The 230686-nt window shown below is 37.2% G+C and carries 211 protein-coding genes, 8 tRNA genes, 1 other RNA gene, 1 riboswitch and 1 other annotated feature (2 of these 222 running past the window's edge); of the genes, 181 read left to right on the forward strand and 39 right to left on the reverse strand.

Features of this window, described 5'->3' with window-relative positions; translation table 11 throughout:
* The 10 genes from accB to JNUCC76_RS01495 form a co-directional block, all read left to right on the forward strand.
* Positions 1-250 carry the 3' portion of an acetyl-CoA carboxylase biotin carboxyl carrier protein gene (gene accB / locus JNUCC76_RS01450; RefSeq protein WP_454155189.1) on the forward strand. The gene continues 209 nt to the left of window position 1, outside the view, so only the last 250 of its 459 coding nucleotides appear in the window; the start codon falls outside the window, past its left edge; the stop codon is at positions 248-250.
* A gap of 79 nt (positions 251-329) precedes the next feature.
* Positions 330-761, forward strand: coding sequence for a 3-hydroxyacyl-ACP dehydratase FabZ (fabZ, locus tag JNUCC76_RS01455; protein WP_014324251.1), 432 nt, complete (start codon positions 330-332; stop codon positions 759-761).
* A 1-nt stretch (position 762) separates the two neighbouring features.
* Positions 763-2139, forward strand: coding sequence for an acetyl-CoA carboxylase biotin carboxylase subunit (gene accC, locus JNUCC76_RS01460; RefSeq protein ID WP_454155192.1), 1377 nt, complete (start codon positions 763-765; stop codon positions 2137-2139).
* A gap of 56 nt (positions 2140-2195) precedes the next feature.
* Positions 2196-3038: an acetyl-CoA carboxylase carboxyltransferase subunit beta gene (locus JNUCC76_RS01465; RefSeq protein ID WP_454155194.1), complete on the forward strand. Its 843-nt coding sequence runs from the start codon at positions 2196-2198 to the stop codon at positions 3036-3038.
* Complete coding sequence (accA, locus tag JNUCC76_RS01470; RefSeq protein WP_454155196.1) at positions 3039-3842, forward strand: carboxyltransferase subunit alpha; 804 nt, start codon at positions 3039-3041, stop codon at positions 3840-3842.
* A 52-nt stretch (positions 3843-3894) separates the two neighbouring features.
* Positions 3895-4252, forward strand: a transfer-messenger RNA (tmRNA) gene (gene ssrA / locus JNUCC76_RS01475).
* 913 nt (positions 4253-5165) lie between these two features.
* Entirely contained in the window at positions 5166-5348 is a 183-nt protein-coding gene (locus tag JNUCC76_RS01480) for a hypothetical protein (protein ID WP_394455180.1), read from the forward strand.
* A gap of 277 nt (positions 5349-5625) precedes the next feature.
* Positions 5626-6174 (forward strand): hypothetical protein, encoded by a 549-nt coding sequence (locus JNUCC76_RS01485; RefSeq protein ID WP_454155197.1) that lies wholly within the window; start codon positions 5626-5628, stop codon positions 6172-6174.
* 295 nt (positions 6175-6469) lie between these two features.
* Complete coding sequence (locus tag JNUCC76_RS01490; RefSeq protein WP_454155199.1) at positions 6470-7375, forward strand: DMT family transporter; 906 nt, start codon at positions 6470-6472, stop codon at positions 7373-7375.
* Between the two features lie 989 nt (positions 7376-8364).
* Positions 8365-9126, forward strand: coding sequence for a helix-turn-helix transcriptional regulator (locus tag JNUCC76_RS01495; protein WP_454155201.1), 762 nt, complete (start codon positions 8365-8367; stop codon positions 9124-9126).
* Between the two features lie 297 nt (positions 9127-9423).
* On the opposite strand, the gene JNUCC76_RS01500 is transcribed toward JNUCC76_RS01495, so the two are convergent.
* Positions 9424-9774: a group-specific protein gene (locus tag JNUCC76_RS01500; protein WP_454155203.1), complete on the reverse strand. Its 351-nt coding sequence runs from the start codon at positions 9772-9774 to the stop codon at positions 9424-9426.
* Positions 9775-10116: 342 nt separating this feature from the next.
* Here JNUCC76_RS01500 and JNUCC76_RS01505 point away from each other — a divergent pair, with 342 nt between their 5' ends.
* Positions 10117-10938 (forward strand): VanW family protein, encoded by an 822-nt coding sequence (locus JNUCC76_RS01505; RefSeq protein WP_454155205.1) that lies wholly within the window; start codon positions 10117-10119, stop codon positions 10936-10938.
* Between the two features lie 542 nt (positions 10939-11480).
* On the opposite strand, the gene JNUCC76_RS01510 is transcribed toward JNUCC76_RS01505, so the two are convergent.
* The 7 genes from JNUCC76_RS01510 to JNUCC76_RS01540 form a co-directional block, all read right to left on the reverse strand.
* Positions 11481-12404 (reverse strand): alpha/beta hydrolase fold domain-containing protein, encoded by a 924-nt coding sequence (locus tag JNUCC76_RS01510; RefSeq protein ID WP_454155207.1) that lies wholly within the window; start codon positions 12402-12404, stop codon positions 11481-11483.
* Positions 12405-12664: 260 nt separating this feature from the next.
* Positions 12665-12808: a hypothetical protein gene (locus JNUCC76_RS01515; RefSeq protein WP_454155209.1), complete on the reverse strand. Its 144-nt coding sequence runs from the start codon at positions 12806-12808 to the stop codon at positions 12665-12667.
* A 105-nt stretch (positions 12809-12913) separates the two neighbouring features.
* Positions 12914-13153: a hypothetical protein gene (locus JNUCC76_RS01520; RefSeq protein WP_454155211.1), complete on the reverse strand. Its 240-nt coding sequence runs from the start codon at positions 13151-13153 to the stop codon at positions 12914-12916.
* A 69-nt stretch (positions 13154-13222) separates the two neighbouring features.
* Positions 13223-13429, reverse strand: coding sequence for a hypothetical protein (locus JNUCC76_RS01525; protein WP_454155213.1), 207 nt, complete (start codon positions 13427-13429; stop codon positions 13223-13225).
* A 68-nt stretch (positions 13430-13497) separates the two neighbouring features.
* The gene (locus JNUCC76_RS01530; RefSeq protein ID WP_454155215.1) at positions 13498-13773 is read right to left on the reverse strand and encodes a hypothetical protein; all 276 of its coding nucleotides are present in this window, start codon (positions 13771-13773) and stop codon (positions 13498-13500) included.
* 67 nt (positions 13774-13840) lie between these two features.
* The gene (locus JNUCC76_RS01535) at positions 13841-14008 is read right to left on the reverse strand and encodes a hypothetical protein (RefSeq protein WP_454155217.1); all 168 of its coding nucleotides are present in this window, start codon (positions 14006-14008) and stop codon (positions 13841-13843) included.
* 164 nt (positions 14009-14172) lie between these two features.
* Positions 14173-14325, reverse strand: coding sequence for a hypothetical protein (locus JNUCC76_RS01540; protein WP_454155219.1), 153 nt, complete (start codon positions 14323-14325; stop codon positions 14173-14175).
* Positions 14326-15084: 759 nt separating this feature from the next.
* Here JNUCC76_RS01540 and JNUCC76_RS01545 point away from each other — a divergent pair.
* The 10 genes from JNUCC76_RS01545 to JNUCC76_RS01590 all read left to right on the forward strand — a co-directional run bounded on the left by JNUCC76_RS01545 (position 15085) and on the right by JNUCC76_RS01590 (position 29590).
* Positions 15085-17769, forward strand: a complete 2685-nt coding sequence (locus JNUCC76_RS01545) for a valine--tRNA ligase (protein ID WP_454155220.1) — start codon at positions 15085-15087, stop codon at positions 17767-17769.
* Between the two features lie 179 nt (positions 17770-17948).
* Positions 17949-18917, forward strand: coding sequence for a beta-ketoacyl-ACP synthase III (locus JNUCC76_RS01550; protein WP_454155222.1), 969 nt, complete (start codon positions 17949-17951; stop codon positions 18915-18917).
* 317 nt (positions 18918-19234) lie between these two features.
* On the forward strand, positions 19235-20539 hold the full coding sequence (locus tag JNUCC76_RS01555) for a LysM peptidoglycan-binding domain-containing protein (protein ID WP_454155224.1): 1305 nt from the start codon (positions 19235-19237) through the stop codon (positions 20537-20539).
* A gap of 1 nt (position 20540) precedes the next feature.
* Positions 20541-20894, forward strand: coding sequence for an NlpC/P60 family protein (locus tag JNUCC76_RS01560; protein WP_454155225.1), 354 nt, complete (start codon positions 20541-20543; stop codon positions 20892-20894).
* Positions 20895-21086: 192 nt separating this feature from the next.
* A complete protein-coding gene (locus tag JNUCC76_RS01565) occupies positions 21087-22211 on the forward strand; it encodes a LysM peptidoglycan-binding domain-containing protein (RefSeq protein ID WP_454155227.1) in 1125 nt (374 codons plus the stop codon).
* 75 nt (positions 22212-22286) lie between these two features.
* Positions 22287-23540 (forward strand): aminoacyltransferase, encoded by a 1254-nt coding sequence (locus JNUCC76_RS01570; protein WP_454155229.1) that lies wholly within the window; start codon positions 22287-22289, stop codon positions 23538-23540.
* 80 nt (positions 23541-23620) lie between these two features.
* Positions 23621-25663 carry a peptidoglycan D,D-transpeptidase FtsI family protein gene (locus JNUCC76_RS01575; RefSeq protein WP_454155231.1) on the forward strand — a complete coding sequence of 681 codons (2043 nt, stop codon included), beginning with the start codon at positions 23621-23623 and terminating at the stop codon, positions 25661-25663.
* Between the two features lie 189 nt (positions 25664-25852).
* The gene (locus JNUCC76_RS01580) at positions 25853-26104 is read left to right on the forward strand and encodes an SdpI family protein (protein WP_454155233.1); all 252 of its coding nucleotides are present in this window, start codon (positions 25853-25855) and stop codon (positions 26102-26104) included.
* Positions 26105-26291: 187 nt separating this feature from the next.
* Positions 26292-28280 carry an ABC transporter ATP-binding protein/permease gene (locus JNUCC76_RS01585; RefSeq protein ID WP_454155235.1) on the forward strand — a complete coding sequence of 663 codons (1989 nt, stop codon included), beginning with the start codon at positions 26292-26294 and terminating at the stop codon, positions 28278-28280.
* A 149-nt stretch (positions 28281-28429) separates the two neighbouring features.
* Entirely contained in the window at positions 28430-29590 is a 1161-nt protein-coding gene (locus JNUCC76_RS01590; RefSeq protein ID WP_454155237.1) for an LCP family glycopolymer transferase, read from the forward strand.
* A gap of 48 nt (positions 29591-29638) precedes the next feature.
* On the opposite strand, the gene JNUCC76_RS01595 is transcribed toward JNUCC76_RS01590, so the two are convergent.
* Positions 29639-30040 (reverse strand): YbaN family protein, encoded by a 402-nt coding sequence (locus tag JNUCC76_RS01595; protein ID WP_454155239.1) that lies wholly within the window; start codon positions 30038-30040, stop codon positions 29639-29641.
* A 59-nt stretch (positions 30041-30099) separates the two neighbouring features.
* Here JNUCC76_RS01595 and JNUCC76_RS01600 point away from each other — a divergent pair, with 59 nt between their 5' ends.
* The 22 genes from JNUCC76_RS01600 (at position 30100) to JNUCC76_RS01705 (ending at position 50714) form a co-directional block, all read left to right on the forward strand.
* Positions 30100-31023 (forward strand): Ppx/GppA phosphatase family protein, encoded by a 924-nt coding sequence (locus tag JNUCC76_RS01600; protein WP_454155241.1) that lies wholly within the window; start codon positions 30100-30102, stop codon positions 31021-31023.
* Positions 31016-32221: a hydroxymethylglutaryl-CoA reductase, degradative gene (locus tag JNUCC76_RS01605; protein ID WP_454155243.1), complete on the forward strand. Its 1206-nt coding sequence runs from the start codon at positions 31016-31018 to the stop codon at positions 32219-32221. Before JNUCC76_RS01600 ends, JNUCC76_RS01605 begins: the two co-directional genes overlap by 8 nt.
* Complete coding sequence (locus JNUCC76_RS01610; RefSeq protein WP_394455150.1) at positions 32205-33155, forward strand: nitrate ABC transporter ATPase; 951 nt, start codon at positions 32205-32207, stop codon at positions 33153-33155. The genes JNUCC76_RS01605 and JNUCC76_RS01610 overlap by 17 nt, the downstream gene beginning before the upstream one ends.
* Positions 33156-33196: 41 nt before the next feature.
* Positions 33197-33901: an NAD-dependent protein deacylase gene (locus tag JNUCC76_RS01615; protein WP_394455148.1), complete on the forward strand. Its 705-nt coding sequence runs from the start codon at positions 33197-33199 to the stop codon at positions 33899-33901.
* A gap of 99 nt (positions 33902-34000) precedes the next feature.
* Positions 34001-34924 (forward strand): cation diffusion facilitator family transporter, encoded by a 924-nt coding sequence (locus JNUCC76_RS01620; protein ID WP_394455146.1) that lies wholly within the window; start codon positions 34001-34003, stop codon positions 34922-34924.
* Positions 34925-35310: 386 nt separating this feature from the next.
* On the forward strand, positions 35311-36702 hold the full coding sequence (locus JNUCC76_RS01625; RefSeq protein ID WP_454155246.1) for an Nramp family divalent metal transporter: 1392 nt from the start codon (positions 35311-35313) through the stop codon (positions 36700-36702).
* A gap of 26 nt (positions 36703-36728) precedes the next feature.
* On the forward strand, positions 36729-37202 hold the full coding sequence (locus JNUCC76_RS01630) for a universal stress protein (RefSeq protein WP_454155248.1): 474 nt from the start codon (positions 36729-36731) through the stop codon (positions 37200-37202).
* A gap of 84 nt (positions 37203-37286) precedes the next feature.
* A complete protein-coding gene (locus JNUCC76_RS01635; protein WP_454155250.1) occupies positions 37287-37622 on the forward strand; it encodes an ArsR/SmtB family transcription factor in 336 nt (111 codons plus the stop codon).
* Positions 37623-37670: 48 nt separating this feature from the next.
* Positions 37671-37754, forward strand: a tRNA-Leu gene (locus JNUCC76_RS01640).
* Positions 37755-37931: 177 nt separating this feature from the next.
* The gene (locus JNUCC76_RS01645; RefSeq protein WP_454155252.1) at positions 37932-39566 is read left to right on the forward strand and encodes a peptide ABC transporter substrate-binding protein; all 1635 of its coding nucleotides are present in this window, start codon (positions 37932-37934) and stop codon (positions 39564-39566) included.
* Positions 39567-39857: 291 nt separating this feature from the next.
* Complete coding sequence (gene rihC, locus JNUCC76_RS01650; protein ID WP_454155254.1) at positions 39858-40805, forward strand: ribonucleoside hydrolase RihC; 948 nt, start codon at positions 39858-39860, stop codon at positions 40803-40805.
* 76 nt (positions 40806-40881) lie between these two features.
* On the forward strand, positions 40882-41601 hold the full coding sequence (rsmG, locus tag JNUCC76_RS01655; RefSeq protein ID WP_454155256.1) for a 16S rRNA (guanine(527)-N(7))-methyltransferase RsmG: 720 nt from the start codon (positions 40882-40884) through the stop codon (positions 41599-41601).
* A gap of 18 nt (positions 41602-41619) precedes the next feature.
* On the forward strand, positions 41620-42381 hold the full coding sequence (locus tag JNUCC76_RS01660) for a ParA family protein (RefSeq protein WP_211635175.1): 762 nt from the start codon (positions 41620-41622) through the stop codon (positions 42379-42381).
* Entirely contained in the window at positions 42371-43270 is a 900-nt protein-coding gene (locus tag JNUCC76_RS01665; protein ID WP_454155258.1) for a ParB/RepB/Spo0J family partition protein, read from the forward strand. The genes JNUCC76_RS01660 and JNUCC76_RS01665 overlap by 11 nt, the downstream gene beginning before the upstream one ends.
* Positions 43270-43479: a DUF951 domain-containing protein gene (locus tag JNUCC76_RS01670; protein ID WP_011679217.1), complete on the forward strand. Its 210-nt coding sequence runs from the start codon at positions 43270-43272 to the stop codon at positions 43477-43479. Before JNUCC76_RS01665 ends, JNUCC76_RS01670 begins: the two co-directional genes overlap by 1 nt.
* 1 nt (position 43480) lies before the next feature.
* On the forward strand, positions 43481-44581 hold the full coding sequence (ychF, locus tag JNUCC76_RS01675) for a redox-regulated ATPase YchF (protein ID WP_454155260.1): 1101 nt from the start codon (positions 43481-43483) through the stop codon (positions 44579-44581).
* Positions 44582-44625: 44 nt separating this feature from the next.
* Positions 44626-45324 (forward strand): DUF1129 domain-containing protein, encoded by a 699-nt coding sequence (locus JNUCC76_RS01680; protein WP_454155262.1) that lies wholly within the window; start codon positions 44626-44628, stop codon positions 45322-45324.
* Positions 45325-45360: 36 nt separating this feature from the next.
* A complete protein-coding gene (locus tag JNUCC76_RS01685) occupies positions 45361-46053 on the forward strand; it encodes a response regulator transcription factor (protein WP_004164761.1) in 693 nt (230 codons plus the stop codon).
* Positions 46050-47135 carry a sensor histidine kinase gene (locus tag JNUCC76_RS01690; protein WP_454155265.1) on the forward strand — a complete coding sequence of 362 codons (1086 nt, stop codon included), beginning with the start codon at positions 46050-46052 and terminating at the stop codon, positions 47133-47135. The genes JNUCC76_RS01685 and JNUCC76_RS01690 overlap by 4 nt, the downstream gene beginning before the upstream one ends.
* A 7-nt stretch (positions 47136-47142) precedes the next feature.
* Positions 47143-48477 carry a D-alanyl-D-alanine carboxypeptidase family protein gene (locus JNUCC76_RS01695; protein ID WP_454155267.1) on the forward strand — a complete coding sequence of 445 codons (1335 nt, stop codon included), beginning with the start codon at positions 47143-47145 and terminating at the stop codon, positions 48475-48477.
* 135 nt (positions 48478-48612) lie between these two features.
* Positions 48613-49314, forward strand: coding sequence for a glucosamine-6-phosphate deaminase (gene nagB, locus JNUCC76_RS01700; RefSeq protein ID WP_454155269.1), 702 nt, complete (start codon positions 48613-48615; stop codon positions 49312-49314).
* Positions 49315-49361: 47 nt separating this feature from the next.
* Entirely contained in the window at positions 49362-50714 is a 1353-nt protein-coding gene (locus JNUCC76_RS01705; RefSeq protein ID WP_454155271.1) for a glucose-6-phosphate isomerase, read from the forward strand.
* Between the two features lie 148 nt (positions 50715-50862).
* Here JNUCC76_RS01705 and JNUCC76_RS01710 read toward each other — a convergent pair whose 3' ends face one another.
* Complete coding sequence (locus JNUCC76_RS01710) at positions 50863-51480, reverse strand: GntR family transcriptional regulator (RefSeq protein ID WP_454155273.1); 618 nt, start codon at positions 51478-51480, stop codon at positions 50863-50865.
* Positions 51481-51693: 213 nt separating this feature from the next.
* Here JNUCC76_RS01710 and JNUCC76_RS01715 point away from each other — a divergent pair, with 213 nt between their 5' ends.
* Positions 51694-52887 carry a quaternary amine ABC transporter ATP-binding protein gene (locus tag JNUCC76_RS01715; RefSeq protein ID WP_454155275.1) on the forward strand — a complete coding sequence of 398 codons (1194 nt, stop codon included), beginning with the start codon at positions 51694-51696 and terminating at the stop codon, positions 52885-52887.
* Positions 52880-54595, forward strand: a complete 1716-nt coding sequence (locus JNUCC76_RS01720) for an ABC transporter permease/substrate binding protein (RefSeq protein ID WP_454155277.1) — start codon at positions 52880-52882, stop codon at positions 54593-54595. Before JNUCC76_RS01715 ends, JNUCC76_RS01720 begins: the two co-directional genes overlap by 8 nt.
* A gap of 29 nt (positions 54596-54624) precedes the next feature.
* On the opposite strand, the gene JNUCC76_RS01725 is transcribed toward JNUCC76_RS01720, so the two are convergent.
* From JNUCC76_RS01725 to JNUCC76_RS01745, 5 genes are read right to left on the reverse strand one after another with little or no spacing between them, the layout of a single operon-like run.
* On the reverse strand, positions 54625-55104 hold the full coding sequence (locus tag JNUCC76_RS01725; RefSeq protein ID WP_454155279.1) for a substrate-binding protein: 480 nt from the start codon (positions 55102-55104) through the stop codon (positions 54625-54627).
* Between the two features lie 14 nt (positions 55105-55118).
* Positions 55119-56342 carry an ABC transporter permease gene (locus JNUCC76_RS01730; protein WP_454155281.1) on the reverse strand — a complete coding sequence of 408 codons (1224 nt, stop codon included), beginning with the start codon at positions 56340-56342 and terminating at the stop codon, positions 55119-55121.
* Positions 56335-57228: an ABC transporter ATP-binding protein gene (locus JNUCC76_RS01735; RefSeq protein WP_454155283.1), complete on the reverse strand. Its 894-nt coding sequence runs from the start codon at positions 57226-57228 to the stop codon at positions 56335-56337. Before JNUCC76_RS01735 ends, JNUCC76_RS01730 begins: the two co-directional genes overlap by 8 nt.
* An 11-nt stretch (positions 57229-57239) precedes the next feature.
* Positions 57240-57707 (reverse strand): hypothetical protein, encoded by a 468-nt coding sequence (locus JNUCC76_RS01740; protein ID WP_454155285.1) that lies wholly within the window; start codon positions 57705-57707, stop codon positions 57240-57242.
* The gene (locus tag JNUCC76_RS01745) at positions 57700-57906 is read right to left on the reverse strand and encodes a helix-turn-helix transcriptional regulator (protein ID WP_272204812.1); all 207 of its coding nucleotides are present in this window, start codon (positions 57904-57906) and stop codon (positions 57700-57702) included. Before JNUCC76_RS01745 ends, JNUCC76_RS01740 begins: the two co-directional genes overlap by 8 nt.
* Positions 57907-58049: 143 nt before the next feature.
* Between JNUCC76_RS01745 and JNUCC76_RS01750 the strand changes: the two genes are divergently transcribed.
* The 32 genes from JNUCC76_RS01750 (at position 58050) to JNUCC76_RS01905 (ending at position 94488) form a co-directional block, all read left to right on the forward strand.
* Entirely contained in the window at positions 58050-58265 is a 216-nt protein-coding gene (locus JNUCC76_RS01750) for a P8 family protein (protein ID WP_272204811.1), read from the forward strand.
* 97 nt (positions 58266-58362) lie between these two features.
* Positions 58363-58434, forward strand: a tRNA-Glu gene (locus tag JNUCC76_RS01755).
* Positions 58435-58841: 407 nt separating this feature from the next.
* Positions 58842-59195 (forward strand): hypothetical protein, encoded by a 354-nt coding sequence (locus JNUCC76_RS01760; protein ID WP_454155288.1) that lies wholly within the window; start codon positions 58842-58844, stop codon positions 59193-59195.
* Between the two features lie 758 nt (positions 59196-59953).
* Complete coding sequence (locus JNUCC76_RS01765) at positions 59954-60700, forward strand: amino acid ABC transporter permease (protein ID WP_454155290.1); 747 nt, start codon at positions 59954-59956, stop codon at positions 60698-60700.
* Between the two features lie 50 nt (positions 60701-60750).
* A complete protein-coding gene (locus JNUCC76_RS01770; protein ID WP_272220595.1) occupies positions 60751-61578 on the forward strand; it encodes an amino acid ABC transporter substrate-binding protein in 828 nt (275 codons plus the stop codon).
* A 12-nt stretch (positions 61579-61590) separates the two neighbouring features.
* Positions 61591-62295 carry an amino acid ABC transporter permease gene (locus JNUCC76_RS01775; protein WP_454155291.1) on the forward strand — a complete coding sequence of 235 codons (705 nt, stop codon included), beginning with the start codon at positions 61591-61593 and terminating at the stop codon, positions 62293-62295.
* 2 nt (positions 62296-62297) lie between these two features.
* Positions 62298-63035, forward strand: coding sequence for an amino acid ABC transporter ATP-binding protein (locus JNUCC76_RS01780; protein ID WP_454155293.1), 738 nt, complete (start codon positions 62298-62300; stop codon positions 63033-63035).
* A 32-nt stretch (positions 63036-63067) separates the two neighbouring features.
* Positions 63068-64303, forward strand: a complete 1236-nt coding sequence (locus tag JNUCC76_RS01785; protein ID WP_454155295.1) for an aminotransferase-like domain-containing protein — start codon at positions 63068-63070, stop codon at positions 64301-64303.
* Positions 64304-64314: 11 nt separating this feature from the next.
* A complete protein-coding gene (locus tag JNUCC76_RS01790; protein WP_454155297.1) occupies positions 64315-65286 on the forward strand; it encodes an NAD(P)-dependent oxidoreductase in 972 nt (323 codons plus the stop codon).
* 10 nt (positions 65287-65296) lie between these two features.
* Complete coding sequence (locus JNUCC76_RS01795; RefSeq protein WP_454155299.1) at positions 65297-66070, forward strand: amino acid ABC transporter ATP-binding protein; 774 nt, start codon at positions 65297-65299, stop codon at positions 66068-66070.
* Complete coding sequence (locus JNUCC76_RS01800; protein ID WP_454155301.1) at positions 66067-67302, forward strand: MFS transporter; 1236 nt, start codon at positions 66067-66069, stop codon at positions 67300-67302. Before JNUCC76_RS01795 ends, JNUCC76_RS01800 begins: the two co-directional genes overlap by 4 nt.
* Before the next feature lie 150 nt (positions 67303-67452).
* Positions 67453-68673 carry a tRNA guanosine(34) transglycosylase Tgt gene (gene tgt, locus JNUCC76_RS01805; protein WP_454155303.1) on the forward strand — a complete coding sequence of 407 codons (1221 nt, stop codon included), beginning with the start codon at positions 67453-67455 and terminating at the stop codon, positions 68671-68673.
* A gap of 91 nt (positions 68674-68764) precedes the next feature.
* The gene (gene yajC, locus JNUCC76_RS01810) at positions 68765-69127 is read left to right on the forward strand and encodes a preprotein translocase subunit YajC (protein WP_454155305.1); all 363 of its coding nucleotides are present in this window, start codon (positions 68765-68767) and stop codon (positions 69125-69127) included.
* Positions 69128-69184: 57 nt separating this feature from the next.
* On the forward strand, positions 69185-69919 hold the full coding sequence (locus JNUCC76_RS01815) for an alpha/beta fold hydrolase (protein WP_454155307.1): 735 nt from the start codon (positions 69185-69187) through the stop codon (positions 69917-69919).
* Entirely contained in the window at positions 69906-72440 is a 2535-nt protein-coding gene (mprF, locus tag JNUCC76_RS01820; RefSeq protein ID WP_454155309.1) for a bifunctional lysylphosphatidylglycerol flippase/synthetase MprF, read from the forward strand. Before JNUCC76_RS01815 ends, mprF begins: the two co-directional genes overlap by 14 nt.
* A 57-nt stretch (positions 72441-72497) precedes the next feature.
* Positions 72498-73151, forward strand: coding sequence for a YfbR-like 5'-deoxynucleotidase (locus JNUCC76_RS01825; protein WP_072613089.1), 654 nt, complete (start codon positions 72498-72500; stop codon positions 73149-73151).
* A 1-nt stretch (position 73152) separates the two neighbouring features.
* Positions 73153-73647 (forward strand): NUDIX domain-containing protein, encoded by a 495-nt coding sequence (locus JNUCC76_RS01830; RefSeq protein ID WP_454155312.1) that lies wholly within the window; start codon positions 73153-73155, stop codon positions 73645-73647.
* Positions 73644-74300 carry a histidine phosphatase family protein gene (locus tag JNUCC76_RS01835; protein WP_454155314.1) on the forward strand — a complete coding sequence of 219 codons (657 nt, stop codon included), beginning with the start codon at positions 73644-73646 and terminating at the stop codon, positions 74298-74300. The genes JNUCC76_RS01830 and JNUCC76_RS01835 overlap by 4 nt, the downstream gene beginning before the upstream one ends.
* 198 nt (positions 74301-74498) lie before the next feature.
* On the forward strand, positions 74499-75689 hold the full coding sequence (locus tag JNUCC76_RS01840) for an MFS transporter (protein WP_454155316.1): 1191 nt from the start codon (positions 74499-74501) through the stop codon (positions 75687-75689).
* A gap of 2 nt (positions 75690-75691) precedes the next feature.
* Positions 75692-77170 (forward strand): sucrose phosphorylase, encoded by a 1479-nt coding sequence (gene gtfA, locus JNUCC76_RS01845; protein ID WP_454155318.1) that lies wholly within the window; start codon positions 75692-75694, stop codon positions 77168-77170.
* 194 nt (positions 77171-77364) lie between these two features.
* Positions 77365-79083: an ABC transporter ATP-binding protein gene (locus JNUCC76_RS01850; RefSeq protein ID WP_454155319.1), complete on the forward strand. Its 1719-nt coding sequence runs from the start codon at positions 77365-77367 to the stop codon at positions 79081-79083.
* On the forward strand, positions 79083-80864 hold the full coding sequence (locus tag JNUCC76_RS01855) for an ABC transporter ATP-binding protein (protein ID WP_454155321.1): 1782 nt from the start codon (positions 79083-79085) through the stop codon (positions 80862-80864). The genes JNUCC76_RS01850 and JNUCC76_RS01855 overlap by 1 nt, the downstream gene beginning before the upstream one ends.
* 179 nt (positions 80865-81043) lie before the next feature.
* A complete protein-coding gene (locus tag JNUCC76_RS01860) occupies positions 81044-82270 on the forward strand; it encodes a glycosyltransferase family 4 protein (protein WP_454155323.1) in 1227 nt (408 codons plus the stop codon).
* Positions 82271-83278, forward strand: coding sequence for an LTA glycolipid anchor biosynthesis glycosyltransferase, IagA/BgsA family (locus JNUCC76_RS01865; protein ID WP_454155325.1), 1008 nt, complete (start codon positions 82271-82273; stop codon positions 83276-83278).
* A gap of 9 nt (positions 83279-83287) precedes the next feature.
* A complete protein-coding gene (locus tag JNUCC76_RS01870) occupies positions 83288-84325 on the forward strand; it encodes a lysylphosphatidylglycerol synthase transmembrane domain-containing protein (protein ID WP_454155327.1) in 1038 nt (345 codons plus the stop codon).
* Positions 84318-84581, forward strand: coding sequence for a YkuJ family protein (locus tag JNUCC76_RS01875; protein WP_454155329.1), 264 nt, complete (start codon positions 84318-84320; stop codon positions 84579-84581). Before JNUCC76_RS01870 ends, JNUCC76_RS01875 begins: the two co-directional genes overlap by 8 nt.
* Positions 84582-84632: 51 nt before the next feature.
* Positions 84633-86771, forward strand: coding sequence for an LTA synthase family protein (locus JNUCC76_RS01880; protein ID WP_454155331.1), 2139 nt, complete (start codon positions 84633-84635; stop codon positions 86769-86771).
* 116 nt (positions 86772-86887) lie between these two features.
* Entirely contained in the window at positions 86888-88897 is a 2010-nt protein-coding gene (uvrB, locus tag JNUCC76_RS01885) for an excinuclease ABC subunit UvrB (protein WP_454155333.1), read from the forward strand.
* A gap of 31 nt (positions 88898-88928) precedes the next feature.
* Positions 88929-91787, forward strand: a complete 2859-nt coding sequence (gene uvrA / locus JNUCC76_RS01890; protein WP_454155335.1) for an excinuclease ABC subunit UvrA — start codon at positions 88929-88931, stop codon at positions 91785-91787.
* A gap of 97 nt (positions 91788-91884) precedes the next feature.
* Positions 91885-92853 (forward strand): gluconeogenesis factor YvcK family protein, encoded by a 969-nt coding sequence (locus tag JNUCC76_RS01895; RefSeq protein WP_454155336.1) that lies wholly within the window; start codon positions 91885-91887, stop codon positions 92851-92853.
* The gene (gene whiA, locus JNUCC76_RS01900; RefSeq protein WP_454155338.1) at positions 92854-93798 is read left to right on the forward strand and encodes a DNA-binding protein WhiA; all 945 of its coding nucleotides are present in this window, start codon (positions 92854-92856) and stop codon (positions 93796-93798) included.
* An 87-nt stretch (positions 93799-93885) separates the two neighbouring features.
* Complete coding sequence (locus JNUCC76_RS01905) at positions 93886-94488, forward strand: ATP-dependent Clp protease proteolytic subunit (RefSeq protein WP_014324297.1); 603 nt, start codon at positions 93886-93888, stop codon at positions 94486-94488.
* Positions 94489-94559: 71 nt separating this feature from the next.
* Here JNUCC76_RS01905 and cbpA read toward each other — a convergent pair whose 3' ends face one another.
* Entirely contained in the window at positions 94560-95204 is a 645-nt protein-coding gene (cbpA, locus tag JNUCC76_RS01910; RefSeq protein ID WP_454155340.1) for a cyclic di-AMP binding protein CbpA, read from the reverse strand.
* Between the two features lie 125 nt (positions 95205-95329).
* On the opposite strand from cbpA, the gene pth reads away from it, so the two are divergent.
* The 14 genes from pth (at position 95330) to JNUCC76_RS01980 (ending at position 108576) form a co-directional block, all read left to right on the forward strand.
* Positions 95330-95896 carry an aminoacyl-tRNA hydrolase gene (gene pth, locus JNUCC76_RS01915; protein ID WP_010291225.1) on the forward strand — a complete coding sequence of 189 codons (567 nt, stop codon included), beginning with the start codon at positions 95330-95332 and terminating at the stop codon, positions 95894-95896.
* On the forward strand, positions 95897-99436 hold the full coding sequence (gene mfd / locus JNUCC76_RS01920; protein ID WP_454155343.1) for a transcription-repair coupling factor: 3540 nt from the start codon (positions 95897-95899) through the stop codon (positions 99434-99436).
* A 15-nt stretch (positions 99437-99451) separates the two neighbouring features.
* A complete protein-coding gene (locus JNUCC76_RS01925) occupies positions 99452-99733 on the forward strand; it encodes an RNA-binding S4 domain-containing protein (RefSeq protein ID WP_004164715.1) in 282 nt (93 codons plus the stop codon).
* A gap of 81 nt (positions 99734-99814) precedes the next feature.
* Complete coding sequence (locus tag JNUCC76_RS01930; protein ID WP_454155346.1) at positions 99815-100213, forward strand: FtsB family cell division protein; 399 nt, start codon at positions 99815-99817, stop codon at positions 100211-100213.
* Between the two features lie 30 nt (positions 100214-100243).
* On the forward strand, positions 100244-101536 hold the full coding sequence (gene tilS / locus JNUCC76_RS01935; RefSeq protein WP_454155348.1) for a tRNA lysidine(34) synthetase TilS: 1293 nt from the start codon (positions 100244-100246) through the stop codon (positions 101534-101536).
* Positions 101537-102076, forward strand: coding sequence for a hypoxanthine phosphoribosyltransferase (hpt, locus tag JNUCC76_RS01940; protein WP_454155350.1), 540 nt, complete (start codon positions 101537-101539; stop codon positions 102074-102076).
* Positions 102077-102103: 27 nt separating this feature from the next.
* Positions 102104-104206: an ATP-dependent zinc metalloprotease FtsH gene (ftsH, locus tag JNUCC76_RS01945; protein WP_454155352.1), complete on the forward strand. Its 2103-nt coding sequence runs from the start codon at positions 102104-102106 to the stop codon at positions 104204-104206.
* Between the two features lie 109 nt (positions 104207-104315).
* Positions 104316-105209 carry an Hsp33 family molecular chaperone HslO gene (hslO, locus tag JNUCC76_RS01950; protein WP_454155353.1) on the forward strand — a complete coding sequence of 298 codons (894 nt, stop codon included), beginning with the start codon at positions 104316-104318 and terminating at the stop codon, positions 105207-105209.
* An 87-nt stretch (positions 105210-105296) separates the two neighbouring features.
* A complete protein-coding gene (lysS, locus tag JNUCC76_RS01955) occupies positions 105297-106784 on the forward strand; it encodes a lysine--tRNA ligase (protein ID WP_454155355.1) in 1488 nt (495 codons plus the stop codon).
* A gap of 62 nt (positions 106785-106846) precedes the next feature.
* Positions 106847-106919, forward strand: a tRNA-Asn gene (locus JNUCC76_RS01960).
* A 110-nt stretch (positions 106920-107029) separates the two neighbouring features.
* A tRNA-Asn gene (locus JNUCC76_RS01965) sits at positions 107030-107102 on the forward strand.
* Between the two features lie 4 nt (positions 107103-107106).
* Positions 107107-107179 (forward strand) — tRNA-Thr (locus JNUCC76_RS01970).
* A 76-nt stretch (positions 107180-107255) separates the two neighbouring features.
* The gene (locus JNUCC76_RS01975) at positions 107256-107789 is read left to right on the forward strand and encodes an rRNA large subunit pseudouridine synthase E (protein ID WP_454155357.1); all 534 of its coding nucleotides are present in this window, start codon (positions 107256-107258) and stop codon (positions 107787-107789) included.
* Between the two features lie 70 nt (positions 107790-107859).
* Positions 107860-108576 carry a YebC/PmpR family DNA-binding transcriptional regulator gene (locus JNUCC76_RS01980; protein WP_454155359.1) on the forward strand — a complete coding sequence of 239 codons (717 nt, stop codon included), beginning with the start codon at positions 107860-107862 and terminating at the stop codon, positions 108574-108576.
* A 41-nt stretch (positions 108577-108617) separates the two neighbouring features.
* On the opposite strand, the gene hemH is transcribed toward JNUCC76_RS01980, so the two are convergent.
* Together hemH and JNUCC76_RS01990 are read right to left on the reverse strand one after the other, a co-directional pair.
* Positions 108618-109559, reverse strand: coding sequence for a ferrochelatase (hemH, locus tag JNUCC76_RS01985; RefSeq protein ID WP_454155360.1), 942 nt, complete (start codon positions 109557-109559; stop codon positions 108618-108620).
* Positions 109560-109817: 258 nt separating this feature from the next.
* Positions 109818-109889, reverse strand: a tRNA-Glu gene (locus JNUCC76_RS01990).
* A gap of 333 nt (positions 109890-110222) precedes the next feature.
* Here JNUCC76_RS01990 and JNUCC76_RS01995 point away from each other — a divergent pair.
* The 6 genes from JNUCC76_RS01995 to JNUCC76_RS02020 all read left to right on the forward strand — a co-directional run bounded on the left by JNUCC76_RS01995 (position 110223) and on the right by JNUCC76_RS02020 (position 116379).
* Positions 110223-111671, forward strand: a complete 1449-nt coding sequence (locus tag JNUCC76_RS01995) for an NCS2 family permease (RefSeq protein WP_454155362.1) — start codon at positions 110223-110225, stop codon at positions 111669-111671.
* Positions 111672-111787: 116 nt separating this feature from the next.
* Entirely contained in the window at positions 111788-112588 is an 801-nt protein-coding gene (locus JNUCC76_RS02000) for an ATP-binding cassette domain-containing protein (RefSeq protein WP_454155364.1), read from the forward strand.
* Positions 112585-113313, forward strand: coding sequence for a hypothetical protein (locus JNUCC76_RS02005; protein WP_454155366.1), 729 nt, complete (start codon positions 112585-112587; stop codon positions 113311-113313). The genes JNUCC76_RS02000 and JNUCC76_RS02005 overlap by 4 nt, the downstream gene beginning before the upstream one ends.
* Positions 113291-113758, forward strand: coding sequence for a LytTR family DNA-binding domain-containing protein (locus tag JNUCC76_RS02010; protein WP_454155368.1), 468 nt, complete (start codon positions 113291-113293; stop codon positions 113756-113758). The genes JNUCC76_RS02005 and JNUCC76_RS02010 overlap by 23 nt, the downstream gene beginning before the upstream one ends.
* A complete protein-coding gene (locus JNUCC76_RS02015) occupies positions 113745-114158 on the forward strand; it encodes a DUF3021 domain-containing protein (RefSeq protein WP_444716802.1) in 414 nt (137 codons plus the stop codon). The genes JNUCC76_RS02010 and JNUCC76_RS02015 overlap by 14 nt, the downstream gene beginning before the upstream one ends.
* Positions 114159-114288: 130 nt before the next feature.
* Positions 114289-116379, forward strand: a complete 2091-nt coding sequence (locus JNUCC76_RS02020) for a DNA topoisomerase (protein WP_454155369.1) — start codon at positions 114289-114291, stop codon at positions 116377-116379.
* A 31-nt stretch (positions 116380-116410) separates the two neighbouring features.
* Here the strand turns inward: JNUCC76_RS02020 and JNUCC76_RS02025 are convergent, their stop codons facing one another.
* The gene (locus JNUCC76_RS02025; protein ID WP_454155370.1) at positions 116411-118237 is read right to left on the reverse strand and encodes an MFS transporter; all 1827 of its coding nucleotides are present in this window, start codon (positions 118235-118237) and stop codon (positions 116411-116413) included.
* Positions 118238-118459: 222 nt separating this feature from the next.
* Here JNUCC76_RS02025 and JNUCC76_RS02030 point away from each other — a divergent pair, with 222 nt between their 5' ends.
* Both JNUCC76_RS02030 and alr read left to right on the forward strand, forming a co-directional pair.
* Positions 118460-119008, forward strand: a complete 549-nt coding sequence (locus JNUCC76_RS02030) for a TetR/AcrR family transcriptional regulator (protein WP_454155371.1) — start codon at positions 118460-118462, stop codon at positions 119006-119008.
* Between the two features lie 111 nt (positions 119009-119119).
* The gene (alr, locus tag JNUCC76_RS02035) at positions 119120-120241 is read left to right on the forward strand and encodes an alanine racemase (RefSeq protein ID WP_454155373.1); all 1122 of its coding nucleotides are present in this window, start codon (positions 119120-119122) and stop codon (positions 120239-120241) included.
* Between the two features lie 45 nt (positions 120242-120286).
* On the opposite strand, the gene JNUCC76_RS02040 is transcribed toward alr, so the two are convergent.
* Positions 120287-120358: transfer RNA gene (locus JNUCC76_RS02040), tRNA-Gln, on the reverse strand.
* A 98-nt stretch (positions 120359-120456) separates the two neighbouring features.
* Between JNUCC76_RS02040 and JNUCC76_RS02045 the strand changes: the two genes are divergently transcribed.
* From JNUCC76_RS02045 to JNUCC76_RS02055, 3 genes are all read left to right on the forward strand, one after another.
* Positions 120457-120981 (forward strand): phosphatidylglycerophosphatase A family protein, encoded by a 525-nt coding sequence (locus JNUCC76_RS02045; protein ID WP_454155374.1) that lies wholly within the window; start codon positions 120457-120459, stop codon positions 120979-120981.
* A gap of 140 nt (positions 120982-121121) precedes the next feature.
* Entirely contained in the window at positions 121122-122258 is a 1137-nt protein-coding gene (gene nagA / locus JNUCC76_RS02050) for an N-acetylglucosamine-6-phosphate deacetylase (protein WP_454155376.1), read from the forward strand.
* Between the two features lie 4 nt (positions 122259-122262).
* A complete protein-coding gene (locus JNUCC76_RS02055; RefSeq protein ID WP_211635439.1) occupies positions 122263-122961 on the forward strand; it encodes a GntR family transcriptional regulator in 699 nt (232 codons plus the stop codon).
* A gap of 33 nt (positions 122962-122994) precedes the next feature.
* On the opposite strand, the gene JNUCC76_RS02060 is transcribed toward JNUCC76_RS02055, so the two are convergent.
* The 6 genes from JNUCC76_RS02060 to JNUCC76_RS02085 form a co-directional block, all read right to left on the reverse strand.
* Entirely contained in the window at positions 122995-123690 is a 696-nt protein-coding gene (locus JNUCC76_RS02060; RefSeq protein WP_454155379.1) for a methionine ABC transporter permease, read from the reverse strand.
* Between the two features lie 2 nt (positions 123691-123692).
* Positions 123693-124772, reverse strand: a complete 1080-nt coding sequence (locus JNUCC76_RS02065; RefSeq protein WP_454155381.1) for a methionine ABC transporter ATP-binding protein — start codon at positions 124770-124772, stop codon at positions 123693-123695.
* Entirely contained in the window at positions 124769-126100 is a 1332-nt protein-coding gene (locus JNUCC76_RS02070) for a M20/M25/M40 family metallo-hydrolase (RefSeq protein WP_454156502.1), read from the reverse strand. The genes JNUCC76_RS02065 and JNUCC76_RS02070 overlap by 4 nt, the downstream gene beginning before the upstream one ends.
* A 51-nt stretch (positions 126101-126151) precedes the next feature.
* Positions 126152-126994 carry a MetQ/NlpA family ABC transporter substrate-binding protein gene (locus JNUCC76_RS02075; protein ID WP_454155383.1) on the reverse strand — a complete coding sequence of 281 codons (843 nt, stop codon included), beginning with the start codon at positions 126992-126994 and terminating at the stop codon, positions 126152-126154.
* Between the two features lie 31 nt (positions 126995-127025).
* Positions 127026-127871 carry a MetQ/NlpA family ABC transporter substrate-binding protein gene (locus tag JNUCC76_RS02080; RefSeq protein WP_454155384.1) on the reverse strand — a complete coding sequence of 282 codons (846 nt, stop codon included), beginning with the start codon at positions 127869-127871 and terminating at the stop codon, positions 127026-127028.
* A gap of 440 nt (positions 127872-128311) precedes the next feature.
* On the reverse strand, positions 128312-128971 hold the full coding sequence (locus tag JNUCC76_RS02085) for a YoaK family protein (RefSeq protein WP_454155386.1): 660 nt from the start codon (positions 128969-128971) through the stop codon (positions 128312-128314).
* 96 nt (positions 128972-129067) lie between these two features.
* Here JNUCC76_RS02085 and JNUCC76_RS02090 point away from each other — a divergent pair, with 96 nt between their 5' ends.
* The 3 genes from JNUCC76_RS02090 (at position 129068) to JNUCC76_RS02100 (ending at position 134300) form a co-directional block, all read left to right on the forward strand.
* Entirely contained in the window at positions 129068-130909 is a 1842-nt protein-coding gene (locus JNUCC76_RS02090) for a DUF2207 family protein (RefSeq protein WP_454155388.1), read from the forward strand.
* 274 nt (positions 130910-131183) lie between these two features.
* Positions 131184-133847 (forward strand): calcium-translocating P-type ATPase, PMCA-type, encoded by a 2664-nt coding sequence (locus JNUCC76_RS02095; RefSeq protein WP_454155390.1) that lies wholly within the window; start codon positions 131184-131186, stop codon positions 133845-133847.
* A gap of 6 nt (positions 133848-133853) precedes the next feature.
* A complete protein-coding gene (locus JNUCC76_RS02100) occupies positions 133854-134300 on the forward strand; it encodes a chemotaxis protein (protein WP_454155392.1) in 447 nt (148 codons plus the stop codon).
* Positions 134301-134369: 69 nt separating this feature from the next.
* On the opposite strand, the gene JNUCC76_RS02105 is transcribed toward JNUCC76_RS02100, so the two are convergent.
* Positions 134370-135347, reverse strand: a complete 978-nt coding sequence (locus JNUCC76_RS02105) for a sugar transferase (RefSeq protein ID WP_454155394.1) — start codon at positions 135345-135347, stop codon at positions 134370-134372.
* Positions 135348-135520: 173 nt separating this feature from the next.
* On the opposite strand from JNUCC76_RS02105, the gene JNUCC76_RS02110 reads away from it, so the two are divergent.
* The 21 genes from JNUCC76_RS02110 to JNUCC76_RS02210 all read left to right on the forward strand — a co-directional run bounded on the left by JNUCC76_RS02110 (position 135521) and on the right by JNUCC76_RS02210 (position 160162).
* Positions 135521-136576 (forward strand): BMP family lipoprotein, encoded by a 1056-nt coding sequence (locus JNUCC76_RS02110; protein WP_454155396.1) that lies wholly within the window; start codon positions 135521-135523, stop codon positions 136574-136576.
* Between the two features lie 254 nt (positions 136577-136830).
* Positions 136831-138273: an ABC transporter substrate-binding protein/permease gene (locus JNUCC76_RS02115; protein WP_454155398.1), complete on the forward strand. Its 1443-nt coding sequence runs from the start codon at positions 136831-136833 to the stop codon at positions 138271-138273.
* The gene (locus tag JNUCC76_RS02120; RefSeq protein ID WP_454155400.1) at positions 138270-139022 is read left to right on the forward strand and encodes an amino acid ABC transporter ATP-binding protein; all 753 of its coding nucleotides are present in this window, start codon (positions 138270-138272) and stop codon (positions 139020-139022) included. The genes JNUCC76_RS02115 and JNUCC76_RS02120 overlap by 4 nt, the downstream gene beginning before the upstream one ends.
* 66 nt (positions 139023-139088) lie before the next feature.
* A complete protein-coding gene (locus JNUCC76_RS02125) occupies positions 139089-140534 on the forward strand; it encodes an ABC transporter substrate-binding protein/permease (protein WP_454155402.1) in 1446 nt (481 codons plus the stop codon).
* A gap of 42 nt (positions 140535-140576) precedes the next feature.
* The gene (locus JNUCC76_RS02130) at positions 140577-141599 is read left to right on the forward strand and encodes a competence protein CoiA (RefSeq protein WP_454155404.1); all 1023 of its coding nucleotides are present in this window, start codon (positions 140577-140579) and stop codon (positions 141597-141599) included.
* Between the two features lie 57 nt (positions 141600-141656).
* Positions 141657-143450, forward strand: coding sequence for an oligoendopeptidase F (gene pepF, locus JNUCC76_RS02135; protein WP_454155406.1), 1794 nt, complete (start codon positions 141657-141659; stop codon positions 143448-143450).
* Positions 143451-143560: 110 nt separating this feature from the next.
* On the forward strand, positions 143561-143950 hold the full coding sequence (locus JNUCC76_RS02140; protein ID WP_454155408.1) for a cytidine deaminase: 390 nt from the start codon (positions 143561-143563) through the stop codon (positions 143948-143950).
* A gap of 16 nt (positions 143951-143966) precedes the next feature.
* Entirely contained in the window at positions 143967-144407 is a 441-nt protein-coding gene (locus JNUCC76_RS02145; protein WP_454155410.1) for a nucleoside 2-deoxyribosyltransferase, read from the forward strand.
* On the forward strand, positions 144407-145336 hold the full coding sequence (locus JNUCC76_RS02150) for a phosphoglycerate dehydrogenase (RefSeq protein WP_454155411.1): 930 nt from the start codon (positions 144407-144409) through the stop codon (positions 145334-145336). Before JNUCC76_RS02145 ends, JNUCC76_RS02150 begins: the two co-directional genes overlap by 1 nt.
* Before the next feature lie 19 nt (positions 145337-145355).
* On the forward strand, positions 145356-145724 hold the full coding sequence (locus tag JNUCC76_RS02155; protein WP_072613141.1) for a winged helix-turn-helix transcriptional regulator: 369 nt from the start codon (positions 145356-145358) through the stop codon (positions 145722-145724).
* Positions 145725-145734: 10 nt separating this feature from the next.
* Positions 145735-145928 (forward strand) — a binding site (T-box leader).
* A 99-nt stretch (positions 145929-146027) separates the two neighbouring features.
* Complete coding sequence (pheS, locus tag JNUCC76_RS02160) at positions 146028-147077, forward strand: phenylalanine--tRNA ligase subunit alpha (RefSeq protein WP_454155412.1); 1050 nt, start codon at positions 146028-146030, stop codon at positions 147075-147077.
* A 2-nt stretch (positions 147078-147079) separates the two neighbouring features.
* Complete coding sequence (gene pheT / locus JNUCC76_RS02165) at positions 147080-149536, forward strand: phenylalanine--tRNA ligase subunit beta (RefSeq protein WP_454155414.1); 2457 nt, start codon at positions 147080-147082, stop codon at positions 149534-149536.
* 80 nt (positions 149537-149616) lie between these two features.
* Positions 149617-150903: a UDP-N-acetylglucosamine 1-carboxyvinyltransferase gene (gene murA, locus JNUCC76_RS02170; RefSeq protein WP_011679296.1), complete on the forward strand. Its 1287-nt coding sequence runs from the start codon at positions 149617-149619 to the stop codon at positions 150901-150903.
* Between the two features lie 92 nt (positions 150904-150995).
* Positions 150996-151262 carry a type B 50S ribosomal protein L31 gene (locus tag JNUCC76_RS02175; protein ID WP_454155416.1) on the forward strand — a complete coding sequence of 89 codons (267 nt, stop codon included), beginning with the start codon at positions 150996-150998 and terminating at the stop codon, positions 151260-151262.
* Between the two features lie 39 nt (positions 151263-151301).
* A complete protein-coding gene (gene rlmD / locus JNUCC76_RS02180) occupies positions 151302-152693 on the forward strand; it encodes a 23S rRNA (uracil(1939)-C(5))-methyltransferase RlmD (protein ID WP_454155418.1) in 1392 nt (463 codons plus the stop codon).
* 1 nt (position 152694) lies between these two features.
* The gene (locus JNUCC76_RS02185; protein WP_454155420.1) at positions 152695-154023 is read left to right on the forward strand and encodes a UDP-N-acetylmuramoyl-tripeptide--D-alanyl-D-alanine ligase; all 1329 of its coding nucleotides are present in this window, start codon (positions 152695-152697) and stop codon (positions 154021-154023) included.
* Between the two features lie 23 nt (positions 154024-154046).
* The gene (locus JNUCC76_RS02190; RefSeq protein ID WP_454155422.1) at positions 154047-155189 is read left to right on the forward strand and encodes a serine hydrolase domain-containing protein; all 1143 of its coding nucleotides are present in this window, start codon (positions 154047-154049) and stop codon (positions 155187-155189) included.
* Between the two features lie 35 nt (positions 155190-155224).
* Complete coding sequence (cshA, locus tag JNUCC76_RS02195) at positions 155225-156814, forward strand: degradosome RNA helicase CshA (protein WP_454155424.1); 1590 nt, start codon at positions 155225-155227, stop codon at positions 156812-156814.
* A gap of 144 nt (positions 156815-156958) precedes the next feature.
* Positions 156959-158143, forward strand: coding sequence for a bifunctional folylpolyglutamate synthase/dihydrofolate synthase (locus JNUCC76_RS02200; RefSeq protein WP_454155426.1), 1185 nt, complete (start codon positions 156959-156961; stop codon positions 158141-158143).
* Positions 158130-159518: an MFS transporter gene (locus tag JNUCC76_RS02205; protein WP_454155428.1), complete on the forward strand. Its 1389-nt coding sequence runs from the start codon at positions 158130-158132 to the stop codon at positions 159516-159518. The genes JNUCC76_RS02200 and JNUCC76_RS02205 overlap by 14 nt, the downstream gene beginning before the upstream one ends.
* Before the next feature lie 35 nt (positions 159519-159553).
* Positions 159554-160162, forward strand: a complete 609-nt coding sequence (locus tag JNUCC76_RS02210) for a JAB domain-containing protein (protein WP_454155430.1) — start codon at positions 159554-159556, stop codon at positions 160160-160162.
* A gap of 21 nt (positions 160163-160183) precedes the next feature.
* On the opposite strand, the gene JNUCC76_RS02215 is transcribed toward JNUCC76_RS02210, so the two are convergent.
* Together JNUCC76_RS02215 and JNUCC76_RS02220 are read right to left on the reverse strand one after the other, a co-directional pair.
* Positions 160184-161152 (reverse strand): thymidylate synthase, encoded by a 969-nt coding sequence (locus JNUCC76_RS02215; protein ID WP_454155432.1) that lies wholly within the window; start codon positions 161150-161152, stop codon positions 160184-160186.
* Positions 161153-161353: 201 nt separating this feature from the next.
* Positions 161354-161830 carry a deoxycytidylate deaminase gene (locus tag JNUCC76_RS02220; RefSeq protein ID WP_454155434.1) on the reverse strand — a complete coding sequence of 159 codons (477 nt, stop codon included), beginning with the start codon at positions 161828-161830 and terminating at the stop codon, positions 161354-161356.
* A gap of 71 nt (positions 161831-161901) precedes the next feature.
* Here JNUCC76_RS02220 and JNUCC76_RS02225 point away from each other — a divergent pair, with 71 nt between their 5' ends.
* From JNUCC76_RS02225 to JNUCC76_RS02280, 12 genes are all read left to right on the forward strand, one after another.
* On the forward strand, positions 161902-162747 hold the full coding sequence (locus JNUCC76_RS02225) for a bifunctional 5,10-methylenetetrahydrofolate dehydrogenase/5,10-methenyltetrahydrofolate cyclohydrolase (protein WP_454155435.1): 846 nt from the start codon (positions 161902-161904) through the stop codon (positions 162745-162747).
* A 36-nt stretch (positions 162748-162783) separates the two neighbouring features.
* Positions 162784-163797, forward strand: a complete 1014-nt coding sequence (gene comGA / locus JNUCC76_RS02230) for a competence type IV pilus ATPase ComGA (protein ID WP_454155437.1) — start codon at positions 162784-162786, stop codon at positions 163795-163797.
* A complete protein-coding gene (locus tag JNUCC76_RS02235) occupies positions 163766-164776 on the forward strand; it encodes a type II secretion system F family protein (RefSeq protein WP_454155438.1) in 1011 nt (336 codons plus the stop codon). Before comGA ends, JNUCC76_RS02235 begins: the two co-directional genes overlap by 32 nt.
* Positions 164773-165084, forward strand: coding sequence for a competence type IV pilus major pilin ComGC (gene comGC, locus JNUCC76_RS02240; RefSeq protein ID WP_454155439.1), 312 nt, complete (start codon positions 164773-164775; stop codon positions 165082-165084). The genes JNUCC76_RS02235 and comGC overlap by 4 nt, the downstream gene beginning before the upstream one ends.
* Complete coding sequence (locus tag JNUCC76_RS02245) at positions 165068-165469, forward strand: prepilin-type N-terminal cleavage/methylation domain-containing protein (protein ID WP_454155441.1); 402 nt, start codon at positions 165068-165070, stop codon at positions 165467-165469. Before comGC ends, JNUCC76_RS02245 begins: the two co-directional genes overlap by 17 nt.
* Positions 165444-165656 carry a hypothetical protein gene (locus JNUCC76_RS02250; RefSeq protein WP_454155443.1) on the forward strand — a complete coding sequence of 71 codons (213 nt, stop codon included), beginning with the start codon at positions 165444-165446 and terminating at the stop codon, positions 165654-165656. The genes JNUCC76_RS02245 and JNUCC76_RS02250 overlap by 26 nt, the downstream gene beginning before the upstream one ends.
* Positions 165646-166059, forward strand: coding sequence for a competence type IV pilus minor pilin ComGF (locus JNUCC76_RS02255; RefSeq protein ID WP_454155445.1), 414 nt, complete (start codon positions 165646-165648; stop codon positions 166057-166059). The genes JNUCC76_RS02250 and JNUCC76_RS02255 overlap by 11 nt, the downstream gene beginning before the upstream one ends.
* Entirely contained in the window at positions 166052-166339 is a 288-nt protein-coding gene (locus JNUCC76_RS02260; RefSeq protein WP_454155447.1) for a hypothetical protein, read from the forward strand. The genes JNUCC76_RS02255 and JNUCC76_RS02260 overlap by 8 nt, the downstream gene beginning before the upstream one ends.
* Positions 166340-166376: 37 nt before the next feature.
* Positions 166377-167360 carry a class I SAM-dependent methyltransferase gene (locus JNUCC76_RS02265; RefSeq protein WP_454155449.1) on the forward strand — a complete coding sequence of 328 codons (984 nt, stop codon included), beginning with the start codon at positions 166377-166379 and terminating at the stop codon, positions 167358-167360.
* Positions 167361-167424: 64 nt separating this feature from the next.
* Positions 167425-168684, forward strand: coding sequence for an acetate/propionate family kinase (locus tag JNUCC76_RS02270; protein ID WP_454155451.1), 1260 nt, complete (start codon positions 167425-167427; stop codon positions 168682-168684).
* A 75-nt stretch (positions 168685-168759) separates the two neighbouring features.
* On the forward strand, positions 168760-170061 hold the full coding sequence (locus tag JNUCC76_RS02275) for a glycoside hydrolase family 73 protein (RefSeq protein WP_454155453.1): 1302 nt from the start codon (positions 168760-168762) through the stop codon (positions 170059-170061).
* A 357-nt stretch (positions 170062-170418) separates the two neighbouring features.
* Positions 170419-171384: a GRP family sugar transporter gene (locus JNUCC76_RS02280; protein ID WP_454155455.1), complete on the forward strand. Its 966-nt coding sequence runs from the start codon at positions 170419-170421 to the stop codon at positions 171382-171384.
* A gap of 81 nt (positions 171385-171465) precedes the next feature.
* On the opposite strand, the gene greA is transcribed toward JNUCC76_RS02280, so the two are convergent.
* From greA to JNUCC76_RS02295, 3 genes are all read right to left on the reverse strand, one after another.
* A complete protein-coding gene (greA, locus tag JNUCC76_RS02285; protein ID WP_454155457.1) occupies positions 171466-171948 on the reverse strand; it encodes a transcription elongation factor GreA in 483 nt (160 codons plus the stop codon).
* A gap of 55 nt (positions 171949-172003) precedes the next feature.
* Positions 172004-174613 (reverse strand): YfhO family protein, encoded by a 2610-nt coding sequence (locus tag JNUCC76_RS02290; RefSeq protein ID WP_454155459.1) that lies wholly within the window; start codon positions 174611-174613, stop codon positions 172004-172006.
* An 88-nt stretch (positions 174614-174701) separates the two neighbouring features.
* Positions 174702-175319 (reverse strand): SDR family oxidoreductase, encoded by a 618-nt coding sequence (locus JNUCC76_RS02295; protein ID WP_454155461.1) that lies wholly within the window; start codon positions 175317-175319, stop codon positions 174702-174704.
* 124 nt (positions 175320-175443) lie between these two features.
* Between JNUCC76_RS02295 and JNUCC76_RS02300 the strand changes: the two genes are divergently transcribed.
* The 14 genes from JNUCC76_RS02300 to JNUCC76_RS02365 all read left to right on the forward strand — a co-directional run bounded on the left by JNUCC76_RS02300 (position 175444) and on the right by JNUCC76_RS02365 (position 188309).
* Positions 175444-176595, forward strand: a complete 1152-nt coding sequence (locus JNUCC76_RS02300) for an AAA family ATPase (protein ID WP_454155463.1) — start codon at positions 175444-175446, stop codon at positions 176593-176595.
* A complete protein-coding gene (locus tag JNUCC76_RS02305; protein WP_454155465.1) occupies positions 176592-177749 on the forward strand; it encodes a vWA domain-containing protein in 1158 nt (385 codons plus the stop codon). Before JNUCC76_RS02300 ends, JNUCC76_RS02305 begins: the two co-directional genes overlap by 4 nt.
* Positions 177746-178036: a hypothetical protein gene (locus tag JNUCC76_RS02310; RefSeq protein WP_454155467.1), complete on the forward strand. Its 291-nt coding sequence runs from the start codon at positions 177746-177748 to the stop codon at positions 178034-178036. Before JNUCC76_RS02305 ends, JNUCC76_RS02310 begins: the two co-directional genes overlap by 4 nt.
* Positions 178033-178539 (forward strand): hypothetical protein, encoded by a 507-nt coding sequence (locus tag JNUCC76_RS02315; RefSeq protein WP_454155469.1) that lies wholly within the window; start codon positions 178033-178035, stop codon positions 178537-178539. Before JNUCC76_RS02310 ends, JNUCC76_RS02315 begins: the two co-directional genes overlap by 4 nt.
* Before the next feature lie 350 nt (positions 178540-178889).
* Positions 178890-180065: an ABC transporter substrate-binding protein gene (locus tag JNUCC76_RS02320; protein WP_454155471.1), complete on the forward strand. Its 1176-nt coding sequence runs from the start codon at positions 178890-178892 to the stop codon at positions 180063-180065.
* Positions 180066-180122: 57 nt separating this feature from the next.
* Complete coding sequence (locus JNUCC76_RS02325) at positions 180123-181001, forward strand: branched-chain amino acid ABC transporter permease (protein WP_454155473.1); 879 nt, start codon at positions 180123-180125, stop codon at positions 180999-181001.
* Complete coding sequence (locus tag JNUCC76_RS02330; RefSeq protein WP_454155475.1) at positions 181001-181975, forward strand: branched-chain amino acid ABC transporter permease; 975 nt, start codon at positions 181001-181003, stop codon at positions 181973-181975. Before JNUCC76_RS02325 ends, JNUCC76_RS02330 begins: the two co-directional genes overlap by 1 nt.
* Complete coding sequence (locus JNUCC76_RS02335) at positions 181947-182732, forward strand: ABC transporter ATP-binding protein (RefSeq protein ID WP_454155477.1); 786 nt, start codon at positions 181947-181949, stop codon at positions 182730-182732. The genes JNUCC76_RS02330 and JNUCC76_RS02335 overlap by 29 nt, the downstream gene beginning before the upstream one ends.
* Positions 182729-183442, forward strand: a complete 714-nt coding sequence (locus tag JNUCC76_RS02340) for an ABC transporter ATP-binding protein (protein WP_454155478.1) — start codon at positions 182729-182731, stop codon at positions 183440-183442. Before JNUCC76_RS02335 ends, JNUCC76_RS02340 begins: the two co-directional genes overlap by 4 nt.
* Positions 183443-183479: 37 nt before the next feature.
* A riboswitch (TPP riboswitch) is annotated at positions 183480-183570 on the forward strand.
* A 124-nt stretch (positions 183571-183694) separates the two neighbouring features.
* Complete coding sequence (gene thiM, locus JNUCC76_RS02345) at positions 183695-184474, forward strand: hydroxyethylthiazole kinase (protein WP_454155480.1); 780 nt, start codon at positions 183695-183697, stop codon at positions 184472-184474.
* Complete coding sequence (gene thiD, locus JNUCC76_RS02350) at positions 184467-185300, forward strand: bifunctional hydroxymethylpyrimidine kinase/phosphomethylpyrimidine kinase (RefSeq protein WP_454155482.1); 834 nt, start codon at positions 184467-184469, stop codon at positions 185298-185300. Before thiM ends, thiD begins: the two co-directional genes overlap by 8 nt.
* Positions 185293-185931, forward strand: coding sequence for a thiamine phosphate synthase (gene thiE, locus JNUCC76_RS02355; protein ID WP_454155484.1), 639 nt, complete (start codon positions 185293-185295; stop codon positions 185929-185931). The genes thiD and thiE overlap by 8 nt, the downstream gene beginning before the upstream one ends.
* A gap of 119 nt (positions 185932-186050) precedes the next feature.
* The gene (locus tag JNUCC76_RS02360) at positions 186051-187457 is read left to right on the forward strand and encodes an NAD-dependent succinate-semialdehyde dehydrogenase (protein ID WP_454155486.1); all 1407 of its coding nucleotides are present in this window, start codon (positions 186051-186053) and stop codon (positions 187455-187457) included.
* A 111-nt stretch (positions 187458-187568) separates the two neighbouring features.
* Entirely contained in the window at positions 187569-188309 is a 741-nt protein-coding gene (locus JNUCC76_RS02365) for a DUF1003 domain-containing protein (RefSeq protein WP_454155488.1), read from the forward strand.
* 49 nt (positions 188310-188358) lie between these two features.
* Here JNUCC76_RS02365 and JNUCC76_RS02370 read toward each other — a convergent pair whose 3' ends face one another.
* Positions 188359-190170 (reverse strand): M3 family oligoendopeptidase, encoded by a 1812-nt coding sequence (locus JNUCC76_RS02370; protein ID WP_454155490.1) that lies wholly within the window; start codon positions 190168-190170, stop codon positions 188359-188361.
* Positions 190171-190402: 232 nt separating this feature from the next.
* Here JNUCC76_RS02370 and JNUCC76_RS02375 point away from each other — a divergent pair, with 232 nt between their 5' ends.
* Positions 190403-191332 (forward strand): alpha/beta hydrolase, encoded by a 930-nt coding sequence (locus JNUCC76_RS02375; protein ID WP_454155492.1) that lies wholly within the window; start codon positions 190403-190405, stop codon positions 191330-191332.
* A gap of 49 nt (positions 191333-191381) precedes the next feature.
* Here the strand turns inward: JNUCC76_RS02375 and JNUCC76_RS02380 are convergent, their stop codons facing one another.
* A complete protein-coding gene (locus JNUCC76_RS02380; RefSeq protein WP_454155494.1) occupies positions 191382-191786 on the reverse strand; it encodes a Fur family transcriptional regulator in 405 nt (134 codons plus the stop codon).
* 128 nt (positions 191787-191914) lie between these two features.
* Between JNUCC76_RS02380 and JNUCC76_RS02385 the strand changes: the two genes are divergently transcribed.
* The 4 genes from JNUCC76_RS02385 (at position 191915) to JNUCC76_RS02400 (ending at position 194818) form a co-directional block, all read left to right on the forward strand.
* Positions 191915-192592 (forward strand): VIT1/CCC1 transporter family protein, encoded by a 678-nt coding sequence (locus JNUCC76_RS02385; protein ID WP_454155496.1) that lies wholly within the window; start codon positions 191915-191917, stop codon positions 192590-192592.
* A 16-nt stretch (positions 192593-192608) separates the two neighbouring features.
* Entirely contained in the window at positions 192609-193292 is a 684-nt protein-coding gene (locus JNUCC76_RS02390) for a VIT1/CCC1 transporter family protein (RefSeq protein WP_454155498.1), read from the forward strand.
* Positions 193293-193380: 88 nt separating this feature from the next.
* A complete protein-coding gene (locus tag JNUCC76_RS02395) occupies positions 193381-194241 on the forward strand; it encodes a YihY/virulence factor BrkB family protein (protein WP_454155499.1) in 861 nt (286 codons plus the stop codon).
* Entirely contained in the window at positions 194225-194818 is a 594-nt protein-coding gene (locus tag JNUCC76_RS02400) for a DUF1054 family protein (RefSeq protein ID WP_454155501.1), read from the forward strand. Before JNUCC76_RS02395 ends, JNUCC76_RS02400 begins: the two co-directional genes overlap by 17 nt.
* Positions 194819-194867: 49 nt before the next feature.
* On the opposite strand, the gene JNUCC76_RS02405 is transcribed toward JNUCC76_RS02400, so the two are convergent.
* Complete coding sequence (locus tag JNUCC76_RS02405; RefSeq protein WP_454155502.1) at positions 194868-196955, reverse strand: cation:proton antiporter; 2088 nt, start codon at positions 196953-196955, stop codon at positions 194868-194870.
* Between the two features lie 37 nt (positions 196956-196992).
* A complete protein-coding gene (locus JNUCC76_RS02410; protein WP_454155504.1) occupies positions 196993-197982 on the reverse strand; it encodes a LacI family DNA-binding transcriptional regulator in 990 nt (329 codons plus the stop codon).
* Positions 197983-198102: 120 nt separating this feature from the next.
* Between JNUCC76_RS02410 and JNUCC76_RS02415 the strand changes: the two genes are divergently transcribed.
* From JNUCC76_RS02415 to JNUCC76_RS02465, 11 genes are all read left to right on the forward strand, one after another.
* Complete coding sequence (locus JNUCC76_RS02415) at positions 198103-198357, forward strand: hypothetical protein (RefSeq protein WP_010286019.1); 255 nt, start codon at positions 198103-198105, stop codon at positions 198355-198357.
* Positions 198358-198367: 10 nt separating this feature from the next.
* Positions 198368-199111 carry a sugar phosphate isomerase/epimerase family protein gene (locus JNUCC76_RS02420; RefSeq protein WP_454155507.1) on the forward strand — a complete coding sequence of 248 codons (744 nt, stop codon included), beginning with the start codon at positions 198368-198370 and terminating at the stop codon, positions 199109-199111.
* Between the two features lie 15 nt (positions 199112-199126).
* Positions 199127-200404 carry a gluconate:proton symporter gene (locus JNUCC76_RS02425; protein WP_454155508.1) on the forward strand — a complete coding sequence of 426 codons (1278 nt, stop codon included), beginning with the start codon at positions 199127-199129 and terminating at the stop codon, positions 200402-200404.
* Between the two features lie 21 nt (positions 200405-200425).
* Complete coding sequence (locus tag JNUCC76_RS02430) at positions 200426-201388, forward strand: sugar kinase (RefSeq protein WP_454155510.1); 963 nt, start codon at positions 200426-200428, stop codon at positions 201386-201388.
* Position 201389: 1 nt separating this feature from the next.
* Positions 201390-202334 carry a phosphoglycerate dehydrogenase gene (locus JNUCC76_RS02435; protein ID WP_454155512.1) on the forward strand — a complete coding sequence of 315 codons (945 nt, stop codon included), beginning with the start codon at positions 201390-201392 and terminating at the stop codon, positions 202332-202334.
* Between the two features lie 81 nt (positions 202335-202415).
* Positions 202416-204950: a M1 family metallopeptidase gene (locus JNUCC76_RS02440; RefSeq protein WP_454155514.1), complete on the forward strand. Its 2535-nt coding sequence runs from the start codon at positions 202416-202418 to the stop codon at positions 204948-204950.
* Between the two features lie 142 nt (positions 204951-205092).
* A complete protein-coding gene (locus JNUCC76_RS02445; RefSeq protein WP_454155516.1) occupies positions 205093-206865 on the forward strand; it encodes an oleate hydratase in 1773 nt (590 codons plus the stop codon).
* 72 nt (positions 206866-206937) lie between these two features.
* On the forward strand, positions 206938-209271 hold the full coding sequence (locus JNUCC76_RS02450; RefSeq protein ID WP_454155518.1) for a Xaa-Pro dipeptidyl-peptidase: 2334 nt from the start codon (positions 206938-206940) through the stop codon (positions 209269-209271).
* A gap of 139 nt (positions 209272-209410) precedes the next feature.
* Complete coding sequence (locus tag JNUCC76_RS02455; RefSeq protein WP_454155520.1) at positions 209411-209896, forward strand: PTS sugar transporter subunit IIA; 486 nt, start codon at positions 209411-209413, stop codon at positions 209894-209896.
* 2 nt (positions 209897-209898) lie between these two features.
* On the forward strand, positions 209899-211413 hold the full coding sequence (locus JNUCC76_RS02460; RefSeq protein ID WP_454155522.1) for a PTS transporter subunit EIIC: 1515 nt from the start codon (positions 209899-209901) through the stop codon (positions 211411-211413).
* A 13-nt stretch (positions 211414-211426) separates the two neighbouring features.
* The gene (locus tag JNUCC76_RS02465) at positions 211427-213076 is read left to right on the forward strand and encodes an alpha,alpha-phosphotrehalase (RefSeq protein ID WP_454155524.1); all 1650 of its coding nucleotides are present in this window, start codon (positions 211427-211429) and stop codon (positions 213074-213076) included.
* A gap of 42 nt (positions 213077-213118) precedes the next feature.
* Here JNUCC76_RS02465 and treR read toward each other — a convergent pair whose 3' ends face one another.
* Both treR and JNUCC76_RS02475 read right to left on the reverse strand, forming a co-directional pair.
* Positions 213119-213841, reverse strand: coding sequence for a trehalose operon repressor (gene treR, locus JNUCC76_RS02470; protein ID WP_454155526.1), 723 nt, complete (start codon positions 213839-213841; stop codon positions 213119-213121).
* 9 nt (positions 213842-213850) lie between these two features.
* Positions 213851-215197: an HD domain-containing protein gene (locus tag JNUCC76_RS02475; RefSeq protein WP_454155528.1), complete on the reverse strand. Its 1347-nt coding sequence runs from the start codon at positions 215195-215197 to the stop codon at positions 213851-213853.
* A 61-nt stretch (positions 215198-215258) separates the two neighbouring features.
* Between JNUCC76_RS02475 and JNUCC76_RS02480 the strand changes: the two genes are divergently transcribed.
* From JNUCC76_RS02480 to alsS, 11 genes are all read left to right on the forward strand, one after another.
* Positions 215259-215705: a YwiB family protein gene (locus tag JNUCC76_RS02480; RefSeq protein ID WP_454155530.1), complete on the forward strand. Its 447-nt coding sequence runs from the start codon at positions 215259-215261 to the stop codon at positions 215703-215705.
* 27 nt (positions 215706-215732) lie between these two features.
* On the forward strand, positions 215733-216320 hold the full coding sequence (rpoE, locus tag JNUCC76_RS02485) for a DNA-directed RNA polymerase subunit delta (RefSeq protein ID WP_454155532.1): 588 nt from the start codon (positions 215733-215735) through the stop codon (positions 216318-216320).
* Positions 216321-216527: 207 nt separating this feature from the next.
* A tRNA-Lys gene (locus JNUCC76_RS02490) sits at positions 216528-216601 on the forward strand.
* 470 nt (positions 216602-217071) lie between these two features.
* Positions 217072-218466 (forward strand): amino acid permease, encoded by a 1395-nt coding sequence (locus JNUCC76_RS02495; protein WP_454155534.1) that lies wholly within the window; start codon positions 217072-217074, stop codon positions 218464-218466.
* Positions 218467-218557: 91 nt separating this feature from the next.
* Positions 218558-219100 carry a biotin transporter BioY gene (locus tag JNUCC76_RS02500; RefSeq protein ID WP_454155536.1) on the forward strand — a complete coding sequence of 181 codons (543 nt, stop codon included), beginning with the start codon at positions 218558-218560 and terminating at the stop codon, positions 219098-219100.
* Entirely contained in the window at positions 219097-219402 is a 306-nt protein-coding gene (locus JNUCC76_RS02505; RefSeq protein ID WP_454155538.1) for a CHY zinc finger protein, read from the forward strand. The genes JNUCC76_RS02500 and JNUCC76_RS02505 overlap by 4 nt, the downstream gene beginning before the upstream one ends.
* Positions 219403-219411: 9 nt before the next feature.
* A complete protein-coding gene (locus tag JNUCC76_RS02510) occupies positions 219412-220389 on the forward strand; it encodes a biotin--[acetyl-CoA-carboxylase] ligase (RefSeq protein ID WP_454155540.1) in 978 nt (325 codons plus the stop codon).
* A 204-nt stretch (positions 220390-220593) separates the two neighbouring features.
* Positions 220594-222207: a CTP synthase gene (gene pyrG / locus JNUCC76_RS02515; RefSeq protein ID WP_454155542.1), complete on the forward strand. Its 1614-nt coding sequence runs from the start codon at positions 220594-220596 to the stop codon at positions 222205-222207.
* 116 nt (positions 222208-222323) lie between these two features.
* Positions 222324-224123, forward strand: coding sequence for an excinuclease ABC subunit UvrC (gene uvrC, locus JNUCC76_RS02520; protein ID WP_454155544.1), 1800 nt, complete (start codon positions 222324-222326; stop codon positions 224121-224123).
* A 164-nt stretch (positions 224124-224287) separates the two neighbouring features.
* Positions 224288-225607, forward strand: a complete 1320-nt coding sequence (gene obgE, locus JNUCC76_RS02525) for a GTPase ObgE (RefSeq protein ID WP_454155546.1) — start codon at positions 224288-224290, stop codon at positions 225605-225607.
* 175 nt (positions 225608-225782) lie between these two features.
* Positions 225783-227468, forward strand: a complete 1686-nt coding sequence (gene alsS / locus JNUCC76_RS02530) for an acetolactate synthase AlsS (RefSeq protein ID WP_454155548.1) — start codon at positions 225783-225785, stop codon at positions 227466-227468.
* A 500-nt stretch (positions 227469-227968) separates the two neighbouring features.
* Here alsS and JNUCC76_RS02535 read toward each other — a convergent pair whose 3' ends face one another.
* A complete protein-coding gene (locus tag JNUCC76_RS02535; RefSeq protein WP_454155550.1) occupies positions 227969-229198 on the reverse strand; it encodes an aminopeptidase in 1230 nt (409 codons plus the stop codon).
* A gap of 144 nt (positions 229199-229342) precedes the next feature.
* Between JNUCC76_RS02535 and JNUCC76_RS02540 the strand changes: the two genes are divergently transcribed.
* Both JNUCC76_RS02540 and JNUCC76_RS02545 read left to right on the forward strand, forming a co-directional pair.
* Positions 229343-230080 (forward strand): GH25 family lysozyme, encoded by a 738-nt coding sequence (locus JNUCC76_RS02540; RefSeq protein WP_454155552.1) that lies wholly within the window; start codon positions 229343-229345, stop codon positions 230078-230080.
* On the forward strand, positions 230077-230686 hold the 5' portion of the coding sequence (locus JNUCC76_RS02545) for a Gfo/Idh/MocA family protein (RefSeq protein WP_454155554.1). Its footprint extends 395 nt past the window's final position; only the first 610 of its 1005 coding nucleotides appear in the window; it begins with the start codon at positions 230077-230079; the stop codon falls past the right edge of the window. The genes JNUCC76_RS02540 and JNUCC76_RS02545 overlap by 4 nt, the downstream gene beginning before the upstream one ends.

The following is a 230686-nucleotide window of genomic DNA, read 5'->3' on the forward strand; positions in this document are numbered from 1 at the left end:
GCCTAAAACAGGAACTGAAATTGTTGCTCCTATGGTTGGAACAGTATATTTGCAACCAAAACCTGATGCACCAATGTTCAAACAAGTTGGTGATAAAGTCTCAGTGGGAGAAACAGTTGCTGTGATTGAAGCGATGAAATTAATGACAGAAATTCATAGTGAAGTCAGTGGAACGGTAGCTGAAATACTAGTTGCTAACGAAGAAGTAGTGGACTACAATAAGCCACTCTATAGAATAACAACAGATTAAATGTAATTTTAAGGTTTGTATCGGTATGAAATATAAATATCATGCAAACGTACATAATACGTACTACGAAGGAGCCAAAATGTCGATTCTAAATACACAACAAATTCAAGAAATATTACCTCACCGTTATCCAATGCTTATGTTAGATACAGTGGAAGAGTTAGTACCGGGTGAGAGAGCAGTAGCAATTAAAAATATTAGTGTCAATGAAGAAATTTTCCAAGGGCATTTCCCTGGGAATCCAACTTTTCCGGGTGCTTTGACTGTCGAGGCATTAGCTCAAACTGGTGCGGTTGCATTGTTATCTATGCCTGAATTTAAGGGTAAGACGGCTTACTTCGGGGGCATTAAAAAGGCTCGTTATCGTAGAATGGTTCGCCCAGGAGATCAACTACGTTTAGAAGTTACTTTGGATCGTTTACGCGGACCAATTGGTACTGGTAAGGGTATTGTTTGGGTTGGTGACAAAAAAGCGACAACAGCAGAATTGACGTTTATTATTGGAGACTAAAATGTTCAAAAAGGTTCTAGTGGCAAATCGTGGAGAAATCGCGGTGCGTATTATTCGGACATTGAGAGAAATGGGTATTGCATCGGTTGCTGTTTATTCAACAGCTGACAAAGATAGTTTGCACGTTCAAATTGCTGATGAAGCAATCGCAGTTGGTGGTGTTAAGCCAACAGATTCATATTTGAATATGAAAAACATTCTGAGTGCAGCACTATTAACAGGTTCTGAAGCTATTCATCCAGGATACGGCTTTCTGTCAGAAAATGCTCTATTTGCTGAAATGGTTGGCGAAGTAGGAATTAAATGGATTGGCCCACGTCCAGACACAATTGAATTAATGGGTAACAAAGCTAATGCTCGTGAAGAAATGCGTCAAGCAGGTGTTCCGGTTATTCCTGGATCTGACGGTTTCATCCGTGACTTTTCTGAAGCTAAGGTTGTTGCTGATCGTATCGGATATCCTTTGTTGCTAAAAGCCGCTGCTGGTGGTGGTGGAAAAGGCATGCGTTTTGTTTATAGCGAAGATGAATTGAGCGACAAATTTGATGATGCCCAAAATGAAGCGCGCCTGTCTGTCGGTGATGATCAAATGTACATTGAAAAAGTGATGGAACATGTCCGACACATTGAAATGCAGCTTTTGAGAGATGAAAATGGGCATGTTGTTTATCTACCAGAACGTGACTGCTCATTACAGCGTAAAAATCAAAAGGTGTTGGAAGAATCACCTGCTGTGGGTGTAACACCTGAGATGCGTGCTTATTTAGGTGATATTGTAACAAAAGCTGCGCAAGCGATAAGGTATGAGAATACTGGAACAATTGAATTTTTGCAGGACCATGAAGGCAATTTTTACTTCATGGAAATGAATACTCGTATTCAGGTTGAACATCCAGTCACTGAGATGGTAACCAATTTAGATTTAATTAGATTACAAATAGAAGTCGCTGCAGGGCAAGATTTATCGATAACACAGGACGATATTCAAGTTAATAGTCATTCCATCGAAGTACGCTTGACGGCAGAAAGACCTGAAAGTAACTTTGCACCAAGTGCAGGCACAGTTGATCTTGTATTTTTACCTACCGGAGGACCTGGTGTTCGAATCGATTCCGCACTATTTGTGGGCGATAAAGTCCAACCATTTTACGATTCAATGATTGGTAAATTGGTGGTCAAGGCAGATACTCGTGAACAAGCGGTTCAAAAAATTCACCGCATTGTTGATGAAACTGTTGTGCATGGCATTTTTACAAGTTTGAATTTCCAAAAAGCTTTATTGGAAGATCCACACGTGCAGCGTGGGGAATTTGATACACGCTATTTAGAAACTGAATTCTTACCACGGTGGACTGAGAGCTTATCAGAAGATGAATAATACAATGCCGCATGCGTTTGACGTGTGCGGTATTCTAGTAAATGGAGACATTTAATATGGATTTATACAACAATAAAAATAGCGATACATCAAAAATTAAAAGAGATGCTTCGGTTAATGAACGCATTCCTGATGGGCTCTTTCTAGCGTGCCCATACTGTGGTGCACAAATGTACAATAAACAGCTTGGCAAATATCGTGTGTGTGCAAATTGTAATTATGGTTTTCGTCTCCAAGCATGGGAACGTGTTGAATTATTGACTCAAAACTTTGAAGAGATGGATGCGGACATTCAAATGGATCACCCCGACTTTCCAGGATATGCAGAAAAGTTAAAGCGCGCTCAATCACAAACAGAACTTGCAGAGTCTGTTTTGACGGGAACTGCAAATATTGAAGGTGAGAAAGTTGCCTTAGGTATTATGGATTCCTATTTCATGATGGGATCATTGGGATCAATGACAGGTGAAAAAATTACTCGTTTGTTTGAATATGCAACCGCTCATAAACTTCCTGTTGTCTTATTTACCGCTTCTGGTGGTGCACGTATGCAAGAAGGAATTGATTCTTTGATGCAAATGGCAAAGGTTTCGGCAGCTGTTGCAGCCCATCAGGAAGCTAAGTTATTGTACCTAGTTGTGCTAACTGATCCTACAACTGGCGGAGTAACTGCAAGTTTTGCTATGCAAGGAGATGTTACTTTAGCTGAACCCCACGCACTTGTCGGGTTTGCTGGGGCACGTGTGATTGAGTCAACAATCCATGAAAAGCTACCTAAAGATTTTCAACGAGTAGAAACTTTACAAGAAAATGGGTTCATAGATCAAATTGTACCAAGACCAGAATTGGCTAAACTTATTGCTAAAATTGTTAGATTGCACACAGCGGAGGCCGAATAAATGCCTGATATTTTAAGTGGACTGAAATTATTTAAACGTGAATTAACGCCAGCACAAGTGGTTAAAAAATCCCGTGAAGACCGTTTTATGGCACGGGAAATCATTGATGGCATTTTTACAGACTTTGTCGAATTGCATGGTGATCGTCTTGGTGGTGACGATATGTCTATCATTGGGGGCATTGCATTTTTAGCAGACCGGCCTGTTACGGTGATTGTTGTTGACAAAGGTACAGATATTCATGACAAGTTGAGTAAACGTAATGGTTCGCCAGAGCCATGGGGATACCGTAAAGCTCAACGTTTAATGCAACAAGCTAATCGATTTAATCGTCCAATTATCATGTTTGTTAATACACCAGGTGCTTTTCCAGGTAAAGAGGCTGAGGCGCAAGGGCAGGGTGAGGCAATTGCAAAATCAATCCTAGACTCAATGAAGTTAACCGTTCCAATGATTTCTATCATATATGGTGAGGGAGGCTCTGGTGGTGCACTTGCTTTGGCCACGGCTGATCAAGTTTGGATGTTCCAAAATGCAACCTATTCGATACTATCACCAGAAGGATTTGCATCAATTCTTTGGAAAGATAGTAAACGCAGTGAAGAAGCAGCAGCTGTTATGGGACTAACTGCTAAAGATCTCTTGGAGAAGAATGTTATTGAGTATATTATTCCAGAGTCTCGTAATCATCCCCGAGTTTTCAACTTAATTCGGAAGCGATTAAATGATGAGATAAATACACTGAATCAATTAACACCGGATGAACTATTAATGAAGCGACGCAACCGCTTTAGAGCATTCTAATCCGATAAATATGTTATAATAAAGTCTCTCAGATAATGAGTAGATTTTATACGGGTCTGTTTTTGGAATTCGACAGGTCGTTTAGAGCATTGATTGCGTTTCGCCATCCGGGCGCAAAACGGGCAGAAATTTTAACTGCAAAAAACGAAAACTCTTTCGCTATCGCTGCCTAAAAAACAGTGATGCGTAGCTTAATCTTGGTTGCTGGCGTCTGAGGTTAGGCCATAAAAGGCCAGATCGTACTGCTTCTTACATCTGGAGAAGCAGCATTAAATGAATCAGATTAGTTATATTGAATTGCCTTGAGCTGTGGCGCACAATATAATGAAATTGAAATAATAGCCCTATAAACGTAGATATTGATGTATCGGGCGATTTGGACAGGGGTTCGACTCCCCTCAGATCCATTTAGCATTTCAAGGCGCTGCATAAGGTTTCAAAAACCTTATGCAGCGCCTTTTCTTATGAAAAACGTTGCACTATATTGCATGGTATTTCAAACAAAAAGGTACTTTTTTAGGTACAAAATTAAAACGAGCGCGTAAGTAGTGTAACGGCATTTAAGCCGTTTTTTATTTGGAGAAATGGCACATAAAGTCATCGTCCTATATTAATCGCATATTAGTAGTTATTATGCGTATAAACAGTTGTTATAATAGCATATATACATAGTAAATAAATAGGACCTATATGACGACCACATGGACTAATCGTGAAATATTGAAAAGCTATTTTATTTAGAGAGGGATAATAGATTTACAGATTGAATACATGAACAATTATCCTGACAGGGATAATGAGTATAGGCGAGAGAATAAAGCCTTTATAAAGTTAGTTAAAACAGCGTTAGATGAATTTAGTAGCAAACTTGACCAGGGCTACAAGTGATAACCAAGTATAGAGACAATAAGCCGTTTATACGCATAGAATTATTCCGTGGTCGTTGTGAACGACAAGAAAATTGCTATTACACAATGTTATAGCGACATTAGGAGGTAATATAATTCCAGCACATAAAATACCTACATTATATTACCGTTATTGATCAGTAAAAAAGCATGTAATACTAGCTTTGTAAATAATGATAATACTTCAGAAAAAGATATATTAAAAATATGTTAAAATGAAAACATGATGACTCTTCATTTTTCTCTCTCACTATGGAATTCATATTACGCTTTATGTTTACATCTTTTAATAATAATTCCTTGAGAGCCGTCGTACATTGTGATTGTAAATAATTAGATGATAGCCACAAATAGAAACATTTTTGAATATAGTTAGTTGTTGGGTAGGTAGTTTGTGTTACTAGGGAGATAGTAGATGGTACTGATACAAAACAAAGTTACTAGTCAGTATGTTGCGAGCTTTGAGAATGATGAGTTTTTAATGACATCTGATCAAACAAAAGCAATGAGCTTTGCTGATGTTAATACTGCCCAAATGTTTTTAAATAATAATGCACAGCATAAAAGATATGTTGTTGTTCATACACGAACGATATAGTTAATACAAACTTGAATAAAAATACGATTGGTTGTACTATTTGTCATTATGACAGGTATCTGAATAAATATATGCTTTAGCAGATTGAAGTTCAGGCACATACTAGGTTTAATATCATTACGGTCATTATCCAACACAGCTTACGATTATGGTAACTTAAAGCTAAACTGGTCGAATCAACCTGTTTTACATATGAGATATACATGCACATTAACGGGTGCTTTTTTATTGGAGAGAAACATTTGATACAATTAAAAAAATAAAAGTTGAAGAAGTCATGGAATATCACACACATTTAACACCAAAGAGTTTTAAAAAAGCGGCTACACAAAACGCCGACATCAATAATTTGCGAGCAAAAGTTACTTTTCTATACATGGGCGTAATGTTTTTCTTGTTTGCATGCCTCAGTGCCTACGTGTTATATGATGCACATACGTTTGGCTTTTGTGCAGGGTGGGCAGTTTTTCTCACGGTGAGCTTTGTTTTAGCTGTTCTGTTTGGTGGTTTGCTTGGGTATCTAAAAGTTGAGCTTTCGCTTCGTTCTGCAATTAAAGTTAGCAAAGCTAATGGCGCGTTTGATGAAAACTTAATCATATTAAATGAAGAGAGCATAACCAGAACGTTTAGTGATGGTAGTAGCTCTCATATTGTAAATTCACGTGTTACTGATGTTTATGAAACAAACGAATTTTTCATTGTTAAGTTAGGGAAATACAGCATGATGATTTTTGAAAAAAATAAGATGGTGTCTGACGGTGTATCTCAACTTAGAGATATACTATCATCGTATATAGACCATGAAATATTGGTAAAAAATTTTTGACACCGCTGATTAGTTCAATCTAATTGCGTTTTTTAGTACATAAAAATACGCGGTCCAATTTACGAATCTAAAACAGATGCGCAGGTTGGATCTTTTGTTCGGAGTCAAAGCTAAATCGAGAAAAGCAAACATTGTATTTGAAATAAGCTCATGATGTTGATTTTAATTTAATAAACTTTTATATACATGAATCATAGCATCTAAGGTTAAATTTATATTAATAATTTATTAGTTTGAATTATTAATGTTGTAACTTTGATAAAATATGCAAGTGCTTAAAAAGCATGGGGGAAATATGAATCAAAAAAAGAAATGCGTTATGTACGGTATATTGAGTGCAACACTATTTGGAATCAGCAGTGTCATCGCATCAATTCTGTTTCGCAATAATAATATAAGACCTGAATGGTTGGTGGGAACAAGAATGTTTTGGAGTGGATTAATTTTATTGCTCCTGCTATTTGTTAGAGGACAATCAATTTTTCAGATTTTTAAGCGCAAAGTGGATGTTTTGTTGTTAATTTGCTTTGGTATATTTGGCGTATTATTAGCGCAATCTAGTTTTTTCTTATCAGTTTACTATGGGGATGCTGCTTCAGCAACAGTTTTACAATCCTTGGGTCCTACAGTAATCTTAATATTATTAACCGTTAAAATGAGAGTTTGGCCAAGTAGAAGAGAGATAATCACTATTCTTTTGGCATTAATAGGTGTTTTCTTTCTCGTTACAAATGGTAACTTAAATCACCTTTCTGTGCCATTATCTGCCTTAATATGGGGAGTCATTTCTGCTTTCGGTGTAGCAGGCTATACGCTAATACCTAAACCATTGTTATCTTCCCAAAGTTCTTTAGTAGTTGTTGCCTGGGGTCTTTTTATTGGTGGGTTTGCTGAGAACCTTATTAATCCAGTTTGGAAAGTGCCTCAGGGGTTAAGTTTCACAGAAATTATTCTTATTGGTGTAGTAACTTTTGGTGGAACGCTACTAGCATACTCGCTTTACATAGCGAGTCTCTGCCATTTGAAATCTACTGTAGCTAGTTTGCTGGGAACTTTAGAACCTTTAACTGCAACGTTATTATCTGTTTTGGTGCTTCAATTACATCTTAAGCTATTTCAAGTTATAGGAATTATTTTGATACTACTAACGGTGCTATTAGTTAGTTGGCCTACAAAGTCAGTAAGTATCAAAAGTTCATGATATCCAAAATCATAGTTGTTTGATTCTCAATAGATATCTGTTCCTTTAAGAAATTAACAATGCATATACTACTTTGATGCTGTAAAACTAATTAAGCCATTCCAATGTAAAAAGTACACTCTAGTATTAATATAGAGTGTGCTTTCGTATTTAAAAGTTATTACATTTAAAGTGTGCTAAACCCTTGTGGCAGTAGTGATAAGCTATGCTTATTTTAGAAATGAATGCGCTGGAAACATTGATATGACAATGTTTTGAAATTTGTTGTTTGACACAAGACGGACCCAATGTGTACTGATCCTAAACGGGGCGGGAATATTCAAAAATAATTGATTACAGTGACATAAAAACTAAACCGGTCGAAATCGACCTGATTATCCAGAATATAACAATACATAAAAAGAGGTCGGTAAAATACAGGTACCTAAGGTCGTAATTCGCGGCTTTAGCTTAATAACTCTACATATATTATTGGTTTACAGATGATTGAGCGTGTATTATAAACACTCACAAGTCTAGGTAAACCTACGGTTGTTCATATTGGGTCATGATACATTTAGTAAGTTTCATCCCTGAACACGCCTGTATAGTATATTTGCTGATATTCAACGTATACTAGGTGAAATACAGAGATTAATTAGTATATAAGAGCAGATAAAACAATTAACAAAGTTTAAAGTGGTTCTCACAGTGTTAAATAAGAATAAAAACACAATCTAGGTTAAAACAAGATTGTGTTTTTATTCTATACATGTTTTTGTTGATTGAGTATAGAATTGTGAAACACTGTTATGTTGTATATAAATGTTCTGAGTAAATGTTCTGAGTTTTGCACACAATATAAAATTCTTGTTGAGAATTTATTAACACATGACAGATATATAGCTAAAAGACTGGTATATCAAAATGCCAGTTTTTCTTGCTTTACATATGCCAGCTTTCATTGCTAGTATTGTATCAGTATTCAAGTTAAATTAAGGGTGAAAGATATGACTTTTGAACAAGATATTAAAAATTTAAGGTTAAATAAAAAATTGACGCAACAGGAATTAGCAGAAATTGTCCACGTTAGCCGTCAAACAGTTTCTGCCTGGGAAAATGGTAAAAATTATCCAAGTTTAGATGTCTTGAGAGAATTAAGTAGTTTATTTGATGTATCTTTCGAAAAAATAATTTTTGGAGAAGAAACCATGACAGAGAAACAAGAGAACATTGCAGACACGATTACTAAAGATTTGTCATTGAAAAAAAGATATAAGAGAGCAACTTTACTATTAGGGTCTGTTTTCATGCTTCTAGTACTATGGGTTGTTATTCTAACAGTCGGCTATCAAAAAGGGATTGATGGGATAGATAGATTTAATCCTTTTCTACAGTACACGGTGGGTTATACTAAATTACCTAGTGAAAAGGTCATTAGAGCAAACGCCAAACACAGAGGGTATTGGACTAGATGGTTTTCTGACAATGAGATGGGAACGGAGTGGACGAAGTTGACACTAGCCACGGGTTTGAATCCTGGAGTCAAAGACCCGTACGTTATGGCTTATCACAAGGGAAGTTACGTCAAAATTGCTAGAATAGTGCCTGGAAGCTCAGTTAACACAGTAATGAAGAGCAATGTTTCAGCGATTACTCGACTTGCCTATTCTAAAAATCACAATAATTTAAGCCTAAATATGTCGCCAAATGATACATTAAACAATAAGATTCATTTTCATCAAGCTATCCAAGAGCTGGTTGTTGAATAGTCTGTCAATAAATAAAAGAATTTGCAATTATTTTTAGAGTTCTTATCGCTGATCAAATAGTCATTATCCTCATTTTGATTAAACAGCAGGAATATTTACCTTGCTGTTATGTTAAACATAGACTAGTGTGTGTGGATGCTACAAACACAATATACGACGTAAAATAAGCACAATAAAACCACGACCTAGTTTAAAACTAGAACGTGGCTTTTATTATATGTGGGGATAAATTACTTTGTCTCACAATCAATAATAAATTTTGCAAAATCATCTTGGCTACCTTTAAATGACTTAACATTATCCAGAAAGTAGAAAGTAGAATGTGGATGTTAGATTAAAATTTTCTATTTCATTATTGACATCTAAAATATATATTCTTTTCTTTAGAGCAGTGGCAATACCAAATTCAATATTAGCTCCTTTACCACTTGGAAAGATGAAAACAAGAAAGTCTGCTTGCTCAACACCTTGCAACTCATCGTTAGCAATCTCACGCAGTTTTTTAATAGAACCGGCTTTCTTATTAACTGTCCAGTTATAGGTGCGCACAAATGATAAGTTTTCTAGTATATCAGACAAATCGTTAATTAATTTTGAATATCTAAAAGAACTAGCCATATAAAATTTTGTATTGATATTTTGAGACATGTTCATTCTCTTTGAACAATATTATATAAATTGAATAGGAACTACAAGATAATATTTGAGTTATTTTAATAAATATGGGAATTAGATATCAACATTAGAATTATGAAAATGTGGGCACAGGTTATATTTTATCGTAATAAGATGCGAAAGTCATTATTATATATCGGTTTATCAGAAGGGGAAATGATGCTATCAAATGAGTTAGACCACAGAGTGTATTTTAAGTTTTGTGAGTAAAAAGTTAAGATTTTTATATAAATTACCGTATTCATTTAGAATGAGTTAAATTCTTTTGTACGAGATGATAATATTTAAAGAAGAGAGAATAGGGTAGGGGAAATGATGACAAGAAAATTATTTTGCGAAATATCGCCATTAACATATAGAATATCTTATGAAGGGCACATTCTGAAACGTAAAATTACTGACACCTTGAGGGCAAACATATCTAAAGATAAGTATGATACTAAACTACCTTATATCGTCTTTGAGCACCAGTCTTTGATGCGAAGAGGATTGAGAAAAGTGCCAGTTCCCGTGGAAGAAGCAAAGGTAAAAAATCTACAGATTGCTGCACCTAAGGTAAATCGAGTATTGATTAAACCAGGAGAAACCTTTTCATTTTGGAATTTGGTGGGAAGATGTACGGTTCAAAATGGCTATCAATCAGGTTTAATGGTTGCAAATGATGGGGAATTAAAAAAAGGAACTGGTGGTGGATTATGTCAATTTAGTAACCTGATTCATTGGATGGTTTTACATTCTCCTTTAGATGTCATTGAAAAGTATCATCATGAGCAAGTAGATATGTTTCCTGATTCTGACAGGCAAGTGCCTTTTGGTAGTGGAACATCTATCGTTTATAATTACCTTGATTATAGATTTAAAAACAATACTTCAACAACATATCAGCTAATAACGTATGTCGGTGACAAATATCTTCATGGTGAGTTGCGCGCTTCAGAAAAACCTAAAAACACCTATGAGGTTAAAATGGTTGATGAGAAGTTTATTGAAGAAGGCGGTCAAGTATATCGTTGTGGGAAGATCTTTCAATATGTACTTAACAACGGTAACTTAATTTCTGAAAAACTGATCAAAACTAATCATGCCAGGGTAGCTTATGACACAAGCAATTTGAAAGTAGTCAAACAAAAAAGCTAATACGTTCCCGTATCCTTGTTAAGAATACATTACCTTGTTGCTAGGTCTATATTGAGCATTTAAACATAGACTAGCGTGTATTGGTACTACAAACACAATATACAACGTTACAATAAAACCACGATCTGGATTTAATATTGATCGTGGTTTTATTGTTTTGAAAATTCACTTAGCAGAATTAGTTTAAAATAAGTACTGAAATTGATAAGTACGTGGCGAACAATAACCATAATAAAAGGAACCGATAATAATTTAATACGTTTTTTATCCACGAATTCATTCCATACTAAATGATGATAACGTGCCAAGAATTAAAATAACTACGATAAAAGTTATGGTTTTGATAGCATTTTTTTCACGTTAAAACTTCTTTTTGCTTTTTAAGTTCATCAATATATTACTAACTATAGACTACTAAACATAATATCAAGTTGCTTGTTTATTATAGTGCGTTTGGTTCAAATATATGTCTTGTGTACATTCAGACATTTTCTTTTTAGTCTAGAGGTCATCTTCAACCATAGCTTGAATAAAAGGGTATGTCACACAGTAGATTGCTTGCTAATTAACTGGGTGACTATTCCAAGTGCTTTTTGTGATTCTGGTATTGGGAAGGCAACAAATACATGATCCATTTTTGGAAAAATATAATAATTGACATTCTCGTTTGATTTATGTGATAACTTTTTGACATCAGCGTAGAGAATATCATGGCTACTGGAGAAAATATAAACAGGCGGAAATTTAGAAAAATCAGCGTTTATCGGGCTGACTAAAGGTGAGTTTGTGTTGAAAGTTCCACTATAAACTTCCCCTTGATAAGCTAGAGCTTCAATATTTAACAATGGGTCTTTTGGCTGAATAGCTTTCATATCGGGGTTTGAATTGCTGATATCTAACCAAGGTGAAAATAAAATCACTTTACTAGGTTTATCTATTTTTTCATTCTCCAATAATTGTAATAGGGAGAGACAAAGTCCACCACCAGCAGAATCACCCATTAAAATTAGTGCCGAAGACATAAGATGAAACTTTTTTACGGCCATTTTGTAATTATTTAAGATGTATGGGAAGACATCATCAGCGGTATATCGTGGAGATTTTGGATAAATAGGTATGATAATTCTTGCTTGATTCTGATTAGCTATATTCTGTAACATTTTGAAATGTAAAAAGAAAGGTTGCCGCCAATAAGCACCACCATGAAGATAATAAATTGTTTTAGAAAACTTTTCATTTTGTGGTAAAAGTTCGAAGGTAGACTCATCCATACCATTTATATTATGAATGTTGAACTGCTTTTTAACATTTTTTGGAAGTTGATAAGGAGTTTCGCTATCAATCATGGCTTTTTCAAAATTGCTCTGTTTTCTCTCATCCTTCATCAAAGGCAGGGGATGAACTATTTTTTCAAATAATACGGATTGCCAACTTCTTTTGTTATTAAGTGAAATTATAGAAATCATAATTTTTAATTCTCCTTGAAATTGTGTTTTACTATTTGCAATTAAATTTTTTCATGAAACAATGCATAGCAATTCTCCTGATAAATTTAATGCTAACAAATAATAAAAAGTCAAAGTAGTTATTAGAGTAATATTAAATAAATGTTAATAACTAGGAAATTAAAAGAAGCATACAATAAAACCACGAACTAGATTAAAACTAGAGCGTGGTTTTTAATCAGCATGTTTTTGTTTGTCAATATTTATTACGTGATTATTAGTTAAATGTTTGTTAACAGCAAGTACGCCCACATTGAATAATTCATGTACCCCATAATGCATAATGTTTCATCACGGATGACTACATCAATATTCACATCTGTATCATCAGATATATAAAGCAAAAATTTTAGTTCGTTTTGCATGTTGTTTCACGTCATAATAATTTCTCCAAATTAGTTGTAATGCTTTGATTAAAAACGTGAATGCTTGGAAAGTATGTACGCACTCTATGAGTGCATTTATTTAATCTAGAGCCATGGATGTACTATAAAATATAAGCCCATTAGTAAAAATAGACTGCTTTGCCAATTTACCTTACCGTCTTTCTTTATATCTTGAATAGCAGAAATAATTGTTAGAATACCAATAAATAATGATCCAATTTTAGTATAAAGTCGGTTACCTGTTATTATAGTTGCTGTTACTAATGCAATTAGTATAGATAAGCTGACTACTGTACTTAAAATCATCCATATTTTTTGTTTCATGTTTCGTCCCCGATTCAATTATGCTTTTAACGTGGGTCTGGATGTAGTAGGTACGCACTTTTTGGGTACTTATTTAGTAAATTTACACGTTAGATATTTTGTGCCACTAAAAATAGTTAGCAAAGTAAATAAAAATGCCATTGACCCATTTGCTGAAGTCTCATTTTTAGATATGCTTAGAGAAAAACTAAAGTCAATCCCGTTTTGGTAGACTGTATACATTGTTAGTAAAGCAAGTAGCAATGTCATACTTAACCAGAGTGTAGTTCGTTTCATTATAATAATGCTCCTAATTTATTCTGAAGTATGTAAGCCTTCTGTGAATTTTTTTATTTAGAGATCACTTAGTCATTAATTTTAATTTCAGGACGACGTTTAATGACAATCTTTTTGTCCAACGTAATTGAGACACCTTGGTCAAAGATTCCGCTAGATTCTACTGTCACTTCATTTTCACTAACTTTTAATACTATAAATGGGCCACCCCTAAAATTATCAGAACTATCTTGAATGGCTATATTGCCTTGGTCATTGTCCATAACGATTGTATTTTCAGGTGTGACTAGTTGCCAACCATAAGCTACTATTTGCGATTTTAATTCTTGTTTATTTTTTACCATATTTCATCCCCAATAATGCTTTTAACGTGGTTCTGCACGTAATATGTACGCACTTTTGAGTGCTTTTTTATTTCGATGAAATAGACGAAATTGCTAGATAAATGGTTGTCAGTGCAATTAGGGGACTATTAGATTCGTGCCCTATATCGAATAGGGGTAATACTAATGCAAATGTTAAGTACAGTATTGCTACTAGGTCTAAAGATATAAGTACTGTTTTCTTAGTTCTTTTCATATTCTCTCTCCTAAGTACTAAACAACTCACTCATCAATCTTGGAACCACCATGTTGGCTTATTTTTCAGTAATCACTGACGGGTAGCGTTTTTTTATTTGAATAATTAGCGGGTATGTCATCCCCAATTATCATAATTAAGTCACTTATTGATAGTAGGTGCTTTTATTTAAAGAAAAAGAAATTCAAAACACTAATGAAGCTTGCCACTAACATCACTATTCCTGCTATTTTATATTTTTTATTGTTCTTATCTTTAGCAATGCCGAAAAAGCATAATCCACTACTTGCTAAAGTAAAAGCTGTGAATAAATCCATAAAGTTCCCCCAAGTCATATATTCTTCAAAATGACATTTTTAAGACACATAGGAATGTCTAAAATATGGTATCAACATTTTATTGTGAACTATCATAGCTGAATAAGAGAATACAGATGTTTTATACTGTACTTCGATAATTTCATGCCTATATGCCTCTAAATCAGCTAAAACAGTATTTATTTTTTCGTAAGTCTTTCACTTGACCTGTCGTTCTCTATAACTTTTGTCTTCATACAATCTGAATTGAAATTGAAATAATCTACTTTGGCATATCTATTTTGTTCATTTCGTATTGTTTTTTTATTTTTAATCTTTTGGTTCTGTAATATTTTGTGTTAAACGTTTATCAAAATATTGAAAAAAGACTTCTTATTTTGAAATAATTTATTGATATAAACTATCATACCAGACAAAGAAGACTGTTTAAAGCGAATATATGCTGAATATAGTCTCGCATGAAAAAATGAAATGTGACTGTACAGAAGATTAACATTTGCTTGACTAACAACTTATTTTACGGTAACATTAAAATAATCTTAGAGGATTAAGCAAGCGCACGTTCAGAGAGTTGATGTTTAGTGAAAATCAATCGTGTTAATGCCCAAGGTTGCTGAGAACTATAATTATATTAAATAAAATAAGCGGTCGTCTTAGGCGACAAATTAGGTGGTACCACGGTAAAAAATCGTCCTAATCTCTGTAATTTGAGATTAGAACGATTTTTTCGTGCTATGACCTAAAAGAAAGGAATAAAATATGCGTGATATTGATATGTCAACAAAGTATGATCCAACTTCTGTTGAAGCTGGTCGTTATGACAATTGGCAAAGCAAAAAGCTATTTGCACCAGAATCAAACAAAGAAATTCAAGGTAATGAACCAGAGCCTTATTCTATTGTCATCCCACCTCCTAACGTTACAGGAAAGCTTCATTTGGGACATGCATGGGATACGACATTACAAGACATGATCATTCGCCAAAAGAGAATGCAAGGATTTGATACCCTATGGTTACCTGGCATGGATCACGCTGGTATCGCAACCCAGGCAAAAGTTGAACAAAGATTACGTGCTGAAGGTATTTCACGTTATGATTTGGGTCGTGAAAAGTTCGTTGAACAAGTATGGGACTGGAAAAACGAGTATGCCACTACCATCAAGCAACAATGGGGTAAGATGGGGTTGTCACTAGATTTTGACCGCGAACGATTTACGCTTGATGAAGGACTAAACAAGGCTGTTAACAAGGTCTTTATTGATTTGTACAATAAAGGACTGATTTATCGCGGTGAATATATCATTAACTGGGATCCACAGGCAAGAACAGCCTTATCGGATATCGAAGTGATATACCAAGATGATGCGGGCGCATTCTATCATGTTAAGTATCCATTTACAGATGGAACAACATTCGATGGAAAAGACTACATTGAAATTGCAACAACTCGTCCAGAGACAATGTTTGGGGATGTTGCTGTGGCGGTTCATCCTAGCGATGAACGTTATAAAGACTTAATTGGTAAAAAGGTTTTGGTGCCATTAGTTGGTCGTGAAATTCCAATTATAGCGGACGAATATGTAGAGAAAGATTTTGGTACTGGTATGGTGAAAATCACACCAGCCCATGATCCAAATGACTTCCAAGTAGGTAATCGCCACGATTTGGAGCGCATCAATACAATGACTGAAGATGGGCACTTGAATGAGTTTGCTGGTAAATACAATGGTATGGATCGTTTCGAGGCTCGTAAAGCAATTGCCGCTGACCTTGAGGCTGGCGATTACATGCTAAAAGTTGACCCAATTGTTCATTCTGTTGGTCATTCCGAACGTACAGGTGTTCAGGTTGAATCGCGTCTATCAACACAATGGTTTGTTAAAATGGAGCCATTGGCTGAACAAATTCTAGCCATGCAAAAGAATGATGACGAAAAAGTTGAATTTGTACCAGCTCGTTTTGAGGATACATTTTCACATTGGATGGAAAATATTCGTGACTGGGTTATTTCACGTCAATTATGGTGGGGACACCAAATTCCTGCTTGGTATAAAAATAAAGGAACAGATCAAGAAGAATTATATGTTGGCACTGAAGCACCAGCAGGGGATGGTTGGGAACGTGATCCGGATGTTTTGGATACATGGTTCTCATCTGCTCTATGGCCATTTTCAACAATGGGCTGGCCAGAAAATCTAGACGGTGACTTCGCCCGTTATTATCCAACAAATACATTAGTAACCGGCTATGATATCATTTTCTTCTGGGTTGCACGGATGATGTTTCAAGGAAAAGAATTTACAGGACAACGACCTTTCAAAAATGTCTTGATTCATGGATTAATTCGTGATGGTGAAGGTCGTAAAATGTCAAAGTCATTGGGGAATGGTGTGGATCCAATGGACGTTATTGAAAAATATGGCGCCGATGCTCTACGGTGGTTCTTGGTAACAGGGTCAACTCCAGGACAAGACTTACGATTCACATATGAAAAAATGGACTCAGCCTGGAATTTCATTAACAAGATTTGGAATGCATCACGTTACGTTATTATGAATCTAGATGATGACACACCATCTGAATTGCCAGATATGAACCAATTAACATTGGCTGATCAATGGATTTTGTCTCGCTTAAACAACGTTATTGCAAATGTAACACGTAATTTTGATAAATTTGAGTTTGGTGAAGCAGGACGTGAGTTGTACAATTTCATCTGGTCTGACTTTGCTGATTGGTATATCGAAATGACCAAGGAAACTTTGAATAGTGACAATGCTAAGGCACCAGTTCAGCAAACCTTGGCCTATGTATTGGATCAGACATTACGTCTATTACAACCAATCATGCCATTTGTTACTGAAGCGATTTGGCAAGAAATGCCAAATCAAAACGGCAAAGAAGCTGATTTTGCTATTGTAAAATATCCGATTGTACATGAAGAGTTAAATAATTCTGAAGCCGAAAAAGCTTTCAAATCATTACAAGATTTGATTGTAGCTGTTCGTAATATTCGAGCAGAAGCAAATGCACCAATGTCGACGCCAATTGATTTAATGATTAAAACTTCAGATGATAATTTGAAGGATATTTTTGAAGTAAATGCTGACTATATTAATCGTTTTGCTCATCCTAAAACGTTAACAATCAGTGATGATGTGCAAGCTCCTAATTTGGCAATGTCACAAGTAATTTCAGGTGCTGAAATTTATGTTCCATTGGCTGAACTGATTGACATTGACGAAGAAATAACACGCTTACAAACCGAAGTGAAAAAATTTGCTGGGGAAGTAAAACGAGCTGAAGGAAAACTAGGAAATGAAAAGTTCGTTTCTGGGGCCCCTGAGGCGGTTGTTGCTGCGGAAAAAGAAAAATTAGCTGATTGGCAAGCCAAACTTAATGCAACAGAAGAAAGATTACAGATATTAAAAGCAAATCAATAGAAATTATAAAATCACTCTTAACAGGGTGATTTTATTTATTATTTGACAAGGTAATGAGCAATAGTTTTGTATGGAAAAAAAGTCAAGTAGTGGACTTTTTTCTTAAATTAGATACAATAGTTAGAGTATAAAATAGCGTGTAATATATGGCAGTATGCAATTTTTTAAGGAGAGTTACAATGTCCGGAAGTAAAATACTCGCAAGTGCACATTATGTACCTAGAGACATCGTGACTAATAATGATTTAGCAAAAATCATAGATACCAGTGACGAGTGGATTCAGGCTCATACTGGTATCAAAACGCGACATATATCATTGCAAGGTGAAAATACGAGTGATTTAGCGACACGTGCTGCGGAGTCAGTATTGAACCAAACTGATATTAAACCAGAAGATATTGATTTAATTATTGTAACAACATTTACCCCAGATGGATTGGCACCGTCAACGGCAGCACTAGTACAGCGCAATTTACATGCTGAAAACGCTTGGGCCTATGATATTGTAACAGCTTGCTCAGGGTTTGTTTTTGGGTTAAGCACAGCTGACAAGTTTATTAAATCTGGTCAATATAAAAATGCATTAGTCATTTCTGCAGAAGTCAACTCGAAAATGATGGACTTCAAGGATCGTACCAGTACTGTCTTTTTTGGAGACGGTGCAGGAGCAGTCTTGATGACGGCTGATGATGCAGGTATTGTGAAAGCTGAAAAGATGCATACAATCGGGAATGCAGATGTGGTACATTCAGGACGAATAGCACCATTGACAAATCTATCTGTGGATAACTATCCCAAAATAGATGCTTTTTCACAACAAGGACGTAATGTATTTGATGAAGTAACAACTATTGTTCCAAATCATATCCGTAATTTTTTGAGCGAAAATAATTTATCAGCTAGTGATATTGATTACTTTATACCCCATCAAGCAAATTTACGGTTGATCGAGCATATTGCAAATGATCTCGGCGAACCAATGACAAAGTTTTCAACAAACGTTGTTACGAATGGTAACACATCATCTGCTGGGATTGCTATTGGACTAGATGAATTAAGTAAGTCAGTTAGTTTAAAAGAGAAACGTGTTTTGCTAACTGGATTTGGTGCTGGTTTTACCTATGGTAGCATGCTTTTGCAATTTTAAAGAAAACCTTAAGGGGTTTAATTGAATTTAATAATATCGAAATGGTGAAAAATGCAAAATGAAACGTACTTTTTCACCATTTTTATGTGGAATGAGTTCATTTTTAAGTTATTAAAAGATCTTAAAATACCTATATATCAACGTTCATTCGGTCATGACATATTTCAGTAATATTGTCACAATATTGATATAGTCGCACAATACACACGTTACAACAAACGGATATACTAAATAATGTTATTAAGATTTGCTTAACAGTAAATCTAAAATTTAATTATTACGAGTTAATACAATTCATTCAGGAGTTACATAAGAATATGGGTAAATTTTTTAAGAAGACTTTATTGACTACTGCAGCTGGTGCTGCGGCCTTTGTTGGTGGACATGCAGCAGCTTCTGCTGATACAGTAGAAGTGCAATCAGGCGACACTTTGTCAAAGATTGCAGCAGCAAATAATACTACTGTTGATGCGTTAGCTAAGGCTAATGGAATTAGCAACAAAGACCTGATTTTAGCAGGTTCATCACTAGAAATTAACGCAACACAAGAAGTTTCTGGTTTATCAGAAGACGGCACATCATATACTGTGCAATCAGGTGATACATTATCAAAGATTGCTGAAAAAACTGGTGTAGATGTATCAGTATTATCTTCATTGAATAGTTTGTCAAATACTGACCTTGTTTTGACTGGACAAGAATTGTCATTAAAAGCTTCAACTACTCAAGCAACCAGTTCAGCTGCTACAACTGTGACAGCTGCTTCTGCACAATCTTCATCTGTTGACACAAGTAATTTGAAATATATTGCAGCAGCTGATACAGACAACAATAACTTTATGACGCTTGATGAATATAATACATATGTTGCAAATGGTGGCTCAACATCATCAGCGGCGACAGAATCATCAGCTTCATCAGCAAGCGCATCATCAGCTACAGAAAATATTACATATGTTGCAGCAGCTGACACAAATAATGATGGTTACATGACAATGGCCGAGTATAATGCATACAAAGCTAATGGTGGTTCAACATCATCAGCAGCGCAAACCACTACGTCAACGGCTTCGTCTTCAGTAAGCACATCAAGTGCTTCAACATCAACTAGTGACAACATCACTTATGTTGCTGCGGCTGACACTAATAACGATGGCTACATGACAATGGCTGAGTACAATGCGTACAAAGCTAATGGTGGTTCAACGACTAGCGCATCGTCAACTTCTTCGTCAACGCAAACGACAACTACTAATACTACTGCCACAACAACTAGCGTTTCAACTGGTAATACAACGGCAGATGCAACAATCAACGCATGGAATGCAAAGCGTGCAGAATTAGGATTATCACCTGTTACAATTTCTGCATCATTGACTGCACAAGCTCAAAGCCGCGCACAAGCAATTGGAACATCATCGAACTGGTTTAGTACACATATGTCTTCCGGTACTGCTGAAGTTGTTGCAAATGGATTTGGTGCTGGAGCTTCTGTTATTAATGCTTGGTATTATGAAACAGGTATGGTGAACGGTGGGCATACAGCATTTATTGTTAACCCTAACTTCACACAAGCAGGTGTCGGCTATTACAACGGTTGGATCGTTATTAACGCACAATAATATGCAAAATGATTATTTAAAATTAGCATTAGATAACTTAGGAAAAACATTCAACGACTACAATAGTGGTCGTTTTGTTGCTCAACAGCTTATGAGAGCGCAAGTACCATTACCCGAAGGAGCACATTGGGATGCTTCACCTGCCCATCTCATTAAACAAATGCATCATTTATTGGGCGTCTTACAAGCGACACCAGGAGATTTGCTATTTTGGGGCACACAGAATACACCATATGAAGTGGGTATTTATGTCGGCGGAAACCACTTTATTGCTGTAAATAACGGGGATCATGTGGCAAAAATTCAAACGTTATCAAGAAATTGGTATCCATGTATTGCTGGTTCTGTATTCTGACATACAATCGTCATTTAGATGTTTGTTTTGTTACAAAAGAAACTTCTTTGACATATTGACAACAAAGTGCAAAGTACAGAAAATATCCATGACACAGCGGATTGCTATACTAGGAATTGTCGAGAAGACGGAAAAGAATTTAAATTAAAATACATTACTGAATATGAGTCCCTATATAGGAGTTTGACTATTATGAAAAAATCTACTATTGCTAAATCTGTCGTTACAGCTGCCGGTGCGTTTGCCGTTGCTGGTGCTGCTCAAGTTTCTGCTAACACTGTATCAGTTAAAGCTGGTGACACGCTTTACAAGATTGCAGCAGCAAACGGTACAACTGTTGACGCTTTGGTTAAAGCTAATAACATTTCAAATGCTAATTTGATTTTTGTTGGACAACAACTACAAACTGCATCTTCATCATCAACTACACAAAGTTCATCATCAGAGAGCTCAACTACAACAACTACTTCATCATCTACTGGTTCATACACTGTTCAGTCAGGTGATACATTAAACAAGATTGCAGCAGCAAATGGTACGACGGTAGCAAATTTGGTAGCTGCTAATAACATTTCAAACGCTAACTTGATTACTGTTGGTCAAACATTAAAGTTATCAGCTTCATCAACTTCAAACTCAACAACAACACAATCATCAACTACGACAACTCAAACAACATCAAATGACACAGCAACTGCCTCAAACGGTTCTTACACTGTTAAGTCAGGTGATACATTAAACAAGATTGCGGCAGCAAATGGTACAACGGTAGCTAACTTAGTAGCTGCTAATAACATTTCAAATGCTAATGTGATTACTGTTGGTCAAACATTAAAGTTGTCAGCATCATCTACTTCAACTTCAAGTTCATCAACTTCAAGTTCATCAACTGCAACAACAACACAATCATCAAGTTCTACACAATCATCATCAACTTCTAATAATACTGCTTCAACAGAAAATACAAACAACAGTTCATCAACTGCAACAACAGCTGATGCTACTATTAATGCTTGGAATGCAAAGCGTGCTACTCTTGGTTTGTCACCAATTAAGATTTCAGCTTCATTGACAGCACAAGCTCAAAGCCGTGCACAAGCTCTTGCAACATCATCTAACTGGTTTGGTTTGCATGAATCATCATCAACTCCTGAAGTTGTTGCTAATGGTTTTGCTGCAGGTGCAACTGTGATCAATGCTTGGTACTATGAAACAGGTATGGTTAATGGTGGTCACACTGAATTTATTGTTAACTCTAGCTTCACCGAAGCTGGTGTAGGTTATTATGACGGATGGATCGTCATTGACGCACATTAATAACACCAAAAAGTGGATAGTTGCTATCCACTTTTTTTGTGTTCTCATGTATAGTAGAGTGCAGAGGTATAAAAAATGTTGTATAAATTTACTGAATTAACAAAAGAAGAATATGCAGAATTTGAAAAGCAAAGTTCTGTTGGTACCTTTTTACAATCAGGTGAACAAGCTGAATTATTACAAAAACGAGGCTATAAAATCTGGTTGTTAGGGGTCAAAGCTGACGACAAAGTAGTGGCTGCAGCGTTGGTCATGCGTGAAAAAGTACATATGGGATATATCTTTTCAATTGATCGTGGACCATTATTGGATTTTGAAAATCATGAATTATTGGATTTTTTCATGTCCAACTTCGTAAGGTTTTCACGCGAGAACAAAGGGCTTTATATTGAAGTAAGGCCGAATGTGACTTTGAAAATGACGAATAATCATGGCGAGCTTCTAGGTGAAGAGAATACGGTATTTATCGAAGAAATGAAAAAGCTTGGATTTAACCATTTGCCATTTGTAGATGGTTTCACTACAGCTGGTTCTCCAGAATGGGAGTATATCAAAGACTTGTCAGAATTAACCGATGAGAAATCGGTTCGTGCCTCGTATAATAAGAAAGCTCAGTATTATTTGAAAAAGAATGCTCAGTTCGGTATTCGTTTACGTCAATTAACACGAGATGACTTGCCAGATTTTAAGGAATTAACACAGAAAACAGCCGATAGGTTACATTACAAAGATAAAAACTTGAATTTTTATCAAACAGTGTATGATGTGTATGGCGATGACGCAACATTTGTCTTTGCTGAACTAAATTTTGATAATTATATTGAGGAAGAGAATGAAAAAATCTCTGAATTAGATGCCAAACTGGCCAAGATTAACCAAAAGATCGAAAAATATCCGACTAATGATAAATTCAAGCGTCAGTATGCTGAATTTGATGATCAAAAAAATCAACATAGCAAGCGCATACTAAAAGCGGAACAACAGAAAGAAGCAGCTGGTAAATCAACAGTCGTCGTCGCCGGTGCGTTATTTATACAGCAACCTCAAGAAATGAATTATCTGTATTCAGGCACTTATGAAGAGTATATGGACTATTATGGCCCTTATCAAATACAAGACGTTATGATTAACAAGGCAGTTCAGGCGGGACTCAAGCGTTATAACTTCTACGGCATTGCTGGAAAGTTTGATGGTAGTGATGGTGTGTTAGGATTCAAAACGACTTTTGAGGGACAAGCACGTCAATTAGTAGGAAACTTCATGATGCCTGTTAATCCGTTTAAATACGGAATCTATCGGTTACTCAAAAAAATGATGGGCCGTGCTTAAAATGAGCTTTTTTAGCGAGTAAAACCCGTTTTGTGGTATGGTATATAAGGTAATTATTAAATTGGCGGTACAAAATACTTATGAAACATAATCCATATCTAGAAGAGCGAGATAATAAAAATGACGCACGTGCTAACTTACCAACACGTCTGCGAATTTTGTTGTTCATATCGTTTATACTCATGATTGCCCTAGTTGTACAATTAGGGTTTTTAACGATTAAACAAGGAGCCAATTATTTGGCTGAAGTCAACCGAAGTGAAGAAACCGTTGAAAAGGGAAATACACCACGAGGTTTGGTTTACGATTCGACCGGACGTGTTTTGGCTGGAAACAAGGCGCAAACAGCGATTACATTTACGCGCGGTACCAATATTACTTCTAGCACAATGCGGAGCACTGCCATTAAACTTGGAAAATATTTGACAGTTGATACAACCCGCCTAAGTGATCGTTCTAAAGCCGACTTTTATTTGGCTGATGCAACTAATGCGGCTAAGGTGCAAAAGGGTGTTGTTAAAGAACATAAGAATGGTAGTAGCCTGACAACATCAGAAATTACTAGCTTGTCGGTAAGTTATGTAGAAAAGCATAATTTGCTTTCAAAAGTTAGTGATAATGATGCAATGATATTCCAGCGGATGAGTGGTGCTTATTCATTGTCAACGACATTCATTAAAGAAGATGATGTGACAGAAACAGAATTAGCGGAGATTGGTGAGCGTTTAAGCCAATTCCCTGGTATTAAGATAGGTACAAGCTGGGCAAGACAATATCCCGAAGGAAACGATTTTCAGGCTTTGATTGGTACAGTAACTAGTGAAGATAATGGTTTACCTGATGATAGGTTACACACGCTTTTAGCACAAGGATATTCACAAAACGAATCAGTTGGTAGTTCTAATTTGGAGTCTAGCTATGAATCCTTATTGAAGGGATCGGCATCACAGACTGTAGTTACAACTGCTTCTGATGGTACGGTAAAATCATCTTCTGTAAAATACAAAGGTCAGTCTGGAGATAGTCTTAAATTAACCATTAATGCTGATTATCAAAAAGAAGTTCAAAAAATATTAGAAGATAATTTGCCTACGGGTGACGTTCAAGGGGCTTATGCCACAGTCATGAATCCTTATACTGGTGGTATTTATGCTATGGCCGGTGTCGATAGAGATTATTCAACTGGTACTAAAACAGCTGATCCACTTGGAAATATTAATCATGCGATTGTTATGGGATCTGTTGTTAAACCGGCAGTTCTCGCTACAGCATTCCAAAAAGGTGTTATTACACCCACAAGTTCTACATTATTAGACCAGGCCATTAAAATTGCTGGTACACCAACAATTACTTCTTACTGGAACAAGTCAGGGAATCCAGTTGCAGTTGACGCACAAACAGCTTTGGAACGTTCTTCGAACACATATTTTGTTCAGTTAGGTATGAAAATCGGTGGACAAACTTATAGCTCTGGTTCAGCATTAGCGTTGAATTCAGATGCTTTCCAGACATTGCGTAATGGATTGGGACAATTTGGGTTAGGTACCAAAACAGGTATTGATATCAGTGGCGAAACTGCTGGCTACCGAGGTGAAACGACGGGCGCGAATTTGGGTAAATATTTATATGAATCATTTGGTCAATATGATACCTACACGACACTTCAACTTGCACGATACGTTTCTACAATTGCTAATGGTGGGTATTTGATTCAGCCTCATTTGGTAAGCTCGATATTACAAAGTTCAGCTAATAGTTCAAAACAGCGTACAGTGTGGACGGCCACACCGAACATACAAGGGCAAGTTCAGTTAGATTCTGACGAATGGAATGTAATCCATGAGGGGATGAATCGTGTTGCGAATGGTACTGACACCTACAATACTGGTGGAACAGATATACATAAACTCGAACCACATGTTTATGCTAAAACAGGAACCGCCGAAACGACAACCAATGGACATACAACTTATACAGAATCCATTGTTGCCTATGTACCGGGACAACCGATGGTCATGGCTATGGCTATCCCAGGTATGAATAATTATTTAGATGGGACCAATGGTAAAATTGCGGCAAAAATAATTAATGCTTATTGGAAGTATGTTCAAAATAAACCATAACTTTATAAAAAAGACAGTAATCATGATTACTGTCTTTTTTATTACCTATTTCGCTCGAAAATAGTTGCTCGTAGTCAAAATAATAAAATGCATACAATTATTAATTGGTCTATTCCATTAGTCACAAATGTTTTATTATCTTATATCTTTACTTAATGAATTAGGGAATCACATTAATGTAACTAATATATGGTTGCTGACTATTGGTATTTTATTTATAGCATTAGGCAACTAGATACTCAAAACACAGTGAAATCGACCGTTTTGGATAATGATATGAATTGGTTTAAAACGCAACGTATTGGTGGAATTATAATGATTACTGGTGGATTTTTAGAAATAATTGATGGGTTTGGGGCATCAGTAATAATGATAGGAGTTGTGTTATTAATTATTATCGTTCCAATAGTTTATTTTGTTCAATTGAGGCATAAAGTGTAATAGAAAAAATAACATTTTTTATACCTGATTTGACGAAGAAACTAAAATATTTACATGAAAAGATTGAAAAAGAGCATGACTATTGTATACTAGATTGTAACTAGTCAAAAGAAGTGAGTTAATTTAACTGTTTTTAAAAGAGTAGTGTATCAGAAGACATAGCACATTCAAAAGAGGGAGAAAAAGTATGTCATTTTTGGAATTAAAAAATATTCACAAATCTTATTATCTGGGAAAAGAAGAATTTCCAGTTTTGAAAGGCATCAATTTATCATTTGAAAAGGGCGAATTTGTTTCAATTTTAGGAGAATCAGGTGGTGGTAAATCAACTCTGATGAACATCATCGGTGGACTTGATCGAAACTTTTCAGGTGATGTGCTTGTTAATGGAAATCGTTTGGACCATAAGCAAGAAAAGAAGTTAGATGTATATCGTCGTGAAACAATCGGCTATATCTTCCAGAGTTTCAATTTGATTAATTATCAAACAAACTTGGAAAACGTTGAAACTAGTTTAAATATGACTACTTTGTCAGCGGCACAGCGTAAGCAACGTGCAACTGAATTATTGGATAAAGTTGGTCTAAGTGAGCATATTCATAAATATCCTTCACAACTTTCAGGTGGTCAAAAACAGCGTGTTGCCATTGCTCGTGCATTAGCAGCTGATCCAGATGTTATGATTGCTGATGAGCCAACAGGTGCGCTAGATTCTGTTAATACCGCTGAGGTACTTGAGCTGCTTGAACAAATTGCTCAAGAAGGCAAATTAGTTATTGTCGTGACACATTCACAAGCTGTTGCTGAGTATGGCACGCGTATTTTGCACATGGCGGATGGTAAAATTGATGAAGAAAAGAATTTGAAAGATAAATTTGAGGCGCCAGCAACGACTGATCGCTTAATTTCAAAGACTTTATCAGCATCGTCTGTGTGGGACATGGCATTTGATCATTTGAAATATAAAAAACTACAGAATTTTTTGATCATACTTGGATCTGCAATTGGCGTTTTCTCGGTAATTCTATTTCTTGGTTTAGGCAATGGAATTAAAGGATATATTAATGATCAAGTTAGTTCATTAGCTAATCCAAACTATCCAACTGTGGTTAGAAATACTTTAAGCGATAAAGATGCAACGAGCACGGAACGCGTACAGGCAACAGCACAGGCTGCTGCTACGGATTATTCATCTACCGTTTTTTCTGACAGTGTAATTAAAAAAATTGGTAATGTTAAAAACATTTCTAAAACTTATCAAGGATATCAATTTGGTGGTGCTGTCTTTAAGTATGGCAATACACAGTCTCAATCAGGAACTCAAGTTCAAACGTGGTCCCCTGTATACGCTAATAAGATAATTAAAGCAGGACATAAGCCATCTGGAGACAATGAAATTGTCATTGATAAAACATTTGCACAAAAAGCTAATAAAAATTGGAAATCTTTGATTGGTAAGAATATTTCATACACTTATGTTGCTTATAACAAAAACAACCAAGCGGTGCCTGTGACGTCAACAATGAAAATTGTTGGAATAACAGATGGTGGTCAAGCTGGCACTGTTTATGCGACAACTTTTTCGGGTATGAAAAAAGACTTGGCTAATGCTAATGCCGTAACAGAGGCTAATTATCTAACTCTGAAAATTAACGATACAAACAATGTAAAGTCAGCAGTTAGTGCGGTTAATAAAATTAAAGATAATGGTCAACAAGCAGCTGTAGCAGTCTCAGTGGGTAGTGTATTGGATACAATAAATACAATTACTAGTTTGGCTTCTTATGTTTTGGCAGCAATTGCTGGAATTTCATTAGTGGTGTCAGCAATTATGATTATTGTTACGACATATATGTCGGTTTCGGAACGTACCAAGGAAATTGGTGTCCTACGTGCATTAGGTGCTCGTGCTAAAGATATTCGTGGGTTGTTTACAAATGAAGCATTACTGATGGGAATCATATCTGCTGTGTTTGGTATTGCAACAGCTTATCTTGCACAATTTGCAATGAATTCGGCTCTTTATGGGTTGATTAAATTTAATATTGTACAAGTTTCTCTAGGAAACGTTATTTTTGCAGTCATCATTTCACTCATTATTGCATTAGTTGCTTCATTTGTTCCTTCACGTCGTGCAGCTAATTTGAATACGATTGATGCTTTAGCGGCCGATTAATTACTGAAAAAATCCACAGTTTCATCGTGGATTTTTTTTATGAATCCAACAGTTAAATAGATAAAATTTATCTTAAATATTTGGATTCGCACCCTCACAGGTTTTAATGGTATAATGTAAAATCAGGATATTTCTTGGGGTACAAAATAATGGATAATAACATGAGCCGAATGACTCGCCAGAACCAGGCACCGATGCCAAATCATAAACAACCACGAAAGCCAAAAAAACGACACAAGAAGTGGCGTTGGATTGTCTCAATAATCGTTCTTTTAATGATAGTTGGTGGTATTGTGGCATCAATGATATTGAGCAATATCAAAAAATCAGTTGACACGATGCATCGTAGTGCAAATATAACAAAAGCTCGCGATGTTAATCAAGTCTTAAAAGATGGCAAACCTTTTTCAATCTTAATATTAGGAACGGATACTGGTGCGCTGGCACGTGATCGTACAGGACTTACGGATTCAATGATGTTAATTACTGTTAATCCACAAGCCAAAACGACCACTATGGTTTCAATTCCTCGTGATATTATGGTTTCAATTATTGGTAGAGAAGATACTTTCCCACAAAAGTTAAATGCAGCATTTCCAATTGCAGGCGTTGGTGCTACCATGTCTACCTTACAAAATTATTTGAATGTGCCAATTGATTTCTATGCGTTGGTCAATATGGGCGGACTTGAAAAAGTTATTGATCAAGTGGGCGGTGTGAAAGTTACGTCACCATTAACGTTTACTTATCAACCTGAAAATGATAAAAAAGCGGTTTATAAGTTCTATAAAAACCAAGAGAAATATGAATATGCCGCTGATGGTAAAAACTTTAAAACTTATACCACTATGGATGGCTATGCTGCTTTGTCATTTTCACGTATGCGTTATGATGATCCAGAAGGCGATTATGGCCGCCAAAAGCGCCAACGATTAGTATTAAAAGCTTTATTGAAAAAGTCAGCGAGCGCTAAGACATTATTGAATGCTAAGTTTATGAAGTCAATTTCAAAAAATGCTGAGACAGATTTAACTTATAATAATATGACAAAAATTGCTTTATCATATATGGCAGCTACTAAAAACCAAAAGTCAGATCATTTACAAGGTGTTGGTGACATGTATAATGGTGTGAGTTATCAAATGGTGAAGGCATCGGAAAAGCAACGTGTCACAAATCTACTACGTAAATCACTAAACTTGGGTAGTAAAACAACAGGCACACAGTTTGGTAGTTCGGTACCCGTATTGTCTTATGGCGTTGCTGAATATAACTTAAATGTTATTGGTGAAACATTAGATGCGCAATAAAAAAATACTTTCCTTATACTTGTTTAAGGGAAGTATTTTTTATTTGAGTTATTCACGTGTCTTTGCTTTGGTAAAGGGGATTCCATTGCGCCAAAGAAAGCCACGATAATAGCTTTCCATTGATATAATCTGTGTTAACGAGGTGAGCGGTAGTACCCATTTTAGCCAAACCATATCTGTCTTTAAAAATGGGATTGCCATCATGGCAGCAGTCACTAAATAAATTAAACAACGCCCCTTTAGTGATAGTTGACGATCAAAAACAGCTTTGTCAACGTACTTTTGGTAATATTTATTGTTGTGTAGCCAACTATCTAGCTTTTTAGAAGATTTAGACCACAAAATTGCGGTTAGGACATAAAATCCTGTTGTTGGCAAGCCGGGAATCCATATTGCAATGGTACCAATAGCAAAACTGAGCGCCCCAAGGGCAATTAATAGTATTTTCATATATATAGTGTACCATCACATGGTACAATTAAATTAATAAAATTGATTAGGATGTCTATATGAGCTATTTAGCAATCGTTGATCTTGGTAGTAATTCTGCCAGAATGGTAGTCGAAGAGCTGCATGATGATGGTACTCATACCGAGTTGATTCGCGAAAAAAAAGACACGCGTATTGCTCAAAATATGGGAGAAGAATTACTACTAAAAGAAACACCAATTTTGCGTACTATTGAGGCGCTAAAATATTTTCAATCTAAATATATCAATTTCCATCCGAAAGTCCGTGCGATTACAACGGCAGCAGTTCGCATGGCTAAAAATCAAACTGAGTTTTTAAATCGTGTTGCACGAGAAACGGGAATTCAGTTTCAAGTTTTGACGGGTGACCAAGAAGCATATTATGATTATTTGGGTGTGGTTTCAACGTTAAATGTTACCGAGGGTGTGATTCTAGATACTGGTGGTGCTTCCGTTGAATTAATCGCTGTGGATAATCGACGTAGTAAGCAAGCTGTCAGCTTACCTTTTGGCGCAGTTACTTTATCAGAACAATATCACCTAGCTAATAATATCATGCCGAAAAATCTGGCTTCCGCAAATGATTATATATTAAGTCAGTATAACACGCTACAGTGGTTGGAAACGCAATACCAAAAACCAGTTATTTTATTAGGTGGGGCAAATCGTTCGCTCGCGCGTATGGCACGTACACGAATGGGTGAAGCCGAAGTAAGTATGATTCATGGATTTGAGATGCCAGTCGACTTAGTTGAGCAGATTTTTGAAGAAATCCGACAGATGACACGAAAAGAACGTGAGAAAATTGCCGGATTAGAAACATCTCGAGCTGATATTATCGTCAGTGGCTTACTACCATTATTGAATCTTATGAGAAAAATTAATTCACCTAAAGTTATATTTTCAGAAAGCGGGGTTCGCGAAGGTCTAATTGCTGAGACTTTAGCACAGCAGGATGAATAAAAAATTTTATGAATTAACACCCGATGAGCGTTTGCTCGCATTAAATTTAAAAGAAGACATACGATTATCATTGTCAAGTCGTCAAAATCCAGTCAACGCTCAGATGGTTGAGAATTACGTTAGTGATTTTCGCATGCCAATGGGCGTTGTCCACGACATTCTGATTGATGAACAACATTTTAGTGTGCCGATGGCTATTGAAGAACCGAGTGTGGTTGCAGCAGCTAATAATGGTGCCAAAATGTTATCTAATGGAGTTCATGTCATCATGGCGGATACTGCTATGATCGGCCAAATGTTGCTAGTTGATGCTGCTGGTGTGGATGAATTCATTGACTTACATCGCGATGAAATTTTTGCTAAGGCAAAGCAAGCCAAACCATCGATTTATAAACGAGGTGGTGGTTTGCGTGATATTCGAGTAAGAAATATCTCGAAAACGGAAACGAGTGTTGACTTTATTATCGACACAAAAGACGCAATGGGCGCTAATATTGTTAATACAATTTTAGAAGCAGAATTACCATTGTTTGAAAAGTTCATACCTTTAGGTGTGATTCTATCTAATTATGCGACTAATCAATTGGTCACAGTGACTGGCGATGTCGATTTTGAGCGCATAGGTGGTCGTGAAGTAGCTCAGAAAATAGTCGCATTAAACCATTTTTCCAAAAACGATCCTTACCGTGCAACTACGGAGAATAAAGGTCTTTTTAATGGTATAAGCGCTGTGGTTTTGGCGACGGGTAATGATTGGCGAGCTGTAGAAGCTAGTGGTCATGCCTATGCAAGTCGTGATGGTCAATACCGTGGTTTAGTAACTTGGACAATTTTAAACGGTAAACTTCATGGTGAGCTGACATTGCCTATATCTGTTGGCACAGTTGGTGGTGCAATTTCGGCTATGCCAGATGCTAAGCAGGCCTTGTCAATCATAGGTGATGTAAATGCTGACACACTGCGTGGTGTGATTTTATCTGTTGGGCTGGCGCAAAATTTAGCAGCCTTAAAATCAATTGCCTCAGGTGGTATTCAACGGGGACACATGCGAATGCAGTATCGCGCGTTAGCGATGCAAGTAGGCGCAAAAACTGATGAAATTACCGCAATAGTATCACGGCTAATATCCCTTAGTTATGTGGATGCAAGTGTTGCTAAAAAAATATTAATGGAGATAAGAAATGAACCCAAAAATTAAAGATTTATTGGATAACGTTAATAGTGTCTATCCAGGAACTGTGATGACACGTGTTAATGGAGAAGAGACTGGGGAATTACATATCGACCAAGTTTCACAAGAAGTTTTAGGACAACGTTTGCTAATAGAAATTGCTAACAAAACTGAGAGTGATTTCTTGCTTGGTAATGAGTTATTAAAAATGCTATTAACATTAAATGGTATTGCCCCACAAGTGTTTTTTGCGCTAACATTCAATGATGAAAAATTAGACGATCAGCTGATACAAATTGCAACGCGCATGCACCGCATAGTTGTTCATGCAATCACTTATCGTGAACTAGCTAAACAAGGCATTACAACTTCAGCGACGGCAAAGGCTTATTTTTCTGGGCTTCACGCTGAGTTAACGCCTGAAAATGGTGAAGTGGACGATGAAAGTTTATGGCGCTTACTCATGATTATGGATGCATTAGTATTTGCTGATACGATTTCTGACAGCGGTTTTGTTGACGAGTTGCAACAAAAATATCCGCTAGCTTACACGGCTGCGAGTTCGCTTATTAAACCTGTAATGGCAGCTGATCTGAAGCAAGCACGCAATATTCGTCATCAAATGGTTTCTTTGTTTGAAGGCATTGACGAAGTATTGACAAGATGGGGCAAACCCACTGTCAACGCTAAAGAATATGTCACATTAACAAGTGTTTTGTCAAAACGCCAATTGGATTTACCAGTTAATCAAGTGTTTACAATTTATCATTCGGAAATGACCGATTTTCAAACGGAGAAGACAGCTTACGTTGGTCTAAGTAAAAATGATAATCAAAATAGTTTTGTAGTATCACCGCCGGATAATGAAGCTGATAAACCAACATTTTTCAAAGAGCTGTATGCGCTAAAAGTATCGGAATTATTTCAAAAGTTAGCGCTACCTTACATTGAGAGAGACTAAATTAATTATTATCAGTTAACATTCATAAAGAAAGGATATTCATGTTAGTCACAGCAGAAATTCAAAAGCGCTTTGACGACGCCAAAAATATTGTATTCATGACCGGAGCGGGTGTTTCAACTTTATCAGGAATACCAGATTATCGTTCCAAAGGAGGTATTTATGATGGCATCAGTTTGCAACCTGAATACCTATTGAGCGCGACAGCTTTTCATAATGAGCCCGAAAAGCAGTATCAATTTATGATTGATAATATGTATTTTCCTGAGGCTGTTCCAAATGTTATTCACAAAAAAATGGCAGCTTTAACCCGACAAGGCAAGGCCAAAATTATCACGCAAAATGTTGATGATTTGCATGTCAAAGCGGCATCAGATCCAGAAAAATTGATCCGTTTTCATGGCTCATTATATGATGTGTATGCGCCTGTTGATGGTAAGAAATCTCCCTATCAGGATTACTTGCATGCAATGAGACGTGCAGACAATGCTTTATTGCGTCCGCGAATTACATTTTACGAAGAAATGCCTTTTGATGTTGAAAAATCAGCCTTATGGGTACGAAATGCTGATTTAATTGTTATTGTTGGAACTAGCTTTAAAGTTTATCCTTTTGCTGGATTATTACAGTATGCTAGTCCAGCAGCACATGTCATGTCAATCAATTTTGAGCATATTACCACACCATTTGATGTTGAACAAATCGTTGGGGATGCTGGCGAGTTCTTTTCTGAATTAGAAGTTTAATCATTCAACTGACAGGCAAAATTACGTGCCTGTTATTTTTTTATCTATATATGAATTTTTTTTCAGATAAAGTGTTAAAATTAAAGTGAGGTAATAATTATGAAGAGAAATAATAAAAATGAACAGTTAAGAATGAAACAAAAGCCTTACATAGTTGGAATTTCATTGAATATGATTTTTGTACTATCAGAATTATTATTTGCTAAATTAGCACATTCAACAGCCTTATTTGCTGATGCTTTTCACAATTTAAGTGATGTATTAGCGTTGATGATTGCTTGGATTGCCGTTGTTGTATTTGGTTTACAGGCAACTAAGCGACACACTTATGGTTGGCATAATATGTCCATTCTCGCTAGTGTTTTTAATACAGTTTTGCTAATATTTGCGGTCATCACTATTTTTTATGAAAGTATTCATGACTTGATCACGCCACCAACCACAGAGACAACAGGGTGGCTGGTGATGATTGTTGCAGCGGTTGGAATAATCATTAACTTTGCCACTGCCATGCTTTTCAAATCTTCTGGGATGTCGGATGAACACGGGCATCAGCATGAACAGGATTTAAATAGCAAGACAGCTTATATTCATTTGCTAGCTGATGCTGGCGTTTCAGTTGGTGTTATTGTCGCTGGATTATTGATCCAGGTGACAGGATGGCACACAATTGATCCTATTGTGTCAATAATTATTGGCGTAATTATTTCTGTGACATCTTGGCCTATTATGAAATCAACTTTTAATTTGGCATTGAATGGTGTACCAGATAATGTGGATGAATCAGATGTTATGCGTTATTTATCCACTCATGATGGTGTCGAGAAATTGCACGACTTACACATTTGGCCATTATCTACAACAGAAGCAGCAATAACTGTTCATTTATCTGTTCAAAAAGATGTAAACGAGCAACGATTGTTGGCAAGTATTTCACAAGATTTACGAAAAAAATATGAAATTAGCCATGTAACTATTCAAATTGAGACAGCTGATTTTGATCAAACATGCAATGTTATTTAGAATAAATTTAAACTTTACATTGTGTAACTGATTCGTAATAATCTAATAAAAATGATTGATACGGCTTGAAAAAGCTTTTTTTTTATAATAATAATCTAGGAAACTAACTATAGTTTTAAAAAGGGTAATTCTGTTGTTGACGAATTCAGAATACAGTGTAATATAAGTTATGTATTAGAGCGAATATAGCCGAGTTAGGTAATTTTCATAAGCTTTCAACAGCCAAGTTGAATGAAATTCTTTATGAAATTTATTTAGCACTTGATGTTTTATTTTGGTGTTTATCAATTGTCAAACAATTGTCAAAAAGTGAATATTTCACGATATTTCAGTCAAGTCGAGATTCGTTTATTTAGTTCTGAGGAGAAATCTAAAGGAGAGATGGAATGAAAAATTCTACAAGCATTGATCCCAAGCACCATCTAGTTGAGAGAGCAGATGATACATTGAGTTTGGGGGACGTTAATAGCTCGATAGAAGCGCCAAAAGACGGCTCATTCTGGCGTAAGTTATTAGCATTTTCAGGTCCGGGAGCCCTAGTGGCTGTCGGTTATATGGATCCAGGAAATTGGGTAACATCAGTTGGTGGTGGAGCACAGTATCGTTATGTACTATTGTCAGTTGTATTGATATCATCATTGATTGCTATGATGCTACAATATATGGCAGGTAAGTTGGGTATTGTTAAGCAAGAAGATTTGGCTCAGGCTACCCGTGATCGAACAAATAAACCAGGCGGCATTGTTTTGTGGCTAATGACTGAGCTTGCTTTAATGGCCACAGATATGGCTGAAGTTATTGGTGGGGCCATTGCATTACATTTGCTGTTTGGTTGGTCGATGATTGCGTCTGTTTTAACAACAGCGTTTGATGTTATTTTACTTTTGCTTTTGATGAGGTTTGGTTTCAGAAAAATTGAAGCAATTGTCATGACATTAATTACAACTATTTTAGTTATTTTTACTTATCTCGTCATTTTGTCTAAGCCAGAACTTTCAGCTATGTTTGGTGGCTATTTACCACAACTTCAAGCAGTTTCTACGCATGGACCAAAAGGTGTTGATTCACCTTTATTAATGACATTAGGAATTGTTGGGGCGACGGTTATGCCTCACAACCTTTATCTACATTCATCAATATCACAAACAAGAAAAATTGATCGCGAAAGCAAGGGTGCCGTGCGCGAAGCTATCCGTTTCATGACGTGGGATTCAAATATACAATTATCATTAGCTTTTGTTATTAATTCATTGTTATTAATCTTGGGTGCTTCATTGTTCTTTGGACATGCAGATTCAGTGGGTACCTTTGGTGCCATGTATAATGCTTTAGGAGATAATGCTATTGCTGGAGCTGTTGCTTCACCAATACTATCAACATTGTTCGCAGTTGCATTGTTAGCCTCAGGTCAAAATTCAACAATTACTGGAACCCTAACTGGGGAAATAATTATGGAAGGTTTCCTTCATATGCGTATTCCTATGTGGATACGTCGTGTTGTGACACGTGGTTTGGCGTTAATACCAGTTATTATTGTGACATTAATTTATGGCGGTGAAGAAGGACAACTGGACAAGTTGTTGATTCAATCTCAAGTTTTCTTGTCAATTGCTTTGCCATTTGCAATGGCACCGTTAATATTGTTTACATCATCTAAGAAAATCATGGGAGAGTTTGCTAATCCCAAATGGATGACTATTCTTGGATGGATCGTATTTGTTGTCTTGACTGGATTAAATATTAAGTTAGTAATTGATATTTTTACTGGCGGAGCATAAGTTTGTAAATTTAGAGGAGAGATAAAATGAGTGAGTTAAACTTAAACATCGAACCAACACAATTTAAAAACATCTTGGTTGGTGTTGATGAATCAGAACAGGGTTATTTTGCTTTGGCGAATGCGATTCACCAAGCTAGTGAAGATGGAGCTAAACTGACAATAGCAACAGTTTTAGAAATGGGCGACTTATCGACAATAGAAGCACTACACCTTGATTTCATTAAGGAAAAACGAGCTGAATTTGAAGCTAATTTAGCTCGCTATAAAGAATATGCTTTGTTAAAAGGTGCAACAAATGTTGAAGCTATTTTTGAAGATGGACCTAAGGCTGGTGAAGTGTTAGTTCAAGAAATTGCACCACGTGTTGGGGCTGACCTAATTATTGTTGGCGCACATTCCCGAGAGGGCTTCTGGGGGTCATTGGGATCTCAAGCTGCTTATATTGCACGGCACGCAAATGTATCTTCAATGGTTGCACGTAAAGAACAGCAAAGTTAAATTTTAACGATAAAAAGTCGCGATGGAACGGCTTTTTTTATTATAATAATGTATTACTATAATTTACCCTGTTATAATTAAAGTATGAAAAAAAGCGCAATTATAGAACTAGAAAAAATTTTTAAATTATTAGGAAATAAACAACGATTAATCATTTTGGAATTACTGAGAGAACGATCTTATAGCGTTTCAGAAATTATTAATTCTTTGGGTATGGAGCAGTCTGCCGTTTCACACCAGTTAAAACTGCTACGTGAAGCGCAACTTGTTGAGACTGAAAAGCGAGGTAGAGAGGTTCTTTACGGATTAAGTGATTCACACATTTTGATTTTATTGGATAATGCGCTTAAGCATGTTAGCCATACTCTCGCTGAAGATACTAATCAAATTTCAAATCAAGAAAAATCAAAAAAAGGTTGACGGACAACTATTTTGCTGGTATTATAATAAAGTTGTTTAATATTTAATGCCGCTGTGGCGGAATTGGCAGACGCGCTGGACTCAAAATCCAGTGGTGGCAACACCGTGTGGGTTCGACTCCCACCGGCGGCATCAATAAAAATAAAAAAAGCATTACACAAGTATTGTGTGATGCTTTTTTTGATCTTTATTTTTCAAATTGATGTTTTGTATCGTAAATGTAATACATTTTGTGTGCAAATGTTTTTCATTGTGCTAGAATGAAAAAATAGAGTAAATTTATGATGAGAATATAGCGAGGAAAATATAATGAAAAATTGGCAAAAACTCACACTTGTGGGAGTAGCCCTTGTAGCGGTGGTTGGTGGTACTCGTGCTGCTGGTTTGTGGGGAAATAGTGGAAACAGCAATGATAAGACACTTCGTTTTTCATTACCAACACCACTAAATGGGTTAGATTCAGCGACAATTACTGATGAATATTCGATAACAGTTGTTGGTAACGCTGGTGAAGGCTTAATGCGAGCCGATAAAAATGGCAAGCCACAACCAGCATTAGCTAAGTCAGTTAAGTCGTCTAGTGACGGTAAGACCTGGACAATCAAGCTGCGCAGTGGGCTTAAGTGGTCCGATGGTAGCAAGTTAACTGCTAAAGATGTTGTGTATGCTTGGCAACGTGCCAATGATCAAAAAACGGCTTCTGAGTATGCCTATTTGTATAGTGGTATTAAAAATGCGGATGCTATTCAGGCAGGTAAAGTTGATAAGAAGGACCTCGGAATTACAGCAAATGGGAATACATTAACTATTTCACTCGAAAAACCAATGCCACAATTTAAAAGCTTGCTAACATTTCCAACTTTTTTCCCACAAAAGCAAAGTTTTGTTGAGAAATATGGCAAAAAATATGGCACAACCGCAAGTAAGACACTATATAATGGTCCATATACTTTTAAAGGGTGGAATGGAACCAATAACAAGTTTAAACTTGTGAAAAACAAGTATTATTGGGATGCAAAAAATGTTAAAACACCTGAAATTGATTTGCAAGTTGTTCAAAAGCCAGAAGTGGCTGTACAAATGTATAAGACGGGTAAGTTAGATTCAGCACTGGTTAATACGCCACAATTGTCACAGGCCAATAAAACAAATAAGGGCTACCGAATAACACCACAAGCAACAACGGTATTCTTAGCATATAATCAATCAGGAAATGTTAAAGCTCTAAATAACAAAAAAATTAGACAAGCACTGAATATGGTTACGAATCGTTCCGAGTTGAATTCTCAAGTTCTATCGGGCACTTCAACACCAGCAACATCATTTACACCTAAAGGTTTAAGTACTGTGAATGGTACGGATTTTGCCAAGTATGCTAAACAAGATTATACGTATAATAAATCAGAGGCACAGAAACTATTCAAAGAAGGACTAAATGAACTAGGTGAAAAGTCGATTACGCTTGAAATTGAAGCTGATACAGATCGAGTAGCAAATGCCAAAGATGTAGTCAACTATCTCCAAGGACAATGGAGTAAAAACTTGCCAGGTCTAAAGGTGACTGAAAAATTTGTACCATTTAAGCAACGTTTGCAAGATGGAACTGACGCTAATTTCCAAGTTATGTTGACACAATGGGGAGCTGATTATGCTGAACCAACAACATTCCTAGATCTGGCTTCAACTGGCAATGCAAACAATTATAATCATAATTCTAATGCCGATTACGATGCTTTATGGAATAAGGCTAAGGGAGCTGATGCGACGAATGATACAAAGCGAGCTGCTGATGAAAAGGGACTTGAGAAGATTATTCATCAAGAAGCAATCTTAAACCCATTATATTATCAGGCACAGCCAGAATTGGTTAACCCCAACATCACTGGTTTTTATCACCATGCGGTCGGTGTGCCACTAGACTTTAAGTTGGCTGCACGTAAATAATGATTAAATAAAAAAGCACGCTAGAAAGCGTGTTTTTTTATTAGGCAATACGGGGAAAAAGAAAATAAAAAACCACGAAGCAGAATCTAAATCAAACTTGCTTCGTGGTTGCTGCAATCGAATCGACCGCTTTTCCTATTAAGCGGTCAAAACGATTGAGCGTTTTCCGTTAGAATTACTCAAAAGTTATGACCCCCTTTCCTAGATTGCTTATATAATAAATCTACTAAGCAGAAAAGTCAAACCTTTTGTTCTGGTATAATTAATTGAATAATATATAGAGGTAAAATAATGACGATTCCACTTATTTTTGATACTGATCCCGGCATTGATGATGCAGCAGCCATCGCAATTTTGTTAACTAATGATGACTTTGAAGTACGTCTGATTACGTCTGTTGCCGGTAATGTTTCGGTTGATAAAACAACAAACAATGTTTTGAAATTAACACACTATTTTAATCGACCAGACGTTAAGGTTGCCCGTGGTGCTGAGAAACCACTAGTCAAACCATTCAAGGATGCATCAAATATTCACGGGAAGAGCGGAATGCCAGGTTATGAATTTGGCGAGCTTTCCACCAGAACTATAAGTAAAAACGCTGTAGATGCTATTCATGAAACGCTGAATAGCTATGATGATCAAACGACATTAGTAGCCGTTGGTGCATTCACTAATATCGCAAACTTAATTCAAAAGTATCCACAAGATTTACAAAAAATAGAGCGATTAATCGTAATGGGTGGTTCGCTTACCGGTGGGAATTTAACATCGGTGGCAGAGTTTAACGTATTTACAGATCCGGACGCAGCGAAAATTGTTTTTGAAAGTGATTTGGATATCACAATGATTGGACTTGATGTTACTGAAAAAGCGTTGTTAACCAAACAATCTATGTCTGAATTACTCCAGATGAACGAGACCGGAAAAATGCTGATGGGACTGTTTGGACACTATCAAGACGGTTCTGATGCTGGCGGTAAACCAATGCACGATGTTAATACACTTTATTACTTACTGCACCCTGAAAAATACAAATTAGAAGATTTATGGGTTGATGTCGTAACAGATGGACCTGCGATTGGTGCCACGGTAGCTGACATTCTTCATAGTACGCATAGCCAAACGAATGTTCATGTTGCTAAGGATATCGATGTACCTGCATTCAATGCTTGGTATTTACTACAAATTTCTAGTATTTCTGATGGAAATATTAATGCTGGAAGGCTTGAAAATTAAGCGTTTTTTAGGTATTCTGGTATTAGCTGAAACTGGCGCTTTTTCGTGCTGAATTAACTGAAATCGGAGCAGAATATTGACAAACGAAGACTTCATCGAAGCATTAAGTAGTGCTGGTATAACTTTAACAACGCAGCAGGTTCGGCAATTTGAACGTTATTACGAGTTGCTGGTCGCAACTAACGAACACGTTAACTTAACGGCTATTACTGAAAAAAAAGATGTGTACTTAAAACATTTTTATGATTCTTTAACTGTAGCAATGTATGAACAAAAGTTAAAAAGTTCTGAAAGCACTTTAATTGATATTGGTACAGGCGCAGGTTTTCCGTCATTACCCTTGAAAATAGCCTTTCCAAACTTAAAAATTACAATGGTTGATGCGCTAAAAAAAAGAGTTAATTTTTTGCAAGAAGTGGTTGATACGCTTGACTTAACTGGCGTAGAAATTGTTCATGGGCGCGCAGAAGATATAGGACAAAATCCCAAGTACCGAGAAAATTTTGATTATGCAACGGCTCGAGCAGTTGCCCGTACTAGTGTTTTGGCTGAGTATACATTACCTTTTGTTAAGATTGATGGCAGATTCTTAGTCATGAAGGGATCAGCTGCTCATCAAGAGCTCCTCGATGGTCAAAAAGCATTAGCTATGCTGGGTGGTCAGGTTAACGAAGAGTTTGTATTTACACTACCAAATGGTGATCAGCGCTATATACAAATAGTAGATAAAAAAACAAAAACACCTAAAAAATACCCTAGGCAAGCTGGGACACCAAGCAAAAAGCCAATCTCATAAATAAAGGAGGCACCTAAAATGGCGCAAATAATTGTATTAGCTAATCAAAAAGGTGGTGTGGGTAAGACAACGACCAGTATCAACTTGGGTGCAGCATTAGCACAAGCTGGACAACGTGTGTTATTGGTTGATATCGACGCGCAAGGAAATGCAACAAGTGGCTCTGGCGTTGATAAGTCAATATTAGAACATGATAGTTATGATGTAATTGTTGAACAAACGCCTCTTCACGAAGTAATCGTAGCAACTGATAATTATGACCTAGTCCCAGCTACCATCCAGTTGTCGGGTGCTGAGATTGAACTCGCTAAGCAACCGCAACGTGAGTACCGTCTGAAAGCTGCACTTGAAACAGTGCGTGATGATTATGACTTCATTTTAATTGATAATCCACCAGCTTTAGGATTAATGACTGTCAATGCATTTACAGCTGCTGATGCCATTCTTATTCCGGTACAGACTGAATTTTATGCTCTAGAAGGTCTAGGACAACTACTAAACACGATTGAACTTGTTCGGCAGCAGTTTAATCCAAATCTTGATGTTGCTGGTATTTTATTAACAATGTATGATGGACGAACAAACCTTGCCAAGCAAGTAGCCCAAGAAGTGCGTAGTTATTTTGATGATAAGGTTTATGATACAATCATCCCACGTTCAGTACGCCTGAGTGAAGCGCCATCTTATGGACAAGCGATTATTGATTTTGATCCACGAAGCGTGGGTGCACAAATGTACAACAATCTCGCACAGGAGGTTTTGAAACAATATGGTAAGTAAAAAAGGCGGGCTTGGCAAAGGAATGACTTCACTTTTTGGCGCAAATAATGTGTCAAAAGAAGCCGTTGAACATACAAAGGTAGTTACAAAAGAACAAGAAGCAACGGAACAAGTCGTTAAGTTACCATTGAAAGATGTCAAACCTAATCCGTTTCAACCGCGGCATCATTTTGATGAAAGCAAGTTAAAGGAATTATCAGCCTCCATCACAGAAAATGGCGTTTTGACACCAATTATTGTGCGTCAAATTGATCAAAAATTTGAAATTATTGCTGGTGAACGTCGTGTTCGTGCTTCAAAATTATCTGGTTTGAAATCAATTTCAGCTATTGTACGCCAAGTCGATGATGACACGATGGCAGCACTGGCGTTGATCGAAAATTTACAGCGTGATGATTTGGACGCTATCGAAGAAGCACAAGCTTTTGACGCACTTATGACACGCTTGCAAATGACACAGGCAGAAGTAGCTGAAAAAGTTGGTAAAGATCGCGCCACTGTCGCTAACCTACTGCGTCTATTGAAATTACCGGAATCAGTACAAGTACTGATTCAAAATGGTGAGTTATCAATGGGGCAGGCGAGAGCATTGCTAGGGTTAAAAAAGAAGACGCAAATTGAAAAAGTAGCAGAAACAGTTGTTTTCCGTGGATTGAATGTGCGTCAAGTGGAAAACTTGGTCAGGCAAATGAATGAGGGTGTACCCGAACCCAATACGAAAGAAGTTTCACCCTTTGTTGTTGCTCTGTCTAACCAATTGGAAGAAAAGTTTGGGACCAAGGTTAAAGTCAACGCGGGCCGTAAGGGAAATGGTAAAATTGAAATTAATTATGTTTCAAATGAGGACTTAAGTCGCATTTTGGCATTGTTAGATATTGAGGTGGATTAATGGCAATAGCACCGGACTATAAACTTCATGATATCGTTGAAATGAAAAAGCCGCATGCTTGTGGCGCCAATTCTTGGGAAATTACACGTGTTGGTGCTGATATTAAGTTGTCATGTACGAATTGCGGTAGAGGCATTATGATGTCCCGCTTTGATTTTAACAAACGAATAAAAAAGATTTTACAAGTAGCAAATCAGAAAGAAGAATAAAATGGCACTAACTGCTGGAATCGTCGGCTTACCAAACGTCGGCAAATCAACACTATTTAATGCAATTACTAAAGCTGGTGCTGAAATGGCAAACTATCCGTTTGCCACGATTGAACCAAATGTTGGCATGGTAGAAGTCCCAGATAATCGCTTGGCGCGTATCCAAGAAGTGGTACCTGCTGATAAAATTATTCCAACCACGTTTGAATTTACCGATATTGCTGGTATTGTCAAAGGCGCTTCTCAGGGAGAAGGTTTAGGGAATAAATTTTTAGAAAACATTCGTCAGGTAAATGCTATTGTGCATGTTGTACGAGCTTTTGATGGGGATGAAATTATTCACGTGAATGGGGTAGTTGACCCGTTAGATGATATTGAAACAATCAATACTGAATTAATTTTGGCTGACTTAGAAGCTGTTGACAAGCGTTATTCTAAAGTTGCACGTGCGGCAAAAGGAAATGATAAAAATGCCAAAGCTGAGTTTGCTGTACTAGAAAAAATCAAACCAGTTCTTGAAGCGGGTAAGTCTGCTCGTACCATTACATTTACTGAAGAAGAGCAAAAAATCGTTAAAGGCTTCTTTTTACTGACAACCAAGCCCATTTTATACGTTGCCAATTTGGCTGAAGATGATATGGCAGATCCAATGGGATCAAAGTATTTCAATCAAATCAAAGAGTTTGCTGCCACTGAAGGAGCTGACGTAATTGGTTTGTCTGCTAGCGCAGAAGAAGAAATTGCTCAATTGCCTGAAGAAGAAAAAGCTGAATTTTTAGAAATGGCTGGAGTAGAAGAAGCTGGTTTAAATAAGTTAATTCGAGCAGCTTATCACTTATTAGACTTACGAACGTTTTTCACTGCAGGTGGTAAAGAAACTCGGGCATGGACATTCACTGCGGGATCAAAGGCACCCCAAGCTGCTGGTGTGATACATTCTGACTTTGAAAGAGGATTTATCCGTGCAGAAACAATTGCATTCTCGGACCTTGATGAATTAGGGTCTGTTAAAGCTGTCAAAGAAGCTGGTAAATTACGTTCAGAAGGTAAAGAATACGTTGTACAGGATGGCGATATTATTGAATTCCGTTTCAACGTGTAAATGGCGCTGATCGCGCTGTACATAATATTTTAGGGAGACATTTTATGTCAGAACAAAGAAGAGAATTAACAAAAAAAAATCAAGATTTTATCTTTCAATTTAAAAAGCTGTTAGCTCAAAACAGTAAATTGAATGCTGAACAAATTGAAAGTGTTGTGACTGAGGTTGAAAATAACCTTCTTGAGACCCAAGGGAAAGGGCAAACAGCGGCGCAAATTTATGGTACGCCAACAATGGCGGTTCAGCAGTATCTTGATCCTAAGCGAACAGCTAAGAAACTTTTTGATTATAAATTTAGTACTCTGGCACTTGATACATCTTTAGCCATCTTTATGTTATTTGCTGTGGTATTTGGCTTGACACTGTTCTTTTCCAAAAATGCTAGTAACCAAGGTGCGGGAATCGTTTCCTTGCTTCTCATCGCAGCATTGGGTGGCTCAATCTATACAGGTGTAGTCTTAAAGTTGACACCAAATCCTAAAGCCAAAGACAAACAAGAACCAAAGAGTCGTCGATGGGTTTACCTGTTAATGGCTGTTGTGGCTTGGCTTGGAGGATTTTTGATCTTAGGTATGTTACCACAGGTAATTAATCCAACCTTACCACCAGTTGTATATATTATTCTTGGTGCCGCAGCATTTGGTGTCTTCCGTTGGAACCGTAAGAAATATGGTTTAACAGGTGGGTTCTTTGCAATCAGTCAATTATCACAGCAAGCACGCTTAGAAGCATCTAAAAAATAGTTGCTGTTGTTGCAGACATTTAAGAGGATAATATAAATGAAAATTTTAGTAGTTGATGATGACATCGAAATTGCAGAATTACTTGAAATTTACCTAAAAAATGAAGGCTATGAGCCAATTATGGCTGACGATGGTAAAGAAGCACTTTCTAAGTTGAATACAAATCCAGACATTGCTTTGATGATTTTGGATGTTATGATGCCAAACATGAACGGATTAGATGTTGTAAAAACTGTTCGTAAGGATAGTCGCATTCCTATTTTAATGTTGTCAGCAAAATCTGGTGATATGGACAAAATTCAGGGACTAATTACAGGTGCTGATGACTATGTTACCAAGCCATTTAATCCACTTGAAGTTATGGCTCGTGTCCGTTCATTATTGCGACGCGCGGAGAATGCTGTTCAAGATCAAACACCAGATGTCTTGGACATTGGCTCATTAATAATCAATAAGGACAGTCACGAAGTTAAGACTTCTACAGGTGATTTAGTCAATTTAACGGCTTTAGAGTTTGGCATTTTGTATTTATTAGCATCACATCCCAATCGTGTTTTCTCTGCAGATGATATTTTCGAGCGTGTTTGGCAACAAGAATCCGTTGTTTCTGCAAAAACGGTTATGGTGCACGTTTCTCATTTGCGAGATAAAATTGAAGAAGCTACAAATGGCGATCAAGTTATTCAAACAGTATGGGGCGTTGGCTACAAAATTGAAGTGAATCAATGAAAAAAGTAGCATTGATATTAAAGCACAATCGCACTAAAATATATTATTTGGTAGTGACGATATTGTTACTACTTCTTTTTAGTTGGACAATCATGACAGGATTTGATGCGCTAAGACATCGATTTTCCTTTATATCGTTAAATATTTGGAATGTTTTAGAGTTTGTAAGTTTTGTTTCAGGAAATATTGGTATTGTTTTTTGGCAGTACTTGAAGTGGCGTCGTGATGAAAGTTTGTATCGTTTGATTAGAGAGATGCGTCAGGTCGCCCGTGAAAATTCCGACATGACAATTTCGTGGCGTGCTCCTTATGCGCCAACAACTCAAGCGCTGATTGACGTATCTAACACAATTGCTGAAAATACTCGTCGTATTAGAGAAGAAGAACGCCAGAGTGAACGTTCTAAGGATGAGATGATTACCAATATATCTCATGACTTACGAACACCACTAACCGCTATTATCGGATATCTTGGCCTGGTTGAAATGGGACAAGCATTGAGTGAAAAAAATCGAAAAAAATATATTCACACAGCGTATAGTAAGTCCAATCAAATGAAGGTTCTAGTTGAGGATTTATTTGAGTACTCACAGACACAGGCACAAGACGCTGCCTTAAATATTACGTCACTCAGTTTAAATGATTTGTTTGGCCAATTACTTGCTGGTTATGAATTAGAAGCACAAGAGAAGAATATTGCATTAAATCAATTAACAAATCCTGAGATGATTGTTATTGAGGCTGACTCTGATAAATTGGCACGTGTCTTGATGAATTTGGTTTCTAATGCGTTTAAATACGGTGATGGAGCTACTTTCATAAAACTCACGGCACAAGCTGATGACAAAAATGTTGTTATTCGTGTCACGAATGATGGTGTCAAAATACCGGACGAGGCAATTGGGGATATTTTTGATCGATTTTATCGTGTTGAAAGTTCGAGAAATAGTAAAACAGGTGGCACGGGATTGGGACTTGCTATCGTGAAGGGGATTGTTGTACAGCATCATGGTAGTGTAGCTGTTGAGTCTGATGATGATATAACTTCATTCATTATTACATTACCATTGAAGCAGACATGAGGGGAATATGTTACAAAATAAAAAGCATCAAGTGAAAAGAATATGGTTTATTATCATTGCATTAGTGGTTGTATTAATGGCTATATTTTTTATGGTTCCTCGTCATGAGCAATCAACACAATCAAAAACCGAGGTGGCAACAGTCGATGATCAACCGGTTCAATTAAACACTAGTGCAACTTCTGCTTTAGTGGTTGATTTGACTACGGGGCAAATTTTGGGTCAAAAAAATTCTTCAAAACAGGTAGCTATTGCTTCGCAAAGTAAAATGTTGACAGCGTATGGCGTGCTTAAAAGTATTAAGTCAGGAAAAATAAAATGGTCTACAATGGTTCCAATTACTAGTAAGGCAGATTTATCGAAAGAAGATAGTCATTTGTTTTCTCATATTGCAATCAAGGCTGGAGACAAAGTATCAGTCCGTGAACTTTACGATGTCATGTTTGCTAATTCTGCTAACGATGCTGCTTTTGCATTGGGTGAGTTTGTGACTCCTAAAGGGGAAACAACACAGCAAGCACTAGAATCATGGGCTAAAGAACTGCATTTGAGCGGTTCACAATGGTACAATTCTGCTGGACAGGTTAATGAGAATGCTTTTGAAAATGAAATCTCTTCGGCACCTAAAACAGCTTCCAATAAAGCCAGTAATCAGCAATTAGCTATGATTGCACGAGCTATCTTAGAATTGGATCCTTCTCTGCGTCAGTTATCAAAAAGATTAACGATTTCTTATCATATGACACCTAACTTTGTTGTGACGGATAAAACTGATTATTGGCAATTAATGACAGAAACAATGCCAAACCTTAGTAACCCTAATCAGTTAACCATAGAAGGGCTTAAGACAGGATCTTCGCCTGAATCTGGGGCTGGATTCACTGGTTTAATTAAAGATAAAAACGGTCACGAATTCATAACTGTAGTCAATGGTATTGCTAATTACATGGATGAAACAAAGCGTTATCAAGAATCTCTGCATATTGTTGATCAGGTATTAGCACAAAAACAGCCAAACTATATTAAAGAAAATCAAACAGTTGGTCAAGTAAAATCGTTGACGTTTCCAAATACGAAGCAACAACATATAATTGTTAAGGCCGCACAAACAAGACATTATTGGACAAATAAGGATGTAAAATTGGCATTTACACAACCTACTTTTGACTCAAAGGTAGCCAATATAAAAAAGAACCAAACCGTGGGCTATACAACGGTAGCGTTGAATGCTCAATATCTGCCTTATGCTCAAAAAACAGAAAAAAGAATTTCATTAAAATCAACTTCCTCATCAAAACCAGTTAATTGGTTTGTTAAGTTTTGGCGTGATAGAACAAAATAATTTGTTAAATTGACCATAATTGGTCTTTTTTTATGCCATTAAATACTTCTTGAAAAACTTGCTACAGGACTAGAAAGGTGTTATTATATTGGTATAGACCAAAAAGGTATAGACCAATTTGAAAGAGGTTGGATTATGAACATTATTAGAGTAAAAGATGTTGAACAAAGTGCAGAAAAGGCACTCGAAATCTATCAAAATGCTGTGCAACATGGTGCGAAGGTACTGGGTTTGGCAACTGGATCAACACCAATACCCTTATATCAAAAATTAGCAACTAGCCAAATCAATTTTACTGAATTAGTGTCGATAAACTTGGATGAATATCTTGGCTTGGATGGCGAAGATGAGCAGAGCTATCGTTATTTTATGACTGAACACCTATTTCAATATAAACCATTTAAACATTCCTATGTTCCAGACGGTAAGTCTGAGGATCATGAAGCAGCAATTAAAGCTTATGACAGAATTATTGCTGAACATCCAATTGATTTACAATTATTGGGCATTGGACGCAATGGACACATTGGTTTTAATGAACCAGGGACGCCGTTTGATTCAACTACTCATATTGTGAATCTTACACAATCTACAGTAGCCGCCAACGCTCGTTTCTTTGAGAAAGAGTCGGATGTGCCCACGAAAGCAATCTCTATGGGAATTGCTTCAGTAATGTCTGCCAAGAAAATTTTGCTGATAGCCACTGGAGAAAGCAAAGCAGAAGCAGTGGCAGCTACTATCAATGGTCCAATAACCGAAGATGTACCAGCATCTATTCTTCAAAAGCATTCAGACGTTACGATCATTATTGATGAAGCAGCAGCATCAAAGTTGTGATAGAATAAACTTGTAACCGATTTCATAATTTTTAATAGGAGTAAAAAATGGCACACATTACATTTGACACAAAGAACATTGAGAATTTTGTTGCAGAGCATGAACTTGATGAAATGCAACCGCTAATCACAATGGCGGACGAGCAGCTTCGTAATCGAAGCGGTGCTGGTGCAGAATATTCTGATTGGATTACCTTACCAACAGATTATGATAAAGACGAATTTGCCCGCATTCAAACTGCTGCTCAGAAGATTCAATCTGATTCGAAAGTCTTGGTTGTTATTGGTATTGGTGGCTCATATCTTGGCGCAAAAATGGCTGTTGATTTCTTGAATCCAATGTTTAATAATGAATTGGCTGACAATCAACGTCAAGGTGTTAAAATTTATTTTGCTGGTAATTCAACATCTGCTTCGTATATCAACGATTTGGTACGAGTGATTGGTGATCAAGACTTTTCAGTTAATGTTATTTCAAAGTCTGGAACAACAACAGAACCATCAATTGCTTTCCGTGTCTTCAAACAATTATTGGAAAAGAAGTACGGCGCTGAGGCCGCTAAGCAACGTATTTATGCTACAACTGACGCGAACCGTGGTGCATTACACGATGAAGCAAAGATTTCAGGATACGAGACATTTACAATTCCTGATGGGGTTGGTGGTCGCTTTTCTGTCTTAACGGCGGTCGGTCTTCTACCAATTGCTGCTTCCGGTGCTGATATCGAAGCTTTAATGACAGGGGCTAGAGATGCTCAAGAAGAGTATTCTGATTCAGATATAAAAAATAATGAAGCTTACAAATATGCTGCTGTTCGTCGTATATTGTACGACAAGGGTTATACAACTGAACTATTGATCAACTGGGAACCAACGATGCAATACTTGTCTGAGTGGTGGAAACAGTTGATGGGAGAGTCTGAAGGTAAAAATCAGAAGGGTATTTATCCATCATCAGCAAATTTTTCAACAGATTTGCATTCATTGGGACAATATATTCAAGAAGGACGTCGTGATCTATTTGAAACTGTTGTCAAATTAGATAATCCTGTTTCAAACATTGATTTACCTCATGAAGAGGGCAATAATGATGGATTACAATACTTGGAAGGTATTACTGTTGATGAAGTCAATACAAAGGCTTCTCAAGGAGTTACATTGGCTCATGTTGATGGTGGCGTACCCAATTTGGCAGTACATTTACCAGCACAGGATGCCTATTCATTGGGATATTTGATTTACTTCTTTGAAATTGCAGTTGGTGCCTCAGGATACACATTCGGTATTAACCCATTCAATCAACCAGGTGTTGAAGCTTACAAGACTGCTATGTTTGCCTTACTAGGAAAGCCTGGTTATGAAGAACAAACAAAGGTTTATCGCGCACGTTTAGGTGAATAAACTAAAAAATATTAACAGATATGCATAAATACGCCCATATCCTTAATCAAGGATATGGGCGTATTTATATTTATAATCTAAAGGATTGGTCGCTTACATATAGAAAATGAATAAAAAAACAGTAGAAGTTATACAAAACTCATAGGCATTAATTATTAAAAAAATTTTGAACAGCATGGAATGCCATTTCAGCACCTACAAAATAGAGTGTATCTCCACTTTCAACAACAGCATAAGGACCGGGGGAAACAACGAGATCTTCATTATGTAAAATAGCAATTATTGTAGCACCGGTGTTTTGCCAAATGTTTAAATTTCCAATCGATTCACCGAGTTGGTTAGATGCATCAGATAAAGTTATTTCATAAGGTGTGAGTGGGTTATGTCGTTGTACTCGTTGTGTTTGATCAAATAGTGTCGTTAGAGAATCTGATAGATTATTTAAAGATGCTCTTTGAGACTCAATTAAATCATTGATTTGATCGTGAATCGTTTGAATATCAGTTGTTTCTTGTGCTTGATTTAAGAAATGTTTAGCTTTTTCCCGTGATAAAACTTCGATACCACTACCATGTACTGGTTGAACAATGTCAAGGTCAGACAAAATATTAATGGCTTTACGTGCAGTTTCAGCTGAAACACCGAATGTGACTGAAAGTGTTGAACGAGCATGGAGTTTAGATCCTACTTTATATTCGTTATTAACAATTTTTTCAGCAATTTGAAAGGCTATTTTACGATAACGTGGTTCTCTAATCTTTGACATTTTTTTATCCTGATTGTTTAAAATTTGACACAAGTGACAATCTATGTGAAAATTGAAGTTGTCAATTAAAGAGACAACTTGTTATAAAATATAGGTTGTCACTATATTTTATACGGAAATTCGAAAAGAAGCAAGGAGGAGATGTGCGTAGCGTCACTATGAAAGAGACAATGACACAATATTTATATATTGTGTGACGCTATCACTTTAAACATGCCAAAAGTAGAAATTAAGCATCTGACCAAAATATTCGGAAAACGGCCCAAAGCTGCGATGAAGATGGTGGAGCAAAACAAAAGTAAGAATGAAATAGTTGAGAAAACCGGGAGTACGGTTGGTGTCTATGATATCAACATGACGATTGAAGAAGGCGAAATTTTCGTTATCATGGGTCTTTCTGGTTCTGGAAAATCAACTTTAATTCGTTTACTAAACCGTTTGATAGAACCGACCTCCGGGCAGTTATTTATTGATGGTCAAGAAATTACTAAATTGAATAAAAAACAAATGATAGAAATTCGTCGTCAAAAGATGAGTATGGTTTTTCAAAACTTTGCGTTATTTCCACATCGTACCTTGTTAGAAAATACAGAGTATGGTTTGGAAATTCAAGGCGTAAGTAAAGAAGAACGTCGTCAAAGAGCTGAGCAAGCACTAGAAAATGCTCAATTACTATCGTTTAAGGATCAATACCCAAATCAGCTTTCAGGTGGTATGCAACAAAGAGTTGGTTTGGCCCGTGCATTAACAAATGATCCTGATATTTTGTTAATGGATGAGGCATTTTCAGCATTAGATCCTTTAGTACGTGGAGAAATGCAAGATGAATTATTAGATTTGCAGGCTAATGTTGAAAAAACAATTATTTTTATTACTCATGACTTAAATGAAGCGTTACGTATAGGTGACCATATTGCTATTATGAAAGATGGTCAAGTACAACAAATTGGTACTGGAGAAGAAATTTTGACGAATCCAGCTAATGACTATGTTAAAACGTTCGTTGGTGATGTGGATCGTTCAAAAGTATTAACAGCTGAAAGTATTATGATTCCTGCTTTGACTTCAAATATCTATGTGGATGGACCAACTGTTGCATTGAGAAAAATGACAAGTGAAGAGGTTTCAGGATTGGTAGCTGTTAATCGTCATCGACAGTTAGAAGGTTATCTTTCTTCAGATGATGCCGTTCGTGCACGTCGCGAAAAGCTGGATCTTGCTGATGTACTTAATGAGATGCCAAAAATAAAACCAGATACATTAATTATGGACATTATGCCTATTATTTATGATGCACAAACACCAGTAGCCGTTGTAGATGATGATAATCGACTAAGGGGTGTCATTATTCGCGGAGCAGTCCTAAAAGCCTTAGCTGATACAGAAGGGGGAAATAACGATGAATAATTTAATATCTATTCCAAAAATCCCTCTTGAAAGTTGGGTTAGTTCTGCAGTCTCATGGTTAACAACTAATTTGGCTGGTTTCTTTAATGCCATTCAAACTGGTGGTCAAGCTATGATGGATGGCCTGACTAATGGCTTGAATGCTGTGCCAATGCCATTAATGATTATAGGAATAACATTGATTGCAATAGTCACAACACCTAAAAAATTTGGTTTCCCATTGTTTACATTTTTGGGATTACTGTTGGTTGCTAATCAAGGACTTTGGTCTGATTTGATGAACACTGTGACACTTGTTATTATGGCGTCAGTTATTTCTCTGATTATAGGAATTCCTTTAGGAATCTTAACAGCTAAGTCACATAAAACAGCAGTTATAGTTCAACCTATTTTGGACTTTATGCAAACAATGCCAGGATTCGTTTACTTAATTCCTGCTGTTGCATTCTTTGGAATTGGGGTAGTGCCTGGTGTATTTGCATCAATCATATTTGCTTTGCCACCAATGGTTCGTATGACTAGTCTTGGGATTCGCCAGGTACCAGTTGACTTAGTGGAAGCTGCCGATTCCTTTGGATCAACCACATGGCAAAAATTAATAAAGCTAGAATTGCCTAATGCTAAAAATACAATTTTAGCCGGCGCAAATCAAACAGTTATGTTGGCTTTGTCAATGGTTGTTACAGCATCAATGATTGGGGCTCCTGGTCTTGGTCGTGGTGTATTAGCTGCCGTACAGCATGCTGATGTTGGTTCTGGTTTCGTCAATGGTCTTGGGTTGGTTATTTTAGCAATCATTATTGATCGCTTTACACAAAAGCTCAATACCGAACCAGGTCAAAAAGAGCAGACAAAGTCTTGGCGCCGTTGGACTGTACTCGCTGCAGTCATAGTGATGATTGGTGGTGGATTGGTTAACACATTGACATCAAATAAAACTACTGGTCAAAAAATCACTATTGGTTACGTTGAATGGGACTCTGAGGTTGCTTCATCAAACGTACTTGCAGAATCTTTGCGAGAACATGGCTACGACGTTACGTTGACACCTTTGGACAATTCTGTTTTGTGGCAATCATTGGCTAACAATCAAGTTGATATCTCAGTTTCTGCATGGCTTCCTGATACTCACAAGGCTTTATATGACAAATACAAGAGTAATGTGACTTTGTTAGGACCTAACTTAAAGGGTGTTAAAACCGGATTAGTCGTTCCGGACTATATGGATGTTAATTCAATTAGTGACCTAACTACACAGGCTAATAAAACAATTACTGGCATTGAACCTGGTTCTGGTATTGTTGCTACAACTGATAAAGCATTGAAGGCATATCCAAACCTATCGAGTTGGAGTTTGTCAACATCATCATCTGGTGCAATGGTTTCAGCGTTAGACAAGGCATACAAAAATAAACAAGATATTGTTTTGACTGGATGGTCACCACATTGGATGTTTAGTAAGTATCACTTAAAGTACCTTTCTGATCCTAAAAAGACATATGGTTCTGGAGAATCAATTAATACCGTAGTAAATAACAAGCTCAAGTCTTCTGACTCTAAAGCTTATAAAGTTGCCGATAAATTTAATTGGACAAAAGATGATATTGAAGAAGTGATGTTAGATATTCAAAGTGGAACGTCACCAAAACAGGCTGCTGCTAACTGGATTAAGTCACACAAAAAGTTGGTTGATAGTTGGTATAAATAAAAAAGCTAAGCAGGATTGCTTGGCTTTTTTTATTTTAAATTAAGTTTTGATAATTTGTTTTCTTGTTCAATAATGAAATGACATAAATCGATGTCGTTAATACGTATGGGATGTTTTTTTAGGAATTTATTATATAGGAAAGCGATACGCGGTTTGAAAATCAATGTGTTTGGTGCGGCCAAGTCATCGCTGAGCAATTGATAACTGCGAATTGCATATGTGATGAGTGTATGCTCCTTTTGCCATTCTTCTTCGCTTAATCCATGTTCTTCGTTAAATAAATGTTGTCGTTCTGCATAACCTAAAGCTTGTTGAAAACGATTTAAATTATTAGAGTCAATAGAAGATTCAGGACCGATGGCAATCATTGTTTGTTTAAAACTTTCAATTGCTTCTGTACTGGCTTTTTTTGTCAATTCAAATCGTTGAAAAGAAATGCCAGATTTTGTTTGTCTTTCTTCATATTTATACCATTTTTTATTAGTGAGGAAGTAAGGCGTATGATCCAATAGTATGACCTCCTTTATTTATTTCTGCGAAATCTTGCTATTAATTGTTTCATAATTGATTCATCAGAATAAGATAGCACATTCTTTGCATAAATACCTTGTCCAAACCATAAAAGTATAAAGAGAGCAACGACAGATAGTAACAATGCACTAATTGCTGCAGGCCATCCCTCAGTATGGGTTACGAGACGAATTGGCATCATACTTTGAGAGGCAAATGGTATATAACTAAGAATGCGAACCAAGAGATTGTTTGGCATTTGAGTCATGACAAAGCTAAACACATATCCGACCATAGCAATCATTGAAATAGGTTGAATAGCTTGTTGAACTTGTGCATTATCGTTAATTAGTGAAGCAATCATCGATGTTAATACTAAATAAAGTGCAACAGACACAAGAATGAAAGCTACTGCATAAACGATAAATGCTAATGTTACGCCACTTAAGTTAGATGCTATCGTTTTTACGATACTGTTTTCTTTAACAAGCATGAAAGCGGTAAATCCCGCTATAATGTAGATTAGCAGATGTGTGACTACCAAAGCAAAAATACCAATAATTTTTCCAAAGTATTGCACACGTGCTGAGGTCGCTGCCAGTAGTATTTCCATAATACGTGATGATTTTTCATTGGCAATCGCATTAGCAATCATTGATGTATACCACATGACAATAACCAGAGTGATGATACCAATTGCACTGGCTATCAATTGGTTAGCACTTTCAGTATTGCCGCTATTAGTGGATTGCTTTGCTTGTTTGACAACACTTTTCAAGTTATAAGGTTGCACTAAATCAGCAGTTTGTTGCGCAGTTAGGCCATATTGAGTAGCTTTTTGGGAACGTGATAAGTTGCCTAATATAGCAGTAATTTTTTCTTTTGGAATCTGTTCACTTTTAGGCTGTGTGGTAATTGTGGCTTCATTTTTGTTGATGCTCAACACACCATCTAACTTTTCATTTTGCAGTGCTGTATTGGCTTTATTCTTATTAACTATGTTGGAAACGTGGATGTCTAATTCTTTTTCCGATTGCACTAAAATACTGCGGACTTCTTGGTTGCCAACAACAGCAATATTAGGTGTTGTATTGCCTTGCATTTTGGTAATACCAAATATAACTGCACCGGCTAAAGTAGCGAAAATCAGGGGTGAAAGCACAAGCATCCAATAACCACGTGATTTAAATTGGCTGAGAAAAGTGTCTTTAATAACAATAAAAAGTTGATTAGTCATGAATAGCGACCTCCTGGCGGAATATGTCATCGAGTGTTGGTGGTTGTTGGCTGAAGGCGGGGATGTAACCATTTTTTGTAACGAGGTCAAACACACGGTGCCCAGCTTCCTCTTCTGCCAAAATTAAGTCATAGCCAACACCATGTGGCGTAACTGAGGCAACGCCATCAATAGCTTTTAATGCTGCACTTGAAGTAGGAGATTCCACATAGACGCGTGTGCGACCAAATTGTTCACGGATATTTTGAACGGGACCTTGGAGAACGATTTTTCCACGTTTTAACATAGTTAGATCGTCAGAAATCTTTGTCACGTTGTTCATGTCGTGACTTGAAAAAATAATCATTGCACCATTGTCACGTAAGCGTATAATTTCATCCATCATTAAGCTTGTATTGACAGGATCTAAACCAGAAAAAGGTTCGTCGAGTATGAGTAGACTGGGTTCAAAGATTAATGAAGCAATCATTTGAACTTTTTGTGCGTTTCCTTTGGAAAGTGACTGCACTTTATCAGTCACTTTACCAACGACATCAAGGCGTTTCATCCAATCTTTCAATGCAACGCGGGCATCTGATCGTTTCATACCGTGTAATTCTGCAAAGTACAATATTTGTTCTTCAACGGTCCGCTTTTGGTATAGACCACGTTCTTCGGGCAAGAATCCGATACGTTGTTTATCGTTTTGGGTAATAGGTTGGTCGTTCCAAGTGATTGTTCCTGATGTTGGTTTGATGAAGTTTAAAAGCATACGGAAAGTGGTCGTTTTGCCAGCACCGTTTTGCCCAATGAGCCCCATTACTTTTCCTTCGGTAAGCGTCATATTCATATTAGAGACAGCAATGTTTTGTCCGAACTTCTTGTTCAGATTAGTCAGTTGAATCATATTTTTATTCCTTATAATATTTTATTTAGTAGATATCGCACACCACTATTGAACAAATAAATTAAGACAATTAAGAGATATAGATATGCAGCTTTTCGGTCCCAATAAAAAGTTGCCCAGCAAATAGCAATATAACTTACAATTAGTAACATAATAAAAGTTATTGTATTTGCGCGGTGATTAATTTCTTGTAGTCGTTCGTCTGTTGCTTTTATTTTGCTTTTGTGTAGATACTTACGATTATGAAATAGTATTCTAGATGTAATTATGGTACCGATACCTCCGCCCAGTACACCTGATGAAAATCCATGTAGAAAACTTCGTGAATTTTGTGATTTTTGTAAACTTGCTAAAAGCATTGTAATAGCAACAGCTACTATTATAGTCATAGTCCAAAAATTGACTTGATATTTTACTTTTTCACAATATTCATCGTCAGTTATTCCCGGTTTTGGTGATGCGAATAGTTTATTAATCATTTTTCTCCCCCTCAAAAATAAAGACATCTTCAATCGGTAAGTCAAAGAACTTGGCAATTCGATGTGCCAAAAATAAAGAGGCATTATATTTACCTTTTTCTAGTGATATCACGGTTTGACGTGTTACTTCAAGTTCAGCAGCAAAATCTGCTTGTGTCAATTTACGTGATTTTCTTAGTTCTTGAATACGATTTATCAAAGTACGCCTCCTATAGTTTGGCTATTCAACAAAAATAGTATAGCGTACTTTACATTGAAAGTAAAGTTTTGCTTACATTTCGAAAAGGTTGCAATTATAGAAAATAAGAACTATAACTAAAGTATAGAAAAGGGGGCCGAAACATGGCTGATGAAAAATTTGAAACATTGGATCTTCCAATGAGCGAAGTCTTTAGTTGGAGTGAGGACAAAACCCCACTACGCGATGCATTGTGGAATCATTATATGGACACAAGCAATAAAAATACTTTGGAAACTTTGAAGCACTTGAAGGCTTATGAAGGAATGAGTTCTGATGAAGTTAAGCTCGAAGCTGAAAAAGTACTACAAAAGGCATAATTCAGAAAAGAGGTTAGTTTTAATTTCTAATCTCTTTTTTTGTGCTCAAAAACCATTGACGGAAGCTGGTTTTTTCGGTATACTTAATATTTGTTATGGCGCTATGGTCAAGTGGTTAAGACGTCGGCTTCTCAGGCCGAAATCGAGGGTTCGACTCCCTCTAGCGCTATTTAGCATTTCATGGCGTTGCATAAGGTTTCAAAAACCCTATGCAACGCCTTTTTTTATTTGCAGAAAAGGGAGAAAATCGTATCCCTCTTTTATAATAAAAACGAAATCATGTGTGGTGATATATTGTGGGGATATCACCTTTAATTAACGGTTGTGTGCCTGAGTATAATAGATGTTATCAAATCTTCAATACATATTAGTAATGATATAATTTATGAATTACAAACGTTGAAAAAAGAGTTGCGTATTTTTTATGGATAATAGAACCAAATGTGGCATTTTTGAAAAATATAGTTTAAAAGATGCCATTTAGAATATTTCGAATAGGTGCGATAAATATGGAGAATGTTCAAGAAATAATTTATTTTTTAAATAATAATTAATTTATTATATCTGTTCAGTTCCATGAAAGTAGTAGATAGTACAATCAAAAGAAACGAAATGAGTAATACTATGGAATTTTTGGGATTAATTATTAGCTTTGCTGATGAACTATTTGATGTAGACGATGATAAGCCATTTGGCTTTAAATTTTGGCTGTCTATATTTGTATGGTTAGTTATGCTTAGTGGGTTTATAGTTGTAGCTATAGTATTTATAATTTTATTTCCAGCTATGTTTTTAAAAATCCTAACTACTATTTGGCTTGCGGTGATGGGTATAGAAATATTGCTAGCATGGTTTTGTTATTATTCTGGTAAACGTGTAGTAATATGGGCATTTCAAATTAAAAATAATATACAAGCACACTGTAAGTAAGTGTTGCATCAATTTTTAATAAATGATATATGATCTTGGAACAGCGGTCTATATTTAAGTTAGATCGTTATTTATTAATTTGATTAACCAATGCCGATTGGATTACTTTTATTTATACTTAAAAACCTGTACACAAAAAGCCTCTGATTAATTTTAGGATTTTTTTACTATATGATAAATATATAAGATGGCGGCATAGGTGTTCCTTACGTGCTTAAATCCAACTATGAAAAAATAATGGCGATAACCACCACTGCCGTTCTCAGTTGAAATGTTTTACGTTTGGTATCTATCTTGTTCAAATTATATTGCATTCTAAAATTTTCGTCTTCTGATTCATTGTCAAAAGTTTGTTAAATATAACAACATATGAAATATAGTGCGAGTTAAATTAGTTCTGTTCAAGCACTAGTACATCATAAAACTATTTCTTCCTAATATTATTGAAAAAGCTCAACCAATATAGTTATTGGTTGAGTTTTTTATATTCATTTGATATGAATATACGAACAAATGGTAATAATCTTTAGAACTAATAGATAGGATGTATTTAGTTTAGTTGTGCATTGTGAACAAATTTAACATAATTATTGTTTAATTGATTTATAACGTGTATGATGTATTTTAACACCTAGATAATTTTATAATTAAAATAATGTTATTTAACCGGTTAATAACTTTATAAATTAATGTATAAAATACTATTCTTTATTAGGTTCTTGTAATTTTAATTTCATCGATGAAATAGGAGGCGTTTTATGAATGATTTTTTTCAACCACACCTTATATGGGAATATTTGCCTGATGTATTGTCAGCATTACCGACAACGCTGTTGCTTACTCTAGTATCAACAATAATTGGCGTAATTGTCGGCGCAGGCATTGCATTTGTCAAAATGGAAGATACACCAATATTTAAACAAATTGCTGTGGTCTTTACTTCATTTATTAGAGGAACACCAATTTTGATACAAATGTTTTTAGTTTATTATGGACTGCCTATGTTTCTAGGATATGTGGGCATTAACACAGACGATGTCAGCCCATTGATCTATTTATTTATTACATACGGATTGAATATGGCGGCTTTTCTTTCGGAAATCATTCGTGCCGCATTGGAAAGTGTGCCAGCAAGCCAACGTGAAGCGGCTTTAACTTCAGGTTACACAAAGCGCCAGATGTATTTTAAAATTATTTTCCCTCAGGCAGTCATTATTGCGGTGCCAAGTTTTGCGACAATGGTTATTTCCCTGCTACAAGATACATCATTGGCATTCACAATCGGTGTATTAGATGTTGTTGGCAAAGCCAAAGCATTGGGTACGGCAACCTTTCATACAGTTGAGGCTTACATTAGCGCCATGATTATATTTGTTATTTTAAGTTTCATCTTAGAAAGATTCTTCCGCTGGATTGAAAAGCGCAGTAACTTTACGTCACGCAAAACAGCAATTTTGGCTAATAATCCTGTAATACCAGTGATTGAGACACCAAAAACAACTTAATATATACGCAAGATGTTGATAAATGAGAAGAGAACTAGAGGAGTAATATTATGCAGAACAAAGCAAGTCGTAGTAAGGGCCTATGGATTGGCATTATTGTAGTCGTGGTAGCAGTTATTGCGGTTGTATTATTACACAATAATGGAAAAAGCAGTGGATCAGCTTCTAAAGTGCAGACAATTAAAGTCGGTTCTGGTAACGATGCCCAACCATTTGCTTATTTAGATAAAAGCGGAAAACCAGTTGGTATGGATATTGCTTTGATACAAGCCATCGATAAAAAGTTACCACAATATAAATTCAAGCTAACACTATCTGATTTTCCTACGTTAATCACAAACTTGAAGAGTGGCAAGACAACAATGGCGTTGAATCAAATTGAGCAAAATACAGAACGAAAGCAAGACTTTAAGTTTGGAAGCGTTGGTTATACTGTCTGGGATACCTTGTTAGCTACAAAGAAATCAACCGGCGTTTTGAACTCATTTGCTGATGCCAAGGGAAAGAAACTTTATGTCACTAATTCAACGAACCAAGCAACTTTAACAGACGCTTACTTGAAGAAAAATGCTAATGCATATTCAGTTGTACGTGGAACCTATACAATGGAGCAAGTTGCGCAGGGAATCAATTCTAACCAGTTTAACGTTTACCCAGCTCCTAAGTATTCAATTGATTTGTTGAATCGTCAATTCAAAACAAACTTAGTTTATGGAAAGGCTGTCAACCATTCTAATGCATATCCAATGTTTAATAAGAAAGCAGATCCAAAATTGGTTAAGGCTGTTAACAAGGCAATGGAAGAGTTGAAGAAGGATGGCACAATTAAAAAGTTGAGTAATAAGTGGTTAAAGGGCGATTATGTGCCTAAGGATTAATGGAGGATTTCAATGAGCTTTGATATTGGATTTATATTTCAAGTGGTAGTTAAATTAATTCCATACATCCCCATCACGATTTACATGGCGTTTGTTAGCTTAATTATTGGCGGATTATTAGGATTAGTCATCGCACTAGTACGACACTATAAAGTGCCGGTGTTATCACAGTTGTTTACTATCATGATTACCATTCTTAAAGGCGTTCCCTTGATTTTAGTTTTTTTACTTATCTTTATGGTTACTTCCCAGAACTTTAATCGTGTGGCTAAAGCACTAGGATGGCATATGCACTATGGTGATTTACCAATGAGCATTCTAGCAATTATTGGTTTATCCTTGATGGCAATGGTTGGTCTGAGTGAGGCATTTCGAGGTGCTTTTGAGTCAGTGAAAACTGTTCAATTTGACGCTGCACGATCGCTTGGTATGACTAACTTGCAGACAATTCGTCGTGTGCTAATACCCCAAGCTTTTCCGGTTGCCTTACCAATGATTATTAATATGTTGATTAACCTAATTAAGGGTACAGCAATTGCATCATTAATTTCTGTGGTTGAAATTTTCTCAACGGCAACGCAAGCCGCTAGTTCTAACTATAAATATTTTGAAGCTTACATTGCTGCGGCAATTATTTACTGGTTAATGACAATTGTTATTGAACGGGCTGCTGTTCTATTAGAAGGACGTATGGATAAAAAGACAAGGAGGGCGTAATAATGATTGAAGTTAAGGATGTCCATAAAAGTTTCAACGATAATGAGGTCATTAAGGGCGTTAGCTTGTCTTTAAATGAGGGTGAGGTGGTGACTATTCTAGGTCCATCTGGGTCTGGAAAAACAACCTTCCTACGTTGCTTAAATTTTTTGGAAACAGCCGATTCGGGATCAATAATGGTTAATGATGAGCAAGTTACGTTTGGTCAAGCAAATGCAAATGATATTTTACAGTTGCGACGACAAATGGGGATGGTATTTCAAAACTATGCGTTGTTCTTAAACAAAACCGCAAAGCAAAACATCATGGAACCTATGGTTATTGTTCATGGATTTAGTGTTAAAGAAGCTGAAGTGCGTGCCGCTGAATTATTGGAGGCTGTCGGTTTACCAGATCATGGTGATTATTACCCAGCACAATTATCAGGTGGACAAAAACAACGCATCGGTATTGCACGAGCATTGGCAGTTCACCCAGCGGTATTATTGTTTGATGAACCAACAGCGGCGTTAGACCCAGAGCTTGTGGGCGAAGTGCTTAAAGTCATGAAAGGGGTTAAAGAAGCTGGTGTAGCAATGATTGTAGTGACACATGAAATGCAATTTGCGTACGAAGTGAGTGACCGAGTTATTTTTATGGCCGATGGCGTGATTGTGGAGGAAGGAACACCACAACAGATATTTGAAGCACCAAAAGAAGAACGAACAAAAGCATTCTTAAACCGTTTTACAGTACAATAAGCGATTAATAATTTCAAAGGAGACTGCGTAATATGTCAGAAAAGCGTTATGAATTTGCAACACGGGTAGCAGGATTGCTCCCAAATCCTTTGCGGGAACAAGCCAAACATGTTCAAGAGGCTGATGATTACATTAAACTAACTTATGGTTATCCTAGCAATCAGGCTTTTCCTGTTGAAAAGTTGGCCAAAGTTTCTGAAAAGGTTTATCGTGATCATGCATTTGACTTTATGCAGTATGGTGAAACCGAAGGGATTCCGAGATTACGAGCACAAATCAAAGAAAGGTTAGCAAAATACCAGTCCTTAGATGTTGAAAATAATGATGTTTTGATTACTTCTGGTTCGACGCAAGGAATGGATTTGGTTTTTAAAATATTTGTGAATGAAGGTGATATTGTTCTAACTGAAGAACAAACATTTGTTGGCGCAGTTAATGCGATTAAATCTTACGGGGGCACAGTGCAAGGATTACCGTTTGATTTCGCGGCTGAAAGTATTGATACATCAGCCTTGAAAGCTACACTTGAAGCGGATACAGAGCATAGGATTAAAGTATTGTATCTAATCCCAACTTTTCAGAATCCGATTGGCACATCGATGCCACTTGAAAAGCGGCAAGAAGTATATGATATTTGTCAGGCACATGAAGTCATGATTTATGAGGATGATCCATACGGTGATTTGCTGTATGCAGAAAAAACAGCCATTCCAAAAATTAAATCATTTGATCAGACGGGTAATGTCATTTACGCAGGTTCTTTTTCAAAAATATTAGCGCCAGGATCACGTTTGGGATACTTGTTAGCACCAAAAGTCGTGTTCGAAAAATTAGTTTTGATGAAACAAGTTGCCGATTCGTTTGCTAATTTATATTGGCAATATTTGGCCAGTCAGTTGATAGACGATTACGACTTTAATGAACACATTGATTACTTACGTCAGCTTTACAAGGAAAAAATGGACACAATGATTTCATCGTTAGCCCAAAAGTCTGATGATAATATGAAATTTGTTGTACCAGATGGTGGTTATTTCATATCAGTTAAACTAAATGATGATATAGCAACCGAAGTCTTTTATGACGAATTGGAACAGCGGCATATCGGTGTCATTCCAGGCAATATTATGAGTGCAGCAGGTAGTGGATATGAGCAATACTTTAGATTAAACTTTACGTTACCCACATTATCTGAAATAAAAACAGGTATTGAAAGAATTTCTGAGGCAGCAGCAGCGGCAAAACAAACTAAGTCCCCAGTAATTTGAGAGACGGTCATATGAAAATACTATTTTTTAACGTCTCAGCTGTAGAGAAAAATATTATCGATGAGTGGGCTGACACACAACTGATTTCTGTTAAAACGCTACCTGTTTCGATTAACTACGATAACATTGACTTAACTCGCGATTTTGATGCTGTTATTTTTTATCCAGGAAAATCTTTTCAAACTGACGAAAAATTATATGCTCGATTGGCAGAGAATGGTATGAAACAAATTTCTGTCAAATCAACAGGTTATGATAATATTAATTTCGGATTTGCTGAAAAGTATCACCTGACAATAACTAATGTTCCTGATTATTCGCCAGAATCTGTATCGCATTTTACAGTGATGAGCGTGCTCATGTTGTTACGTAATTTACCGCGATATCTTGATAGCCCAGAAACGACACAACGAAAAGAGTTTATGGGAAGAGAATTGACAGAAGTGACCGTGGGCATATATGGTGCTGGTCGATTGGGCAGTCTTGTGGCTAAGACGTTGAAATTCATGGGTGCACGGGTAATGATGAATTCTCGTAGTCTGAAGCCGGAGTTAATTGGATCAGGCATAGAATTTGTTGATTTTAAACAGTTATTAGTTGAAAGCGATGTGTTGAGCATTCACGTGCCACTAAATAAACAAACTTTCCATAAATTTGACTTTGATAATCTTAGTTTAATGAAACAAAATGCCATATTAATTAACACAGCTCGAGGTGAGATAGTTGATACATCAGCACTGATAACGCACTTACAGCAAGGAAAATTTCAAGGTTTGGCACTTGATGCATTGGAAGATGAGGATACGAAAGGATTTGCAACAAATCCCTATTACCAGTCACTTCATAAATTTGAGAATGTATTGCTGACACCGCACATTGCGTATTTTACGAAGGCAGCTGTTCGGGATATTGCAATAACCGCATTAGAAAATGCGCGTGATATCGTTATTGAAGGTAAATCAGATAATACTGTTGTACAATAGGAGGTAAGCAATGAGTTTTATTGAAATTAAAGATGTACACAAGTCCTTTTACCAAAATGAAATTTTAAAGGGTATTGATCTAACCCTGCATAAAGGTGAAGTTATTGTTATCTTGGGCCCATCAGGCTCTGGTAAAACAACTTTCTTACGCTGTTTGAATACACTTGAAAAAGCAGACAAAGGACAGATTAAGATTGATGATGTGACAAAAGATTTTACAGTAAAAGATCGTCAAAATACACGAGACCTAATTTTGAAGACAGCGATGGTTTTTCAAGGGCATGCTTTATTTGGTAATATGACGGTATTGCAAAATGTGATTGAAGGTTTGATTCGTGTGAAAAAAATGAATCGCGAAGCGGCCACAAAAATTGGGTTGTCAACTCTAGAAAGAGTTGGGTTATCTGACCGAGCAAGTTATTATCCTGTTCAACTCTCTGGTGGGCAACAGCAGCGTGCAGGGATTGCTCGAGCAATGGCAATGCAGCCAGAATTATTATTGTTTGATGAACCAACTAGTGCTTTGGATCCGGAATTAGTTGGTGAAGTTTTATCCGCTATGAAAGAGTTGGCACAAGAAGGGCACACGATGATTGTCGTCACACATGAAATGCAATTTGCTTATGAAGTGGCAGATCGGGTATTGTACATGGAAGGTGGCGTTGTGGTAGAACAAGGTCCACCAGAAGAAATATTTAATGCACCAAAAGATAAGCGGACTCAACAATTTTTGGCACGACTATCGGGTAAAAATTTTGGAGAGCCAGAATTGGTAAATTCATGATGCAGAATAATCAACAAAGTTTGGACAAAAGAAAAGGCGCAGTCAGTACTCAAAGCAGAGATACTGATCAGCGTCTTTTTACCAAGGATTTTATAATTTTAATGATGATTAACTTCTTGGTTATGACAGCAGTCACTACCCAAATGGGTACGTTGCCACTTTATGTAACGCATCTAGGTGGTAATTCGATTATGTCGGGATTAGTTGTCGGTATTTGGGGATTGGCTGCTCTTTGTGCGCGAATTCCAGTTGGCAAGTTACTGGACACATACGGTCGGAAAAAATTAATTTTTATTGGGTTAGCAATTTTGATGGCTGATTTCTCTATGTTGATTTTTTATAGTACAATTGTTAGTCTAATTGTTTTAAGAGCGCTACAAGGAATTGGTAATGGTACCCAATCTACGTCGGTTGCAACTATGGTAGCTGATAAGTTACCGAAGCAAAAGCTATCAATTGGTTTGGGATATTTTAGTATATCGCAAACTTTACCAGCTGCCATTGGTCCTGCAATAGGGTTAGTTGTTGTTGAGAATTTTGGATTTCAATCACTTTTCTATTTTAGTTTGTCATTGATTTGTCTAGCTTTTGTTTTATCATTTTTCGTTAAGGATAATTATACTCATGTTGAAGAAGCTAAGCATGTAGCAGATGAGAATACAGGCTTTCTTGATTTAATTCGTCTAAAAAGTGTTTGGGTGCCAAGTCTAATTGTTTTTGTGGTCTGTTTCGCAAATGCTGCTGTTACAGCGTTCTTAGTCCAATTTGGTGAGCAAAAAAATTTATCAGCGACGATTGTTGGGTTTAGCTTTACTATGCAGGCGATTATTGGTGCTTTAGTTCGTGTTTGGTTTGCGAAGCTATATCTATACTTTAGGTCTTATGTGTTAGTAATAGCCGGTATATTAATGATTGCCTCAGCCTATTTTATGATTGCTTTTGGTGCAACAGTGGAATGGTTAGTTTTGGCTGGTGCTTTGAATGGATTTGGGTTTGCATTACTTATTCCGTTGATGAATGCAGTGGTTTTGAAGAATGTTTCCTCAGCACAACGTGGTCGGGCAACAGCAATTTTTTCCTCTGGTACGGATGTCGCTTATGGCTTAGGGGCCTTTATGTGGGGTGTAGTTGCCAATTTTATCGGTTTTTTTGGAATGTATTGTCTCACGGCCACATTGGTCATTGCAACTTTGTTGTTAGTAATCACCCATAATCGTTTGTTAAATGAATAAAAAGAGAAGAGGGCGGTACCATGTTCCGAGGTGTTGTTTAAGTTGACAGTGTTCGGATTTTTCACGTACAATAGTAAAGTATCAAATTACCATTTTCGTGGTAATTTCAACATGAAATGGTCGATACGTTGCTAGAAATGGAGAAGAAACATGGCAAATGAAAAACATCCTGCAGTATGGTATGAACACCTTCATACTGAAAAGTATACAGGTGCTCGACGAGGTCGTATTCACACGCCACACGGTACGTTTGAAACACCGATGTTTATGCCTGTTGGCACACAAGGTGCAGTGAAGGGTGTGGGCACGCGTGAATTAAAAGACATTGGTTCACAATTCATTTTAAGCAATACATATCATCTATGGGTGCGTCCAGGAGATGAATTAATTGCTGAAGCAGGCGGTTTACATAAATATATGGGCTGGGATCAGGCTATCTTGACTGATTCTGGTGGCTTTCAAGTTTTTTCATTATCCGATGCACGTAAATTAAAAGAAGAAGGCGTAACTTTCCAGAACCATGTTAATGGTGACAGAATGTTCTTATCACCTGAAGTAGCCATGCGGATTCAAAACAACCTCGGATCTGACGTCATGATGCAGCTAGACGAAGCCATTCCTTATTTTGAAACTTATGATTATATTAAAAACTCAATGCAACGTTCATTACGTTGGGCTGAACGTGCTAAAGTGGCGCACAAAAAGACAGATACACAAGCTTTATTTGGTATTGTTCAAGGAGCAGGGTTTAAAGCATTAAGAACGGAGTCAGCTAATAATCTTGTGGACATGGATTTGCCAGGTTATGCGGTCGGCGGTTTGTCGGTTGGTGAATCTAAAACTGAAATGAATCGTGTATTGGACTTTACCATGCCGTTGTTACCAGAAGATAAGCCACGTTATTTGATGGGTGTGGCAGCCCCTGATTCATTAATAGATGGTGTTATGCGCGGTGTTGATATGTTTGATTGCGTCTTACCAACTAGAATAGGGCGCAAGGGAACGTTGATGACACGTTACGGTCGCGTTGTCATTCGAAATTCAAAATATAAAAATGACTTTACACCATTAGATCCTGATTTAAGTTATTACTCATCAAATCCCATTCGTAAAGAACAGTTTGGCAACTTAGCACAATATGATTTACCGGACTATAATCCATTTAAAACTTTAACTCGTTCTTATTTACATCATTTATTCAATGCTAATGAGTTGTTGGGGGCGCAATTGGCCTCAGAACATAATTTGCGTTTCTTATTACAATTTATGGAAGATATGCGCACTGCTATTGAAAACGATGAACTATTGGCTTTCCGTGAAACTGTTATGGAAGAATATGGATATAATAAGCCTAATGCACGATTATTCTAAGTTTGGTATAATAATAGTATTAGCAAAATGAGTAAAAGTTACTGTGAAATGAAACACGTAGCTAAACTCGCTTAGGAAAGTAGGAGTTAGAATGTCATTGAATTTGATTTTGCCATTAGTTATTATTGTGGCAATGTTCTGGTTTATGTCACGTCAGCAAAAGAAGCAACGTGAACAACAAAAAAATATGCAAAATAGTTTGCAAAAAGGTAGCCAAGTTGTAACTATTGGTGGTTTGCACGCAGTTGTTGATAGCGTGGATAACGCTGCAAAGACTGTTGATTTAGATGCTGAAGGTGTTATTTTAACATATGAATTATCAGCTATTCGTTCTATCAGCAATCCAGTAGATACTGGAAAGCCAACTGTGGCTGATATTACACCTGCTGATAAGGTTGAAGAAACAAGTGAAAAAATTACTGACGATGCTGAAAAACCAGCAGATGACAAGTAATATATAGTGGCAGTATAATAAAAGGAAGCTTACGCTTCCTTTTATTATGGAGAAAATATGAAAACAATCACAAAAGTTATGTCGGATGGTACAAAAATTGTATATGACGAATACGGTAATGATCAGTTGAATACTGTTTTTTTATTACATGGTAATGGTAGCTCAGCCCGCTATTTTAAACGTCAATTACCCAGTTATACAGCATACTATCATGTTATTGCGATAGACTCTCGAGGACATGGTCGCTCCACCAATACTAAAAAAACTATTGATATGGCAGATGTGGTTTGTGATATCGATGAATTGAGACGAGAACTGTCTATCGATAAAATAATCATAGTTGGTTATAGTGATGGCGCTAATATTGCATTGAAATATGCCGTAGAGAATCAGAATCATGTTTCCAGAATGGTTTTGAACGCACCTAATGTAACAGCAGATGGTGTCTATCGTATTTTATGGTGGGGGGATGCTATTGCACGATTTGGAACTGAAGTATTTTCACCAATTAGTCAGAAAGCTCGTCGCCGTCATATGCAACTACATGTCATGAGTGAACCATTGAATATTACACGGGCACAATTAAAGGTGTTAACAATACCGATATTATTTGTTATTGGGCAATTTGATATCGTTAAACGGCAACACATCGAAAGTATTTCCAAAATCATGCCGGTTGCCAAAGTTATGATTCTGCGTGGGCACGGGCACTTCGTAACATACACGAATCCGCGGAAGTTTGCACAGTTGATTACACCATTTTTACTTGGGGGAAAGAATGAAGGGCATTAATCACGTTTTATCAAAGTTAATTATATTAGTTATTACATTGGTGCTGATTACTCAGCTGTTCATTATGACACGAGAAATCACGTGGCAGGCAATTTTGTCGACAATGAATGATATTGCTTGGTGGCAAATGGTGTTGCTACTTCTAGCTGGATTTTTGGTAATCATGCCAACGTTATTTAATGATCTTATTTTGCGCGAATGGCAAGGCTACGAACTAACTACGAGTGAAATGTTGCAGCGTGCGTGGTTAGTTAATGTATTTAACTTAAATGCTGGTTTTATTGGTATCTTAAGTGTATTTTTACGACGTATTTTTTATAATGATCAACCAAAACAAAAGCCGATTAAGCCCTATATACAAATGTATATACTAGGTCAAAGTGGTCTGCTCTTCACAACTGTCATTGCTTTTGTCATTTTAATATTAGATGCCAATAAACAATTAACTGAACAATTAGTGTGGCTAGCCCTGTTTATTTTAGTGGCTATCATAGGGATAATTGTTTCCTTTAGTAAGCGGATAAATATTTGGCAAGGTTTGAACAGCACAGTTGTTACACGTTTTATAATTAACTCAGTTATTACACTGTTCGCTCAAGTGGGATTGTTTATATTAATAGGTCGTGTTATTGACATTGATATTGGTACTTCAGAAGTCATACTTAGTTTTATTATTTCTAGTGCAATTGCTCTGATTACCATGACACCCGGAACTTGGGGTTCGTTTGACGTTGCGATTATGATTATGTTGTCGTTTTTTAATGTAACTCGTGTGGATAGTTTTATTTGGCTCATATTATATCGTGTTAGTTATAATTTGTTTCCTTTATTGAGTGCAGTGGCTCTTTTGTTTTTACGTATTTCTAAACGAATTAATGCTAGTTTTCGAGGTGTGCCACATTATGTTGCTCAATCAGTTGTTCATCAATTTTTGATTATTATACTCTATTTATCTGGTATGTTGCTTGTTTTAGCAGGGACGATGCCTAAAGTTGCAGAAAAAATATTTGTTTTTAATCATCTACGCTCCTGGCCTGTCACATATACTTTAATCAATCAATTACCCAATATTTTATTTGGTTTTTTGATCTTAATTAGTGCACGTGGCATTGCTAATCGTGTACAACGTGCTTATGGGGCGACTATTGTTGTCTTATTGCTAGTAGCTACATACGTATTTTTCTTTTACCACTATATGGCATCGTTGTTTTTTATAGCCGTTATTTTGATAGCGGTGTTATTTAGTAAAAAGTCTCTTTATAGAAAGCAATTTATTCACTCTTGGGAAGAGCAGGTTGTGGATTTTCTGATTTGGGCGACGCTAATTATTAGTTATTTAGCTTTGGGCGTGGTCAATCTACCGCCAATTCATCGTCATTTTCGTCATGTTGGCAACATGCCATCCATGCATTGGTGGTATGTAGGTCTTATTATTATCAGTGTTGTTTCTATTTCTGGTTTAGCTTTGTCTAAATTTTTGCATTCACAGCAGATCCCGCTGGGTGTGGGGTTAGATGAAGCAAGAGTGAACAAAGTTCTAGCTATTGGTGATAATCACTACACTAATCTCGTTTTTTTGGGTGATAAAAGACTATATTTTTATCGAATTGATGATGAAGATGTTGTAGGTATTCAGTTTCGAATTATTAATAACAAGGCGATGGTTATGGGTGATCCATTTGGGAACGAAAAGTACTTTTCTGCTGCGATGGAGCAATTTGTAAACGAAGCAGATGTACTTGGTTATATGCCAGTTTTTTATGAAATTAGTGAAAACATTGCCATGATGGCTCATGAATTTGGTTATGATTTTTTCAAACTTGGTGAGGAAGCATTGGTTATTCTTGATGATTTTTCGACTGCTGGTAAAAAAATGCAGAATATTCGTTCAGAAATGAATCAAGCAACGCGTGCAGGTTTCAAATTCAGGGTATTAGAACCACCATTTAAGCATGACGTGTTGCAGCAAATGCAGCTAATTAGTGATGAATGGCTTGCTGGACGTGAAGAAAAAGGATATTCACTTGGATTCTTTGATGAAAATTATTTGCAGCGTAGTCCAATAGCTGTACTTGAAAAAGAAGGACAAATCGAAGCGTTTGCAACGTTAGTGGCTTCATATACAGAACAACAAATGTCAGTTGACTTAATGAGATTCACGCATGCTGCACCGAATGGTGTCATGGATGTTTTATTCGTCAACGTATTTGATTATGCTAAACAGCGAAACTTTAAAATATTTAATTTAGGTATGTCACCTTTGGCTAATGTTGGCCAGCATCGTCAAAGTTTTGGACGTGAGCGCTTGGCTAATTTGGTCTATCAATTTGGCTCAAAGGTTTATTCTTTTGAAGGATTGCATCATTATAAAAATAAATTTACCAAAGTTTGGCAACCTATGTACATTGGCTACTCAAGAAAAAGCAGCATTATTGCCGTTATGTTTGGATTGCTGAAAATAGACAACAAAGGAGTGAAACATGCACCAAAAAGCGATATGAGATATACTAGAAGCAATTAAAATAGGAGGAAAAACATTTAGAATTGCGTTATAATTTGCTAAATGTTCTGATAGTTAATGGCAATGCATCAATATTTCATGGGAATGAGTCAGCTTGAACTCATTAACCGAGCTCCAGGATTTTTTAAATACCAACCCCACAATGTAGCGGCACACTCATGGAAAGTAACCCAAATTGCTCAGTTTTTAGCTGATGTTGAAGAACAAAACGGTGCTCAAATTAATTGGAAATCAGTTTATGAAAAAGCCTTAAATCACGATTATACAGAAAGATTTATCGGTGACATTAAAACGCCAGTGAAATATGCGACGTCGACATTACGTTCAATGTTAGCTGATGTTGAAGAATCAATGACTGAAAACTTTATTAAAACAGAAATTCCTGAACAATTTCAAGCCGCATATACACGACGCCTAGGGGAAGGAAAAGATGATACAATTGAAGGCAAAATTTTATCCATTTCTGATAAAATTGATCTTCTCTATGAAGCATACGGTGAATTAGAAAAGTTTAACCCTGAACCCGTTTTTGTGAATATTTTTCAAAGTAGTTTGGAAGCACTAGCCGAATTCAAAGATATGGCCAGTGTGAAGTATTTGGCAAAAGAAATATTACCGGAAGTTTTTAAAGAAGACTTCATTCATAAGGATTTATTGTTTGACCTAGCTAAAAGTTTGTTACCTGATTTTGCCGAGGTGGTTAATAATTAATATGGAAAAAAATTACATTGCGCGTATGCGCGAAAAAGTTGGGCACGAAGGAATGATATTTGTATCGGCATTTGGTGTATTGTGGAATGATGCACATGATGCAATATTATTAGAGAAACGTTGGGACTCTGATGAGGGCTGGGGATTCCCTGGTGGTTATCTTGAGTATGGCGACTCACCAATGCAGGCTGTTAAACGAGAATTTAAAGAAGAAACAAACCTTGATGTCAAAGTCACTCGTATGTTAGGGATTGCCACAAATGAGGTTAAAAAAAATTCCTGGGGTGATGCGCAAGAAACCATTGGAATTGGTTTTGAAGTTGAGCATGTTGGTGGTCAGATGTTAAAGGATGGCACTGAAACGCTTGATTTACAATTCGTGCCAGTTCACCCAGAACCTAAAATGTTCGTTCCACAAGCACAAAAAACAATGCATCTTATATTGACGCAAAACGAGATTAGTGAACAACCTTGGATGAGGGAGAAAAACGAATGAAACTTTATGTTGTACGTCATGGTCAGACAATATTTAATACATTAAATAAAGTGCAGGGATGGGCTGATACACCACTAACCAAGAAAGGTGAAAAAGATGGTCAGGAAGCTGGTAAAAGATTAAAAAACGTCGATTTTGATGTAGCTTTTTCTTCTGATACTTCACGTGCTATGCATACGGCAGAATATATCCTGGCAGAAAATATCCACGAGCATACTAAGCTACAAATTACACCAGAGTGGCGTGAATACTTTTTCGGTAGCTTTGAAGGTGGTAGTAACGATGTGATGTGGGGTGCTGTGGCTAAAGAATTTGGCGTAACTAAAGGTACTCCAGATGCTATTGCTGCAGAAGTTCAAGACATGACAGCGATTATGAATAAAATTTACGAAGTAGATCCAGAACATCTAGGTGAGAACGCCACACGTTTTTGGCAAAGAATAGACGCTGCATTAGAAAAACTCCTCATGACACAAAAAGCCAATGCTAATGTCTTATTAGTTACGCACGGTCAGCTCATTGGTAATTTAGCACAGCACTATGGCCATTTTATCGGGGCCGAAAGACCGAAAAATGGTGCTGTGGCAGTTTTTAATCTTGATAGCGACGGTTTGGAAGTGGAACATTTCAATGATGTTGACACCGTATTTTGATAAAATATGGTTAATATTTTATATTTTTTTAAGGATTAAATTTATCCAAACAAATCGTTTACTGATAATGTTTTCATTGTTGTTTCAGAAAACATACTCGTTATTTTCTTCACAAAAATTGTATTAAACGATTGACATTTTATGGTGGAACCGGTTACAATATTATGGTAAGCGATTATCATAATTGAAGGAGATAATATGGTTAAACAAGATAGCCTGCTCACTAAAATTGCATTTTTGGGCATTTCGTTTGTCTTGACAAGTGCATACGCTATTAACGGCGCATTGCCACAAATGACAGAGGCGTTGCATATTTCATCCACCGAAGCGCAAGTGCTGGCTACTACACCTTCTATTACTGTGACTATTTTTGTTCTTTTGAGTAGTTTTATAGCTGCTAAATTAGGTGATAAAAATACAATCATTTTAGGAGTAACATTGGTCGGAATTGCTGGAATGATACCATTTTTTACCGATTCATATGTGATCATTTTAGCATCACGAACAGTGTTAGGTGCTGGATTTGGTATTTTCAACTCACTGGCAGTGTCCATGATTGCTGTGATGTACAATGGGAAAACACGTTCTTCGATGCTTGGATACCGTGCAGCTGCTGAACAAGTTGGACAAGCTGTATTAACATTGTTAGCAGGATTGTTGTTAGCGTTTGGTTGGCACGCAACATTTTTGGTATACCTAATTGCATTTCCGATTTTGTTCTTGTTCATTAAGCGGGTTCCTGATACATCAGAAATGACACCGCTTAAGACAGAAACGACGGACAGCACACAGGTAGAAGAAGTAACTCGTATTAGTCCATTGGTATTGGTACTGACACTCTTTGCTGCTTTCCTTGTGATTGATTATATGGCCATTCAACTTAGCTTTCCATTTATGGCGGCTGACTTGAAGGGAGACGGTTACAATACCTCACCAATATTGTCAGCTATGCTGATTGCAGCAACAATTGGTGGTGTAACATATGGCTGGTTTATGGCAAAATTTGGCCGATTTACACTACAAATTGGATTAGTATTAATGGCGATTTCAAATTTCTTGGTTGCATTTTCAAATGGTAACTTTGGTATGTTAATTTTAGGAGTTTTGTTAATAGGATTCCCACTGCAATTGATTTCGCCATTCATTTTTAATCAATTACCAAAGTTGGCGCCACTTGCACGTCAGTCATTGGTAACGTCAATCATATTAATCGGATTTAACGTTGGTGTATTCATTGAACCGATTGTAGTTGCAGCTTTTGCAAAGCTGATTGGTCATGGTGGTGGTAGCGCTGCAGCTTCAGCATACGCAACGATTCCATATTTGGGATCAGTGCTTCTCATTATCGCAATTATTACAGTTATAACTAATAGAAAACAGGAGAAATAACTATGGAAATTCAAAATAAAGCAATGCTCATCACATATGCTGATTCATTGGGTAAGAACTTGAAGGATGTTCGTAAAGTCTTGAAAGAAGACATTGGTGATGCAATTGGTGGTGTTCACTTGTTGCCGTTCTTCCCATCAACAGGAGATCGTGGTTTTGCACCTTCTGATTACACACGTGTTGATTCAACATTTGGTGATTGGAGTGATGTAGAAGCATTGGGTGAAGAATACTACTTGATGTTTGATTTCATGATTAATCATATTTCACGTGAATCTGTTATGTATCAAGACTTCAAGAAAAATCATGATGAATCAAAATATAAAGATTTCTTCATTCGATGGGAAAAGTTCTGGGCAAAGGCTGGTGAAAACCGTCCAACCCAAGCCGATGTTGACTTAATTTATAAGCGTAAGGATAAGGCACCAACTCAAGAAATTACTTTTGATGATGGAACAACTGAAAATTTGTGGAACACATTTGGTGATGAACAAATTGATATCGATGTCAACTCAGCTATCGCAAAAGAATTTATCAAGACAACTCTTGAAGACATGGTGAAGCATGGCGCTAACTTGATCCGTTTGGATGCCTTTGCATACGCTGTTAAAAAAGTTGATACAAACGACTTCTTCGTTGAACCTGAAATCTGGGATACATTGAACGAAGTTCGCGAAATCTTAACACCTTTGAAGGCTGAAATTTTACCTGAAATTCACGAACATTATTCAATTCCTAAGAAGATTAATGATCATGGTTACTTCACATACGATTTTGCTTTGCCAATGACAACACTTTACACACTTTATTCAGGTAAGACAAATCAATTAGCTAAGTGGTTGAAGATGTCACCAATGAAGCAATTTACTACGTTGGATACACACGATGGTATTGGTGTTGTCGATGCACGTGACGTTTTGACTGATGAAGAAATTGATTATGCATCTGAAGAGTTATACAAAGTTGGTGCTAACGTGAAGAAGACTTACTCATCTGCTTCATACAACAACTTGGATATCTACCAAATCAACTCAACATACTACTCAGCTTTGGGGAATGATGATGCTGCATACTTGCTAAGTCGTGTATTCCAAGTCTTTGCTCCTGGTATTCCACAAATCTATTACGTTGGTTTGTTAGCTGGCGAAAATGACATCGCTTTACTTGAATCTTCAAAAGAAGGTCGTAACATCAACCGTCACTACTACTCAGTTGATGAAGTTAAGGAAGAAGTTAAGCGCCCAGTTGTTGCTAATTTGTTGAAGCTTCTGTCATGGCGTAACAACTTTGCGGCATTTGATTTGGATGGATCAATTGATGTTGAGACACCATCTGATACAACAATCAAGATTACTCGTAAGGATAAGTCTGGTGAAAATGTTGCAGTTTTGGTTGCTAACGCTGCTGATAAGACATTTACTATTACTGCAAATGGCGAAGAAGTTTTAGCTAATTCTGAAGCTGATCAACAACAATTATAATTCAAAAAGTCATCATTAATTAAAAAGTCGGTGCGATGCGCACTGGCTTTTTTTGTAGAGATAATCAAATGACTTTGTAGTTAGTTTTACATTGACAGACAAAGTAATATCTCTTATACTAATCTCGTGTTGACTAGTTTATAAATAATGGTTGGCAGAGTAAATATTTCTCACTGTCTAAAAAGGGGAACGAGATGCAGATTTTAAAAGAACATGCAAAACCATATATCCGTGATATTGTCTTTTCAATTATTGCGGTAATTATTATGGCTCTTGCATCATTATGGCAACCACGTTTATTGCAACAAGTATTGAAAGCAATTATTGCTGATAATCAGAATAAGGTTGTTTCCTATGGTGTGCAGTTGCTAGCACTAGCTGTAATAGGACTCATTGCCGGTGTTATTAATACTATTTTTGCTGCCAAGGTATCCCAATCGATTGCAGCAGATATACGTGCTCATGAATATGAAAAAATCCAATCGTTTTCATTTGGAAACATTGAAAATTTTTCTGCGGGAAATTTGGTCGTTCGTATGACGAACGATGTTAACCAAGTGCAACAATTAATAATGATGATTTTGCAATCGTTAACTCGAATTCCAGTCTTGTTTGTTGGAGCTTTTATTTTAGCGTTGATTACGTTGCCGCGTTTATGGTGGATTGTAATTTTGATGGTTGTTTTAATTTTTTTAGCATCCCAAGTTGTTTTCAAGCAAATGGGAAAGTTTTTCTTTAAAATCCAAAAATTAATTGATAAAACCAACACGCTGGCGAAGGAGAATCTGCAAGGGGTTCGCGTCGTCAAGTCTTTTAATCAAGAAAAAAGTGAGACCAAGCGCTTTACTGATAACTCAAATGAATTAACACAAGTTAATACAACAGTTGGTTACTTGTTTTCAACAATGATGCCGATGTTTATGTTAATATCTTATGTTGCCATTGGCACAGCTATTTTGTTCGTAGGCCGCGATGTTGTCAAACATCCCAATGATTTAGTTGCAATTGCTTCGTTTACCTCTTACTTAATGCAAATATTCTTTGCCATTATGATTGGCGGTATGATGGCAACCTTTGCATCTCGTGGTTTTGTCTCATTAAGACGTATCAAAGAAATTTTAGATACGACGCCAGACCTAACGTACGCACAGGATGCGCCAGATCATGATTTGAATGGAGATATTTCATTCGAAAATGTTTCTTTCACTTATCCTGGAGATACTAAACCAGCTTTAAAAAACGTATCGTTTGATATCGAAGCAGGAGAGATGATTGGTATCGTTGGCGCAACTGGATCAGGTAAAACAACACTTGCTCAATTAATCCCAAGATTATATGATCCTACAGAAGGTGTGGTAGCTGTTGGTGGTGTGGATCTCAAAAAAGTAAATGAAAAGTCGCTGCGAGCTGCGGTTTCGTTTGTTTTACAAAAGGCCATATTGTTTAGTGGTACGATTGCAGCAAATTTACGTCAAGGTAAAAAAGACGCTAATGAAAAGAATTTTCAAAAAGCTGTTGAAATTGCACAGGCTGCAGAGTTTGTTAATCGTTATGAAGATAATTTTGATCACATTGTTGAAGAGCGTTCGTCCAATTTTTCTGGTGGCCAAAAACAACGTCTTTCTATAGCAAGAGGAGTTGTTGGTAGTCCTAAAATATTGATTTTAGATGATTCAACATCGGCTTTAGATGCCCGATCTGAAAAGCTGGTTCAAGAAGCGCTTGACCAGGAATTAAAAGGAACGACAACAATTGTAATTGCTGAAAAAATCAGTTCAGTTATTCATGCTAACCGCATTTTAGTAATGGATGAGGGTAGGGTAGTTGGCATCGGTACACACCACCAGCTGCTTGAAACTTCACCGGTCTACGCTGAAATTTATCAAACACAAAAAGCGAAAGGGGCAGAATAATGGCAGATATTCAACACGCAATTAAATATTTCGTAAAGTATCTTAAACGTTATTGGTTAGCATTGTCTTTCGTAGTTGTTGTGACAATAGCCTCGACTTATTTCCAAGTTAAAGCGCCAGTGTATATGGGAAAGGCAATTACAGAATTGTCGACTTATTTAGGTCAATACTTGAATCCTCAAACGCATGCTGTTGCTAGTAAAACACCCTTCTATCATGCGCTGGAAGCGATGATGGTTTTCTTTACTTTAACTGCAGTAACAATGTTCATTTCTAGTTTTATATCTAGTCGTATTAGTTCAGAGGCATCAGGCCGAATGAGAATTGGTCTCTTTGCTAAATTGCAACGGATGACGATTAAATATTTTGATACTCATCAAGATGGCGAAATTTTATCTTTGTTTACGTCTGATTTAGATAATATTTTTAACGCGATGAACCAAGCCATTTTCCAACTTTTATCACAATTTGCTTTGTTTGTCGGCATTATTATGATGATGTTTCAGCAGAACGTCAAATTAGCATGGGTAACTATGGCGTCGACACCAGTTGCTATTATCGTCGCCTGGTTTGTGATCAGTCGTGCTAGAAAATATATTGACACGCAGCAAGATGAAACTGGCCGCATGAATGGTTATATTAATGAGCAAATCAATGGTGAGAAGATTATTATTACGCAAGGATTGCAACAAGAATCAATTGCTAACTTTGGTCCTTATAATGAGCGTGTGAAGCAGGCTACTTTTAAAGGACAGATGTACTCTGGTATGCTATTTCCTTTAATGCAGGGATTGTCACTGTTAAACTTAGCTATTGTGATTTTCTTTGGATCATGGTTAATTGTTCATGACGGTATGGATAAGTCGGTTGGTTTAGGATTAATTGTGGTATTTGTTAACTATTCACAGCAGTATTACCAACCAATCACACAAATTACATCTATCTATAATATGTTGCAGTTAGCTGTTACTGGTGCAAGACGCTTGAGCGATGTCCATGAACAAGCTGAAGAAGTTAACCCCGAAAGTGGTCAGGAATTAACTAATTTAAAGTCGGGTGTCACCTTAGAAAATATTCACTTTGGATACAATGATGACAAAGAAATTCTTCACGGTGTTTCAATTGACGTTAAAAAAGGGGAAATGATAGCCCTTGTTGGTCCTACCGGATCAGGAAAAACAACGGTTATGAACTTATTGAATCGATTTTATGATGTGACTGAAGGGTCCGTAAAGTTTGATGGCATCGACGTTCGTCAGTTAGACTTGAAGTCATTACGTGATCATGTTGGCATTGTGTTACAGGAATCAGTATTATTTAGTGGCACTGTTGCAGACAATATTAAATTTGGTGAGCCAGATGCTACCAAAGAAGAAATGATTGATGCTGCTAAGCAGGCGAACATCCATGACTTTATTATGACGTTGCCAGAAGGTTATCAAACCAAGGTAGATGACGAAAATTCAGTCTTTTCAACAGGTCAAAAACAATTATTATCAATTGCCCGCACAATTTTAACTAATCCGGATTTCTTAATATTAGATGAAGCAACATCTAATGTGGATACGGTGACAGAGGCAAAAATTCAAGCGGCGATGGATAATGTTATTGCTGGACGCACGAGTTTTGTTATTGCTCACCGATTGAAAACAATACTGGGTGCTGATAAAATTGTTGTTCTTAAGGATGGTCGAGTTATTGAAAAGGGCTCGCATCAAGAATTAGTTGCTGAAGGCGGATTTTATTCAGAATTGTACCATAACCAAATGGTATTTGATTAACATAGTAAAAACCAACAAACAGTTTGAAGTCCTGTGGTATAAAGGATGGAAAACTATTTATTGGTTTTTTTTACGTAAAGAACAGTTTCATCAGTATTCGACCATTTTTACGTAAAATGTTATAATGACAGTATTGCTTTTATAGAAGATTTGTATATTTTTGAACATTGGAGAAAACAATGAACATTGGTTTGTTTACGGACACGTACTTTCCACAAGTCAGTGGAGTTGCGACTTCGATTAAGACACTTAAAGAAGCACTTGAAAGTCAGGGGCACGAAGTTTATATTTTTACATCTACTGACCCCAAGGTACCTAAAAATAAATTTGAATCGCATATTTATCGTTTTTCAAGCCTACCATATCTTGGATTTAAAGATCGTCGACTGGCATTTCGTGGTTTGATTCAAGCTGTTGAAATTGCCAAATCTGTACAACTTGACATTGTACATACCCAAACAGAATTCTCTTTAGGTTTAATGGGTAAATTTGTGGCGCGACAGTTAACAATTCCTGCTGTCCACACCTATCATACGATGTATGAAGACTACACCCATTATTTTGCTAAGGGGATGTTGATTGGGCCGCATGGTGTGGGACGTATCATGAAGGGATATATGGCTAGTATGGCAGGCGTTATCGCGCCGTCAAATCTCGTTCAAGATACACTTCGTCGTTACGGCGTGACCGTGCCTATGAGAGTTATTCCTACAGGTGTTTGTTTACCAGAGCATGGCACAAAACAAACTAATTTACGAGAAAAGTATCACTTTTCTGAATTGCAGCCTATTGTTCTGTCGCTGGGACGATTAGCGTTTGAAAAGAATATTAGCGTGACAATCTCCGTTTTTTCCGAAGTGTTACAAACAATACCCGAAGCACGTTTAGTTATTGCTGGTGATGGTCCAGCACGTAAATCTTTAGAAGAACAGGTTGAAGAACTAGCACTTGAAGACAAAATAATATTTACGGGGATGGTCAATCATGATGACATTTTTGATTATTATAAGATGTCAAATGTGTTTGTAAGTTCTTCAGATACTGAAACTCAAGGATTAACATTTATTGAGGCGATGGCAGCAGATAGGCCATTTGTGGCTATACATTCACCTTACTTAGATAATTTGGTCGATAATGAAGCTATTGGTACGTTGGTGAGCGATTATGATGAACTACTAGCAGGCATCACAAAATATCTTAAACGACTAAACACAGAAGAAGATATTGCCTATCGGCATAAAAAAATGAAAGACGTGGATGCAAACACCTTTGCAACACGTGTTTTAGCATTTTATGATGATATTTTGGCTAGTTATCATGCTAGCGACGTGGAAAATGAGTATCCCAATGATGAAGAGGTGGGATATATGAAACGTATCTTACGTAATCCATTCAGGAGAAATTAATTGAAAGTTTTACTTTATTTTGAAAATCAAAATTTAATAGCTAAATCTGGTATTGGACGTGCGTTAAAGTTGCAAAAAGAAGCATTATCTTACACTGATGTTGAAGTAACTACTGATGCCAAGGCCCTTGATTACGATGTACTCCATATTAATACATACGGTGTGAATAGCCATCATATGGTCAATAAGGCGCATAAATTGGGTAAAAAAGTTGTTTACCATGGTCATTCAACTTATGAAGATTTTCGAAATTCTTTTACTGGCTCCAATGCTATTGCCCCGTTATTTAAAAGATACTTGGTATCGCTTTATAGTAAGTCTGATGCTATTATTACGCCAACGCCTTATTCGAAGCAGTTACTGCGCGGATACCGTTTAAATCAACCGATTATTCCTATTTCTAATGGTATTCCACTAGAAAAATATCAGCATGATGATGATAAAATAAAAAAATTTCGTGAGTACTTTGATTTGGCAGATGATCAAAAAGTGGTTATGAGCGTGGGGCTATTCTTTGAGCGAAAAGGTATTTTAGACTTTGTTGAATTAGCAAAAAGGCACCCTGAGCATATTTTTATTTGGTTTGGCTACACTGATTTACGATTAGTACCTAATAAAATAAGTCGGTTAATAAAAGGAAACCATCCACGAAATTTAATTTTTCCTGGATACATTACTGGGGATGTCATTCGTGGTGCTTTTCAAGGTGCAGATCTATTTTTGTATCCTTCTTACGAAGAAACGGAAGGCATTGTGGTACTAGAAGCTTTAGCTTCAAAGCAAAGGGTTTTGGTGCGTGACATTCCAGTATATAAAAAATGGTTACAGGATGGGGTAAATAGCTATAAAGCACGTGATTTGAATGAGTTTGAAACCAAAATGCAAAAAAATTTAACTGGGGAATCACCAAATTTAAGTGAAGCAGGCTATAAATTAGCTCAAACACGTGACCTACCTGAAATTGGAAAACAATTACAGGCGGTATATAAAATGGTGTTAGAAGGGTGAGTAATCGCGATGTTCAAACGTGATAGAGTATCAATGATTATCGTTGTTGTTCTGACGGCTATTGTCGTTTATTTTTTAACAAAAGAATTAAGTGGTAAAGGGCATCAATTGTCCGTAGCGTTGGAAAATTTGGATTGGCATTGGTTACTGTTTGGTCTGTTCGCTATGATTATATCAATTTTCCTTGAGGCTGCTGCTACACGGGCATTATTGAGCAAAGAAGATCGGCGACATACTTCGGTTTTGTCCTTATTAAGAGTTCCACTACTAAACTTATTGGGAACAGGAGTTACGCCATTTGCTACCGGCGGCCAGCCGGCACAGTTATACGGTTTATCGAAATCCGGAATAGAAACTGGTCGGGCGATGTCTGTTATTCTCATGAAGTTTTTAGTCTATCAAATTGTTGTTGTGGTATTCTTTATAATAGGTTACGTATCGGCTGAACATTTTATTTATCAACAAGTTAATCCGACATTTGCTACATTTATTCCATTTGCAATTGCTATTCATGCAGTCGTAATCATTGGTATTATTTTAGTTATGTTTTGGCCATCGCTAACTTTACGTTTAGTGGACTTAGTTTCAATAGTTGTTAAAAAAATGATGCGTCGCGAACGATTTGAAAGATTAATTGAAAATGTCAAGCAGAAGATTGATAATTTTCATACAGAATCACGTCGAGTGATTAGTAGTTGGCAATCATTGGTTGGCGCTACTTTCTTCACATCGCTACAATTAGTTACTTTTTATTTGATACCTTACTTCGTAATTCGTGCTTTTGGCTACCATTCAGTCAATCCTTGGCTAATTGTGACAATGAATATTATGATTGTTATGGTTATTTCTTTGTTTCCAATACCAGGTGGTGTTGGAGGAGCAGAGCTGAGTTTCCAATTATTGTTCTCACCATTTGTCAAAAATCCAGCAACGTTAATTCTTGTTATTTTACTTTGGCGGTTTATTACTTATTATTTCGGTATATTTGCTGGAATTATAGCCTACATTATCCCTGCTCATCATGATAGGAGGCGTGACAATGCTTGAAGAAAGATATAATACGAGTGATTTGAAACAAATTTTAAATCGGTTACGTGCTATGATGGATTCAACAGATAATAGTGTTCAAACTCGTCGTTTTGACGCTTTTGGCATAGAAGCATTACAGGTTTCTTATGATCAATTAACCAAAATTTGGACAGTTCAAGAACACCGAGAAATTCGGCAGTTTCAATTTGATGATATTGATTTGGTTGCAATTGAAATCTACGATGTTTTACATGATTTCAAACTAATTTATTAGGAGGGTGCTTAACACATTGTATTAAGATGTTATCAAGCACGTTTATAACAAATGATAGGTTTATTAAAACGAATTTCAAACCCCAAAAATCTCTGGCGACAAATTAAAAGAACCATGGATACATCGGCACCGATTGTTTGGTTTTTTATATTAAACGTTGTCCTCGTTTGGTTGAAAACATATGCCGAATATCATATGAATTTTAATTTGGGTGTGGAAGGCTCAACGCAGCAATTTTTGCTGTTCTTGAATCCAATCCCGACGGCTATTATATTTTTAAGTATTTCCTTGTATTTTCGTGGCGTAACCAGTTATTGGTTGGCAATTATTTTTAATTTGATTCAGTCAATATGGTTATTTGCGAATATGCTATACTACAGAGAATTTTCAGATTTCCTATCAATGGGTATTTTGGGTTCTGGTAGTTCAACTGGAACAAATCTTGGTAAATCGATTGCGGCAATTATTCATTGGACGGATTATCTTGTCTTTATTGATATTGTGATTTTAATTTTGCTAGTGGTTTTCAAGCAATTAACGATTGATCATAAAGGCGTTCAAAAAAAATTTGCTATTTTAACGACGCTTTTTGGTGTCATCTTGATGTTAGTAGATTATGGTATCGCATCAACGGATCGTTCAGGTTTGTTGACTCGCTCATTTGATAATAATTACATTGTTAAATATTTAGGATTGAATGAATATGCTGCATTTAACGCTGTACAAACTTATAATCAAACCGAAAGCCGGAAGCGAGCAAAGCCATCCGATTTAGCTAAAGTAAAAAAGTTTGTTGCTACGCAAAAATTGCCTGCCAATATTCAGTATTATGGTACGCAAAAAGGTAAGAATGTCTTTATGATTCATTTGGAATCATTTCAGCAGTTCTTAATAGATTATAAAGTTGATGGGCAAGAAGTCACACCCAACCTGAACCAGTTCTATCATGACCAAAACACGCTAAGTTTTGATAATTTCTATAACCAAGTTGGTCAGGGGAAGACATCTGATGCGGAGATGATGCAAGAAAACTCTCTATATGGCTTGGCTACAGGTTCTGCTATGGTCAAGTATGGTACGAGTAATACGTTTGAGTCATTACCAGCTATATTAGGACAAAGAGGCTATACAACTGCTGCCTTTCACGGGGATGTTGCAAGTTTTTGGAATCGTGATAATACCTATAAATCATTTGGCTATAATTACTTTTTCTCTAAATCTTATTATGCTAATGCAAACAAAGCAAACTATAACATTGGTTATGGGATGAAAGATAAAATTTTTCTGCGAGATAGTGCGAAGTATATTGAACAGCTCCCACAACCATTTTATGCGAAGTTAATAACCGTAACAAATCATTATCCATATGATTTGGATAAACAAAATATCAGTTTCCCAGCAACAAAAACTGGAGACAAAACTGTTGATGGTTATGTTCAAACAGCTCACTATTTGGATCAGGCATTTGCTGAGCTGATGAGTTATCTCAAAAAAGCTGGGTTGTATGACAATTCTGTATTTGTGCTGTATGGTGATCACTATGGAATTTCTGAAAACCATCAGGATGCTATTGCACAGTTACTTGGTAAAGATAAAATTACTAATAATGATTTAGCTACTTTCCAAAAAGTGCCATTCATGATTCATGCGACAGGGCTAAAGGGTGGTGTTGACCATACATATGGTGGTGAAATTGATATGTTGCCAACTTTAATGGATGTGCTTGGAATCCCAGATAATAATATGACTATGTTTGGCCAAGACATGCTGTCCTCGAAGTACGATGGTAAAGTGGTTTTCCGTGATGGTGATTGGATAACGCCAACGTATACGAAATACAATAACCAGTATTTTAATACTAAAACTGGTGATCAAGTTACGCTCAAATCAGATAAAAAGTTGCAAAAAGTTGCAAAACAAATGTCCGATTATGCAACAAAAGTTTTGGGTTACTCCGATGCAGTTATTACGGGCGATTTATTGCGCTTTGATACTTCAAATTCTGATTTTAATCTTATTAACAAAAAGAATTATAATTATAAAAAAACTGAGGGACTAGCCTCGCTTAAAAAAGCACTTAAGTCTAATCCTTCGAGTGTATTAGCCAAGAATAAAGGCAAATCAACACTTAGCGACTATGTCACAGATGCACCGGAATTAAAAACAGATTCTGATGACGATGACAAGTAATCACAAAAAACGAACGAAACGCTCATGTAGAACGTTTGTTCGTTTTTTGTTATAATGGGATGATAGTGTACTAAGTGTGAAATAATACTGAGCAGATTTATGAAAAGAGAACGTCAATGATAGAGCGACAGATAGAACATGAATTTGAAATTAAATCTAAATATGAACCAACCGGTGACCAACCACAAGCCATTGAAAAACTAGTTGGTGGAATCAACAATCATGTTAAAGAACAGATATTACTCGGAGCTACGGGAACAGGTAAAACATTTACCATTTCAAATGTAATTAAGGAAGTAAAAAAGCCAACGTTAGTTTTAAGTCATAATAAGACTTTAGCTGGACAGTTATATGGTGAGCTAAAAGAATTTTTTCCTAACAATGCAGTAGAATATTTTGTCTCTTACTATGATTATTATCAGCCTGAAGCTTATGTCCCAAGTTCTGATACATTTATTGAAAAAGATTCAGCTGTGAATGATGAAATCGATAAACTACGAAACTCCGCGACTAGTTCGTTACTTGAACGTAATGATGTCATTGTGGTTGCTTCCGTCAGTTCTATTTTTGGTTTAGGAGATCCGCACCAGTATAAGGATCATGTTATCAGTTTGCGTGTTGGATATGAGTATGAGCGGGATCAATTAATGCGTGATTTGATTGATGTGCAGTTTACTCGTAATGACCTTGATTTTCATCGTGGAACGTTCCGTGTTCGTGGTGACGTGATTGAAATTTTCCCTGCTTCCCAAGATGAAATGGCTTTGCGAATTGAATTTTTTGGTGATGAAATTGATCGTATCCGAGAAATCAATTCTTTGACAGGAGAAACAATAGCAGAACGTGATCATGTAGCTATTTTTCCGGCAAAACATTTTATGACCGATGACGACCAAATGCAGGTGGCATTGGACGGTATCCGTCAAGAAATGAACACTCAGGTTGAGCTATTCAAAAAAGAAGGTAAGTTATTAGAGGCGCAGCGTATTAAACAACGTACAGAGTATGATTTGGCGATGCTCGAAGAAATGGGATTTGTTGGCGGCATTGAAAACTACTCACGTTGGATGGATGGTCGTCAAGCGGGTGAACCACCATTTACATTGATTGACTTTTTCCCAGATGATTTTTTGATTGTTATTGATGAAAGTCATGTTACCATGCCACAAATTCGCGGTATGTTTAACGGGGATAAAGCTAGAAAAGAAACGTTGGTTAACTATGGCTTTCGTTTGCCAAGTGCATTAGATAATCGGCCATTAAAACTTCCTGAATTCGAAAAACACGTTAACCAGATTATTTATATGTCAGCGACACCTGGAGATTATGAAAATGAGCGTGTCGATTCAAAACACGTTATTCAACAAATTATTCGACCAACGGGGTTGCTTGATCCAGAAGTTGAAGTGCGACCAGTCATGGGACAAATTGATGACTTGGTCGGGGAAATAACGAAGCGATCAGAGCGTGATGAACGTGTGTTTATCACAACGTTAACCAAACGTATGGCTGAGGATCTAACTGATTATTTGAAAGATTTGGGAATAAAAGTAGCTTATTTGCATGCGGATATCAAAACACTTGAACGTACGGAAATTATTCGTGATTTACGCTTGGGTAAATATGATGTTTTAATTGGTATTAACTTATTGCGTGAGGGGATTGATGTTCCTGAAGTATCCTTAGTAGCTATATTGGATGCTGATAAAGAAGGATTTTTGCGTAATCCACGTTCATTAATTCAAACTATTGGTCGTGCCGCACGTAATGAAAATGGACACGTTATCATGTATGCGGATAAGATGACTAGATCCATGCTTGAAGCTATTGATGAAACAGCCCGCAGGCGCGATATTCAGATGCAATATAATACGCAACATGGTATTACACCGAAAACAATTAAGAAAGATATTCGTGATTTGATATCTGTCACACATGCTGCTACTGAAGAAAAAGTTGTTGATTTGACAAAGGTGGCGTTTAACGACTTACCTAAAGATGAGCAACAGTCTATTGTGGATAATATGACGAGTCAAATGAAGGCGGCTGCTAAGGCACTTGACTTTGAAGAGGCAGCTCAATTACGCGATACGGTAATGGAATTAAAAACACGTGCTAATCTTTAATTGAACTGATATAAACGAAAAAGAGAAAATAATGGCAAAAGATCATATCGAAATACGCGGTGCTCGCGCTCATAATTTAAAAAATATTGATGTAAATATTCCTAAAAATCAACTCACAGTTGTTACTGGTCTATCTGGATCAGGTAAATCATCATTAGCTTTTGATACCCTATACGCAGAGGGGCAAAGACGCTACGTGGAAAGTTTAAGTTCTTATGCACGCCAATTTTTAGGTCAAATGGACAAACCAGATGTCGATTCTATTGATGGTTTATCACCTGCTATTTCTATCGACCAAAAAACAACATCTAATAATCCACGCTCAACCGTTGGTACAGTGACTGAAATCAATGATTATTTCCGTTTACTATACGCACGTGTTGGGCGACCGGATGATCCAAAAGATGGTACAAAAATTATGTATACAATCGATCAAATGGTTGAATATACATTGAATAACCTGCCTGAGGGTACAAGATTACAAGTATTTGCACCAATCATTAGAGGAAAACGCGGATCGCATGAAACAGCATTTGACCATATGCGCAAACAGGGATATATTCGAGCTCGTGTAGATGGAGATATTATTGAGATTGATTCACAGCAGTTGAATCTTAATAAAAACAAGCCTCACGACATTGACGTTATGATCGATCGAATTGTTTTACGTGGCAATTCTCGGTCACGTCTATTTGACTCGATTGAAGCAGCTGTTCGTTTGAATGATGGACAGGTTGAACTTGATGTGGTAACTCGTGATGATGAAAATCCAGTTGCACCATTAAAGTTTTCTGACCACTATCTTGGAGAGTTGAAGGATTTTCGTGCAGGGCGATTAGAACCGCGCTTGTTCAGTTTCAATGCACCATTAGGAGCTTGTGAGTTTTGTCAAGGTTTGGGTGTCACGCGCGAAGTGGATATTGATTTAGTAATTCCGGACGATACGAAAACCTTGAATGAGGGAGCTATTCTGCCATGGAACCCAATATCATCCAATTATTATCCGGAAATGTTGCGTCAATTTGCTGAGCAATTTGCTATTGACATGGACACACCATTTAATAAACTTCCTAAAAAACAACAAGATTTAATTCTGAATGGTTCTGATGAAAAGGATTTTCACTTCCATTATAAAAATGATTTTGGCGGGGTTCGTGATGTTGATATCCCCTTTGAGGGAGTAATAAATAACATTGCTCGCCGTTTCACGGAAACAAATTCAGATTTCACGCGCGAGCAAATGACTCATTATATGACAGAATTAAAGTGTAAAGCCTGTGGCGGTTATCGCCTAAACAAGGCCGCACTTTCAGTCAAAGTTAATGGCAAACATATTGGTGAGGTGTCGGAGTTACCGGTTGATCAAGAATTGGCATTTTTTAATAGTGTTTCCTTGGGACAACAGGATAGTGAGATTGCCTTGCCTATTATCAAAGAAATTAAGGATCGTCTTGGCTTCCTACAAAGCGTAGGTTTAAAGTATTTAACACTTTCTCGTTCAGCACGAACGCTTTCTGGTGGAGAATCTCAGCGAATTCGTCTGGCTACTCAGATTGGATCTAATTTATCAGGAGTTCTTTATGTTTTAGATGAGCCTTCCATTGGTTTGCACCAGCGTGACAATGATATGTTGCTAGAGTCAATGCATCGTATGCGTGATTTAGGAAATACCTTAGTTGTTGTCGAACACGATGAAGATACAATGCGTGCGGCTGATTATTTGATAGATGTCGGTCCTGGTGCTGGTGCTTTGGGTGGTACTATTGTGGCCAGTGGCACGCCAGCTGAAGTTGAAGCCAACAAAAGTTCATTAACTGGACAATATTTATCTGGGGAAAAATTTATTGCAATACCTACTAAGCGCCGAAAAGGGAATGGTAACTGGATTACGGTGAAAGGTGCCAAAGAAAACAACCTAAAAAACATTACTGCAAAGATACCTCTAGGAAAGTTTGTTGCGGTAACAGGCGTTTCAGGTTCTGGTAAATCAACATTAGTCAATACAGTGTTGAAGCGAGCTTTGAAGCAAAAACTAAATAATAACTCTGAAAAACCAGGTGCGTATCGATCGATTGAGGGCATTGAAAATATAGAACAAATAGTTGATATTGATCAATCACCAATCGGACGGACACCACGTTCTAATCCTGCGACCTATACAGGTGTATTCGATGATATTCGTGATTTGTTTTCACAAACAAATGAGGCTAAAATGCGTGGATACAACAAAGGACGCTTTTCATTTAACACAAAAGGTGGTCGTTGTGAGAATTGTCGTGGCGATGGTGTGATCAAAATAGAAATGAATTTCTTGCCTGACGTTTATGTAGCTTGTGAAGTTTGTGGTGGGACTCGTTATAATTCAGAAACGCTGGAAGTTACCTATAAAGGCAAAAATATATCACAAGTTTTAGACATGACTGCTTCAGAAGCACTTGAATTTTTCACGCCTATTCCAAAAATTGCTAAAAAGCTACAAACGATTAATGATGTCGGCTTGGGGTACGTAAAACTAGGGCAATCTGCAACAACCTTGTCGGGGGGTGAAGCCCAACGTATGAAATTAGCATCGGAACTTCATCGACGCACTAATGGTAAAACAATTTATATTCTGGATGAACCAACTACTGGTTTACATACTGACGACATTGCTCGCTTGCTAGAAGTGCTGGAACGGCTAGTGGATGCTGGTAATACTATTGTAGTGATTGAGCATAACTTGGATGTGATTAAGTCAGCTGATTGGATAATTGATATGGGTCCAGAAGGCGGTGCTGGAGGTGGGAAAGTTTTGGTTGCCGGCACACCTGAAAAGGTTATGAAAACGGCAGAATCTTATACTGGTAAGTACTTGAAGGAAGTAATTGAGCGCGATTTGTCACGAGCTTAAACAAGAAATCTCTCAAGCAACGACTAAAACCACCTAGCAATTTGTTAGGTGGTTTTGTGTTAAAATGAATGTAAGTATATGGAAGGTTAACTATTATATGAAACCTAAAATCGTCATTATTGGTGGTGGTTCAGGTCTACCTGTAATTATTAAGCCGCTTGTGAAACAAGAAGTTGATTTATCAGCAATTGTGACAGTGGCTGATGATGGTGGATCAAGTGGACTACTACGAAACTACATTAATATAGTACCTCCCGGAGATATTAGAAATATCCTTGTAGCAATGGCAGATACGGACGCTGAATTTTTAAAGGTTATGCAGTATCGTTTTGATGCAAAAGATGACTTTTTTGCCAAGCACGCTGTTGGAAATCTAATTATCGCTGCAATGACTGAAATGCATGGAAATATTTTTGATGCAGTTCAATATCTAGCTAATTTTATGCATGTTCAAGGGCATATTTATCCTGTTTCTAACGAGCCTCTAGTGCTACATGCTGAATTCAAGAATGGCAACACAGTTGCTGGAGAAGCTGAAATAACGCATGCACATCAAACAATAGACCATGTTTGGGTAACAGGTGATGAACCAGGTGAAGATCCTAAAGCTGCTCCAGAAGTTGTTGAGGCGATTTTGAGTGCGGACTTAATTGTCTATGGTCCTGGAAGTCTGTTTACATCAATTTTACCTAATGTAGTTGTACCTGAAGTCCGTGAGGCACTACAGCTCACTAAGGCTAAGCAAGTTTACATTGCTAACATTATGACACAAAAGGGCGAAACTGATGCTTATACAGATGCACAACATCTTCTTGCTTTAAATGCACACATTGGCGTGCAAGCAATTGACTATGTCATTTCAAATAGTGAAAAGGTTCCTGATGATTTTGTCGACTTTCAAAAGTGGAATGAAGTTTCTAATCAGGTGAAGCTTGACGAACAGGCAGTTGTGGTTCAAGGAGCAACTCAAATTTCAGGTGATTTTTTGCAGTTACGTGACGCTGGTGCATTTCATGATGGTCAAAAAATTGCTGAAGAATTATTGAAAATTTTGGAGCAGTGCTAAATGTCATATGCAGCAGATGTAAAAAAAGAGCTGACTGGTTTGATTGTTCATGCCGGGAATGCAAAAGCAGAGTTGGCAGCTTTAATGAGAATGAACGGGGTTAGTACCCTTGGGTTTGATCAAACAATTCGGGTACAAACTGAAAACGCTGCCATTGCCCGTCGAATTTATACACTCTTAAAAGAAACTTACGTTGAAGTTGAAGTTGAAGTCAGCGTAACAGATCATAATCATTTATCACAGCACCGATCTTATGGGGTATTACTAAAAACTAAGATTGATGAGGTACTGAATGATTTAGGTATTGATCCATTTGGCTTACATCCAGAGGTACCGCCGCGTATGTTAAATCAAGTTGACAAACGACGTTCTTTTTTACGCGGTGCTTTTTTGGCTGCCGGATCAGTTAATTCACCGGAACGAGCTAACTATCATTTGGAAATTTATACGACTCACGAAGAACTGGCTGAGCAATTGATGATAATGATGCAAGAATTTGATTTGCCATCAAAAATTTCTGAGCGAGGTAATGGTTTTATTGTCTATTTGAAACGCGCAGAAAAAATCGTGGACTTTTTGCAGACAATTGGCGCGACTCAATCTATGCTCAAGTTTGAGGATATTCGTATGATGCGTGATATGCGTAATTCAGTTAATCGCCTGGTCAATGCTGAAACAGCAAACATGCAAAAAACAGCAATCGCAGCTAATAAACAAGTTAGTCAGATTAATTTAATTATTGATACGTTAGGTAGTCTAGACATATTACCAAAAAAACTGAGTGACATTGCGAAGGCAAGATTAGAATATCCTGATGAAACATTGGCAGAATTAGGTGAAGTACTAGATATTAGTAAATCAGGTGCTAACCATCGTATGCGTAAATTAACACAATTGGCGACAATGATTGAGCAAGGTATAGACTATGATTTAACAAAGTTGTAAAACTTTTTAGCACTCTCGTATCTAATGTGCTAAAATATATATAAGTTAATTATTTAATTAACCACTCTAAGATATGAGGTAAAATATATGTGGCCAGGAGTTATTGAACAAACTGCCAACGGACGTGAAAATTATGATTTACCATCACGTTTGTTAAAAGATCGTATTATTTTGGTACAGGGCGAAATTGAAGATAGTATGGCAACATCAATCGTTGCGCAACTGTTATTCTTAGAAGCTCAAGATCCAACAAAAGAAATTTCTATGTATATCAATTCACCCGGAGGATCAGTGACAGCTGGATTATCAATCACTGATACAATGAATTTCATTAAGGCGCCAGTGACAACTATTGTAATGGGCCTAGCGGCATCAATGGGAACAATCATCGCTGCATCCGGTGAAAAGGGGCATCGTTTTATGTTACCAAACGCTGAGTACCTCATTCACCAACCAATGGGCGGTGCTGCCGGTGGAACACAGCAAACTGACATGGCAATCATTGCAGAACAGTTGACGAAGACACGTGCCAAGTTGAACAAAATTTTAGCTGATGCTTCAGGTAAGGATTTGAAGACAATTGGTCGCGACACTGAACGTGATAATTGGATGAGTGCTGAAGAAACATTGGAATATGGTTTCATTGATGGTATTTTAACTAAATCAGGTGAAAAACCAGCAACAAAATAATACGCAATGCATGAAAAAAACACCATACCAAGGTTTTTTGCCTAGGTACGGTGTTTTTGTATATTACTCAATTATTTAAAACGATCTAAATTTTCGACGCTTGAAACATGATAACCTTTCTTTTCTAAGCGTTTGATAAGTTTGTCTAATTGTTCGCTATCTTCTTGTAAGGGAAGCGTAAAGAGAACAGTTAAAGGTTTAAGGTCAGATTGAATGGTAAGTAGTGATTCAATATTTGAATAGCGTGTGATGATTTTAGAAATTTTGCTCAAATCTCCTTGAGTGTTATGCGTTGAAATAGCTATTGCAACACCCCCCGAACGGACTGACCAACTTTGTGACAATAAGTCCATTAAAGCATCGTGCGTAAAAATACCATAAAACTGATGATTTTCATCTAAGACAGCAATAAATGGTAAATCTCTAATCGCAAAAAAAACTTCATAAAATTTACTATTCGTGTAAATGAATTTTGTTGAGTTGCGCATAATGGCTGTTGCAGGAAGGTTCATATCTCCGTTTTTTGCAACGTGTTCAAAAACGTGTTGTTTATAGACATTACCACGAAAAAGCCTGCCTGATTCGTCAAGAATAGGCATGGTGCGTGTGTGTGCATTTTCTGGATCATTAAAAATATCGTACACTTCTTGAATTGTTGCATTTTCGGTTACGGTTGTTAACTCCGATTTAGGGATTACCAAAGATTTTTGAAACATTATCCTGTCCTAATCTAATTTTTTTATCATTAAATAGCCATACAATATGATAACACAAAAATATGATGTGTGCGTGGTATACTGGAGGTTAGATTATTTTAGAATGTTTTATGAGGAATAGAAACGTGAAATTTATATTTGGACTTGGAAATATTGGTGCGGAATACGACCAAACACGCCACAATATTGGCTTTATGGCTGTTGATGCTTTTGCGACAGCAAATCACATGTCATTTTCTCCAAGTAAGCAATTTGCTTTGGTTGCTAAGACAATCATAGGCGGAGAATCAGTCATGTTGGTTAAGCCAACAACATACATGAACGATTCTGGTAAAGCCGTTCGAGCAATTCTGGACTATTACGACGGAGATGTTGATGATGTATTAGTATTGGTTGATGATATGGACCTACCATTTGGTAAAATGCGTTTTCGTGCGAAGGGGTCGGCGGGTGGTCATAATGGCTTAAAAAGCATCATGACGCATACTGGTTCCCAGACATTTCTGCGTTTGAAATTTGGACTAGGGCATCCTGTTCATGAGCAAAATGTAGTTGTTAATTATGTTTTAGGAAAATTTACTGCAGCAGAAAAGCCAGACATAGACGCAATGTTGGACCGCAGTACGCAAGCAATAGCGGATTGGATTCAAGGTGCCACAGCACCTGAGCTAAGTAATCGATATAATGGATAAATGACATTAATAGACTTTTTAAGTGACACAGTAACAATTAAAAAACTTGACGAACAGGCAACTGTGGGCTCAGCACAGTTGCTTTTAGGTGTGAATGGAACCGCCCGTGCGGCTAGTATTGCTGCCTTATATCGTAAAAATCCCCGACCAATGTTGGTTATATCTGACACGCAAGTGCATGCTGATCAATTTTTTGATGATCTGTCATCTTTGCTTGAAGATCTGGTCTATAACTTTCCAGCAGAAGAGTCTATTGCCACAGAAATGGCAATTAGTTCCTCTGAATTACGACTACAACGCATACAAACATTACTTGCCTTAAAAACAGAAGAACCTATTATTGTGGTTACAAGTTTGGCAGGTGTAGAACGTTTGGTACCTAAAAAGCAGTCACTGGAACAAGCACATTTACATGTTAAAGTTGGGAATGCTTATAATTTGAATGTCATTAAAAACACTTTAATGATGATGGGATATACGCCAACTAAATTAGTTCAAACACCGGGTGAATTCGCACATCGAGGATCAATTGTTGATGTTTATCCAATTACCTTTGATGATCCTATTCGACTTGACTTCTTTGATGACGAATTGGACCAATTAAAGAGCTTTGATGTTGCGACCCAAAAAAGTACCACTAGTTTTGACGAAATCAATATTGACCCAGCGACAGATTTTATCGTATCAGAGCATCAGTATGACCAAGCCAAGTTAGCGATTGAAACCATTTTTAGCGATTACCGTACCAATTTAAACGGAATTGATAAAAAACATGCCACGGATGGGTTTGCTCCTACACAGTATGTGTTGAACGAACGAGAACGAGGTAGTGCGTTAGTGCCATATGCTCCTTTTTTCTTTGATGGCCAGACAACCCTACTTGACTATTTTCCAACCGATTCGTTAATCATCATTGATGAATACACACGATTAATGGAAACGCGACTTCAGCAAATGGCACGTGATCAGGAATGGATTGAGCAGCAAATTGAAGCGTATCAGTTATTACCAAAGCAAACTTGGCGAACTGAAATCACGGATTTATTAGCAAATAATCAATGTGCGACAATTTACTTAGCTAATTTTCAGCGTGGACTCAACCGAATTAAGTTTACCAATGTTGAAGAAGTGACAACGCGTCCTGCAAATCAGTATTATGGACAAATTCCTGCCTTGAAAAATGATTTAATATATGCACAGGAATCTGGTATTACGATGGTGTTATTAATTCCTGACGCTAAACGACGGGCTAATTTTTCTCGTAGTTTATCTGAATTAGAAATGCCGGTCACTGAGACGCAAGATGTAGTGAAAAACCAAGTACAAATTATGCCAGGTGAGCTGTCAGCTGGATTTGAATGGCCAAAATTACATTTGACCGTACTAACTACACATGAACTATTTACACAAGCAAAGCATTCCGCACCGCGAACCCGCAAAATTGCTAACGCAGAGCGTTTGAAATCTTATAATGAATTGAATGTGGGTGATTATGTTGTTCATATTAATCATGGTATTGGTCGTTATGAAGGTTTGCAAACAATTGAAGCCGACGGTGGGAAACAGGATTATCTAACAATTGCTTATCAGCAAAATGCGAAAATATTTATTCCTGTCACACAACTTAATCTTATTCAAAAATACGTTGGTGCATCTGATGTTGCTAAGAAACCTAAGTTAAACAAATTGGGTGGTAGTGAGTGGGCTAAAACTAAAAGACAAGTTGCGGCGAAAATTGAAGATATTGCTGATGATTTGTTAGAGTTATACGCTAAACGCGAAGCGCAGCAAGGGTATGTTTTTCCACCGGATGATCATGCTCAAATTAAGTTTGATGATTCTTTTGGTTATCCAGAAACACCTGATCAAATTCGCAGTATTGAAGAAATTAAAGTTGACATGCAAAAGCTGCGACCAATGGACCGGTTACTCGTGGGAGACGTTGGCTTTGGAAAAACCGAGGTTGCCTTGCGTGCTGTTTTTAAAGCTGCGCATGCCGGTAAACAAGTCGCCTTTCTAGCGCCAACTACGATTTTGGTTCAACAACATTATGAAACAATGTTGGCAAGATTTAGTGATTTTCCAGAAATTAAAATTGGCGTATTAAGTCGTTTTCAAACGCCAACCCAGAACAAAATGATTATTGAGCAGCTTCAAAATCACGACATTGATGTAGTTGTTGGTACACACCGTTTGTTGAGCAAAGATGTGGACTTTGCGGATCTTGGTTTGCTAATCATAGATGAAGAGCAGAGGTTTGGTGTTAAACATAAAGAAAGACTAAAACAGTTACGAACAAGTGTTGATGTCCTAACATTGACTGCAACGCCAATTCCACGTACGCTTAATATGGCCATGGTGGGTGCCCGTGATTTATCTGTCATTGAAACACCACCTGCAAACAGATATCCAATTCAAACTTATGTTTTGGCAATGGATTGGAAAATAGTTCGTGATGCGATTGAAAAAGAAATTGCACGTGACGGTCAAGTTTTTTATCTACATAATCGTGTTGCTGACCTAGACCGTATTGTTAGCCAAATAGAAGAATTAATTCCTTCGGCACGCGTAGCTGCAATTCATGGGCAGATGTCAGAAACACAGCTTGAAAGTATTCTGTATGACTTTTTGAATGGACAATATGATGTTTTAGTAACAACCACAATTATTGAAACAGGCGTTGACATCCCTAATGCAAATACTTTAATTGTTGAAAATGCTGATCATATGGGGTTGGCACAGCTTTATCAATTGCGTGGTCGTGTTGGGCGTTCGACACGCTTAGCGTATGCATATTTTACTTACCCATTTACGCGTACACCCTCAGAAGAAGCCGAGAAAAGACTTGAGGCCATACGTGATTTCACGGAATTGGGTTCAGGTTTCAGAATAGCTATGCGTGATTTAAGTATTCGTGGTGCAGGTGATTTGCTTGGCAAACAACAACACGGATTTATTGATTCAGTGGGTTATGACATGTATACTCAAATGTTGAAAGATACTGTGGCACAAAAACAGGGGAAACAAGTTACGACAACCCAACCAGAAACGGATGCAGAATTAATCTTAGGTGTGCTAGCTTATTTGCCAGATGAGTATGTTAGTGATAATGCACAAAAAATTGAATTGTATTCTCGCATTCGTCAGGCTAGAACGGATGCAGAATTTGAAGACATTGAGTCTGATATGCTTGACCGCTTTGGTGAAATGCCAGATGAGGTAGCTCGATTATTGCTTGTAGGTCAAATTAAGCAGTTAGCTGATCAGTCACAAATTACGAATATACGACGTCAAAGAAAACAACTATTTATGACATTTAATGAAACAGCTACGAAAAACTTAGCCGGAGAAGCCATATTTGAGACAATGGTTGATGTGCCATTAAAAGCAGCTGTGCGAACAGAAGAAGGTAATTTACAAGTGATCTTCACTGTGAACGATGTCGCAGAAAGTAGTATCTGGCTCAATATTTTACGGAACTTTTTGTTAGTCATTATTGATAAATTATCAGCAAAAACATTAAATGAACTTCATCATTAAACATAGGAGAAGAATATGCGTTTAGATAAATATCTTAAAATTTCGCGGTTAATTAAGCGTCGGACAGTCGCCAAAGAGATTGCTGACCAAGGACGAATCTCAATTAACGGTAAAGTTGCTAAATCATCATCAGATGTGTCCACAAATGATGAATTAGAAGTACGTTTTGGAAACAAAACGCTGACAGTAAAAGTGCTCAAAATTGTTGAAACAACCAAAAAAGAAGAATCTGCTGACATGTATGAAGTTATTAGTGAGAAATTTCAACAAGATTTTCGTAAAATTGGTGACGAATAATAGCCAAAATGTTTAAGTTAGTTTAAATATTGTTGTAAAATAATAAAGAACATGACAAAATTACAATAGGTAGAATTCACTATGGCGGGTAATTTTAAAAGAAAACAACCAAATATTACACCGTTAAACCCAGCGATAGCACGTGAAATTAAAAAATCAGAACGTGCTAACTCGGAAGCGGCAAAACATTATCGTAAGGCGCACGCGCGACGGGAGAAAAAAATTCTTCTTTTTGGCGGGTTGATAGCGATGATTTTTGTTGTGCAACTCTTGATAGGCCAAGTAAAGTTGCATGCGGCTAATCAAGAACTAACGAATACGCAAGATCGTTTGGAAAAAGTTCAAAAGACCAATACTGATTTAACTGCTGATACAAAACGTTTAAAAGATGCAACGTACTTACAGCAACTACTACGAGATAAATATGGTTATTCAAAGCAAGGAGAACTTGTTTATAATTTACCATCCGATAATAATTAAGGAAGCGCCCTAGGGGTGCCTTTTTCGTATATGACAGAAAAAATTTTGCAAACTATACAACAGTATAATTGGCCAGAGACAGTTATCGTTGCAGTTTCTGGTGGTGTTGACTCCGTAGTTCTAGTTCATGCGTTGTCAAAAACTAAAGCCAACCTTGTTATTGCACACGTGAATTACAGATTACGTGAGGAAAGTGATGATGATGCTGCATTCGTTCGGGAGCTTGCGACTCAAACTGGTGCTATATTTGAAGAACAGGTCTGGCAACGTATTCCTGACCATGCAGTGGAAAAAGCAGCTCGTCAATTTCGTTACGATTTTTTTGAGGATTTAGCTCAAAAGTATCATACAAGTACAATCGCTGTTGCCCATCACGCAGACGATCAAGCAGAAACAGTTCTTCTTAAGATGATACGAGGAGGGCAACTGCAACAAATGGGTGGCATGCAAACAAAGAATCATAAAGTTATTAGACCATTTTTGTCGATAACTAAGCAAGAACTAATTACTTATGCACAGGATAATCAGTTGGGGTGGCGTCAGGATAAAACAAACTTTGACGCTGATTATACGCCGAGAAATTTATTGCGTAACGATGTTCTGCCAAAATTGACAACTATTAATCAACGAGCCGTCAGACATATTAATGATATGGCCGCACAAATTGTACAACAACAGCGGTTAATTGATAATCAGGCTAAAATATACGCTAAGGATATTCAAGACTGGCAGAAGATTCCTACACTTTGGCAACTACCGACGCTGAAATATTGGCTCCAAAAAAATAAGTTATTTAACATTAAAGAAAATCAACTGCAGCAAATGATTCAATTGCTGAGCAATGTCCATAAACCGAATGGAAAAATTGCTCTGGCAGATAATTTTGAGTTCATAAAAAACTATCAAAAAATTAGTATACAAAAACAACAAAATATGGCGCAAGTTTTGACGCCAGTTATGTTAAAATTGAATCAATGGCATTCTTTTGCAAAAACAACGTTCATATGGACTGATAATGTCCCTATGAACGGCCAATCATTTATCAAGTTTTATCTTACTCGTTCATTACCATATCTAAGCTTGCGCCCAGCAAAAGCGAGTGATAAAATTGCTCTCATAAACGGCCATAAAAATTTACGACGTTTAGCGATTGATGAGAAACTGACGCCGCATGAACGTACAATGATGTGGGTTCTTGCGACAGCTGATGATGAAGTAATTGCAGTGCATTTACGTAGTAATCAGTGGCGTGTAAATGCGGATTTTGCTGTTAAAGAAAATACACAGCCATATTGGCTCGTATGTCAAATTGAGGAAACCTAAGTGGATAACGATATACAAGAAGTGTTGTATGACCAAGAAAGTATTCAAAAAGCGGCAGATCGTTTGGGAAAACAAATTACCCAAGATTATGCGGGTTCAACGCCTTTGTTTTTATCAGTTCTGAAAGGCGCCTACCTTTGGACAGCTGATTTACTGCGCAAAGTAGATTTATATGCTGAACTAGAATTTATCAAAATCTCTAGTTATCATGGCGGTGTCTCAAGTTCTGATGAAATAACGCTCGTAACAGACGTTCGCTCAGATGTTCGAGGACGAGATGTTATCATTTTAGAAGACATTGTCGATACTGGACAATCATTACTTTTTTTGAAAGAATTACTTGCGAAACGTGGTGCAAAATCAATTAAAGTAGCGACCTTACTTGATAAGATTGAAGGTCGAAAAGTCGAAGTTGATGCTGACTATGCAGGATTCAATGTTCGTAATGAATTCGTGGTTGGTTACGGTCTTGACTATGAAGAGCACTACCGCAATTTACCTTATGTCGGTATTTTGAAAAAAGAAGTATACACTAAATAAACTTCGAACAAGAATTGAGGAAATACAATGAACAATAATAAAGGTGGCTTCTTACGAAGCAGTGTATTCTATATTTTCATATTTCTTGCTGTTGTAGGAATGGTTTATGGCTTGTTTGGTAACGATAAGACAACCACGAAAACTATTACATCAAGTGAATTTATTAAAGCACTGAATGATAAAGAGTTGAAGTCAGTTACAGTACAGCCTGGTAACAGCATCTATAATGTTACTGGAACGTATAAGAAGGCACAAACAGCAGCCAAGGATAAAGGACTTAGTTTATTCCAACCTACACAAAAGGTAACTAAGTTTACGTCAACTTTGCTACCCAATGATGCGTCGTTAAAGTCAGTCACAGATGCGGCTACAAAGACAAAAACAGAATTAGTGACTAAACAAGCTGAAAATTCTGGATTTTGGTTAAACTTGTTAGTATCCTTAGTACCTGTTTTGTTGATTGTTGCGGTATTTTACCTGATGATGAACCAAGCTGGTGGCGGAAAAGGTGGTCAAGGTGGCATGATGAGCTTTGGTAAATCCAAAGCCAAACCTTCAGATCCCAAGGATAATAAAGTACGTTTTGCTGATGTTGCTGGTGCCGAAGAAGAAAAACAAGAGCTGGTTGAAGTTGTTGAATTCCTAAAAGCGCCAAAGAAGTTTGTGAACTTAGGAGCCCGCATACCAAAGGGTGTATTACTAGAGGGCCCTCCCGGAACAGGTAAGACATTGTTGGCCAAAGCCGTTGCCGGTGAAGCTAGCGTACCATTTTTCTCGATGTCAGGATCAGATTTCGTAGAAATGTTTGTTGGTGTTGGTGCATCCCGTGTTCGTGACTTATTTGAAAATGCTAAAAAATCTGCTCCAGCCATTATCTTCATTGATGAAATTGATGCAGTTGGTCGTCGTCGAGGAACAGGCATGGGTGGTGGTAATGATGAGCGTGAGCAGACTTTGAACCAAATTTTGATAGAAATGGACGGTTTCGAAGGTTCCGAAGGTGTTATTATTTTAGCATCTACTAACCGTTCTGATGTCTTAGATCCAGCCTTGCTTCGTTCAGGTCGTTTCGATCGTAAGATTTTAGTTGGAGCGCCGGATGTTAAAGGTCGTGAAGCAATCTTAAACGTCCATGCAAAGAACAAGCCATTAGCAGACAATGTCGATTTGAAAGCTATTGCTCAGCAAACTCCAGGGTATGTTGGAGCAGATTTGGAAAACTTGTTAAATGAAGCTGCATTACTTGCTGCTCGTCGAAACAAGTCCAAAGTTGATGCTGCAGATATTGATGAAGCTGAAGATCGTATTTTCCAAGGTCCAGCTAAGACAAATCATAACATGTCTGAATCAGAGCGTCGTACAACTGCTTATCATGAAGCTGGTCATGCGTTAGTAGGATTGGTTCGTTCAGAAGCTTCAGTCGTTCGAAAAGTTACCATTGTTCCGCGTGGTCGTATTGGTGGTTATGCCTTAATGACGCCTAAGAATGATCGATATAACTTGAAATATTCGGAGGCTAAGGAGCAACTAGCTGGTTTGATGGGCGGTCGTGCCTCAGAAATATTTATGTTTAATGAAGCTAGTTCAGGCGCGTCAAATGATTTCCAACAAGCAACTGGTTTAGCTCGTCAGATGGTTACAGCTTTTGGAATGTCTGATAAGTTAGGTATGGTTCAACTTGAAGGTAATGCTAGCGTTGGCTATGCTGATCAAGCTGGTAATCGTGCATACTCTGAAGAAACAGCCCGTTTGATTGACGAGGAAGTACGTCGTTTGGCACGTGAAGCGTTTGATGATGCTATTGCTATATTGCGCGACAATAAAGACAAATTGACAGCAATTGCTGAGGCTCTACTTGAAGTTGAAACATTAGACGAAAAGCAAATTAAGGATATTTATCTAACAGGAACCTTTACTCGTAAGGATATCCAAGATGATACTGAGCTTGCAAAAGCAAAGTCGTTTGAAGAAGCAAAAGCTGCTGCTGATGCTAAGGATTCACAAGCTGAACAACGCTTTGAAAAACAAGATGAAGAAAAGTTATCTGATGGTCACTCAGAGTCACAAAACGAAGACACTGATTCAACAGATAAGTCAGAAACAGATGACAATAATACAGAAAATAAGTAAAATAGAAGTTGGCGGTGACGCCAGCTTTTTATTTTGTCATATGTTTAGCAAATATAAAAACACTACACTGTTAAATATAAATACAATAAATTAAATAATAGGGAAAATTATGGCAGATCAATTTATCAAAGCAATTACCAAAAACAAGTATTTTCGTGCGTTTGCCGTAAATGGGACCAACCTCGTCCATCAGGCAGGGCAAATCCACGAAACATCGCGTATTGCTGCTGTTGTTCTTGGGCGCGGTTTATTGGCTACAACCTTGACAGCTCAGGCTGTTTTGAAAGGTGAAGAAACCTTATCAACAAAAATTAATGGACGCGGACCAATTGGCAATGTTGTAGTAGAATCTGATGCTAAAGGAAGTGTGCGTGGCTATGTAACTAATCCTAACCTTGAGACATTAATAAATGAAGCAGGACAGCTTGATGTGGCTAAAGCTGTTGGAAAAAATGGCTTTCTACAGGTTACAAAGTTTGCTCCCTATTCTGATCCTTACATAGGTCAGAGTCAACTGGTTAGCGGAGAAATTGGGGATGATTTTACATATTATTTAGCACAATCAGAGCAAACACCATCAGTTATAGGTGTTTCCGTTTATATGAATAGTGATGATACGGTCGCTGGAGCGGGTGGCTTTCTTGTTCAGGCGTTACCTGATGCTACTGATGAAGCAATTGATCAACTTGAGAGAGCTCTAAAAAATATGAGACCACTTTCTGAAATGATTCAAGAAGGATATACGCCACTAGAAGTGCTTGAAGCAATTTTTGGGAAAGGTGAAGTTGAGATTCTTCAAACAGCTGGAATAGGTTTGGCCGCAGAGCCATCCAAAGACGCATATGCTAAAATGTTGCTCACACTTCCAGCATCTGAAATTCAGGCAATGATCAAAGAAGATCATGGCGCTGAAATTGTGGGAAAGTTCTCCGGAAAGCGTTACTTTTTCACAGAGGAACAATTATCCGAAATTTTGAAACAGATTGAAAAAAATAACGAGTGACTTTGAGATTATTGTTTTTTTTTGGTATGATATTTAGTTAGTAGGCGTGTATTTAAAAAACGCGCAATAGGGAAGGATTTTATACAAATGGCTGAAGAAAAAGCCCTTAATGATCAAATGCTAGCGCGCCGACAAAAGTTGGCAACAATCGTTAGTGATTTACACTTAGACCCATTCGGTAAGCGATTTGAACGTACAGCAAAAGCGCAAGAACTGCATAATCTATATGATGCCAGCTCTTTAGAAGAGTTAGAGAATGCAAAACATGAAGTTGTTATTGCAGGTCGCATGGTTGCAAAGCGTGGCGCAGGTAAAGTTATTTTCGCTGATTTTCGTGATGTTTCTGGAAAAATTCAAGTTTATGCAAGACGTGATGATTTAGCAGATAATTATCCGATTATTAAAAGAGCGGATTTGGGTGACTTCCTTGGAATCAAGGGAATTATGATGAAGACTGAAGCTGGTGAATTAACAGTTTTGGCTACGGAATTAACACATTTATCTAAGGCTTTGCGTCCAATGCCTGATAAGTTCCATGGTATTTCTGATGTTGAAACACGTTATCGTAAGCGTTATTTGGATTTGATTGCTAATGAAGATTCTTTCAAAAAGTTCCAAGAACGCTCACATATCATTTCTGCTATTCGTGCATATATGGATAGAAACGATTTCCTTGAGGTTGAAACGCCGATTTTGCAAACTGAAGCCGGTGGTGCTGCAGCACGTCCGTTTATCACACATCATAATGCTTTGAATATTGATATGTACATGCGTATTGCGACAGAATTATATTTAAAGCGTTTGGTTGTTGGTGGCATGGAACGTGTATATGAAATTGGCCGTATTTTCCGTAATGAGGGTATGGATCCAAAACATAATCCAGAGTTCACAACAATGGAGTCTTATGCAGCTTATATGGACTTTACAGACGTGATGGATGAAACAGAAGGTATTTTTAAGGCTGCGGCTTCGGTCGTGTCAGATAACTTAAAAATCACCTATCAAGGTACTGAAATTGATCTAGGTGTTAACTTTGCTCGTAAGCATATGATTGACTTGATTAAAGAGCAAACAGGTATCGATTTCTGGCAAGAAATGTCAGTTGAAGAAGCGCAAAAGTTAGCTGATGATAAGCATGTTAAGTATGAAAAGTACTGGGGTGTTGGACATATTATTAACGCATTTTTTGAAGATTTCGTTGAAGATACGTTGATACAACCAACATTTGTTTACGGACATCCTGTTGAAGTGTCACCACTAGCTAAGAAAAATTCTGATGACCCTCGCTTTACTGACCGTTTCGAGTTATTTATCATGGGTAGTGAGTACGCGAACGCCTTTACTGAATTAAACGATCCCATCGATCAACGTGCACGTTTTGAAGCTCAAGCAGCTGAACGTGAAAATGGTAATGACGAAGCTGAGGGCATTGACGAAGACTTTATTGAGGCTTTGGAGTACGGTATGCCTCCAACGGGTGGCCTTGGAGTTGGAATTGATCGTTTAGTTATGTTATTGACTGATTCTGACACAATTCGTGACGTTGTGTTGTTCCCAACAATGCGTCCAGAATAATAAATCATTGACAAGTCGTTACACAATTAGTTATAATAATATAGTTGTGTTAGCGACATTATTCCGACTTAGCTCAGTTGGTAGAGCACCTGACTGTTAATCAGGTTGTCGTCGGTTCGAGCCCGACAGTCGGAGTTTTATGAGAAGCAAATCGTTCTGGTTTGCTTCTTTTTTATGTGATAAACTGTTGACATATTTTCTGTCACATGGCATAATAATATAGTTGTGTTAGCAACGAAAGTCATTCCGACTTAGCTCAGTTGGTAGAGCACCTGACTGTTAATCAGGTTGTCGCCGGTTCGAGCCCGGCAGTCGGAGTTTCGCCGACGTAGCTCAGTTGGTAGAGCACGGGTATCGTAAACCTGGGGTCGGAGGTTCGATTCCTCTCGTCGGCACTATTACTTATATAATGAAAAGCAAATCATCTGCGGTTTGCTTATTTTTTTATAATGAAAAGGACGCAATTAAAAAATGATTGTACTATTCAATAAACCGTACAATGTTTTAACAAAATTTACAGATAGTGAGGGGCGTGCAACTTTAGCTGACTATATTGATATTCCTCGAGTATATGCTGCTGGTCGGTTAGATATGGATAGTGAAGGTTTATTATTATTAACTGATAGTGGTAAATTAAACCATGAATTGACTGATCCAGAAAATAAGGCTTATAAAACATATGTTGTTCAAGTTGACGGAGTCCCGACAAAGTCGCAACTAAAGCAACTTGAACAAGGTGTGGCATTAAAAGACGGTATAACTTTACCAGCTAAAGTTAAACGTATTCCTTATCCAAAATGGCTATGGGAACGTGAAAAACCAATTCGAGTCCGTCAGAATCAACCAACAAGTTTTATTCAGCTAAAAATTAAAGAGGGTCGCAATAGACAAGTTCGACGTATGACAGCTGCTGTGGGCATACCGACATTACGCTTGATTCGGACGCATATTGGTGATTATCATATTGCTGATTTAAAACCAGGACAATATCGAATTGTGAAGTAATTATTTTGTGGCGCAAAAGCACCATAAACGTTTATAATAATAAAAGATGTAAATTAAAAGAGGTGACCTCATGGGACGTAAATGGGAAAACATTAAAATGAAAAAGGCGCAGACTGATGGTGCGGCCGCCAAAGTTAACAGTAAGTATGGTATTGAAATTTATGCTGCTGCGAAGCAAGGCGGAAGCCCAGATCCTGAAGCTAATTCAACATTAAAGTTTGTTATTGAACGTGCTAAGCAAGCACAAGTACCAAAGCATGTTATCGAACGTGCCATTGAAAAGGCAAAGGGTTCAGGGGATGAAACCTTTATCGAAGGACGTTACGAGGGATTTGGGCCAAACGGCTCATTGATTATTGTTGATACGTTGACATCAAATGTTAATCGTACAGCTACAAACGTACGCACAGCCTTTAACAAAAATGGTGGAACTTACGGTGCTGCTGGTTCTGTTAGTTATTTATTTGATGAAACAGGCGTGATTGTTTTTGAGGGTGAAGATGCTGACGCTACTTTAGAAACACTGCTAGATGCTGAAGTTGATGTTCGTGATGCCGAACAACAAGATGATCATATCGTTGTTTATACAGAACCAACTGCTTTGCATCAAGCAATTGCTGCTTTGCGCGACAATGGTGTAACTGATTTCTCAACTACAGAAATTAGCATGTTGCCACAATCAGAAATGTCATTAGCCGATGAAGATTTAGAAACTTTTGAAAAGTTAATTGATGCGTTAGAATCTGATGATGATGTTCAAAAGGTCTATCATAACGTTGAATTATAATAAAAAAGCAATGATACCCATTGCTTTTTTTGTGTATTAATTTATTCAAAATGTCGGTTGGCAAGAGAAACAATATAGTTAGAAAAATCAATATGATCATTAAAGGGGTGCACAACATCAAAGACTTCACCACCTGCCTTTTTAAAGATATCATGATTTTCGACATGAATTTCTTCAATTGTCTCTAAGCAGTCAGCTACGAATGAGGGAGTTGCTACTAGAATACGTTTAACACCCTGATTTGGTAGTGACATGAGTGTGTCACTTAAATAAGGTTTGACCCACTCAGTTGGCCCAAATCGTGATTGGAAAACCTGGTGAGTATTATCAGGTGTTAACGGTCCAACACGCTCTAAAACGCCTTGTGTGGTTGCTGTACAGTGGTCAACATAAGGATCACCACGACGAACGTATGATTCGGGAACACCATGATAACTAATGATTAAACGATCATAATTGTTCTTGGCCCACGCCTCGCGAATGTCTCTAGCTAATAAATCCAAATAGGCTTCATCGTCGTAAAATGATTTAACAACTTTAATGCTTTTGTCAGCCTTACGGACTTGATCAATGACTGATTGTGTTGACGTAACAGAATATTGTGGAAACAGTGGTAATACGACAATGTCATCAGCGCCTGCTAAACGCATTTCTTTCAGTGTTTCTGCAATGTTAGGCTTACGATACGTCATTGCATAACGAACAATCCAATTCGGTTGTAATTGTTGTATTTGCTCAGCCTGCTTCTTTGCATAGACCATCAATGGCGAACCATCTTCTCGCCAAATTTTTTGATAAAGCTCTGCCGACTTGATTGATCTTTTTGGTAAAATTTTACCTCTTAAAATGGGTTGCCAGAGTAATTTTGGCATTTGAATGACGTTGGTGTCTGATAGAAATTCTTTTAAATATACTTTCACATCATCTGGGTGAGGGGAGTCAGGGGTACCTAGGTTGACTAATAATAGACCTTTTTTTTGCATAAGTAAGTGATCCTTGTCTGATTTAATATGTAATACTATAACCTAATTTTTAATCAAAATGTATGTCGAAAAGCAAAAAATTGTGATAAGGATAACTATTGTCCTTTTGTGTAGTAATTATTTTTACTTACAAAATTACTTCGAATTTGCTAATAAATACAATATTTTTCTAGTTAATACCTGAATTTTATAAAAATTAGAATTTATTGATTTTAATAAGACAAAATAAAAAGCCGCAACCTAAGTTGCGACTTGATATAGCTCGTGAGAGAATCGAACTCTCGATTCCGCCGTGAAAGGGCAGCGTCTTAGCCACTTGACCAACGAGCCATGGTCAATAATGTCTATCTGTATCAGATAACTATAATATAATATCAATTTTTGTGATAATCGTCAAGCTATTTATGACTATTTTTCAATAATAAATTATTAGTAATTAAGTTCAAACGCTTGTTATCTTTGAATATCAATGCTAGACTATTCTATGTGAAATTTAGCTGATATAGTATCGAATAATGGTCGATTGTTTCTAGCCAGCACCCATGCTGGAACTATCATAGACACTTTATTGAATTGATAGCCATTAGTGCGTCAATTTTTTATTTTCCATTAATAATTCATACAGGCAGGCTAACAAGTTACATCATTGTATAGGAGAAAATAATGGAGAAATTATTTCAATTAAAAGAGAATAAAACGACTGTACGTCGTGAAATTGTTGCCGGGATTACAACGTTTGTATCAATGGCATATATTTTCTTTTTAAATCCACAAATCTTGGGACAAACAGGTATACCTACACAAGCTGTGTTTTTAGCAGCTATTATTGTAGCGGTTTTTGGTACATTATTTATGGGTTTATTTGCTAATGTACCGTTTGCATTAGCACCAGGTATTGGTATGCAAGCCTACTTTACATATACCATCGTATTTGGTTTTGGATTTACTTGGCAACAAGCATTGGCTATTGTGTTTTTAGTTGGTTTAGTAGATATTGTGATTACGTTGACACATGGCCGTCGCGCCATCGTTAAGGGTATTCCAACGGAATTAAAAGCAGCTATTGGTGGTGGTATTGGGTTGTTTGTTACTTATATTGGCTTGAAAAATGCCGGTTTTATCAACTTTATTGTTGATCCAGGTAATATCATAACGTTAAATGACAAGCCTTTCACAGGTGAAGTACATGGTGCGTTAAATAGTATCTTGGCTAACGGTAGTGTGACACCAGAGTTAACAAAGTTCAATAGTGCTAGTACTGTATTAGCATTAATTGGTCTGATTATCTTGATTGTATTAGTTATGCGAAAGATACCAGGTGCTTTTCTGATATCATTGATAGTGACCACTTTAATTGGTATTCCAATGGGCGTAACCAATATTCATATTGGTGCTGGAACATCTGTGAGTCATGCATTTGGCGAATTAGGGCATGTTTTTGGTCAGTCATTAGGCGCACAGGGGATGGGAAGTTTATTTAATAACTGGCATAATGCCTCATTGTCGTTAATTACGATTTTTGCTATGGGCCTTACGGGATTATTTGATGCTATTGGTACTTTAATTGGTATTGGTAATCAAACTGGTATCTTTTCAAAGCAAGACCAAAAATCTTTTGAATCTAGTGATGGCTTTAATTCCAAGATGGATCGAGCATTGGTTGTTGATACTTTTACAACTGCTTTTGCTGGTATTGTTGGTACTTCAAATACAACAACTTTTATTGAATCAGCATCTGGTGTTGCTGCTGGAGCCAGAACAGGTTTAGCGAACATTGTAACATCTATTGGTTTTGCTTTAATGATATTATTTGCACCATTGGTGGGCGTTGTGCCAACAGCTGCTACATCACCATTACTTATTTTAGTAGGTATTATGATGATGGGCGAGTTTAAGAAAATTTCATGGGAATCGTTAGAAGTTGCCATTCCTGCATTCTTTACCTCAGTATTTATGGCTTTCAGTTATTCAATTTCTTATGGTATTGCTGCTGGTTTTATCTTCTTTATCGTCGTAAAATTTGCCTTGGGTAAGTTTAAGGAAGTGTCACCGGTACTGCTAATCGTATCATCTTTCTTTTTAATCAATTTTATTGTTTTAGCATTTATATAAATAAAAAATAACTATCATATTCTTTCAATACTTATATTTAACCGCTTATCACAAAAGTGGTTTTTTTTATGCCCTCAATTGCTACAATAAAGCCAATATTAGGAGGGTGAGAATATATGTTAAACATCAAAAATTTAAGTGTTTCTTATGGTAGAAAAGTTGCCTTAACAGTGCCAGAACTATCCATCAATAAGGGTGAGATTATAGGGGTAATGGGTAAATCTGGGTCAGGGAAATCGACGTTAGTTAATAGTTGTCTCGGGTTAATTCCTTTTAAGGGTCAGGTGAGAATTGATACTGGTGATGTTGGTATCTTAATGCAGGAACAGCACTATGTTGATACGATGACAAATCAAAAAATGATAGAAGGCATGCTGAACACGCGTATTAAGCGGGATAAAAAATTAACTGAGTTAATTGATTTCTTTGATTTTAGTGACCAACTATCACTTCATTTTAAAAACTTATCTGGTGGACAAAAACAGCGAATGAGCTTGATTATGGTACTTTATCAAGAACCAGAATTATTATTTTTAGATGAAATGACGACGGGACTTGACTTTGAAAGTCGACAAGCACTAATTAGTCAATTGAAAATCTACTTTAAGCAACATCAAACAACTGTTTTGATGGTCACGCACTATGCACAAGAAATTGAAGCGTTAGCTGATAAACTTCTAGTTATCCATGATGGCCAAGTAAAAGCTTTTGATGAACCAAAAAATTTGTTTAAGCAGTATATCGGCTATTCGGCATTTATAGTGGGCAATCATACTGAAAAAAGCATCAAGGTCCAACAACCAGAAGATGAGTACAAGGTCGCATGTCGACTGATTGATGACGGGGATGACTTTAGGCGGACACAAAGCGATATTGAATTAGTTTATACGGAAGTTATGAAGGGGCAGCGGTCATGATTAAAAAAAGAAAATTAGTCTTTGAATTTCAAAATTTATTAGGCAATATCATTACGCTATTTTTTGGGTTTGCATTTGCACCAATGATGGCATTAGTGTTTGGCAATAGCTATGCTAACGTACCGCAAGCTTTGAACCAACTTTACTTGAGTTTCTTTTGTACGATACCGCTTTCGATGGTATTTGTTGGTTTTAGTTCATTATTTTCACAAGAAGTCGAGCAAGGCTTTACATTGCGTGCCGAACTTTTCGGTTATTCACGTGTTTCACAAGCCTTACACAAATTTATAGCATTAACGGTGTTTGTTCTATTATCAAGCATTATCTACTCGTGGATTTTTCTATCACATTTTAATTTGCCTTTGCCAAATGCAGTAATTATAGGTCAAATGGCAATATTTCAAATATTAAATACAGCTGTATATTTCATCATTGTTTTTATCCTGACAACGATTTTAAAGAAATTTTCCCGTGTCTATGGTATTTCCATGATTAGCTATTTTGCTATCATGATTATTTCAGGAATTATGGGTAATATGGATGTTGGTAAGTTAGGAAATTATTTGCCAATCAAATTATTTGTCACCAATTATACTAATCATCTTAATGATACTGATTATATATCTGGTAAAATAGTTCTATACCTACTCATTTTATTATGTATTCTGAGTGTGCTGTTGAAAGTGATTGTGAGAAATAAAAATGGAAATAAACATCAATATTGATGATAAATTGAAAGATGTTCAAGTTGTTATTTCAGGTAGTGATATTGAGCAATTAGCTGATATTGCGCAGTATCTTAAATCTAGAAACACACCTTCACGCCAACTTGCTATCAAAACAACTGACAATATTCGTGTTGTAGATAAAGAAGATATTATTTTAGTTGAAAGTTATGGAAATGATTTAACTTTTACACTCAAAAACAATTACAAAATCACAACTAGAAAAACATTGAAGAGGTTTTTGGAAGAAAATCAAAAATCTGATTTCGTGCAAATTTCTAAATCAGAAGTAATGAACTTATCTTATTTGTCGAAGATGGAATCTGCGTTTTCTGGTAATTATTACGCTTTTTTGACCAATCAGTCTCGAGTAACCGTATCAAGACGGTTTATCAAAGGCATTCTAAAAAGATTAGAAGGGAGCGCAGAAGATGAAGCATTTTAAAGAAGCAATTGTATATCTATTTATTGGTATTGGCATTGGATCATTTATCTCTCTATTATCGTTTACCTTAAATCATGGAACACCATCAATGAGACAATTCAGCTTGTTAATGACCATGAGTGCGATTATGGGCTTATTATCTCTGATTTTTGAATATGATAAGATAACTTTTATTACACAGCTCATTAGCCATTTCATATTGGAAATGTTGACATATGGCTTTTTCATTTGGTTAACGTTTGGAAGTGCAGTGATTACGTTTACTAATATACCAACATTTGTGATTACTTATGTCATTATTTTTATCTATTTCAGGAAACAAGGTAGAGACAATGCACGGCGTATTAATGAACAATTGCAAAAAAATAAGCCGAAAAAAAATGATTCAACAAATGAATAAGATGTTGAATTGCTCCTTATATTGGCTATACATTCATGGTTTAATTTTCTAGTTGACCGTCTTCGCGGATTAACTTGTAATCTGTTAAAATAGAATAAATCAACTTTAAGAAAGATTAAAAATATTCCTTATGCCAAACTACCTCATTTTAACTGAAAAACCTTCAGCGGCAGCTAACTTTACAAAAGCGCTAGGTGGAAAAACAGGAGTTTTTGGTGATTTTACATATAAAATTACAAATTTACGTGGTCATGTTATGACCTTAAAAGATCCTGAAGAGATGGTGGCTGAAGATTTAAAAAAGCAATATAAATCTTGGTTGGTGAAACATTTACCATGGAATTTAGAAGATTTTTCTTGGGCACGGACTTATATTCGTCAACGTAACATGCGCACTGGAAAGATTGAGTCAACCAAAAAACTGATTGATGAATTGAAAAAAGAATCTAAAATAGGGTATGATGCGATTGTGATTGCAACAGATACTGACCCGTCCGGAGAAGGGGAACTACTCGCTTGGGAAGCGTTAGATGCAATCGGCTGGCGTGGTCAGGTATTACGGGCCAATTTTATGGATGAATCATCATCAGGCATTCAAAAAGCCATGCACCAATTACGAAATGTTTCCGATAAAATGGCGGATGGAGAGTATGTAAAAGGTGAAAGTCGTAACCGTTGGGATTTTGCGTCCATGCAACTTACGCGAATTGCAACTACTGCTGCTAAAAAAGCAGGCTTTAAAGTGGTTGCACGTGAAGGTCGGTTGAAATCCGTTATTGTTTGGCGTATTTATCAACAACTGGAAGCTATTAAAAATTATGTTAAAACGCCATATTTTGAAGTGAAATTTAAAGATCCTGCGGGGCATATTTTTGGACGAGTTACACCGCAGGGAGAGGTAGTTCCTTGGCGTTTTGCAACAAAAGAACAAGCAAAAGTCGATTTCAACAATTATCATGAAACTGAAGTTATTAATGAAAAACACCAAACACGTACACAAGCACCTGGCAAGCTGTTAGATTTGGCAGGATTGGCTTCTATATTGGCGCCTCGTGGGTTTTCATCTAAAGAAGTATTAAGTACCTATCAAAAAATGTACGAAGCACAAATCGTGTCTTATCCGCGTACAGAAGATAAGACAGTAACACCAGAACAATTTAATGAGTTATTGCCATTAATTGATCAGATTGCGAGCGTTGTTGGTGTCGATAAAAATTTACTAACCCACCGTTCACCACGAAAAACGCATGTTAAGTCACAAGGGGCGCACGGTGCCAATCGTCCAGGTGAGAATGTGCCACAAACTATGCAGGCTTTAGCAAAATTTGGCCCTAGTGGACCAGCAATTTATGAAGTTTTGGCTAAAAACTATTTAGCGATGTTAGCAGAAGATTACGTTTATGACCATGTTACAGCTAATTTGAAAGATTATCCGGAATTTAAGACAGCCTTCAACATACCAATTAAGCTAAACTTTAAGTTAGTCTATGACTCACAAAAAGCCATTAAGGTGGAAGAAGGGGAAGAAGTGGAGTCAACTGGTGGTCAATTAGGTCCGCAAGCAACGCCATATTTACATGAGGGTGCGAATCCAAAGCCACAAGCACCATCAACCAAATGGATTATGGCTTTTTTAGAAAAGCATAACGTTGGTACTGGTGCAACGCGCGTGTCAACACTGTCTGAAATGTCCCGTGGCACCAAAGCCATGTTAACTGAAAAGCGTGGCAAACTAGGTTTGACAGAAACGGGAAATGTATCCGCTATCATGGTAAAAGATACATGGATTGCTTCGCCAAAAATCACAAAGCGTTTGTTTGAAATGATGGATCAGGTTGGTCGCTTTGAAATGACTATGCCGCAAGTACTAGATTCAGTGACGAAAGTAGTTGAACACGACATGCCGATTATGTTAGACAATGCGCAAGCGCTTGAAACATTACTTGGCAAACCTAAACCAAGCGTAAAAAAGCCACGTAAAATATCTGAAAAGATGACCGCTATGTGGCAAGGACAGGAAATTACCTTTGCTCGCGAATGGAGTGGACACATTTTTACAGATGAAGAATTGCAAAAACTACTAGCTGGGGCAGAAGTCAGTTTTCCAGCCAAGTCTAAACGTGGCAAATCCTACACGGCTGTTGGAAAAATGGCGAAACAAACTTTCAAAGGGAACACTTTTTATGGTTTTAAGTTGAACCCAAAAACAAAAAAAGCATAGTCAACGTAGTGTTGATTATGCTTTTTTGTTTTCAATATGTTTTCTTTTGACGTATATCTGACAACAAAGCGATAGGAGAGCAAAGTAGTAATAAGAAAGCGCATACGACATAGGTATTACTGAATGCACGACTTAATGATGTATTTTTTTCCTTTTTAATTTCTGATAAAGTACTTTTCAATTCATCCCTTTGGGCTAACAATTTAATGGCTTCTAATATGTTTTTTTGACCATTTAGTAAAGTTAAATTACCATCAAATAGCGCAATAATACTGTTGTTTAACACCTGATTTGTTGTGGTTGTGCCCGCTAATTTTTGTAAAGAATCATTGATTTTCTGATTTCCTTCACTAATTTTAAATGTGGCATCATATAGCTTTCTGTAGTCTGTGTCTTTTTTAGGTCGGGGCAGTTTACTTTTGTTTAAAGCAGCATGCTTTAGCTGTTCAGTAAATTGTTTTTGTTGCGACGTATAGTTGACATTTTTTTGATCATTACTTGAAAAAATCTGCCTAATTCCGGATTTTGCAGTGTTTTTAACATTTGGAGATAAGTTTTTTCGATTGATTATGGCTACGGAATGATTTTGTATATGAGACTTAGCTGTTGATATATTAGTATTGAGGACAGTAACTAATACGGCAATTCCCAGACAAGTACCAATCTGGCGGGAAGCATTCGTAATACCAGAGCCAATGCCAGTTTTTGATTTCGGTAAGTGCCTGACGGAAGAAACAAAAGAAACCGTAGAGAAACCGAATCCAGAACCAATAATAATCGAGAAAACAATCATTATTCTTTTAGGTGTTGTTGTAGTTATAAATGAGAATAATAGTAGGCTACCAGCTATAAGTAGCATACCAACCAAGTTTACAGGAATGGCGCTGATTCTATCAGAAAGTCGTGTAGCAAGGGGCATTGTGACAGCGATAGCTAATGAGACGGGAATGATCATTAAAGCAGAATGCAAAGCATCATAATTGAGCACATTTTGTAGATAATAATTAAAAATAACAGCTGGGGCGACTAGCGCAAATCCAGTCGCGAAATAAATAATACAAGATGAAGTGAATGTTTTTTCACGAAAAAGATTAAGTTCGACAAGCGGTGAACTAACTTTTAGCTCTATCAAAATAAACACGATTAACCCGATGATGCCAGCTAAGAAGCTTGACAAAATAAGCGTTGATGTCCAACCGTACTCACGTCCTTCAAGTAAACCAAAAGTAATTCCCGTTAATGATATGGTTAAAAAAAGCATGCCAAAAATATCGAAATGACCAACAAGTGTTTCATCAAAAGACTCTTTTGTAAAGAGCAGCACTAGTAGTAGAGATATTAAGCCAATTGGTACATTAAGACCAAATATCCAGTGCCAAGACATATATTCCAAAATAAAGCCACCAGCAGCAGGTCCACCGGCCGCTGCAAGGGCAGTGACGGCCCCTACAATTGCTGCAACCTTTGACATATGTTGTTTACCAAAGAGTTCAATACCCATAGGCAATACCAGTGGTGTAATTATTGCACCACCCAGTCCCTGAAAGACTCTAAAAATTAAAAGATACATGAGTGAAGGGGCAAACATGCAAGCTGCCGAAGACCCTGCAAAAAGAAGTAAACCAATAATCATGAGTTTTTTGCGACCAAACTTGTCGCCTAATTTTGTCGCTGTAATCATAAAAACGGCTAAGGCAAGTGTGTAGGTAGTAGCAACCCAACTAACTCCTGCCAAACTAGTATTGAATGTCGTCATTAGTTTTGGCAAGGCGATATTGACTATGGTGCTGTCCAATGTCCCCATAAACATGGCAATTGTCAGACCAATGAATCCCAGACGTTTCGTTGATTTAATCATCTTAAAATTCTCCTACTATTTTTGTTCATGTTGTCGTCTCCTTTTTTTGCTTCATTATAAAAGCGTGTAATTGTAGTAACGTTTGACACATAAGTGTATTTGTGTCACAATTGTGCCAACAACATATAGTATAGGCTTAAAAAAATGAAATAGAAGAGATGAAATAAAATTATAACTAGTTACACAGATTAAAAGATTTGTGTCAAATATAGGAGGAACTCGATGAATAACCGAATGTCGTTGCAAACAAGAGAATGGGTACGGAGTGCATTCTTGGAGTTACTGGATGAAGTAGAAGATATTAAATCAATTACCATTTCAGATATTAGTAAACGATCAGGAATATCAAGAAGAACATTTTACCGCTACTATGCTTCTAAAGAAGATATTTTGACTGAATACATTGATATCCTAATTGAGCGGTATGGTAATGATTTACGCTCAAAAAAATTAGCAAATTTCAAAGAGTTTATCGTTTATTTTTTTTATTATTGGGGTCAGCATGATCACGAATTGTTTATACTACAAAAAAATGGTTTATTCACTTATGTGTTAAGTGAGTTTAACAAAATGATTCCTGAGTTGTACACAATTATTTCTGCGCCTTGGCATATTCAAAAAGAGGTGAATAGGCGTGAAGTAATATATACAACAAGATATGGGGTTGGCGGCTTGTGGAACGTATACGGGGAATGGCTTGAATTTGATCGTGAAAAGATTGAAATAACGGAAGTTGCCAACATACTAATCCAATCGTTCAATTCCTTATAAAAAATTAAGAACGAATATGCATCAACATACAGTTTTATAAAATTCTTGTAGTATTGTATAATTAAAAGAATTACATGAGAAATTATTTATAAAATGAAAGTGTGAAATTAAATGAACTATAATGCACCACATCGACATGCTGTAATTGAGTTGTCGCAATCAGCAGTTGTGCATAATTTAAAAGTGATTAAAGAGAATGCGCATGCCAAAGAGATCATGGCTGTGTTGAAAGCTAATGCTTTTTCGCATGGATTACCTGAGATGGCCGCTTTGAGTATTACAGCTGGGGCTACCCGTTTTGGCATGGCCATGCTCGATGAAGCTTTGACACTACGTGATTTGGGGTATGTACAACCAATTGATGTACTCGGATTAACAGATTCACGCTATGCGCAATTGGCTGCTGAACGTAATATTACGTTAGCTTTTAGTACCAAAGAATCAATAAAAGCAGCAGCCGAACAGTTAGTTGGTACAGGATTGACATTAAAGGTATCGTTACCCGTTGACACGGGCTTAAACCGTATTGGTTTCAAAAGTCGTGAAGATTTGGTAGCAGCAATTCAAGAAATATCAGCGCAAGATACTCTCATTTTTCAAAGTATGTGGACACATTTTGCTACTGCAGATACACCAAATGTTGACTATGTGGATTTTCAAATTTCTGAATGGCAGCGCTTGACACATGATTTACCAGCAGAACCAATTGAGAAGCATTTTGCGAATACAGGTATTGCTACTTGGTATCCCGAAAAAATTAATACGGATATTGTTCGTTTGGGTATTGGATTATTTGGCATTAACGGTTCTGTGCCAATAATGTCGATGCCATTCGAGTTGATACCAGCTTTGTCATTGAAAGCTAAGGTTGTTAACAGCAAGCCGCTGAAAAAGGGTGATGCGGTTGGCTATGGGGCAGAATATCATGCACCAAATGATGGGTATTTGATTACTATTCCAATTGGACATTCTGACGGTTATCCGTTCAATGGCAATGGTATGCGTGTTTTGGTTGCGGATGGACAAATTGGTCATATTGTTGGGGGCGTAGCCATGGATCAATCAATGATTTTTGTTACTAATCCAGTTGCAGTTGGCACTAGCGTGACCTTAATTGGTCGTGTTGGTGATCAAAGTATAACGATGCAGGATTTAGCTGAGTATACACAAAGTAGTATTGTGGCGTTAATGAATGATTTTGCACCGAGACTGCAACGAATAATTGTTTCATAAAAAGAAAAAGGTGAATGACTTGATGTCGTTCACCTTTTAAAATTATTGCCCCTGCTGGATTCGAACCAGCGCGTAGTGGCACCAGAAGCCACCGCCTTACCGCTTGGCCAAGGGGCAATTACTTTATATATTTTACAGAATTTGTTATCAATTTGCAAGTGGTAATTAGTAGATAAATTCGGTATACTGGGGAAAATACTTTAAGGGGGAATACTATGCAATATGCAACATATGAAAACACAGTCGCAAAGTTAGCTGCGCATCATATTACGATACCAGATATCGCGCGAATAGCCTTCAACAATGAGCAATCGTATGTCGAAGGATTAACAATTGAACAAGTAGAAGATGCAGTTGAAAGTATCTTACATAAGCGAGTTGTTCAGCACCAGGTGTGGGTTGGTTTAGAACTTGATCGTTTGGCTGAAGCTCATTTGCTAGAAGCCCCGTTGCAAGATTTGGTTGAAAATGATGATGGGCTTTTTGGTGTTGATGAAACCATCGGTACAGCAATTGCAATGTCCTTTGATACAATTGGTGTTACAAACTATGGTTATATTGATAAAACAAAAGTTGGCCTTGTTGGTGAATTAGATCGTAAAGGAAAAACTTCTGAAGCGGTAACGACGTTTGCAGATGATATTGTGGGCGCACTGGCCGCAGCTGCAGCCTCTAAGGTTGCGCACAAGTATGCGACCGGTAGAGTTGATTCTATTCTACCAAACCAAGATAACGCTTAGGCGTTATTTTTTTGTAGTTAAATTTGCATAATAGGTCTAGACCAATTATACTATTATTATAGACTTCATTATTATCGTTGTAGAGGCAAGATTTAGGAGGAATGTGCTGCGTGGTGATTTCGCTTCGCGTACGAAATATTATGGCAAAACTAATTAAAAACATTGATCTTTACACAGGGTATCAGCATATAGAAGATGCCTTCATGCGTTTTACAGATACGGTTGAGGAAGTCGGTTATATGATTGACTTCAAGGAAAAAGCTGATGACGAATTGATAAATGAGGCCTCAGGCAAGATAATTGTTCCCGGCTTTATTGATGTTCATAAGCATGGCGGTTATGGATTAGACACGATGGATGGTGATCCCGAAAAGTTAAATACCATGATTAATAAGATGGTTACGGAAGGTATTACATCATTATTCCCAACAACAATTACACAATCACCAGAAAATATTGAACGTGCTTTGAGAACCATTGACCAAGTTGCCAAAACTAATCCGGTTATTCAGGGAATTCATTTGGAAGGGCCTTTTATTAACAAAGTCTTCATGGGTGCACAGCCTGAAGAGTATATTATTGATCCCAATACAGAACTTCTGAAAAAATGGTATGCACTTTCTGGCGAACGTATTCGATTAGTGACCTATGCGCCAGAAAATGGTGGTATTCCTGATTTTGAAGAATTTATGCTACAGCATAACATTGTTCCATCAATTGGGCATTCTGACGCGACACGAGCACAATTGGTACACTCACGAGCCACACATATTACTCATTTGTATAATGCGCAAAGGCCTTTGCATCATCGTGAACCTGGTGTCACGGGACATGGTATGCTAGAGGACGCAATTACTGGTGAATTAATCGCCGATGGTTTTCATATTGTACCTGACATGTTACAATTAGCTTTTAGAATCAAAGGTGCTCACAAATTAGAGCTAGTAACTGATTCAATGAGAGCTGAAGGATTAGGAAATGGTATATCTGAACTTGGCGGACAAAAAGTTACTGTTAAAGATAAGCAAGCGCGCTTAGATAATGGTCACTTGGCTGGTTCTGTACTGGCTTATGATGATGCGTTCACCAACATCCAAAAATTCACAAGTGCTGATATTAATGATGCAGTGCAAATGAGTTCAGTTAACCAAGCACGCGAGTTTGGGCTTACCCAAAAAGGCAACTTATCCGAAGGTAAGGATGCTGACTTTAACATTTTTGACAAGGAATTGCATTTAGAGGCGACGTATTCACTTGGTCGCCATTTTGCACGGTAAAACAATGGCTAAACCTCGATATATTGAAATTCATAATCAAATACTGTCACGTATCGAAGCTGGTGAGTGGCGTTCACAAGAGCGTTTACCTGCTGAAAGAGATTTGGCACTTGAGTTTAACGTGTCGCGTATGACATTACGCCAAGCAGTTCAAACATTGGTTGACGAAGGCATATTAGAACGTAAAGTCGGATCAGGAACTTACGTCGCTGAACAGAAGGTTTCTGAACGTGCCCTGGGTGTTACTAGTTTTACAGAATTAATGGCAGCTACAGGTCGAATACCGCATACGGTGACGGTTAGCTATAAGACTACGACACCATCCGCTTCAGAAATTGAGCATTTGCAACTGGATAGCACAGATAAAGTATTGATCATGGAGCGTTTGCGTTTGGGGGATGATGAGCCTATTTTACTAGAACGTACAACTTTGCCAGTCCAATTAATTGAGTCATTCACTCGTGGCGCATTGACAGAATCATTGTACGCCACATTAGCATCAGCGGGGGTATACCCTGGACATGCTGAGCAAACAATCACGGCCACGTTAGCAAATGAAAGATTGTCGGAATTATTACAGATAAAAAGAGGTGATCCAATTTTATCTGTACGACAGGTCTCATATGATCAACATGATACGCCGTTTGAATATGTACGATCATATTATGTGGGTGAGCGTTTCGAATTTACTTTAACAAGATAAAAAGATGGTTGATCATAGATCAACCATCTTTTTTTATTTATGATTAAACTTCTTAGCCAAGAAGTCACCGGTAACTTGGACAGTTAACACCAAGATTAAGACAAGCAGTGTAGCTACCAAAGTTGTGTCAGTTGCAAAACGATTGTATCCGTATGAAATAGCCATATTACCTAGACCACCAGCACCGATGGCACCAGCCATGGCAGTTAAACCAATCAGACTAATTAAGGTCACAGTCGATACACGAATGATTTCTGAAAGGCCTTCTCGTAAATAAACCCCAAAGACAATATCCCAAAAGGATGAACCCACCGACTGTGCAGCTTCAACAATTCCACTGTCAACTTCGCTCAAGGCTACCTGTATTTGACGCGCATAGAAAGGGAATACACCTAATGATAATGGTACTAAAGCAGCTGTGGTACCAATTTGGGTACCAATGAGGAGCTTTGTAAATGGTGCAATAAAAGCCAATAAAATGATAAACGGAATGGCACGAAAAAGTGATACGACCTTATCAAAAATCCAAAATGAAGCTTTGTTCGGTGCAATACCATTGGGTGCGGTAATGATTAATCCGAGGCCAAAAATTAGACCAAGAATACCACCAAAGATAGCTGACCAGAACGTCATGTAGATTGTTTGAACAATGGACGTCCACCAACCAGTATCGCCGCTCCAACCTTGATAAACAACGTTAGGGAATGTATTTGTAAACCATTGGCTCATAATTAGTTGCCTCCTTTAAGAATTGTGACTTCAACATGATGATCATGTAATGTAGATAGGGCTGTTTGCACTTGCGTTGGTTCACCTGACAAAATAACTAGCAAAGATCCAACTGGTGTATCCTGCAAGACTTCGATATTACCATACAAAATGTTTGCCGTAACATTAAAATCACGGAACAAGCTAGCAATTAATGGTTCATCAGTTGTCTCACCAACATATGATAAACGAGCAAAAATTTCACCTTCTTTTAACTCTTTCACTAGCGGTTCGTGCCTAATTGTTTCAATGGCTTTATCAATATTTGTAGCTGTTTCAATGAATTCTCGTGTCAACTGTTGCTTTGGTTGGGCAAATATTTCCAGAAGTGAGCCACGTTCAATAATTTCGCCATTTTGCATCACAGCCACTTTATTTGCAATTTCCTTGACGGCTTGCATCTCGTGTGTAATCAATACAATTGTTAAATCAAATTCTTGATTTAGCTTTTTTAATAGGGCCAAAATTTGATTCGTTGTTCTAGGATCCAATGCGGAAGTTGCTTCATCAGAAATTAAAATTTCAGGATCATTGGCTAAGGCACGAGCGATAGCGACACGTTGTTTTTGACCACCAGAAAGTTGTGAAGGGTATTGTTCTGCACGATCAGATAGGTCAACTAATTCGAGTAGCTCAGCTACTTTAGCATTCTTTTCATCGTCTTTTAATTTACTGTGTTGCAATGCGAAGGCAACATTTTCTGTGACTGTTCGTTCATTTAATAAGTTGAAATGTTGGAAAATCATGCCAATCTTTCGACGTCGAACACGCAAGTCATTTGTGCCAATTCGTGTTTTTTTAGCATTCTGACTACCAGCCTGAAAAAAAGTTTCTCCGTTAACAGTTACGGAGCCACTAGTTGGTTCTTGCAGCAAGTTAATCACACGTACAAGTGTTGATTTTCCAGCACCGGAATAGCCTACGATACCGTAAACATCACCACGTTCAATATTGATGGAAACGTTTTTGACAGCTTCTATGGTGCGCTTTTTTTGATGGAAAGTGACATCGATATTTTTTAGTTCAATGATTGGTTCTGTCATTTTTCATAACTCCTAATTAGTTCTTTGATTACAGCAATATGTTGATTATAATCTGTTAATCGGATATTTTCATTGGGTGCATGGTCTAATGTATGCGCGTATCCTACGCCCAAGCTAGCTATAGGTGCGTTCAATGCTTCGTGAATGTAATACATTGGGCCGGTGCCAGGAGACGTTGGCATAATAACTGGATGCTGATGATAATACTTCTCAGTGATATCAATAACACGCAAAATTTCTGGATCCGACATGTCACTACGATATCCTGGTTGACCTAACGTCTTGGTTACCACGATATCAGAAAATCCTTCATTTTGGAAATGCTGTTTAATTTGTTGCAGGGTTTGGTCAGGATCCATATTAGGAACTAAACGAGCTTCAAGTTTAGCAGAGGCAACAGCAGGCAAAACGGTTTTGACACCTTCACCTAAATAGCCACTTTGAATACCTTCTATATTTAATGTTGGTTGAAAATATAATGTTTCTTTTAGGTCATTGCCAGTTTTATCACTTAAAAGTGGCGAAGTTAGACCATGTTGTTGAATCAATGTGTCTCTTGTTGTAGGAAGATTTCTAACCAGTTCTTTTTCGCGTTGATTAGGGATGGCCACATCGTCATAGAATCCTGGGACAGCAATGTGACCTTCTCTATCAAATAGGGTTGCTAAAGCTTGGGTCAGACGCCAAGCAGCAGAATCTACGACACCAGCTAAAGATGAATGAAGATCGCTCTTTGCTGTTTGTACATCAACATTGAATGTTACGATACCCTTGTTACCACCAAAAATCTCCACCACATCATGCACGTTTTTTCCGCCTGATTCCCAAATAACTAAATCTGCGAATAGTTGATCTTGATACTTACTTAAGTATTCATCCAAGTGCTGAGAGGATGATTCTTCAGAACCTTCAATAATAAAAGTGATATTTACTGGTAAGTGACCTTCGTGTTCAGCTAAGTATTCTTCGATGGCTGTCAAGCGGGCAGTGATATTTCCTTTGTCATCATCAGTTCCGCGTCCATATAATTTACCGTCATGTTCAGAAAGTGTCCAAGGATCTGTTTGCCACAATGATATTGGTTCTACTGGCTGCACATCATAGTGATTATAGATAACTAGCGTCTGAGCATCAGGGACACTGCTCCTAAATTGAGCTAATACGAATGGCGCAAAATAGGTATCATCATAGGTTACTTGAGCACCTAATTCACGAAAAGTTGTCGCCAAAAGTTGAGCTGCTTCGGGTAAACAGCGACGAGTTGCCGAAACACTGGGTAGTGCAACTAGATCGCGGAGTAAATTTAAATATTTTTGATTAGAACTCATGTTCATTTATTACCTTCCACAGAAATTATGTACGCGCCGAAGCGCATGTCTTTACTTGTTATAGTCCCAAACTGTAACTTCCGCTGAACCGTAATACTTTTTAACTAGTTTTTTTGTCTTATCAGTTTGCAATGACTTTACAACCTTTTTGTAAGTCTCGTTGTCTTTGTCTTTCTTATTGGCAGCGATGAAGTTGAAGTATTGTTCTGTTTGTTTATTCAAACCTTCAACGTAAATGGCTGAATTGACATCTAAGTTAGCTGATACGGCGTAGTTAGTGTTCACCACGGCACCAGCAACTTTTGAATCATTTAATGATTTAGCGGTTTGCGAAGCATCAACCGGCGTAATCGTCAAGTTTTTAGGATTTGATGTGATATCTTTTGGTGTAGCAGTATCAGTATCCTTAATCTTAATTAGCCCTGCTTCAGCCAAAAGATGAATACCACGATTTTCGTTAGTGACGTCGTTGGCTACCAAAATTTGGTCACCAGACTTAAATTCAGAGATCTTCTTATATGACGTTGAGTATATACGAAGTGGAGTTGTCCAAGTATCTCCAATAGAAACAATGTTAGTCTTGTATGTTTTGTTCCAGTTCTTCAAAAAAGGATAGTTTTGGAAAGCATTTAGATCAATGTCACCATCTGCTAAGGCTTTGTTTGGTTGTGAATAGTCAGTGAATTTCTTTGTTTTCAAAGTAATGCCGTACTTATCTTTGGCAGTTTTAATAGTGGAGGCCCAGATTTCATCTTCCGCTTTTGACCCAGCCATTACACCAATAGTAACGGTCTTAGATTCTGTTTTTCTTTGTCCACCAAATGATAGGTAGGCTGCAGCAGCGATAACGACAACGGCAACGCCAGCGATAATATAGTTCTTTTTCTTACTCATAATAAATTCTCCCGTAGTATCTAATTAATTCTTATTTTGAAAAATCTTTATCCCAAGCAGGTAGTTCAACACCAGCGTATTGCTTATTAATGGCTTTCTTAACGGCATCTGTTTGGTAAGCCTTCACAACTTGCTTATAAGTTTTATTGTCTTTATCTTTGCTGTTTGCGGCAATAATGTTAACCCATTGATGTGAGTTCTTGTTAATTGGTTCAACGAAAATGGCTTTTTTATAGTCCAATTTAGCTGAATCTGCATAAGTGCCGTTGATTACTGCGCCTTGGATGTCAGATAAGGTACGAGCAGTTTGATCGGCAGCTAATTCTTTAATTTTCAAATTTTTAGGATTTTTTGTGATGTCTTTAACTGTCGCAGTCGTTAGACCATTTTTTAAATCGATTAATCCAGCAGCTTTTAAAACATACAGTGACCGGCTTTCATTTGATGGGTCATTTGGTACGGCGATGGTGTCGCCACTTTTGAACTGAGAAACCTTGGTGTATGTTTTAGAATACAATCGGATAGGTGAAATAACCGTGTCGCCGATTGAAACAATTTTATTACCAGTTGCTTTATTTGACGCCTTTAAGAATGCATAATGCTGGAAGGCGTTAAGATCAATATCGCCTGCAGCCAAGGCTTTGTTCGGTTGTGAATAATCTGTAAATTCTTTGAATTTAATTGTAATGCCATATTTATCTTTAGCAGTTTTCTTAACAGTATTCCAAATGGCTTGGTCTTGTTTTGAGCCAGACATTATACCAATGGTTACTGTTTTGGACGATGCTTTTGAGTGTTGCCCAAAGCTGGCGTAAGCGGCACCAGCAATTATAATTACTGCAGCACCACCAATAAGCCATTTGGCTTTTTTGCTCATAATATATATTCTCCTCAATATTCCCAAATAACGTGCAAAACAGATTTTTAAAACAAACAACAGAACGAAACAGTTTTGATGAGTTCAAAAAAGCCGTTTCCATATCATAGATACAGAAACGGCTAAAAATAGCGTGTTACCATTCTGAGTTGTAGATATTTGTTACCAAATATTTGCTCACTAACCATCAGGCATCGGGAGATGATCCTAGCCGAATGGTGTGCCCGGTAACGGGGGCCAAGTCGTTGTATGCTTAACGGTAAACCGATTCGCATACACCAATCACAGGTCATTTTCACAATCGCACTCACGCTGGCTCTCATCAACCGTCAGCTTTCTTAGCTTCGATAAATTGCTACTTTTCTGTTCAATTTGTTTTCGTTTTAAAAATCGTTATAGCCTATAATAACTAGATTATAATTATTTGTCAAATGTTTTATTTAATTCTTGAATAATAACAAGAAAACAACAAACATAATTATGCTGGAACCAAGTAGTGCGAAAGTGCCAAAAATACCAGAAAGAACGGCAGAAGAGAAAGCACCAACCATGAAAAAGACAACTAGTATTGAAAAGACCCATGCATTATGTAGAAAAATATGGTCACGGCTAATAAAGTATTTTACGATATTGGTGCCCACATTACGTAAATTTCCAGTTGACATAACGCTTGTGAAAGGTAGACCACGTAATTTTGGAAACGAGTCTAACTGCATTGCTAATAAAAAGGACAGTGCCGATATGATGACCGTACTAGCTAGGTGATAATTAAAGATACCAATAATTGCAATACCAATAAATTCGATCAAAATACTATGCTGTTGTAAAGATAATTTGCCAGCTGGAACAAAATGATTTAATAGAGTATTAAATGCAGCCCCAAGCACGAAGAAAATGATTGGGATCACAAAAAATAATGTCGCTTCCCAGTGCCCTTGGGCGAGGTGGAATCCTGCTTGGATAATATTTCCAGTTTGTAAGCTAGCAAATCGTTCGTGGTGGTATTCAAATGTGTACGAGTCGATAAAACCCGAATTCATGACGAGCAGTAGACCAATGCGCAATCGTTCTTGCATTGGATTTTTATTCTTCAATATCATAACATCTCCTAAAAAATATTATTTTAACACGCCTGATTTGCTAATACTAGTAAAAAATAGATATACTGATATTACCATTAAGAGAGGGGAAGTTTATTGTTAAAATTGAAGATAGTGGTATTTACATTTTTATTTGCCATGATGGGTGTTTTAACGGTTTCTGCAGATGGCAATTATCGTATTACTGATTTGAATGAGGTTGTACAAATTGATGCCAATGGGGATGCGCATATTACTAAAAAGGTAACTTATCATTTTGATGATGAGATGAACGGTGTTTATTTTAAAGAATCACTTAAAAAAGGAACTGATTCACAATCATTACAGTGGGGAGGATTAACTTCAATTGAGGTTAGCCATAACAATGGGGCAAAGCAGACCATTTTACCTCGTCAAGGTGACAGTAGCTATGGCTACGTTGAAACAAAGACCAGTCAGCTGGTTCAAGAAAAAATATATTATCCGGTTCAAGAGAATGATCAGTTGACAATGTTTTATCATTACATTTTAAAAGGTGTCGTGGTAAATTGGGATGATATTGCCGAGATAAACTGGCTACCAATAGGTACTAGGGATGTTACCATCGAAAAATTACGTTTGGAATTTGTACTGCCTAATCAACCAGCATCAACTTTAAAAGCTTGGGTACATGGTCGGTCGGTGGGAAATGTTCTTGTCAATAAGAAACAGGCAAACATAACAGTTAACAGCGGGAAAATTGGTCCTGATGACACCGTTGAAGTCCATACTTATTTTGATACAAGTCAGACACCGTTGAATACGAATAAGCAGCCAGGTAACCGTGCTGCCTATATTCAAAAGCAAGAAAAAGCGATTGTGTTAAAAAATAAAAAATCCTTACAGATAAAGAAAGTAATTGGATTCATTGTTTCTCCAATTGTTATTTTGATAATCGTATTTATTATTATTCTAAAGACTATCCAACGACGAAAGCTATTACAAAGTGCGCGACAAAAAAGCGGTGTAACTGGTGACATTGTCCATATCTTTGATATACCAAATGATATTGGACCAGCTCTGGTCAGTGAACGAATTGCTAAATCAGTTACCAATGCGAAACTTATCATTGCAACACTACTGGATTTGATTGCTCGTCGCAAAATTGCAATGACATATGACGATATTCAAAAGCAAGATGACATAACTTATTCAGTTTTGGATGAAACGAATTTACAGCCATTTGAATTAGTTTTCATCAATATGATTTTTGGTAAGTATCGTAGACCAGTTGTACATGCCGAATTTAAGCAGCCAGAATCAGGAGTGTCAAATCGGATTAAAAAAGATATCAGTTCTTTTACAAAAGCACTAAAGGAAGCTGAAAAACAGGCTTCAATAATTGACCACGTATTGACTAACAAAATAAAAAACCAGCAATTTTTTCTAACGCTAGCCCTAATTATTAGCACAATCATATCGACATTTTTGTTAGGAATGTTTGCTTATAGTACACAAGTATGGTCCATGTGGTATGTTAGTTTTACGGAAATTATTGTTGTCATATTAGTTCTTATTTTTAGTATTAAACCAGCAATATTTTATAAGGTTCCTAATGGTTTTCAGGAAAAATGGCAGTGGGATGGATTTGCCAAAATGCTACATGATATTGCTCATTTAGAGAATAAAACGGTTTTGGACGTACAACTTTGGGATAAGTTGTTGGCCTATGCTGTCATATTTGGCGAGGCAAAAAATGTCGCAAAACAAATGAAAGTTTGGTCACAAAAGGTTGATACAGATGACTCTATAATTTTTGTGCCAATCATGCTATATGGCGATAACTGGAGCGATAACTTGATTTATAGTATTGAAAATGATGGTGCTTTTCACGTCGATAATAATGTGAATGGCGACGGTGGGGGATTCTCCACCGGCTCATCAGGAGGTGCTGGCGGCGGCAGTGATGGTGCTTTCTAAAATGATAAAAATTCCAAAACAAAAATGACACGTACTTAGAAAAATTTGTTATACTATAAACATAAGTTAATTTCTGAGGGAGTAACTGACGGAATGATCGTGGCTGAATCGTCAAAGCAAAACAGCAATGTTTTATATCGCGCTTTATTGCGCCGGTTCAGCATTAAACAGTGAGACTCATGTAAACACACTTTTATTTGTGTTTACATGGGTTTTTTCTTTTTTGTTAGTAATCATTCGGAAATTTATTTGAAATATTAAGGAGATATTCCACATGGCAGATAAGCCACTCTATAACCAAGATAGCGCAAAAGTGTTATCTCACCTGCAGACCGATGAAAAAAAGGGGCTTTCGAGTTCTGAAGCTAATAAACGTCTTGAGCAAAATGGCGCCAATCAATTGAATGAAGCAAAGTCGACGAATTTAGTCCAAAAATTTATCAATCAATTTAAGGACTTGATGATTGCTATTCTGTTGGCCGCCGCCATTATTGCCGCATTTACTGGAGAAGTGATTGATGCAATTTTCATTTTGGCTATTGTTATTATTAACGCCATTTTTGGTGTTTTCCAAGAAGCTAAAGCTGAAGATGCGATTAATGCCCTAAAAGAAATGTCGACACCAAATGCTAGTGTAATTCGTGATGGTAAAGAAACTTCAATTAAGTCCACAGAATTAGTAGTCGGTGATATTGTTCGTTTGGAAGCTGGAGATATTGTGCCAGCCGATGTGCGTTTGATTGAATCTGCGTCCTTACAGATTGAAGAGGCATCGCTGACCGGTGAATCTGTGCCAATCAATAAGAGTGCGGAAACACTGCAAGAGACAGATTTGCCCCTCGGTGATCGTACAAACTTGGGATTCATGAACACCAATGTGACTTATGGACGTGGTGTTGGTGTCGTCACAAGTACTGGTATGCAAACTGAGATTGGTCATATTGCTGGCATGTTAGAAGCAACTGAAGAAACTAAGACACCATTGCAAGCAAACTTGGCTAAGTTGGGGCAAGTATTGACTTATTTGATTCTTGGTATTGCTGTGGTCACTTTCATCGTTGGCCTAGCACGTGGTAAGGAAACAATTATTGACATGTTGTTGACCTCCATTTCTCTAGCGGTGGCGGCAATTCCAGAAGGATTACCTGCCATTGTAACAATAACCTTAGCATTAGGAACAACGCGTATGGCCGCTCGTCATGCACTAGTTCGTAAACTACCTGCGGTAGAAACGCTGGGATCTACAGATATTATCGGATCTGATAAAACGGGTACCTTGACACAAAACAAGATGACTGTGGAGAAATTAGTCGTCAATACTGAAATTTCTGATGCTGCTACTACTGAAGAATTGACGGGAACTTACGCATGCTTAGCAGATATTTTGGCTTTAAATAACGATACAAAGCGAACTGAAAATGGTTTTATCGGTGATCCTACAGAAACAGCTTTGATTGCTTTTAATGAAAACCATGGACGTGATTTAGACAAGCTGTTTACAGAAATGCCACGTGTGGCTGAAATTCCATTCGATTCAGAACGTAAGCTAATGTCAACTGTTCATCCGGCACCAACTGGGTATATCGTAACTGTCAAGGGCGCACCTGATGAATTACTTAAGCGTGCGACACGAATTGAGATTAATGGTGAAATTAAGCCATTATCCGATGATATTCGAGCAAAGCTCTTGTCGATTAACTCAGAGCTAGCAACACAAGCACTTCGTGTACTTGGTTTCGCTTATAAGACAGTTGATCAAATACCTGGCAATATGAATACAGAAACGGTTGAACAGGAACTAGTATTTACCGGATTCGTTGGCATGATTGATCCGGAACGTCCTGAAGTCGCACAAGCCGTTGCAGAAGCTAAAGCAGCTGGTATTCGTCCAATGATGATTACTGGTGATCATCGAGATACAGCAGCAGCCATTGCTATTCGATTGGGTATATTGGATGAAGCGGATAAAGAATCAGCTGTTATTTCAGGATCTGATTTAGATGCAATGAGTGAAGAGCAATTTGCACAAAATGTTGATAAATATAATGTTTATGCACGAGTAGCGCCTGAGCACAAGGTTAAAATTGTTAATGCTTGGCAAAAGAAGGGCAAAGTCGTCGCCATGACAGGAGACGGTGTTAATGATGCCCCAGCCTTGAAGACAGCCGATATTGGTATTGCCATGGGTATCACTGGTACAGAAGTATCTAAGGGTGCTTCTGACATGGTTTTGGCTGATGATAACTTTGCTACAATCGTTCATGCCGTTGAAGAAGGGCGTAAGGTCTTTGCCAACATACAAAAGGCTTTGCAATACTTATTGGCCTCAAACTTAGCTGAAGTTATTGCAATTTTCGTTATGACATTGTTAGGCTGGAATATATTGGCACCAATCATGATTTTATGGATTAACTTAGTAACGGATACTTTGCCAGCCATTGCATTAGGTATTGAACCGGCTGAGAAGGGTATTATGAAGAATAAGCCCAGAGGTCGTGGTGCTAGCTTCTTATCAGGTGGTGTGGGACCAGCAATCATTTGGCAAGGCATTTTGCAAGCTGTGATTGTGTTAAGTGTTTATGGATTCGCGTTAGCGGCTCCCGTTCATCCAGAAGCACATTTAGCACACCAAGATGCTTTGACAATGGCCTTTATGACGCTTGGTTTAATGCAAATGTTCAATGCCATTAACGTAAAATCTGTCTATGGTTCAATGATTGGGCCGCAAGCTTTCCAAAACAAAATGTTTAACTGGGCATTGTTAGGATCTGTTATAGTAATGGCTGCAGTTGTTGTTATTCCAGGCTTGAATCCACTTTTCCACGTATCACACTTGGATGGTTACCAATGGGCTATTGTGTTAGTGGCTGGAATGAGTATCATTGTCATCGTAGAACTGGTAAAATTGATACAGAGATCAATTTTCAAAAAAGGATAAACAACATTGGCAAAATTTAACCCCAAACAAGCACAAGTTTACGTACAAACATTGCAAGAAGTATTAACAATAACCCAAGACACTGCTGATCGTGTGGCACCATTCTTTACAAAGTTAGATGATGCAAAGGAAACGAATTCTGTTGCAGATATCCCTGCAGCAGAATTCGCTGAAATCAAAGCAGAATTTGAAGATGCTGTAGCGGCATATCAAAAAAATGCTCAAATTTTAAATACGGTTCAAGCACCTGTTCGTTTGCTGGGGCTGCATAAATCATTGGCTAAAAATTATAGTGCCTATGCTGAAGCAACCAATATGATGAGCGAGGCATTAAATGTTGCCGATCAGACAGTGAATGATGCATTATACGTTAAATCAGAGGAAGACCAAGAACTTTATCTTGGTAAAATACAAGCAAATGTTTCAAAAATTATGATGGGTGCCGGTCGCTAAGAACGGTAAACTGTTATAACATAAGGTTTGAAAAAAGAGTAACTTACTTGGTAAGTTACTCTTTTTTTATTAGATTAATTTTTTAAGTGTTTGCTGTGTGAAATAACCATTTTCTAGTTGTTTGGCCAAGGGGATGATATTTTTTTGCCAATTAGCATATTGTTTTTCCGATATTGAAGAAATCCTCTCAAGCTCAGACAAAGAGCCAATAACAAACCCTAGATTGTATTGCAGGATTAAATGACCAATTGCACTTTGATTCCAAGCAATTAACGGCAAACCAGCGCGTAAATATAAGCTAGCTTTATGTGGTGCATTGAATCGCGTGTAGGTTTGGTATGTCTTGTCCTCAAAATCATTATCCCATAATAAGCCAAAACCATTATGAAAAGCATTTAAAATACTAATAGGATCGAAGTTTTCACGATAGTTAATGCTTGAAGGAAAGGTCACGTCAGCCCAACGCTTTGGCCTTGAACCAAAAAGATCCATTTGAGGGCCACTATAATGTTTAAGCCATGGAGATTTTTGAAAAGTACCCGCAAAGTTAATTTTGTGACTAAAAGTAGCTTTTTTAGTGACGTTACCTAAATAATCAAAAAAAGGTTGAATAATCGCAGGTACGTGAATACCCAATTTCTTAAGTTCATCATACATTGCTTGCGAATGAACGATAATGGTGTCATAGTTGTTTAACACATTTAGTTCCCAAGGCGTTGTTTTAATCAAGCGTAAAGGCTCAATATCATGAATCAATATAGTGCTCCGCGCCTGATGTTTACTCAAGGCTGTGATAAATTCAAGTTCAAAATCAGCGCTCATATAAGTTGGAAATTGGTGTATGACCTGATCACCAGGTTTTACCATATTTAACCATGATCGAATCTTTTGTTGACGTGTTTCGCTGTCAAAACGTCCATCGTTATAGCGTTCTAAAGGTAAAATTTTCCAACCAGTTGCACCGGCAATTGCTGCGTAGTCCGCTTTGGCTTTTAAAGCACTTGGTGGCATCCAGGGTTCTATTGTATGAGTTATAAAGTTTGTCATAGTACGATTATATCAAAATCCGAACATTTTTAAATGTTTTTCGTCAAAAAGCGAACTATAAAATAACAAAACGTTTAATATTCGGATATAAAACAGACTTTTAATCAAATTCTAAGAAAAAAGCTACTTAAAAAACGGATAATAAGAGCATAAAGAATATTTGGAGAAAAGATATGCAACGTTCAGCAAAAATTGGTATTGGTGTAGCAGCAGTAGTCGTTATTGGTGGTGGTATTTATGCCACAACGCAAAAGTCTTCTACTAAAAGTACAGGATACGCTGTAGCTTTGGTTACTGATGGCGGTGGTATTGACGACCGATCATTTAACCAATCAGCATGGGAGGGATTGAAAGCCTATGGAAAGTCTAACAACCTCGAACAAGGGAAAGGTGGCTATAACTATTTCTTAAGTTCAGATACTTCGGATATAAAAACTAATTTGCAAACTGCTGTTAAGGGTGGTTATAAATTAGTATATGGTGTGGGATTCGCAGCTGCCCCTGCCGTTACTAGTGTTTCCAAGGCTAATTCTAAGACTAATTTTGCGATTATTGATTCAGTCGTAAACAACAAAAACGTAGCCTCATTGCTCTTCAAATCAGAACAATCATCTTATTTGGCGGGTGTTGCTGCGGCAAAGCAAACTAAGTCAAAGACCGTTGGTTTTGTCGGCGGTATTCACAGTGATACAATTGACACTTTTGAAGCTGGATTTAAAGCTGGTGTGAAAGACACAGACAGCAGCATCAAGGTCATTACGCAATATACAGATTCATTTTCAGATGCAGCTAAAGGAAAGACAATCGCAGCTTCAATGGTTGCGAATGGTGCTGATGTGATTTTCCAAGCTGCCGGTGGTGCAGGTAATGGTGTGTTTGCTGAAGCCAAGGCAGAAAACCAAAAGTTAGCTGCAAATACAGATAAAAAGGTTTGGGTCATCGGTGTCGATCGTGATCAAAAAACTGATGGTAACTATAAAGACAAAGACGGTAAAACTTCTAACTTCACTTTAGTATCTGCAGTTAAGCGTGTTGACAGTGCGGTTGAAGATGTTGCAAACAAAGCGAAAAACGATAAGTTCCCTGGTGGAAAGACCATTACATATGGCCTGAAGCAAAAAGGGGTAAGCTTATCAAAAGATTCAGCTTCTGATGATGTTTGGTCAGCAGTTCAGACGGCACAAAAGAAGATTATTAGCGGAAAAATCACTGTACCAGTGCATCCTTAAAAACGAACAACTAAGTAAAAAATTATCGAGTGATCAGTCGATAATTTTTTTTTGATGTAATATTGAACTCAAAATAGAGAGCAGTTTCTACTACAATTTCTTGGATACAGATTAATAACATTGCAAAAATAAACGACTTTTCGGAATACATCGACAGATTAGCTGCATTTCAGGATAAAATGTTATATGCTTTTAGATTAAAATCTAACATTATCTGGTCTATCCAATCGTTTTTTTGTTATACTAAATATATTATGAAAAAAATATGGATAATTCTCACAACGCTTGCAGTTAGTTTCATTGCAATGGCATCTGTAACGACAGTCAGCGCAGCAAAACCAAACTACATCATCACAACGGATGCAACATATCCGCCATTTGATTTTCAAGATAGCAATAATCAATATACAGGTATTGATCAAGAAATCTTGAAAACTATTGCAAAACGTGAAGGATTCACGTATACATTAAAGCCTATGAGCTTCAATGCGGCAACACAATCAGTTACATCAGGTCAAGCTGATGGAATCATCGCTGGTATGTCAATTACTGACGAACGAAAAGAGGTGTTTGACTTTGGAACACCTTATTATAAATCTGGTATTGCATGGGCAGTAAAAAAGGGATCTAATATCAAGTCGTTAAGCGATTTAAAAGGAAAAACCGTTGCCTTAAAGACGGGAACTGCGGGTGCTGATTACGCACTTTCAATTCAAAAGCAGTATGGCTTCAAGGTTACCTATTTTAATGATTCAGATACGTTATACAATGATGTTGTGAATGATAATTCACAGGCAACATTTGGCGATTTACCAGTGTTGCAATACAGTATTAAAAATGGCACAAAACTGAAAGTTATAAACGCGAAGTCACCATATGAATCAGGATGGTATGGATTCGCCGTTAAAAAGGGCCAAAACAAACAACTTTTAGCCTCCTTTAACAAGGGATATGCATCCATTAAAAAAGACGGTACATATGACAAAATTATCAAAAAATATCTTGGTGCACCGGCATCGGATTTTACTGGTAAAAAGTCGGATAATAACTCAGTATTAGGTATTTTAAAAGCCAACAATGGGGCGTTTATGCGTGGCTTGTGGCAAACACTGTTATTAACAATTCTGGGTATTATCTTAGCCTCGATTTGGGGTGTCATATTAGGTGTCATGGGTGTTAGTCAAAACAGCGCAGTTCGTGGTTTGTCAACAACACTTATTTACATTTTCCGTGGTTTGCCATTGATGGTATTGGCATTCTTCATTTATATTGGTTTGCCAGGAGTGATTGGAACAAAGATACCCGCCTTTACAGCAGGACTAATTACCTTAATCTTAAATGAAGGTGCTTATACAGGGGCCTTTGTACGTGGTGGCTTTGAAGCCGTTGATAAAGGTCAGATGGAAGCAGCCCGAAGCCTGGGATTCACTTATAATCGTTCGATGCGTAAGGTCATCATGCCACAAGGATTGAAGATTATGGTGCCAAGTTTCATTAACCAATTTATTATCACGTTGAAGGATACCTCAATCTTGTCAGCCATTGGTATTTTAGAGTTAACACAAACTGGAACCTTAATCGTGTCACGTAATTCGCAAGGTTTCCGTGTATGGGCTATTGTGGCTGTGATATACTTAGTCGTTATTACATTACTCACGTGGTTGAGTAATTGGGTAGAAAAGAGGACACGTGCATGAGTGAAGCACAAACTAAAGTTAAAGTACATGTCGATAAAGTTAATAAATCATACGGTTCGAACCATGTTTTGCGCGATATTTCCTTAGATATCAATGAAAATGAAGTTGTTGTAATGATTGGACCATCTGGTTCAGGTAAATCAACATTCTTACGTATGTTGAATCAGTTAGAAACGCCTGACAATGGCACGATCGTTGTTGATGGTTATAATCTTTCTGATGAAGGCACCGATATCAATAAAGTTCGTGAAAATATTGGTATGGTTTTCCAAAGCTTCAATTTATTTAATAACTATACTGTTTTAGAAAATATCATGTTGGCACCTGTTGAACTTGGTAAGATGGATAAAGAAAAGGCCGAAAAAAAAGCCCGTGAATTATTGGAAACGGTTGGTCTAGCTGAAAAAGCAGATGTATCAGTGAATTCATTATCTGGTGGACAAAAGCAACGTATTGCTATTGCACGTGCATTAGCCATGGAGCCAGATATTATGCTCTTCGATGAACCAACATCTGCTTTGGACCCAGAAATGGTTGGGGATGTTCTGGATGTTATGAAGAATTTGGCCGAATCAGGTATGACAATGATTATTGTGACACACGAAATGGGATTTGCTAAACAAGTGGCAGATCGGGTTGTGTTCTTTGAATCAGGTAAGATTCAAGAATCTGGTGTACCAGAACAAGTTTTCAATGCACCAAAAAATGAGCGTTTACAAGAATTCTTGAGCAAAGTTATGCATGCATAATAGCGTAAACAAACAACAATTAAGTAAGATGGCTTAAAATGCCATCTTTTTTTGAGAGGGAAAAACATGTTCAAAAAAGGTTTCATCCTTGCTGTTACACTGGTTGTAGCACTACTATCTTTTTCATTAATCGCAGATCATATTCATGCCGATAAACCACATTATACAATTTCAACAGATGCCACTTATCCACCATTTGACTTTCAGGATAAGAACAATGATTATATTGGTATTGATCAAGATATTTTGAAAGAAATTGCTAAACGAGAAAATTTCACTTATACACTTAAACCAATGAGCTTTACCTCAGCGGCGCAACTAGTGGCTAATGATCAAGCGGATGGCATTATTGCCGGTATGGCTATTACAGATGAACGCAAAGAAGTTTATGATAATTCGACGCCTTATTATAAAACTGGTGTCGCTTGGATTGTGAAAACGGGCAGTGAAATTAAGTCTTTAAAAGATTTGAAAGGAAAAACAGTAGCTTTGAAAACAGGCACAGCTGCCTCTGAATATGGTAAGTCGCTTCAAAGTAAATACGGATTCAACATCAAATATTTTAATGATACTGATACGATGTATAATGATGTCGTTGTGGGTAACTCTGCTGCCACTTTCGAGGATATGCCAGTCATCCAATATGCTATTAAAAATGGTGTAAAGCTTAAGGTAATGAATGCCAATAATCCAGGTAATGCTGGATCATACGGTTTTTTCGTGAAAAAAGGCGAAAATAAAGAATTATTGGCATCCTTCGATAGGGGATATGCATCCATTAAAAAAGACGGTACCTACGACAAAATTATCAAAAAATATCTTGGTGCGACACAGTCAACGTTTACTGGTTCTAAGAAAAACAATAATTCAGTGCTAGGTATTTTAAAAGCCAATAATGGGGCGTTTATGCGTGGCTTGTGGCAAACACTGTTATTAACAATTCTGGGCATTATCTTAGCCTCGATTTGGGGTGTCATATTAGGTGTCATGGGTGTTAGTCAAAACAGCGCAGTTCGTGGTTTGTCAACAACACTTATTTACATTTTCCGTGGTTTGCCATTGATGGTATTGGCATTCTTCATTTATATTGGTTTGCCAGGAGTGATTGGAACAAAGATACCTGCCTTTACAGCAGGACTAATTACTCTAATCTTAAATGAAGGTGCTTATACAGGGGCGTTTGTACGTGGTGGCTTTGAAGCCGTTGATAAAGGTCAAATAGAGGCAGCACGAAGCCTGGGGTTCACTTATAATCGTTCGATGCGTAAAGTCATCATGCCACAAGGATTGAAGATTATGGTACCAAGTTTCATTAACCAATTTATCATCACGTTGAAGGATACCTCAATCTTGTCAGCCATTGGTATTTTAGAGTTAACACAAACTGGAACCTTAATCGTGGCGCGAAACTCACAAGGTTTTCGGGTTTGGGCAATTATCGCTATTATTTATTTGATAATTATTACATTACTCACATGGTTGAGCAACTGGGTTCAAAAGAAAATACAGTGATAAGGACACCTCTAATTCGTATGATGAATTAGAGGTGTTTTTATGATTATTGCATGTGATAGTAACAAGAAATATGTACGAGCCGACGAAGCAAATAAAAGAAATAATTATTTTTGCCCTGGGTGCCAGGAAAAAGTTATTTTAAAGAATGGCGAAGTTAAACAAAAACATTTTTCCCATTGTGCCGGTGCGGTATGTGTGACTTTTACTGAAAACGAATCGATACAACATTTGTCTGGAAAGTTGCAACTCGCGTCTAAACTACAGTATTATGGTGATGTGCAAATTGAAGCAGTTTTGCCAGAAATTCAACAGCGACCAGATATACTTCTAATACACAATCATAAAAGAATAGCTATTGAGTATCAGTGCAGTCCCATATCGCAAAAAAAACTCGATATGAGAAATAAAGGATACTTAGCTGAAAATATTCATGTTATTTGGATTTTAGGGAAAACTTATTTTAATAGAACAATGACACAAGGAATAATTTTGAAATTCATGGCTGATAATGCATTGATTTTCTATTTGCCCGATAAACAATATTTTGTGCATCGGCAGCATTTCAGAAAACAAGATTTTTCACGTGTACATTTTGTTGATAAAATAGATACAACATTATTTAATGCGAAAGTTCCAAAACAAAGAACGAGATTAAATGTTACTAAACAAATATATAAACTGCAAAGCTTAATTCTACAGCAACGAGTCGATCCTAAATTGGTTGACTATCTATACAAAAAGAATCGGCTGCTAATGGATGTGCCCGTGTGGGTACACGGTGGAAATACTTTTGGGCTTAAGGTACCTAATTGGTATTGGCGCTTGATTACTATTCTATTTTTAGAAAAAATAGGTCAACAAAATGTTGTGAAAAAGGCAGAACTAACAGTTAAGCTAATCCCTTTTTTGCTAGGTGATAATATATTTAGGAAACAACAAATTGCAGAATTATACCATGATCTCGAAGTACATGATTACATTTTGCAGCAAGAGAACTACATATTGGTGCGACGTTTGCCACAGTGGAAAAATGCGCGCCAACAAAGTATAGTGAAAATATGATAAAATGATTAGTACTGAATGATAAGGAGTATGCGTTTGATCGCAAATTAAATAATTATGTCTGAAAAACAACTATTACGTAATCAAGTACCAGAAAATCTCACATGGGATTTATCCTCAATTTTTCCGACAGATGAAGCTTGGGAAGCCGCTTTTGATGAAACACGAAAGTCTGCACAAGCATTAAGCAAGTATGCTGGACACGTCGGGGATTCTGCTGATGTTTTGAGAGAGGCATTAGAAGCAGATTTAGCAGTAGAACGTCAATTCGAAAAAGTCTACGTATATGCTCATCAAATTTATGATCAAGATACAACTAACCAAAAGTATAGTGCGTATAATGCTCGTGTTCAAGGATTATATGCTGAATTAAGTGCGAATACAGCTTTCTTTCAGCCTGAAGTGTTAGCATTGTCAAACGAGAAGTTAGATGCATACTTAGCGACAGATGGTTTGAAAAAATATGTACACTTCTTTGACGTTTTAAAAGCTCGTAAACCGCATACGCTACCTGCAGAACAGGAAGCCTTACTAGCAGGAGCAAGCGACATCTTTAATGCTTCTGAACAGACTTTTGGTGCATTGGATAATTCAGATATTGTTTTTGGTGATGTCCATACTGAAACAGGTGAAATTGTGCCATTGACAAATGGACTCTATTCATTGTTGTTGGAGTCTAAAGATCGTTCATTGCGTGAGGAAGCGTTCACAACGCTTTATGATAGTTATATTGCTTTGCAAAATACATTTGCCTCAACTTTATCTTCACATGTCAAGGGACATAACTTTTTGGCTAAAACCCGTCACTATGATTCAGCTCGTCAAGCTGCTGTAACAGCCAATGATATTCCTGAGTCAGTTTTTGAAACATTAACCAAAACAGTTGATGCCAATCTGCCATTACTACATCGTTTTGTATCATTACGTAAAAAAATTCTTAATGTTGACGATGTACACTCTTACGATTTATATGTACCACTTGTTGATGAAATTAATTTTGAAGTAACATATGAAAAGGCAAAAGAAATTGTTTTGGCGGCTTTGGCACCGTTAGGCGAGGATTACATTGCTATTGTTCAAAAGGCTTTTGCTGAACGATGGATTGATGTGGTTGAAAATAAGGGGAAGCGTACTGGCGCTTATTCAAGTGGTTCGTATGATACAAAACCATTCATTTTGCTTAACTGGCAGAACAATTTGAATAACGTTTATACGTTGGCTCATGAAATGGGACATTCGGTTCATTCATATTTTACACGTCATAATCAAGAGTATCATTATGGTGATTATCCAATATTCTTAGCCGAAATTGCTTCAACTACTAATGAGGGATTATTAACGGATTATTTGCTAAAGACAAATGATGATCCCAAGTTTCAGGCTTATGTATTAAACCAGTATCTAGATGGATTCAAAGGAACAGTTTTCCGCCAAACTCAATTTGCTGAGTTTGAGCAATGGATTCATGAACAAAGTGCGGCTGGAGTGGCTTTGACAGCTGATGAGATGAGCACATTCTATGGATCATTGAATCAAAAGTTTTATGGGTCGGACTTATTTCCAGATGAAGCTATCGCGTATGAATGGGCACGTATTCCACATTTTTATTACAATTTCTATGTTTATCAATATTCGACTGGCGAAGCTGCTGCCACAACTTTGGCAGAACGCATACTAACACAAAATGGTGCTGAGGATTATAAGAACTATCTGAAAGCAGGTAATTCAGATTATGCTTTAGATGTGATAAAAAAAGCTGGCGTTAACATGAGTCAACCGGGCTATTTAAATGAAGCTTTCAAAGTGTTTGAAGAGCGATTAAATGAGTTTGAAAGAATTATGTTAAAGTAAAATATTTGTCTATCGGTTAAATAATAATTGCTAAACGTGTATATAAAAAGCAAAACTAATCAGTCCCTGCGACTGATTTTTTGCTAAAATAATATTAGGAGAAAATGATCATGGCCCCACGAAAACTTGTCGACGTTGCAAATCAAGCACTTAACGATACATATACCCCTTACTCTCATTTTCCTGTAGGTGCTGCGTTACTCGGCGAAAACGGTGAAATTTTCAAGGGCGTTAATATTGAAAACGTATCATTTGGTCTAACCAATTGTGCCGAGAGAACTGCAATTTTTACAGCTATAGCAGTAGGGCAACGCCATTTTCATGGGTTAGTTATTTCAGGTCGTACAGATGAACCTATAGCTCCATGTGGTGCTTGTCGGCAGGTGATGGTGGAGTTTTTTGACCCTGAAATGCCGATTTGGTTAATTAACGATCAAGGTAAAGAAATTGAAACAAATATTGCAGAACTAATGCCGGGATCCTTTAATTCATTACAATAAAGAAAGAAGAATAATAATGGCACAAATTTATCTTGCAGGACCTTTTTTTTCAAATGAACAAATCGATCGTGTGAAACGTATTGAAGCTGCTCTTGATTCGAATCCAACTGTTACTGATTATTATTCACCCCGCAAACATCAAAAGACTGAAAACCCTGAATTCACTGCACCATGGGCGGCAGAGGTTTTTCAACGTGATATCAAGAACGTCACAGATGCGGGAATTATTTTGTCGATTATTGATTATCGTGATGATGATGCCGATTCTGGAACAGCATTTGAGCAAGGCATGGCATGGGTACAAAAAAAGCCAATTATTGTATTTAATGAATTGAAGTTCCCAGTGAATTTGATGCTATCAGAATCACTAACTGCCTACATCACAAATTCGGACGATATTGCAACGTATGATTTTGATCAAACACCAAAGTTACCATTTACGGGAGAACTATTCTAATGAAAAAAGTATTAGTAGCTAATATGACATCTCAAAAAGCTGTCGACTATCTTGAAGCCAAGGGATATCAAGTGATTAAAAATGTTCAGGCCTCAGATGATGATTTTCTTGAGCATGCAGATGTTGATGGCATTCTAATTATGATGCATCCTTTTGGCGAAAGCCTGATGTCCAAGATGCCCAATCTCAAGGTTGTTGCACGTCATGGCGTTGGATATGATAATGTTGATTTGGATGCAGCCAGTGCACATGATATTGTTGTGACCAACACACCTGGAGCAAATGCGACTGCGGTCGCTGAAACGGCCATGATGCATATGTTGATGGCTGGACGACTATTTTATCAACGTCGTCAAGCTATTACTGATAATGCGAACAAGCGTTACCTAGCCGCGCATCACGGTCAAGAGTTAACTGGAAAAACAGTTGGTATTATTGGCTATGGGCACATCGGCCAGGAAATTAGTCGGATGTTGACGGGATTTAATGTAAAAGTATTGGCTTATGCACGACATCAACATGAGGTAACTAATGGTCATATGGCAACGCTAGATGAGATCTATGAACAAGCGGATTTTGTAGTGACAGCGCTGCCAGCAACTCCTGAAACAAAGCATATGATTAATGCGAGTGTTTTTAGAAAAATGAAAAAGAGCGCCGTATTAGTTAATATCGGACGTGGAGCACTTGTTGATGAGAGCGCATTGGTTGAGGCATTAACTAATGAGGAAATTGCTGGTGCTGGGGTAGATGTTGTTGAAAAAGAACCAATTACAGCGAAAAATCCATTGCTACACTTGCCTAACGCATTTGTTACACCACATGTCGCTATGATTTCCAAGGAAGCCATGGACAATGTAGCTTTGAAAGCGGCAGAGGATATCGTTCGTGTCTTGGAAGGTGAACGAGCTGTATTTCAAGTGAATTAACTAAAAACAGGGGGTTATGATGGTTAAAAAAACAAAAAATACTGAAAATACTTTGTGCAAGAACTTTACTTGTACTTTCGAACTTTTGGGGCGTAAATGGAACGGACTAATTATCGAAACATTGCTGATTAGTGGTGCCAAAAGATTTTTAGAAATATCACGTGCTGTTTCAGGGTGTTCGGATCGGGTGTTGGTTGAGCGCTTAAAAGAGTTAGAAGCTGCAAACATAGTAATTCGTCAAACTTATGAAGATTCCAACTTAATCGAGTATAAATTAACTGAGGCGGGAGAAGCTATGCGACCTATGATGAAAGCAATTCATGAATGGTCAGATCAATTCAATAACGTTGCTAACCTGGAAGAACCTGACAGTGCAACAAAATTTTGATATACTAAAGAAGCATACGATGAATGACCCAGTAATTGTATTGATGTCCTCAGCGAACGGTGATTAGTGAAAGGCCGTGGCTAAAATACGATGAAATTCAGTCAGGAGTATTGGTTTAATCACCAACGGTTGTCTCCGTTATGGACACCAAAGCTGGATTTATCCAGGAATTTGGGTGGTACCACGGTATTTAACGTCCCATGTAGTTCTTTTTTGGAAGAATTACATGGGACTTTTAATTTGTAAAGTATAGGTGGCTGGTAAAGATAAAAGCTAATGGTCACAATAGTGAAAGGAAAAAATATGGGCTTAATTGAAGATCTTACGACTTTAAAAAATTCAGCAGTAGAACGAATTAATGATAAAAATGCTGATATTGAGCAATTACGTGTGAAGTTATTAGGGAAAAAGGGTGAGTTAACAGGTTTGCTGAAGGGGATGAAGGACGTCGCCGCAGAAAATCGCAAAATGGTTGGTGAAGTCGGTAATGATGTTCGTCAAATTATCACAGAGTTGTTGAAACAAAAAAAACAAGCGCAAGAAGAATATGCTTTAAATCAACAATTATTGGCAGAAAAAATTGATGTTACTCTGCCGGGTAGCGCACATCAGGTAGGACAACCACACGTTTTACAACAAATTATTGACGAAATTGAACAACATTTCTTGGGCCTTGGGTTTGAAATAATCGATGATACAGTTGATTCACCAGAAGTTGAAACTGACGAATATAACTTTGAACGTGAAAATTTGCCTAAGGATCATCCTGCTCGCGATATGCAAGATACATTTTACATTACGCCAGAGATTTTATTGCGTACGCAAACATCTCCGGTTCAATCTCGATCGCTTGAAAAACATGATTTTTCAAAGGGACCACTGAAAATGATTGCTCCTGGAAAAGTCTATCGTCGTGACACGGATGATGCCACTCACTCCCATCAGTTCCATCAAGTTGAGGGTATGGTTGTTGGTGAAAATATCACAATGGCTGACTTAAAAGGTACATTGCTTTCTATTATGCAAGAATTATTTGGTGAAAAACATCAAATTCGCATGCGACCTTCTTATTTTCCTTTCACTGAGCCATCTGTGGAGGTAGATGTTTCTTGGAATGAAGTTACACCAGATATGAATCCAGAAGACATTGAGTGGATTGAAGTTCTTGGCGCTGGAATGACACACCCGAATGTGTTAAAAATGGATGGTATTGATCCTGAAAAGTATTCAGCTTTCGCCTTTGGCTTAGGACCAGATCGATTCGCTATGTTGAAATATGGCGTAGATGACATACGCCAATTTTACTTGAATGATGTGCGTTTCTTGTCACAATTCAATCGAAAGGGGAACTGATTATGAAAACAAGCTTAACATGGTTAAATGAATACTTGGATAATGCAATTGATTTGCACTCAAAAACAGTGAGTGATTTAGCGGAAAAAGTAGAGCGTACAAGTGTAGAAATCGACAGTAATACAACGATTGCTTCAGGGCAAAACGGTCTTGTAGTAGCTAAAATATTGTCAGTAATCCCACATCCTGATTCTGACCACATGGTCATTACTCAGGTTGATGCTGGTGAACCAGAACCAATACAAATTGTCACGGGAGCGCCTAACGTAGCTGAAGGGCAAATGGTTATTTTAGCTAAAGTTGGTGCACATATTATTAACCGCGAAAATGGTGAGCTAATTGAACTAAATGCAGTTAAATTACGTGGAGAATTATCTTATGGCATGTTAGTTGCACTGCAGGAGATTGGATTTAGTGACAAAATTGCCCCCAAAGCGTTTGAAGTAGGAATTTATGTTTTTAATGAAACTGATGATGTCAAACCTGGAGATGATGCGCTTGTAGCTTTAGGAATGAATGAGCCGGTATTAGATACTGATTTAACGCCTAATCGAGCAGACATGCTATCAATGATCGGTACAGCCTATGAATTTGGGGCGATGTTAAATAAGCCGGTTACTCTGCCATCATTTGAACTGGTCGAGTATGAAAAAACAGCAGATAGTCAAGTTGCTGTTCAGATTGATGATCAAGAACTAGTTTCAAAGTATGCGTTGCGCGTTGTAAACAACGTCACCATAAAGGATTCCCCCTTGTGGTTACAAAAGCACCTGTGGAATGCAGGTATGCGCCCAATCAATAATATCGTTGATATCACTAATTATATGATGTTAACCTATGGGCAACCACTACATGCATTTGATTTGGACAAGTTAAATGGTTCAGATATTTACGTACGCCGCGCGAAAGATGGCGAAAAGTTGATAACCCTCGATGGTGAAGAGCGATCATTGCGATCTGGTGAAGACATTGTTATTGCTGATGAATCAGAAGGATTAATGTTAGCTGGTGTTATGGGTGGCTTGGGTTCTGAAATTGATAATAATACGAAAAATATTGTGATTGAAGGTGCCATCTTTAACCCAAGTTTGGTTCGAGCAACTGCAAGACGACATAATTTACATTCTGAGGCATCATCACGCTTTGAGCGTGGATTAAACTGGGATGAAACACTTAATGCCTTGGATCATGCAGCTAGTTTAGTGGATGAATTAGCCGACGGTCAAGTAGCACGTGGCCAAATTGTTGCCGCTGATGATGTTCGTAAAGATATCCGATTGTCATTATCGACTCAACGGGTAAATGATATTTTGGGTACATCATTAGAAACAGATGAAATTGCTAACATTTTTGATAAACTGAACTTTGTTTATGAAAAAAATGATGAAAAAATAGTTGTTGATGTGCCAGCACGTCGTGCTGATATTTCTATTGAGGCCGATTTAATTGAAGAAGTAGCACGTTTGTATGGTTATGACAACTTACCAGTTACATTGCCTTACGGCCCCACAACGCCTGGTAAATTGTCTAGACAGCAACGTCAAATTCGTGCTAGCCGGCATATTATGGAGAGTTTAGGATTAAATCAAGCAATTTCATATGTATTAACAACGAGTGAAAAGTCCCAGTTATTTGCTGAGAATAAAGCAGATGGTGTTGTGACATTAAACTATCCTATGAGCTCTGACCGTACAACGGCTCGTCAAAATTTGTTAGCTGGATTATTAGATGATGTCAGTTATAATGTGAGCCATTTTGTACCTAACGTCGCGCTATATGAACAAGGTCGAGTGTTTATTGCTAATGAACTTAATGAGCAACCAAAAGAAATTGAGCATATAGCGGGAGTAGTAACTGGTAATTTACAAAAATCATCATGGCAAAAATCTAAGCAAGAAAAAGCCGTTGATTTTTATGATATCAAGGGAGTTGTAGAAAGCTATTTAGATCAAATTGGTGTCGATAACGTCCATTATGTTGCGACAGAACGTCATGAAAATATGCATCCTGGTCAAACGGCTGATATTTATATTGGAGACCAATATGTCGGCTTTGTTGGTCAAATCCACCCCAAGGTTACAAAAAATCAAAAGTTAGCGCCGGTATTTGGGTTTGAACTTAATTTATTTACCATATTTGATCATGTGATAGATGGCATTCAGTTTAATCCTATTTCACGTTTTCCACAGATTAGTCGTGATGCCGCATTACTAGTTGATCAGGCGACAACAAATAGTGACATTAGGGCAACAATTTTAGAGGCAGCAGGGCAACACTTAGTTGATGTGACTTTGTTTGATGTTTATACAGGTGAAAATTTGCCAGAAGGCAAAAAATCACTTGCTTACACGTTAACTTATCAAGATAGTGATGGCACGTTGCTAGAAACTGATGTGAACTCTGATTTTGAATATATTATGAGTGAATTACAATCTAAATTTAATGCAGAGATACGCTAATTATTTTTCTAATGTTATTTGAGTTGTCATTGTAAATACGATATAATGGGTTGCAGACTATAAAGTTATAGGATAATTTCATGGCAAAAATAATCGTACACGGCGGTAAACGCATACGTGGAGAAGTCACAATTGGTGGCGCTAAAAATTCAACAGTAGCATTAATCCCGGCGGCCATTTTAGCTGATACACCGGTGAAATTTGATACGGTACCGCAAATTCTAGATGTTAAAAATTTGCAATTAATTTTGCAAGCAATGAATGTGACGTCTAAGTTTGAAAATGGGGTGTTGGATATTGATCCAACACGCATTGAAGAAAGTGATTTGCCTAGTGGCGCTATTAAGTCATTACGCGCTTCATATTATTTTATGGGTGCATTACTTGGCCGGTTTGGCCGTGCAACAGTGACTTTCCCTGGTGGCGATAATTTAGGCAGACGTCCTATTGATCAGCATATTAAGGGATTTGAAGCACTAGGTGCCGTGGTGACTGAAAGCAATGATATTATTCATATTGATGCAACGGATCATGGTCTAATTGGTGCGCGTATTGCTTTAGATACCGTATCTGTTGGTGCAACTATTAATATCGTTTTAGCTGCGGTTCGTGCAAAAGGCCAAACAGTTATTGAGAATGCCGCACGAGAACCTGAAATCATTGATATTGCAACTTTTTTGAACAATATGGGTGCTAACATCCGTGGTGCGGGAACAGATACTATTCGTATTGCTGGCGTACCGACTTTGAAGGCACGCAATACACATACTGTGATTCCTGATCGGATTGAAGCTGGAACATACATGAGTATGGCAGCAGCCTATGGGGATGGCGTGACTATAAAAAATGTTATTCCAGAGCACTTAGAATCATATACATCAAAACTAATTGAAATGGGTGTTAACCTTGATATTGGTGAAGATGCAGTTCATGTATACAAATCAGATGCATTAAAACCGGTCGCCATCAAAACGATGCCGTACCCTGGTTTTGCTACTGATTTGCAACAACCTATCACTCCCTTGCTGTTAATAGCGCAGGGTGAAAGTACTATCATTGATACCATTTATCCAAAGCGAGTGAAGCACATTGCTGAATTACGTCGTATGGGTGGTGATATTGCTTCAGCTAAGCCGGGCGAAATTAAGATTAATCAGTCACCACGTTTGGTAGGTACTGATGTTGAGGCTGCAGAAATTCGCGCAGGAGCAGCATTAGTCATTGCAGCAATTATGGCTGATGGTGAGACGATTATTAACAATGCCGATCACATTTTACGTGGATATGATCGTATTCAAGAGAAGTTAACAAGTTTAGGCGCCGATATTAATATTGAAGGCATCGATCTTATCAATCTAATGCCATAATGTATTGCGTTACGAATTAATATTTGGTATACTAATTTAGTTAATAACTGACTCTGGGTCACGAGACTCAGGGCGCTAAGGAGAAATGAACAATGCAAGCAGAAATCCATCCAGATTATCATCAAGTTGTTTTCATTGATGCTTCAACAGGAAAGAAGTTCTTGTCAGCTTCAACTGTAACATCAAATGACACAACTGATTTTGAAGGTAAAGAATATCCAGTAATTCGTATGGATATTACATCTGATTCACACCCATTCTATACAGGTAAGCAAAAGTTTACGCAAGCCGATGGTGCGGTCGACAAGTTCAACAAGAAGTTTGCTGGATTTGGTTTCAAGAACAACGAAGACAAGTAATTGTTCTTTTAGAAGCGTTCACTTTAGTGAACGCTTTTTATGTATGAGGTGAAAATTATCGCACGCACAGTTTTACCAGTAAAATTAAATCAAGAGTTAATCGTTGTCGTCGATGATATTCGGATTGATGGTATGGGTATTGTTTATGTCACAGCAAAGTATCCGTTGTATGTTGCTGATGCATTACCAGGTGAAAAGGTGCATTTACTGGTAACTCAAGTAGACAAATTTTCTGGCTATGCTAAAGTTCTTGACCGGTTGGAAAGTTCAGATAAACGTCAAAATAGTGACCGGCAGTATTTGATTGATGCCGGGACAGCACCATTAGTAAACTTAAAATATGATGCACAACTTGAACTAAAACAAGCCCAAGTGAAGAGGCTGTTTGAAGAGCAGCATATTGATGTGTCAGTTGACCGAACGATTGGGATGGACAATCCAACATACTATCGTAATAAGACTATTGTGCCAGTAAAATGGCAGAATAATCATTTGACCAGCGGGTTTTACAAGAGAGGGACTCATGATTTAGTACCCATGGATGATTATTTTGTTAACGATGCAGAAATTGACCAGGCAATTATTGTGGTTCGAAATATTTTGGAGAAGTATGATATCACAGCATTTGATCCTGATTTGGAACGTGGTGCCATTCGTTATATAATGATACGTCGCGGCTATTATTCTCATGAATTAATGGTCGTATTGGTTTCAAACGAAGAAGTCATTTCGCACGAAACAGAGATTATTACTGATATTAGAAATCAACTGACAGAATTAAAAAGCTTGATTTTGAACTATAGTCCCAAAAAAGACTATGTTTTGTTAAGCCCAAATAATCGAACACTATGGGGCGAGAAAGCAATTTATGATACTTTACTTGGATATGAATTCATTATTGGTCCTAATTCGTTTTATCAAGTTAATCCGAAAACCACCGAAGTTTTATATGATTTAGCTGCCCAAAAAGCGGATTTGAAGCCGACAGACACTGTTATTGATGCTTATTCAGGTATTGGGACAATTGGAATTAGCGTTGCTAGTCGGGTTAAAAAAGTACTTGGCGTTGAAGTTGTTCCTGGTGCTATTGCTGATGCACAATTGAATTTACAGGTCAACAATATTTCTAATGCCGAATATATTTTGGCTGATGCACCTGTGCAATTTAAAAAGTGGCAAGAACAAGGTTTGAAGCCAGATGTTGTTTTCGTTGATCCACCGAGACGTGGCTTAACGACTTCTCTCATTAACGCCACAACTGATATGTCACCAGAAAAAATAGTATATATTAGCTGCAATCCAGTAACTTTGAGTCGTGATGCCGTTGAGATTATTGAAAATGGCTATCATATTGATGGTTCGGTCTTACCAGTGGATCAATTTCCACAGACTTCTCACGTTGAAAGTATTACAGTGTTCCGAAAGGATTAAAATGAATTACACAGTAAAAAAGATAGGTCAGATATTAAATGCGACAACACAAATAGATTCCAAAATAGTTACTGGTGTGTCTTTTGATTCTCGTAAAGTTAAATCTGGAGATTTATTTGTTGCTCTGGTTGCTGAAAATGATGGGCATGATTATGTGCAACAAGCATTGACAAAAGGAGCCACAGCCGTTTTAGTGGATAACAGGCATCAAATTGATTCAAAAATACCAGCTATTATTGTATCAGACACATTGTTAGCTCTTCAGCAATTAGGAGAGTATCGGCGTCGCCAAATTAATCCTAAAGTTGTTGCTATTACTGGTTCAAATGGTAAAACAACAACTAAAGATATGACTTCGGCAATAGTGGGTTCTCAATACAAAACCTTCAAAACACCTGAAAACTTTAATAATGAAATCGGTGTGCCTTTGACGTTGCTCACCATGCCAGATGATACAGAAGTTTTAGTTGTAGAATTAGGTATGGATCGACCTGGTCAGTTGACGACATTATCTGAGTTAGTGAGCCCAGATATTGCCATCATTACTATGATCGGAGAGGCGCATATTGAGTTTTTCAAAACACGTGAAAATATCGCTAGGGCAAAACTCGAAATTACTAAAGGTCTCCAATCACAAGGAACATTATTGATTCCTTATGATGAACCTCTTCTGACAAATGTACAAGTTAAGCAAAATGTGCAAACTTTTGGACAAGATATTACAGATATTAATTCGTCATCGTCCAAGACAATTTTTACTTATCAAAATACTCGATTTGCTATTCCACTGTTAGGTCGGTATAATATAATGAATGCGCTCGCAGCGATTTCAGCGGGTATCTTATTACATATTGAATTAAAAAACGCTGCAGAAGCGCTTCAGCATTTTGATTTGACAAAAAATCGCACAGAACAGCTCACCACATCTCACGGCGTGAACTTAATTAGTGACGTTTATAACTCAAATCCAACGGCTGTTGCTGCTGTCTTGGCAACATTAAAAATCATACCGGCCACACACAAGTATGTTGTGTTGGGTGATATGTTAGAATTAGGCGAACAGGCTGCACGCTTGCACGCTTGTCTGGCAGAAACGGTGATAGATGCGAATGTTGATGGCGTTTACTTGGTTGGACCATTGATGAATAAATATCTATATCCAATCTTGCAACGACGCTTTGATTCAGCGCACTTGCACCAATATGAAACAGATCAGTTAGCCGAATTAATCAAAGATTTACAGACGTTAGGTGAAAACGGGGACGTGATTTTGTTAAAAGCAAGTCATGGGATTCATCTTGAGAGCGTTGTTAACGCATTGGTAAAATAGTTTTATGTGTTGAGGGGCACAAAATGAAACGCAGTCAGAAGCAACAATTTAAGATCAGAAAATGGTCTGTGTTCTTAATATTAGTTTGTATCATGGGATTAGTGTTATGGCCAAATCGGTTGAATAACGGTCAATATACGATTAATCCAATCGCTGATGATAAGTATAGTGCAAACAATATGTCAGCACTAAAAAGCAATATCTCGCCACAAAATAAATTTGCTGAGACGTTGGATAAAAAACTTCAGTCAGAAAACTATATAGGCACAGCGCTGATTGTGCACCATAATGAAATTATTTTGCAAAAGGGCTATGGTGAGGCTGATGAAAAAATGCATCGTGATAACGATGCCTCAACACTTTTTCAGCTTGCCTCAATTGAAAAAGCCATGACTGCTGTATTAATAATGCAGCAAATAGAATCTGGTAAACTGTCATTTGATACTAAGTTGAGTGATTATTATCCGAATGTGGTGAATGCTAATAGTATTACGATTAGAGATTTAATCACCATGAATAGTGGTTTAAGTCAACACATTCAACCGACGACATTTGAGTCCGAAGAAGATAACATTGATTTTTCTGCTGTTCATGCTGTTAAAATTGGTGAACCTGGTACTGGGATTGGTTGGTCTTACCAACCGGTTAATTATCGTTTGTTAGCAGGTATTTTGATGAAGCTCACTAATAAAACGTTTGCCGTATTGTTGAACCAAGTATTCAATAATACTTATCATTTAAATGTGAGAAATTACCAAGATTTCATCAATTCCAAACATCGTTCTATTGGGTATGATAATAGCTACGATAAAGCTTATAGTGAAGATCAAGTGGCGTACAACCGTGAAACTGGTACCGGAAATGTTGCCATGACAACTGGAGAATTGTATCATTTTTATCGGTTAATGATTGATAAAGTTATCATTAAACATCCCAGTCAGTTGTGGCAAACACGAACCGGTGAGACCTATGCTGCTGGAATGTATCACGAGGCAAAATACCTTAATGCTCACGGCATTTTGCCAGGATTTGAACCCACGGTTGTTATAAGCAATGATGGACGAGATGCGGTAATATTGCTTAGTAATCAATATTATAAGAATCACAGTTTTCAACCATTAGCCAGAGAATTATTTACAAAAATGACTGCCATTCCAACAAAGTAATGGCAAACGCGCACAAAGCGCAAGGAGAAAAAATTTTGAAATTTAGTGAATTAGGTTTGTCACAAGACATTTTGGATGCTATTATAACGCATGGATATGTTGAAGCTACACCAATCCAAGAAAAGACAATTCCATTAACATTAGCAGGCCGTGATGTAATTGGACAAGCACAAACAGGAACTGGTAAAACAGCAGCATTTGGTTTACCAATCTTGGAGCACATTGATTTAAATAATAAAAACATTCAAGCGTTGATTGTATCGCCAACGCGTGAATTAGCAATTCAAACAGCTGAAGAATTAAAAAAGCTGGGACGCGACAAGCGAGTTGATGTACAGGTTGTCTTTGGTGGAGCTGATATTCGCCGTCAGATTCAAAATTTGAAGTCACATCCACAAATCTTAGTTGGTACACCTGGTCGTTTACTTGATCACATTAACCGTAAGACTGTAAAAATTGATAATGTTCGTACATTAGTATTGGATGAAGCTGATGAAATGTTGAATATGGGCTTCTTAGATGATATTGAAGCAATTATTTCAAAGACACCAGCAGAGCGTCAAACACTATTGTTCTCAGCAACAATGCCACCAGCAATTAAGCGTATTGGTGTCAAGTTCATGACGAACCCTGAACATATTCAAATCGAAGCAAAAGAATTAACAACTGATTTGGTTGATCAATACTTTGTTCGTATGCGTGAAAACGAAAAGTTTGATACTATGACGCGCATCTTTGATGTACAGGCACCAAAATTGGCGATCGTTTTCGGTCGTACAAAGCGTCGTGTTGAAGAACTATCACGAGGATTAGAAGCACGTGGTTATCACGCTGCTGGTTTGCATGGTGATTTAACACAACAAATGCGTTCACGTGTGTTGGCTCAATTTAAGTCACATGAGATTAATATTTTAGTTGCAACAGACGTTGCTGCACGTGGCCTGGATGTTAAGGATGTATCTCACGTTTATAACTTTGATATTCCACAAGATCCAGAATCTTATGTCCACCGTATTGGACGTACTGGTCGTGCCGGAGCTAAGGGTGTGTCTGTCACATTCGTTGCACCAAACGAAATGGATTACTTACGTGCTGTTGAAGATTTGACTAAGAAGCGTATGACGCCTCTTGAACCAGCATCTCTAAAGGACGCCCGTATTGGAAAGATTAACAATGCTGCTGGTGAAGTTGCTAAGTTAATTGATACAACTGAGGTTTCAGAAATTCAATCTCAGGTAGATGCTTTGACAGCAAAGTATACTGCTGAACAATTAGCTGCAGCTGTATTATCTAGCGTTGCTGATTTAGAAAAGCAAAATACACCAGTTGAAATTACTCGTGAACGTCCATTACCACGTCGCAAGGGTGGTAATGGTGGCTCACGCGGTGGTTCACGTAATAGCGGTGGACGTCGTAATGGTGGTGGCGGCGGTGGTTACCGTGGCAATCGCGAACGTCGTGGTAACGGTGACACCCGTGGTAATGATCGCCGTCGAGGCAGTGGCGCTGCTTCTAGCGAACGTCGTTTTGGAGATTACAAGCGTCGTGACGGTCGCTCAACTGAAAGTCGTCGCAACAGTAGTGGCGGATCACGTCGCGAATTTACTGTACGTGAAAAAGATTAATAAATTAAAATGCTGTTTGAGACATCTTTGTATGATGTTTTATGAACAAGTGGAGCTCAGCTATTATTGAGTTGTTATCCACACATTTTGTAACACGATGAAACCGTCCAAACATTTTGGACGGTTTTTAGTTGGAGAAAGTAAATGAAAACAGTTGAAGATGCCATATCTTATATTCATAACCGGCCAAAAGGTGGTCAAAAAGAGTCATTATACCGCATGACCACATTGTTAGCAGCCTTGGGAAATCCACAAAATGATTTACCATATGCCATACATGTCACTGGTACGAATGGTAAGGGCTCAGTATCAACGATGGCTAGTAACATTTTACGTGTGGCAGGTTATGATACTGGTTTGTTTGTTTCACCTTTCATCACTAATTTTCGGGAACGAATGCAAATCAATAATGAGATGATTTCGAAAGATGATTTATTGCATACTACTAACAAAGTCGCGCAAGTGTTAGTAAACGTTGATGAAGAATTATATCCGGATATTCCTGTTGAATTTGAAGTTTTGACAGCGATTATGTTCACCTATTTTGCTTCAAAAAAATTAGATGCATTGGTGATAGAAGTGGGTATTGGTGGTTTACTTGACTCTACCAATGTGATGCCAAATACAAAGGTAGCTGTTATCACTAGCGTAGGATTAGATCATCAGAAAATGTTGGGTAATACAATTACTGAAATTGCATCACAGAAGGCCGGTATTATTCATGATGATGTTGCTGTTGTTACCGGTGATTTACCAGATGAAGCACGCTTGGTCATTGAAAAGAAAACCTCACATGTGATAAAAGGTCTGCGCCATGAATTTCAATCCGGATTGCCAGGAGAATATCAGATAGAAAATACGGCGACAGCTGTTGCAGCAGTACGTGCTTTTGCTCAGAATATTTCTGATGATACAATTCAAAAAGGGCTAGAAGAGAGCCACTTTTCGGGACGCTTTGAATTAATTGCACCAAACATTATGGTGGATGGTGCTCATAATGCTCAAGGACTTCGTGCTTTATACAAGTCGTTGTCAGTGGCATATCCAAAGAAAAAAATTACCTTGATTATTGGTAGTTTGATGGATAAAAATGTTACTGCTGAATTCAACGAAATATTGCAAGATGACAGATTTAACATTGTTCTTGTACCATTTACTGGACCTAATGGCCGTCCTAGTTTATCCATCGATCAGACATTAAAACAGTATCAGGTATCTGCGATGCCACATTGGCAAGAAGCGGTTGAAAAATCAACCGCGGATTTAACGGTATTAACTGGATCATTATATTTTATAAGTGAGGTAAGAGAACAATATGATAAAAGATAAGTTATCCCCACGTTTGGTGCTAAGTGTCTTAGCGATTGGACTGCTGGGATTTACTGATATTATGTTAGAAACTGCCCTGAACGTCAGTTTTCCAATGTTGATGACAGAATTTAAGGTAACTTCTAGCACTGTACAATGGTTGACATCAGGTGTCATCTTGTTGACAAGTATGGTAGTTATTTTGTCGCCATGGTTAAAGAAAAACTTCACCAATCGAAGTCAGTTTATTGTTGCCACGGTTATATCGATTGTAGGTGTGCTGATAGATGCTGTGAGTAATACCTTTGTGATTACATTGTTCGGCCGGTTATTACAAGGGATTGGTGGTGGAGTCGGCCTACCGTTAATGTATAATGTTATTTTCGAACAAGTTCCTGAAAAAAAACGTGGTACGATGGTCGGACTTGGCTCATTAATTATTTCTTTTGCTCCAGCAATTGGTCCAGCTTTTGGTGGTTATCTAACTCAAAATTACGGTTGGCATATGGTCTTTTGGGTTGTGCTACCGGTTCAAATTGGTTCTCTCATCCTTGGGTGGGCCACAATCAGGCAAGTTTCAACAATTAAAAAAGAAAAATTAGATATTATTGGCTGGCTGTTGTTAAGTCTGTTTTTTGTCTCTGGTATTTTTGTCATCGAAAGAATCAGCACACATGGATTAGTAAATCCCTTAAGTTTATTGATGACTCTGGCGATGTTTGTGGGTATTATTGGTTATGTTCTTTATGCAAAAAAAGTTGACAATCCATTGTTAAGCCCCGAAATATTTAAGTTTAAAGTTTTTCGTTTTGGTATAGCAGCGGCATTTGTAGCTCAAATAGTCAATTTAACCTTTAACTATGCAATACCCATGGTTCTACAAATTGTTTTACTTAAAAATCCACAAGTTGCCGGTTTGACTTTACTTCCAGGTGCTTTAAGTTATGCTGTGATGGCTATAATTTCAGGTCGCCTATATGATCGATATAGTGCACGGCTACCAATTACAATTGGTGTGATATTGATGTTTGTTGGAACGTTACTAATTGCATTTATCCCAATTAATCTCATTAGTTTAACCGGTGGATTCATGGTTATTCAAATAGGGGCTGGTTTTTGGTTTGGTAACAACATGACCTATTCGGTAAGCAGTGTACCGGTTGAATTTCAAAGCTCCGGGAATTCTATTTTTTCAGCAACAACGAACTATTCCGCTGCAGTTGGTATTGCACTTGCTGCTGGCATTATTGCTACATTTCAAAAGCAAGCAATTAATGTACGTGAGTTGGCTTCGTCAACACACATTGGTGCATTATGGACATTTAGAGTGGACATCGTACTGATTGTTTTAGCTACCATTTTTTCATTGAGTGCTTTAGGTTCTACAAGAAAATAGAGAGAATGACGTATCATATTGTAGAGGTAAACAATATGGTCAAAGAAAAAGTGGAGAAATTTTACAATGTTTTGGGGTATACGGAAAAGAAAGATATTCATATTTTTCAACGTTACTTTCCAAATAACTATAATTTAAATGAATTGACAAATGATATAGTGGAAGATTTTTTGTCTCATAATCCGATTGCTAATGAAGCTTTGCTATTGGGGATTGAAATTGGCAAACATGTTGCGCACCAGCGACGGCCACAGTTACTAAATGCCAAATATTCAGCAGAAATAGGTCGGTTTGCGCAACAACAAATTGGTAATTTAGTGCAGGAACAATTAAGTGTAGCTTTGCTTGATACGCAGCTGAATGTTATCGGTTGGGAAGTAGTCTTTGTGGGTACTTTAAGTCAAGTACAAGCTTCACCACGAGAGATATTTCAACGCGTGTTAAAAGCCAATGCATTTGGATTTATGATTGCACATAACCATCCTAGTGGTAACATTATGCCTTCCAATGCAGACATTACTTTCAGTCAGCGTTTGGCAACAATTGGTCATCAAATGGATTTACGTTTATTTGATTCGTTTATCGTGACGCAAAATGAGTATTGGAGTATGTCAGAAAATCAACAATTAAAAAAAGTTATCTGATTTTTCAGATAACTTTTTTATTTAGACAGCTACGGGCGCTTTAATGGCTGGTTCACTATCGTAATCTAATATTTTGATATCATCCATCGTATAATCAAACAATGATTTAACTTCTGGGTTTAGCCATAGTTTGGGTAATTTGTGCATAGGTCGTGACAATTGTTCTGTTATTTGATCAACATGATTATTGTAGATATGCGTGTCACCAATAGTATGGATAAATTCACCAACTTCATAGCCAGTTTGAGCTGCCACCATGTGTAGCAAAAGTGAATAGCTAGCAATGTTGAATGGAACACCAAGGAAAAAGTCACCAGAGCGTTGATACATTTGCAAGCTGAGTTTACCGTCCGCAACATAAAACTGACTAAGTACGTGACAAGAAGGCAGGGGAGCTTGTGGTGTGGTCTCAGCATTCCAAGCTGTTAAAATAAGGCGACGTGAATTCGGGGTTTCCTTAATTTGATCAATAAGTCTGGCTACCTGATCAACGGTTTCATCACCAGCGGTCAGACTATTTGTTTCCCAGCTGCGCCACAACTTTCCATAAACATTTCCAATATAACCAAATTCTTCCTTGAATTCATCATCATTGAGAATGTTGCTAACGAAAATGTCTTTTTGTTCCTTGTATATTTTGGCAAAATTTTCATCAGTTTGTGAACGAAGACCAAAATTAGTCATATCGGGACCGGTATATTTCTCAGATTCGATCCATTTTTTAAACGCCCATTCGTCCCAGATATGATTATTGTGTTCAAGCAAGAATCGGATATTATTATCTCCTCTTAAGAACCATAATAGTTCACTTTTAATCAAACCAAAGAAAACCTTTTTGGTAGTTAAAAGAGGAAATCCTTCAGACAGGTTAAATCGCATTTGCGTACCGAACAATGAACGTGTTCCAGTACCAGTGCGGTCTCCTTTATGTGATCCTTCATTAAGAATTTTTTTTGCGAGGTCGAGATATTGTTGTTCATTTTGAGACATATGTCAAAATACGTGATGTGCGCGACTGAATCGTGGGCATACAATCCCCCCCAGGTGATTTCTTATCGAACACATTTCCTTTCAAAATTAATCTTTACTTAAAATACTAACGAAAACCCCGTTAAATAGCAAATGATTAAACGGGGTTTTTGATGTGATATGTCTTTCTATTGGATTAAAAAAATCTAAGGTATATCGTATTCAAACAATGAACTGGTTCATATTAATTTGCTGCGCTGTTAGTGCTGAAAGTGGAACTTGTTTTAATTCAATTCCTTTTTGTGCTAATAGTTCTTCGGCAAAGGGATTATTTCGATAATCTCTCATAAAATAAATTTTATTGATACCGGCTTGTAAAAGTAATTTAGTACATTGGACGCAAGGCACGTCTGTTACATAAACTTCTGATCCAGCAATTGTTATACCCATTTTTGCTGCTTGCATCAAGGCGTTTTGCTCTGCGTGAACTGCTCGAATACAGTGACCGTCAACCATCAAGTCACCAACTTCTGTACAGTGAGGAGTGCCAGATACAGAGCCATTGTACCCACTGGCAATAATGCGATGGTCACGGACAATAATGGCACCAACATGTAATCGTGTGCAAGTAGATCGTGTGGATAAAATTGCTGCTTGTGCAATGAAATATTGATGCCAACTAATGCGTTGATCTGCCATGAATAACTTCCTTTATCAAATAAATCTGTTAGAATGATAATAACACATTTTTATTTGAAGGAGTAAAAAATATGACAGAGATTTTAGATGGTAAGGCGGTTGCAAAAACCATCAATGAACAAACAAAAGCACGTGTGGCTAAACAAAAAAAGCCTGTCACTTTAGCAGTTATTTATGATCCTTCAAATGATGGGAGCCAGTTATATGTTGGTATGAAGTCACGTCAAGCAGCTAAACTCGGCATTGTAACGCAAGATATACCAATCTCAACTGATGCAACAACAGAAAGTGTTATTCAATTAGTAGAAGAGTTAAATGACGATGATAGTATTACAGGAATTCTTGTTCAGAGTCCGTTAACCAAGGGAATTAAAGAACGACAAATTTTTTCTGCTGTAGCACCACACAAAGATGCTGATGGTCTAGGAGCAACAGTTCAAGGAATGCTATTCGGTGATTCTTTGGAAAATTATACTGTTTCAGCAACGCCACAAGGTGTGATGACTCTTTTGGCACAATATAATATTCCTTTAAAAGGGAAAAATGCTGTGGTTGTTGGCCGATCACAATTATTTGGCCGACCAATGTTTGCTTTGCTCACTAATGCAGACGCCACGGTAACCTTAGCACACCGCTATACTGCACCAGCGACCTTAAAGGCACTTTTAAAAAATGCAGATATTGTGGTCGTTGGTGTTGGTATTCCAAACTTTATTCAAGGTGAAGACCTGAAAAAAGGCGCTACAGTAATTGATGTTGGTATGAATGTTGTGGATGGGAAAGCTACGGGGGATGTGAACTTCTCCTCAGCCCAGGGAATTGCTGATTATATAACTCCCGTCCCAGGTGGTGTCGGACCAATGACTATCGCAACGTTGTTAGAAAATACAGTAACATTAGCAGAACAAAATCAATAAAAAGATAAACAAAAAAGCATCTGGCATATTTGTCAGATGCTTTTTTGTGCGAAAAGATATCTAAACTCGTATGATACTGTGAGCTCAAAAAAGAGAAAGGAGTTAATAATGGAAATTAATCAATTACTTGATAACGCTGTTGCTGAGGAAGCCAGTGATATTTACATATTGCCTAACAATGATAGGTTTATTATAAAGTTTCATGTTGGTGGTTCAATAGCAATTCAAGAATATTTGGACAATAAAGCTGCTGAAAAAATGATTTCAGCTATTAAATATCGTGCTAAGATGAATATTTCTGAGCGGAGAAGGCCACAACTCGGGCGTTTTCAAAAACAGGATATTTGGATACGTGTTTCAACTGTAGGAGATTTTTTGAATCGAGAAACGGTTGTTTTACGGATAATTTATCCTGCACAGCATGCGCAAAATTGGTTGGCAGAAAAGCAATTTAATGAGATGTCATTAAAGTTACCTGATTCAGGACTATTTTTAATTTCAGGACCAACCGGATCAGGTAAAACAACAACACTTTATCATTTATTAAAAAGTATTGCAGAAAATAAATTAGTATTAACCATTGAAGATCCCGTAGAAATCAATGCCCCTGAGTTTGTGCAGTTGCAGGTTAACGAAACAGCGGGCATTGACTATACAGAATTAATTAAAGTAGCTTTACGCCACCGACCTGAAATTTTACTAATCGGAGAAATTCGTGATGCCAAAACAGCTCAAGCTGTGATACAAGCGTCTTTGAGTGGACATTTAGTATTTAGTACTATTCACGCAATGTCAACAAAAGATGTTGCTTTACGGTTGTTGGAACTAGGTGTTGATAAAAGTCAGCTTGAAGCAGCACTAACAAAAATTGTTTATCAAAGGTTAGTGCCCACGACAGATAATAAGCAAGCTGCCGTTGCTGACTTTGTAGAAGGAGTGCCTTTAAAAAATTCACCAAAATTTACTAATAGATGGCGGGAAACGCTGGCGAATGCCTTGAAAGAAGGAAAGATAACAAATGAAACCTATCAAAAGTTTAGCGCGCTTTAATAAGCGGGACCAGGTATTATTTTTTCAAGAGCTGGGTGAGCTCCTATCATCTGGCTATAGTATCGCGCAGAGTATTGATATCTTAGCTAGTGCACATCAAAAATGGCAATCAATCCTTAGTCAGGTTCAGGAGGGTTTAGCAACAGGGCAAACATTCTATCAAGCTCTCGAGGCATTTATTAGCCCAAATATTTTATTACAATTGCGGTTATCAGACCAACATGGGGATGTTTCCAATACACTGGTTCGAATCGGGCAGACCCTTGCCAAATTTCAACAACAACAAAACAAATTATCACAGGTCATGCGTTATCCAATTATTTTATTGGGTATCTTGGGTTTGTTGCTAATTGGACTAAAATGTTTTTTATATCCAATGATTAATCAATGGCGAGAAACTAATCAAGACGCGACTAATTATCCATATGCATTTATTTTCTGCATCGGTATCTTAACTTTAACCTGTTTAACTCTGTGGTTATGGTATTGGTATCATTTATCATCGATCCAACAATTAAATATACTGGCTAAATTACCGTTTATGGGGACGATAGTGCGCAGTATTGTTACCTATCAAGTTAGCCAACAACTATCAATGTTAATGTTTAGTGGGCTAACGTTACCAGAAATTATTGATGAAGTTGCACAACAAAAAAATAAATCATACGCAGTTGCGCTTGCGCATGATATTCAAAAACAGCTCAAATTGGGCGGTAATATCGAAAGATATATATTATCACAGTCATTTGTTAATGATTCATTGGCTGGATATTTTATTCGTGGGCATAAGCCTAAGGTGCTTGCTCGCTATCTCGATTATTATTCAAAAACACAATTTCAATTACTTATGCAACAAACTGACCGCTTTATCGGTACGCTACAACCATTATTTTTTGGTATTATTGGCGTTGCAATTGTTGGTCTGTATATAAGCATGCTATTACCAATGTATCAAACAATCGGAGGACTCTATCAATGACCATTTTTAAGAAATCAAAAAAAGCATTTACATTAATTGAAGCAGCAATTGTACTCTTTATTATTAGTTTATTAATGTTACTTATTCTGCCAAATTTAAATGCACAGCGTAAACACGCTATAGAAAACCATGCGACAGCGATGGTATCAACTGTTCAAACACAAATTGATTTATATCAAAATGATCACCCCAATCAGGATAATGTGACACTCGCTGAACTAAAGTCAGAAAATTATTTAACTGAGAAACAGTTTCAAAAAGCACAAGATCTTAAAATAACAATTGTTCATAATGAAGCACGCAAATAGTGGGTTTACATTAATCGAGTCAGCTGTAACATTAACGATTGTGAGTTTGCTGCTTTTTGTTGGGGCACAAACATCGGCGTACCCCAAAACAGACACTCAACAATGGTTAGCAACATTTCAAACCTACTGGCAAAACGCAAGACTAACGGCACAACATGAACAAAAAACAGTTGAGGTTATTTTTGATAAGAAGGAAGTTAAATTTAATAATCAAGTATTAGTTTATCCAGCAGGTATAAAAAAAGATACGCGACAAAAAATAAATGTCTTAGCAACAGGTTATGTTGCACCAACCACAGTGACACTAACAGGAGAACAGTCGATAAAACTAATATTTAGTCTTGGTGGAGGAGAATATCGTGTTGAAACAAACAATTCAAAATAAGCAGTCCGCATTTGTTTTGGCAGAATCAATGTTAGCTTTAATACTAGTATCAGTGTGCATGTCATTTGAGTATGAACAAGTTCATCAATTTCATATTCACAAAAGTAACTTGGAAAGAAAATTAAAAATTGCAGAACGAGAGCGAATTGATGCCATAAATCAGTGGGAAAAATCTAATGAAAAATAATGGATTTACATTGCTAGAAGCTTTGATATCACTGCTTATAGCCTCGTTAGTTTTGACTTCTTTACAGTTTGTTGTTCCGCTCCTAAAGCAAATCTCTGATGCTCCAAAGGGAACAGTACTGCAGACGATCACTCATCAACTCGAAACTCAAAAATATACTATAACGTCAGCAACATTGACATCAGCGAGACTCAAAAGTTACGAGGGTAAAGATATGTATCTCGAAGTCAAAAATGATAAATTACAATTAAGTGGCAGTGGTGCGGGCCAGATAATTTTAATGCAGAACGTAACAGATCTGAAGGTAGACAATAGCAATAATTATTTAAACTTAACAATTACAACTAATAAAGGTAAATTTTCAAGTATATTACATTTAAAGAAGACGGTACAAAATGAATAAAAAGAATGCCTATGTTTTAGTACCAACCATTTTTGTTCTGGGGGCATTAAGCACGTTATTTATTTTGCAGAATATGTCCTTTAATCAACAGTTGCGGGCGCAAGCACATTTGATTGAAATGGCAAAGATTGACAAGATACAAATGATTGTCAGTACACAAGTATACAAACATAATGCCACCAAATTCAATTTTGATGAGGCGAAAGTCACCGTTATGGATAATCAAATAAAAATTTACTTAGGAAAGCGTATATATCAGCGTGAATTGCTTGTGAAATAACCTTGAAAACTGGTCCTAAAACCGCTAAAATAAACCTATGACACAAGAAAAAATAGCACAATATTTTGATGCTTTGACTAGGGCTTCGCAATCGCTGGTTAAAGACACGAACATCAGTTATATCGATGCACTAATTGAGATACTTGAAGACATTCATTCGTATAATGTCCATCGTGAGTTTGATAAGCCAAGTATCGATGTGGTGCAAATAATACAGTCAACAATTGACATGAACTGGTCTTTATTATCACCAGCTGAAAAACGCAAAGCGCTACAGTTAGCTGTTTTGAAATCTAATCGTGAGGATCAAACTCCTTCTAATTATCAGATTACTCCCGATGGAATTGGCTATTTGCTGGCTGATTTTATCAACCAGACAGCTGGGTTACGAGATGGCGATACTATTATCGACATGAACGTTGGTTCAGGTAATCTTTTGTGGACAATAGATGAGATGCTAGACGTGTCAGTTAAACGCATAGGGATTGATAATGATGAAACACAACTAGCGCTCGCGTCTGCCACAGATGAAATAATCAATAGTGATGAAACAACTCTATACAAAGAGGATACTATCAGCATAGATGATGCTCCTAAAGCCAAAGTTGTTATAGCTGATTTACCAGTTGGGTATTATCCACTTCAGCCAAGTGATAAATTTATAACTCGTAATCAAAATGGACGTTCTTTTGTTCATCATCTACTTATTGAAAAGTCATTGGACTTTGTTACAGATGATGGATGGATATACCTACTTGTACCCGCAAATATTTTGAACGGCGATGAAGCAAAGAAAATACTACAATTTGTTACATCACGAGCACAGCTTAAAGCGTTTCTACAATTACCAAACGAATTTTTCCAAAATCCGCGTGCAGCAAAAGCTATTTTAGTGCTTAAAAAGCAAAAATCTAAAAATAGTGAAGTGCTCATGGGTCAATATCCTTCGCTCAAGGATCTAAAATCACTGCAAAATTTTTTGCAAGAAATCAAAGCGTGGGTTAAACTAGAGAATGAGTAAAATTGTTGTATTCGTGGCATTGTCACTTAGAATTTAGGTAAGAAAGACAGGTAAAAAAAATATCATGGCTAAAACAATGGCTGTTAACGCAGGTAGTTCATCACTAAAGTTTCAATTATTAGAGATGCCTGCAGAACAAGTAATTGCACAAGGTGTTATCGAACGCATTGGTATGGACGATGCAATAGTAACGATTAAATACGGTGCAGAAATCAGTGCAGAGCGCTTGGTTGGCCATTCAGAAGATGACGAATATATTACTTTGTCCAAAGACGGCAAAGGTAAGAAGTATGAAAACGTTACCGCAATTAAAAACCACCAACAAGCTATTAACTTCATGTTGCAAAAGTTAACAGATCTGGGCATCATTAAGGACTTTAATGAAATTACTGGTGTCGGACATCGTGTTGTTGCTGGTGGTGAATGGTTTAATCATTCCGTAATAGTAACAGATGAAGTACTGGCTAAAATTGATCGTCTTGCAGATTATGCACCACTTCATAACCCAGCCAATGCTATGGGAATTCGTGCTTTCCAGAAGCTTCTTCCTGATGCATTGTCAGTGGCAGTCTTTGATACTTCTTTCCATCAAACAATGCCAGATGAAAACTTTCTTTATGCCTTACCCTATGAATACTACACACGTTATGGTGCTCGCAAGTATGGTGCGCATGGCACATCGCACCGATATGTTGCATCGCGTGCAGCCGAATTACTTGGAAAAAATCTAAAGAGCTTGAAATTGATTACATTACATTTGGGTGCAGGTGCATCAATTACGGCTATTAAGGATGGTAAGTCATTAGATACTTCTATGGGATTTTCTCCTTTAGCTGGTGTTGCTATGGCAACGCGTTCAGGAGATGTCGATGCCTCACTAGTCTATTATATTCAAGAACGTGAAGGACTAACTAATGAAGAGATGTTGAATATATTGAATAAGAAGTCCGGCTTGCTTGGTATTTCGACGATTTCAAGTGATATGCGTGATTTACTAGATGTTCAGGACACTAATGAACACGCTAACATGGCTATTAGAATATTTATTAATCGTGTTGTTAAATATGTGGGACAGTATGTTGCTGAAATGGGAGGCGTTGATGCCATCGTATTTACAGCAGGAATTGGTGAAAACTCGGTCCCAGTTCGTAAAATGATTATTGATAAATTAAACTACTTTGGTGTGAAACTAGATGAAGAAAAAAATAATGTTCGCGGTAAAGAAGTTGAAATATCTACGAATGACTCCAAGGTCAAAGCCTTGTTGATCCCAACCAATGAAGAACTAATGATTGCTAGAGATGTTGAATCTTTGAAAGCATAGTTAGATGTTAGAGTATGTGGACGGCTAGTGGACTACACTAGCCGCTTTATTACGCTGTAAGAGGTGAGATGAGATATGCAGTCCAGAAAAGAAAGACATCAGCATGAGATCAAAAATGCTGAGGCGATTGAGAAAGGCCTCGATCCATTTGCTGATACAATGAATAGTGGGAATAAGAGCGGTAACCCTAGGAAAAAACGTAAAAAGCCTAATCGTCTGATATTACTTTTGTTACTTTTAGTCATAGTGATAGGTCTGTTTTTCGGATTAAAAGTGTTATTGACAGATAATACAGCTGCATTAGATCCGAATGACACAACGTTTAAAACTGTGAAAATACCATCCGGATCTACACCCTCTCAAATGGCAAAAGCATTGCAAAAACAGAAAGTTATTAAAAGTTCTGAGGCCTTTTACAAATATTCATTAAAGCACGGTGCCGAAGATCTCCAAGCAGGTACTTATAAAATATCGCCTTCTCAAACTGTTCAATTGATTTTCAAACAGATGACGTTAGGGCCTAATGCTGGCCCACAATTGGGCAAAGGATACGTTTTGGTAGCAACAGGTCAAGATCAGACGGCTATTGCCAAAAACGTTGCCAGTGAGACTAAATTGTCACAAGATAAAGTAAATAAGGCATTTAGTGATAAATCTGTTATTTCTAAAATGAAGACAAAGTATCCGGATTTATTGAAAAATATGTCTTCTAAGAGTAACTTGGCTGATTATGTTTACCCAGCTGCCTATGATTTAAATAAAGTGACAGATGTTACTGATTTAATGACGAAATTGTTGGCAACTTCAGATAAACAACTAAAGTCTTATTATAAAGACTTGAATAAAGATGGTATAAATAAGCCTGCTGTTATAACATTGATGGCTACTTCGGGTAAAAGCGAATTTGAACATCGTTTGGCTTTTGTCAATAAAATTGCGCCATATGCTCAGACACTCAGTAAAAAATATGGTATCTTAGCATCAATATCGATAGCTCAAGCAGCACATGAATCAAACTGGGATAATTCAAAGCTATCATCTAAATACAATAACTATTTTGGTGTTAAAACTCAGGATGAGACAGCAGGGAAATCAGTTGTTTTGGAAACGACTGAATATGTTGATGGGAAACCTGAGACACAAAAAGCACGTTTTGCTGTGTATAGCGATTGGAAAGATAGCATGAAAGAACATGCTGAGACATTAGTGAATGGTAATACTTGGAATCCTACTCAGTTCCAAGATGTGTTGGATGCAAAGAACTACAAGGAAGCCGCTAAAGCTCTGTATAAAGATTCATATGCAACAGATGTTAATTATCCAAAATTGATTATAAATTTGGTCGAGACATGGAATTTACAACGTTTTGATAAATAAAAATATACCCGATTATCTAGAATATCTAGATAATCGGGTTTTAATATACGATATTACTAAATATGTTTTCAATATATATTTCTTATTTAATTTTAATATTTTAAAAAATAATGTAAATTTACAAAAATCATCTTGTAAATGATTGTATTGTACTTAATATAAGTAAGTGTGTACCAGTAGTAATCAGGATTATCAGTAATATTATAACGTAAAATTTTTAAGAAATTAACAAGTATTTGAAAACGGTTACAGAAATTGTAAAAAAGGCTTGTGTAAACGGTTTCACTAATGTAAAATAAATAGTGTGAAAAAGTGATGTTTTACAGAACATCATATGGAAAAGGAGCAATATTTAGCATGAGTTTAGCAATCTTACTGGCCCTAGTGCCGGCACTAGCTTGGGGTTCCGTTGGAATCGTCAATACAAAAATGGGAGGGACAGCCGGTCAACAGACATTAGGCATGACCTTTGGTGCTTTGATATTTGGCCTAGCAACAATGTTTTTCTTTGTAATGCCACACCACATCGAATTAAGCAGTCATATTTGGGTTGTCGGTATCGTTTCTGGTTTGGTTTGGGCAGTTGGAACAGCAGGACAGTTTTTAGCCATTAAGGATTTGGGCGTTTCACTTGCTATTCCATTGTCAACAGCTGGTCAAATTGTAGCAAATGCTTTAATGGCGGCCGCTGTCTTAGGCGAATGGAAAACTGCTAAAATGTGGGCAATCGGTGTGATTTCAATCATTACGGTCGTTATCGGTGCAACTTTGATTTCAGCTCGTGATAAAGCAAAAAACAGCGCAGGAATTGAAGCACAAGAGCAAAAAAAGGACTGGACTAAAGGGCTTATCTACCTGATTGTTTCAACTATTGGATTCATGTTCTACTTTGTTTTACCAAACTTCTTAAATAAAGTTGGTTACATCTCTGATGCAATTAAAGCAAGTGGTAATGGTGTTGATTATATGACTGCCATTGTTGGACCACAAGCTATCGGTCAAGTTATTGGTGCCTTTCTAATTGTTGTCTTCGTTCTGAAAGAATCAAGTATCATGTTTAAGTTACCAACTTGGCGTAACATTGTAACAGGTCTAGTTTGGGCTGCTGGTAATATTTTCATGTTCATCTCAGCTGCCAATCCTGATGTTGGTCAAACCATCGCGACAACATTCTCACAATTAGGTATTATTGTTGGTACTTTTGGTGGTATCTATATATTAGGAGAGAAGAAGTCAAGTTATCAAATGAAGTTAATTGTGATTGGTACAATATTAGTTGTTATTGGCGCAATTATCATCGGCAATATTCATACTTTCGCATAATATAAAACGTCTGAACCAATGTTCAGACGTTTTTTAATGCAATAAAAAAGCACCTGCCTAGGTGCTTTTTGAACACTGAAATTATTTAGTTACTTTAATAATTTCAACGTCAATACTAATACCATTTGGTAATGGAACAGCAACTGTTTCCCCGACCTTTTTACCAATTAAGGCATTAGCCATTGGTGACTCGTTAGAAATTTTTCCTGCCAAAGGATCAGCTTCTACAGAACCAACAATAGCATATGTTTCAGGTTCTTCATCTGGTAATTCTTTGAATGTTACCGTCTTGCCCAATGAAACTTCGTCTTTAGCTGTTGCATTAGAATCAATGATTTCAGCATTATCAATCATATTTTTTAATGTTTGAATACGTCCTTCAACAAAGGCTTGTTCATCTTTAGCTGATTGATATTCTGAGTTTTCTGATAAGTCTCCGTATGATCTTGCAATTTGAATACGCTTTGTAATTTCTGGTCGTTGATTAGCAATAAGATCTTCCAACTCAAGTTGAAGTTTGTCACGGCCTTCAGCAGTCATTGGATATGTTTTTTCTTCAGACATAAATGTTTCCTTTCAATTTGCGCTTTTTTCCGCAAAATATAACGGAAAAAGCATATCATGTGTGGATTTTTTTTGCAATAGATTTTCGATTAATTATTAACAATAGCCATAAGGCGAGTAAGCTAATTATCACACCGTAATAGAAAAGAGGTGGTGTGTAAACAAAGGATATTTTATGAAGGCCAGGTCTCATTTTTACTGCTATAAAATAGTTAGCTACTTTGGTTGTTTTGACTATCTTACCATCAACCTCAACTTGCCAGCCAGGAATTGACGGAATAGTTGTCATAACGAGTGGCTTCTTGGTCGTTGTTTTAATAGTGCCTTCAATGCGTCGCTGTGAGCGTTTGCTTATCTTTAGACCATTCTGTTTCAGATTAGTCGAATCATTGGTAATTCGCTTATTATCGATGTGATACAGAGTAACATTTGTCAGCGCTAGGGTCTGGGTATCTTTAAGCCTGAACGTGATAGTTTGCAGTTTATTTTTTGCATTTGTAGCCAAATTAACAACAACAGTGTGTCGGTAGGTATTGAATTGCGTGATTACCTTGCCGTTAATTAATAAATCAAAATTTTTAATGTCTAATCCGCTACCAATCGTCAGATAATAACTATCATTAGTTGTGGGCGTAAATTGTAAGTCAAGACTTGCAGGTTTTGCAGCATTTTGTCGAGTGATAATTGAACCAGTAATCATACTTGGTGCAGTAAGGTTATTTCCGATGGATTTTTGGAAGTTATCAACATGAACAGTTGAGGTCGTTGAGCCTGTTATACCTTGCCAAAGATTACCTTGATTTTGGAGTGGATTATTAAAAAGCATTTTGGTATTCAATGCACCGGAACTAGCTGCAAATGCTAGTGGCAAAGCATTTTTATTTTGATAAACATTTGTGGTTTTGGTAGTGGCCTTAAGCTTGTAATTTTTGGTATCAGGACGAAAACCGATTAGATGTTGGCTAGGCTGACCAGCGTCCCCATTATCTTTATCATTCGCCGTGATAAAATACTTCATCCCCAAAAAGGCATCAGATAATACGCTACCATTACTATAAACAACGTAATTATCACCATCCGGTTGACCAAAATTACCAAAGAAAGTTGGTGTTGCTTTTGGTAAAGCAGAACTAAAATGAGCACCACCGTAATAGTTAAGCATCATTGAGTCGCCACGTGTTCGTTGGAATGTTTGTGCCACGCGATACCATGAGTGATCTTTTTTAATTTTTTTATTTGCGTCGGTAAGGGCGCGAATGGCATTTTGATATTCGGTGTTTGTAAGATATGAAAAATGATTCAGTGTTAATGCTACATTGGCGCCAAGAGAAACGATGGTGATTAGACTAAGCAGTGGCAGCCAAATACGATCGTGACTTTTAAAAGTAAATTGGGCTAGCGTTAATAAAGCTAATCCAATAAAAATGGCAATGCTATTATTGTCTATATAGCTTGTTTTTTGATCATTTATACATGCATATACCGTGATGCCTACAAAAGAGATAAATAGCAAAACAAGTGTTATTTTTTGAGGTCGCCAAGTCGGCTGCCAACTCATTGCAGCTAAGTATATAACAAAAAAACTAATTAGAAAGCTAAATCGGTAAGGATACCAAACCGGATATTGAAAACCATGAAAAAGTAAGGTTAAGGGCGCCCACGTTGTTGCCAAGATGAGAAAACTTAAAATAGCAAACGCACCAATTTTGACACGCCAATGTATGACACGAGTGGTAATAAAGGTAATCAATGTGATTAAAATAAACGCGCTAACATAGAAATTGGCTTGACCACTCTGCATTTGGTCAAAATCAAAGCTACCCGGAATTAACTTGAGAAGTAGATGCAATGGATTGTTATCAAATTTGAAAGAAAATTCGGAATTATATTGTGATTTACCAAGCGTCAATTGGAAGTAGGTGGGCAAAATAAGCCACGCAGACAATGCGCCACCAATAATAGAACCAAGAGTAAAGTGCCATAAAATAGTTAGACGATGTTTAACATTAGGCCATGTGAGGCGCCACAAAAAATAAAGAACAATAAAGATGGCTACCATGAAGCCAATATAATAGTTCGTAATGATAGTAATAGCAAGTAAGACGCTATAACGCCACCAGGTTTGACGATAGAATATTTGTTCAAGTTGATAAATTACAAGTGGCAGCATGACAGCTGTATCAAGCCATAATAGGTTGAGATTATTAGCGACAAACCAACCAGATAGAGCAAAGTTAATGGCAAAGAGGGTAATATAGTAGCCATGTTGTAAATGCAATTTTTTTAAAAGGTAACTCATTGAGAGACCAGCTGCACCAATCTTTAAACAGATAACCAATAGAATTGCAGCAGGTAAATTAGCGTTTGATACCAAAAGAAAAATGAAGTTAAATGGGCTCATCAAATAGTAGGCCCATTCACCTAACATATCTCCACCTAGTGCGTTTGAAAATGAATAGAAGAAACTGGATGGGTGTTGTAAAATAGTGTATTTGAATGCTGCAAATTGATCAATGTATTGTTGACCAAGATCAACAGTCAGGATAGAATTGGAACCAAAGGGTGCCATTTTCCGATAAGCAAAATATCCGATTAGAACAAGAAAAGGAATCCAGAAACTGAGTGCAAGCGGTGAAATTGTGTATTTTTTAATTTTACTTTTCATAAGTATTAGCATACCAAATTTTATTTAAATTGAGAAAAATTAAAACCAGAATCTTCTTTCTTATTAGAAAATTCTGGCCAAGTAATTGTTATTTAGTTGAAGAAATCGCAACAGATTCTGCAATATGTTGCTCGGGATTTAATAGTAGCTGAGCAACAAACTCTGCGACACTTGTTCTAGTGATTGGGCCACCAATAATTTTTTCGTGAGGATCAGTTTGAACATTCAGTTGTTGCATTTTATTATCATCAGTTAATTCGTTGGGTCGAATGATTGTATAGTTCAATTGGGACTCTTCGATGCGCTTAGCTGCAGCAGCTTGATCTCCCATGTAGGTGTTTTCATTGTCTGGGGTGCCCAAAATGTTACGCCAAATGTCAGCAGTTTCGGTAGGTATCTCATTGTAAATACCGATTGTTGCGACCCAAATTAAACGCTTAACGCCAGCAGTGTGCATTGCGTTAACTAAGGCATTAGCGGCGTTTTTTTGTTGACCTTCTGCACCAATATTTGCATAAACAATATCAATGTCTTTTAGCGCACGAACCAAGTTTTCTTCCTTAGTAGCATCAAGTGATTTGATTGACTTTTCAGGGCGGGCGTGAAGAGAAGTTAATGTAATTTTTGTATCGGTATTTGCCAGTATGTCAACCACTATTTTAGCAATTTGACCGTTGGCACCGAGAATTAAAATGTTTTTTGTCATGCCTTCATTTTAGCACGATTGTTTGTGTTGCGGTAGAATATACTTAGAAAGGGTATAGAAATAAACGTGGTGATAATTATTAGCTTTTAAACACGTTTATCTATACATAAAACATGAGGTTTATATGAGTTTAACTTATCAAAAATTACTAGTAGCTGTACCTCTAATTTTGCGTGGCGGTAACGTGCCAACGATTGTGGGAGAAGCTGGCATTGGAAAATCGGCCCTTGTTGCTGAAATAGCTAAAAAATTGAATGCGAAACTTTTTACAACGGTGGTTTCACTATCTGAAAAAGGAGATTTAGCAATTCCAATCCCACCTTTGAATGAGACATCATTCTTGCAAACTAAAAATTATGGTCGATTGGCTGATATTAAATTTGGTTATACACACACTTTGATACAGATTATAGAACAAGCAGAAATCGAGCCGGACCGAACAATTATTTGGTTTTTAGATGAATTCAACCGAGGATCACAAGCGGTACAAGGTGAACTAATGAATCTTGTTTTACAGCGACAAATTAATGATCTGGTATTGCCTGATAATGTTAAACTCATTCTCGCAGAAAATCCTGATGATTCAATGCAAGGGTTTGAGAATGCTGAATATGCGGTTCAAACATCTGATGCAGCGATTAAAGATCGAACCACTCGCCTTGTCATGACCGTTTCAGTTCGTGATTGGTTGAAGTGGGCCGCATCTGGAACAAATCGGCCGCATATACACGACTTGGTCCGCCAATTTATTGCCGAAAATGCTGAATTATTGTACCCAAAAAACCGAGATATTGACTTGAATCCTACCCCGCGTGCGTGGCAGCGCGTATCTGATAATTTATTTCAGTTTCAAAAACTAACCAAAGAGCAGCAAGATGAACTGTTATTTGATATCATAGCAGGAGATCTTGGAGACAACTGTGCCACACAATTTGTGACTTTTGTTCAAGAAAAAACAACTAGTCTAACAGCAGAAGACGTCTTTAATTCAACACCAAGTGGTCCGAAATTACCACAGATAATACGTGAAAAATTCCAGAGTTTTTCAGAAATTCAAAAGCTGAACGTGATGAAAACTTTATTATTAACGGCAGATATGAGACTAGATAATAATGCTGGCCGTTTCAGTGAGTTACTCAATTTGATTGCTCCCGATGGACAGTATGCACTGGTAAAACAAATGACGAGCGCGCCAATTTTGGATGATTTATATGCTTCTGATAATCATTACGCCAACGTGTTATATCAACAGATTATGGATATTGCTACACGATGAAATCAGAGAATGGCAAGCTAATTATTGATGGTATTAAAACATTGCTCGATGTATCACCCCTCTACGGTAATATTGTGATGAACTTAGTCCGAGAGGTGAATCCACAGGCTGCTAATCCATTGGCGTTAAAATGGCAAGGACACCACTGGTACTTGGTGGTTAACCCTAATTTATTAACGGTTCGTTTTACATCACACAACCAGGTTGCTGCTGCGTTAGCTCATGAGGCTTTGCATGTTATTTGGCAGCATCCGACTCGTTATGCGCAAGAACGAGAACATAATCAAATGGTTGATATAGGTACTGACTTAGCGGTCAATCAATACTTACCAAGTGATTTGGGTGAACTACCTGGTGCAATATCGTTTCAAACTATTAATGAACTCTATCACGTTAAATTACCACACAATCAGGATTCATCGACCTATATTTCTTTGTTGTCAGAAGTTGATCAAAAAAATTCACAGGTAAAAAAGAAGACTTTGCCAAAACATACGGAATGGCAAAGCGCGAGCAATGCAATAGAAGAAGCTGAGTCTGCATTGAAAAATGTGATAAAAAAAGCCAATGATGATACGAGATACGCTGGACGTGGTAATGTATCGGGTGCTGTTTTGCAACAAATTAGTGAGGTTGTCGTACCAAAACGTAACTGGAAAAGCATTTTGCGAACTGGTATCAGTCAAGCGCCAAATAAAAAGAAAGATTCACGAGCTAGGTTTAATCGCCGACAGGCTTATCGACTTGATCTACCAGGAGAAATTAGTCGTTATGATGCTGAAATTGCTGTTTTCATTGATAATTCTGCATCAATATCTAATCCACAAGCAAGTGAGTTTTTAGCCAATGCCATGCAGATAACAAAACAATTTGATATTAACGTGCATTTCTTTTCGTTTGACACGAAGGTGTATCAAATTAAAAATACAAAAACTTGGCAACGCCATGCCGGTGGTGGGACAACTTTCCAAAGCATATTTGATGCACTAATTGCTTTAAAATTTTCCCCTTTGCAAACACTGGTAGTTATTTTTACGGATGGCGATGGTGAAAAAGAGTTGATTCAAACCAAATTTAAACATGTGTATTGGTTACTACCAGAAGGACAGACATTAAGCATACCATTACCATTTGGAAAGGTTATTACGCTATGAAATTAAAACCTCGAGATCTTAAGAGTTTTATTGATAAAGACAGGCGTTACAAGCGGGCAGAAGCATTACTGATTGGGCAGTGGGAATCATTGCTATTAAGTGAGCCGTGGGACATGACGATGATTACACGAGCCGATGTTTCTTTTGCCAAAACATTAAGCGCAGCAAAGGTTGTTAAAACAGATGTTGATTTGTCGACGTTTAAGGGTGTACAGGAATTTATAAGTCACAACAATAGTCGGCTATCACCAGACGTTATTAAACTATTAAAGGAGCCATTTTTATGAAAATAAACTTAGTATTAGCACCAGAACAGCCGGTTTCGGAACTGTTAACATTACAAAGTGCTCAACCGCAAAATGTATTTTATTTAGGGAAAATTTCTCAACTTGCAGGGACAAACCTGCTTATCATTGATGCACAGAATGTAGTTGCAAAATTTGCCCGTCCTATTGGATTTGAGAGTCGAGCAGTTATGGGGCAATTTAAAGGGAATGTTGTCCATCAAATTGCTTTTCAGGCTAAAGATAACAATGATGAATTGATTGCAAAGTTATTAACTGGAAATGCCATTATGGCTCAAAATGATAATGGTAAGTCAGAGTATATGATTTGGTCATTCTGGTCTACTCACGATGAATTAGCACGTTTTTTAGCTAGTGAAATCTATCAACAAATGCACGATTTGATGAAAAATCCGTATACTACAACTTATCAGCACGTGACTGATGCATCGCAGTTGTCTTTGACTACCAAAATGCGTGACTTTGACAAGGAGTGGTGGGGATAAGTAATTACGAAGGCTAATTTTCACATTTTTATCGTGTGAATCCTGATATGTTCTTGACAATATTTTTACTGGCCTGTATGATATTAAATATTAAGAAATCAGGAGGCAACACATCATGCAAAACTTGAATCAAAAATATAACTCATCTCAAGCCCTCCTTCTCCTCCTCATGCTGTAGTCATGATGAGGTTTTTCGCACTCATGACTAACTGGAATCAGTGTTCATGGGTGTTGAAGTGATGAGTATAACTGCTGTCATTATTAACGTTTAGTAAACCATGAATTTTGGTATTCATGGTTTTTTTGTTTGCGAAAAGAAGGAATTGAGAGAATAAATTGGAGAAGAAAGTATGAAAAAAATTGTAATTGTCGGCGCTGCGTTTATTGTTGCTATTGGTGGTATCGTTACATTTGGGATAGTCAATAAGTCTAGCAAAGCATCAACATCAAATGTAATCAAAATTGGGGGTGTCTTTGATACATCCGGTGACGCTTCCTCATATGGAAAGGCTGAGCAAGATGGTGCTAACTTTGCTATAAAGCAAATTAATGCTAATGGTGGTGTTAAAGTTAACGGAAAAAGCTATAAGTTTAAAATCATTAACAAAGATGCTAAGACGGACAATACTGAAACAGCTTCGGTAACAAGTAGTTTGATTAACAAAGAAAAGGTCAGTGCTATCGTTGGTCCCGTGATTACCTCTGGGGTTCAAGCAGCAGTGCCAGTGGCAACTCAGGGTAAGACGCCGATGATTTCACCAACTGCTGGTGCAGACAACATTACTTTGCAAAAGAATGGGAATGTCCAACCTTACGTATTCCGCGCACAATACAAAAATTCTTTTATGGGTATAAAGATGGCACAATTTGCCACAGAGACTTTAAAAGCAAAAAATATTGTGATTTTCCAGGACAATTCTTCCGATTACGGTACTGGTATCACATCTGCATTTAAAAAAGCCTTTAAGGGTAACGTCGTAGATGTTGAATCTTATCAAGAAGGTACGAAAGACTTTCAAGCAGTTTTGACAAAAATTAAGGATAAAAAGTTTGACGCAATTGCTATCAATGGCTACTACACTGAGGGTGGTGCAATTTTGAAGCAAATGCGTGATATGGGGATTGATGTGCCGGTTATTGGACCAGATGGTATTGGTGATGCTAAAACGGCTGAAATTGCAGGAAATAAAAATACAAGCAATGTTTATTATGCGGCACATTTCTCAGTTGATGCACCAGCTACTAAGGCTTCAGCACCATTCGCCAAAGCTTATAAAAAGGCTTACGGCAAGTATCCATCACAATTTACAGCTTTAGCTTATGATTCGGTTCGCATGATAAAAACAGCTATTGAAAATGAAAATTCAACTAGCAAATCGGCAATTACTAAGGGATTGGCTAACTTGAAAAATTTTGATGGTGTAACTGGTAAGATGTCAATTGACAAAGACCACAATCCTGTCAAATCAATGGTTATGGTTGGCATGACTGATGGCAAAGAGTCATCTGCCGTAGTTGTTAAGTGAACGCGTTTTCTAAGAAACGTATGAAACTAATGCGTTTTATAATATTTTGAGGTTAAAATGACTACTTTCATTCAACAATTAATCAATGGTCTTATGCTAGGCAGTGTCTATGCGCTACTAGCTTTAGGCTATACAATGGTCTACGGTATTATTAAATTAATCAATTTTGCACATGGTGATGTATACATGCTCGGTGCGTATTTTGGCTATTTTTTCATTAAGGTTTTACATTTAAATTTCTTTATAGCATTAATTCTCGCAATGGCAGTAAGCGCCATTATTGGTGTGGTCATTGAGTATATTGCCTATCGACCATTGCGTCATTCTCCAAGAATTGCGGTTCTAATCTCCGCTTTAGGCATCTCTTTTTTGTTAGAAAATGGCATGACTTATTTATATGGGTCAGATCAACGTTCATTTCCACAGGCGATTAAGACAGTACAATACCATTTTTATGGTATACAAGTTTCAAATATTCAGTTGATTATTGCTGTAACTTCAATAGTTTTGATGCTGTTATTGACTTACATTGTTAAAAATACAAAAATGGGTCGTGCGATGCGGGCAGTATCCGCGGATCCAGATGCAGCTTCATTAATGGGTATCAACATTAATCACACAATTTCATTTACATTTGCAATTGGGTCAGCATTGGCGGCGGCTGGTGGCGTTTTGATTGGATTATATTATAACAGTATTGACCCATTGATGGGTATGACACCTGGGTTGAAAGCTTTTGTTGCCGCGGTTTTGGGCGGTATAGGCATTATTCCAGGGGCAGCAGTAGGTGGTTGGTTAATCGGTATATTGGAAACAATGGTTCAAGCGACAGCTTTTTCAGATTACAAAGATGCGATTGTGTATGCAATGTTGATTGTCATATTGCTTATTAAACCGACTGGTATTTTAGGGAAAAACAAGCGGGAGAAAGTTTGATGGATCAAGCGCATATTAAATACACGTTATCATGGGCATCTTTGGCTGCAATGGGGTTCATTTTGATATTCGTAGCTCAAATGGTTGGCCTTATTGGTCATTATGGCATCACAACGATTGTACTTATTGGCATTAATATCATTGCTGCACTGGGACTTAATCTAGTGGTTGGTATTTCGGGGCAGTTTTCGTTAGGGCACGCTGGATTTATGGCTATCGGTGCTTACGCGACAGCATTAGTTATGGAAGTTGTTCCTGGTATCAGTGGCTTTATTTTGGGAATGACCGCGGGTATCGTAGTCAGTGGCATAATTGCCCTAATTGTTGGTATTCCAACTTTGCGTTTACGTGGTGATTATTTGGCTATTGCAACATTAGGGTTTGCTGAAATTATTCGAATTGTCATTATGAACTTGAAAATAACTAACGGACCAGCTGGTATTTTTGGCATCGCACCTTTTGTGAGTTGGCAATTAGTTTATATATTAGCAGTTATAACATTGATTATTGTGGTCAACTTTGTTCGTAGTATGCCTGGGCGAGCTATTATTGCCGTTCGTGATAATGAAATTGCTGCCGAATCCTTAGGAATTAATACAACTAAATATAAGGTAATTGCTTTTGTGACTGGGGCACTATTTGCTGCTATGGCTGGTAGCTTGCGTGCAAGTTTCATCCAATCTATTGCGCCTAAAGACTATGCTTTTATACAAAGTATTATGATCTTAATCATTATTGTAATAGGTGGGATTGGCTCAATGAGTGGGACAGTTGTGACAGCAATTGCATTAGGTGTGTTAGATACAATGTTACAAAATTTTGGTTCGTTGCGTATGGTCATCTACGCTGTTATTTTAATTACTGTGATGCTGATTAGACCTCAAGGTATTTTTGGTAGTCGAGAACTATCATTAAAGAAATGGTTATTTGATGAAGGAGACGGACATGGCTCAGACAATTCTGAAAACGCGTGATTTAAGTATCCGTTTTGGAGGTGTAACTGCTGTTGATGGTGTTAATATTGAAGCTTCCGAAAATGAGTTAATTGGTTTAATTGGGCCAAATGGTGCAGGTAAAACCACATTATTTAATTTACTAACAGGTGTGTATTCACCTAGTGAGGGAGAAGTACTCTTATTTGATGGTCAGCGGTTAGCTAATGTCAATCGTCAATCGCCTGCAAAAAGGGCTCGATTAGGTGTTGCGCGCACTTTTCAAAATATTCGCTTGTTTGAAAGTCGAACAGTATTAGAGAATGTTATGATTGCCATGAATGCTAATACTCAGGCACATGTATTCAGTTCATTGTTTCGTTTACCTTCATTTTATAAAAATGAAGAGCAACTAAAAAACGAAGCTCGTAAGCTGCTAAGTATTTTTGATATGCTGGAGGTACAAGATACGCTGGCAACAAACTTACCATATGGGCAACAACGACGTTTAGAAATTGTTCGGGCACTGGCCACAAAACCTAAAGTCTTATTTTTAGATGAGCCAGCAGCTGGTATGAATCCACAAGAAACGGCTGATTTAACACGTTTAATTAAACAAGTTCAACAAGAGTTTAAGATGACCATTATTTTAATTGAGCATGATATGAATCTTGTTATGGCTGTCAGTGAGCGATTATATGTATTAGAGTACGGTAAGTTATTAGCCAGTGGCACACCATTAGAAATACAGCAGAATGCCGATGTGATCCGTGCATATTTGGGAGAAAATAACGAATGAGTGCAGTACTGACAGTTGAAAATTTAAACGTAAGTTATGGTGCCATTAAAGCGGTACAAGACGTTAACTTTGTGGTGAACAATAACGAAATCGTATCACTAATTGGTGCTAATGGCGCTGGGAAAACTACAATTTTACGTACGATTTCAGGCTTAGAAAAAACCACTAAGGGACGTATTTTATTTGAAAATCAAAACATATTAACTATGAATTCAGAGCGAATTGTTTCAAGTGGAGTTGCCCAAGTGCCAGAAGGACGGCGCGTTTTTTCTGGCATGACTGTTCAAGAAAACCTACAGTTAGGTGCTTTTACTCGAAGCAAGGGCATTAACTTGAAAGATGAATATGCACTTATTTACGATCAGTTTCCAATTTTAAAGGAGAGACGTAATCAAGATGCGGCGACTTTATCTGGTGGTGAGCAACAAATGCTAGCCATGGGTCGCGCATTAATGGCACAACCAAAATTATTATTGTTGGATGAACCTTCCATGGGCTTGGCACCGCTATTTATTGAAAAAGTTTTTGATATTATTAAAAATGTTAATGCACAAGGAATGACAGTATTAGTAATCGAACAAAATGCGAATCAAGCGCTAAAAATTGCGGATCGCGGCTATGTTTTGGAAAGTGGCAAGATTACGATGACAGGTACGGGAGCAGAGCTACTTGCATCAGATGATGTGCGCAAGGCATACTTAGGCGGTTGATTATTCATATAAATTCAGGTACACTGAAGTAGAATTAAATAAATATCTGGGGTGCCCAAGCTGGCTGAGAGATACCCATTGAACCTGATTACGGTAATTCGTGCGAAGGAAGATTATAATAATGAACTATTCTGGTGTATAAATATGCCTATTTAGCCGTTAACTAATCTTTTCTGATAGTTAGCGGTTTTTTTATTCATTAATGTTAATTTTAAAAACACGAAGCCAAACAAGAAAAAAAGGAATTTAATCATGAATATTACAGATGTTAGAATGAAATCACCTCTTGTCCTTACTTATGCAAATTTTGTTACACCACAATTTGTAGCCAATGTAGTTAATGTTGTTGGTGCCTCACCGTTAATGAGTCGCGAGCTAGCAGAATTTAAGGAATTAGCCGGAATTGCCAATGTAGTGATTATTAACACAGGTACGCTTCAAAAAGTAGAAATTAACGATATTATTAAACTTTCTCAGGAAGCATACCAATTAGGCAAGCCAGTCGTATTAGATCCGGTTGCTGTCTCAGTTCCATTCAGGTCTAAAGCTATTACACAATTTTTAGCATCTGGTCATGTTGATGTTATTCGTGGCAATGCGGCCGAAATTGCTTGGTTTGCCGATATTGATTTTGCTAGTCAAGGTATTGATGCTACTGGAAAAGGGGACGTAATTGAAATTGCACAGCGTGCCGCCAAAAAAACAAGTGCAGTTATTGCGCTAAGCGGTTCTTGTGACGTTGTCAGTGATGGTCAATACACACAAACACTTGATATAAATGTGGAACAATTATCTTCTATTGTAGGTACAGGAGATGCCTTATCATCATTAATTGGCGCGTTTATTGCTGATGAGCTAAAGGTTTCTAATGTGATGAATGCAATGGCTACATTCAAACTTGCTGGACAAAAAGCCGCCACAAAAACGAATCAACCAGGTTCTTTTACCAATCAATTATTAGATGAATTATTTGTTATTGATAATATCGATGTTCAAAAGTTTATTGAGAAAAGTGTGCTAAATTATGGTTAATAAAACGCCCCAAGTTTTAACAATTGCTGGTATGGATAGTAGTGGTGGTGCTGGAATTAGTGCAGATTTAAAGACGTTTGCTGCCCAAGGTGTTTATGGCGCTAATGTTATTGTTGCTTTAACAGCACAAAATACGATGGGTGTACAGCAAGTTTCGATGACCTCACCATCTATGATCCATGCCCAATTAAAATCAGTGGCTGATGACTTAAAAGTAAGTGCTGTAAAAAGTGGCATGCTTGGTGATGTGGCTACAGTAGAAGCAGTGGCTGAATATTTACAACAAGCAGATTTTGGTGACTATGTATTAGATCCTGTAATGATTGCCAAGGGAGGCGCTCACTTATTGAGTGATGAGGCCATAGTTGCTATTAAGTCTAGTTTGATGTCGTTGGCAACGCTCATTACGCCTAATAGGCCAGAAGCTGAAGTCTTAAGTGGGTCAAGCATTACTAACCATGAGGATGTCATGCAATCAGCTTTAAAGATACAACAATTAGGAGCTGAAAACGTATTATTAAAAGGCGGGCATGCCTCTGGAAAAGATGTTTATGACTATATTCTACTAGCTGATGGTAGTCATTTTTGGCTTAAAAGTTCACGGGTAGATACAATTAGAACTCACGGGACAGGGGATACAATTTCTGCGGCTATTACTGCACGTTTAGCTTTGGGAGATGATATGGAAACGGCTATTATTCATGCAAAAGCTTATGTTGATGCTACCATTCGTGAAGGTATCGATGTTGGTCATGGTCATGGGCCGCTTAATCACCAAGCAATAGTGACTGACAGGCATTTTCCAGAGGTACTAGAAAATGTTTGATCCGAGCATATTAGTAAATTATTTTGTATTAGGAACTCAGGACACCAATGGAGAGAGACATTTTTTTGAAGTCTTAGAGGAAGCACTGCAATCAAAAATCAGTGTGTTTCAATATCGAGAAAAAGGTCAACTTGCTTTAAGTGGATCGGAGAAATTACGAGTGGCCAAAAAAGTCCGGCAGCTAACAGCTGACTACCATGTTCCATTGATTATTGATGATGATATTCAACTAGCACATGAAATTGATGCAGAGGGTGTTCATTTTGGGCAAAAAGATGGCGATATCATCAATAATATTCAATTATCTGGAAGTCTAGCTGTTGGGGTGTCGGTGTCTAACGACAGCGAATATAAAAGAATAGAGAATATTAAAGGGATTGATTATATCGGAATTGGTCCTGTTTTTGCGACAGTAAGCAAATTGGATGCAAATCCAGAGATTGGGATTGAAGGGTTGCAATATTTGACAAGTAAAAGTAAATGGCCAAGTGTGGCAATCGGTGGCATATCAGAAACAAATTTGTCATCAGTTTTATCTACGGGTGTTAACGGTGCTGCTGTAATCAGTATGATTAGTCAAAGTGCAAATATAAGCGCTACCTTAAAATATTGGCGTTCTTTACATTTATAAATAATGTGCTTTGCTGAAAATATCACAAACAAAATATACTTTGCGAATGAATGATGGTGTTATAGTAAGGGTGTTTAGAACAGAAATGTAATTTGTTAATTGAAGAAAGGTCGAATAAAATGAGCTATCAAACAATTAATCCCTTTAACGACGAAGTTATTCAAACATTTGACAATCATGATGATGCTTATGTTGAGAAAGCCATTGCCGAAGGTCATGCACTGTATAAGAAGTGGCGCAATGACCCGGCTAGTGGCCGTGCAGAGATATTAAACAAAATTGCTGACTTGATGGAAGAAGATGCTGATCATTTAGCTAAGGTACTTACTATTGAAATGGGTAAGCGATTTATCGAGGCTCAAGGTGAAGTAGCGTTAAGTGTTTCAATTGCTCGTTACTACGCCAAAAATGGTGCAGATTTTCTTAAGCCAGAACCAATTAAATCCTCGATGGGGGATGCGCAAGTAATTTCGCGCCCCACTGGTGTATTGATGATGGTTGAACCATGGAATTTCCCTTACTATCAAATTATTCGTGTATTTGCACCCAATTATATAGCTGGAAACCCAATGCTTTTGAAGCACGCAAGTAATACGCCAATGGCTGCATCCGAATTTGAAAAAATTGTTGAACGGGCTGGTGCACCAACTGGTGCTTTTGCTAATTTATTCATTGATTATGATCAAGTGAATAAAATTATTGCTGATGATCGTGTACAGGGAGTGGCGTTAACTGGTTCAGAACGTGCCGGACAATTAATTGCTGCCGAAGCTGGTAAAAATATGAAACAAAGTTCGCTTGAACTTGGTGGAAGTGATCCATTCATTGTTCTGGATGATGCTGATTTATCTGAGATTAAAAAAATTATCGGGGGTGCTCGTCTATACAATGCAGGGCAGGTATGTACTTCGTCTAAACGGTTTATTGTAACCGAAAAAAATTACGATGCAGTACTTACAATGTTAAAAGATGCCTTTACTGAAGCAAAGCTAGGTGACCCATTGTTGGAAGATACGACATTAGCACCATTAAGTACCAGCAAGGCTAAGAAGAACTTGACCAAACAAGTGAAAGCGGCGGTTGATGCCGGTGCCACTCTTGAATATGGTAGTGTTGTCCAAGATAAGCCAGCTGCGCTATTTGATCCCGTTATTTTAACTGGTATCACAAAAGATAACCCAGCGTATTATCAAGAGTTCTTCGGTCCAGTTGGACAAGTATACAAAGTGAAAGATGAAGAAGAAGCAATTACACTAGCTAATGATTCTAATTATGGCTTATCGGGCGTGGTCTTTGGTGGTTCACCTGAGCATGCAACAGAGGTGGCTTCTCGTATTGAGACAGGCGCTGTTTATGTAAATAGTTTTGGTGGCACGTTGCCTGAGTTACCATTTGGTGGTGTTAAAAATTCTGGCTATGGACGTGAGCTAGGACGCTTTGGTATTGAAACCTTTGTGAACAAGGAACTTATTGTTACTAAAAAGGAACCAATTGATTTAGATAATGCTTTTGGTGGATTTGTTTAAAAACTACTAATTACCGGTTATCGCTGGTTAAACGATTAGATCTCGAATAATGCTGAGATTTAATCGTTTTTCGTTACTTTAAATTGAGAAGTTGGTTGGAAGGGATAAATAATGACCAGTATGCATAGAAGTTTTACCTGTTTTGTGGATGGTGAAGAAAAGAATGTTGTCGATGGTGTCTTATTGGCAGAACTAGATATTGAACTACAACAAAAGATAAAGCATGATTTTCCTGACAGCATGTTAGCAGATTTTATTTGCTTTGATCATTTGCTTCAATATCGTTTAGAAAAAATTGATAAAATGATATTGGAGAAGCATAGAACAAATAAACATATTAATAACAAACTAACGCACATATTGACAGATAAAAGTTTTAAAGTTGTTAATGTGAATAAGAATCAAAGAGAATCCTATACATTTGGTCAAAAAATAGCAGATAATGTCGCACATTTTGGTGGTAGTTGGGGATTTATTATTGTGTCCATTTGTGCAATGATTATGTGGATTATTACCAATATTTTTCAATTATTCAACATGCATTTCGATCCCTATCCCTTTATCTTATTAAACCTATTTTTGAGTATGGTGGCCGCATTACAGGCGCCGTTAATACTAATGAGTCAGAATCGATCATCTGATTATGACAGATTGCACGCAGATAATGATTACCATGTGAATTTAAAGACCGAGGAAGAGATGAGGGTACTGCATGCTAAAATTGACCGTATTATTCAAAAAGACAACCCCGATTTATTTGAAATTCAAAAAATGCAAACAAAAATGCTTGGAGAAATACAAAAACAAGTCAATGAGCTACATAATCACCAAAAAATTAGAAATGTTGACTAATAAAAAGGCCTAGGTGTTATACACTTTAGGCCTTTTGTTTTGTCTATTTTCATTTTACAAATTGTTCAGAAAGTGACAAGAATTCGTTAATATCTTTTTTAACCAAATCGGCACCAGTCTGCCAAAATTCTGGTTTCGTTAAATCAACACCAAGATGCTTTTTTGCTAATTCTTCTGAAGTCATATTAGCAGTGTCACGTAGCAAGGCAATATATTTTTCTTCAAAATTGTCACCATCTTTTTGTGCTTGTGCGTAAATGCTTGATGAGAATAAATAACCAAATGTATAAGGAAAATTATAAAATGGCACAGAGTCAATGAAAAAGTGCAATTTCGATGACCAGAAGTGGGGATGACGGACATCTAAAATACCATCAAAGGCTTCTTTTTGTGCATTGTCCATTAATTCATTCAAGCGCTGTGGAGTGACTACACCATTTTTACGTTCAGTGTAAAATGCATCTTCGAATAAGAAACGTGCATGAATATTCAGAAACATAGCGATTGGATTTGTCATTTTTGCATCTAATAGGACAACCTTTTCTGCATCTGTTTTTGCAGCAGTGACATTTGCATCATTAACAATTAATTCAGCAAATGTTGATGCAGTTTCAGCCACGTTCATAGCATATGCATCACGCCAAAATGGTAAATCAGTTAGCTGCGCAGAGTGGAATGCATGACCCAGTTCATGGGCAATCGTTGCAGCATCATTTACAGAACCAGTATACGTTAGGAAAATACGAGACTCATGTAAATCTGGGACTGATTCCATATAGCCACCAGGTTGCTTACCAGGCCGGTTCTCAGACTCAATCCAGTTATTTTCAAAAGCCATTTGCGCAAAAGAAGCCATTTTGGGAGAAAATTTTCCAAATTGTTCGATAATGAATTTGGCAGCATCATCATAGGAAACATCTTCAGGTTCGTAGTCACCAATGTTTGTTAAAGGAGCAACTTGATCTTGCCAACCCATAGATTTTAAACCAAGTAATTGCTTTTTACGCTCAAAGTATGGCTGAAACATATTTTTATTGGCATCAACTACTTGCCACATGGCATCTAACGTTTCACGAGACATACGATTTATTTCTAGAGGTTGCTCTAAATGTGATTGGCGTCCATGAGCCTCTTGATTTGTTAAACGAAAACCTGCTAGGTGATTCAAAGTATCACTAGTAAGATTTTCGGCCTTTTCCCACATTTTTTCATAGTTTGCCATAATATTGGCCCGAACATTACTATTTGGTTCACCATCTAACATATTCAAGGCTTGACCAGCCGAAATTTGACGAGTTTTACCATCTTCATCTGTATAGTTCATTGATAATGAAGCTGAAATAGTATCGTAATGTTGTGACCAAGCTTGTTGACCATCAAGATCGAACTTGTTGATTAGGTTTTCTGTCTGATCATCAAGTAAGCGCTTAGCATTATTACGTAACTCTGTTAAATAAAAAGCAATTGGAGCGAGACGTTCAGTTTGAATAGCGTTATCAAAATTTTCATCATTTAGTTGTGAAAGTAATTTTTGAAACTGGTTCAATGGTGATGAGAAGGATACCCACAAATTTCCTAATTTATTGAAATGAGGACCATATACACTATTTCCATAATCTACTGATGACAAGCCGTTAACAAAGATATTGATAGTTCCTATTCCAGCACCGATTTCTTGTGCTAAGTCGGAAAGATTAGTTAATGCTGTGAAATGTTCATCTTGTATACTATTGTAATCAGATACCATACTTTTGAAATCATCAATTTGTTTTTCGACTAAATTATACTTTTCAGTCAATTGAGGTGAAGTTATTCCACCGGGAAAGATGCTTTCTAAATTCCATTTTTGTGAGTAGGTCACGTTATAATACCTCGCTTTCTCTATACTTTATGATACCATTCTTAACCAAATCCTAGTGATAATAATTAATTAAAAAAATTTTTTAATGTGTATGGAGTTATAACTAACTTATTTTGTATTATAAAAATAAAATAAAGTGAATTGTCTAATTTATTTTTAATTTCAAAGTGTTTGCTCCATTCGCAAAACTAGCGTAAAATTTTAAGGATTGATGATAAGGGAAAATTTGTCTATGAAGAAGATATACAAGTGGTTGATTGGAATTTTAATTATTGCTAGCTTGCTATTATTAGCTGCTGGGATGTATTTTTTTCAAGTTGCTGAGGTGCGAAATGTAGCGTCTAATTATCCAGATAAATTACGAAATAAAACAAATCCACTTTATCATTATGAGCATGATTTTTTAGCTCGTAAGAAGCAGATTTGGACGCAGAAAACTACTGATGGATTAAAATTAGATGCATGGTATGTACCGGCTCACAAACAAACAAATAAAACAGCTGTTCTAGCACATGGTTGGCATAATAATAAAACAACAATGGCTATATATGGTGAACTGTTCCATGAATTAGGTTATAACGTATTAATTCCAGATAATCGTGCACATGGTGACTCTCAAGGTGAAATGATAGGTTATGGATGGCTAGACAGAAAAGATTATCTTGGTTGGACAAATCAAGTTCTTAGAAAAAATGGTCACAAATCAAACATTGTGATGTATGGTATGAGCATGGGAGCGGCAACAGTCTTATCCACTTCTGGTGAGAGAGCTTTGCCAAAACAAGTAAAGGCAATTATTGCTGATTCTTCTTATACTAGTGTTATGGATGAAGTGAAGCATGAGGCAGGGGCTATGTATGGGCTTCCTTGGTTTCCTTTGGTAAATATTGTTTCTGGAATTTCAAAAGCACGAGCGGGTTATTCGTATGAAGAAGCCAGCCCTTTAAAACAAGTAGCTAAAAATACGCGGCCGATATTTTTTATTCAAGGTGGAGCAGACACATTTGTACCAACTAGAATGGTCTATCCCTTGTACAAGGTTTCAAAAGGGCCAAAGCAATTATGGATTACAAAAGGATCCAAGCATGTCCAAAGTTTTCATGATTATCCAGTTGTCTATAGAGAAAAAATACAACATTTTTTAGAAAAATATGATAAATAAAAACGATTAACTATATTCTAGTTAATCGTTTTTTGGTTTCGCAGTAACACTATGAATCTTCTGATTGAACACCGTAGACCTCGACATGATATCCAGTAATATTTAAACCACTAGCCTTACGTGCTGCATCAAAAAGAGGCGCCATATCAAAATTATCTGCGTCAATAATTTCGTTAGTCTGTTGATTAATGATGTGATAATGTGGTTCACCATAATAGTCAAAGTGACGTTTACCGTCATCGTGAATATCAATAGCAATAATCAATCCTGTTTCAATAAGTTTGTCAAGTGTGTTGTAGACTGTTGCCAAACTAATGTTGCTCAAATCTTCATGAATCATTTCTGCTGTTGGATGAGTTTTGTGTGTAACGAGATATTCTAAAACAGCCATGCGTTGAAACGTGGCTTTCAAACCATGCTCTTGCAAGATTGTACGCAATTTTTGATCAGTCATAAGAATCCTCCATATTTACTTACTATTATAACATGGTGATATGTAGAATTGTTCCAAATAACTTGATTTATTTAATATCTTGAGTTAGAATGTATATTAGAATAGTTCTAACAAAGAGGGGGAGAGTTATGTCTGAACAAGCAAGTTTTATGCAAAAAAATAATATCATTCGTGCCGCAGTAATGGGCGCTAATGATGGAATTTTATCAGTTTCTGGTATTGTACTGGGTGTGGCTGGAGCCACAAGCAATACGGGCACAATTTTACTCGCAGGGTTTGCTGGTATGCTAGCAGGGACTGTTTCTATGGCGATGGGAGAGTTTGTATCTGTTAATTCTCAACATGATGCTCAAGAAAAAGTTCGTCAAGTGCAAACAAAGGCTATTAATACAAATTACGATGATGAATTTGATTATGTTCAAAAAAAATACGAGGATACGGGTATATCTTCTGATTTGGCTAAAAAAGCGACACAAGAAATGATGGATAATGATCCACTAGTAACAACAGTTCGTGAACGCTATGGTTTTTCTTTGAATCAAGAATTGAGTGCGAGTCATGCAGCATTAGCATCTTTGATTAGTTTTCCAATTGGGTCGATATTGCCAATGATAGCTATTTCTTTAATACCACAAGTTGCTCGAGAAATGGCGACGTTTGTTGCAGTTGTCATTGCTTTGGGGATTACTGGTTATGCTGCAGCTCATGTGAACGGTGCTGATAAAAAGCGTGCGGTCGTTCGAAATATCATTGCCGGTATATTTACCATGGTTGCGACATACCTAATTGGTCGCATGTTTAGATAATGGGGAGTCTGACAAAATGGAAAAGGTTGAGAAACATGAAACAATGGACGAAAGATTGAATGCAATTCGTGCGGGCGTTTTGGGTTCAAACGATGGCATTTTGACAGTTGTTGGCGTTTTGTTTTCAGTAGCTGCTGTAACGACGAGCCATTTTGCAATTTTTATTGCAGGATTAGCCGATTTGGTGGCTTGTGCTTTATCAATGGCTTCTGGTGAGTATGCTTCAGTTAGTTCACAGTCTGACAGTGAAAAAGTAGCGGTGGCTACCGAAAAAGAATTGTTGAAGACAGATATAGCTGGTCAACATCAGTGTGTAAAGAATTTTTATATGAATCGTGGTGTGTCTGAAAAAACAGCTAGTCAAATAGCAGATGAACTATTAGCAAAAAGGCCATTGGAGACCGTACTAAGTATTAAATATGATATTACCTTAGGTCATTACATGAGTCCGTGGTCAGCAGCATGGGCATCTTTGTTTTGCGCAGCCATTGGTGGTGCTTTTCCCTTACTTACATTATTGATGGTACCGGGGAAATATCAATTTATAGCTACCATTGGTGCAACAGTGGTTGCTGTCGCTTTGACTGGATTTTTAAGTGCGAAAATTTCGAATGGTTTGGCGAAACGTGCCGTTATACGTAATATTATTATCGGATTGATAACAATTGCTATTCACTTCGGTATTGGTAAGATATTCTAAGTAGTTTACTTTTTGGGAAGAGTTATAATTTTTAGTATTTTTTTCATTAAAGTTGCTGAAAACAAGCTATGTTTGAGATAATAATAGTATGAAAAAGAAAATTATGAACACATGGCGTGTCTTAGATGCACGATTAAAACTTTCAACGTTATCCATGCTTTTAACGCGTTCACAAATTGGATATGTCGGGCCAACTTTTGCTTATTATGCGCTTTTAACAGTATTTCCAATTTTAATGGGGGCAGCACTTGTCGTATCTTTTACTAGCATTAGTACTGCTGATTTATTGACTATGATGCGCAATACATTGCCAAAAAACATTGAAAACATTGTGATACCAATCATGAAATCAGTGTTGTCATCAAGGAGTACTTCGTTACTGTCATTTTCTGTTTTATTTACCATTTGGTCAATTTCACGTGTAATTGCGGTCTTTCGTCAGTCATTTAATGCAATTTCGGATGTTCAAGAACACATCAGTGGTTTATTAACCCGTGCATTTTCGTTTATTTGGCTACTATTTATTCTTACTGTATTTGCTTTATTAATGATTGGTAGTAACGTGTTAACTATTGTCATGCAGCATTTACCACACTCAGAGTGGACTAGTTTTTTGCAACATCAAACTCCTTGGTTTATTTGGATAGGATTATGGTTGGCATTAACCATGATGAATTTTTTCTTACCAGCAAAAGATGCAAGAGCACCATTACGTTTTGTTATTATCGGAAGTTTCCTAGAACTAGCCATGTTGAATCTTCTGAATAAAGGATTTACATTTTATGCACAATTTGCACTAGGCAAATATGATTTTTATCAATCTGTTAGTTCGATGATTGCGATGCTTATATGGCTGAACCTGATTGCTACGATTTTGGTAGTGGGATATGTTGTTATTAAGTGGTTATCTGTCATTAATTGGAGGAAAATAAATGTTTCAGAACAGTGATTTTGATATTTTTGAGGACCAGACCTTACAAGGTAGAATGGAAAAAATACGAACGATTATTGATCCTAAATTTGAGCAGTTTGCAAAAATTGCGTTGCCAATACTGAGCAGTGATGGACAGGAGTGGTACGCTCACGTTGCGAAACATTTGCGTAGAACAACTTATACACCTGAGAATACTTGGGTTGCCTTTGCACCAAATAAGCGTGGCTACAAAATGATGCCTCATTTTGAGTTAGGTATCTGGGCAGACAATGTTTACTTGTATTTGGCTGTTGAAGAAAATATGAAACCTGCACAGACAACAGAGATTGTTCAAAAATTAAATGAAGTTAATTCATTGGTTGAAAGATTACCAACATTTTATCGTTTAAGTCAAAACCACATGTTAAATGAAACCACCTCGTTAGCATATTTTGATGAATCAGTAAAACGATTTAAAACAGTTAAACATAGTGAAGTTTTGATAGGAATAGAAATTAGACGTGGTGATGACAGATTTGATAGTAATGAGTTGACAGAATCATTATTATTAACCTTACAAAAATTGCTACCAATATATGAAAAGTTAAAATAAAAATAATGACTAAGCCAGTATATATACTGGCTTAGTCATTATTTTTATTTTAATCAGCTAATGCTTCAATTTGGTTAATCTGTTGTAGTTCAAGCGTTTGAGCTTCATTAATTTCATTATACAATACGCTTGCTAACTTATTTGGAATTTTACCTGCAGAACTTGCTTGCTGAATATAATTATACTCATATTGAAATGCCTGAATGTATAGATCACTATCAATCTGAGGAGTTTCTTTATTATATTCACGTTTGATTAAACTGAAATAACGGTCAAATCTTTGTCGTACATAACTTATATATTGATGATCTTCAGTCTCATTTTTTAGGCTTTCTCGTAACAATGCATCTAAATATTTATTGACTTCAATGATAACGTCATTATTTAATAACAGCAATCCATCATGTACATTTTGCCATTGTTGCATTTTATCTTGATGTTCTTCAGCCCATTTTTCGCGACCTTGTAAACGTTGTTTTTTAGTGATTTGGCCGTTCTGAATGTGCCATTTAGCATGTCTAAATTGTGCGTGTATGTAATGACGAATTCTTCGTAGTGATTTACGTTGGAAAAAATTATTAATTTTTAGACGATTGACAATCTTTTCATAAGTATCAATTACTTCAGCGCTATACTCTTGTTCGACATTATCACTATGAATAAAAGTTAAAATGAAGTCTTTAGTATCACTTAATAAATCACTGTATCTTTGAGACACATAATCATTATTCATTTGGTTTTCATTTAACCAACCTTTTTGTGACTGTAATTGCATCGTAATCGCTTCGCGCACAGTGTGATCTTCAATCGTTTCAGATACTTTTAATGAAGCATAATCAACCATTTGATTACGAATGGCTTCTAAATCCTTTTTGGTATAAGTTTCAATTTTCTGTGGCAGCACAACTGGTAAAATGATAGCACTCATCAACATACTAATTAAAATAATCAGCGTAGCAACTACAATCAGTTCAGCGCGATAGGGGAAATTGTGATTAGCAATTGTTATTGGTAATGAAAATGCCATTGCTAATGTCATCGTTCCATGCACACCACTGATAGCGAATACATGAGACAAAAAACGATGTTGTTTAGGATTATCATGATTATCAAAGAATGTACTGGCAGCTTGATTATCTTCACGAAAAGCCCATACATAACGGACAACGTACATGGCTATATAAATTAAAATGCTTAAACCTAATAATTGTGATATGCCAAGAAAACCCATCGTATTAATTTCTTGCCAAACAATAGGTAATGAAATGCCTAAAATAATAAACACAATACTGTTCAAAACATTAGAAATAGATTCCCAAATCGTATTAGAAGTAAGTTGCACACGAGTTGATGTTAATCGAAGTTTATTTGATTCCCAATTATGCACAATACCGGTTGCCACCACAGCCAAAATACCAGAAGTACCAAATGATTCTGCTAAGAAATAGACGATAAATGGTGTTAATAAACTAATTGGAATGATTGTTGTTTCAGGGCTTGACGTTCTAAAAGTGATATTTGTTCGAATAGCAACGATTATAAAGCCAGCAATTATACCGATAATAGCCCCGCCCACAGCAACGAATAAAAAATGACCGATTCCTGCAATGAGTGAAAATTTTCCTTTTTCCAATACGGATAATGCTAAATCTAGTAGCACTAATCCTGTTGCGTCGTTAAATAATGATTCAAGTTCCAAGGCTTCACCAACGCCATTGGGCATGTCAACTGAGGCAGTCATCGATTTTACGGCAACGGCATCGGTAGGAACAACAATTGCAGCCAAGGCAATAGCTAAAGGTAATGTCCACTTAACTTCTACACGATTAGCAATCAATCCGACAACAATCGCAGTCACAATCGCTAAGACGACGGATAGTAGAAAAATAATCGAAAAACGTTTTTTAATTTTCGAAAAAGATTGTTTTTGACCGTCTAGGAACATTAGCGGGGCGATAATCATTAACATGAAAAATTCAGGTTCAAGTTCAAAATTTTTGAATATTGGTGTTAGTGATAAAACTATACCAACAACAATTAAAATAAATGCTTCTGGAATTTTTGGAACAAATTGTTTAATAAGATTCGTACCAATAACACCAATTAATAATAAAGCTAGTGTATATAATGCAGTCATACATCCCCCTTGATAAAAATTTAAATAAATGAATTTTTTAAAGTGATTCTCTAATTTGAATCGTTGATGGTATTCGAATTGTTTTAGATAACGCTTTTTGATCAGTCATGATTTGCATTAAATTATCTGCAGCTGTGCGACCGATTTCTTGAGGGTTTTGAGACACAGAAGTAATTTCTGGTGAAATCATGTCAGCAAACATATCATCATCGTAACCAATTACACCAACATCATCAGGAATAGAGATATTGTTTTTCTTTAAGAATCGAATAATCTCCCATAAAACCTGACCATTGAGCGCATAAAGCGCTTTTTTTGTGTCCGAATGAATCATTTTTAGTAATAAATCTTGCCAGTTTTTATTGTCATCGATTTCAATTAACTCGATGGTTATATTGGTATCTGCAATACCTGATTTGAGACCGTTATAACGGTTCATACGGCTAGAAACACCATTGATATGATTGGATAAAACTATAATTTCTTCATATTTTTTTGATTTTATCAATTCAGCTACTTCAATTGACTTTTGAAAATTATCCGATACCACTGCTGGCCAAGTAAACGGTTCCGTATATCTATCAACTTGCACTACTGGAATATTTTCATCAATTAATAGTTGGTAGTGAGTTGGTTGGTGAACAAGTGGTTGTAGGATAATACCGTCAATTTTTTCGGTTACCATTTTTTCCAAATTACTGTATTCACGATCGATCGAGTTATCACCGTCCATAATCAAGACTTGATAAATTGTATTTTGAAAATAGTCACTAATTCCCTTCAAAAGACGAGATGTATACATGTTAGAAATATCGGCTACAGAAATACCAATTAAAAGAGAGTTCTTAGCTTTTAAAGCTTGAGCCTGTCGGCTGGGATGATAATCCAACTCATTAATTGTTTTAGCAATTCGTTCTTTTGTCGCTTCAGACATATTATCAAATTTCCCATTTAAAAAACGGGAAACAGTCGTCTTCGAAACCCTTGCCATTTCAGCTATAACGTTGATAGTCACTTTTTTACTCATGAGAATATTATACGACAAATAAAAAAAAGGGGTTGACAAATATTTGGAAGCGTTTACAATATATCATGTAAACCGGTTTCCGAAAACGATACACGTAATCCGAAATAGAAGGGTAAAAAAATGGAAAAAGAGCAGTTACATATTGATCCAGAAAAATTTGCATTACAATTTCTTGAGTCTTTTAAATTGAATTTCGATGCTAAGAATCTGGAGGGTATGGCTAAACAACAATTGGCAGCATATCTATCAGCTTATTTTTTAGTTGAAAAGTTTAACAAAATTGAAGGTGAAAATTTTGATCGTTCGCAACCTAATTTGTCAGATTTAGGATTTGATGAGCTATTGAAACATGTAACAGAATTAAATAAGTATTGAGGAGCGGATAATGAAAAAAGAACAAATTGTTTTAAATAATTTAGTATTCATGAATGATCGTGAGAAGGGAATGCAACAACTTGAAATGCTAAAAAAAGCTGTGTCATTCGGTGTCTCATCGGTTGAATTACGACGGGAGTACTTTGACGACATTATTAAAGAAACCCCAGCCATTGCGCAGTATGCAGCTGATAACAAGTTGCGGTTATTTTATTCTGTACCAGATGAGGTATTTGTGAACCATCGTCTTAATCCAAAATTGGCACAATACTATGATGAAGCACAGGCGCTTGGCATTTATGCGATTAAATTTAATATCGGAGATTTCGAAACGTTATCTTCGGAAGATGTTTCTGAGTTAAGCCAATTACTAACGCGTGGTATTCAAACAAATATTGAAAATGATCAAACTCAAGTTTCAGGAAAGATAAAAGCCATTGAAAAGTTTATGTCTGCTGTTACCGAAAATAATTTAGATATTCGATATGTTTATGATATGGGTAATTGGCGTTATGTTGGTGAAGATGAAGTTTTGGCAGCTGAAAAACTAGCACAGTATGTGCGCTATATTCATGTTAAAGATGACCAAGGACACGGTGATAATTTGGTAACCGTACCGCTTAATGAAGGAGATATTGCATGGCAATCAATTTTGAACATCTTGCCAAGCAACGTTCCCATAGCGGTTGAATATCCAACAGTTAATGACAAAGTTATACAAGATGGCGTTCAGGCACTCGCCATGTTTAGTTAAAGGGGTGCAAGACTTATGACTAATATAATTATTAGTATTTTGCTCTTACTAACATTCGTAGGCTTTATCTATTACATTGTTAAAGGTGGTAATTTAGTTATTGGTTTCTTTGTAATGGCGCTTCTCTGGTCTGTTATTGGGCTGGTACCTTTCGACCAAGTTGTTCAAAAGGTTATTGCAGAGCCAGCATTGAATTATGGACCAACAATTATTTATATTGTTTTTGGTTCTTGGTTTGGTCGTGTACTAGTTGATTCTGGTATAGCTGGATCCATTTCGGCACAGACTGAAAGAGTTGGACGAAAAGCGCCTATTTTAGCAACAATATTAGTTGTGCTCGTTACAGCATTGATTTTCTCGTCGGCATACGGCGTTGGTTCGGTTATTGCCATTGGTGTTATATTAATCCCAATCTTGTTGTCGATTGGTGTCCCTAAAAAGGTAGCTATTCCAGCATTCACAATGGCTATTGGTGCGCCAATGTACATTAACGTAGTCCTATTTAACCAAATAAAAGCGTTCTTCCCGTCAGTTAATTTTTCGGGAAAATACTTGATTTTTGGATTAGCAGCCATGGGAATTCAATTATTAGGCGTTATTATCTTCATATTGCTTAATAGTAAAAGCATTAAAAATAGTGAAATTGAAACAATTGATGACAGTAAGCAAGCAACCTTTCAGAAAACGCATCCAATTACATTTATCATCCCCGTTTTACCGGTGGCCTTGAATATGTTCTTCCATTGGGATGCTATTCCTGCTCTGTTATTGGCAACTATTATTGCGTTGTTATTGACAGGGCAAATGAAATCTTATAAAGGATTAGTTGCTTTTATCAACAAAACAGTTTCACAAGCAATCAATGATATTTCTGGTCTGATCATCTTCTTGATGGCATTGGTTATGTTTGCCGGAGCAGCTACTATGAATGTGCCCCATTTTAAAAGCATGATTGAAGTGATATTACCAAGTAGTCCATTGGTTTTGGCGATTGCTATTGGTATATTAGCACCATTGGCTTTGTTCCGCGGTCCTCTGCATGTTTGGGGAGCAGGAGCAGCTACGGCGGCAGTTTTAGCTGCTACAGGTACTTTCCAACCAATATTTTTGCTACCACTTCTTTACACGGCAAGTATTATGGCAGTTTCCATTGATTTAACACAGTCATGGAATACATGGGCGCTAACATACTCAAAGTTGGAAACAAAGGAATACTTAAAAATGGGCATTCCAGTGATGTGGGTAGTATCGTTTGTGAACGAACTATTAGTTTATGGCTTTTTCGGGCATTAAAAAGGAGTTAGGAGAAACAAGATGAGTGAAATTTTAACATTAGGTGAACCGGTAGTGACGTTTGCTTCTACCGACTTAAATAAGGGTTTAGTTGATAGTATTAATTACTATAAATTTTTGGGTGGTGCTGAACTAAATGTTATGATCGGTGCTACTCGATTAGGTCATAACACGGAATACATTTCTCAGGTTGGTGCAGATCCGTTGGGTCAATTTACCATTAAGGAAATAGCGCGTTATAATGTTGGTAATCATTATATTGCTACAGATGAAAATAATTGGACGGCTTTTCAATTAAAAGAATTAGTTGATCAAGGAGATCCATCAACTTTTAATTTTCGTAAAAATTCAGCTGCGGCACACTTTGACAAATCATTAATTGATCAAGTTGATTTTTCCGATGTAAAGATAGCCCATTTATCAGGAATTTTCCCAGCAATTTCGCTTCAAGCACGTGAAGCATTCCGTTATTTTGCTGAACAATTAATTGATCATGGTATTAGAACAACATTTGATCCAAACTTACGCCCTGCTTTATGGGAGTCTAAAGAAGTGATGATTGAAACGATCAATGATTTAGCAAAGTATGGTGAAATTGTTTTACCTGGTATTGATGAAGGTGAAATCCTAATCGGATCAAGAGATCCAGAGACTATCGCCGATTTTTATCTGAATAACAGTGACCGCACACAAACTGTTGTTGTCAAAATTGGTTCTGATGGAGCCTACGTCAAAAACAAGAGCGGTGAGAGTTACATTGTTAATGGATTTAAAGTTGAAAAGGTCGTTGATACTGTTGGCGCAGGAGATGGATTTGCGCTTGGCTTGATTACCGGTTTGATTGAAGGATTGACTATGGCAGATGCTGTGCGACGGGGGAACGCTGTAGGTGCTCTACAAGTTCAAACACCGGGTGACAACGATGGGTACCCAACACAAGAAGAACTAGAAGCATTTTTAGCAGATAATAAGAAAGAGGCATAATATGACAGAACAAGTATTCTTACCAGATGATATTCCAGCAGTTGGGAAAAAGATTCTTGAAGATGCAGGATTAGAAGTAGTCGTTGGTTCTGGTCGTGATCATGAAAAGATGAAGACTGAAGGGGCAGAGGCAAGTGCTGTATTGATTGGTACACAAAAGTTTGATGCGGATATAATGGACGCTATGCCAAATTTAAAGGTTATTGCACGTAATGGCGTTGGTTATGATGCTGTTGACGTGGATGCTGCAACTCAGCGCGGTATCTACGTTGTGAATACACCTAAAGCTTTATCAGGATCAGTTGCTGAAACGGCTGTCTCTGAGTTATTAGCTATCAGCAAGAACTTATATCAAGATTCAAAAGCAATTCATGATGATAATTGGAATTATCGAAAGGCACATCCAGGCCGTGATATTGAAGGGAAAACTGTTGGTATCTTAGGATTTGGTCGTATTGGTCAGCAAGTTGCTAAAAAATTAAGTGGGTTTGATGTTAAGGTCATTGCTTTTGATCCCTTTGCCAAGGATGTGCCTAATGTTGAATTGGTTGATCGTGAAACGATTTTTAAAACTGCCGACTATGTGATGGTTCATTTGCCTGCATTACCTGAAACTCAGCATTCAATTGGTGCAGATGAGTTTAAGTTAATGAAAAATGACGCATTTTTAATTAATATGGCTCGTGGTTCTATTTTGGTTGAATCTGATTTGGTCTCGGCTTTGAAATTGGGTGAGATAGCTGGTGCGGCTTTAGATGTCTTTGAAGAAGAGCCATTGCCTGTTACGAATCCATTAGTTGCATTGGAAAACGTTTTGCTCACACCACATATTGCCTCTAATACAGTTGAAACTAAGGCGCGTATGGCGGTTGATGCAACCAATGACATTGTTCGGGTATTATCTGGCAAGAACCCAGAATCAGCTGTGAATAAAATTGATAAATAACTAGAAAAACGACTGCTTGAAAGTCGTTTTTTAATTTCAAGGTGTATAATGTAGCTATTCTAATAGATTACAGGAGAAAACATGACTCAATTCACACGGATTTATAATAATTTTCAACCTGAACACTATGATATCTATTTAGATATTAATCGTGAGACAAAACAGTTTAATGGTAAAACAAAAATTAGTGGTAATGCGTTGGTCAAAGATATTGCCTTACATCAAAAAAACTTGCAAATTCAGTCCATTCACATTAATGAAAAAGAGATTCCTTTTGTCATTGACGAAAATGCTGATTTGATTCAGATTTCGACAGAAATTATTGGTCATATAGACATCACTGTGATTTATAAGGCAAGATTAACCGACACAATGATGGGTATTTATCCTTCGTATTATGAGCTAGATGGTGTTAAAAAACAAATTATCGGTACACAATTTGAAACAAGTTTTGCTCGTCAAGCCTTTCCAAGTGTGGACGAACCGGAAGCTAAAGCGACATTTGATTTATCAATCAAGTTTGACGAACAACCAAATGAAACAATTTTAGCCAATATGCCAGAAATACGCACAGAAAATGGCGTACATTATTTTGATACAACCGTTCGGATGTCAACTTATTTAGTGGCCTTTGCTTTTGGAGAATTACAGAGTAAGCAAACGGTTACTAACACAGGGGTAAAAGTTGGTGTATTTTCTACCAAGGCACATGCTCCCAAAGAATTGGATTTTGCACTGGACATTGCTAAAAGATCGATTGAGTTTTTCGAAGAATTTTATCAAACGCCGTACCCATTACCACATTCTTGGCAACTAGCCTTGCCTGATTTCTCTGCAGGAGCAATGGAAAACTGGGGATTAGTAACTTACCGTGAAGCTTATGTATTGCTTGATCCTGAAAATTCAGCGTTGAATACCAAACAAGTTGTTGCCACTGTTATTGCTCACGAATTAGCGCATCAATGGTTTGGCGACTTAGTCACGATGAAATGGTGGGATGATTTGTGGCTCAATGAAAGCTTTGCTAATATGATGGAGTATGTGGCAATTGATGCCATTGAGCCTGATTGGCACATTTGGGAAAGCTTCCAAGCAAGTGATGTTGTTTCAGCATTGAAGCGAGATAGTACAGATGGCGTCCAACCAGTCCACACCCAGGTACAACACCCAGCCGATATTGATGCTTTGTTTGATCCAGCAATTGTTTATGCTAAGGGAGCAAGACTACTGGTGATGGTTCGTTCTTTGATTGGGGATAAGGCCCTACGTGAAGGGCTAAGAAAATACTTTGCTCGTCATCGCTATGCAAACGCAGCAGGCGCTGATTTGTGGGAGGCTTTGGGTGAAACTTCAGGTCAAAATATTAAAGCAGTGATGGATTCTTGGTTGGAACAACCAGGATATCCAGTGGTTTCAGCAAAAGTTATTGATGGACAGTTAACCCTATCTCAAGAACAGTTTTTCATTGGTGAGTACGAAGAAAGTGCTCGTCAGTGGCAAATTCCCTTAAACAGCAACTATGATGCGGCCCCTCAACTACTAGCCAATGAGCGTGTAGTAATTGGTGATTATGCCCAATTACGTGAATCAGTTGGCGCACCTTTTAGACTGAATAACGGTAATGATTCGCATTTTATTGTTAAATATGATGCTCAATTACTAACAGATATTTTAGAACATCTTGATGAATTGGATAATATTTCGCAAAGACAAATTCTTCAGGATTTACATTTGTTAGCCGATGGTAGGCAGATTACCTATGCTGATATCGTGCCACTACTGCTTAATTTTGCTCACAAAGATGCCATGTTGGTTAATGCAGTACTATATGGTATTCTTTCAGACTTGAAGAAGTTTGCTACACCAAATTCAGCTGAAGAAAAGGCTTTGAAAGAATTCTATGATGTACTAAGTAGAAAACAAGTAAAACGTTTGGGTTGGGCCGGCCAAAGCGGTGAATCGTACGACGATCAGCTCACACGTCCTTATGTTTTGAATGCTTCTTTGTATGCAGAAAATCCTGATACAATTGCAACAGCTCATGAATTATTTGAGAAAAACAGTGATAATTTACAAAATCTATCTGCTGATATTCGTCACTTTGTACTCGCCAATGAATTGAAGCACTTTGGAAACACGTCATTGTTTGAACAATTGTTAATCACTTATCGAAAATCTTCTGATGCTAATTACAAAGCTGACTTGCGCTCGGCCTTGACTAGTACCCCAAACTCAGATTTAATTGTAAAATTGATTGATCAACTAAAGGACGCTGACACGATTAAACCGCAAGACCTCCGTGGTTGGGTCTATAGTTTGCTAGTTAATGATAAAAGTCAGCAGTTAGCCTGGGATTGGGTTCGTGAGCAGTGGCAGTGGCTAGAAGACACGATCGGTGGTGACATGGAATTTACAATGTATATTACTGTTATTGCTGCTGTGTTCCATACACCGGAGCGACTAGATGAATTTAAGGCGTTCTTTGAACCCAAGTTGAATACGCCTGGATTAACACGGGAAATTACTATGGATATTAAAGTGATTTCAAGTCGTGTTGATTTAATCGCAGCTGAGAAGGATGATGTGAATATGGCCATTTCTGAGGCTATAAAATAAACTAGTGAAAAAGCAAACGATTATATGTTTGCTTTTTTGATATAAATCATTTTGTGGTAATCCTTTTGAATTGCTAATTAATAACGACTTAGAGTAGAATGGGTTTGTATTGAAAGCGTTTTCTATTAGAAAGGGGATCACGATGTATTATAGTAATGGTAATTATGAAGCATTTGCAACACCACGCAAGCCAAAGAACGTAGAACAGAAATCAGCATATATTGTCGGTTCAGGGTTAGCAGGATTGGCTGCTGCAGTATTTCTTATTCGTGACGGTCATATGAAAGGAGAGTCAATTCATATATTTGAAGAACTCCCATTGGCTGGTGGTTCATTGGATGGTATTCAACGACCAAATGTTGGTTTTGTCACACGTGGCGGCCGTGAAATGGAAAATCATTTTGAGTGTTTATGGGATCTATATCGCTCAGTGCCATCATTGGAAATCCCTGGAGCTTCTTACCTCGATGAGTATTATTGGCTGGATAAGGATGATCCTAACTCATCAAATTGTCGGTTGATCTATGATCGAGGAAATCGTGTGCCAAACGACGGTGATTATACGTTAGGTAAATCATCTGAAGAAATTATTAAATTGATTATGACGCCTGAAGCAAAGTTAGGCACAACGACGATTGAAGATTATTTTTCAGAAGACTTTTTCAAAAGCAATTTTTGGATATATTGGGCAACAATGTTTGCTTTTGAAAAGTGGCATTCAGCAATCGAGATGAGGCGTTATGCAATGCGCTTCATTCACCATATTGATGGGCTACCGGATTTTTCAGCATTGAAGTTCAATAAATACAATCAATATGATTCGATGGTATTGCCTTTGATCAAGTATCTCGACGATCAGGGTGTTGATGTACAGTTTGATTCTAGGGTTGATAATGTCATTGTGAATTTTGATCATGGCAATAAAGTTGTCAAGGAATTACAGCTCACTGTTGCAGGAAAGCCAGAAACTAAACAGCTTACAGCAAATGATTTAGTTTTCATAACGAACGGTTCCATTACTGAGAGTACGACCTATGGGAGCCATTTTGAACCAGCGCCAGTTACAAACGAACCCGGTGGGTCGTGGCGTTTGTGGGAAAAATTAGCTGAACAATCAGACGAATTTGGTCATCCAAGTGTGTTTTATCAAAACTTACCAGAAAAAAGTTGGTTTGTTTCAGCGACAGCAACAATTAAAAATACTGAAATTGATTCCTATATTGAACGGCTTACCAAGAGAGATTTACATGACGGTAAAATTAATACAGGTGGCATTGTAACCATTACTGATTCAAACTGGTTGATGAGTTTTGCCGTCCATCGTCAACCACATTTTAAGCAACAAAAGCCAAATGAAACAACAGTTTGGATCTACGGACTATATTCTGATGTTCCTGGTAACTATGTTAAGAAGACTATCGTAGAGTCTTCTGGTCAGGAAATTACACAAGAATTTTTGTACCACCTAGGTGTCCCTAAAAGTAAAATTAATCAACTAGCACAGCAAGAATCAATTAACACTGTTCCAGTGTACATGCCGTTTATTACAAGTTATTTTATGCCACGTGTCATGGGTGACCGTCCAAAAGTAATTCCGGATGGCTCTGTTAATTTGGCATTTATTGGGAATTTTGCTGAGTCACCTTCGCGAGATACAGTCTTTACTACGGAATATTCAGTACGGACTGCTATGGAGGCTGTATATAGCTTGCTAGATGTTGAGCGTGGCGTACCAGAAGTCTTTAATTCAATCTATGATATTAGAGAATTATTGCGAGCTATGTACTATATGAATGATAAAAAGCCAGTGAGCGAAATGGATTTGCCAATTCCTAAACTAATACAAAAAGTTGGGCTTAAGAAAATTAAAGGTACTTGGCTAGAAGAATTATTGGCAGAAGCACACTTATTATAAGCTTTGTCAGGCACTCGTCCGCAGATGAGTGTTTTTGTCGTATAATGAGATAAAAACAATAAAAGGTATATTATGATTAATCAATATGGTCGAATTGCTGTTGATTCAGCAACCGAATTACAAGAGCTAAGAGCTGTTGGTTTTAACAGTGAAGACTTTGAAACGCTATTGCGACGTGCATTAACAAATTATAAAACTTATGAAGCTCAAAATGACTGGTTGCGGGAGCATCTCGCCACCGATGAGCAAAATATTTTTCTTTTCTTAGAAACAAAACAACCACTCACACAAGCCGTCTTTTATTGTGTTGCTGCTCAACTGTTAGGATTTACGGAGGTTTTGGCGGCTAATGGATATAATGGGGTAGCTACATTTCGGAAGTTAGGTTTACCAATAGTGACGGTAAATAATTTACGTCACGCATGGTATGAGCTGCTAAACAGCCACACAAATAATGGCTTGTTATTTATTGATGAGCTGGCAAGCCAAGGATATTTTGAATCTAATAATCATCGCCTACTCTTTAATGGTAAGTCTTTGCCAACCTATAATACAAACGATTTAATTCGTGAGTCGGTTTGGGTGGAAACCTCTGTTGATACTGATAATGACGGGCGATTTGATTTAGTCCAAGTAGATATTATAAGACCAAACACAAATGAAAAATTACCGGTTCTATTTACAGCATCACCTTATTATCAAGGTTTAAACGAAAAAGAAAATGATGCGAAGGTTCATGATGTTAACGTACCGTTAACAAGAAAGGATACGCATCAACCAGCCCCGAGCAATTTGAACCAGATGGAAGAGACTGTGGAAAAACCGCTTGCGCGTCAAATTAATGGTTATGCTGAAGAAGCTTCTGTCATTTTTACTCAAGAAGCAGGGAAACCTGTTGATTTGAATCAGTATTTTTTGTCCCGTGGCTATGCAGTTGTTTACGCTGCAGGTATTGGCACACGTCATTCTGATGGCATGCAGGATACAGGATCTCCCGAGCAAGTTGAATCAATGAAAAATGTTGTTGAATGGTTAGCTGGTAATAGAGTGGCCTTTACTGATCGCACAAGTAATATTGCTATTGTAGCTAATTGGTCAAATCACAATATTGCAATGACGGGACGCTCTTATTTGGGAACTTTGGCTACGGCAGTTGCCACCACAGGAGTTTCTGGTTTAAAAACGGTTATTTCTGAAGCTGCTATCTCTAATTGGTATCAATATTACAGAGACAATGGTCTGGTTGTCGCACCCGGCGGCTTTCCAGGTGAAGATATGGATGTATTAGCCGAATTAGTATATTCACGGATAAAAGATCCAGCTGACTGGTTAAAAACTAAGAAGCAGTGGGATGACTTTCAAGCGAATACTGAAAAACTCACTGACCGTGTAAATGGCAATTATGACTACTACTGGGATACACGTAATTATTTAAATCAAGTCAAGAATATTAAAGTAGATATGGTAATGATTCATGGTCTAAACGATTGGAATGTTAAACCACGGCAAGTTTATCAATTATGGTCAGCACTCCGCGATTTACCAAACGTTAAGAAAATATATTTACACCAAGGCCAACATATCTATATCAACAACAATCGCTCTTTGGATTTTTCAGATCAGATGAATCTTTGGCTGACTGAGAAATTATTGGATAAAGATGTCAAAGCTAACGAAACATTGCCTACCGTTACATGGCAAGACAATACTGCAGAAGATGCTTGGCATGTCCTAGATGAGTGGGGAGCAAGCAAAAAGAGTAAGTACTATATTGGTAATAATGTGCTTACCACCAATCAAAATAGCGGTGAACTCAATTTTAAGGATTGGTTACCTGAAAATCAGTTCGCTTATTACTGCAATCATTTTGAGAAATGGCGTGACGACACGATTACTGGAAAGTTGTCAACAAATCAGATATTTAAGAGCGAAACTTATACGAGCGAACGAACAGTAGATGGGGAAATCTTATTAAACCTGCGAGTGAAATCATCACAGAATATAGGATTGATCAGCGCAATGGTTGTCGACTATGGGGATGACACATATCTGAAAGAAACACCTACTAACCAAGGAGTGGCGATTGACCGTGGCGTGAATTTTAGTCCGACAGATTTGATGTCGTTTGAATCCAAAAAGTCTGCTTACAAGATGATCACTATTGGTCATATTAATCTACAGAACCGGACAAGTTCTCGTCAAAATGATGACTTATTGTCCAATCAATATGTCGATTTACATTTTGAGTTACAACCAACCTACTACAAAATGAGAGCAGGACATCAATTAGGATTAATTATATATGCGACAGATTTTGAAATGACAATTCGGGGGAATCAATCCATCGCGTACACTATAGATTTATCTAAAAGTTCGCTAGATGTACCATTCGCTTGTAAAAAATAACTATAAAACATGAAGTTTTATCTTGTAATTAAGATAGGGCTTCATGTTTTTAATTGTAACCGTTTACATAATTGTCGGATTGTGTTATTCTTAGTGTAGTAACTAGTACGTACAAGTTGTTTAATTAAAGGAGAATGCTATGTTTGGATTTGGGAAAAAAATAAGCGAAAATGAGAACGTTTACGCACCAGTAACCGGTGAAGTAATTCCTTTAGATAAGGTTTCGGATCCTGTTTTTGCACAGAAAATGATGGGTGATGGATATGCAGTCGAACCTAATGCTTCAAAAATTGTTTCCCCAGTTTCTGGGAAGGTGACGATGGTTCAAGGTCATGCTGTAGGTTTGAAACGCTTTGACGACCTCGAGCTGTTAGTGCATATAGGTATTGATACCGTCTCTTTAAATGGCAAACCATTTACAACGGCAGTGAAAGAAGGCGATATTGTTGATGCAGGCGATGACTTGGTAACAGTCAACTGGGACCAAGTGGAAGAAGCTGGTCTTCCAAAAACAACGCTAGTGTTGATTACAAATACAGCAGATAAATTAGAATCAATTACAGTTCATTATGGACCAGCAGTTGCAGGACAACAGTTGGGTAGTGCTAAGGCAAGGAGAGACTGATTATGGCTAAGGAAGATTATGAAGGCATGGCTCAAGACATCATTAAAAATGTGGGCGGTAAGGATAACGTTGATAAAGTGATACATTGTATTACACGTTTGCGTTTCTATTTAAATGATGAAACTAAGGCCAATACAGAAGAGATGTCAAAAGTACCAGGAATAGCTGGTGCCGTCTATAACAGTGCTTTGGGACAGTATCAAGTAGTTATCGGGCCAGCAGTTGCTGACGTCTACGATAAGGTAGTCGAGCATCTAGGGTCAAGTGTAGTGGACAACGAAGCAACGAATGCAGCAGTAGAAGCAACAAAAGCCAAAGAGCAAAAGCCAAAAAATGTACTTGATTGGTTTAAAGGTGCTTTCCAAACACTAATTGGTACAATCACTGGATCAATGATTCCAGTGATTGGATTACTAGCAGCAGGTGGTATGTTAAATGGATTTCTGACTTTATTGTCAGATCCAAATTTACTTGGTTTAATTAGTACCAAGTCAGATACGTTTACGATTATTCAGTCGATGGCGATGGCACCATTTTACTTTTTACCAGTATTAGTCGGATTTACAGCAGCGCAACAGTTAAAATCAGATCCTTTGGTTGTGGCGGCGATTGGTGCGCTGTTAGTTAAACCAGAAATGATTGGGTTATCAGCGGCAAAGGCTTCAGGTGTGTTGTTAGGTATGCCAATCAACGCACATTTCTTTGGTTTACCTATCACAATACCTAATTACGCATACTCAATTTTCCCAATTATTTTTGCAGCTTGGTTAGCACGTCCTATAGGTAATTGGTTAAAAGATCATTTGCCAGTTTCTATTCGATCAATTTTTCAACCATTAATCACTATTTTCATCGTTGGTTCTGTTGTTTTGGTTATTATGGGTCCTGCGATTACAATGATTTCATCCGGTATATCTGTCGCAATTAATGCACTGTTAAACTTTAACTATGCGCTATCTGGATTGATTATTGGTGGTTTGTATCAAGTTTTGGTTATATTTGGATTACATTGGATGGTTGTTCCTCTTATTGCCAATGAAATCGCACAAACAGGGCAGTCACAATTGAATGCGCTGGTTAACTTCACAATGATTGCGCAAGGTGCTGGTGCATTAGCAGTCTTTGCAAAAACTAAGATTGCTAACTTGAAAGGATTGGCCGGTGCTGGTGCGTTGTCAGCCTTTGCTGGAATTACTGAGCCTGCCATGTATGGTATTAATTTGAAATATGGTCGAGTGTTCGGGATGGCTAACTTAGGTGGTGCCACAGGTGGTTTGATTGCCGGACTGTTCAATCTTCATATGTATGGTTTCACCGGTTCACTAATTGGTTTCCCATCATTTGCTTCTCCAAAGGATAATCCCAATAACTTATTGATTTTCCTTATCGCCTCGGCAGCAACAATTGCCGTGTCGTTTGTAGCAGTTTATCTATGGGGATTTAAAGACAGCGACACGGAACAAGCAGCCGCACAAGTTGAAAAGAAGAATGTCTTCAAAGATGCCATTTCAAAGTGAGGGATAGAAGATTATGACTGAATTAGGAAAACATGTTGTTTATCAGATTTATCCCAAATCATTTCAAGATAGTAATGGGGATGGTGTAGGTGATTTGCCTGGTATCATTCAAAGGCTGCCCTACTTGGCAAAGCTGGGGGTTACCATGATATGGCTGAACCCAGTGTTTCCATCCCCACAAAATGATAATGGCTATGATATAAGTGATTATACGGCGATTGATCCATTATTTGGTACGATGACTGATTTTGAGAATCTGGTCAAAGAAGCTAAAACATACCATATGGGTATTATGTTGGATATGGTATTCAATCACACCTCAACTGATCATACTTGGTTCCAAAAAGCGCTTGCAGGTGATCAAAAGTATCAAGATTATTATTACTTGCGGCCTTACCGTGATGATGGGCATGAGCCAACTAACTGGGTATCGAAGTTTGGTGGCTCGGCGTGGGCCAAATTTGGTGATACTAATTTAGCCTATCTACACTTATATGATCCAACACAAGCTGACTTAAATTGGCATAATCCAGCAGTTCGTCAAGAGCTCTATGATGTTTTAAATTTTTGGTTAGCAAAGGGAGTCCGTGGTTTCCGATTTGATGTGATTAATGTAATCGGTAAAGCTGAAATGCTAGTTGACGATGAAACTGAAAATGGCGGAAAGTTTTTATATACTGATACACCAATTGTCCAAGACTATATACAGGAGATGAACGCAGCCACTTTTGGAAAATATCCTGATGTCATTACTGTAGGTGAATTAAGTTCAACTACTGTGCAAAATACAGCTGCATATACAAATCCTGATAACAAGGCGTTAAGCATGGGGTTCAACTTTCATCATCTAAAAGTTGATTATGATCATGGTAACAAGTGGACAAAAGTGCCTTATGATTTTGAATCATTGCGTCATATTTGGCATGAGTGGAGTCAAGGATTAATGGAGAATCACGGTTGGCCAGCTTGGTTCTGGAACAATCACGATCAACCACGGGCAATAAATCGCTTCATTAAAACACCAAAATATTATCGTGTCGGTGCCAAAATGTTGGCCATGCTTGTTCATTTAAACCGAGGCACACCATATGTGTATATGGGTGAAGAAATTGGCATGATTGATCCAACATATCATAAAATTGAAACGTATGTTGATGTTGAAAGTAAAAATGCTTATCACATGCTATTGGAACAGGGCTTGACGAAACAACAAGCTTTTGAAATTGTTCAAACAAAGTCAAGAGATAACTCACGTGTGCCAATGCAATGGCATAATGAGGCTTATGCTGGTTTTTCAACGCATGAGCCATGGCTACAAAATGCGAATTACGAACAAATTAATGTTGCTGAAGATGAAAAATCAGCTGACAGTTTGTATGCATTTTATCAAAATTTGATTCGTTTACGTCAAGAAAATGAAGTGATTGCTGATGGTGACTATACACCAAAGTATGAGGAATCTGAAGAAATCATTGCCTTTGAACGACAATTGGCGGGGAAACATATTTTGGTTGTTACACACTTTGGTGAAACGCCTGTGTCAATATCTATTTCTGATGAGATTGTTAAAAATGGTCAAGTGTTGGTTACTAACTATCCAGCGCAACCTGTTTCGGGGACAATGCTTTTGAAACCCTATGAAAGTTTTGCAATTGCGTACTAATAAAAAACAACTGCTTGAGTACTTAGTATTTGAGCAGTTGTTTTAAGTTGTTTGTCGTCGTGCAAATTCATCAAACTGAAATTGATCAGGTCTATGTCTTGCAATAGTACGTTGAAAATAGGTTGTGTCAGTTAGGTGACCTTGGCTTTCAACTTGGATTAATCGATTTTCGTCTTCAGGCAAGCCAATCAATAATTTGCGATCAATTGCTGTGACTAGTTCAGCAGTAATTGTTTTTTCAGCATAGGCAACCGACAAGCGGAGGGTATTCTCAATATAAGCATAAATAGAATGCTTAGCTATGTCTTTAGTGAGACCGGGAACAATGTCTGCACGGATATAATCTTCGTCAATGACACTATAAATACCGTCGATAATTCGAACACGAATAATATGATACAAGGGCGTGCCAACAGGAAATAAAGTTGTTTTCTGAGTCTTTTTTGTGACGGTAAGATATTCGAATACAGGAACCTCAGTGACAACATGGAAGTGTTGCAGCTCTTCCAATTCATGAAAACTGGTTAGCCCACTGATTGGAAAGTGACGTAACTGATGGGAAATGACTTGTGACCCTTTACCGCGCTGTTTTTGAATAAGTCCTTCTTCGTCTAATTTTGCGAGCGCTTTACGGATTGTATCGCGAGATGTTTGAAATTGAGTGACCAACTCATTTTCGCTAGGTAGAAAAGAACCAGCGGGGTAAGTATGGTCACGAATGTCATCTTTAATCTGCTGATATATTTTAAAATATAATGGGATCATGTTGAACCTTTAGGATTCTGGATTTGGCGTAGTTAATGCATTGTTACGAATAAAACTGCGGAATTTTTTGAACGTATCAGCGAACAATTCGTCTGGTTCAATATTGAGCATTTCCTTTGGAAAAAAGAAGCGCTGATCTATTGAGGCTTTTCCTTTAATAGCGGCAACTAATGTGGACATATCTGATAATTCACGATGTGAACCATCGGCTAACAAAAAGTCAATTTGTGTTCTTGGCTTGGCGACATTTGGTTTGTAATCATCATAAGGCAAATCATAAGCATTATTGCGCGCCGTGTAAAATCTAGGATTAAATCCAGCATTATCCACAAGCTGCTCGAGTTCTTCAAGTAGTGGGGCCGTTTCGTCGGTGATTTCCATTGATTTTAGCGGGCGGCGTCCCATGAAACGTTGTGATAAATCAGACAAAATAGGATCAGAATGTGATTGCCAAATATTAATATATGTCATAAAAACATTATCATCGAGCTTTAAATATTCAGATAAGGTTAGTTTTTTGTCGCTAAATAAAGGCGCTAGTAGTGGACCAACAAAATCATTTTCTGCAAACTCGCTAGTTGTATTAGAGCGATACAGTTCTTGTGCGCGTTGTAGTAAATGTTCTAGCAAGACTTCCATGCCACGAGATACTGGGTGGAAGTAAACTTGTAAATACATTTGATAACGTGAAACAATATAATCTTCAACGGCATGCATACCTGCGATGTCAAAAGCAATGCCATCAGGGGTTGGTTGCATAGTGCGTAATATTCGATCAATATCGAATTCACCATATTTTGTACCAGTAAAATAGGCATCACGTAGCAAATAATCCATTCGGTCAACATCAATTTGACTAGAAATTAGTTGAACAACTTGTGGATTTTCATAAGTTTTCGCGATAACACTGGCAACTTTGTTTGGAAAGTCAGTTGAAACTTGCGCCAAGACACGGTGGATTTCTGTATCACCAGTAATAATTTCACGAGTCATCGCCTCATGATCTGTATGAAATAAATGTTCAAAGGTATGTGAGAAGGCGCCGTGACCTATGTCATGAAGCAGTGCGGATACTAGTGTTAGCAGGCGTTCTTTCGGATCCCAAATATCACTGTAATACTGTTCAAAGCGTTCCGTGATACGGCGAGCAAGTTCATACGCACCCACTGAATGTCCAAAGCGAGAATGCTCTGCTCCATGGAAAACAGAACTAGCTATACCCAATTGTTTTACACGACGCAATCTTTGAAATTCAGGTGTATTGATGAGATCTAAAATAATTGGATCTTCAATGTGTATGAAATTGTGTATAGGATCGCGTAATACTTTTTCTTTAGGTAATTTTTCTTCTAACATAGTAAGCCCTTTTGCCGTTTCTTATATTATAATAGATTTTAGATTAAAATAGGGGTAAATTATGGCAATTAAAGACCAAACAGACGTTGAAATTCATCTAAAAACGAAAATTCGTCAAGAAAATGATCTTGAAGAGTTTGAATTTCATACAAATGGACAACTTTTTTTGAAAAACGATGCACTTTATTTACGATATACAGAGGTAATTGAGAATCAAAAAACACAAATTATGTTTAAGTTTGAAGAGAACCGTGTACGTATGAATCGATCAGGTGACATTTTAACAAAGTTCTCTTTTATTAAATCACAACGTATCCCCGCTTTGTATCAAACACCAACTGGGCAGATGCAGTTGGAAACATTAACCACATTAATGGCGCTAAACATAGATCATGAAGAAACGCGTGGTGAAGTTGCTATTGACTATGTTCTTTATGCTATGCATCAAATTGTTGGACAATATGAAATTCGGTTGCAATTTATGCCCAAATCTAGTATGCTAGATTAGTTAGAAACCCCCGAAAGGACGTAGAACATGTCACTTACAACATTAGGCAATCACCCTAAAGAAGAATTTGCATTGGTTGAAATTGCAACAGCCATTTTGACAGAACATAAAGAAGCGATGCCTTTTAGTTCATTAGTTCAAGAAATCCAGGAATTTTTGGAAATTGATGCAGAGTCGTTTAAATCACGTCTTTCACAATTTTATACAGATTTGAACACTGACGGTTCATTCATTTCACTTGGAAATAATGAATGGGCTTTGCGTGCGTGGTATCCAGTTGATGCAATCGACGAATCTATCCATGAGCTTGACGATGAAGAAGATGCTCCTAAGCGTAAGAAGTCAGCTAAAAAGAAAGTCAACGTATTTGCTGATAATGCTTCAGATGACGATGTTATCGATTATAATGATGATGATCCTGAAGACGAAGACTTTGGTGCGGTTACTGATGATGATACAGAGACTGACGACGAAGAAACTGAAGTTGAAGTTGAAAGCGATGCTGATAGTAATGACATTGATTTATCAGATGATGAATCAATCGATGCCAATATGACAGAGTTATCTGGTGGCGATGATCTTGATGATCTGAGCGACGGCGACCAAGAAAAATAATTTAGAATGAAAACTACCTGATAGGTAGTTTTTTTTTCTATAAAGATTCAAAAAAAGCTTAATTTTTGTAAGTGACAACGGCTATGTGAATGCTTTTTCGGTTAAATGATAAACGTCAATCAAAAAAAGTAATTTAATTTTAAAAAAAGGGTTGCTTTTTGTTTGGAAAGTCTGTATTATATATAAATGTGCTAAGGCATAAGAAATGCTCCTGTAACTCAGTTGGTTAGAGTAGGGGATTTTTAATCCCAAGGTCCTCGGTTCGAATCCGAGCGGGAGCACTGACGTAAAGTTGGCGACCTTTGGGATAATCCATTTAAAAAGAATTGTTCGTTCAGAACAATTCTTTTTTTGTATATCAATTGGTATATTATAGGGGGAAAGTTGTATTTTAAATACTGGTTAAAACTGACTTTGCAAAATAAGCCAATATAGTGTATTATAAATGAAAACGTTGAAGAGGAAGAGTACTAATAGTTGTTGTTTGAGAGATGTCATGGCTGGTGAAAATGACGCAATGCTGTTTGGAAAACTACCTTGGAAGTGACATACGAGTAGCACAAGTGAAAGTATGACCGGAGTCATTGGTCGTTAACCTGATGAAAGAACTGATGTAATTGTAAAAGTGTTTAAATTTTATAATGAAAAGTTTTATTTGAGTATATTCATGAGGTGGTACCGTGCTAAAAGCGCCCTTAGATTTTTAAATCTAAGGGCGCTTTTTATTCGCGTAAAGAAAAGGGAAATTGTAATGGCAGAGAAGCAAAATAGAGAACTAAACAGAGACTTATCGTCTCGACAAATGCAAATGATTGCGCTTGGAGGCACAATCGGTGTCGGCTTATTTATGGGATCAGCATCTACAATCAAATGGACAGGAGTATCAGTCCTTTTGGCTTATGCAATAGCTGGGTTAGTCTTGTACCTAGTAATGCGTGCTTTGGGAGAAATGCTTTATGTTGATCCTTCTGTGGGGTCATTTGCTAACTATGCGACCAAGTATATTCATCCAGTCGCTGGATATTTAACCGTTTGGGCAAATGTTTTCCAGTGGTTAACAGTTGGTGTTAGTGAAACTATTGCTGTAGGGATGTATCTAGATTACTGGTTTCCAAATATACCCAGTTGGGTCACTGGAGTAGTTGTATTGGCAATGTTAACTGCTGCAAATTTGGTGACGGTTAAAGCTTATGGTGAAATGGAAACATGGTTCTCACTAATTAAAGTGATTACAATTGTGTTTATGATTATTTTAGGATTGCTAGTCATTGTATTAGGATTTGGCAATCATTGGCACCCAATTGGTTTTTCAAACTTGTGGGCCCATGGACCTTTTTTTGCAGGTGGCGTGAAAGGGTTCTTCTTCGCTCTATCTATTGTAATCACATCGTATCAAGCGATTGAAATAATCGGTATTACTGCTGGTGAAGCTGATAATCCTCAAGTTGCTATCGTGAAGTCAATTAAGTCAATTGTAGCTCGTATACTAATATTCTATATTGGGGCAATTTTTGTCATTATCACAATTTATCCATGGGATAAATTAGATCAAGTTGGCTCTCCATTCGTTGAGACTTTCTCACGTGTTGGTATTACAGCAGCAGCTGGTATTATTAATTTTGTGATGATGACAGCGGCAATGTCAGCTTTGAACTCTGGAATTTTTTCTTCTAGTCGCATGTTATACACTTTAGCGCTTGGTAAAGAATTATCACCAAGATTCTTAAAGCTATCTAAGCATCGGGTGCCTACATTACCGGTGTTAGCTATTTCAGGCGGCATTCTTTTAGGCATTATTTTAAACGCTGTACTGCCTTTGTTTTGGAATGGAAGTTCAAGTATTTTTGTGTTAGTTTATTCTGCCAGTACATTACCTGGAATGGTGCCTTGGTTTGTTATTTTGTGGAGTCAAATAAAATTCCGAAAAGAAAATGCTAGTCAGATGGTTAACCATCCTTTTAAAATGCCATTTGCACCTTATACAAATTACTTTGCAATTCTGATGTTGCTTGTGACACTTGTATTTATGGTATTCAATCCAGATACCCGTGTACCACTTTTCATAGGACTCGGATTTTTAATGATGATGACAATTGTTTTTTTTGCCACACGAAAACATCATCACTCGTTAAATAAAACAAATTAATTAAAAACGCCTCAGGCGTTTTTTTTCATGCTTGACAATGATATTTTAGTAAACTAAAATTTATACTATGGTTTACTAAAAGGAGAGCGTTATGAAGACACGAGCTTTGGCAACATCAGCTATTATGTTAGCTGTGATTATTGTTATGGGTGCTATTCCTAGCATTCCGTTAGGATTTATTCCTGTCCCAATTGTTTTGCAAAATATGGGTATTATGTTAGCCGGTGTGATTCTTGGCAAAAAATATGGATTCATTACTGTAGTTGGTTTTTTATGTTTAGCTGCATTAGGACTACCAATCTTAAGTGGTGGGCATGGCGGTTTTGTTGTTTTCATCGGTCCAACTGCTGGTTATTTGTATGCATATCCAGTAGCAGCATTTCTAATTGGTTGGGCAACCGAATGGTTGCGTAAAAATAAAAAGTTTAATTTTGTAACCTTGTGGATTACATTACTGGTATTAGGTGTATTACTTATTGACACTTTGGGTGCTGTGGGACTCAATATTGCTGCGCAGATGCCATTGGATAAGGCATTAATTTATCAAATAGCCTTTTTACCAGGAGATATTATCAAGTCTATTTTTGCGGTGGCAATTGCTGTCGTATTGAACAAAAGAAAGCTTTTACTGTGATTAAAGGAATAAATATTGATCAACAAGGCCGCTGTAAACATTGGCACAGTGAAGTTGACATTGTGGCAAATCGTTGCGCTAGGTGCCGAGATTTTTATTCATGCTATCTTTGTCACGATGAATTGACTACCCATGAATTTATGCCAATGCTAATAGACAGCGAAGAAATAGCAGTTATGTGTGGCGTGTGTGAGTACAAAATGACCGCTTCTGTGTATTTGGACTCAGCCTACAAATGTCCAAATTGCCAGCACCTATTTAATCCTGGCTGTGCATTGCATAAAAATACGTATTTCTGTTAAACTGAAATTATGAATACATCTGAACGACTTTTAGGATTTTTTGTTAAACATGAAAGTGAATATTTGAGTGGAGAAACACTGGCTAATCATTTAGGAGTAAGTCGAGCGGCTATTTGGAAAGCTGTTCAAAAACTAAATGAAGATGGACATCAAATAGAAAGTCAGCATCGAAAAGGATATTTATATAAAGAAACAGGTGTGTTAAGTGTTCCGGTTATTAAAACGTTAGCGTTCTCTGACTGGGATGTAAAAGTATTTGAACAGTTAAATTCTTCCAATTCATACGCTAAAGCGGCACTGGCAGCTGGAGAAATTACCAAGCCCACGGTTATTATTGCTGATCAGCAAACAGCGGCTTACGGACGCTTTAGACGCTCTTTTGTAGCTCAGAGTCAAACAGGTATCTATTTATCTTTTGCTCTGCCAATGAAGGATAATACAACATTAGATCCTGGCTTACTAACGACGGCAACGGCTGTTATGGTGAGAAATGTAATAAAAGAGACATTAGGTTGCCAATTATCATTTAAATGGGTTAACGACTTAATTTTTAAAAATAAAAAAGTTGGCGGTATTTTAACTGAAGGAGTGCTTGACATTGAATCACAAAGTTTGTCGTCGTTAGTGGTTGGCATTGGGTTGAATATAATACAACCAACTCATCTTCCTAATGAATTACAGGAAAAAGTGGGTGGTATGGTGCCAGACCTATTCTTTTCAAGAAATATTATTATTGCACAGCTAATTGATTCATTTTCTGCGATGATAGAAAAGTACCATACGGGTATCTATTTGTCTGAATATAGGGCGCACAATATTGTTTTAGGGCATGAAGTGACCGTTCAATTTGGTACACAGCAAGTGAACGGGAAAGCGATTGCAATTGACGACAAAGGTGCATTGATGCTTGAAACCTCAGATGGTAAAACTGTTACAATTTCTTCAGGTGAAATAACTAAACTGAATATTTGTGGGCAAGCTTATTGATATAAGATTAAGGTTAAAAATAAATACAACATTCATTTGACAAATCCCCCCTAACTCTGTAGTATATATTAGGGCTCCCAATTAAAGGGACAGACGTTAAAAGCTCCCAAGTTAATCTTGGGAGTTTTTGTATTTTATTTAACCCCCCAGTTGTCGCAATAAGACGTGTTAAGCCAATACACGTCAGAATTATGAGGAGGCATTATGGCAGAGAAACAAGTGAAGTATATTTTTGTTACTGGTGGTGTTGTATCATCTCTTGGAAAAGGGATAGTTGCAGCATCATTAGGTCGTTTGCTTAAAAACCGTGGATTGAAATTAGCTATTCAAAAATTAGATCCATATATCAATATAGATCCTGGGACAATGTCACCATATCAACATGGTGAAACGTTTGTTACTGGAGATGGTTTAGAAACTGATTTGGACATGGGACACTATGAGCGTTTCATGGATATTAATACAAACATGTATTCTAACGTGACAACAGGGCGTATTTATTCTGAAGTTTTGGCAAAAGAACGTCGTGGTGATTATAATGGTGGGACTGTTCAAGTGATTCCTCATATCACAAATGCCATTAAAGAAAAGATGCAAAAAGCTGCCGAATCAACAGATGCTGATGTCGTAATTGTCGAAGTTGGTGGAACTGTTGGCGATATTGAAAGCTTGCCATTTGTGGAAGCACTACGTCAAATGAAGTCGGATTTGGGTAGTGAAAATGTTTTCTATATCCATACTAGTTTGATTATTTACCTAGCTGCAGCTGGTGAAGCAAAAACCAAGCCAACACAGCATTCTGTAGCACAATTACGTTCGTTAGGTATTCAACCTGACATGATTGTCTTGCGCACACAACGTCCTCTAGAAGAGAGCTTAAAGCAAAAAATATCAACATTTACCGATGTTAATGAAAATGCAGTTATTGAATCTCGTGATGTAGAAACTCTTTATGAGATTCCGTTAAATTTGCAGGCGCAGGGCATGGATGATGTTGTATTAAATAAGTTGAAGCTTGATGCGCCAAAGGCTGACATGTCTGATTGGGCAAAGATGGTTGAATTAATTAAGCATCCTAAGAAAACAGTTAATGTGACTTTGGTTGGTAAATATACTGATTTGCCTGATGCTTATATCTCTGTTAACGAAGCCCTGAAGCATGCAGGTTATGCACAAGATGCCGATGTAAAGATTAACCATGTAAAATCAGAAAATGTTACACCAGAAAACGTTGCTGAATTGTTAGCAGGTGCTGATGGCGTGATTGTACCTGGTGGATTTGGTGAACGTGGTACTGAAGGTAAAATTCAAGCCATTCGTTATGCGCGTGAAAACAATATTCCTTTCTTAGGCATTTGCTTGGGTATGCAACTAGCATCAATCGAATTTGCTCGTCATGTTTTAGGTTATAAAGATGCGAATTCAACAGAATTAAATCCTAATACTTCAGCGCCAATTATTGATTTGATGAAAGATCAAGCCAATGTCGAAAACTTAGGTGGTACGCTACGTCTGGGATTATATCCAGCAATGCTGTTACCTGGCACATTGACAGCCAAGGCTTATGGTGATCAATCAGAAATCGAACAACGTCATCGTCATCGTTATGAATTCAATACACAATATCGTGAAGAATTTGAAAAGGCGGGTATGTTATTCTCGGCAACATCCCCTGATAACCGTTTGATGGAAGTTATTGAGTATCCTAAGAATGATTTCTTTATCGCAGCACAATATCATCCAGAATTTTTGTCAAGGCCAGATCGTCCTGAAGGTTTGTATCATGACTTTGTGGCTGCCTCAATTAAAAATAGTTAATTTATAGCATTTTTTAGTTAGATAAAATATCCCTTTAACACTTTCGTGTAAATGGGGTATTTTTTAATTAACATTTTGGGAGCTGACAAACTTGACAGACAAGGTATAATGAAAACATGTTAGCAAATACAACACAACATATCGAACAAAAATTAATTTTATTACCCAGTGAACCTGGTTCATATCAGATGAAAGACCAGAATGGCAAAATTATTTATGTTGGTAAGGCCAAAAATCTAAAAAATCGTGTTCGTTCATACTTTAAGCAAGATCATGACGGAAAGACAGCTGAATTAGTATCCAAAATAGTTGATTTTGATTTCATCGTGACAAATTCTGATAAAGAAGCTTTTTTGTTAGAAAATGAACTGATTAAGAAGTATAAACCATACTACAATATTCGTTTGAAGTATGGTACAGGCTATCCTTATATCAAGATTACAAAAGAACGTAATCCAAAAATGGCTTTAGTGAATGAGGTAAAAAAAGACGGTGGTTTTTATTTTGGACCTTACCCAAACGTTTATGCTGCCCAAGAAACGCTAAGGTTTCTAGAGAAGAACTATCCATTGCGACGCTGTAATGGACCACAAGGTAGACCGTGCTTGTACTATAATATGGGTCAATGTCTGGGCGCTTGTTTCCGTGATGTTCCTGTCCAAGAATATAATGATCAGATCAGCCGAATCAAAAAGTTTCTTGATGGTGATACAAAGATTGTCAAGAAACAAATAGCTGAAAAAATGCAAGTTGCAGCATTGTCATTGGAATTTGAACGGGCTGCGGATTTGCGTGATCAGTTAAAGTATATCGACGAAACTGTTGAGAGCCAACGTGTACTATCAAAAGACACTACACCAAGAGACCTATTCAATTATTATATGGATAAAGGCTGGATGACCGTTGAGGTATTCTTTCTACGGCAAGCCCGTTTGATTCGTCAATTTAAGCGGACATTTTCCATTGTGGGTGAGGCTGATGAAGAAGTTTCCAGTTTTATTCAGCAATTTTATTCGCAAAAAAATATCCAAAAGCCCCGCGAAGTTTTAGTACCGAAAGGAATTGATACTAAGGCATTATCTGATGTTTTAGAGGTGCCAGTTAGAATACCTGTGCGTGGCGAAAAACGAGAGTTACTTGATTTAGCTGCTAAAAATGCTCGTATTGTGTTAGAGGAAAAATTCCGACTAATGCAATTGAATGAGCGAAAAACGACTGGTGCAATGAAGGAAATTACTGATGCACTTCAAATACCTATGGGCCATCGAATTGAAGCATTCGATCACTCTCATACACAAGGAGTTGAAATTGTCAGTGCCATGGTTGTTTTTGACGATGGGATCCCTAATAAAACAGAGTATCGTAAATATAAAATTAAATCGACAGATCATGCAAATGAATGGGCAGAAACGCAAGAGGTTATTCGTCGCCGATATTCTCGTCTATTAAAGGAAGGTGGCGATTTTCCTGATTTAATTTTAATGGATGGCGGCGAAATTCAATTACATGCGGCGCAAGAAGTGTTAGAGGATGAGCTTGGGTTAACAAATATACCAATTGCCGCGATGGTTAAAAATGATAAGCATAAGACGGCCGATCTAATCGATGGTGTGACTAATCAGATAGTTACTCTTGATAAACAATCAGAGGGTTTCTTTTTAATACAACGCGTACAAGAAGAGGTACATCGATTTGCTATTAGTTTTCATCGTCAGTTGCGTTCAAAAAATTCACTTGCTTCGCGTTTAGACACGATACAAGGTGTTGGTCCGAAAACAAGACAAAAGCTTTTGAGAGAGTTTGGGTCGTTACCCAAAATTACCGCAGCAAGTGTTAGCGACTTAGTTGACATTGGTATTAATGAAAAATTAGCACGCGTGATTCATTTGTCGCTCTCGGCAGGTGATAATAGCTAAGATGGCTTATATATGTTAAACTAGAGTGTTAATTATTCGCAAGCTCTTCGTTGTAGAGCAGTAAAGGAGAAAAGGCGCCGCAGGATAGTCAGCTAAACGATTAAGTTAAATGTTAATTTTTTGGTTTACAAGCAAAGAATATATCTGCTCGCGCTCTAATAGATATGGCATTCGTAGATCAAGCACAAATAGAAGTAAAGGCCGGAAAAGGCGGTGACGGTATTGTTTCATTCCGTCATGAAAAATTCGTGGCAATGGGTGGACCCTTTGGTGGTGATGGTGGTCATGGCGGTTCAATCATCTTTAAAGTAGATGAAGGCCTGCGCACACTGATGGATTTTCGTTATAATCGGCATTTTAAAGCTCAGCCAGGTGGTAATGGGGGCACAAAAGGGATGACCGGTGCTTCAGCTGATAACCGTGTGGTTAAAGTACCACAAGGTACCACCGTCAGCGATGCTGATACAGGTGAAGTATTGGCTGACATGCTCGAAAACGGCCAAGAACTTGTGGTTGCTAAAGGTGGGCGTGGTGGACGTGGAAATATTCATTTTGCTACGCCAGCAAACCCAGCGCCAGAATTGTCAGAAAACGGTGAACCTGGCCAAATTAGAAATCTAAAGTTAGAGCTTAAAGTACTGGCTGATGTTGGTTTAGTTGGATTTCCTTCTGCCGGTAAATCAACACTCCTGTCAGTTGTTTCAAATGCTAAACCAAAAGTAGCGGCTTATCATTTTACAACGTTATCACCAAACATTGGTATGGTTCGTCTAGATGACAATCGTGATTTTGTTATGGCTGACTTGCCAGGATTAATTGAAGGGGCTTCTCAAGGTATCGGGCTGGGGTTCCAATTCTTACGTCATGTGGAACGAACTAAAGTTATTCTGCATCTAGTTGACATGTCAGGTATTGAGGGGACAGATCCTTACACACAATATCGTAAAATACTAGATGAGCTACAACAATATGATGAGACGATTTTAAGCCGACCACAAATTGTTGTACCAACTAAGATGGATATGCCCGATTCTGAAGAAAATCTTGCCAAATTTAGGAAAGAAGTTGCTACTGATTCTGGGCTACCCATTCAACCAAAAATTGTACCGATATCATCAATTACACGCGATGGTGTCAAGGACTTAATGCGTTTAACAGCAGATATGCTAGTCACAGCACCAGCGCCTGAAAGTTATCGACCAGAGACCAAAAAAGATACATCTGAAAAGAGCTACACGTTCAAACCGGAAACACATGATTTCACAGTCGAGTGGATTGCGGATGAAGAGCGTTGGTTGCTTAGCGGTGCTGAAATCGAGAAGTTATTCTTAATGACTAATATTCAGCGTGATGCAACAATTATGCGATTTGCTCGTCAACTACGTCATATGGGCGTTGATGATAAACTTCGCGAAGCTGGAGCTAAAGATGGTGACGATGTGCGTATCAATAATTCCGACTTCGTATTTGAATTTAGTGAATAAATATTCTCAAAAAAGGTTTGTCAATAAGACAAACCTTTTTTTACGTAAAGATCTATATCTGTTCTTGTGAAAATAATACCTTATTGTATAAGCAATCTTCACAATTTTAAGACTACTCAAATTTAATCAAGAGTGCTATGATGAAAATATTAAGATAAGGTGAGGCAAATGAATCATGGTAAATAAAAAGTATGGTGCAGATATTGTTACTGAGAGTTTAGTCAATCATGGTGTTGATTTGGTTTTTGGAATTCCAGGTGCCAAAATTGATCGCTTATTTGAAACATTAGAACATCCAGCCGAAGGTCAAAGAGTACCTAAATTAGTTGTTGCACGTCACGAACAAAACGCAGCTTTTATGGCACAGGCATTTGCTCGTATAACAGGGAAAACAGGTGTTGTGATTGCCACCTCTGGCCCTGGCGTCGGCAACTTAGCTACTGGATTAATGACAGCAACTGCTGAAAGCGATCCTATTGTAGCCATTGGTGGTCAAGTACCGAGAAATGATTTATATCGTTTGACTCATCAATCAACAAATTCAGTTGCATTGTTTAGTCCGATCACAAACCTCGCTTCAGAAATTCAAGATCCAAATAATATTTCAGAAATTATTGCTAATGCTTTTGCAGCCGCTAATGGTGCTAAAAAAGGTGCGACTTTTGTTTCATTGCCACAAGATGTAGACGATGCACAAGTAACTATTGACGCACTTCCTAAAATTACCCCTGCACAGCAAGGCGCGGCCGCTATTAAGGATATTGATTGGTTAGCTGAACAAATTAAGGCTGCAAAGTTACCAGTGTTGCTTGTGGGATCGCGTGGATCTGATGATGATACTGTTACTGCACTTCATCAATTACTGAAACAAACGACTTTGCCAGTCGTTGAAACTTTCCAAGGCGCTGGTGTAATTTCACGTGAATTAGAACCGAAAACATTTTTCGGCCGTGTTGGCCTGTTCCGTAATCAAACTGGTGACAAACTGCTAAAGCAATCAGATTTAGTGATTACTTTGGGTTATGACGCAATTGAATATGAACCACGTAACTGGAACAAAGAAAACAATTTGAACATTGTTGCTTTGGATACAACACCAGTTCAAATTGATAATAATTTTGTACCGCAACGGCAGTTGGTCGGGGACTTAGCACAAAGCCTGCGTTTATTGATGGAACGTCTCAACGGATATGAATTGCCAACAACTAGCAAAGAAATATTAAAAAAATTGAAAGAAGATCTACGAGCATCTGACGAACCTTCTTATACACCAGCACAAGGGGACTTGAACCATCCCTTGGATGTTATTAAGTCAATCCAATCCCATGTGACAGATGATATGACAGTATCAACAGACATTGGTTCACACTATATCTGGATGGCACGTCATTTCAAGTCTTATGTTGCGCGTCACTACCTTATCTCGAATGGCATGCAAACGCTTGGGGTAGGGTTACCTTGGGCTTTAGCGGCGGCAATGGTTCGTCCTAATGCCAAATCGGTATCAGTATCTGGTGACGGGGGTTTCTTCTTCTCGGCGATGGAATTGGAAACGGCAGTACGTTTAGGATTAAATACAGTTCATATCGTTTGGAATGATAATGCATATTACGACATGGTTAAGTTCCAAGAAGAAATGAAGTACAACGGCCAGTCAGCAGGAGTTAAGTTTGGTAATATTGATTTGGTTAAGTACGCTGAAAGCTTTGGGGCCAAAGGCTTACGTGTTGAAACACCAGATGAGCTTGATACTGTGTTAGACGAGGCATTTGCAACACAAGGACCTGTTGTTGTAGATATTCCGGTAGATTATTCACATAACTATGAGCTTGGTTCACAATTGATTGGTTCTGAGGGATAATATTATAATTAAAAAGGAACAGGCTCAACATTAGCCTGTTCCTTTTTAATATGTTAAATTGATTTTTCTATAGTTCGTGTTAAGAGGATGCTTTCAAAGACCACAAATACAATTAACTGAGGCCAAAAGGTAAGGCCTAGAATATTATTTGTAAAGGTATTAGTGAGCACGAAAGTGCAGCCGATATAACAAAAGTAGTATAGCGACAATAATTTATAGGGGACGCTAGAATTATTTGTTAAATGAGGCAACTGAAGTAAGTAAATTAATGCAATTAGGGTTGTAATGACTAATATAAAACGGAATCTTATACTACTTTGGGGATGAAAATACCAAAAATCAATATGACCTATAATTGCGATGAAAATAATGAAAAATAGATCATAAAGTCTTTTTGACCTTGGTCGGCCACCATCCCAATTATCTAATAGATTATTAAACATACGTAAACCTCTAACCTAGTGTATCACTTATTCAAAGTTTGGGTAGTATGCAGGAACTTATGCCCAATCACCTGAACGGAATACTGGTACAACTTCACCATCTTGAGTGACACCATCAATGTCCATGTCATTTGATCCAATCATAAAGTCAACATGTTCATCTGAAATATTCCATCCACGCTTTGCTAAATTCTCCGGTTTTTCTGTTTTTCCACCTGAAATATTAGAAGCATAAGCAGCACCGATGGCCAAATGATCGGAAGCATTTTCATCAAAGAGGGTATTGTAGAATAAAATACCACTTTGTGCAATTGGTGAAGGGTCAGGTACTAGGGAAACTTCACCTAGTGATTTAGATCCTTCGTCAGTATTGATGATTTTTTCTAATACATCTAATCCAGAAGTAGCTTGTGCTTTGACGATACGACCATCTTCAAAATCTAGTTCAATATTTTCAATGACATTACCTTGATAAGACAGTGGAAGCGTTGCGGCCACATGACCATGAATATTACGGTTATCTGGTGCTGTAAAGACTTCCTCAGTCGGCATGTTTGGAATGAAGATGTTGCCGGCTTTATCTTGTGAGTAAGCAGCCTCCCAAACATGACCTTCAGCTAATCCAATTGTGAAAGCTGATTTTGCGTTTTTGTAATGTAGTTCTTTGAAATTTTGCTCGTTTAACCAATCGGCTTTGCTTTTGAGTTTGTTGATGTGTAGATCCCAGTTATCCACTGCATCACTATTATCATCAATACGCACATCTTTGAGAATTTCTTCCCACAAGCGGTTAACTGCATCTTGTCCTTTTAAATCTGGGAATACTTTTTCTGCCCATTCTTGACCAGCTGCTGCCACAACAAGCCATGAGATATCATCTTTCATCGTTGCTTCACGAACGCGGAATAATGCTTTTTGATTGGCTTTTGTCAATGTAGCTAATCTTTCTGCATCAACGTCAGCCAAACCATCAGGATCTTGTGAAATTAATGAAATGCGAGAGGCATATTTGTCCATTAATTCATTTGCTTTAGTTACCTGATAATTTGGTACTTCTTTCAAACGGTCTAGCGATGTATGATTTAGAAATGCTTTGGCGATCGTTTGATCTGACCATTCCATAACTACCTCGTGAGCACCTGCTTTATAAGCTTCGGCAACAATTTTACGAGCAAAATAAGCTTCGTCAACTGCCGCGTAAAGGATGATTGTTTGTCCGGGTTGGACATTAACCCCTTTTTTTACGATGAGTTCAGCGTATTTGTTGAGTTTTGTTTCTAAAGACATGTTTTCTCTCCGTGTGAGTAAATTTAGTTTGTCTGTCAATTTTCCCATTAATGCATCATGTTGGCAAGTTCTTTGTTATTGATTTATCATTTTCGTAAGGCATGTTAATAGGCGTAAGTATCTATTTTCTTGTATAATAATAGTATGGAAAATGTATTTGCAAGTGCTTCACAATATAAAACTAAAAAATTACTAACATTTACTTCTTGGCTATTGATTCTGTCTGGTATTATTTGTTCATTTACTGTCTGGGTTTTTGCGAAACCAGTGGTGACACAAACAAATACAATTCCTAGCGGCTTTTCAGTGCAGGGTGTGTCAATTAACCAAACATCTAACTATGTTGATTTCAATAATCTAGTAAGTAATGGTGTAAGCTTTGTTTATATGCGCACGACATCTGGTAGTTCAGTCATGGATAGTGGGTATAAATCGAGTTTTTCCCGCGCTAAATCAGCCCATTTGAAAGTTGGGACCATTCATGTGTACGATGCGAGCGTCACAGCAGCGACACAAGCACAATACTATATTGACAATGTGGGAAACAATATTGGTGAGCTGCCAATTGCAATTTCAGTGACTGCTGATCAGATTAGTACGGCAACCTCCAAGCAACGTTTAGCATCGCTAGTTCAAATACTAGCTTCACACTATAATCATGACATGGTTATTTATACAACACCAAATGTTCAAAAGAAGTTGTCGTCCACAATTTCAAAAACAAAATATTGGTTGATTGAAGACAATACAAAAAATACAGACAGCAAGAACTTATTTATTCAATATGATGAAGATCAAACAATTGGATCAGGGTTGAAGGCGATTAAAATGCCAACGACAGTGTTTAATGGCACGCAAAAACAATTTGAGGTGTACAAATGATTAAATTGGGTATTATTGGTACAAGCTGGATCACGGCAATGTTCATTGATGCAGCAATAAAAACAAACGCGTATGATTTAACAACAGTTTATTCACGTTCACAAGATAATGGTGAAAAATTTTTAGCATCATTAGACATTGATACAGATAATGTTGATGTAGTTACTACTTTAAGTGACTTATATCAAAGTATCGATGTGGTTTATATAGCATCACCGAACGCTTTACATTTTGAACAGGCTAAGGTAGCCATTCAATCCGGCGTTCACGTGATTGTTGAAAAACCTTCGTTCAGTAACCCAACAGAGTTTGAGAAAATAGAATCTCTACTAGCAAAACATCCAGATGTGCGCTTATTTGAGGCTGCTCGCCATGTTCATCAACCAAATTTCAAGGCCGTTCAGGAAACAGTCGCAAAGATGGCTCAGTTACAAGGGGCAACGCTAGTTTATCAAAAGTACTCATCCCGTTACGATGCTTACTTAGCTGGGCAGGAACCAAATGTTTTGACGAGAGAGTTCAGTGCTGGTGCGTTATATGATTTGGGCGTCTATCCAATTTACGCAGCCTTGGCTGTTTATGGTGCACCTAATGCCGTACAGTATT

This window comes from Leuconostoc sp. JNUCC 76, from assembly GCF_053667755.1.

What these genes read in the sequence shown, in the direction of transcription:
- fabZ (WP_014324251.1), top strand. Translation starts at nt 330, where the DNA reads ATGTCGATTCTAAATACACAACAAATTCAAGAAATATTACCTCACCGT.
- accC (WP_454155192.1), top strand. Translation starts at nt 763, where the DNA reads ATGTTCAAAAAGGTTCTAGTGGCAAATCGTGGAGAAATCGCGGTGCGT.
- JNUCC76_RS01465 (WP_454155194.1), top strand. Translation starts at nt 2,196, where the DNA reads ATGGATTTATACAACAATAAAAATAGCGATACATCAAAAATTAAAAGA.
- accA (WP_454155196.1), top strand. Translation starts at nt 3,039, where the DNA reads ATGCCTGATATTTTAAGTGGACTGAAATTATTTAAACGTGAATTAACG.
- JNUCC76_RS01480 (WP_394455180.1), top strand. Translation starts at nt 5,166, where the DNA reads ATGGTACTGATACAAAACAAAGTTACTAGTCAGTATGTTGCGAGCTTT.
- JNUCC76_RS01485 (WP_454155197.1), top strand. Translation starts at nt 5,626, where the DNA reads ATGGAATATCACACACATTTAACACCAAAGAGTTTTAAAAAAGCGGCT.
- JNUCC76_RS01490 (WP_454155199.1), top strand. Translation starts at nt 6,470, where the DNA reads ATGAATCAAAAAAAGAAATGCGTTATGTACGGTATATTGAGTGCAACA.
- JNUCC76_RS01495 (WP_454155201.1), top strand. Translation starts at nt 8,365, where the DNA reads ATGACTTTTGAACAAGATATTAAAAATTTAAGGTTAAATAAAAAATTG.
- JNUCC76_RS01500 (WP_454155203.1), bottom strand. Translation starts at nt 9,774, where the DNA reads ATGTCTCAAAATATCAATACAAAATTTTATATGGCTAGTTCTTTTAGA.
- JNUCC76_RS01505 (WP_454155205.1), top strand. Translation starts at nt 10,117, where the DNA reads ATGACAAGAAAATTATTTTGCGAAATATCGCCATTAACATATAGAATA.
- JNUCC76_RS01510 (WP_454155207.1), bottom strand. Translation starts at nt 12,404, where the DNA reads ATGATTTCTATAATTTCACTTAATAACAAAAGAAGTTGGCAATCCGTA.
- JNUCC76_RS01515 (WP_454155209.1), bottom strand. Translation starts at nt 12,808, where the DNA reads ATGCAAAACGAACTAAAATTTTTGCTTTATATATCTGATGATACAGAT.
- JNUCC76_RS01520 (WP_454155211.1), bottom strand. Translation starts at nt 13,153, where the DNA reads ATGAAACAAAAAATATGGATGATTTTAAGTACAGTAGTCAGCTTATCT.
- JNUCC76_RS01525 (WP_454155213.1), bottom strand. Translation starts at nt 13,429, where the DNA reads ATGAAACGAACTACACTCTGGTTAAGTATGACATTGCTACTTGCTTTA.
- JNUCC76_RS01530 (WP_454155215.1), bottom strand. Translation starts at nt 13,773, where the DNA reads ATGGTAAAAAATAAACAAGAATTAAAATCGCAAATAGTAGCTTATGGT.
- JNUCC76_RS01535 (WP_454155217.1), bottom strand. Translation starts at nt 14,008, where the DNA reads ATGAAAAGAACTAAGAAAACAGTACTTATATCTTTAGACCTAGTAGCA.
- JNUCC76_RS01540 (WP_454155219.1), bottom strand. Translation starts at nt 14,325, where the DNA reads ATGGATTTATTCACAGCTTTTACTTTAGCAAGTAGTGGATTATGCTTT.
- JNUCC76_RS01545 (WP_454155220.1), top strand. Translation starts at nt 15,085, where the DNA reads ATGCGTGATATTGATATGTCAACAAAGTATGATCCAACTTCTGTTGAA.
- JNUCC76_RS01550 (WP_454155222.1), top strand. Translation starts at nt 17,949, where the DNA reads ATGTCCGGAAGTAAAATACTCGCAAGTGCACATTATGTACCTAGAGAC.
- JNUCC76_RS01555 (WP_454155224.1), top strand. Translation starts at nt 19,235, where the DNA reads ATGGGTAAATTTTTTAAGAAGACTTTATTGACTACTGCAGCTGGTGCT.
- JNUCC76_RS01560 (WP_454155225.1), top strand. Translation starts at nt 20,541, where the DNA reads ATGCAAAATGATTATTTAAAATTAGCATTAGATAACTTAGGAAAAACA.
- JNUCC76_RS01565 (WP_454155227.1), top strand. Translation starts at nt 21,087, where the DNA reads ATGAAAAAATCTACTATTGCTAAATCTGTCGTTACAGCTGCCGGTGCG.
- JNUCC76_RS01570 (WP_454155229.1), top strand. Translation starts at nt 22,287, where the DNA reads ATGTTGTATAAATTTACTGAATTAACAAAAGAAGAATATGCAGAATTT.
- JNUCC76_RS01575 (WP_454155231.1), top strand. Translation starts at nt 23,621, where the DNA reads ATGAAACATAATCCATATCTAGAAGAGCGAGATAATAAAAATGACGCA.
- JNUCC76_RS01580 (WP_454155233.1), top strand. Translation starts at nt 25,853, where the DNA reads ATGGTTGCTGACTATTGGTATTTTATTTATAGCATTAGGCAACTAGAT.
- JNUCC76_RS01585 (WP_454155235.1), top strand. Translation starts at nt 26,292, where the DNA reads ATGTCATTTTTGGAATTAAAAAATATTCACAAATCTTATTATCTGGGA.
- JNUCC76_RS01590 (WP_454155237.1), top strand. Translation starts at nt 28,430, where the DNA reads ATGGATAATAACATGAGCCGAATGACTCGCCAGAACCAGGCACCGATG.
- JNUCC76_RS01595 (WP_454155239.1), bottom strand. Translation starts at nt 30,040, where the DNA reads ATGAAAATACTATTAATTGCCCTTGGGGCGCTCAGTTTTGCTATTGGT.
- JNUCC76_RS01600 (WP_454155241.1), top strand. Translation starts at nt 30,100, where the DNA reads ATGAGCTATTTAGCAATCGTTGATCTTGGTAGTAATTCTGCCAGAATG.
- JNUCC76_RS01605 (WP_454155243.1), top strand. Translation starts at nt 31,016, where the DNA reads ATGAATAAAAAATTTTATGAATTAACACCCGATGAGCGTTTGCTCGCA.
- JNUCC76_RS01610 (WP_394455150.1), top strand. Translation starts at nt 32,205, where the DNA reads ATGAACCCAAAAATTAAAGATTTATTGGATAACGTTAATAGTGTCTAT.
- JNUCC76_RS01615 (WP_394455148.1), top strand. Translation starts at nt 33,197, where the DNA reads ATGTTAGTCACAGCAGAAATTCAAAAGCGCTTTGACGACGCCAAAAAT.
- JNUCC76_RS01620 (WP_394455146.1), top strand. Translation starts at nt 34,001, where the DNA reads ATGAAGAGAAATAATAAAAATGAACAGTTAAGAATGAAACAAAAGCCT.
- JNUCC76_RS01625 (WP_454155246.1), top strand. Translation starts at nt 35,311, where the DNA reads ATGAAAAATTCTACAAGCATTGATCCCAAGCACCATCTAGTTGAGAGA.
- JNUCC76_RS01630 (WP_454155248.1), top strand. Translation starts at nt 36,729, where the DNA reads ATGAGTGAGTTAAACTTAAACATCGAACCAACACAATTTAAAAACATC.
- JNUCC76_RS01635 (WP_454155250.1), top strand. Translation starts at nt 37,287, where the DNA reads ATGAAAAAAAGCGCAATTATAGAACTAGAAAAAATTTTTAAATTATTA.
- JNUCC76_RS01645 (WP_454155252.1), top strand. Translation starts at nt 37,932, where the DNA reads ATGAAAAATTGGCAAAAACTCACACTTGTGGGAGTAGCCCTTGTAGCG.
- rihC (WP_454155254.1), top strand. Translation starts at nt 39,858, where the DNA reads ATGACGATTCCACTTATTTTTGATACTGATCCCGGCATTGATGATGCA.
- JNUCC76_RS01660 (WP_211635175.1), top strand. Translation starts at nt 41,620, where the DNA reads ATGGCGCAAATAATTGTATTAGCTAATCAAAAAGGTGGTGTGGGTAAG.
- JNUCC76_RS01665 (WP_454155258.1), top strand. Translation starts at nt 42,371, where the DNA reads ATGGTAAGTAAAAAAGGCGGGCTTGGCAAAGGAATGACTTCACTTTTT.
- JNUCC76_RS01670 (WP_011679217.1), top strand. Translation starts at nt 43,270, where the DNA reads ATGGCAATAGCACCGGACTATAAACTTCATGATATCGTTGAAATGAAA.
- ychF (WP_454155260.1), top strand. Translation starts at nt 43,481, where the DNA reads ATGGCACTAACTGCTGGAATCGTCGGCTTACCAAACGTCGGCAAATCA.
- JNUCC76_RS01680 (WP_454155262.1), top strand. Translation starts at nt 44,626, where the DNA reads ATGTCAGAACAAAGAAGAGAATTAACAAAAAAAAATCAAGATTTTATC.
- JNUCC76_RS01685 (WP_004164761.1), top strand. Translation starts at nt 45,361, where the DNA reads ATGAAAATTTTAGTAGTTGATGATGACATCGAAATTGCAGAATTACTT.
- JNUCC76_RS01690 (WP_454155265.1), top strand. Translation starts at nt 46,050, where the DNA reads ATGAAAAAAGTAGCATTGATATTAAAGCACAATCGCACTAAAATATAT.
- JNUCC76_RS01695 (WP_454155267.1), top strand. Translation starts at nt 47,143, where the DNA reads ATGTTACAAAATAAAAAGCATCAAGTGAAAAGAATATGGTTTATTATC.
- nagB (WP_454155269.1), top strand. Translation starts at nt 48,613, where the DNA reads ATGAACATTATTAGAGTAAAAGATGTTGAACAAAGTGCAGAAAAGGCA.
- JNUCC76_RS01705 (WP_454155271.1), top strand. Translation starts at nt 49,362, where the DNA reads ATGGCACACATTACATTTGACACAAAGAACATTGAGAATTTTGTTGCA.
- JNUCC76_RS01710 (WP_454155273.1), bottom strand. Translation starts at nt 51,480, where the DNA reads ATGTCAAAGATTAGAGAACCACGTTATCGTAAAATAGCCTTTCAAATT.
- JNUCC76_RS01715 (WP_454155275.1), top strand. Translation starts at nt 51,694, where the DNA reads ATGCCAAAAGTAGAAATTAAGCATCTGACCAAAATATTCGGAAAACGG.
- JNUCC76_RS01720 (WP_454155277.1), top strand. Translation starts at nt 52,880, where the DNA reads ATGAATAATTTAATATCTATTCCAAAAATCCCTCTTGAAAGTTGGGTT.
- JNUCC76_RS01730 (WP_454155281.1), bottom strand. Translation starts at nt 56,342, where the DNA reads ATGACTAATCAACTTTTTATTGTTATTAAAGACACTTTTCTCAGCCAA.
- JNUCC76_RS01735 (WP_454155283.1), bottom strand. Translation starts at nt 57,228, where the DNA reads ATGATTCAACTGACTAATCTGAACAAGAAGTTCGGACAAAACATTGCT.
- JNUCC76_RS01740 (WP_454155285.1), bottom strand. Translation starts at nt 57,707, where the DNA reads ATGATTAATAAACTATTCGCATCACCAAAACCGGGAATAACTGACGAT.
- JNUCC76_RS01750 (WP_272204811.1), top strand. Translation starts at nt 58,050, where the DNA reads ATGGCTGATGAAAAATTTGAAACATTGGATCTTCCAATGAGCGAAGTC.
- JNUCC76_RS01760 (WP_454155288.1), top strand. Translation starts at nt 58,842, where the DNA reads ATGAAAGTAGTAGATAGTACAATCAAAAGAAACGAAATGAGTAATACT.
- JNUCC76_RS01765 (WP_454155290.1), top strand. Translation starts at nt 59,954, where the DNA reads ATGAATGATTTTTTTCAACCACACCTTATATGGGAATATTTGCCTGAT.
- JNUCC76_RS01770 (WP_272220595.1), top strand. Translation starts at nt 60,751, where the DNA reads ATGCAGAACAAAGCAAGTCGTAGTAAGGGCCTATGGATTGGCATTATT.
- JNUCC76_RS01775 (WP_454155291.1), top strand. Translation starts at nt 61,591, where the DNA reads ATGAGCTTTGATATTGGATTTATATTTCAAGTGGTAGTTAAATTAATT.
- JNUCC76_RS01780 (WP_454155293.1), top strand. Translation starts at nt 62,298, where the DNA reads ATGATTGAAGTTAAGGATGTCCATAAAAGTTTCAACGATAATGAGGTC.
- JNUCC76_RS01785 (WP_454155295.1), top strand. Translation starts at nt 63,068, where the DNA reads ATGTCAGAAAAGCGTTATGAATTTGCAACACGGGTAGCAGGATTGCTC.
- JNUCC76_RS01790 (WP_454155297.1), top strand. Translation starts at nt 64,315, where the DNA reads ATGAAAATACTATTTTTTAACGTCTCAGCTGTAGAGAAAAATATTATC.
- JNUCC76_RS01795 (WP_454155299.1), top strand. Translation starts at nt 65,297, where the DNA reads ATGAGTTTTATTGAAATTAAAGATGTACACAAGTCCTTTTACCAAAAT.
- JNUCC76_RS01800 (WP_454155301.1), top strand. Translation starts at nt 66,067, where the DNA reads ATGATGCAGAATAATCAACAAAGTTTGGACAAAAGAAAAGGCGCAGTC.
- tgt (WP_454155303.1), top strand. Translation starts at nt 67,453, where the DNA reads ATGGCAAATGAAAAACATCCTGCAGTATGGTATGAACACCTTCATACT.
- yajC (WP_454155305.1), top strand. Translation starts at nt 68,765, where the DNA reads ATGTCATTGAATTTGATTTTGCCATTAGTTATTATTGTGGCAATGTTC.
- JNUCC76_RS01815 (WP_454155307.1), top strand. Translation starts at nt 69,185, where the DNA reads ATGAAAACAATCACAAAAGTTATGTCGGATGGTACAAAAATTGTATAT.
- mprF (WP_454155309.1), top strand. Translation starts at nt 69,906, where the DNA reads ATGAAGGGCATTAATCACGTTTTATCAAAGTTAATTATATTAGTTATT.
- JNUCC76_RS01825 (WP_072613089.1), top strand. Translation starts at nt 72,498, where the DNA reads ATGGCAATGCATCAATATTTCATGGGAATGAGTCAGCTTGAACTCATT.
- JNUCC76_RS01830 (WP_454155312.1), top strand. Translation starts at nt 73,153, where the DNA reads ATGGAAAAAAATTACATTGCGCGTATGCGCGAAAAAGTTGGGCACGAA.
- JNUCC76_RS01835 (WP_454155314.1), top strand. Translation starts at nt 73,644, where the DNA reads ATGAAACTTTATGTTGTACGTCATGGTCAGACAATATTTAATACATTA.
- JNUCC76_RS01840 (WP_454155316.1), top strand. Translation starts at nt 74,499, where the DNA reads ATGGTTAAACAAGATAGCCTGCTCACTAAAATTGCATTTTTGGGCATT.
- gtfA (WP_454155318.1), top strand. Translation starts at nt 75,692, where the DNA reads ATGGAAATTCAAAATAAAGCAATGCTCATCACATATGCTGATTCATTG.
- JNUCC76_RS01850 (WP_454155319.1), top strand. Translation starts at nt 77,365, where the DNA reads ATGCAGATTTTAAAAGAACATGCAAAACCATATATCCGTGATATTGTC.
- JNUCC76_RS01855 (WP_454155321.1), top strand. Translation starts at nt 79,083, where the DNA reads ATGGCAGATATTCAACACGCAATTAAATATTTCGTAAAGTATCTTAAA.
- JNUCC76_RS01860 (WP_454155323.1), top strand. Translation starts at nt 81,044, where the DNA reads ATGAACATTGGTTTGTTTACGGACACGTACTTTCCACAAGTCAGTGGA.
- JNUCC76_RS01870 (WP_454155327.1), top strand. Translation starts at nt 83,288, where the DNA reads ATGTTCAAACGTGATAGAGTATCAATGATTATCGTTGTTGTTCTGACG.
- JNUCC76_RS01875 (WP_454155329.1), top strand. Translation starts at nt 84,318, where the DNA reads ATGCTTGAAGAAAGATATAATACGAGTGATTTGAAACAAATTTTAAAT.
- JNUCC76_RS01880 (WP_454155331.1), top strand. Translation starts at nt 84,633, where the DNA reads ATGATAGGTTTATTAAAACGAATTTCAAACCCCAAAAATCTCTGGCGA.
- uvrB (WP_454155333.1), top strand. Translation starts at nt 86,888, where the DNA reads ATGATAGAGCGACAGATAGAACATGAATTTGAAATTAAATCTAAATAT.
- uvrA (WP_454155335.1), top strand. Translation starts at nt 88,929, where the DNA reads ATGGCAAAAGATCATATCGAAATACGCGGTGCTCGCGCTCATAATTTA.
- JNUCC76_RS01895 (WP_454155336.1), top strand. Translation starts at nt 91,885, where the DNA reads ATGAAACCTAAAATCGTCATTATTGGTGGTGGTTCAGGTCTACCTGTA.
- whiA (WP_454155338.1), top strand. Translation starts at nt 92,854, where the DNA reads ATGTCATATGCAGCAGATGTAAAAAAAGAGCTGACTGGTTTGATTGTT.
- JNUCC76_RS01905 (WP_014324297.1), top strand. Translation starts at nt 93,886, where the DNA reads ATGTGGCCAGGAGTTATTGAACAAACTGCCAACGGACGTGAAAATTAT.
- cbpA (WP_454155340.1), bottom strand. Translation starts at nt 95,204, where the DNA reads ATGTTTCAAAAATCTTTGGTAATCCCTAAATCGGAGTTAACAACCGTA.
- mfd (WP_454155343.1), top strand. Translation starts at nt 95,897, where the DNA reads ATGACATTAATAGACTTTTTAAGTGACACAGTAACAATTAAAAAACTT.
- JNUCC76_RS01925 (WP_004164715.1), top strand. Translation starts at nt 99,452, where the DNA reads ATGCGTTTAGATAAATATCTTAAAATTTCGCGGTTAATTAAGCGTCGG.
- JNUCC76_RS01930 (WP_454155346.1), top strand. Translation starts at nt 99,815, where the DNA reads ATGGCGGGTAATTTTAAAAGAAAACAACCAAATATTACACCGTTAAAC.
- tilS (WP_454155348.1), top strand. Translation starts at nt 100,244, where the DNA reads ATGACAGAAAAAATTTTGCAAACTATACAACAGTATAATTGGCCAGAG.
- ftsH (WP_454155352.1), top strand. Translation starts at nt 102,104, where the DNA reads ATGAACAATAATAAAGGTGGCTTCTTACGAAGCAGTGTATTCTATATT.
- hslO (WP_454155353.1), top strand. Translation starts at nt 104,316, where the DNA reads ATGGCAGATCAATTTATCAAAGCAATTACCAAAAACAAGTATTTTCGT.
- lysS (WP_454155355.1), top strand. Translation starts at nt 105,297, where the DNA reads ATGGCTGAAGAAAAAGCCCTTAATGATCAAATGCTAGCGCGCCGACAA.
- JNUCC76_RS01975 (WP_454155357.1), top strand. Translation starts at nt 107,256, where the DNA reads ATGATTGTACTATTCAATAAACCGTACAATGTTTTAACAAAATTTACA.
- JNUCC76_RS01980 (WP_454155359.1), top strand. Translation starts at nt 107,860, where the DNA reads ATGGGACGTAAATGGGAAAACATTAAAATGAAAAAGGCGCAGACTGAT.
- hemH (WP_454155360.1), bottom strand. Translation starts at nt 109,559, where the DNA reads ATGCAAAAAAAAGGTCTATTATTAGTCAACCTAGGTACCCCTGACTCC.
- JNUCC76_RS01995 (WP_454155362.1), top strand. Translation starts at nt 110,223, where the DNA reads ATGGAGAAATTATTTCAATTAAAAGAGAATAAAACGACTGTACGTCGT.
- JNUCC76_RS02000 (WP_454155364.1), top strand. Translation starts at nt 111,788, where the DNA reads ATGTTAAACATCAAAAATTTAAGTGTTTCTTATGGTAGAAAAGTTGCC.
- JNUCC76_RS02005 (WP_454155366.1), top strand. Translation starts at nt 112,585, where the DNA reads ATGATTAAAAAAAGAAAATTAGTCTTTGAATTTCAAAATTTATTAGGC.
- JNUCC76_RS02010 (WP_454155368.1), top strand. Translation starts at nt 113,291, where the DNA reads ATGGAAATAAACATCAATATTGATGATAAATTGAAAGATGTTCAAGTT.
- JNUCC76_RS02015 (WP_444716802.1), top strand. Translation starts at nt 113,745, where the DNA reads ATGAAGCATTTTAAAGAAGCAATTGTATATCTATTTATTGGTATTGGC.
- JNUCC76_RS02020 (WP_454155369.1), top strand. Translation starts at nt 114,289, where the DNA reads ATGCCAAACTACCTCATTTTAACTGAAAAACCTTCAGCGGCAGCTAAC.
- JNUCC76_RS02025 (WP_454155370.1), bottom strand. Translation starts at nt 118,237, where the DNA reads ATGATTAAATCAACGAAACGTCTGGGATTCATTGGTCTGACAATTGCC.
- JNUCC76_RS02030 (WP_454155371.1), top strand. Translation starts at nt 118,460, where the DNA reads ATGAATAACCGAATGTCGTTGCAAACAAGAGAATGGGTACGGAGTGCA.
- alr (WP_454155373.1), top strand. Translation starts at nt 119,120, where the DNA reads ATGAACTATAATGCACCACATCGACATGCTGTAATTGAGTTGTCGCAA.
- JNUCC76_RS02045 (WP_454155374.1), top strand. Translation starts at nt 120,457, where the DNA reads ATGCAATATGCAACATATGAAAACACAGTCGCAAAGTTAGCTGCGCAT.
- nagA (WP_454155376.1), top strand. Translation starts at nt 121,122, where the DNA reads ATGGCAAAACTAATTAAAAACATTGATCTTTACACAGGGTATCAGCAT.
- JNUCC76_RS02055 (WP_211635439.1), top strand. Translation starts at nt 122,263, where the DNA reads ATGGCTAAACCTCGATATATTGAAATTCATAATCAAATACTGTCACGT.
- JNUCC76_RS02060 (WP_454155379.1), bottom strand. Translation starts at nt 123,690, where the DNA reads ATGAGCCAATGGTTTACAAATACATTCCCTAACGTTGTTTATCAAGGT.
- JNUCC76_RS02065 (WP_454155381.1), bottom strand. Translation starts at nt 124,772, where the DNA reads ATGACAGAACCAATCATTGAACTAAAAAATATCGATGTCACTTTCCAT.
- JNUCC76_RS02070 (WP_454156502.1), bottom strand. Translation starts at nt 126,100, where the DNA reads ATGAGTTCTAATCAAAAATATTTAAATTTACTCCGCGATCTAGTTGCA.
- JNUCC76_RS02075 (WP_454155383.1), bottom strand. Translation starts at nt 126,994, where the DNA reads ATGAGTAAGAAAAAGAACTATATTATCGCTGGCGTTGCCGTTGTCGTT.
- JNUCC76_RS02080 (WP_454155384.1), bottom strand. Translation starts at nt 127,871, where the DNA reads ATGAGCAAAAAAGCCAAATGGCTTATTGGTGGTGCTGCAGTAATTATA.
- JNUCC76_RS02085 (WP_454155386.1), bottom strand. Translation starts at nt 128,971, where the DNA reads ATGATATTGAAGAATAAAAATCCAATGCAAGAACGATTGCGCATTGGT.
- JNUCC76_RS02095 (WP_454155390.1), top strand. Translation starts at nt 131,184, where the DNA reads ATGGCAGATAAGCCACTCTATAACCAAGATAGCGCAAAAGTGTTATCT.
- JNUCC76_RS02105 (WP_454155394.1), bottom strand. Translation starts at nt 135,347, where the DNA reads ATGACAAACTTTATAACTCATACAATAGAACCCTGGATGCCACCAAGT.
- JNUCC76_RS02110 (WP_454155396.1), top strand. Translation starts at nt 135,521, where the DNA reads ATGCAACGTTCAGCAAAAATTGGTATTGGTGTAGCAGCAGTAGTCGTT.
- JNUCC76_RS02115 (WP_454155398.1), top strand. Translation starts at nt 136,831, where the DNA reads ATGAAAAAAATATGGATAATTCTCACAACGCTTGCAGTTAGTTTCATT.
- JNUCC76_RS02120 (WP_454155400.1), top strand. Translation starts at nt 138,270, where the DNA reads ATGAGTGAAGCACAAACTAAAGTTAAAGTACATGTCGATAAAGTTAAT.
- JNUCC76_RS02125 (WP_454155402.1), top strand. Translation starts at nt 139,089, where the DNA reads ATGTTCAAAAAAGGTTTCATCCTTGCTGTTACACTGGTTGTAGCACTA.
- JNUCC76_RS02130 (WP_454155404.1), top strand. Translation starts at nt 140,577, where the DNA reads ATGATTATTGCATGTGATAGTAACAAGAAATATGTACGAGCCGACGAA.
- pepF (WP_454155406.1), top strand. Translation starts at nt 141,657, where the DNA reads ATGTCTGAAAAACAACTATTACGTAATCAAGTACCAGAAAATCTCACA.
- JNUCC76_RS02140 (WP_454155408.1), top strand. Translation starts at nt 143,561, where the DNA reads ATGGCCCCACGAAAACTTGTCGACGTTGCAAATCAAGCACTTAACGAT.
- JNUCC76_RS02145 (WP_454155410.1), top strand. Translation starts at nt 143,967, where the DNA reads ATGGCACAAATTTATCTTGCAGGACCTTTTTTTTCAAATGAACAAATC.
- JNUCC76_RS02150 (WP_454155411.1), top strand. Translation starts at nt 144,407, where the DNA reads ATGAAAAAAGTATTAGTAGCTAATATGACATCTCAAAAAGCTGTCGAC.
- JNUCC76_RS02155 (WP_072613141.1), top strand. Translation starts at nt 145,356, where the DNA reads ATGGTTAAAAAAACAAAAAATACTGAAAATACTTTGTGCAAGAACTTT.
- pheS (WP_454155412.1), top strand. Translation starts at nt 146,028, where the DNA reads ATGGGCTTAATTGAAGATCTTACGACTTTAAAAAATTCAGCAGTAGAA.
- pheT (WP_454155414.1), top strand. Translation starts at nt 147,080, where the DNA reads ATGAAAACAAGCTTAACATGGTTAAATGAATACTTGGATAATGCAATT.
- murA (WP_011679296.1), top strand. Translation starts at nt 149,617, where the DNA reads ATGGCAAAAATAATCGTACACGGCGGTAAACGCATACGTGGAGAAGTC.
- JNUCC76_RS02175 (WP_454155416.1), top strand. Translation starts at nt 150,996, where the DNA reads ATGCAAGCAGAAATCCATCCAGATTATCATCAAGTTGTTTTCATTGAT.
- rlmD (WP_454155418.1), top strand. Translation starts at nt 151,302, where the DNA reads ATGTATGAGGTGAAAATTATCGCACGCACAGTTTTACCAGTAAAATTA.
- JNUCC76_RS02185 (WP_454155420.1), top strand. Translation starts at nt 152,695, where the DNA reads ATGAATTACACAGTAAAAAAGATAGGTCAGATATTAAATGCGACAACA.
- JNUCC76_RS02190 (WP_454155422.1), top strand. Translation starts at nt 154,047, where the DNA reads ATGAAACGCAGTCAGAAGCAACAATTTAAGATCAGAAAATGGTCTGTG.
- JNUCC76_RS02200 (WP_454155426.1), top strand. Translation starts at nt 156,959, where the DNA reads ATGAAAACAGTTGAAGATGCCATATCTTATATTCATAACCGGCCAAAA.
- JNUCC76_RS02205 (WP_454155428.1), top strand. Translation starts at nt 158,130, where the DNA reads ATGATAAAAGATAAGTTATCCCCACGTTTGGTGCTAAGTGTCTTAGCG.
- JNUCC76_RS02210 (WP_454155430.1), top strand. Translation starts at nt 159,554, where the DNA reads ATGGTCAAAGAAAAAGTGGAGAAATTTTACAATGTTTTGGGGTATACG.
- JNUCC76_RS02215 (WP_454155432.1), bottom strand. Translation starts at nt 161,152, where the DNA reads ATGTCTCAAAATGAACAACAATATCTCGACCTCGCAAAAAAAATTCTT.
- JNUCC76_RS02220 (WP_454155434.1), bottom strand. Translation starts at nt 161,830, where the DNA reads ATGGCAGATCAACGCATTAGTTGGCATCAATATTTCATTGCACAAGCA.
- JNUCC76_RS02225 (WP_454155435.1), top strand. Translation starts at nt 161,902, where the DNA reads ATGACAGAGATTTTAGATGGTAAGGCGGTTGCAAAAACCATCAATGAA.
- comGA (WP_454155437.1), top strand. Translation starts at nt 162,784, where the DNA reads ATGCTTTTTTGTGCGAAAAGATATCTAAACTCGTATGATACTGTGAGC.
- JNUCC76_RS02235 (WP_454155438.1), top strand. Translation starts at nt 163,766, where the DNA reads ATGAAACCTATCAAAAGTTTAGCGCGCTTTAATAAGCGGGACCAGGTA.
- comGC (WP_454155439.1), top strand. Translation starts at nt 164,773, where the DNA reads ATGACCATTTTTAAGAAATCAAAAAAAGCATTTACATTAATTGAAGCA.
- JNUCC76_RS02245 (WP_454155441.1), top strand. Translation starts at nt 165,068, where the DNA reads ATGAAGCACGCAAATAGTGGGTTTACATTAATCGAGTCAGCTGTAACA.
- JNUCC76_RS02255 (WP_454155445.1), top strand. Translation starts at nt 165,646, where the DNA reads ATGAAAAATAATGGATTTACATTGCTAGAAGCTTTGATATCACTGCTT.
- JNUCC76_RS02260 (WP_454155447.1), top strand. Translation starts at nt 166,052, where the DNA reads ATGAATAAAAAGAATGCCTATGTTTTAGTACCAACCATTTTTGTTCTG.
- JNUCC76_RS02265 (WP_454155449.1), top strand. Translation starts at nt 166,377, where the DNA reads ATGACACAAGAAAAAATAGCACAATATTTTGATGCTTTGACTAGGGCT.
- JNUCC76_RS02270 (WP_454155451.1), top strand. Translation starts at nt 167,425, where the DNA reads ATGGCTAAAACAATGGCTGTTAACGCAGGTAGTTCATCACTAAAGTTT.
- JNUCC76_RS02275 (WP_454155453.1), top strand. Translation starts at nt 168,760, where the DNA reads ATGCAGTCCAGAAAAGAAAGACATCAGCATGAGATCAAAAATGCTGAG.
- JNUCC76_RS02280 (WP_454155455.1), top strand. Translation starts at nt 170,419, where the DNA reads ATGAGTTTAGCAATCTTACTGGCCCTAGTGCCGGCACTAGCTTGGGGT.
- greA (WP_454155457.1), bottom strand. Translation starts at nt 171,948, where the DNA reads ATGTCTGAAGAAAAAACATATCCAATGACTGCTGAAGGCCGTGACAAA.
- JNUCC76_RS02290 (WP_454155459.1), bottom strand. Translation starts at nt 174,613, where the DNA reads ATGAAAAGTAAAATTAAAAAATACACAATTTCACCGCTTGCACTCAGT.
- JNUCC76_RS02295 (WP_454155461.1), bottom strand. Translation starts at nt 175,319, where the DNA reads ATGACAAAAAACATTTTAATTCTCGGTGCCAACGGTCAAATTGCTAAA.
- JNUCC76_RS02300 (WP_454155463.1), top strand. Translation starts at nt 175,444, where the DNA reads ATGAGTTTAACTTATCAAAAATTACTAGTAGCTGTACCTCTAATTTTG.
- JNUCC76_RS02305 (WP_454155465.1), top strand. Translation starts at nt 176,592, where the DNA reads ATGAAATCAGAGAATGGCAAGCTAATTATTGATGGTATTAAAACATTG.
- JNUCC76_RS02310 (WP_454155467.1), top strand. Translation starts at nt 177,746, where the DNA reads ATGAAATTAAAACCTCGAGATCTTAAGAGTTTTATTGATAAAGACAGG.
- JNUCC76_RS02315 (WP_454155469.1), top strand. Translation starts at nt 178,033, where the DNA reads ATGAAAATAAACTTAGTATTAGCACCAGAACAGCCGGTTTCGGAACTG.
- JNUCC76_RS02320 (WP_454155471.1), top strand. Translation starts at nt 178,890, where the DNA reads ATGAAAAAAATTGTAATTGTCGGCGCTGCGTTTATTGTTGCTATTGGT.
- JNUCC76_RS02325 (WP_454155473.1), top strand. Translation starts at nt 180,123, where the DNA reads ATGACTACTTTCATTCAACAATTAATCAATGGTCTTATGCTAGGCAGT.
- JNUCC76_RS02330 (WP_454155475.1), top strand. Translation starts at nt 181,001, where the DNA reads ATGGATCAAGCGCATATTAAATACACGTTATCATGGGCATCTTTGGCT.
- JNUCC76_RS02335 (WP_454155477.1), top strand. Translation starts at nt 181,947, where the DNA reads ATGGCTCAGACAATTCTGAAAACGCGTGATTTAAGTATCCGTTTTGGA.
- JNUCC76_RS02340 (WP_454155478.1), top strand. Translation starts at nt 182,729, where the DNA reads ATGAGTGCAGTACTGACAGTTGAAAATTTAAACGTAAGTTATGGTGCC.
- thiM (WP_454155480.1), top strand. Translation starts at nt 183,695, where the DNA reads ATGAATATTACAGATGTTAGAATGAAATCACCTCTTGTCCTTACTTAT.
- thiD (WP_454155482.1), top strand. Translation starts at nt 184,467, where the DNA reads ATGGTTAATAAAACGCCCCAAGTTTTAACAATTGCTGGTATGGATAGT.
- thiE (WP_454155484.1), top strand. Translation starts at nt 185,293, where the DNA reads ATGTTTGATCCGAGCATATTAGTAAATTATTTTGTATTAGGAACTCAG.
- JNUCC76_RS02360 (WP_454155486.1), top strand. Translation starts at nt 186,051, where the DNA reads ATGAGCTATCAAACAATTAATCCCTTTAACGACGAAGTTATTCAAACA.
- JNUCC76_RS02365 (WP_454155488.1), top strand. Translation starts at nt 187,569, where the DNA reads ATGACCAGTATGCATAGAAGTTTTACCTGTTTTGTGGATGGTGAAGAA.
- JNUCC76_RS02375 (WP_454155492.1), top strand. Translation starts at nt 190,403, where the DNA reads ATGAAGAAGATATACAAGTGGTTGATTGGAATTTTAATTATTGCTAGC.
- JNUCC76_RS02380 (WP_454155494.1), bottom strand. Translation starts at nt 191,786, where the DNA reads ATGACTGATCAAAAATTGCGTACAATCTTGCAAGAGCATGGTTTGAAA.
- JNUCC76_RS02385 (WP_454155496.1), top strand. Translation starts at nt 191,915, where the DNA reads ATGTCTGAACAAGCAAGTTTTATGCAAAAAAATAATATCATTCGTGCC.
- JNUCC76_RS02390 (WP_454155498.1), top strand. Translation starts at nt 192,609, where the DNA reads ATGGAAAAGGTTGAGAAACATGAAACAATGGACGAAAGATTGAATGCA.
- JNUCC76_RS02395 (WP_454155499.1), top strand. Translation starts at nt 193,381, where the DNA reads ATGAAAAAGAAAATTATGAACACATGGCGTGTCTTAGATGCACGATTA.
- JNUCC76_RS02400 (WP_454155501.1), top strand. Translation starts at nt 194,225, where the DNA reads ATGTTTCAGAACAGTGATTTTGATATTTTTGAGGACCAGACCTTACAA.
- JNUCC76_RS02405 (WP_454155502.1), bottom strand. Translation starts at nt 196,955, where the DNA reads ATGACTGCATTATATACACTAGCTTTATTATTAATTGGTGTTATTGGT.
- JNUCC76_RS02410 (WP_454155504.1), bottom strand. Translation starts at nt 197,982, where the DNA reads ATGAGTAAAAAAGTGACTATCAACGTTATAGCTGAAATGGCAAGGGTT.
- JNUCC76_RS02415 (WP_010286019.1), top strand. Translation starts at nt 198,103, where the DNA reads ATGGAAAAAGAGCAGTTACATATTGATCCAGAAAAATTTGCATTACAA.
- JNUCC76_RS02420 (WP_454155507.1), top strand. Translation starts at nt 198,368, where the DNA reads ATGAAAAAAGAACAAATTGTTTTAAATAATTTAGTATTCATGAATGAT.
- JNUCC76_RS02425 (WP_454155508.1), top strand. Translation starts at nt 199,127, where the DNA reads ATGACTAATATAATTATTAGTATTTTGCTCTTACTAACATTCGTAGGC.
- JNUCC76_RS02430 (WP_454155510.1), top strand. Translation starts at nt 200,426, where the DNA reads ATGAGTGAAATTTTAACATTAGGTGAACCGGTAGTGACGTTTGCTTCT.
- JNUCC76_RS02435 (WP_454155512.1), top strand. Translation starts at nt 201,390, where the DNA reads ATGACAGAACAAGTATTCTTACCAGATGATATTCCAGCAGTTGGGAAA.
- JNUCC76_RS02440 (WP_454155514.1), top strand. Translation starts at nt 202,416, where the DNA reads ATGACTCAATTCACACGGATTTATAATAATTTTCAACCTGAACACTAT.
- JNUCC76_RS02445 (WP_454155516.1), top strand. Translation starts at nt 205,093, where the DNA reads ATGTATTATAGTAATGGTAATTATGAAGCATTTGCAACACCACGCAAG.
- JNUCC76_RS02450 (WP_454155518.1), top strand. Translation starts at nt 206,938, where the DNA reads ATGATTAATCAATATGGTCGAATTGCTGTTGATTCAGCAACCGAATTA.
- JNUCC76_RS02455 (WP_454155520.1), top strand. Translation starts at nt 209,411, where the DNA reads ATGTTTGGATTTGGGAAAAAAATAAGCGAAAATGAGAACGTTTACGCA.
- JNUCC76_RS02460 (WP_454155522.1), top strand. Translation starts at nt 209,899, where the DNA reads ATGGCTAAGGAAGATTATGAAGGCATGGCTCAAGACATCATTAAAAAT.
- JNUCC76_RS02465 (WP_454155524.1), top strand. Translation starts at nt 211,427, where the DNA reads ATGACTGAATTAGGAAAACATGTTGTTTATCAGATTTATCCCAAATCA.
- treR (WP_454155526.1), bottom strand. Translation starts at nt 213,841, where the DNA reads ATGATCCCATTATATTTTAAAATATATCAGCAGATTAAAGATGACATT.
- JNUCC76_RS02475 (WP_454155528.1), bottom strand. Translation starts at nt 215,197, where the DNA reads ATGTTAGAAGAAAAATTACCTAAAGAAAAAGTATTACGCGATCCTATA.
- JNUCC76_RS02480 (WP_454155530.1), top strand. Translation starts at nt 215,259, where the DNA reads ATGGCAATTAAAGACCAAACAGACGTTGAAATTCATCTAAAAACGAAA.
- rpoE (WP_454155532.1), top strand. Translation starts at nt 215,733, where the DNA reads ATGTCACTTACAACATTAGGCAATCACCCTAAAGAAGAATTTGCATTG.
- JNUCC76_RS02495 (WP_454155534.1), top strand. Translation starts at nt 217,072, where the DNA reads ATGGCAGAGAAGCAAAATAGAGAACTAAACAGAGACTTATCGTCTCGA.
- JNUCC76_RS02500 (WP_454155536.1), top strand. Translation starts at nt 218,558, where the DNA reads ATGAAGACACGAGCTTTGGCAACATCAGCTATTATGTTAGCTGTGATT.
- JNUCC76_RS02510 (WP_454155540.1), top strand. Translation starts at nt 219,412, where the DNA reads ATGAATACATCTGAACGACTTTTAGGATTTTTTGTTAAACATGAAAGT.
- pyrG (WP_454155542.1), top strand. Translation starts at nt 220,594, where the DNA reads ATGGCAGAGAAACAAGTGAAGTATATTTTTGTTACTGGTGGTGTTGTA.
- uvrC (WP_454155544.1), top strand. Translation starts at nt 222,324, where the DNA reads ATGTTAGCAAATACAACACAACATATCGAACAAAAATTAATTTTATTA.
- obgE (WP_454155546.1), top strand. Translation starts at nt 224,288, where the DNA reads ATGGCATTCGTAGATCAAGCACAAATAGAAGTAAAGGCCGGAAAAGGC.
- alsS (WP_454155548.1), top strand. Translation starts at nt 225,783, where the DNA reads ATGGTAAATAAAAAGTATGGTGCAGATATTGTTACTGAGAGTTTAGTC.
- JNUCC76_RS02535 (WP_454155550.1), bottom strand. Translation starts at nt 229,198, where the DNA reads ATGTCTTTAGAAACAAAACTCAACAAATACGCTGAACTCATCGTAAAA.
- JNUCC76_RS02540 (WP_454155552.1), top strand. Translation starts at nt 229,343, where the DNA reads ATGGAAAATGTATTTGCAAGTGCTTCACAATATAAAACTAAAAAATTA.